Here is a 230686-nt window from a genome sequence, read left to right as displayed (position 1 = left end):
GGCGTTCGCCTCGCGCAGCCGCGACTGGTACATGGCGTAGGCCTGGGCGAGGGTCTTCTCGAAGCCGTCGGTGGCCTGGGCGGCGAAGTCCTCCTCGTCGATCAGCTCGTTCTTCAGGTTGCTGATCTTGGCGCTGAAGGACTTCGGCGGGAAGCGCTTGGGGTCGAGGTCCAGGTCGCGGCAGACCAGGGCCATCAGGCGCTTGGAGTCGGCGGCGTCGTAGATCGAGAAGGACGAGGTGAAGCCGAGCTTCTTGCTCTCGCGCCGGAGGATGCGCACGCACGCGCTGTGGAAGGTCATGACCCACATGGCGTTCGCACGCGGGCCGACGAGCTGCTCGACGCGCTCCTTCATCTCGCCGGCGGCCTTGTTGGTGAAGGTGATCGCGAGGATCTGGCCCGGGTGCACGTTCCGCTCGGCGAGCAGGTGGGCGATGCGGTGCGTGAGCACACGGGTCTTGCCGGAGCCGGCGCCGGCCACGATGAGCAGCGGGGAGCCGGAGTGGACGACGGCGGCGCGCTGGTTGTCGTTCAGCCCCTCCAGGAGGGCGGCGGTGTCCAGAACCGGGCGGGGGGCTCCGTCCCGGTAGTAGGCGTCCCGGTCCGGGGGCACGTCGAACTTCCCGCCGAACAGATCGTCCGGGATCGGCTCCGGAACGTGATCGTCCTCGGGTGGCGGCGGGGGCTCGTCCGCGGGGCCCCGCTGGGCCTGGAGGTTCGCCAGGAAGCTGTCGTCAAAGAGGCTGCTCATCGCTCTCCGAGTCTAGGGCGCCCCACTGACAGCCCGCCGCCGCCCTGAGAACATCGCCGCCCGCCCGGGACCCCGCCGACCGCCCTGCGGCGCGTTGTCGCCCTCCATGACGGCGCGATCACGCCCTGCTACACACCCGGCATGTGCGGATTTTCCCTACCTGATCCCCCTTGATCGTTCACTCTCGGCAACGCTCAGGAATAAGGTCACGAAAATGTATCGGGCATATCACCCATCAACCTTCACACGGACCACACGAGTTGGCTACCGTGCGACCAGGCCGCATGACCCCCACCGGCGAACGTCGCCGGGCCGCGCGGCCTCCGCCGAGTCCGGTGTGCCGCAGCGGCAGCCGGAGCCGGGGACCCAACCGTGAACCTGGGGTGAATCGGCCCGACTCCTGTGCGGAGAAGGCCGTAGGGCAAACCTTCCGAACCACCCGCCCGAACCCGACAGCTAACCCGGTAGGCGGAACATGGAAGGAGTCGCCTCCCTTGGCGTCGCACCGCAAGTCGCGTCCTACGGGTACGCGCATGGCAGGCATACGGACCCCCGCCCTGGCAACGGCGGCCCTCACCTCCGTGGCCCTGCTGTCCCAGTCGGCCAACGCCGCTCCCGAGGCCGACGACAAGCCCAGCCTGGAGGAAGTCGAGAAGAAGGTCGACGACCTGTACCGCCAGGCCGAGTCGGCGACCGACAAGTACAACGCGGCCAAGGAGAAGACCGCGAAGCAGCGCAAGCGCGTCGACACCCTCCTCGACGACGTCGCCCAGCGCACCCAGAAACTCAACGAGGCGCGCGATGAGCTGGGTTCCTTCGCCTCCGCCCAGTACCGCACCGGTGCCGCCGCCCCGGACACGGCGACGTTCCTGCTCGCGGACACCCCGCAGGACTACTTCGACCAGACCCAGCTGATGGACCGGATGACCGGCCGTCAGAAGGTCGCGGTCGACGACTACGTCACGCAGCAGTCCGAGACGATGAAGAAGCGCCAGGAGGCCACCGAGAGCCTCGAGACGCTCACCGAGTCGCAGGGCGACCTGAAGACGGCCAAGGCCACCGTCCAGCGCAAGCTCGCCGACGCCCGCGAGCTGATGACGAAGCTGACCGCCGAGGAGAAGGCCCGGCTCGCGGCGATCGAGAAGGAGAAGCGGGCGGAGGCCGCCCGCAAGGCCGACGAGCTGGCCCGGCAGCAGGCCGCGCAGCAGAAGGCGCAGGCGGAGACCGCCCGGCAGCAGGACGGCGGGACGGCCTCGTCGGGCTCCACGGGCTCCGGCTCGTCCTCCTCGACCGCCCCGGCCGACTCCTCGTACGCCACGAAGGCCGACAAGGCGCTGGCCTTCGCTCGCGCCCAGATCGGCAAGCCGTACGTGTGGGGCGCCGTCGGACCCGGCTCCTACGACTGCTCGGGCCTGACCCAGGCCGCCTGGAAGGCCGCGGGCGTCACCCTGCCCCGCACGACCTACGACCAGGTGAACGCCGGCACCACGGTCCCGCTCTCCCAGGCCCGGCCGGGTGACCTGGTCTTCTTCTACGACGACGTCACCCACGTCGGGATCTACATCGGCAACGGCATGATGATCCACGCGCCGAAACCCGGCACGTACGTGCGCGAGGAGTCGATCTACTACGACGGCGAGTCGGCGATCCACAGCGTGGTGCGCCCGGCCTGAGAGGTCTCCGCGGCGACGGCTGCGCCCTGCGCGAGGGGGCGCAGCCGACCACTGGTGGAGATCAGTTGCATCCGGACATCGTGTAGGTGTTGTCGACGACGACCGTGCTCCCGGACTTCATGTACGAGTACGCCTCACCGCAGCCGCCGCGCTTCTGGTAGACGGGACCGGCGTAGGTGCTGTACGTGCCGAAGTCCTCGGCGTGAGGGGTGTCGGTGAAGTTGTCCTTCAGCCGGATGCCCATGGAGCGCGCGGAGCCGGTGTCGTTGAAAAGGACACCGCAGATGTACTTGTCGTACAGCTTGTTGGTTCCGCTGTACTTGCCGTTCCACCACAGGTAGAGGCTGGCGTTATTTCCGTAGCGCGCAGCGCCGGCGGAGATGGTGTAGCCAGAGCCGCAGACGTTGGCGGCAGCCGCAGTCACAGCGGCGTCGGCCTGCAGAAGGGCCTTGCCCTCGGCGCCTTCGATCATCTTGAGGCCCGTGCTGCCTCCGAGTGCGATGATCTTCGGTTCCTTGGTGTCCGAGCCGGGGGCGGCGCTGGCGCTCGTAGCGGTGACGGCGGTCATGGCCACGGCCGCGGCGACGACGGTGTTACGTAGGGCGGAACGCGTGAACACAGGGCTCCTTCGTCATGTACACGTTTTTGGAAACGGGTGTGACTTTATCCCTCTCAAATGCCCGGCAATAGTCTGTTGAGCTGGTTTTGAGCTTTGCGGAATACGGAGTGGCATCTTCCTTTTTCTCACGTCGCGGACGGGCTGCTTTTCGGCCACCTATTTCCGACGGCGCCCAGCGTCGACAGCGACCTCGCCTCTTCCATCCGAAGAGGTGGCGAACACCCGGCCCAGGAGAACTCGACTGGACGGTTTCCTCGCTTTTTGAGGGGCACGCGCGTGCCCCTCCCGTAACGCGCGCGCCGCTCTCTAGCATCGGCGCTATGTCCGGTCCCTCCCCGTTCGCCACCTGGTGGGCGACGTATGCGCTGGCGACCGGCCTCGTGTCGGTCGGCCTGGACTCGGCGGGGTTCGCCGTCCTCGCCCGCATCACTCTCGCCCTGACCTGTGCGGCCTGGCTGGCGGCGGCCGCGGGTCTCGTCCAGCGGACGCACGGCGAGGGGCGGGCGGAGACCCCGACCGCGCTCACCACCGTGGCAGCGACCGCGGTCCTGGGCACGGGCTTCTCCGCGGCCGGGCAGCAGCCCGTTGCCGAGGCGCTGCTGGCGCTCGCCATGGTGCTCTGGGCGGTGCTCCTCACCGCGGAGGCCGAGGGGCGGCGCGGAACGGTGTTCCTGCGCTGCGTGGCCACCCAGGGGCTCGCCGTTCTCGGCGCCACGCTCGCCGCGGCCGACGCGGTGGCCTGGCTCGCGCACGCGGCCCTGGTGCTGTTCTGGCTGGGGCTCGCGCTCTACTGCTTCGCCCTGTTCCGCTTCCAGCCCCGGCAGGTGGAGGAGGGGCTCGGGGACCACTGGCTCGCGGCCGGCGCCCTCGCCGTCTCCGCGCTGGCCGGCGCGAAGGTCCTCGGTGCCGACAGCTCGCGCCTGTACCTGTGGAACGAGGAGAACGCCGACACCCTGCACACGACCGCCGTCACGCTGCTCGTGCTCGCGCTGATCGCCGGTGTGGCCCTGATCCTCGCCGAGCTCTTCTGGCCCCGGCACCACTACGACGTGCGGCGCTGGGCGACCGTGTTCGCCGCGGTCGTGACGGCGGCGGCCACCCTCGCGGTCGCCGCCGCCCTCGACGTCGCCTGGCTCGGCATTGCCGGGGAGGTGCTGCTGTGGATCGCGGTGGCCGCCTGGCTCGGGTGCACCGCCTGGGCTCTCGCCGCCGCCCGGGCCGGCACCCGGCGCCCCCGGATCAGGTCCAGAGCACGGCGATGAAGATGTTCGCCGTGGTCAGCAGTCCGACCAGGCCGAAGAGTCCCTTGTCCACCTTCTCGTCGTCCCGCTTCACATAGGCCAGGCCGAGGATCACGATCAGCAGGGCCAGCTTCACGCCGATCTTGACGTTGTTCACGGTCTGGTCGTCGGCCTGGTTGAGGCCGACCAGGATCACACCGGTGACCAGCATCGTGAGCGCGCCGTGCAGCATCGCGGGGGTGAAGCGGGCGGTACCCTCGCCCATCGCCTTCATCTGGGTGAGGAAGCCGCCCAGGAGTGAGGCGATGCCGATGATGTGGAGGCCGACGAAGAGGTGGATGAGTACGTCCATGAGGCCGGAGCCTAATCAGGGGCTTCGAAGCCACCCGACACCGGCCCAGGGGGGCACAAATACGCCCCATAGCACCCGATCACGGTCACTGACTCACTAATTGGCGCATCGGTCATCACGCTGAGTGAAGTCGACGGCGCCAGGGCGGAGTCACGGTCGCATACGGTCACCGTCGGTCCTCTCCCGACACTTCCGCACACCCGCCACCCGCCCGCCACGGCGACCTTTAGCGTCCTCCGTCAGGTGCCCGGCTCCCCACCGCCGCCCGGGCCAGGGGCGGCAGTCGGACACCACCGCCGAGAACGTCCGGCGGCGGTCCGTTCCCCCTGTGCGGGCCGCCGCCGGACCCGCCCCGTCCGCTCCGCCGGGTGGCCGCATCCCTCGGCGGTCGAGGAAAGGACGTGGCCTCCGAGTGGCAGCGCACCGCAAGCCCCGACAGCGCGCAATGGGTGGCGGCAAGGCCCGTACGGCCGCCACGATCGCCCTCGCAGGCGCGGCGACGGCGACGGGCTTCGACGGGACCGGACACGCCGAACCCCAGCTCACCCCCGGGCAGGTCAGGGCCAAGGTGGACCGGCTGTACCAGGAGGCGGAGGCCGCCACCGAGAAGTACAACGGCGCGAAGGAGAAGGCCGACGCGGCCGGGCAGCGGCTGAAGGACCTGCAGGAGCAGGCGGCCCGCAAGGAGGAGCGGCTCAATTCCGCCCGTGACGCCCTCGGTTCGGTGGCCGCCGCGCAGTACCGCGCCGGCGGTCTCGACCCGGCGGTGCAGCTCGCCCTGTCCGACGATCCCGACCGCTACCTCGAGAACGCCGAGTTCGTCGAGCGGGCCGGCACCCGGCAGAACGCGGCCGTCGCAGGTGTGCGCAAGCAGCTCCGGGAGATCGAGCAGCTGCGCGGCGCCGCCCACATCGAGCTGACCTCCCTGAAGTCACGGCAGACGGAGCTGAAGCGGCACAAGAAGACGATCACCGGCAAGCTGGGCTCGGCACAGCGGCTGCTGTCCCGGCTGGATGCGCGGGAACGCTCCCGGCTTGGCGTGTCGCAGGACCGCGCCTCGCGCGCCACGGGCGTGCGCGACACTCTCGCGGCCCCCGGTTCCGCCTCGTCCCTGGCGCCCAACTCCCGTGCGGCCGCAGCTGTCTCCTACGCCCGCCAGAAGCTCGGCAGCCCCTACGTCTGGGGCGCCACCGGCCCGAACGCCTTCGACTGCTCGGGCCTCGTCCAGGCCGCGTACCGCGCCGCGGGCGTCTCCCTGCCCCGCACGACGTACTCCCAGATCGCCGCCGGCCGCCGCGTCTCCCGCTCCGAACTCCTCCCCGGCGACCTGGTCTTCTTCTACGCCGGCATCAGCCATGTCGGCATCTACGTGGGCAACGGCCGGATGATCCACGCGCCGAACCCCTCCGCCCCGGTGCGTGTCGCCCCACTGGACGAGATGCCGTTCGCGGGGGCGACGCGGGTGGTGTGAGCGCCGGAATCAGACCAGCCGTCGAGCCGTCGCCCAGCGGGTCAGCTCGTGCCGGTTCGACAGCTGGAGCTTGCGCAGAACCGCCGAGACGTGCGACTCGACCGTCTTCACGGAGATGTACAGCTGCTTGGCGATCTCCTTGTACGCGTAACCCCGCGCGATGAGCCGCAGCACCTCGCGCTCGCGCTGGGTCAGACGGTCCAGGTCCTCGTCGACCGGCGGTGCGTCCGTGGAGGCGAAGGCGTCCAGGACGAACCCGGCCAGCCGGGGGGAGAAGACCGCGTCGCCCTCCTGCACGCGGAAGATGGAGTTCACCAGGTCCGTGCCGGTGATCGTCTTGGTGACGTAGCCCCGGGCCCCGCCGCGGATCACGCCGATCACGTCCTCCGCCGCGTCCGACACGGACAGCGCGAGGAAGCGGACCGGCTGCTCGGTGTCGCCCATCAACGGGGCGCAGCGGCGCAGCACTTCGACGCCACCCCCGCCCGGCAGGTGCACGTCGAGGAGGACCACCTCGGGGCGGGTCGCGGTGATGACCGTGACGGCCTGGTCGACGTCCGCTGCCTCACCGACGACCTCGACGCCGGTCTGCCCGGTCTGTCCGATCTCGGCCTGGACGCCGGTGCGGAACATGCGGTGGTCGTCGACGAGGACCACGCGGACATGGCGCCCCGGGCCGTCGCCCTCCCCCGCGGGCCCCGCCGCCTCCGCCGATCCCGCCGTACCGTTCGCCTCGGTCGGGTCGCTCATGACGTCTTCTCCGCCCTCTCCATCTCCAGCTCGACCTCCGTGCCGCCGTCCGGCACCGCGCGCAGTCGCGCCGTGCCGCCGTTGCGCTCCATGCGGCCGATGATCGATTCTCTGACACCCATCCGGTCGGCGGGTATCGAATCGAGGTCGAAGCCGGGGCCCCGGTCCCGGACGGACACGAAGACCGTCTTCCCCTCGACCTCGGCGAAGACCTGCACGGCGCCGCCCTCGCCACCGTACTTGGCGGCGTTCACCATTGCTTCCCGCGCGGCCTGCATCTGTGCTGCGATCCCCTCGTCGAGCGGGCAGTCACCCACGACCACGACCTCGATGGGCACGCCGTGCTTGTCCTCCACCTCGGCCGCGTTGCGCCGGACGGCGTCGGCGAGGGTGGTGGGCTCGTCTGCCTCGTCCTTGCCGGTGCCCTCGGGCTTGTAGAGCCAGGTGCGCAGGTCGCGTTCCTGTGCGCGGGCCAGGCGGCGGACCTCGCCGGCGTTCTCCGCGTTGCGCTGTATCAGGGTCAGGGTGTGCAGCACAGAGTCGTGCACGTGTGCGGCGACCTCCGCACGCTCCTGGGCGCGGATGCGCATCAGACGTTCTTCGGAGAGGTCCTGGGTCATGCGCACCAGATACGGCCCGGCGAGCAGCGTTATCCCGACGAGGACCGCGAGGGCCGCCTGCAGGACGGAACCCAGGTGGGCCGCGGAGCCCTGGAGGACGAAGATGCCGGAGACGCCGGCCGTCACCAGCAGCACCCCGCCCACCGAGCGCAGCAGCGTGACCGTGCGCCGACGGCGGCCGACCTCGGCCCAGCGGGCCCGGCGGGCGTTGTCCGCCTGCCGCCAGACCAGGGCGACGCCCGCGCCGACGAGCACCGTCGGCCAGAGGTAGGCCCGGGCCCCTCCGCTGAGGTTCACGTTGCCCACGAACACCATGGCCACCACGACCATGAGGAGGAGGGCCACGATCTGGCCCCTGTCGGGCCTGCGCGCGACGCGTCTGCGGCGGCCGTCGGGCGAGGTCTCCGCGGCCACCGCCGACGGTGGCTTCTGCGCCTCGACCCCGCCGACGCCGAGCGGGACGAAGAACCAGAACGCGGCGTACAGCAGCGCGCCGAGACCGTCGGCCATGAACAGGCCGACGAAGACGAGCCGTACCCAGATCACGGGCAGCCCGAGATGCCCGGCGAGGCCCCGCGCCACACCCCCGAGCCAGCGTCCGTCACTGCTGCGGTAGAGCTTGCGCGGCGGCCGCGGTTCGGCGAGTGGCGCTGCTGCGGCTTCCGACATGCCATTGATGGTCACACGTGCGGGATGCGGGAGCATCAGGGTCGGCCCCTGAGGCTCCCCTGATCTCGACGGGCCGCCCCTCGAACGCTTCCCGAGCCGCCTCTCAGGGCCGATATCAGGGTCCGGCCAGGGTCGTTCCGACTCCCGCCGGGGCGCCGCGCCCGTCACCATGGACCCATGACCGATCACGAGCACGCCGCGACGGGTCCGGGACCCGGCTCCGGCCCGCGCCCCGCACCGGGCGCCGGGCCGCAGGATGCCGCGCCCGCCGCGGGCTCCGCAGCCGGGCGTGCGGACGCGGCAGGACAGAAAGGAGCACCCGGTACGGCCGCCCCCGCCGAAGAAGCCGTCCCGGCCGGGCCGCCCCACGCGTTCCGCCGCGACCGCCGCCACAAGACCCTGGCCGGCGTCTGCGCCGGGCTCGGGCGGCAGTGCGACATGGACCCGGTGATCTTCCGCATCACCCTCGCCGTGCTCTCCGCCACGGGCGGCCTGGGGCTCATCTTCTACGGCTTCGCCTGGCTCTTCGTCCCGTACGACGAGGAGGAGAACGAGGTCCGCAAGCTGCTCACCGGCCGCGTCGACGGCCAGGCCCTGGCGGCCGTGCTGTTCGCGCTGGTCGGCTGCGGGGTGTTCCTGACGATGCTGAACAACGGCGGGGTGCTGACCTTCGCCGTCGTCCTGTCGCTCGTCCTCGCGGGTGCCGGGTACTGGTCCCGCCACCGTGGCACCCCCGGCCCCGACCCGCTGGCCGCCCAGGCCGTCGCGGACGCCCCGCCGGAGCCCCAGGCGCCGCCGGTGTTCCTCACCACCCCTTCCTGGTGGCGCGACCCGATCGTCAAGGACGGCACCCACATCGGCGGCACGGGCTACTTGTGGGGCCCGCGCGACACCCGCGACCTGGATGCCGCCGCAGCCGTCAACATCGGCCTCGGCGTCCGGCCCCGCGCCCGTGCGGAGATACCCGCCGAGCGCCCCCGGCCGCCCCGGCCGCGCGGCCCCCGCTGGATCGGCGGCTGGGTCTTCCTGCTGGCCCTGCTCGCCGGAGCTCTGGGCACGAGCATCACCTGGGACGGTCATCCGCTCGGCACCAGCCTGCAGACGGGCCTGTCGTGTGCACTCGCCGTTCTCGGCCTGGGCATAGCCGTCAGTGCCTTCCTGGGCCGGACCGGCGCGGGGTCGGTCCTCCTGGCGATCATCACGGCCGGTCTGCTGGCCGGTGCGGCGGCCCTGCCCAAGAGCGTCGACACACACTGGGTGCGCTCCACCTGGCAGCCCGCCACCGTGGCGGACGTACGCCAGCGCTATGACCTCGGCACCGGCGTCGGCACCCTGGACCTCAGCAGGCTGGACGTGTCCGGGAAGCAGACAGTCACAACGCGGGCGGAGGTCGGCATGGGCAAGGTCAGGGTGCTGGTGCCCGACGACGTGACCGTGCGGCTGAATGTGGAGGTGGGCGTCGGTGACCTCCAGTTGCCGGGTGACGACCCGAAAGACGTGGACGTGCAGCCGGGACGGCACAAGGAGATCACCCTCTCCCCCGCCGGGGGCGTCGAGAAGTCGGGCACCATCGAGCTGGACCTCCAGGTCGGCATGGGACAGGCGGAGGTGACCCGTGCTGCGTCATGAAGTCCAGCCCGGGAAGCTGGTCGCCGGCACCGTCCTCGTGGTGGCGGGCGTCCTCTACGCCGGTGACGCGGGCGGCGCCTGGCAGACCCCGTGGTTCGTGGCGATCCCCCTCGTGACGGGCGGGCTGTGCCTGGCGGGTGCGGTGGCGCTCCTGACGGGCCGGGTGCGCCGGCGCCGGCAGGCGGGCCGTACGGGAGCGGACCCGGCCTGACGGTGAGCGGCTTCCTACTGGTATCCGCCGCCGCGGTGCCGTCGTCGTGACCGCAGCGCGGCGTCGAGGGACAGCAGGGGCGCGCCCGCCAGGATCAGTGGGGTCCAGGCCATGAGGTAGGCGAGGTCGTTGCCGTAGTAGTACGGGTCGGAGGCCCAGCTCACGGTCAGCCACAGGCTGAGGGAGATCAGCGCACCGCCGAGTGCGGCCAGACGGGCGAGCAGGCCGAGCAGGGTGCCGATACCGACGGCGAGTTCTCCGAAGGCGATGGCGTAGCCGAATCCGACGGGGCTCTTGAGGGAGAGGTCGACCAGGGCGGGAATGGCGGAGGAGTCGCGTACGGCACGCATCATGTCGCCGATCGACCCGGTGCCGGAGTCCCTCATGAAGGCGCTGTCGGTGAGTTTGTCCAGGCCGGCATAGATGAAGGTGACGCCGAGGAAGATGCGCAGCGGCAGCAGGGCGTAGCGGGTGGCGCTGTCCCGCAAGCCTCCCCCGGTGCCGAAGTGGGGAGTGTGCGTGTCCGTTCGCATACTGTGAGTCATCGCTGCCAGCCGCCTCTCGCCCGGTGCCGGGACCCCCTCAACAGACGATACGTACGGCGAACGGACCGCGCTCAATCATGCGCGAACTGCTCGGGTCGCCCTGCCGTCGGCGCGGGCGTCTCCTCATGGCCGGCGCTCTCACTCCGTCACGTCGACCGCGTACCGGTTGGTCTCCACCCCCGCCGCCGTGACCACCTGTACCTCCACCCGTCCCGGTTCCACGTCCGCCGGCACGGGCACGGTCAGCAGCGTGTCGGTGGGGTTGCGGAACCCGCCGGGCACCGGCACCAACGGCACGTGGACGTGCACCGGCCCCACGCGCACGACCATCCGGGCCAGCCGGTCGGCCCCCTGCGCGCCCGGCGGCACGAACCCCGCGCCCCGGATCTCGATGTCGTCCCCGGTGCGGATGGGCCCGTCCAGGTCACCGGCCTCCCGCGACCGGACCACGGAGAGGATGACCGGCCGGCCGCCCTCCGCGTACTTGCCGGCCAGGTACGTCGCACCCGACACCAGCACCACCACCGCCAGCCCCCACGGCAGATCCGGCAGCTGCTCCGGCCGCCTGGCCAGCCGGACCGCCGCGAAGACCAGGGCGACCGCACTGATCGCGACGTACTGGATGTCGGCGAAGGCGCCCCGACCCGCGTCGTCGGTCAGCAGGTCGGCGGCCCGGGGCCGGTCGGCGCGCACCTTCTGCAGCCGCTGGCCCAGCACCCGCAGTCCCACCACCCGCCGCACGAGCACGGCGATCCCGCAGACCACGGCGAGCACGGTCACGAGCCCGGCGCCGCGGGCGATGTCCAGCCCGGAGAGCAGCGTCTGCCGCTCCAGGTGGCGGGAGGCGGCGGCCAGCCGGCCCGCGAGGACGAGCACCGAATAGGCCACGAAGAGCACCCACGCCGCGGCGACCGTACGGGAGGTGGACAGCCGGTTGTCCTCACCGATCAGGGGCGCCAGGACCCCGCCCTTCGCCCGGTGGAACCAGGACGCGGCGGTCAGCGACAAGGCCGTCACCAACGCGGCGCCCAGTCCGGCCGTGCGCGCCGCGCTCCAGCCCGTACCGACCGCGGTGAGGGCCTGCCCGAGCAGCAACAGCACCACGGCGGCGCCCACCGCACCCGCCGTGCGCCGCCACAGGCCGGTCAGCCAGGCCTGCCCCTCGGCCCGCCCCCGCTCCGCGACCTGCTCGGCGGACTGGGCCAGTTCCTCCGAGATCCACTGGCGGGAGGCCGACGCGGAGTGGGCCACCGCGGCAGGCAGTCCGAGCCCGGCGGCGAACTCGTCCCGGCGGCGCAGGAACGCGGCCACGGCCCGCCGGTGCCCCTCTCGCGCCCCGTGCGGGCAGTCCCCGCAGGCACACCCGCCCTGGTGTGCGCCACCGGACCCGGCCAGGTGACCGGCCGGGTGACCGCCGCCGTGGCCACCCGAGTACTTCCCGGCGCAGGCGCCCGCGTCCGCGCCGCCCTGCCTCGCCTCCCGCACCGCCACGCCCGACGCCCGCCTTCCCGCGACCCAACCACCGCCGGCCTTCCGGATGCCGGAAAAACCGCTGTACAACTGCCTTGCGCCGACTGCGAATTGTGCCCTACACCACCCGGTTCACGTCCGCTCGGTCTGGTCAACACGGGTGAAGTTCGGCCCGCCCTGTTGACCCAGCCGGGAGCATTCCCCTAAGGCAGATCATCCAGCGGGAACCGGGCCCTTCGACGGCGACACGGGTTCTGCGGGCACCGTCTAGCTCAGCAGGCCCGGCTCACTGCGGGTGACGTCCTCCCACATCGGCTGGTAGTTGATCCACGCCACCAGGTCGCCGCCCAGCTGTTCACGCGTCGCCACCGCCATCCGGTGGTCGATGCGGACCGGCCGCCCCGCCGCCTGCGCCGTGAGCTGCACCTGGCAGGAGCGCTCCATCGACACGAACCACCAGGCCGCCGCGTCCACCGAGTCGCCGACGGTCAGCAGCCCGTGGTTGCGCAGCACGAGCGCCTTGCGGGAGCCGAGCACCTCGGCGATGCGCCGCCCCTCCTCGGCGTCGACGGAGACGCCGGTGTACGTGTCGTAGAGGGCGTGATCCTCGTAGAAGGCGCAGCTCTCCTGGGTGATCGGCTCCAGCAGTTCGCCGAGGGCCGCGAGCGCCCGGCCGTGCACCGAGTGGCAGTGGGCGACGGCGACCACGTCGGGCCGGGCGGCGTGGACCTGGGCGTGCACGGTGAAGGCGGCCTGGTTGACGTGGTAGGCACCCTCGACGACCTGGCCGTCCTGGTTGGCGAGCACGAGGTCGCTCACGGTGACGTGCCGGAAGGGCATCCCGAACGGGTTGACCCAGAAGCAGTCGGTGAACTCCGGGTCGCGGGCGGTGATGTGCCCGGAGACGCCGTCCTCGAAGCCGAGCCGCCCGAAGATCCTCAGGGCGCCCGCGAGCCGTTCCTTGCGGTGCCTGCGCTCGTCCTCGACCGACTCGTGCATCGGCGGCATGGCGAACCGCAGCCGGTCGGTGGGCAGCGGCGGGGGCGGGGTGGGCCCGCTCATAGGTCCTCCAGCACTGGTTCTGCGTACGGGCGGAAGTTACCGTCCGTGAGGCCGGGAAGAACAGGAGCGGTTCGTGAAGATGCCACGAGCGCCCCTGCGAGCACCCTGTGCCCGGGCGAGTGCCCCCTGGCTCCCGCACCCCACGAATAGCCGACAGAGGATGTCGGAATTCGGCGCGACACTCGTCCCATGACAGCGAACTGGGCGGCTTTCGCCGCGGCCGAACCGGATCTGGCCGACACCGTCGAGAAGCGTTTCGGCGCCTCTACGCACCACGTCCTCGCCACCCTCCGCAAGGACGGCTCGCCCCGCACCAGCGGTCTCGAGGTGCGGTTCCTGAACGGTGAACTGTGGCTCGGCATGATGCCGGACTCGCTCAAGGCCCTCGACCTGCGCCGCGACCCGCGCTTCGCGCTCCAGGCGAACCCCGGGGAGGGCACGGGCATGGGCGGCGGGGACGTCCGGGTCAGCGGCCGGGCGATCGAGGTCGACGACGTGGAGACCAAGGCCGGATACGTCGAAGAGGTGGAACCGCCGGAGCCGTTCCACCTCTTCCGCACCGAGCTGACGGAGGTCGTGCGCACCTACGTCGAGGACGACACGTACCTCGTCGTCCAGGTCTGGACGCCCGGCGCTCCCCTGCGCACGATCAGACGCACCTAGTTCAAGCGCGCCCAGGGGCCGACCGGGAGGTCACTCCCACTCAGTCGGGAGATCACTCCCACTCGATCGTCCCCGGCGGCTTCGAGGTCACGTCGAGGACGACCCGGTTGACGTCCTTGACCTCGTTGGTGATGCGCGTGGAGATCCGGGCGAGGACCTCGTACGGCAGGCGCGACCAGTCGGCCGTCATGGCGTCCTCGGACGAGACGGGGCGCAGCACGATGGGGTGGCCGTAGGTGCGGCCGTCGCCCTGGACGCCGACGCTGCGGACGTCGGCGAGCAGGACCACCGGGCACTGCCAGATGTCCCGGTCGAGGCCGGCCGCGGTGAGCTCCTCGCGGGCGATGGCGTCGGCCTCGCGCAGCAGGTCCAGGCGCTCCTTGGTGACCTCGCCGACGATGCGGATGCCGAGGCCGGGGCCGGGGAACGGCTGGCGCTGGACGATCTCCTCCGGCAGGCCGAGCTCCTGGCCGACCATGCGGACCTCGTCCTTGAACAGCTGGCGCAGCGGCTCGACGAGCTCGAACTGGATGTCGTCGGGGAGGCCGCCCACGTTGTGGTGGGACTTGATGTTGGCCGTGCCGGTGCCGCCGCCGGACTCTACGATGTCCGGGTAGAGGGTGCCCTGCACGAGGAAGGCGACCTCGGGACCCTCCTCCTGGAGGATCTCCAGCTGCGCCTGCTCGAAGACCCGGATGAACTCGCGGCCGATGATCTTCCGCTTCTCCTCGGGGTCGGAGACCCCGGCGAGCGCCTTGAGGAACCGCTCCTCGGCGTCCACGACCTTCAGCTGGACGCCGGTCGCGGCCACGAAGTCCTTCTCGACCTGCTCGGTCTCGCCCTTGCGCATCAGGCCGTGGTCGACGTACACGCAGGTCAGCTGGGAGCCGATGGCCTTCTGGACGAGGGCCGCGGCGACCGCGGAGTCCACGCCGCCGGACAGGCCGCAGATGGCGCGCCGGTCACCGACCTGCTCGCGGATCGCGGCGACCTGCTCCTCGATGACGTTGCCGGTCGTCCAGTTCGGCGTGAGGCCCGCGCCCCGGTAGAGGAAGTGCTCCAGCACCTGCTGCCCGTGCGTGGAGTGCATCACCTCGGGGTGGTACTGGACGCCGTAGAGCTTCTTCTCGTCGTTCTCGAAGGCGGCGACCGGCACGACGTCCGTGGAGGCCGTGACGGTGAAGCCCTCGGGCGCGGCGGAGCAGGCGTCGCCGTGCGACATCCAGACGGGCTGCTCGGCGGGAGTGCCCTCGAAGAGCGTGGAGGACACCTTGGAGACGTGCAGGTCGGTGCGGCCGTACTCGCGGGCGCCGGTGTTGTCGACGGTGCCGCCGAGGGTGCTCGCCATCAGCTGGAAGCCGTAGCACATGCCGAAGACGGGGACGCCGGCCTCGAAGATCTCGCGGTCGAGGCTGGGCGCGCCCTCCGCGTAGACCGACGAGGGGCCGCCGGAGAGGATGATCGCCGCGGGGTTCTTGGCGAGCATCTCCCGGACCGGCATGGTGCTCGGCACGATCTCGCTGTAGACCCGCGCCTCGCGGACGCGACGGGCGATGAGCTGGGCGTACTGCGCGCCGAAGTCGACGACCAGGACGGTGTCGGCGGCGTTGGCAGCGGGAGTCGCTGATGACACGGGGTGCCTTCCGGCGGTGGGGCGGGGGTCTTGTGCCACCCGATTCTACCGGGGGGCCGCCGGGCTCCTTCCGTGTACCGGACGACGACCCCGTCTCAGGATGCGAACCGGCTTGGACGGCCCTGGGACGGGGTGCATACTTGCCCCATGTTCCAGCAGCAGACGTTCGTCTTTACCTATGGCATCCGGCCCGCCGGACGCCATGGTCGTGCTGCTTGAGCAACTGACAAGCGACTTCCCAGGCGCCCCGGGCCGACAAGGCCCGGGGCGTCTGGCGTATCCGGGCCGTGCCGCCCCGGGGCCGCCCCCGACGACGAGGAGCCCCCTATGACCGCCATGGACACGACCGCCGTCGGCGTGACCGGCGCCCGCACCCCCGAGGCCGCCGACGTGATCACCGGCGCGCGCGAGCGGATCGACGCGCTCGACGACCGGATCATCGGCCTGATCCAGGAACGGGTGGCCGTCTCGGCCGTCATCCAGGAGGCACGGATCGCCTCCGGCGGCCGGCGGGTGAACCTCTCCCGCGAGATGGACGTCCTCGGCCACTACAGGGAGGCCCTGGGCAAGCCGGGCACCGCGCTCGCGATGACCCTGCTGGAGCTGTGCCGCGGCAAGATCTGAGGCCAGGGTGAGCCGGGTCCCTGTTCCCGGGACAGACGTACGCACCTGTCTCACCCGTACGGCGCGTGACCACCCCCCGGACCTCGTCGTTGGTCCCGGTGTCCGTGCCAGCCAGGGGCGGGCCCGAGAGAACCACGCGTGGCTCACTGGGGCGATGAGACGCACGGATCGTGCCGTGCGTCGTGGGACCTCGCTCCAGGGAAGTGACCGGACGGCAGGGGACAGCAGCCCGGTCACCCATGAGAACGGTCGGCTCCGGGGACGCCCGGGGCCGACCGGCGGACCTTGCATAAATGCACAAGTCCGGGTCAAACGGTTGCGGGTGCCGCGTTCATCCAGCACGATGCGTACACAGTCCAAGTCCCCCCGCGGACACCCGCATTGCCCCACTGCCAGAGGTACGGACCAGCGGCGCAACCCCCCGGCGCCGCTTCCCGGCACCGGCGCCGCCCTGACGCCGGTGCTGACGAGAAGAAGGGCCCCGCGGCTCCACCCCGCGGGGCCCTTCGCTCTGCGGCTCCCGGTCGGCTCAGGTGCGGGTCACCGTCCCGCAGTGGCCGCCGTCGCCGTGGTCGATGTCCTTGCTCCGGTCGTAGGGGTCCGTCGCCGGGCCGCTCGGGTCCGGGCCCGCGGACCGGCTCGACGGGAACCCCGGATGCAGGTAACCGTCGTAGACGTCGCAGGAGGAGTTGCCTATCTCCTGGTCGTACTTCACGAGCAGCAGCCGGCCCGGCGTGACGTTGTACCGGGCGGGGTCGGCGAGTTCGACGTCGAGGACCCTGCGCACGATGGTGCGGGCGACCTCGGGAGGGCCGTCGGCCCGCACGACGGGGTAGACGAAGGTGTAGTCGGCGCGCACCGCCACGCCTCCCTGCGAGCCCTTCTTGAACGTCATACGCCCGCGGGTCTTGATCACGTCGCCGGCCGGCCGGACCTCGTCGGGGTCGAAGCGGCTGAACAGCGTCACCGGGTCGTGCTCCCTGCTCGGGGAGCGCAGCCCGGTGTCGAGTTCGTCGAAGAGCTCGGGCTGCTTGGGGTCGAGCACGGAGAACGCGGCAGCGGGGCGCGCGCCCCGTACGGTCTTCGGGTCGAGGTTGGTACCCACGAGCAGTTTCTTGGTCAGCTTCAGCGCCTCTTCCACCCGGTCCGCGGAGACCGCGCCGACGGACTTCGCCTCCGGCAGGACGATGCCGGCCTCGCCGTCGGCCCAGCGCAGGGCCGGGGAGCCGGCGAACGGCCGGTCCAGGGTGGGGGTTTCCGGGTCCGACGCGCCGGGCGCGGCGGTGGGCGCCGCCGTCTCCGCGGGCAGCGGTGCGGCCTCGCCGGTCCCGGAGTCCCCGGTGCCGAAGGGGTCGCCGGGCAGCAGTGAGGGCTTCAGGGCGACCATCACCAAGCCCGCCGCGACGGTCACACCGAGCACGGCCCACAGCTTGCGGCGCCGGGTCGCCCGGCCGTTCATCTCCTGCCAGGCAGGGCCCGTACGCCACCCCGGAGGCTGCTCGCCCCGGGCGTCCTGCTCGCGCAGCCGCTCGGTCACCATGCGGGCTCGCGCGGACGGCTCCTTCGGGGCGGAGGATCGGATGTCCCGCTCGGTGTCGCGGATGAACTGCTCCCAGACGTCGTCGGGGAGCCCGGAGGCCGACGACGGATCGCCGGACGGTTTCTCAGACACGAACCCAAGATCTAAGCGGGTGGCAAGCGCCTTCACAAGAAGGTCTTGGATGTGACTCAGCACACATAAATATTCTGTGAATGACGGCACAACCATTCACAGGTTTCACGGATCAAACCTGCCGAACCAAGGGCCACTCCCGCGCCCCACACGCGGAGGCCTCCCCCAACGTTCGTGCCGCCTCCCGCGGTACGCCGGACTCTCCGAGGTCTTCATGAAGCTTCGCCGCGCCATGGCAGCAGCGGCCGCAACGGCGGTCATAGCCCCGGTGGCACTGCTCGCGGCACCGGCCGCATACGCGACCGACGAAACCACGCCCACGCCGACCGCGTCCGTGAGCGAGTCCGCTCCCGAGACGTCGGCATCGCCTTCCGCTTCCGAGTCCACGCCCGCCGCGAGCACCACGCCGGCTCCGAGCACGTCCGCGAGCGCGTCCGCTCCCGAGACGTCGAGCTCGCCGAGCGCCTCCGCGAGCGAGTCCTCCCCTGCGCCCAGCGCCTCCGAGCCCGAGGAGTCGGAGTCCCCCGACCCCGAGCCCTCGGTGTGCGAGGACACCAAGGTCGACGTCAGCATCACCGGCCTGCCCGGCAAGATCTCGGCGGGCAGCGGCTGGCACAAGTTCTCGCTGAACGTGCTCAACAACTCCGACTCCACCCTGAACGACCTCGACTTCTTCGCCGGGGCCTCCCCCGACAAGAACGGCGAGGAGCTGTTCACCAGCAAGCAGGTCCAGCTCCAGGCCTGGGACCCCGAGGACAAGACCTGGGTCGACCTCAACGAGGGCGGCTACGCGGTCGGTTACGTCGGCTACACCGACGAGCTGAAGGCCGGCTACGAGGTCGACATCCCGCTGCGCCTCAACGTCAGCAAGTCCGCCCCGGTCGGCGCCGGGTTCTCGCTCGGCGCGACGATCTACGGCGACAACGACGCCGAGTGCACCGGCTTCGGCGACGTGTCGTACAAGTTCCAGATCGTCTCCTCGGGTACGGACACCGACGGCACCAAGCCGCAGGAAGGCGGCAAGGCGCCCGTCACCGACGAGAAGCCGAGCGGCAACACGCCGGAGGTCACCGGCAGCCTCGCCGAGACCGGCTCCAGCTCCGCCCTGCCGATGATCAGCCTCGTCGGCGGTGCGGCGGTCGTCGCCGGTGCCGGTGCGATCTTCGTCGTGCGTCGCCGCAAGGCCGGTGCCGAGGCGTAAGACGCCATAGCTTCACGCAAGAGGAAGAGGGACCTGCGCTCGGAGGGGGGCGCAGGTCCCTCATCTGTTCTGCCGGGTCGCTCAGTTCTTCGGCGGTACGGCCGGCATGCCGAGGAACGGCAACCGCAGTGCGCCGAACGCCTCCGCCGGGACCGCCGGGGACTTCGGCTCGACCGGCTGGAGCCGCTCGTAGGCCGTGCCCTGCTTCGGGCGCGGGTCGGGCTCGCCCTTGTTGGGCCAGTACGACATCGCCCGCTCGGCCTGGGCGGTGATGGTGAGGGACGGGTTGACGCCCAGGTTGGCGGAAACCGCCGCGCCGTCGACGACCGAGATGCCCGGGTGGCCGTAGAGGCGGTGGTACGGGTCGATCACGCCGGACTCGCGGGAGTCTCCGATCGGGCACCCGCCCAGGAAGTGGGCGGTGAGCGGGGTGCCCATCAGTTCGCCGACGTTGGAGCCCGCGAAGCCGTTGATCTCGGCGGCCAGTGCCGACGCGCTCTCCGTCGCGGCCTTGATCTGCTTGGGGTTGGGGGCGCCGTGGCCCTGTCGGGCGGTGAGCAGGCCACGGCCGACTCCCGACGGCTTGAGGTACGTCGTCAGGGAGTTGTCCAGCGACTGCATCACCAGGCCGATGATGGTCCGCTCCGACCAGCGGCGGTTGGACAGCGAGCGCAGCACCAGCAAGGGGTGTTTCGCCGCGTGGGCGAGGAAGCCCAGGACCCGTGACGGGCCCGAGTCCGTCCCGGCGTAGGGGACCTGCAGGATGGACAGGCCGCCCATCGAGTTGGAGCCCCTGCCGTAGCGGACCGGCTCGATGTGGGTGCTGGCGTCGGGGTGGATCGAGGACGTGATGGCCACGCCCCGCGTGAAGTCGGCCTTCGGCACGCCGTGCGCCTTGCGGTAGCGCCGGTCGTCGGTCTGGGCGCCGACCAGGGCCTCGGAGTTGGTGCGGGTCAGCTCGCCCAGCTTGTCCGAGAGGTACGGCAGTTGGCCGCCCGCCTTCATGCGGTGCAGCAGGGTCTGGGTGCCGTAGGTGCCTGCGGCGAGGACGACCCGGCGGGCCGTGAACGTGCGGCCCTTCTTCCTGCCGCGGTCGTCGGTGGGCAGGGTGGCCACCGCGTAGCCGCCGCGCGAGTCGTCGGTGACCGAGACGACCGTCGTCATGGGGTGGACGACCGCGCCGGCCTTCTCCGCGAGGTGCAGGTAGTTCTCGTTGAGGGTGTTCTTCGCGCCGTGCCGGCAGCCGGTCATGCACTCGCCGCACTCGGCGCAGGCTTTTCGAGCCGGTCCCGCCCCGCCGAAGTACGGGTCGGGCACCTCCTGGCCCGGTTTCGCCTTCGCCGTGCCGTCGGCGTCCTCGCCGTCGCCGAAGAAGACACCGACCGGGGCGAGGTGGAAGGAGTCGCCGCAGCCCATGCGCTCCGCTGCGGCCTTCAGGTGGACGTCCGAGGGGGTCATGGTCGGGTTGAGCCGGACGCCCAGCATCCGCCGGGCCTGGTCGTAGTACGGCGCCAGCTCGTCCTGCCAGTCGGTGATGTCACGCCACTGGGGGTCCTCGAAGAACGGCTTCGGCGGGACGTACAGGGTGTTGGCGTAGTTGAGGGAACCGCCGCCGACACCCGCGCCCGCCAGGACCATGACGTTGCCCAGCAGATGGATGCGCTGGATGCCGTACATGCCGAGTTTCGGGGCCCATAGGTAGTTCTTGAGGTCCCAGGAGTTCTTCGGCAGGGACTCGCGGGTGAAGCGGCGACCGGCTTCGAGGACGCCCACCTTGTAGCCCTTTTCCGTGAGGCGCAGGGCGGTTACCGAGCCGCCGAAGCCGGAGCCCACGACTATGACGTCGTAGTCGTAAACGTCCTGAGGCACGTGCCGTCTCCCCTTTGAGTGTCCGTGCGGGCCGTCAATGGTGTTCGCGCGGTTCCCCGCGCCCCTGAAAGAAGGTCGGCTACCGGAACCGGAATGCCTTCATCAGGCGGAGGCTGCGGCTCATGAACTGGGCGTACTTCTCGTCGTCCATGCCCAGGGACGGGGCCATGGGGAGCACGCGCTGGTGGGCGACCGTCTGGGCCTCGGTGTACTTGAGGATGCCCTCGGAGCCGTGGCGGCGGCCGAGGCCCGAGTCCTTCATCCCGCCCATGGGCGACTGGGCGCTGCCGTACGCGGGTGCGTAGCCCTCGTTGATGTTGACCGTGCCGGTGCGCAGACGGGCCGCGACCTCCTGGCCGCGGCGGCCGCTCTTGGTCCACACCGAGGCGTTCAGGCCGTACGCCGTTGCGTTGGCGCGCTCGATGACCTCGTCCTCGTCGGTGAAGCGGTAGACCGAGACGACCGGGCCGAAGGTCTCCTCCCCGCAGACGGACATGTCCGTGACGACCCCGTCGAGGATCGTGGGCTCGAAGAAGTACGGGCCGATGTCCGGGCGTGCCACACCGCCCGCGACAACCCTCGCACCCTTGGCGACCGCCTCCTCCACGTGCCGCGTCACCGTCTCCAGCTGGCGCTCGCCGACCAGGGAGCCCATGTCGGCGCCGTATGCCAGGGACGTGCCGAGGCGCATCGCCTTCGTACGGGCGGCGAAGCGCTCCAGGAAGGCGTCCGCGATCGACTCGTGGACGTAGAGCCGCTCGATGGAGATGCAGAGCTGGCCGGCGGAGGAGAAGCAGGCCCGGACGGCGCCGGCCGCGGCCTTCTCGATGTCGGCGTCCTCCAGGACCAGCATGGGGTTCTTGCCGCCGAGTTCGAGGGAGACGCCGACGAGCCGGGCGGCGGCGCCCTGGGCGACCTCGCGGCCGGTGCGGGTGGAGCCGGTGAAGGAGACGTAGTCGGCGTGCCGGACGACCTCGGGGCCGACGACCGGACCGTCGCCCAGGACCACCTGGAAGACGTCGGCGGGCAGGCCGGCCTCGATGAGCAGGTCACGGGCCCACAGTGCGGTGAGGCAGGTCTCCGTGTCCGGCTTCATGACGACGGCGTTGCCCGCGACGAAGGCCGGGAGCGCGTCGCCGACCGACAGCTCCAGGGGGTAGTTCCAGGGGGCGATCTGGCCGACGACACCGCGCGGGTGGCGCAGTTCGGTGACCTTGGTCAGGGTCGGCATGGCGCCGGCGTGCCGCTTGGGGCGGAGGTAGGCGGGGGCCTTGCGGCCGTAGTGCCGGGCGGCGACCGCGACCGCCTGGACCTCCTCGTGGGCGTGCAGGCGGGCCTTGCCGGTCTCCAGCTGGATCAGGTCGAGCACCTCGGCCTGGCGTTCCAGCACCAGGTCGTGGAAGCGGAGCAGGACCGCGGCACGCTCTCGTACAGGGGTCTGCGCCCAGACGGCCTGGGCGGCACGGGCCAGCTCGAAGGCCCTCGCCACGTCCTCGGGCGTCGACTCGGGGAGGTCGGCCAGCTTCTCACCCGTGAACGGCGTGTGGTTGGCCGTCCGGCCCGAGCCGATCACGCCCTTGGTGAGCTGGGCGACCAGCTCCGGCGTGACGACGTCCGCGGCGGTGCGGACGCCCTCCGGGGCGGGGGCGAGGGGGTTGGTACCGGCCTGTGCCGTGCCGGTCTCTGCCGTCTTCTCGGCGGCCTGCGCGTCCGTCATGAGGCGCAGGGTATGCCGGGACGCAGGCTTTGGGTACCCGTCGGTAATACGGCTTCACCGACTGCACACACGACGCCAGTGACTGCTGGCAACAAACGCGCTGATCAGGGCGTTGTGCGAGGGCGGGTGCGTGTGATTCAGCCTTTTACGATCCCGAGCCGCTCCCGGGCGCCCACGAACACCGAGGTGCCCTCCTTCTCCTCCGGTGTGCCCTTGGGCATGTCGACGCGCAGCTCGTACATGCGGTCGTCGTCGGTCCGCACGACCGCCCGCATGAGCCGCCTGGGGGTCTCGCCCCGGCGGTAGGTGGTGTCGGCGAGAGCGGCTTCGTGGCCCTGGACGCTGGTGTGGGCGTACCGGGTCTCTCCCCCGGTGTCGTGCGTTCTGGCCTGCTCCATCGGCGCGCCCGGGGCCTTGTCCCAGACGAGCAGGCGGACCTGGATCGCGTCCGTCCGCGTGTCGCCGTAGAGGGCCGTGCGGGGCTGGTCGGACGTGCTGCCGGTCCGGCCGAGGGGGCGGTAGTGGCCGGGGAGGTGGAGGACGGCTGCCATGTCGGGCTCGGCATGGGGGGTCCAGGCGCCGCTCACCTCGGCGGCCTGTCCGGCACTCTCCGCGCTGCTGGTGTCGGAGAGTTGGGTGACGGCCCCTATCCCCCCGGCGAGCAAGGCCGAGAGCAGGGTGAGGGGGCCGGGGCGGAGGAGGCTCTGGCGCCTGGGGGGCAGTGGGTCCTGCTGCGCCGGGGAGTGGGGGTCTTCCTGCGCGAGGGGTATGGAGTCGTGCTGCCGCGCGGCGTCCGGCCCGGTGCCCGCGTTCTCGTCCGCCGCCACACCGACCCGCGCGGGGACGGGGCCGGAGCCCGCGACGGGCGCCGGAGCGAGCGGGCCGGAGTCCGCGACAGACACCGGAACGAACGGGCCGGGCTCCGCGGCGGACGCCGGAGTAAGTGGCGCGGCAGACGTCGAACCGCGCGGGGTGGCAGGCGCCGGACCGAGCGGGGCGGCACGCACCGGCGCGGGCTGTCGTGCGGTTCGGTCGGTTCGGTTCCCTGTGTGCTCGGCCGCCCGGGGTGTTTCGGTCCGTGTCGGTCCGGCCACCGCCTCGAGTTCCTTCGCGACCTCCTCCGCGTCCGGTCGCCGTTCGGGGTCCGGCACCAGCAGTCGGGCGATCAGCGGCGCGAGGGGTCCGGCCCGCGTCGGTTCGGGCGGTTCAGCGGCGAGGACCGCGGCAAGCGTGGCCTCCGGGGTGGTCCGCAGGAACGGGGACGAGCCCTCCACGGCCGCGTACAGCAGCGCGCCCAGGGACCACAGGTCGGACGCGGGTCCCGCCATACGGTCCGACAGCCGCTCGGGCGCGACGAACTCCGGCGAACCGGCGAACTCCCCGCTCCCCGTGCGGGGATCCTCGCCGCCCTGGCCGTGGCCGATGCCGAAGTCGGTGACGACGACGCGCCGGTCCGGACCGAGGAGCACGTTGCCGGGCTTCACATCCCGGTGCACGATGCCGACGGAGTGCGCCGCGCGCAGGGCACCGAGGACGGCGAGGCCGATCCCGGCGGCTTCGGGCACGTCGACCGGGCCGCGCCGGAGCCTGTCACGCAGGGACTCGCCGTGGACCAGCTCCATGACGATCCACGGCAGTCCGTCGAGCGCCTCGGCCGCGTCGAGCTCGTCGGGACCGACCGGGCCCGGGCGTTCGTCCCGCCGCTCCGGCTCGACGACCACGTCGTGGATGGTGACGGCGGCGGGATGGTCGACGCGGGCGGCGGCCCGGGCCTCGCGGTGGAGCCGGTGGGCCGCCCGCCGGTGGCTCTCGTCCTGCGGGCCGCCCGGCAACCGGGGCTGTCTGACGGCGACTTCACGCTGCGCGTGTTCGTCGAGGGCCCGCCAGACGGTGCCCGTGCCGCCGGAGCCGATGCGCTCGATCAGCCGGTACCGCCCGCCGACCGTCCGGCCCCGGGCGTCGTCCGTCCCGCCCCCGTCGTTGCTCATGCCCCATCAGTACCCCGCGGAACGCTTTCTTGTCGACGCGGGGCGTTTCCGTGGGAGTTGGAGCAGCGGGATCAGGTCCTGCCGATGTCCGGGTTCGCGATCGCCGCGCTCGCCAACCTCAACTCACCCGGTCGGTACTCCGGGATGGTGTTCTTCTCCACCGGCGGGACGGCACGGACTCGTCGGCGGTCACGGGGTGGGGGCGGACGTGGTCGGGGAGGCCTGCCGGGTCGCCGGGGTCTTCGGCGTGGGCGGTGCGGTACTCGTCGGCGTGGGGCCGACGTCCCCGTCGCCCCCGTCCCTGAGCAGCGCCGCCGCGGACACCCCGGCTCCCGCCATCGCCGCGACCAGCAGCGCCGCGATGAGGACGCGCCGCGCGGGCTGCCGGAGGAAGGGTTCCTCCGGCCGCTGCGGACCAGGCGGGTTCACCGGCGGCTGCGGTGATGGCCGTACGGCGAGATCCTGCGGTCGTTTCCGGGGTGCGGCCCCCACCGTCGGCGCGTACCCGGGCGGCGGCGTCGGCGGCATACGGCCCGTGTCACGGAAGACCCGGAGCATCCGCTCCGCCCGGTCCGCGTCCAGCCGCCGGTCCGGATCGCGCTCCAGCAGACCGCGTACGACGGGCAGGAGCGGTCCGGCCTGGACGGGCGGCTGGATGTCGCCCACGACGACGGCGTGCAGGATGCCGCCCAGCGAGTCGCGGTGGAAGGGCGACTCCCCGCTGAGGGCCGCGCACAGCAGCGCGCCCAGCGACCACAGGTCGGACTCGGGCCCGGTCCTGACCCCGGACATCCGCTCCGGCGCGGTGTATTCGGGCGAGCCGACGAACGCTCCGTTCTCGGTGAGCGTGGGCGCGCCCGCGACCTGGGCGATGCCGAAGTCGGTGAGGACGACGCGGTCGGTGCCGGTCTCCAGCAGCACGTTGTCCGGCTTGAGGTCGCGGTGCAGCACCCCGGCCGCGTGCGCGGCGCCCAGCGCGCCGAGCAGGGCGATGCCGATGCGGGCCGCTTCGGGGGCGTCGACCGGGCCCCGGCGGGCGAGCCGGTCGGCGAGCGAGCCGCCCTCGATCAGCTCCATGACGATGTAGGGACGTTCACCGTCCTCGACGACGTCGTGGACGACGATGATGTGCGGGTGGCTCAGCTGGGCGACGGCCCGGGCCTCGCGCAGTGTGCGGTCCCGCTGCCGGCGCGCCTGCGCCGCGGAGAGCGTCTCGTCGTAAGGGAGCTCCTTGACGGCCACGCTCCGGCCGAGGAGCTGGTCGGTCGCCCGCCAGACCACTGCCATGCCGCCACGACCGAGCCTTGCCTCCAGGCGATAACGCCCCGCGACCACACGGAAGTCGGCTCCCTCGGTCCCCATGCGCCCCATCATGCCGCAGACGGCGACGGCGCCCACGAAATCCGGTCGCCGCCCGCCCGCGGTGTGCCTACCGGGGCTGCCGCCACCCCTGCAGTACCCACTTGAACTGCTTGCGCGTCTTCTCCCAGTCCTCTTCCGGTGACGACATGTAGATCGCGTACTCGACGCCGTCCCGCGAGAAGTACGTCTCCTCGACGGCGTGGCGCGGCCCGGCGACGTAGGGGGGATCCTTGGCCAGCGCCGTCCAGGTGTACTCCCACAACGAGCCCTTGCGGTCCCGGTAGGTGTTGTCCTCCATGGTCACCCGCTGGTAGTTCACCAGCCTCTGCACCTGCTGCTCGAGGTCCTCCTGGTGGGACCGGGCGTCGGCGAAGTCCGGTGACGCGTCGATGGCGACGCGGACGAAGTGCCGGCCGTCGTCCGGCGAGTAGTCGATCTGCTTGAGCTCGCCCTGCGGGCCGAAGGGCTTGCGCTTCCAGCCCTTCGGCAGATAAAGGCTGAACCCGACGGGATCGTCGTAGCGAATCCAGCTGTCCGGAACCGATCCGCCCGCCGCCTGCGTGGTCGTGGAGGTCGTCGAGCCGGATCCGTCGCCCTGCGCGGGCCCGTTCCACTGCTGGAGCACCACGGCCGTACCCCCGCCGATGATGGCCGCCAGCGCGACCACCAGGGCCAGGGTGCGCAGTCGGCGGCGCCTGCCCGAACCGGTCGGCTGCGGGGCCGCCGCAGGGCCGACCACGGTAGGGCCGTAGGGCGGGGCGCCGGTCGTGGACGTCCCGGTGGCCGGGTTGCCGGCCAGGGGCGGCAGCGGCGTCCCGGTGTGCGACCCCGAGCCGGTGCCGGACGTACCGGTGGCCGTACCGCTGGTGGCCGTCCCCGTGCCCGTTCCGCTGGGGTGGTCGCGGTACGGGGTCGTCCCCGCGTACTGCGTCGGCACATACGCCTGCGCCCCGTTCGGCCGCCGTCCCTCCGCCGCCTCGGCGAGCATCTGCTCGGCCTCGGACACGTCGGGCCGGGTGGCCGGATCCTTGCGCAGCAGGGCGGTGATGACGGGGGCGAGCGGACCGGCGTGCCGGAGCTCGGCGGCCTCCTCCTCGACCACGGCCTGCATGGTGGTCAGCGGTGTGGTGCGGCGGAACGGCGACCGGCCCTCCACGGCCGTGTAGAGCGTCGCGCCGAGTGCCCAGAGGTCGGAGGACGGGCCGGGGTCGTGGCCGCGCACCCGCTCGGGCGCCAGGTAGTCGACCGAGCCGACGACCTCTCCGGTGCGGGTGATGGTCGTGTCGCCCTCGATCTGGGCGATGCCGAAGTCCGTGAGGAGCACGCGCCGGTCGCTGCCGAGCAGGACGTTGCCCGGCTTGATGTCGCGGTGCAGGACGCCCGCGGTGTGCGCGGCGCGCAGGGCCCGCAGCACCCACAGGCCGATGCGCGCCGCCTCGCGCGGCTCGACGCGCCCTTCCTCCTTGACCGCGTCGGCCAGGGAACGGCCCTCGACCAGCTCCATCACGATCCAGGGGCGGCCGTCGTGCTCCAGCACGTCGTGCACCGTGACGACCGCGGAGTGGTTGATCCGCGCGGCTGCCCTGGCCTCGGCCCGGGTGCGCGCCAGCAGGATCGCCTGCTCGCTCTCGGAGACGTAGAGGGCGGCGGTCAACTCCTTGATGGCGACCGACCGGTGCAGCACCTCGTCATGCGCACGCCACACCCGGCCCATGCCGCCACTCCCGATGGATTCGGCCAGCCGGTAGCGGCCCGCGACGAGCAGGCCCTGCATCTGATTCACGTTGCCCCGCAATGGTCTTGACAGGGTCAGCGTAAGGACCCGCCCTCACCCAGGGAACAAGCGGGGTACCACGGTGACCGCACTGTGACGGTTGTCGCCTGCCGGGACGCGAGGCAACCAGAGGGTGAACTGTGCGTACAGGCGGCGCGCCGGTCGCTCACTTCGTCGCCTTGTACGTCGCTGCCGCCTGCTCGTAGAGCCGGGTCACTTCGTCCCGGTCGGACTCCGGGCCGCGCACCTGCACCACGTGGTAGCGCCCCGCGACCAGCATGGCGAGGTTGCGGACGTACAGCTCGCCCCCGTCGCCGCCGGTCCAGGTGAACTGCCCCTCGGCCATGGTCCGTCCACCCACCTCGATCGTCTTCAGCCCGGTGGAGGTGGCCCAGCTGGAGTCGCGGTACGGCTGCAACTCCGGCTCCTCCTCCCGCTGGTAGGCCATCGGATCACGGCCGTGCTCGGACGCGCTGTCCCGGCCCGGTACGACGATGAGCTCGAAATCGCCCTTGGAGTAGACGACCTGGCCGCTGCCGCCCCGTACGGCGCGGCCCCAGCCCTTGGCGACGGCGACCTGGAAGCCCGCCGGGTCCTTGCGGAGGGTGAAACCGTCGCCGACGTCGGGACCGGTGGTCTGCGTCTCGGTGGTGCCGGCCGACGACGAGGGGCTCTTCTCCGGCGCGGGCGAGGTCTGCTCGGGCCGCGGCTCGCTGCTGGCGTCCGGCTCGGGCGCCTGACTCACCTCACCTGCGGCACCGGTGCGGTCCGTGCCGCCCGCGCCCTCGCTGTCCGACTTGGGCATGAAGAGCATGGCGTAGGCGATCGCCGCGGCCATCGCGAGCAGGACCAGCAGGAGCAGGGTGCGGCCGAGGCGCCGCGGCGAACCGGACTCCTTCCTGGCCCGCTTGTGCCGCCCGTGATGCGCGGGCAGCCCTGCCTTCCGCCGGCGCACCAGCTCGCCCCGGCGCCGTACGACGGGCAGCCGGCCGGCGTCCACGGGCGGTGCCGGGACGACGTGCACCCCGGCCTCCGGCTCGGGCGCCGAGCGCACCAGCGAACGCAGCCAGCCCCGCACTTCCTCGAAGTCGAGGCGCTCGGTGGGGTCCTGGCGCAGCAGCGACTCCACCACCGGCCGCAGCGGTCCGCACTCCTCGGCGTAGGCGGGCGGTTCCGCGCACACCATCTGCACCAGCTCGGCCGTCGACTCCTCCGGGTAGGGCGCATGCCCCTGTACGGCCCTGAAGAGCAGCGCGCCGAGCGCCCACAGGTCGGTCGCGGGTCCGATCGGCGCCGCCAACTGCCAGTTCTCGTGCACCGGTCCGGCCTGTTCCGGAGCCCAGCGCTCGGTCACCGGCCCGACCACGGCCATCCGCGCCTGCCGCGCCCGTTCGGCGGCCAGCGCCGTGGCGGGACCGCGCCGGGGGGCGTGGGTGTCGGCGACCAGGTCGTCCCACCGGGCGGATTCGCCCTGGGCCGCGGTCTCGGGGGCCGGCGGGAGCGCCGCCTGCTCCCCACCGCGCGGCGCCGGCGCCCCACCGGTCGTGCCGCGGGGCGCGGCGCCATGCCAAGCGGCCGGCCGTGGACCACCGCTCACGCCGTAGGGGTCCGCGATCCGCCCCGGCGGTACGGCGCCGGGCGCCGTGCCCTGCCCGGGGATGTACGGCGACTGTGACGATCCGCTGCCGTAACGCGCCTCGTCGCCGTCCGGGGCGGGCCGGGCTCCGGGCAGGGCCGCCCGCCCGCCCTGCTGGACCTCCTGCACCCGGGCTGCGGCCCGGGCACCCGCCCGGTAGGCCGCGATGGCCCCGGCACGCGCCGCCCGCGGGTCCCCGCTGCCCTCCACCGGCCCGCACGCGGGCACCACCGGTGCACCGCCCGCGGCGCCACCTCCTGCCGAGGGCAGCCCCCTGGCCTCCCGGGCCTCGATGGCAGCACGCCGCGCGGCCTCGGGATCACCCGCGCCACCGGTGCCACCAGCCGGCCCCGAACCTCCCGGAGCGCCGACGCCGCGGACCGGCCCGGCACCGCCGCCCTCCTGCACCGACGGCTGCCCGGACTCCTCGAAGGCCGGTTCCGGAACCGGGTCGTACCCGCACAGGGCCTCCTCGGCGGCACCCACCGCGAGCCCGGTCAACATGACCCGGCCGTCGTCGCAGACGAGGACCGTCCGCGCGGTGATGTTCCGGTGCACCCAGCCGTGCGCATGCAGCACCCGGAGGGCCATCAGCACGTCGGAGGCCACCTCGGCCGCCCGGTACGGCGACAGCGGCTTCTCGGCGAGCAGCGCCGCCAGCGGGCGCGCGGCCACCAGTTCACTGACGATCCACAGCGAGCCGCCCTCGGCGAACACATCGAAGACCTGGTCGAGCCGGGGATGGTCCGGAATGGCCGCGGCAGCCTGCGCCGCCTCCACCGCGCGTCGCACCACCGGGTCCGCGGGCCGCCGGGGCCCACCACGTCCGCCGGGCCGCCGCCCGCCGCCGTCCCTGGCCGTGAAACCGTCGGGCAGCCCCTCCGCGTCGAGCACTTCGGCCTCGACCACCTCGGGCAACGGGATCTGCCGGACCAGGACTTCCTGTCCGCTGTAGGTGTCGAAGGCCCGGGTCTCGGTGAGTTCGTACTCGTCGGACGGGGGCAGCGGCAGGCGGTAGCGGTCGGCCAGCACCCGACCCGCGTAGTCGTCCACGTTGCCTCCCCCGGCAGCCCGGTCGGTCACATCCGTTCGCCCCACGGTCCGCTCCGACTGCGCACGGTCCGCAAATATTTACGATACGTGCCGCAGGCAACCCGCATTGGGGGGATGCCAGATCTCACTCCCCAAACCCCGGGGGCCTCATGCTCAGGACTTGGGTTCGAAGGTCTTCGTCAGGGTCCGCCACGTCTCCTTGCGCAGCGCGCCGTCCCAGGCGGACGCCTTCGCCGTGTACATCAGCGCGTACCCCTGCCGGTCGTCGACCACGAAACCCCGGTCGATCGTCCGGTACCCGGTGCCGCCGTCGGTGTAGGTGAACTCCCAGTCGGCCGCGTTCCAGCCGCGGTAGTCCACCTTCTCTATGCGGATCTTCTTGTACTGCGCGCGCACCATGTAGCGTTCCTGGTTCTTCCAGTCCGCCACCGGGTCGCCCTTGGGCGTGGACGTCCAGGCGATGAGCAGCTTCTGCCCGTCGGGCCCGGTGAAGCGGTCGCCCGCCGCGCCCGTCGACTGGTACTTCCAGCCCTTCGGCAGACCGATCGAGTACCCCTGGTTCCCCTGGTGGGTCGACTCCACCGCGGCGGCGCCCTTCCCACCGGAGCCGCCCTCGTCCGACGAGCCGCTCGCCTGGCCGTCGGGCTTGCTGTCCGAGGCGCCTCCCGAGGGCGCCGCCCCGGTCTGTGCGCCGTCCGTGCGCGTGCCTTCGCTCTCGTCGCCCTTGGTGTCCGCGCTGCTCGACGCCGAGGCGACGGTCTTCCCGCCGCCCTTGCCGGAGGCCCCCTCCGACCCCTTGTCGTCACCGCTGAGCACGATGGCGAGCACGGTGCCGATCACGGCGAGCGCCACGACCACCGCGATGATCACCAAAGTCCGCCGCGGCACCACGTCGGTGAGCGGCGCCCGGGGCACCGGCCTCGGCGGCAGGTCCGGCGGCGGAACCACGGGCCATCCCGAACTCCGCCCTCCGGAGGCCGTCTTCGGCTCCGGCGCACTCCGCTCACCGGCGCCCGAGGACGCGGCCGAGCCCGACTGCGCCGCGGACCCACCCGCGGCGCCGGTCCGCCCCGCGCCGCTGTCCGACGCGGAGGAGGTCGTACCCGCCGCCCCGGAAGCGGCCGCATCGGCACCGGACTCGGCCGAAGCCGACTTGGCGGAAGCCGACTTGGCGGAAGCCGACTTGGCGGAAGCCGCAGCCGATCCCGCGGCCGCGGATCCCGCCGCGGCCTTGCGCACGGAACGCAGTGCTCCGCGCAGCCGCTCCCCGGCCTCCTCGCCGCGCTTGCTCCCGGCGCCCGACGAACTCCCCTTGCGGGAGGACCTGTCCGGCTGCGCGGGCAGCGGCACGACCTTCGTCGCGTCCATCGGCTCCGGCTCGGCCTTTGCCGGCGCGTGCAGCACCGAGTTCAGCATCGCCCGGGCGCCCGCGTCGTCGAGTCGCTGCGCGGGGTCCTTGGTGAGCAGCCCGTGGATGACGTCCGTCAGCGGACCGGCGTTCTTCGGCTCCTCGAGCGGCTCGGTCATCACGGCCGTGAGCGTCGCTATGGCCGACCCCTTGTCGTACGGCGGCGCGCCCTCCACGGCCGCGTAGAGCAGGCCGCCGAGCGACCACAGGTCGGCCGCGGGACCCGGCTTGTGCCCACGCGCCCGCTCCGGGGAGATGTAGGACGGCGCGCCGACGAGCATGCCGGTCGAGGTGATGGACGGGTCGCCCTCGACCTGGGCGATGCCGAAGTCGGTGAGCACGACCCGGCCGTCCTCGGCGATCAGCACGTTCGACGGCTTCACGTCGCGGTGCAGGATGCCCTCGCGGTGGGCGGACCGCAGCACGTCGAGGACGGCGAGCCCGACCTCCGCGGCACGCTTGGGGTCGAGGAGGCCGTCCTCACGGATGACCTCGGCGAGCGACTTGCCCTCGACGAGTTCCATGACGATCCAGGGCCGGTCGTCCTCCTGGACCACGTCGAAGACCGTCACGGCGCTGTTGTTGCGGATCCGCGCGATCGCCTTGGCCTCGCGCAGCGTCCGCGTGATCAGCCGCCGCTTCTCCTCCTCGTCGATGTTCGAGGGGAACCGCAGCTCCTTGACGGCGACCGTCCGCCCGAGGGTCTCGTCCTGGGCCCGCCATACCGTGCCCATGCCGCCGCGGCCGAGTACCTTGCCCAGCCGGTAACGCCCCGCGAGGAGACGCTCCCTGTTGTCCTGACGAGTGTCCTGACGAGATGTGCCCGCCCGCTCCGCCTCCGACATGCGTCCCCTCATACAACCCGCCCTGACAGAGCCTCCATTGTCTCTCACCCGACAAGTGCCCGGCGCCCAGGGGCCCCCTGCTGGGCACCGGCGGCCCCGCCCCTCGCGTACCCGGGTGCGGCAGGCCTCACGCCGCCTTGCATGATGGGCTCTGACCTGGGAGGAGACCGTATGCCACCGATTCGGACATTGCTGGCCCTGCCGGTGGCCGCCGCCCTGTTCGGCCTGCCCCCGGCCGACTCGTCGGCCCTCTCGATGCCGCCCACGGACACGGTGCTGCCCCTGCTGGTGACCCAGGGCAGGGCACCCGCCGCGGCGCTGCTGGCCCAGGAGGGCACCACCACCCGCTATGCCGCCGCCGGTTCGGGAATCGCCCGGTCGGACCATTTCCGCGCCGGCAGCATCACGAAGACGTTCATCGCGACGGTCGTGCTGCAACTGGCCGCCGAGCACCGGCTGTCACTGTCCGACACGGTGGAGCAGCACCTGCCCGGCCTGGTGCGGGGAGCCGGCAACGACGGCCGCGCGCTGACCCTGCGCTCCCTGCTCACCCACACCAGCGGCCTGCGCGACTACACCAAGGACACCGGCGGGACCGCGCCCGTCACACCCCGTCAGGCCCTGAACCTCGCTCTCACCCACCCTCCGGCCGAACGCGGCCGCTTCTCGTACTCCAACACCAATTACGTCCTGCTCGGCCTGGTCATCCAGCGGGTCACCGGCCACTCGTACGCCACCGAGGCCGAGCGCGGCATCATCACTCCCCTGCGTCTGACGGGCACCTCCTTCCCCGGATCCCGCTCCTCGCTGCCCTCACCGCACGGCCGCGCCTACGCCGCCGACGGAACCGACGTCACCGAACTCGACCCCCGGGTGGCCGGGGCCGCGGGTGAGCTGGTGACCACGCTCGCCGACCTCGACCGCTTCTACGGGGCCCTGCTCGGCGGTCGGCTGCTGCCCCCGCACTGGCTGCGCGAGATGCTCGACACCCGTGCCGCACACGGCGCGTACGGCATGGGGCTCTTCCCCGAAAGGCTTCCGTGCGGCACGACGGTGTGGGGACACAACGGGCACATATCCGGCAGCTACGTGCGCACCGCAGCCACTGTCGACGGCCGGCGGGTCCTCACCTTCCGTGTGAACACGGACGCGATAGCCGACCCCGGCCTCGAACCCGCGGTGCTCGCGGCCGAGTTCTGCCCCCGCACCTCGTAGAACGACCCGTCCTCGAACGAGGATCCCGCTTCCCGCCACTCGTTCGAGTGACATCCGCAGGACCCCCGCCGTCGGGCTGCGACGGCACGATCTACAACGGCACGATGTCCGGCGCCCCCAGCCGCGCCGCGTCCGCCGTCAGGTCGTCAGGCTGCCGCTGCGACTCCCGCTCGGCCTCCACCCGCTTCTGGTAGTGCTCGACCTCGCGCTCGATCTGGCCCTTGTCCCAGCCCAGCACCGGCGCCATCAGCTCGGCGGCGTCCCGCGCGCTGCGGGCGCCCCGGTCGAAGGTCTCGATCGATATGCGCGTGCGCCGGGTCAGCACGTCGTCCAGATGCCGGGCTCCCTCGTGGGAGGCCGCGTACACGATCTCGGCGCGCAGATAGTCGTCGGCCGCGGACAGTGGCTCGCCCAGCGACGGGTCCTCGGCGATGAGCTGGAGAAGCTCCTCGGTCAGCGTCCCGTAGCGGTTCAGCAGGTGCTCGACCCGCACCACGTGCAGTCCGGTCCGGGCGGCGATCCGGGCCCGCGCGTTCCACAGCGCCCGGTAGCCCTCGGCGCCCAGCAGCGGCACGTCCTCGGTGACGCAGTCGGCGACGCGCATGTCGAGCCCGTGCACCGCCGCGTCCACCGCGTCCTTGGCCATGACCCGGTAGGTCGTGTACTTGCCGCCCGCCACGACCACCAGCCCGGGCACCGGGTGTGCCACGGTGTGCTCGCGCGACAGCTTGCTGGTGGCGTCCGACTCTCCCGCGAGCAGCGGTCGCAGGCCCGCGTACACGCCCTGGACGTCGTCCCTGGTGAGCGGCACCGCCAGCACCGAGTTCACATGGTCCAGCAGGTAGTCGATGTCCGCGCTGGACGCGGCCGGGTGGGCCTTGTCGAGGTCCCAGTCGGTGTCCGTGGTGCCGACGATCCAGTGCCGGCCCCAGGGGATCACGAACAGCACGGACTTCTCCGTGCGCAGGATCAGCCCGGTCGTCGAGTGGATCCGGTCGCGCGGCACGACCAGGTGGATGCCCTTGGACGCCCGGACGTGGAACTGGCCCCGCTCCCCGACCATCGCCTGGGTGTCGTCCGTCCACACACCGGTGGCGTTGACGACCTGCTTGGCCCGGATCTCGTACTCGCCGCCGCCTTCGACGTCCTGTACCCTCGCTCCGACGACCCGCTCGCCCTCACGCAGGAAGCCCGTCACCCGCGCGCGGTTCGCGGCCTTCGCACCGTAGGCCACCGCCGTACGCACCAGGTTCGTCACGTACCGGGCGTCGTCCATCTGCGCGTCGTAGTACTGCAGCGCCCCGACCAGCGCGTCCTTCTTCAAGCAGGGTGCCACGCGCAGGGCGTGAGAACGGGTCAGGTGGCGGTGCATCGGCAGGCCCCGGCCGTGCCCCCGGGCCATGGACATGGCGTCGTACATGGCGACGCCCGAACCCGCGTACAGCCGCTCCCAGCCCTTGTGCTGCAACGGGTACAGGAACGGCACGGGCTTCACCAGGTGCGGGGCGAGCCGTTCCAGCAGCAGCCCGCGCTCCTTCAGGGCCTCGCGCACGAGTGCGAAGTCGAGCATCTCCAGATAGCGCAGGCCGCCGTGGATGAGCTTGCTGGACCGGCTGGAGGTGCCGGACGCCCAGTCACGCGCCTCGACCAGACCTGTGGACAGGCCTCGGGTCGCCGCGTCGAGCGCCGTTCCCGCACCCACCACGCCTGCACCCACGACCAGCACGTCCAGCTCGCGCTCGGCCATGGATGCGAGTGACTCGACGCGCTGCGTCGGTCCGAGTGTCGCTGTCCTCACCGCTGCCTCCCGCTCATCGGTCGCGCCGGCCGCACCCGTCGGATGCGGCCCCGTCCGTATCCCCCTGCCCAGATTCTGACCGGGTTGCCCGACTTCAGCCACCACGGGCCCGCAGCCTGTGGACAACACTCACGGAACACTCACCGAAACTCGGCCGAGCAATCCCGCATATCGGTCATATTTACTCCTAGTCTGACATTGCGCTCGCCCGTCCTGTCCACCGGGCTTGCGCACCTGTCCCACTTCGGCTATCGGGAAGGACGGCCGCCGTGCCCGCAGATCTCGCCGTCATCGGACTCGGCCCGTACGGGCTGCCCCTGGCCCAGGCCGCCGTCGCCGCCGGCATCCCCACCCTCGGCTACCGGACCGGCCCCGAGACGGGCTCGCTGAGCCCCGCCGAACTGCGCCGGATGCTCTCGGGGGGCTTCCGGCCGGCCACCGACCCCGCCGAGCTCGGCAGGGTACGCACCGCGGTCATCTGCGCGCCGACCCCGCCCGGAGCGGACGGCGGCCTCGACCTGAGCCAGCTGGAAGCGGCCGCCCGCACCCTGGCCGGCCACCTTCGCCCGCACACCACGGTGATCCTGGAGTCATCGGTGTACCCGGGGACGACGGAGAATGTCCTGCGTCCGCTCCTCGAAGAGGGTTCCGGGCTGCGCGCGGGCCGCGACTTCCACCTCGCGTACTCCCCCAGCCGCGTCGACCCCGGCAACCGCGACGTCACGCCGGCCACCACGCCCAAGGTCATCGGCGGTCTCACCCCGGCCTGCACCGAGTCGGCCGCGGCGTTCTACGGGCGGCTGACGGACAAGGTGGTGCGCGCGCGTGGACTGCGCGAGGCGGAGACGGTGCAGCTGCTGGAGACCAACTACCGGCATGTGAACATCGCCCTCGTGAACGAGATGGCCGTCCTCTGCAACGACCTGGGCGTCGACCTCTGGGACGTCGTCCGCTGCGCGGAGACCAAGCCGTTCGGCTTCCAGGCCTTCCGCCCGGGCCCCGGCGTGGGCGGCCACTCCGTCCCCCAGGACATGACCGCCCCCGGCGGCCGCGGACTGCGCATGGTGGAACTGGCCCGGCAGGTCAACGACCGGATGCCCGGCTACGTCGTCCAGCGCGCCGCCACGCTCCTCAACGAGCACGGCAAGTCGGCCCGGGGCGCCCGTGTGCTCCTCCTCGGCGTCACCTACAAGCCCGACCTCGCCGACCTCGAGGGCACCCCGGCCCGCGAGATCGCCCTGCGCCTGCGGGAACTGGGCGCGACGGTCAGCTACCACGACCCCTACGTCCCGGCCTGGAGCGTCCACGACCACCCGGTCCCCCGCGCGGACTCCCTCTACGAGGCAGCGGCCGACGCGGACCTGACCATCCTCCTCCAGCAGCACCGCACCTATGACCTCCAGGGCCTGTCGGTGAAGGCCCAGCTGCTGCTGGACACGCGGGGGGCAGCGCCCATGGGGGCGGCGCATCGGTTGTGAAGGGGGGCGCGCGGGGTGCGTGAGCCCTGGGGACCGGTGGCATGCGGCACGCCGCGCGGGTACCTTACGGACACAGCCGGAGTCCACCGCAGCGGTCACTGCGGCAGGCTCCTGGATGGATCACGGAGTGTCCGCCCCTAGTTCTCGTGGGGGCGGCCGCTCACCATCCGAAAATCCGCAAGATCCACTTCCTCCGGCACTGCACCATCCGAAGACGGAGTCGGTCCCAGCGGGTGGGCTTGCGGTGACGTCCCATGGGCGCCCCCTTCCACGACGCCGCCCAGTGACCCGGTGGACGGCACGTCGGAATCGGGGACGGCAACACGCGCCCCGTCAGAACCACTTGGGCATGCAAAAGGGCCCGGTCACTCCCCCGAGTGACCAGGCCCTTCTCCGTCGGAACGGACTACCGCGAGTGCTGTGAGTCCGCCACCGTAACCTCGACGCGCTGGAACTCCTTGAGCTCGCTGTAGCCCGTCATGGACATGGCGCGGCGGAGGGCGCCGAAGAGGTTCATCGAGCCGTCGGGGGTGTGGGACGGGCCCGTGAGGATCTCCTCCAGGGTGCCGACCGTGCCGAGGGCGACCTTCTTGCCACGCGGCAGCTCCTCGTTCACGGCCTCCATGCCCCAGTGGTGGCCACGGCCCGGTCCGTCCGTGGCACGGGCCAGCGGGGAGCCCATCATCACCGAGTCCGCACCGCAGGCGATCGCCTTGGGGAGGTCGCCGGACCAGCCGACACCGCCGTCCGCGATCACGTGCACGTACCGGCCGCCCGACTCGTCCATGTAGTCGCGGCGCGCGGCGGCCACGTCGGCGACCGCCGTCGCCATGGGCACCTGGATACCGAGCACGTTGCGCGTGGTGTGCGCGGCGCCGCCGCCGAAGCCGACGAGCACACCGGCCGCGCCGGTGCGCATCAGGTGCAGGGCCGCCGTGTACGTGGCGCAGCCGCCGACGATCACCGGGACGTCCAGCTCGTAGATGAACTGCTTCAGGTTCAGCGGCTCGTGCGCCCCGGAGACGTGCTCCGCGGAGACCGTCGTACCGCGGATGACGAAGATGTCCACGCCCGCGTCCACGACGGCCTTGGAGAACTGGGCGGTGCGCTGCGGGGAGAGCGCGGCGGCGGTGACGACGCCGGAGTCGCGCACCTCCTTGATGCGCTGCCCGATCAGCTCCTCCTTGATGGGAGCCGCGTAGATCTCCTGCAGACGGCGGGTCGCGGTCTCCGCGTCCAGGCCGGTGATCTCGTCGAGCAGCGGCTGCGGGTCCTCGTAGCGCGTCCACAGACCCTCGAGGTTCAGCACGCCGAGGCCGCCGAGCTCGCCGATGCGGATCGCGGTGGCCGGGGAGACGACCGAGTCCATGGGGGCGGCCAGGAAGGGCAGCTCGAAGCGGTAGGCGTCGATCTGCCAGGCGATCGAGACCTCCTTCGGGTCCCGGGTACGGCGGCTGGGGACGACGGCGATGTCGTCGAAGGCGTACGCCCGGCGGCCGCGCTTGCCGCGCCCGATCTCGATCTCAGTCACGTCTGTGGCCTTTCCCTGATGCGTTGCAGCGTCTTCCAGTATCGCCGACGGGCACGACGAGGGCGGCCCCGGATGCCCCGGGGCCGCCCTCGGAAGGCCGGGCCGCTACTTGCTGCGGCTGTAGTTCGGTGCCTCGACCGTCATCTGGATGTCGTGCGGGTGGCTCTCCTTGAGGCCCGCGGAGGTGATCCGGACGAAGCGGCCCTTGGTCTCCATCTCCTCGATGGAGGCGGCGCCCACGTAGCCCATCGTCTGGCGCAGGCCGCCGACGAGCTGGTGCAGGACGTTGGCCAGCGGACCGCGGTAGGGCACCTGGCCCTCGATGCCCTCGGGCACGAGCTTGTCGTCGGAGCCGACCTCGGCCTGGAAGTAGCGGTCCTTGGAGTACGACTTGGCCTGGCCGCGGGACTGCATCGCGCCGAGCGAGCCCATGCCGCGGTACGACTTGAACTGCTTGCCGTTGATGAACTGCAGCTCGCCCGGGGACTCCTCACACCCGGCGAGGAGGCTGCCCAGCATCACGGTGTCGGCACCGGCGGCCAGGGCCTTGCCGATGTCGCCGGAGTACTGCAGGCCGCCGTCGCCGATCAGCGGGATGCCCGCCGGACGGGCCGCGAGGGACGCCTCGTAGATGGCGGTGACCTGCGGGACGCCGATGCCGGCGACCACGCGGGTGGTGCAGATGGAGCCGGGGCCGACGCCGACCTTGATGCCGTCGACACCGGCGTCGATCAGCGCCTGGGCGCCGTCACGGGTGGCGACGTTGCCGCCGATCACGTCGACGCCCACGCTCGACTTGATCTTCGCCATCCAGCTGAGCGCGTTGCTGTTGTGGCCGTGCGAGGTGTCGACGACCAGGAAGTCCACACCGGCGGCGGCGAGCGCCTGGGCGCGCTCCAGGGCCTCGGGGCTGGCGCCCACGGCCGCGCCGACGAGCAGCCGGCCCTCGGAGTCCTTCGCCGCGTTGGGGTACTGCTCGGCCTTGACGAAGTCCTTGACCGTGATGAGGCCCTTGAGGACGCCCGCGTCGTCGACCAGGGGAAGCTTCTCGATCTTGTGGCGGCGCAGCAGCTCCATGGCGTCCGCGCCGGAGATGCCGACCTTGCCGGTGACCAGCGGCATCGGGGTCATGACCTCGCGCACCTGACGCGTACGGTCCGACTCGAAGGCCATGTCGCGGTTGGTGACGATGCCGAGCAGCTTCTTGTTGCCGTCGGTGACGGGGACGCCGCTGATGCGGAACTTGGCGCACAGGGCGTCGGCCTCGGCCAGCGTCGCGTCGGGGTGCACCGTGATCGGGTCGGTGACCATGCCGGACTCGGAGCGCTTGACCAGGTCGACCTGGTTGACCTGGTCCTCGATCGAGAGGTTGCGGTGCAGGACGCCGACGCCGCCCTGGCGGGCCATCGCGATCGCCATGCGCGACTCGGTCACCTTGTCCATCGCCGCGGAGAGCAGCGGGATGTTCACCCGGACGTTGCGGGAGATGCGGGACGAGGTGTCGACCGCGTTGGGGAGCACCTCGGATGCACCCGGCAGCAGCAGCACGTCGTCGTAGGTCAGCCCGAGTGTCGCGAATTTTCCGGGCACTCCGTCGACGTTGGCAGTCATGACACCTTCCCCAAATGGCCTTGATCGGTGCGGATGTCCATGCTAACGGGAAGCGCGGCTGTCTCATTCCACGGTTCCGGCCCGCACCGGGCTTCGTATGTTCGTACGGAAGCGGCGCACCGCCTGTTCAAAGAAGGGCCGCTGAGGGCCTACTGCTCGGCCAGCGCCCGCAGTCGGCTCAGCGCCCTGTGCTGAGCCACCCGGACCGCGCCGGGTGACATTCCCAACATCTGGCCGGTCTCCTCGGCCGTGAGCCCCACCGCGATCCGCAGCAGCAGCAGCTCCCGCTGGTTCTCGGGGAGGTTGGCGAGGAGTTTCTTGGCCCATTCCGCGTCGCTGCTGAGCAGGGCGCGCTCCTCCGGTCCCAGGGAGTCGTCCGGGCGCTCGGGCATCTCGTCGGAGGGGACGGCCGTCGAACCGGGGTGGCGCATCGCAGCGCGCTGCAGGTCGGCGACCTTGTGGGCGGCGATGGCGAAGACGAACGCCTCGAAGGGGCGCCCGGTGTCCCGGTAGCGGGGCAGCGCCAGGAGCACCGCCACGCAGACCTCCTGCGCGAGGTCCTCCACGAAGTGCCGGGCGTCGCCGGGCAGACGGGACAGACGGGTGCGGCAGTAGCGCAGGGCCAGCGGGTGGACATGGGCGAGCAGGTCGTGCGTGGCCTGCTCGTCCCCGTCGACGGCGCGGTGGACGAGCGCACCGATCGCGCCCTGGGCATGGGCCGCCTCGTCGTCGCGCATCGGTCCATGGTGCCTTGCGGCCGCCGGGTCCGCGGCACCGCGCCCGTTGTTGTGCACTGAAGCGTTATGAGCAGGTGCGCCGGCACTCATCCCCTGCGCCCTCCCCTTCCGCTCGACCGACTCGTCCCCGAGGAACTCCACACCCTCAAGGATGCGGCATCCGCGGCGAAACGAGCAGCGGGCGTCCGGCGGGCCCCCGGTCCACCCACGCCCACCTGGCTTTCCGTGCCCTCACCACGACCGCTGGGGCCTGCCGTTCGAATCAGCCCGGGGACGTGGGTCCCCGACCGCGGCCTTCCGGGCTCTCGTCCCTGCCCGCGCAGGGACAGAACTCCGCCGTCCGCCGGCTCCGGCATGCGTGGTCGCGGCTCCCGCGGGGGCATCCTCATGCCCCCGCTCACCGGCCGGGGGCGGGGCCCCCGCCTCGGAGCCGACCCGGTCCGAAGGACGGGCGTGATCCGAACAACAGCCCCTAGCGCACCAGACCCCACCGGAAGCCGAGCGCCACGGCGTGGGCCCGGTCCGAGGCGCCGAGCTTCTTGAACAGGCGCCGGGCGTGGGTCTTCACGGTGTCCTCGGAGAGGAACAGCTCGCGGCCGATCTCGGCGTTCGAGCGGCCGTGGCTCATGCCTTCGAGGACCTGGATCTCACGCGCCGTGAGCGTGGGCGCCGCACCCATCTCGGCCGAGCGCAGCCGGCGCGGGGCGAGCCGCCAGGTCGGGTCGGCCAGGGCCTGGGTCACCGTCGCGCGCAGCTCCGCGCGGGAGGCGTCCTTGTGCAGGTAGCCGCGGGCACCGGCGGCGACCGCGAGGGCCACGCCGTCCAGGTCCTCGGCGACGGTGAGCATGATGATGCGCGCACCGGGATCGGCGGACAGCAGCCGCCGGACCGTCTCGACGCCGCCCAGTCCGGGCATGCGTACGTCCATCAGAATCAGGTCCGAGCGGTCGGCCCCCCAGCGGCGGAGGACTTCCTCGCCGTTGGCCGCCGTCGTCACGCGCTCTACGCCGGGCACGGTCGCCACCGCACGACGGAGCGCCTCTCGGGCAAGCGGGGAGTCGTCGCAGACGAGGACGGAAGTCATGACCGCCCTCCGCAGCTGATGCACGTCACCTTGAGCCTCCAGGCTGGTACGAAATCGTCACCTGTGCGGTCGACCGTCTCGGACGCAGGTCCGAGCACTTGTTCCTTCAACCGCCTCGCACTCTCAACGACGGTCACCCGAAAGAGTTACGGGGGCGGCTGCCCTCTTCGGCACTCTACGTGAGGGGGCGGACACGGTGCAGACATGCACAGCAGACCCTCGAACTTTCATCACAAGCTATGCCCCATTCAGACCCATTTCTTCCGCTTTGCCAGTGTCTGGAGCTAGATTCGCAATGAGTCATATTTTCATCTCCTTAGATCGTAGTTGTACGGTCGTAGACACCGGATCCGCCCAAAACGGCTACAAGGGGTCACGTAATGGCAGATTTCTCCCGCCTTCCCGGACCGAACGCGGACCTGTGGGACTGGCAGCTGCTGGCTGCCTGTCGCGGGGTGGACAGCTCGCTCTTCTTCCATCCGGAGGGTGAGCGCGGTGCGGCGAGGAGCGCTCGTGAGAACTCGGCCAAAGAGGTCTGCATGAGGTGCCCGGTGCGCGCGGAGTGCGCTGCTCACGCCCTGGCGGTGCGTGAGCCGTACGGCGTGTGGGGCGGGCTGACCGAGGACGAGCGCGAAGAGCTGATGGGGCGGGCGCGCAACCGGCTGGTGTCGGCGTCGGCACCGGGTGGGCACACCGCCTCGAACACCTGAAGGAACGTTTCTGCACAGAGGCACGCGCACGCGTGCCGTTGGTTTTTGACGCGAGTGGGCCGCTACTGGCGACGGGCGGCCCGGGCCAGCTGGTCGAGTGTCGCCGCCACGGCCGGGACCTGTGCGAGGTCGGGCAGGGTGAGCGCGACGATCTCCCGCCGCACCGCCGGTTCCAGCCGCACGGCGCACACGCCCCGGGGCCGGACCGACTCGACGGCCAGCTGGGGAAGGACGGCCACGCCCAGGCCGGCCCCGACGAGCCCGACGACCGCGGGGTAGTCGTCGGTCGCGAAGTCGATACGCGGGGTGAAGCCGGCCGCCGCGCACACCTCGACCAACTGTCCGCGGCAGCGCGGGCAGCCCGCGATCCACGGCTCCTCGGCGAGCTCGCCGATCGCGACGGACTGCGCGCCCGCGAGCCGGTGGCGCTCCGGCACGAGTGCGACGAGCCGGTCCGACAGCAGCGGTCGTACGACGAGGTCGTCCCACTCCTCCGCACCGGCCGCCCCCTCGTAGCGGAAGGCGAGCGCCACGTCGCAGTCGCCCTCGCGCAGCAGCCCCACGGAGGCGGGCGGCTCGGCCTCCTCCAGGGAGACACGGGTGCCGGGGTGCGCCTCGCGCAGTGCGGCGAGGGCCGTGGGGACGAGGGTGGAGCTGCCGCTGGGGAAGGAGACGAGCCGGACCCGTCCGGCGCGCAGACCGGCGATGGCCGCGACCTCCTCCTCCGCCGCCGTGAGCCCGGCGAGGATCCCGGCGGCGTGCCGCACCAGGGCCTCACCGGCCTGGGTCAGGCGCATCTCGCGTCCGGTGCGGATCAGCAGCGGCGTGCCGACGGAGGTCTCCAGGGCCTTCATCTGCTGGCTCACGGCGGGCTGGGTGCAGCCCAGCTCGCGGCCCGCGGCGGAGAAGGAGCCGGTGGTCGCGACGGCGCGCAGGACGCGGAGATGACGAGCTTCGATCACGCTTCGAGGATAAGTCACCCTTTGAAGCCGATGCCGATAATGCGTCGACGCTTTGGGGGCGGTCGCCTACCGTTCGGGCATGAGGCTTCTGTCAGTGAATCTGGGCCGTGCCGAGGCCGTGCCGTACACGGACAACCCGGAGGGTGTGACCGGGATCGACAAGCGGCCGGTTCACGGGCCGGTGCGGGTGTCCGCGCCCGGGCCCAAGGGCGTCGGGGGAAGCGGACTGGCCGGGGACGCGGTGTGCAAGCTGGAGCACCACGGCGGCGACGACCAGGCGGTGTACGCCATGGCCCGCGAGGACATGGACGCGTGGGAGCGCGAGCTGGGCCGGACGCTGCCCGACGGCGCGTTCGGCGAGAACCTGACGACCCGCGGGCTGGACGTGTCCGGTGCCCTGATCGGCGAGCGCTGGCGCATCGGCCCCGAAGTGGTGCTGGAGATCACCTCCGGGCGGATCCCGTGCCGTACGTTCCAGGGCCATCTGGACGAGAAGGGCTGGGTGAAGCGGTTCACGCAGCGAGGCGCGCCGGGGGCGTATCTGCGGGTGATCGAGCCCGGGGAGATCCGCGCGGGCGATGCCGTCGAGATCGTGCACCGGCCCGGCCACGACGTGACCGTGGCCCTGCAGTTCCGGGCGGTGACGACCGAGCGGGAGCTGCTGCCGCGGCTGGTGGCCGCGGGCGATGCCTTGCACCCGGAGGTGCTGAGGACGGCCCGTGAGTACCAGGAGAAGTACGGTGCCTGACGGCCGCTCATCACGGTTGTCTCCACCGAGCCTTCACCACGGACGGGCCCCGGGGGAAGCGGACGCACTCAGTCCGGGTCACTAACCTTCTGCCATGACAACGGCTCTGATTACGGGATCGACGGCAGGCATCGGGGCCGCGTTCGCGCGGCGACTGGCGGCGGACGGGCACAACCTGGTGCTGGTGGCCCGCGACACCAAGCGGCTTCGGGAACAGGCGACCGAGCTGCACGACCGGCACGGCATCGAGGCGGAGGTGCTGACGGCCGACCTGGCCGAGGACAAGGGCATCGAGGCGGTGGCCGGGCGCCTCGGCGACCGCAAGAACCCCGTCGACCTGCTGATCAACAACGCCGGGTTCGGCAACAAGGGCCGCTTTCTCGACGTCTCCATGGCGGACGAACTGCGGATGCTGAAGGTGCACTGCGAGGTGGTACTGCGGCTGACGTCGGCGGCGACCGGGGCGATGCGCGAGCGGGGCCGGGGCGGCGTCGTCAACGTCGCGTCGGTGGCCGCCTTCGTCCCCCGCGGCACCTACGGCGCCTCCAAGGCGTGGGTCGTGCAGTTCACGCAGGGCGCGGCGCGTGACCTGGCCGGCAGCGGCGTACGGCTGATGGCGCTCTGCCCGGGGTTCGTGCGCACCGAGTTCCACGACCGGGCCGGGATGGGCACCGACAACATCCCGGGCTGGATGTGGCTGGACGCGGACAAGCTGGTGGCGGCGGCGCTGCACGATCTGGCGCGCGGCAAGACGCTGTCCGTCCCGGACCCGCGCTACAAGGCGCTGATGGGCGCGGCGAAGCTGGTGCCGCGGGGGATGCTCGGGGCCGTTTCGTCCAGGACGGGGCGGAAGTACGGCCCCCGGTAGGAGCCTTGGCCAAGAGGCGACGGGCCGCTCTGGTTGGGACAATGAAGCTGTTCAGCCGGACCCAGGGGGGCCGGAGGCGAGGCCATGACCTTCGTACAGCTCATCGAATGCAGGACCAGCCGGCTCGACGAGATGAACCGGCTGATGGACCGGTGGGTCGAGCAGACCAAGGGGAAGCGGACCGCGTCGCACAGCGTCGTGGCGACGGACCGGGCCGATGCCTCGCACATCGTGGAGATCGTGGAGTTCCCGTCGTACGAGGAGGCGATGCGCAACTCCGGGCTGCCGGAGACCGACCGGATCTTCCAGGACATGGTGGCGCTCTGCGAGGAGACGCCGACCTTCACGGACCTGGACGTGGTGCGGGACGAGCAACTGTACGCGGCCACCGCGCGCAGGTTCTTCGAGCTCGCGCCGGGTCAGGGGGACGCGCCGCCGTTCAACGACGTGTTCGTCGAGGACTACCACGACCACGATCCCGGCAACCCGCAGGACACCATCGGGCTGGACGCGATGCGGCGCGAGGTGGAGGTGTGGCGGGGCGGGTTCGACTTCTCGTTCACCATCGAGGACCAGGTGGCACAGGGCGACCGGGTGTGCACCCGGTGGTCCTGGAAGGGGCACCACCAGGGCGACTTCCTCGGGATTCCGCCGACCGGGAAGGACGTCACCATGACCGGGACGACCGTCCACCGCTGCACTCCGGACGGGAAGATCGCCGAGGGCTGGTGGCAGTACGACCGGCTGGGGCTGATGCAGCAGCTCGGGGTGCTCGATCCGCTGGAGCTGTGACCGGCAGGGCCTACGGGAGAAGCCCCCGTTCCGCCTGGGCGGAACGGGGGCTTCTGCTACGAGGTCGGTGCCTCAGTGGGCGTGGCCGTGGCCGTGGCCCGCGGCGGCCGGCTCCTCCTCTTCCTTCTTCTCGACGACCAGGGTCTCGGTCGTGAGGAGGAGGGAGGCGATGGAGGCGGCGTTCTCCAGGGCGGAGCGGGTGACCTTGACCGGGTCGATGACGCCGGCCTTGACCAGGTCGCCGTACTCGCCGGTGGCGGCGTTGAAGCCCTGGCCCTTGTCGAGCTCGGCGACCTTGGAGGTGATGACGTAGCCCTCCAGGCCGGCGTTCTCGGCGATCCAGCGCAGGGGCTCGACGGCGGCCTTGCGGACGACCGCGACACCCGTGGCCTCGTCGCCGGTCTTGCCGAGGTTGTCCTCGAGGACCTTCACGGCGTGGACGAGCGCGGAGCCACCACCGGAGACGATGCCCTCCTCGACCGCGGCGCGGGTCGCGGAGATGGCGTCCTCCAGACGGTGCTTGCGCTCCTTGAGCTCGACCTCGGTGGCGGCACCCACACGGATGACGCACACGCCGCCGGCCAGCTTCGCGAGGCGCTCCTGGAGCTTCTCGCGGTCCCAGTCGGAGTCGGTGGACTCGATCTCGGCCTTGATCTGGGCGACGCGGCCCTGCACGTCGTCCTTGTTGCCGGCGCCGTCGACGACCGTGGTGTCGTCCTTGGTGACGGTGATGCGGCGGGCGGAGCCGAGGACGTCCAGACCGACCTGGTCGAGCTTGAGGCCGACCTCCTCGGAGACGACCGTGGCGCCGGTGAGGACGGCCAGGTCCTGCAGCATCGCCTTGCGGCGGTCGCCGAAGCCGGGGGCCTTCACCGCGACGGCGTTGAAGGTGCCGCGGATCTTGTTCACGACGAGGGTGGACAGGGCCTCGCCCTCGACGTCCTCGGCGATGATCAGCAGCGGCTTGGAGGCGTTGGCCTGGATGACCTTCTCCAGCAGCGGCAGCAGGTCCGCGATGGCGGAGATCTTGCCCTGCGTGATGAGGATGTACGGGTCGTCCAGGACGGCTTCCATGCGCTCCTGGTCCGTCACGAAGTACGGCGACAGGTAGCCCTTGTCGAAGGCCATGCCCTCGGTGAAGTCCAGCTCCAGGCCGAAGGTGTTGGACTCCTCGACGGTGATGACACCGTCCTTGCCGACCTTGTCCATCGCCTCGGCGATGAGCTCGCCGACCTGCTGGTCCTGGGCGGACAGCGCGGCGACGGCGGCGATGTCGGACTTCTCGTCGATCGGGCGGGCCGTCGCGAGGAGGTCCTCGGAGACGGCGGCGACGGCGGCGTCGATGCCCTTCTTCAGGGCGGCCGGGGAGGCACCGGCGGCGACGTTCTTCAGGCCCTCGCGCACGAGCGCCTGGGCGAGCACGGTCGCGGTGGTCGTACCGTCACCCGCGATGTCGTTGGTCTTGGTCGCCACCTCCTTGACCAGCTGGGCACCGAGGTTCTCGTACGGGTCCTCGACCTCGACCTCGCGGGCGATGGTCACACCGTCGTTGGTGATGGTGGGGGCGCCGAACTTCTTGTCGATGACGACGTTGCGGCCCTTGGGGCCGATCGTCACCTTGACCGTGTCGGCAAGCTTGTTGACGCCGCGCTCGAGGGCGCGACGGGCGTCCTCGTCGAACTTCAGGATCTTCGCCATGGGAGCGTGAGCCCTCTTCCGGAATCTGGGATATACGGCACTGCGCCCCGGGCGCCCGGCTTCTTATCGATCGCGGGGGCCAGGGGCGCAGTTCAAAGCAATGTGCTTGGGGTGAATTACTTCTCGACGATCGCGAGCACGTCGCGGGCCGAGAGGACGAGGTACTCCTCGCCGTTGTACTTCACCTCGGTGCCGCCGTACTTGCTGTAGAGCACGACGTCACCGACGGAGACGTCGAGCGGAAGACGGTTGCCGTCCTCGAAGCGGCCCGGGCCCACGGCCAGGACGACGCCCTCCTGGGGCTTCTCCTTGGCGGTGTCCGGGATGACCAGGCCAGAGGCGGTGGTCTGCTCGGCGTCGAGCGGCTGGACCACGATGCGGTCCTCGAGCGGCTTGATGGCAACCTTGGAGCTGGTGGTCGTCACGATCCGACCTCCCCCTTCGGAGATCTCACGGGGTTAACTGTCTGAGGTGGCGACCAGGTGGATCCGTCGTCGCGGGTGCCGGACCTGCCCGTCGCTGTGTTGGCACTCTCCAGTGGGGAGTGCCAGAGCCGAGACTATGACTGCGATTAGCACTCGGTCAAGCGGACTGCTAATTACCGACGGCGCGTCGGGCCGGTCTTCTCTCCAGGTGGTCCTCGAGCCGCCCCACCCGCAGCCCCCTCGCCTCGATCTCGCGCAGCAGTCGCACGGTGCGTTCGGCCAGGGTCGGCGGCCCCGTCCCGTCCGACGGCACCGAGACGATGTCACCGGGCCGCAGGCCGGGCTCGCCGCGGGCGTAGGTCAGTTCGCCCTCGGCGTTCAGGGACGCGCGCCACAGGACGACCGCGGTGATGCCGCAGTCGGCGGCGGCGCGCAGGGTCGTGGTGTCGTAGGTGCCGTAGGGCGGGCGGAAGAGGCGGGGGACGATGCCGAAGCGGGCGCGGAGTTTGCGCTGCTGGCCGCAGATCTCGGCGCGCTGGCCGGCGTAGGGCAGGCCGCGCAGGGCGGGGTGGTCGAGGGTGTGGTTCTGGATGGACGCGCCGACCGCGCGCAGCCGGGCGAAGTGGCCGTAGCCGGGTCCCACGACGGTGTCCGTGAGGAACATGCTGACCGGCAGCCGCCGTTCGCGGACGAGGCCGACGAAGCGGGGGTCGCGTTCGGCGCCGTCGTCATAGGTGAGGAAGACGACGGGTTCGCGGATGGCGACGTGGTCCACGACGGGCGGCAGCCGGCGCGGGTCGGTCACCCCGCGTGCCGGGTCCCGGGCCCGGTCGTCGCCGGTGCCCGGCCGTTCAGCCGCCGCCCCGGAGCAGCCGGCCAGCAGGACCGCGCACAGCAGTACGGCGGCCTGGCGCCTCACAGGTAGTCCTCCAGCCGCCCGACCGTGTACCCCTGGGCCGTGACCTTGTTCAGGAAGCGGCGGATCATGTCGGCCATGGTGCCCTTCCACTGGTCACGACCCCGGAAGTGCGTGAGGACGATGTCGCCCGGGTGCAGCTTGCGGCCCCCGTCGCGGTACTCCCAGTGGTCGGCGAAGACCTCCTCGTTCCACAGGGGCACGTACGCGATGCCGCATTTCCTGGCGGCCCTGAGGGTCGCCCGGTCGTAGCTGCCGTAGGGCGGGCGGAAGAGGGTGGGGCGTTTGCCGAACCGCATCTCCATGTAGCGCTGCATGCCGCAGATCTCGCGCTTCTGCTTCCGGTAGGACATACCCCGCAGGTTGGGGTGGTTGAGGGTGTGGTTGTGCAGGACCACGCCCCGGGACTGCATCTTCCGGAAGTAGGGCGTGTCGTTCCTGACCAGGTAGCCGCTGAGGAAGGCGCTGTACGGGACGTCCAGGTCGCTCATCATCCGCAGGAACGACGGGTCCTTCTCGGCGCCGTCGTCGATGGTGAGGAAGACGACCTTGTCCTGGGTGGGGATCCTGGTGAAGACCGGCGGCAGGTCCAGTTCCCGGTGGCCGTCCACCTCGAAGCCCTTGCGGGTCCTCATCCTGGGCTTCTTCGCGGGCGCGGGCGGGGCGGCCGACGGGGTCCTGCGCAGGCCCCAGCGGTGCGCGGCGGCGACCCGGGCGGCGTGCGCGGCGCGCAGCTTGTCGGCGTAGGAGTCGAGCGCGCGGGCCGGGGCTGCGTCGAGGGGCTGCTGGCCGCCCGCCGGGGTGACCTGGTCGCCGCCGTCCTGCGCGCAGCCGGAGGCGATGGCGGCGAGGACGAGCACGGCGAGGACGATCCGTACGCCGACGAACGCCGGTCCCGGTGCCCGACTTTTGTCATTTTGTACGACTGCTCGCATGGTGCCGGATCCTCGCAGCCCGCTGCCCTGAACCCACCCCGACACCACGACCGGGCGACTCATCATCCACCGACCGGCCCACACGACGGCGGGACCCGCGAGCACCACCGCCGGACGACTCACCATCCGACGACCCGGTCGCACGACAGCGGGACCCGTGGGCGGCAGGCCCCGGGCAGCGCTCGCAGCGGGGCGGTCGGCATCGGACCGGCCACCGCCCCCTGTTTCGCGTGGCCGACAATGATCCGGTGAACGACCTCGCCCTCCTCCTCACCCCCGAAGGCCGCGCCCTCCTCGACGAGGTGCGGGACACCGACCCGGCGCAGGAGCTGGCCGTCGCGACCCGGCTGCGCCGCGAGCACCCCGCCGAGCTGGTGTCGGCGGCGCTCGGCCAGGCACGGCTGCGGCAGCGGGCGGTGGTGAAGTTCGGGGCCGAGGACGCGGGCCGGATGTTCTTCACGCCGAACGGCGTCGAGCAGTCGACCCGGGCGAGCGTGGCGGCCTACCGGGCCCGGCGCATGGCCGAGTCGGGCATCACCTCGGTCGCCGACCTGTGCTGCGGCATCGGCGGTGACGCGATCGCGCTGGCCCGCGCCGGAATCCGGGTCCTGGCCGTGGACCGGGACCCGCAGACCGCCGCCGCGGCCCGGGCCAACGCGGACGCGCTGGACCTGGCCGGGCTCGTCGAGGTGCGCGAGGCGGACGTGACGGAGGTGGACACGGCCGGTTTTGACGCCGTCTTCGTGGACCCCGCCCGGCGCGGCGGACGCGGCCGGATCTTCGACCCCGAGGCCTACTCGCCGCCCCTGTCCTGGGCGGTCGCCGCCGCCCGCCGGGCCCCTCGCGTCGCCGCCCTGAAGATCGCCCCCGGCATCCCGCACGAGGCGGTCCCCGAGGACGCCGAGGCCGAGTGGATCTCCGACGGCGGGGACGTCAAGGAGGCGGTGCTGTGGTTCGGCACCGAGCCGGGGGCGGTCCGGGCGACCCTCCTGCCGGGCCCCCGCACCCTGCTCTCCCGCGGCCTGCCCGACCCGGACGTCCGCCCGCCCGGCCGCTACCTCTACGAGCCCGACGGCGCCGTCATCCGCGCCCACCTGGTCGCCGAGGTGGCCGACCGGGTCGACGGCGGCCTGCTCGACGCGACCATCGCGTACGTCACGGCCGACGCCCTGCGCCCGACCCCGTACGCCACGGCCTACGAGATCACCGACCACCTGCCCTTCAACGTCAAGAAGCTGAAGGCCCTCCTGCGGGAACGGCAGGTCGGCACGCTGACCGTGAAGAAGCGGGGCTCGGCGGTCGAGCCGGAGGAGCTCCGCAGGAAGGTCAAGCCGCAGGGCCCGCACGCGGCGACGGTCTTCCTGACCAGGGTCGCGGGGGCACCGGCGATGCTCATCGGGCACCGGGTGCGGGCGTAGCCGCCACGAGTGCCTGTTCCTCATCGGGCTCCTTGGACTCGGTGAACGGCCCGTCGGTGACGGACAGCTGCCCACCCTCCCAGGTCACCCGGCTGCCGTCCGAGGTCGGCGTCAGCCCGGCCGTGTCGAGCATGACCCCGGCCTTGGTGATCTCCTCCAGCAGCTTGCCCATCCGCTCCATGAGCTCAGGGCTCGGCCCTTCTGCGGGGGCGTTCTTCTCGTCGATGCGGATCAGGGTGAGAAAGCGCGGCACGGTGACTCCTCGGGATGTGCGGAGCGGGGCTCTTCCCCGCTGTCACCCTTGCGTCGATCGGCGGCCCGCTGGATCGACACGCTCGCCGGATTTTCTTCGAGGATTTTCCCCGGAACGCGTCCGCGCAGGTCAGCGCAGCGACTCCCACAGCTTCCCGGCCTCGGGTTCCTCGGCCACCACCCGGTTGGGATCCGACGGGGCCTGCACCACGGGCATCATCACCGTCCGTACGCCGCTCGCCGAGAGGCCCCGCAGGCTCTGCCCGAGGCGGGTCAGTTCGGCGAGGGAGTCCAGGCCGGTGTCGGTGGTGAGGCCGGCGGTGACCGTGTCGGCGACGCGGTACAGCTTGGCCGGGTCGGTGAGCAGGTCCTCGGAGGAGATCTGCTCCAGCAGGGCCTTCACCAGCTTCTGCTGAAGGCCGATACGGCCCAGGTCGCTGCCGTCGCCGATGCCGTGCCGGGTGCGGGCGAGCGCGAGGGCCTGAACACCGTCCAGGTGGTGGGTGCCCGCCTTCAGCCGCAGGTGACTGTCCTCGTCGGCGATGTCCTCGTCCGTGGTGACGGTGACGCCGCCCAGCGCGTCGACCAGCCGGGCGAAGCCGGAGAAGTCGATTTCGAGGTAGTGGTCCATGCGGACGTTCGTCATCGCCTCGACCGTCTTCACCGCACAGACCGGACCGCCCACCTCGTACGCGCTGTTGAACATGGACTGGTGGGCGACCCGCGTCGAGCCACCGGAGGGGCTCGGGCAGGCCGGGCGGGTGACCAGGGTGTCGCGCGGGATGCTCACCACCGTCGCGCTGGTCCGCCCGGCGTCGAGATGGACGACCATCGCCGTGTCGGATCGGGCGCCCGAGCTGTCGCCGCCGCCGAGCCTGCGGTTCTCCTTGCCGCTGCGCGAGTCCGAGCCGAGGACCAGGATGTTGAGGGCCTCGCTCGGCACGGCCGGGGCCGAGGGCGAGGGGGTGGTCACCGGCTTCGGCGGCCGGTTGTCGCCCAGCGCGCTGTCGATGTCGACGCCGGTGATGTTGTCGCTGAGATGCCAGTAGGCCCAGCCGGCCGCCCCGGCACCGAGCACCAGCGTCCCCGCCAAGATGAGGCCGGCGATCCTCAACGCTCTCGACCGCCGGCCCGCTTCTGTGCCCTGGTCCCCGTGATGTCCCGTCACGAGCAGGAACATAAGTCCGAATTATTACGGGCAGGGAGCGCAGGGCGGCCTTTCTTCGGAAATTCTCAGATTTCTGGCGCCGGGCCCGCCCCACCGCCACCACGGGAACCGGCCGACACGGAAGCCGGGCCGGGTGCACCCACTCCCGCGCACCGGTCGTACGCCCGGGCGAAGCCGCCGGACACCGGCGATCCTGGTCCTTCGAAAGTTTCGCGGGCGAAGCCGATTGACTTCGGCGCGGGGCGAAAGCGTCCGAAACGCCCGGCGGCACTACACCGGACGCTGCGCCGGCCCCGCCGTACTGCTGCGCACCACCAGGCTCGTCGCCAGCTCCACGCGGGTCGCCGCCAGGGTCTCCTCGTCCCGCCCGAGGTCGAGGAGCAGCTTGGCCGCCGCCTCGGCCATCTCGGTCAGGGGCTGCCGTACGGTCGTCAGCGGCGGCCCGACCCAGGGCGCCACGGGCAGATCGTCGAACCCGACCACGCTCAGGTCCTCGGGGATGCGCAGCCCCAGCTCACGCGCGGCCTCGTACAGCCCGAGCGCCTGCAGGTCGTTCCCGGCGAAGACCGCGGTCGGCCGGTCCGGCCGGCGCAGCAGCTCCAGGCCCAGCCGGTAGCCGGCCTCGTGGTGGAAGTCGCCGCTGGCGATCAGGGCCGGATCCACCGGAAGCCCGGCCGTCTCCAGCGCGGCCCGGTAACCGTCGATCCGGGCCCGGCTGCACATCATCTGCGAGGGTCCGCTGATCGCGCCGATCCTGCGGTGCCCGAGCTCGACCAGGTGCCGGGTGGCCGCGAGACCGCCCTGCCAGTTGGTCGCGCCGATGGACGGCACGTCGGCGCCGGGGTCGCCGGCCGGGTCCATCACCACGAACGGGATGGACCGGCTGGTCAGCAGCGCCCGCTGCGACTCGTCGAGCCCGGACAGGACCAGGATCACCCCGTGCGGCCGACGCGCGGCGACCTGGTCGGCCCAGGTCCGCCCGGGGGTGAGCCGCCCCGCGCTCTCGGACAGCACCACACTGAGGCCGGCGTCCCGGGCGACGTTCTCCACACCCCGGATGACCTCCATCGCCCAGGCGCTCTCCAGCTCGTGGAAGACCAGGTCGATCAGGGGCGAACGGGTCGCCTCGGCACGGCGTCGCCGGTAGCCGTGGACGCGCAGCAGGTCCTCGACGCGGGCCCGGGTGGCCGGGGCGACGTCGGCGCGGCCGTTCAGGACCTTCGAAACAGTCGGCGCCGACACACCGGCCTCACGGGCGATCTCGGCGAGCGTCGCGGTCTGCGCGGTACGCCCCTGCGTCCGGTTCTGCGTCCGGCTTTCAACGGGCTCCGGGGATGTCATGGCGGCGATCGTAACCCTGCGGGCCCCCTTGACGAAGTCCTCACACCGCCATAGGTTCCCGGAACATTCGAAGTTCATAACGAAACATTCGTGAAAACGTTCGTGAGAGGGCCGTCCGTCCCCCCGACAGGAGCTTCATGACCACCGCGCCCTGGCGTGATCCCGCGCTGCCCGCCGCCGCCCGCGTCGACGACCTGCTCTCCCGGATGACCCTGGAGGAGAAGACCGCCCAGCTGTACGGCGTGTGGGTGGGCGCCGCGACGGACGGCGACGGGGTCGCTCCGCACCAGCACGACATGACCGTCGAGGCCTCGGAGGAGGAATGGGCCGAGCTGATCACCCACGGTCTGGGCCAGCTCACGCGCTCGTTCGGCACCGCCCCCGTCGACCCGGCGCTGGGCGCGCAGGCCCTGGCCCGCGCCCAGCGCCGTATCACCGCGGCCGGCCGCTTCGGCATCCCGGCGATCGCGCACGAGGAGTGCCTGGCCGGTTTCACCGCCTGGCAGGCCACGGCCTACCCGGTCCCGCTGGCCTGGGGCGCGACCTGGGACCCACCGCTGGTCGAGGAGATGGCCCGGCGCATCGGCGACGACCTGCGTTCGGCCGGCGTCCACCAGGGCCTGGCGCCCGTGCTGGACGTCGTACGCGATCCGCGCTGGGGCCGTGTGGAGGAGACGATCGGCGAGGACCCGTACCTGGTGGGCACGGTCGGCGCGGCCTATGTGCGGGGCCTGGAGTCGGCCGGGGTCGTCGCCACGCTCAAGCACTTCGCCGGGTACGCCTCCTCGGCCGGTGCCCGTAATCTCGCGCCGGTACGGGCCGGCGTCCGCGAGTTCGCCGACGTCACCCTGCCGCCCTTCGAGATGGCCCTGCGCGAGGGCGGCGCCCGCTCGGTGATGGCCGCCTACACCGAGACGGACGGGGTCCCGGCCTCCGCGGACCCCGGGCTGCTGACCCATCTCCTGCGCGAGGAGTGGGGCTTCACCGGCACGGTCGTCGCCGACTACTTCGGCATCGGCTTCCTCCAGACCCTCCACCGGGTCGCCGCGACCCCGGCCGGGGCGGCCCACGCGGCCCTCACCGCCGGCATCGACGTCGAACTGCCGACCGTCAAGTGCTACGGCCGGCCGCTGCTGGAGGCGGTCCGCTCGGGCGCGGTCCCCGAGGAGCTGGTGGACCGGGCGGCCCGTCGCGTCCTGCTGCAGAAGTGCGAACTGGGCCTGCTGGACGAGGACTGGACCCCGGAGCCCGCCACCGCGATCAACCTCGACTCGACGGGCAACCGTATCCTCGCCCGCCGCCTGGCGGAGGAGTCGGTGGTCCTGCTCGACAACCCCGACGGGCTGCTCCCGCTGGCCCCCGACACCCGCATCGCGGTGGTCGGCCCCCGGGCCGCCGACGCCCTGGCCATGCTGGGCTGCTACTCCTTCCCGTCCCACGTCCTGACCCACCACCCCGGGGTGCCGACCGGTATCGAGATCCCGACCGTGCTGGACGCCCTGCGCACCGAACTCCCCGACGCCAAGGTGACGTTCGCGCAGGGCTGCGACGTGACGGACCCGGACACCGGGGGCTTCGAGGAGGCCGTCGCCCGCACCGCCGAGGCGGACGTGTGCGTGGCGGTCCTCGGCGACCGGGCGGGCCTGTTCGGCCGCGGCACCTCGGGCGAGGGCTGCGACGCCACGGACCTCGGCCTGCCGGGCGCCCAGGGGGAACTGCTGGACGCGTTGACCGCCACCGGCGTGCCCGTGGTGCTGGTGCTGCTGACCGGCCGCCCCTACGCCCTGGGCCGCTGGCACGGCCGCCTCGGGGCGGTCGTCCAGGCGTTCTTCCCGGGGGAGGAGGGCGGCCCGGCGGTCGCGGGCGTCCTGTCGGGCCGCGTGAGCCCCTCGGGCCGCCTGCCGGTCAGCGTCCCGCGGGTACCGGGCGGGCAGCCCTGGACCTATCTCCAGCCGCCGCTGGGTCTCGCGGGCGAGGTCAGCAACCTCGACCCGACCCCGCTGTACGCCTTCGGCCACGGCCGCTCGTACACGGCGTTCGCCTGGGAGGACTGCTCGGCGACGGCACCGGCCGAGGTCGGTACGGACGGCTCCCACGACGTGTCGGTGACCGTCCGGAACACCGGCGAGCGCGAGGGGGCGGAGGTGGTGCAGCTGTACCTGCACGACCCGGTGGCCTCGGTGACCCGCCCCGACGTCCGGCTGATCGGCTACCGGCGGGTGGAGCTGGCCCCGGGCGAGGCGGCCCGGGTCACGTTCCGCTTCCACGCGGACCTGTCGGCGTTCACCGACCGCTCGGGCCGGCGGGTGGTCGAACCGGGCGCCCTGGAACTACGGCTGGCCGCCTCCAGCGCGGACGTACGGCACACCGCGCACCTCACCCTCACGGGCCCGGTGCGGGCGCTCGGCACGGAGCGGCGGCTGCGCTGCGAGACGGAGGTGTCCCCCGTCCTCGGCTGAACGGCCCGGTCAGCCGACCGCCACCGACTCGAACCGCCAGCGATGCACCGCCCGGGTGACCAACTCACCGTCCGGCTCGGGCAGTTCGGGCAGCTCGGCGTCGAAGGGTGCGTCCCACCAGGTGAGGACGAGGACCCGGTCCCGGGGTGCCCGGAAGGTCTCCCGGCGCAGGGGCTCACGGGGGAGGTCCTGGGCGCGCGCCCAGGCCAGCAGGTCCTCGCCCCGCCCTTCGGACGCCCGGGCCTCCCACATCAAGGCGACCGTCACGAGTAGAGGTTCTCCTTGCTGACCTCGTGGACATGGTCGTGGTCGCCCGGGACGTGAGGCTCCGTCACCGGCAGTGAGGAGTCGGCCGACAGGTCCCAGCTCGACGCGGCCCGGTTCCGGGCGACCATCTCGGCGCCCAGGGCGGCGACCATCGCGCCGTTGTCCGTGCACAGCTTGGGCCGGGGCACGCGCAGCCGGATCCCGGCGGCCTCGCAGCGCTCCTGGGCGAGGACGCGCAGCCGGGAGTTGGCGGCCACACCTCCGCCGATCATCAGGTGGTCGACGCCCTCGTCCTTGCAGGCCCGGACGGCCTTGCGGGTCAGCACGTCCACGACCGCCTCCTGGAAGGACGCCGCCACGTCCCGTACCGGCACCTCCTCCCCCGCCGCCCGCTTGGCCTCGATCCAGCGCGCCACGGCGGTCTTCAGCCCCGAGAAGGAGAAGTCGTAGGCCGGGTCGCGCGGGCCGGTCAGACCGCGCGGGAAGGCGATCGCGGCCGGGTCGCCCTCCTTCGCGTACCGGTCGATGACCGGGCCGCCGGGGAAGCCGAGGTTCAGCACCCGGGCGATCTTGTCGAAGGCCTCGCCGGCCGCGTCGTCGATGGTGGCGCCCATCGGGCGGACGTCGGAGGTGATGTCGGAGGACAGCAGCAGCGAGGAGTGGCCGCCGGAGACCAGCAGTGCCATGGTCGGCTCGGGCAGCGCGCCGTGCTCCAGCTGGTCCACGCAGATGTGCGAGGCGAGGTGGTTCACGCCGTAGAGGGGCTTGCCGAGGGCGTAGGCGTAGGCCTTGGCCGCGGAGACGCCCACCAGGAGGGCACCGGCGAGTCCGGGACCGGCGGTGACGGCGATGCCGTCGAGGTCGCGGGCGGTGACGCCCGCCTCCTTCAGGGCCCGGTCGATGGTGGGGACCATCGCCTCCAGGTGGGCGCGGCTCGCGACCTCCGGGACGACCCCGCCGAAGCGGGCGTGCTCGTCGACGCTGGAGGCGACGGCGTCGGCCAGCAGGGTGGTGCCCCGGACGATGCCGACGCCGGTCTCGTCGCAGGAGGTCTCGATTCCCAGTACGAGGGGTTCGTCAGCCATTGATCTCGGTTCCTTGTACGGAGTTCTCGGGGGAGGTCAGGCGCATCACCAGGGCGTCCACGTTCCCGGGCTGGTAGTAGCCGCGCCGGAAACCGATGGGCTCGAAGCCGAAGCGCTCGTAGAGCTTCTGTGCGCGGACGTTGTCGACCCGGCATTCCAGCATCACCTCGGCGCACTCGAAGGTGGTGGCCGCCCGCAGCAGTTCGGCCAGCAGCCGTCCGCCGAGGCCGGTGCCCCACCGCTCGCGGGCCACGGCGATGGTCTGGACGTCGGCCTGCTCACCGGTGGCGACGAGACCGGCGTACCCGGCGATCCCGGCGCCGGAGTCGGCGACCACGTACCGCCGGTTGGCCTCGGGCCCGCGCGCGTGGGCGAGCTCGGACCAGAACATGCCGCGGGACCAGGCGTCCTCGGGGAAGAGGTCCCGTTCCAGTTCCAGCACGGGGTCGATGTCCCACCAGCGCATCTCGCGCAGCGTGCACGTCACGGGTTCGGTCACTTGGGGGTGACCACCTTGTAGTTCTTGGGGACCTGGGCGTCGGGGCGGCGCAGGTACAGCGGCCGGGGCGCGGGGAGTTCCTCCCCGGCCGCCAGCTTCTCGGCGGCCAGCCGAGCGAGGGCGGCGGCGGAGACGTGCTCCGGCTCGTGCGCCCTGGGGAAGGTCTCCGGGTACAGCAGCGCGCCCGCGCCGACCGCGGGCAGCCCCGCGACCTGCTCGGCGATGTCGGCGGGCCGGTCCACGGCCGGGTCGGTCACCCGGGTGCGGGAGTCGGTGTAGCGGGCCCAGTACACCTCCTTGCGGCGGGCGTCGGTGGCGACGACGAACGGGCCCTGCAGGTCGGCGGCGTAGGCGAGGCCGTCCAGCGTGCACACACCGTGCACCGGGACGCCGAGCGCGAGCCCGAAGGTGTCGGCGGTCATCAGGCCGACGCGCAGCCCGGTGTACGGTCCCGGACCGATCCCGGCGACGATGCCGGTGACGGCGTCGAGCCGCAGACCGGCCTCGGTGAACACGCGGTCGATCGCCGGCAGCAGCAGTTCCCCGTGCCGCCGTGCGTCCACCTGACTCGACGAGGCGATGACATCGCGTCCGTCGTGCAGCGCGACGGTGACAGCGGGCGTGGCGGTATCCAGAGCGAGCAAGAGCACGCAAACAGCCTACGGCTCCCCGGGGCCCGGCACGGTCGCGCCTGCCGGGTCGTCACCTGCTGCTACGGTCACCTACCGTCACGGTGTCGATACAAGACGTGAGGGGGATGCCGGTGTCCGCCAGCAGCTCGGGAATCGTGGCCGGGCTCACCGCCGCGGCCCTCGCGACGGTCGGCTACCTCGCCCACCAGGCCGCCGAGACCGTCCCGGCCGGTCTGGGCAGGGCGGCGAAGGCCGGTGTCGCCCCGGCGGCCGGTACGTCGAAGGCGCCCCAGGTCGAGAAGGACCCCACCGCACTGCCCGCCGACTCCGGGAAGGGTGCCCGGGTCGTGTACTCGCTGCGCGGCGACCGGGTGTGGCTGGTCGCCGGTGACGAGGCGATCAGCCGTACGTTCGAGGTCGACCCGAGCGCGGTGGACCCGGCCCCGGGCACGTATGCGGTGACGTCCCGTTCCAACTTCGTCACCGGCTCCGACGGCGTTCCGGTCGAGCACGTGGTGCGCTTCGCCAGTGTGGACGGCGTGGTCATCGGCTTCAGCGCGGCCGTGAACGAGTCGGCGCCCCCGGCCCCCGCCCGCGGCCCGAAGGTCCGCACGGGCGGCATCCGCGAGTCCCGCGTGGACGGCGACGCGATGTGGACGTTCGCGACGATCGGCCGCACGGTCGTGGTCGTCCGTTAGACCCCTGGCACGGGGCGGGCCCCAGGGCCGCTAGGCCGCTTCGCGGTGCTCGGCGCTCCGCCGGGAGACCTCGGGGTCGGGTGCGCGCGGGGGCGTGGAGAGCAGCGCCGCCGCCTCGCCGGCCGCCAGCAGGTCGCGCATGGACACCCCGGCGACCGCGAACCACTGCGGCTGCCCCTTGCTCTCTGTAGCCGACATGGACGCCTCCCGAAGGGCCGGGGCAACGTGGTTAGGCACACCTAACCACTGACTGGATACCATGTGACCACGCACAAGACGCCGGATGCAACATCTTGCCGACGTCTTGTCGGAACGTCCACCGAATGCCCGCGCACCGGGACTCAGGCGGCGAGCACGCTCAGGTCGGCCGTGGCCCAGCGGTCCCCCACACCGGTGACCGTCATCTGCCGGACCTCGTCGGTCGTGTCGCCCACCGCCCGGTGGATCACGACCTGGAGCCGGTCCTCGGTCAGCTCCTCGACCTTGCCCTCACCCCACTCCACGACCACCACGGAATCGGGCAGCGAGACATCGAGGTCGAGGTCCTCCATCTCGTCGAGACCGCCGGAGAGCCGGTAGGCGTCGACATGGACCAGGGGCGGCCCGTCGCCCAGTGCGGGGTGCACGCGGGCGATCACGAACGTCGGCGAGGTGACGGCCCCGCGCACGCCGAGCCCCTCGCCCAGCCCGCGGGTCAGCGTCGTCTTGCCCGCGCCGAGCTCCCCGCTGAGCATCACCAGGTCGCCCGCGCGCAGCAGTTTCGCGAGCCGGCGGCCCAGCTCCCGCATCTGCTCGGGGGACGTGACGACGATCTGGACGGAACCGGGCTCAGCCGGGCTGTGCGGTGCTGGTGCTTCCATAGCCCTTCACGGTAGCCCCTGCGGGCACGGCACCCGTGCGGGTGAGCAGGTCGGCGAGGCGGTCGGTGACCACTTCCGGGTGTTCCAGCATCACCAGGTGACCCGCGTCCGGCACCAGCACCAGCTCGGCGTCCGGCAGCAGATCGGCGATGGCCTCGCTGTGCTCACTCGGCGTGACCAGGTCCTGCACCCCGGCCAGTACGAGGACCGGCTGGTCGGCGAAGTGGGCGAGCGCCTCGGTCTTGTCGTGGTCGTTGAACGCCGGGTAGTACTCGGCGACCACGTCGATCGGAGTGCTCTCGATCATCCGCTCGGCGAACCGGGCGACGGCCGGGTCGACGTCCCGGGACGCGAACGAGTACCGCTTGATGATCCCGGCGAACAGATCCGCGGTCGCCCGGCGTCCCTTCTCCACCAGCTCGGCCCGCTGCCCCAGCGCCTTCAGCACCCCGGGCAGCACCCGCCGCACCGCGTTGACGCCGGCGACGGGCAGGCCGTAGTTGACCTCGCCCAGCCGCCCCGAGGACGTGCCCACGAAGGCGACCCCGACGACCCGCTCGCGGATCAGCTCCGGGTACTGGTCGGCCAGCGCCATCACCGTCATGCCGCCCATGGAGTGCCCCACGAGCACCAGCGGCCCCTCGGGTGCCGCCGCGTCGATGACGGCCTTCAGGTCCCGGCCCAGCTGCTCGATGGTGACCGGCTCGTCGTCGCGCGTCTGGGCCACGCCCCGTCCGGACCGGCCGTGGCTGCGCTGGTCCCAGTGCACGGTCCGTACGACGCCCCGCAGGGCCGCCCGCTGGAAGTGCCAGGAATCCTGGTTGAGGCAGTAGCCGTGGCTGAACACGACGGTGACGGGAGCGGGTGACTTCCGGCCGAACAGCCGGCGGCGGCGCGGGCCGATGGCGGCGGGGGCGGCCTCCTCGTCGAGGTCGTCGACCTCGTAGTACAGCTCCGTGCCGTCGTCGGCGAAAGCCTTGCCGGGCATGCCCCGCAGGGAGCCGTACGGCCCCGCCGAGTCCAGGGCGAGCCGGGCCTTCTGGCGCATGCCGCGGCCGACCGTCATCCGCTCCAGGGCGACACCGGCGGCCGCGCCCGCGGCCACCACGCCTATCGCCACGCCGGCGATGCCGGTCGCCCGGCGCCAGCCTCCCGCCGCCCCCGCGGCGGAGGCCGCGACGGCCGCGGAGGCGACGTCCACGACGACCTCCGCGCTGCTCTCGCTCACGTACCGCTCCTCTTCGCCGGGCCGATCGGGTGACTCGCCGGGTCCGGTGATGCTGATGTTGCCCTTGTGACTGCCGTTTCTCGCGTGACCGGTTCTCTGTGCGAGTTACCCGTCCTGTCCCTCATTCACATAGACGCGAGGAACGCGCGTTCCGATCCGGGTCACGATCTCGTAGGCGATGGTTCCGGCCGCCTGGGCCCAGTCCTCCGCGGTGGGCTCACCGCGGTCGCCGGGCCCGAAGAGGACCGCCCGGGCTCCCGCCGCGGGTTCGTCGCCCCCCAGGTCCACCACGAACTGGTCCATGGCGACCCGTCCGGCGATCGTGCGCCACTTGCCCTCGACCAGCACCGGCCCGGCCGAGGAGGCGTGCCGCGGGATGCCGTCCGCGTAGCCCAGCGGAACCAGGCCGAGGGTGGTCGGGCCGGGTGTCACGTACCGGTGGCCGTAGCTGACGCCGTGCCCGCCCGGTACGTGTTTGACCAGGGCCAGCGAGGCGGACAGCGTCATCACCGGGCGCAGCCCGAAGTCGGCCGGGGTGCCGAGCTCGGGGCTGGGCGAGATGCCGTAGGTGGCGATGCCGGTGCGGACCAGGTCGAAGTGGCTCTCGGGGAGCGTGAGGGTGGCCGGGGAGTTGGCGATGTGCCGGACCTCGGGCCGTACGCCCTTCCCTTCGGCGTGGGCGACCATGTCCCGGAACACGGTGAGCTGGGCGGTGATGGAGGGGTGCCCCGGCTCGTCGGCGCAGGCGAGGTGCGACCACAGCCCGGTGACGCGCAGCAGCCCCTCGGCCTCGGCCCGCAGCGCCGCGTCGACGAGCGCGGCCCAGTCGTCCCCGGGCTGGCACCCGTTGCGTCCGAGGCCGGTGTCGGCCTTCAGCTGCACACGGGCGGGCCGGTCGGCTCCCCGGGCCGCCGCGACGACCTCCTCCAGGGCCCACATGCCGCTGACCGACACGTCCAGGTCGGCGTCGATCGCCTCGCGCCACGGCCCTCCGGGCGTCCACAGCCAGCACATGATGCGGCCCGGCAGCCCGGCGGCCCGCAGGGCGAGGGCCTCCTCGGGCGTGGCCGTGCCCAGCCAGCTCGCACCGGCGTCGAGCGCCGCGCGGGCGCACGGCACAGCCCCGTGCCCATATGCCTCGGACTTCACCACGGCCATCACGGCCGCGCCCGGCGCATGGGCGCGCAGGGCCCGCACATTGGCCCGCAGGGCCGCCAGGTCGATCTCGGCGCGGGCCCGCAGGGGCGCGGTCGGGGCTGTTCTCTCGCTCATCGCGCCCAGTGTCTCAGAGCGCCCCGATGGCGGGTCGGCTACGTACCTCTGTGCGTCCCCAGGGGCAGACCGGCGTGGCATCGAGCCGCGGCGGTGTACGGCGATCCGCACCGGGAGGACGGCCCGGGCGGCCCGACCGCCGCCGACCCATGGTTCCCGTACCGCCATCGGAGTGGTTTCCCTCGCGCCCGCACACACCTCGGGCCATCACCCCCGGCACACTCCGCCGAGCCCCCGGCACCGCCCTGCGCCCCGCCCCCGTGGGCCACCCCGCCCGGCCCGCGCAGACACCTCGGGCCGTCACCCCAGCACATTCCGCCAAGCCCCCGGCAGCGCCGCGGCCACGTCGTGTGCCCCCACCGGCGCCCCGTCCGCCGCCAGCCGGCCGGCCAGACCGTGCAGGTACGCCCCGGCACTCCCCGCATCCACCGCGCACAACCCCGCCGCCAGCAGTGATCCGGCGAGCCCCGACAGCACGTCTCCGCTCCCGGCCGTGGCCAGCCACCCCGTGCCCGTCGGGTTCACCCGCACCGCGCCGCCCCCCGGGTCGGCCACCAGCGTCGTGGATCCCTTCAGCAGCACGGTCGCCCCGTACCGCCGGGCCAGCTCCCGGACCGCCGCCAGCCGGCCGCCCTCGACCTCCGCCCGGTCCACGCCCAGCAGGGCCGCCGCCTCCCCTGCGTGCGGCGTCATCAGCGTCGGCGCCCGCCGCCCCCGCACGACCCCGGCGTCGGCCAGCCGCAGTCCGTCCGCGTCGATCAGCACCGGCACGTCCGCCGCCAGCACCTCCGCCACCGTCGCGGCGTCGTCCCCGGCCCCCGGTCCGACGACCCACGCCTGCACTCGCCCCGCATGCTTCGGCCCCTGGTCCGACACGAGCGTCTCGGGAAACCGCGCGATGACCGCGTCCCCGGCCGGCCCGACGTACCGCACCGCCCCGGCCCCGCCCCGCAGCGCCCCGGAGACGGCGAGCACGGCGGCCCCCGGGTACCGCGCCGACCCGGCGGCGATGCCGACCACGCCCCGCCGGTACTTGTCGCTCTCCGCCCGCGGCAGCGGCAGCAGCCGGGCCACGTCGTCGTGCTGCAACGCCTCCAGCTCCGGCTCGGCCGGCAGCTCCAGCCCGATGTCGACCAGCCGCACCGACCCCGCGTACTCGCGGGCGGGATCGATCAGAAGCCCGGGCTTGTGCGTCCCGAACGTCACGGTCAGGTCGGCCCGCACGGCGTCCCCGTGCACCTCCCCGGTGTCGGCGTCGACACCGCTGGGCAGATCGACCGCGACCACGGCCCCCCGGGTCCGTCCGGCGGCGGCGGCCAGCGGCACCGCGTCCGGCCGCAGCCCGCCCTTCCCCCCGATCCCGACGATCCCGTCGAGGACGAGGTCCGCGTCCTCGACGAGCGCCTCGCCCTGGCCGGTCCCCGCGACCCGCCCCCCGGCCCGCCGCAACGCCGCGAGCCCCGCCGCGTGCGCCCGGTCCGGCGCGAGCAGCACCGCGGTGACCCCGGCCCCCCGGCGGGCCAGCCGGGCACCGGCGTACAGGGCGTCACCCCCGTTGTCGCCGCTGCCGACCAGCAGCACGACCCTGCTCCCGTACACCCGCCCCAGCAGGTCGGCGCAGGCCGCGGCGAGTCCGGCGGCGGCGCGTTGCATCAGTGCCCCCTCCGGCAGCCGCGCCATCAGCTCCCGTTCGGCGTTCCGGACCGTCTCCACGCTGTACGCAGTACGCATGCGGTCGAGTTTCCCTCGGGACCACCGGGCCATTCCCTCTCACACGCACCTCCCGCATCTCCCTGCTCTGCGATCCGTGCCGCGGCCATTGACGGTTCAACGGCCCTTTGCCAGACTCCCGGCCGCACAGAAAGCGCTTGCAGAACGTGCGCACTCCCCCCCCCACATCCGACGAAACCGAGGCCCCCATGGGACGCAGAGCCGCCGCATTACTCGCCGCCGTCGCCGCCACCGCCCTCCTCACCACCGCCGGCACCCTGACCGAACCCGCCACGGCCGCCCCCTCACGCGCACTGGCCTGCGGAGACGGCTCCTACCAGGCCGAGGCCGTGCAGAGCGGCAGCAACTGGACCGCCCGGCGCGGCGGCAGCACGGTCTACACCGGCACCGACATGCGCGCGGCGGTCCAGGCCGCGGTCAACAGCCTCACCTCCGGGCGCACCACGAAGGAACGGGTCGTGGTCCGCGGCTCGGGCTCCCTCTCGGCCGACTCCCGCATCTCCCTGCCGAGCTACACCGTCCTCGACGTCTGCGGCACCATCAACGTCACCGGCAGCGGTTCGGGCGACCAGGCACCGGTCTACTCCCGCGGCACCCGCGACATCGAGGTCCAGAACCTCAAGCTCACCGGCACCCCGCTCTACGGCATCTTCCTGCGCAACGTCCAGAACGTGGTGCTCGGCCAGATCGACATGCGCCTGAGCCGCGGCCTGGGCGTCCGCATCGACAACCGCGGCGACACCAGCCAGTGGACGCGCAACGTCCGCATCGACAACGTCTACGTATCCGGCGCCTCCAGCCACGCGGTCGAGACGTACGGCGTCGACGGCATCACCATCGGCACGGTGACGGCCCGTAACGTCGGCGAGTCGGGCCTGCTGCTCAACCAGACCATCAACGCCCAGGTCACCAAGGTGGACGCCGAGAACGCCGGCACGGGTACCGGCTACGCCGCCTTCCGCATGGCCAACCGCAACGGCCGGGTCGGCAGCGGCTACCCCACCAACATCCGCGTCGGCGAGGTCGTCGCGCGCGGCGGCGGACGGGGCGTGTTCTGCGTCTCGGAGAGCGGTGGGGCCGTCATCGACAAGGTGACGCTCTCGCAGACCGGCAACAACTCGGTCCTGATCGAGAACTGCTACAACGTCAGCCTCGCGGCGCAGAGCGGCACGATCACCGGCGGCGGCGAGCTGCGCCTGGCCGCCCGCTCGGAGTTCCCCAACAACAGGGACATCACCATCCAGAACCTGACGGTCACCAACTCGGCCATCAGGGAGAGCCCGTGCGGCGAGAACACGACGTTCCGCAACATCACCCGGGTGAACAGCAGCCAGTCGATCTGCTGACCTGCCCCCTGCCCGCCAGCCCCGCCTCCACCCGGCCGGGGCTGCGGGACCGGAGAGCGCCGGTGCCTGCGGAGCACCCCTCACGGGTCGCCGCCGTCGCCCCGAGCTGCGAACCTCGACACCCACACCGACCAGGTGGCCGGGATCATCGACCGCGGCGACGGGACGCCCGTCGCGCTGTGCGGACACAGCTATGGCGGGATGGTGATCGCCGGAGTCGCGGATCGGCTCGGCGACCGCCTCGACCAGCTCGTCTTCATCGACGCCTACGTCCCGGACGACGGCGATTCGTGCTGGTCCCTGACCAGCGACAGCTTCCGCGAGTCGTTCATCACCGGCGCCCGCGCCGACGGCCGATGGGTCGCGGTGCCCGAGGGGCTCGACCCGCGCGCGCGACCGCACCCGATGGCGAGCTTCGTCCAGTCGCTCAGACTGGGAGGCAACCCCGGCCGCGCGCCCGGCCGGACGTTCATCAGCGGCGGGGCGTGGACGGGCAGCCCGTTGGTGAACCTGACCGAACGGCTGCGCAACGACTCGGCCTGGCGGGTGCACGAGATTCCCGTCGGCCACAACATCGCCCGCCGCGACCCGCACAGCCTCGCGGCCGTCCTCAGCGCATTGCCGCCCGGGTCCTGGCGCTTCCCGCCCGGGCCCTCACCCAGGGGCACTCTCACCCCTCGGCGATGACCACCGCGGAGGCGACGCCCGCATCGTGACTCAGCGACACGTGCCAGCTCCGCACGCCCAGCTCGGCGGCCCGGGCGGCCACCGTCCCGGTCACCCGCAGCCAGGGCCGCCCGGTGTCCTCGACACACACCTCGGCGTCGGTCCACAGCAGCCCCGGCGGAGCACCGAGCGCCTTGGCCAACGCCTCCTTGGCCGCGAACCGCGCGGCGAGCGAGGCAACCCCCCGCCGCTCTCCGCTGGGCAGCAGCAACTCCCGCTCCACGAAGAGCCGTCCGGCCAGCGCGGGCGTACGCTCCAGTGAAGCCGCGAACCGCTCGATCTCGGCAACGTCGATGCCGACCCCGATGATGCTCATGGGCAGCACCCTACGGGGACGGGCCGGATCCTGCGGGAAAGGCTCCCGAGGCGCCGCCCGCACCACCCCTCGATCTTCAACTTCCGTTTCTCGATGTAGAGTTCGCGCTGATCGCGATGAGCAAACGGCATCGCACCAAACGGGAGGACACCGATCCCATGAAGTTCAAGTCCCTGGGCGCCGCACTGACCACCGCGGCCCTGATAGGCACCGCCCTCACGGCCACCGTCGCCACGGCCGGCACCGCCGCCGCCGTGACCAAGCCGGCCTGCAACAGCGCGCTGACCAACGTGAAGCCCAAGGCGACCGTCAACCTCCGCAGCCAGCCCAAGACGAGCTCGACCGCTCTCGGCACCTGGGGCAAGGGCCAGGCCGGTGGCATCTGCTTCGACGGCAGCAAGCCCGTCGCGGGCGGCAGCTACACCGCCTGCGGCAAGACGAGCAACAAGTGGTACTTCGGCGGCCCCAACAGCACCAGCGTGGAAGGCTGGGTCCCGGCGACCTGCCTGCCCATCTGAGCACCTGACGGCCTGACAGGGTGCCCATCCGGGGCGAACACCTGACGGCCTGACAGGGTGCCCGTCCGAGGCGAGCACCTGACCGGCTGAACCGAGGGGCGAAGGGCATCCGGCCCTTCGCCCCTCGGCGCTCATTCCGGCTTCCCGCTCACTCCACCGTCACCGACTTCGCCAGGTTCCGGGGCTGGTCCACCTCGTTGCCGCGGGCCGTCGCCAGCTCACAGGCGAACACCTGGAGCGGCACCGTCGCCACGAGCGGCTGCAGCAGGGTCGGCGTGGCGGGAATCCGGATCAAGTGGTCCGCATACGGCACTACCGCCTCGTCACCCTCCTCCGCGATCACGATCGTCCGCGCACCCCGCGCCCGGATCTCCTGGATGTTGGACACGATCTTGTCGTGCAGCAGCGACCGGCCGCGCGGCGAGGGCACCACCACGACCACCGGCAGGTCCTCCTCGATCAGGGCGATCGGCCCGTGCTTCAGCTCCCCGGCCGCGAACCCCTCGGCATGCATGTAGGCGAGTTCCTTGAGCTTCAGCGCGCCTTCGAGCGCCACCGGATAGCCCACGTGCCGCCCGAGGAACAGCACCGTCTTCTTGGTGGCCAGCGTGCGTGCCAGCTCCCGCACCGGCTCCATCGTGCCCAGCACCTGATCCACCGCACCGGCGATCGAGGACAGGTCGCGGATCACCGCCCGGATCTCGTCGCCCCACTTCGTACCGCGCACCTGGCCCAGGTACAGGGCGACCAGGTAGCACGCCACGAGCTGCGTGAGGAACGCCTTGGTCGAGGCGACGGCGACCTCCGGCCCGGCGTGCGTGTACAGCACCGCGTCCGACTCGCGCGGGATCGTCGAACCGTTGGTGTTGCAGATCGCCAGCACCCTGGAGCCCTGCTCGCGGGCGTGCCGCAGCGCCATCAGCGTGTCCATGGTCTCGCCCGACTGGGAGATGGCGATCACCAGCGTCTGCGCGTCGAGGATCGGGTCCCGGTAGCGGAACTCGCTCGCCAGCTCCACCTCGCAGGGCAGCCGCGTCCAGTGCTCGATGGCGTACTTGGCGATCATCCCGGCGTGGAAGGCCGTGCCGCAGGCGACGATGACGACCTTGTCGATCTCCCGCAGCACCCCCTGCGGGATCCGCACCTCGTCCAGAGTCAGCGACCCGGACCCGTCGATCCGGCCCAGCAGCGTGTCGGCGACCGCCTTGGGCTGCTCGGCGATCTCCTTGAGCATGAAGTAGTCGTAGCCGCCCTTCTCGGCGGCCGACGCGTCCCAGTCGACGTGGTACGACCGCACGTCCGCCGGGCGGCCGTCGAAGCCCGTCACCGTCACGCCGTCCCGACGCAGCTCCACCACCTGGTCCTGGCCGAGCTCGATCGCCGAGCGCGTGTGGGCGATGAACGCGGCGACGTCCGACGCGAGGAAGGCCTCGCCCTCGCCGACACCGACCACCAGCGGCGAGTTGCGCCGCGCACCCACGACCACGTCCGGCTCGTCGGCGTGCACGGCGACCAGGGTGAACGCACCCTCCAGCCGCCGGCACACCAGCCGCATCGCCTCGGCGAGATCCTCGCAGGAGGAGAACTCCTCGGCGAGCAGATGCGCCACGACCTCGGTGTCCGTCTCGGAGGACAGCTCGTGGCCGCGTTCCGCCAGCTCGGCCCGCAGCAGGGCGAAGTTCTCGATGATGCCGTTGTGCACCACCGCGACCCGTCCCGCGTTGTCGATGTGCGGGTGGGCGTTGGTGTCCGTCGGCCCGCCGTGCGTGGCCCAGCGGGTGTGCCCGATGCCCGTCGCCCCCGTCGGCAGCGGTCTGCCGTCCAGTTCCTTCTCCAGGTTGAGCAGCTTGCCGGCCTTCTTCGCCGTCGCGAGCCCCCCGTCGGCCAGGACGGCGACGCCCGCCGAGTCGTACCCCCGGTACTCCAGCCGCTTCAGCCCGGCCATCACGACCTCGAGCGCGGACTGCGGCCCCACGTAACCCACGATTCCACACATGACGCGCAGCCTACGGGCCGATGCTCTCCGAAAACCCCTTCAGCGTGCCCGGAATCGGAAATGATCGCGCCTTTCGCGGCCCCGCAACGGCGACTTTCGCTCCCGCCGCTTCGACGCCCGAGCGCCTCAGACCTTCGCCCGGTAGGCCCGCATGGCCAACGGGTAGAACACCAGCGCGATGCCCGCCGCCCACACCAGCGACCACAACACCGGCTCCGCGACCGCCCCGCCCAGCAGCAGCCCCCGGAACGCATCCGACAGGTGCGTCACCGGATTGACGTCGCTCCACGCCTGGAGCCAGCCCGGCATCGTGTCGACGACGACGAACGCGCTGCTGGTGAAGGTGATCGGGAAGATGAGTGTGAAGGCGAACGCCTGGACCTTCTCGGCGTCGCCCGCCAGCATCCCGATCAGCACCGCGCTCCAGGACACGGCCGCGGCGAACACCACCACCAGTAGTGTGCCGAGCAGGAACCCGCCGACCCCGCCGGTGATGCGGAAGCCGAGGGCCAGGCCGAGGCCGATCATCAGCAGCAGCGCCCACAGGTGCTTGGCGAGGTCGGCGGTGATCCGGCCGATGAGCGGGGCGGAGCGGGCGATGGGCAGGCTGCGCAGCCGGTCGAAGACGCCCTTGGTGAGGTCGGTGTTGAGCGCCATCGCCGTGTACATCGTCATGAACAGGGTGTTCTGCACGATGATCCCGGGCAGCGCGTACTTCAGGTACGCGTCGGGTGAGCCGGCCATCTGCCCGCCCAGCACATAGGTGAACAGGAACACGAACATGATCGGCGTGATGCTGTAGTCGACCAGTTCGAGCGGGTTGTGCTTGACGGCGACCAGGCTCCGCCAGGCCATCGTGAAGGTCTGCCGCAGCCCGGCGAGGGGCGGCACCCGGCCCGACTCGGTGACCGGTGCGGTGAGGGTGCCGGCGGTCGCGGTCATGACCGGCTCACCGCCTTCTCGCGCCCGTCGTCGTCACGGACGGAGTCGTCACGGTCGGTGCCGCCGCGGTCGGTGCCGCCGCGGTCTCTCGGGTCACGATCGGCGCCGTCACCGTCGTGGGCGGCCGCGCCGCCGTCCTCCTCGGCCTTGCCCGGCTCGGCGCGGTGGCCGGTCAGGGAGAGGAAGACCTCGTCGAGCGAGGAGCGGCGCAGGGCCAGCTCTCCGACCGCGATGCCCTCCCGGTCCAGCGCACGGACCACGGCCGGCATCAGTTCGGGGTCCTTCACCGGGGCGGTGACCGTCTCGCCCTCGATCCGTGCCGCCGGCCCGGCGGCCCCGGCCACCAGCGCGTGCGCCCGCGCCAGGTCCTGCCCGACGATCGGCCTGAGCTCCAGCACCTGGTCGCCGACCTGCGCCTTCAACTGGTCAGGCGTGCCCTCGGCGATCACCCGGCCCTTGTCGATCACCACGATGTCATCGGCGAGGACATCGGCCTCGTTCAGATACTGCGTGGTCAGCAGCGCGGTCGCACCGTCCGCGACCAGGCCGCGCAGCAGGTCCCACAGCTCACCACGACTGTGCGGATCGAGGCCGGTGGTCGGCTCGTCGAGGAAGAGGATGCTGGGCCGGCCGACGAGGCTGGCCGCGAGGTCCAGGCGTCTGCGCATGCCGCCCGAGAAGGTCTTCGCGGCTCGTCCGGCCGCGTGGGTCAGATGGAACCGCTCCAGCAGTTCACCGGCCCGCGCCTTCGCCTCCCGCCTCGGCAGACCCAGCAGCCGTCCGATGAGCAGCAGGTTCTCCGTGCCGGTCAGGTTCTCGTCGACCGCCGCGTACTGTCCGGTCAGCCCGACGAGGGAGCGTACGACCCCGGCCTCCCCGACCACGTCGTGGCCGGCCACCCGGGCTCTTCCGCGGTCCGGGCGCAGCAGCGTCGCGAAGATCCGCACCGCGGTCGTCTTCCCCGCACCGTTGGGGCCCAGCAGCCCGAGCACCGTGCCCTTGCGGGCCGCCAGGTCGACGCCCGCCAGTGCCTCAGTCTCCTTGAACCGCTTGACCAGGCCTTCCGCTTCTATCGCGTACGTCATGGGTACTCCCAGGCGTTCGTGGACCCCGGACCGGGCCCACCCTTTCCACAACTGTGACGCACGCCACTGACATTCCTCCTGGATCGGCCTCTCTCATACCGAAGCCGGGTGAAGAGGGGCGAACGGTGTGCGTGATGGATCCCACCTCACCATCCGTTCGTACGCCCGTAACAATGGACTGTGATCTCTCCGGTCTCCTCGATGCCCCGGAGCGCCCACCGGCCCCGCCCGGAGGCGACTCCCTACGTCGACCTCACCCGAGCCGAGTGGAGTGCGCTGCGTGACAAGACGCCGCTTCCGCTGACGGCCGCGGAGGTCGAGAAGCTGCGCGGTCTCGGCGACGTGATCGACCTCGACGAGGTGCGGGACATCTACCTCCCGCTGTCCAGACTTCTCAACCTCTACGTCGGTGCCACCGACGGCCTCAGAGGCGCGCTGAACACGTTCCTGGGCGAGCAGGGCTCCCAGTCGGGCACCCCGTTCGTCATAGGGGTCGCCGGTTCGGTCGCCGTGGGCAAGTCGACGGTCGCGCGCCTCCTGCAGGCCCTGCTCTCGCGCTGGCCCGAGCACCCGCGCGTCGAGCTGGTCACCACCGACGGCTTCCTGCTGCCCACGAAGGAGCTCCAGGCCCGCGGCCTGATGTCCCGCAAGGGCTTCCCGGAGTCCTACGACCGCCGGGCCCTGACCCGTTTCGTCGCCGACATCAAGGCCGGCAAGAACGAGGTCACCGCGCCCGTCTACTCCCACCTGATCTACGACATCGTCCCCGACAAGAGGCTCACGGTCCGCCGCCCCGACATCCTGATCGTCGAGGGCCTGAACGTCCTCCAGCCGGCCCTGCCCGGCAAGGACGGCCGTACCCGCGTCGGCCTCGCCGACTACTTCGACTTCAGCGTGTACGTCGACGCCCGCGTCGAGGACATCGAGACCTGGTACCTCAACCGCTTCCGCAAGCTGCGCAAAACCGCCTTCCAGGACCCGTCCTCGTACTTCCGCAAGTACACCCAGGTCTCCGAGGAGGAGGCCCTGGACTACGCCCGGACGATGTGGCGCACGATCAACCGGCCCAACCTGGTGGAGAACATCGCGCCCACCCGCGGCCGCGCCACCCTGGTCGTGCGCAAGGGCCCGGACCACAAGGTGCAGCGGCTGAGCCTGCGCAAGCTGTGACGTCCGGGGGAAAGACCGGTTAGATGGGCGCCATGCTCCATCTGCGTCTGATCACACCGGCCGACAGGACCGACGAGGTGGTCCTGCTGATCGAGAAGACGGTCGGCACCACCCACCTGGTCGTGATGCCGGGCGTCTCCCGCGACCCCGCCGGGGACGTGGTGATGTGCGACGTGGCCCGCGAGGCGGGCGACGAACTCCTTGCCGGGCTGCGGGAACTGGGCATCGACACCACCGGTTCCATCGCCGTCGAATCCATCGACCTGTCCCTGTCCGAGCGGGCCGACAAGGCGGAGGCCGACGCACCGGGCGAGGGCGCGGACGCGGTGCTGTGGGAGCAGCTGACCGAGGCGACGCACGAGGAGTCGACCCTCTCCGTCACCTACCTCGCCTTCATCATGCTCGCCACCATGATCGCCGCCTGTGGTGTGGTCCTGGACAACGCGATCCTGATCGTGGGCGCCATGGCGGTGGGCCCCGAGTTCGGTCCCCTCACCGGCATCTGCACCGCGATCGTCCGGCGCCGACCGCGCCTGGCCCTGCGCTCGCTGATCGCGCTGCTGGTGGGCTTCGCCGTGGCGATGGCGGTGACGGTGGGCTTCAGCCTCTTCATGGACGCCGTCGGCCTGTTCAGCGAGCATCAGCTCAGCGCCGACCGCCCGAACACCGGCTTCATCTACGCCCCCGACAAGTTCTCCTTCATCGTGGCGGTCCTGGCCGGCATCGCCGGCACCCTTTCCCTGACCTCGGCCAAGTCGGGCGCCCTGGTCGGCGTGGCCATCTCGGTCACCACCATCCCGGCCGCGGCGAACGCGGCCGTGGCCCTGAGCTACGGCGACACGCAGCAGACGTGGGGCTCCACGGAACAGCTCCTGCTGAACCTGCTGGGCATCATCGTGGCGGGCACGGCTACGTTGCTGGCCCAGAAGTGGTTCTGGGCTGAGCAACGCAAGCGCGCGAACGCCCTATAGGGCAGCGCCCCAGGGGCGCGACGAGCCACGGACAACCCGCGGCCCGCAGACCACCGCAGCCCCGCTCCCAGGCCGGCCTCTCAGCCCAGTGCGGACTTCACCACATCAGCCAACCGCCCTGCAACGGACCGAGCCTGCTCGATATCGGCCGCCTCGACCATCACCCGGACCAACGGCTCGGTCCCGGAGGGCCGCAGCAGCACCCGCCCGGTCTCCCCGAGCTCCCGCTCCGCATCCGAGACCGCCGCCGACAGCTCCGCGGAGGTCTTCACCCGCGTCCTGTCGACATCCGGCACATTGATCAGCACCTGCGGCAGCCGCTTCATGACGCCGGCGAGATCCGCCAGCGTGCGCCCGCTCTGCGCCACCCGCGCCGCCAGCAGCAGCCCGGTCAGCGTCCCGTCACCGGTCGTCGCGTGGTCGAGGATGATGACGTGCCCGGACTGCTCGCCGCCGAGGGCGAACCCGTGCTCCTTCATCTCCTCCAGCACGTACCGGTCGCCGACGGCGGTCTGCACCAGCCGGATGCCCTCGCGCTCCATGGCGAGCTTGAACCCGAGGTTCGACATCACCGTGGCGACGACCGTCTCGGACCGCAGCGCGGAGCGCTCCCGCATCGCCAGCGCGAGCACGGCGAGGATCTGGTCCCCGTCCACCTCCGCGCCGGTGTGGTCGACGGCGAGGCACCGGTCGGCGTCACCGTCGTGCGCGATACCGAGATCGGCCCCGTGCTCGACGACGGCGGCCTTGATCTTGTCCAGGTGCGTCGACCCGTACCCGGCGTTGATGTTGAGCCCGTCGGGCTCGGCCCCGATCGTGACGACCTCGGCACCGGCCTGCTGGAACGCCTCCGGCGAGACCCGGGCCGCGGCGCCGTGCGCCTCGTCGAGGACGACCTTCAGCCCGTCGAGCCGGTTGGGCAGGGCACCCAGCAGATGCGCGACGTACCGGTCGGAGCCCTCCTCGTAGTCGCGTACGCGGCCCACGCCGGACCCGGTCGGCCGGTCCCACGGGGCGCCGGTGCGGTGCTCCTCGTAGACGGACTCGATGCGGTCCTCCAGCTCGTCGGCGAGTTTGTGCCCGCCACGGGCGAAGAACTTGACGCCGTTGTCCGGCATGGCGTTGTGGCTGGCGGAGAGCATCACACCGAGGTCGGCGCCGAGCTCACCGGTCAGGTACGCCACGGCGGGCGTCGGCAGCACACCGACCCGCAGGACGTCCACGCCGGCGCTGGCGAGGCCCGCGACCACGGCGGCTTCCAGGAACTCCCCGGACGCACGGGGGTCACGCCCGACCACGGCCTTGGGCCGGTGTCCCTCGAACGTGCCCGCCTCGGCCAGTACGTGTGCCGCGGCCACGGAGAGGCCCAGGGCCATTTCCGCCGTCAGGTCCGCGTTGGCGACACCGCGCACGCCGTCCGTGCCGAAGAGTCGTCCCACAGTGGTGTCCTCCGAATTGCTGAAGAGAATGCGGCTCACATCCCCGAGTGCACCCCCTGAGACTGTCCGGGGGCTGTAGGGGTTGTGTAAACGAAACCGCCCCGGCAGCACAACCGTGCCGCCGGGGCGATCGTTGCGAAGCCAGTCGCCAGGACGGGCGTCGCGTTTAGCGCTTGCTGTACTGCGGCGCCTTGCGGGCCTTCTTCAGACCGGCCTTCTTGCGCTCGACCGCACGGTCGTCGCGCTTGAGGAAGCCGGCCTTCTTCAGCGGGCCGCGGTTGTTGTCGACGTCCGCCTCGTTCAGCGCACGGGCGACACCGAGACGGAGCGCACCGGCCTGGCCGGAGACACCGCCACCGGCGATGCGGGCGATGACGTCGTAGCGGCCCTCGAGCTCGAGAACCTTGAACGGCTCGTTGACTTCCTGCTGGTGCACCTTGTTCGGGAAGTAGTCCTCGAGGGTGCGACCGTTGATCTTCCACTTGCCGGTGCCCGGGACGATCCGGACACGGGCGATGGCGTTCTTGCGACGACCCAGGCCGGCGGCCGGCTGGGGCTCACCGAAGCGGGACGCCATGGACTCCGAGGTGTACTCGCCCTCGACGGGGACCTCGGACTCGGTGGTGTAGCTGTCGATGTCGATCTCTTCGAGCGGCTGCTCGGCAGTGGTCTCGGCCACGATGCTCCTCAGATTCTCTTCAGTCTTAGGGGGTGGCCGGACTTACTGCGCGACCTGGGTGATCTCGAACGGCTGCGGCTGCTGCGCGCCGTGCGGGTGCTGGTCACCCTTGTAGACCTTCAGCTTCGAGAGCATCTGACGGCCCAGCGTGTTCTTGGGGAGCATGCCCTTGACGGCCTTCTCGATGGCCTTCTCGGGGTTCTTGTCGAGCAGCTCGTCGTAACGGACGGAGCGCAGACCACCCGGGTAGCCGGAGTGGCGGTACGCCATCTTCTGGGTCCGCTTGTTGCCGGACAGGTGCACCTTGTCCGCGTTGATGATGATGACGAAGTCACCAGCGTCGACGTGGGGGGCGTAGATCGGCTTGTGCTTGCCCCGGAGGAGCGTCGCGGCAGTGGTGGCGAGACGGCCCAGGACAACGTCCTGAGCGTCGATGACGTGCCACTGGCGCGTCACATCGCCGGGCTTGGGGCTGTACGTACGCACGGTTCGTAGCCTTCGCTTCGAGTGAATGGTCCATAACTGGTCACCGAAACGATCACGACAGCCTGGACCGCACTGCGGCGACGCATACCGCGTACGTGGGGTCGCTGGTCATCGGCCCGGTGGACCGGTGTAAGGGCCCGTCCCGTGAGAATGAGCAAGCCAATACACAACGAACAAGCAGAATACCGGGGCAGCCCACAAGGGTCAAAACGCGGTATCACCGCAGCCGCTCGGTCACCGAGACACACAGGGCGGCACAGAGCGTGACGACCCTGCGCAGCGTGCGCCGCCGAGGCGGCCGTACATACGGGAACACCGACGAGACGAGCACGTCCACGGCCACCGCGGCACACCACCGCAGCACGGACATGCCACCACGCGGACGGCGCAGCGCCCCCAGCGCCCCCACCACGACCGACGGCCACACCCCGGCCGCGAGGGCCGGCCAGGACAGCAGACACACCAGCAGCACCACGGTCGACAGCAGTCGCCCCAACCACCCGCAGATGTCGCCTTTGCCCGTGCGCATGGGAGGAACGCTAGGGGTTCGGGAGCCCAACCGGGCGGACCAGCACACCCCTTGTCCCGTCTAAGATGCGCCCCATGAGCTTTGGGCAGGGGGGACCTCAGTCCCAGTGGGATCCCTGGAAACCGCAGTCGCAGCAGCCCTGGAACAGCGGGGGCGGCCAGTCTCCGGACTGGGCAGCGCTCGCTGAGGCCTCCGAGGCGCGCAACAAGCGACGACGAATCCTGCTGATCGGCGGCGGCGCGTTCGCCACGGTCGCGATCGGCACGGCCGTCGCGGTGGCCGTCGTCTCTGCGGGCGGCGACAACCAGGGCACCCCGACCTCCCTGCCCTCGTCCGACATCCCCAGCCAGTCCGCCTCGGCCCCGTCCTTCGCCCCGACCAGCGCCCCGCCGCCGCTCGACCCGAAGGACTTCATCGCCAGCGCCAAGAAGGACAAGGCCCCGCTCAGCCCGGACACGCTCTTCCCGGGCACCCAGCTCACCGTGGGCGAGACGGTCTACAAGAAGGGCCCCACGGCGGACACCAGGGAGTGCGCCTCGGCGGCCGGCGGCACCCTTCCCAAGATCCTCACCGGGAACGACTGCACCCGCCTGATACGGGTGACCTACGTCAAGGACGGCATCGCGGTGACGGTCGGCGTGGCCGTCTTCGACACCGAGGCACAGGCCGCCAAGGCAAGGGCCCAGTCCACCAAGAAGAGCTACATCAAGTCGCTCTCCGGCGGTGGCGTGAAGCCCTTCTGCGAGTCCGGCTTCTGCCGCACCACCGGCAACTCCTACGGCCGCTACGCCTACTTCAGCAACGCCGGGTTCACCAGCGGCAAGGACGTGACGCCCAAGGACACCGCGGTCTACCGGACCGGTGACGACCTGGTCCAGTTCACGTTCAACCAGATCCGCCGCCGCGGCGAGGCCCAGGCCTCGGCCGCGGCCGACGAGTGAGCCGACGTCAGCAGCAGCCGGCCGACGGCAGCGACCGCTTGTTCCGCGCCTCCTTGCTGCGCGCGGCGAGCAGTTCGTCGGCCGGGTAGCCGACCTCCTCCAGCGTCAGCCCGTGCGGCCGTACGACGTGCACGGCCGAGTCCCGTACGCCGGCCGCCAGCACCTTCCCCGGCCAGTCCGCCGGCCGGTGCCCGTCCCCGACGAACAGCAGCGCCCCGATGAGCGAGCGCACCATGTTGTGGCAGAAGGCGTCGGCCCGCACGGTGGCGGTGATGATCCCGTCGCCACCGCGCACCAGGCTCAGCTCCTGCAGCGTGCGGATGGTGGTCGCCCCTTCCCGCTTCTTGCAGTAGGCGGCGAAGTCGTGCTCCCCCAGCAGACGGTGCGCGGCCTCGTTCATGGCGTCGACGTCGAGGGGCCAGTCGTGCCACAGCACATGGCTGCGCAGCAGCGGGTCGACGCCCCCGGGGTTGTCCGTGACCCGGTACGCGTACCGCCGCCAGACCGCCGAGAAACGGGCGTTGAAGCCGCTCGGCGCCTCCCTGAGGGCCCAGACCCGTACGTCCCGGGGCAGCCGGCCGGCCAGCCGCTTCAGCAGCTTCTGGTGGTGCTCGGCCCACACCTCACGCGGCAGATCGACGTGGGCGACCTGCCCCCGCGCGTGCACCCCGGCGTCGGTGCGCCCCGCGACGGTCAGCTCGTACGTCTCTCGCGACCGCGTCACGGTCCGCAGGGCGTCCTCGATCTCCCCCTGCACGGTCCGCCGCCCCCCGGCCTGCTTGGCCCACCCGGAGAACTCACTCCCGTCGTACGACAGGTCCAGGCGGATACGAACGCACCCGGGCGTCACTTCATCACTCACGCAGAGATCCTCTCAAAACAAAAAGGCGGGCCCGCTCCTGGAAAGGAACGGGCCCGCCAACGCCCCTGAAGGGGCGCGGGGAACTGCGCGAACAACCACGACGATGCCGCAGCCGCCGACGCACAGCCCCCGGCAGAACGCTTACGCGTCCTTGGACTCCTCGGCGTCCTCGACCTTGGTCGTGTCGACCTGGGCCTCGGCAGTCTCGGCGTCCTTCGCGGCGCGCTTGGTCGCGGCCTCGGCCTCGCCCGTCGCCTCCTGCGCCACCGTCAGCGCCTCGACCAGCTCGATGACGGCCATGGGCGCGTTGTCGCCACGGCGGTTACCGATCTTGGTGATGCGGGTGTAGCCACCCGGACGGTTCTCGTAGCGCGGGCCGATCTCGGTGAAGAGCGTGTGCACGATGCTCTTGTCCGTGATGACCTGGAGCACCTGACGGCGGTTGTGAAGGTCGCCCTTCTTCGCCTTGGTGACCAGACGCTCGGCGTACGGACGCAGCTTGCGCGCCTTCGCCTCGGTGGTGGTGATGCGGCCGTGCTCGAACAGCGCCTTCGCGAGGTTCGCGAGGAGGAGCTTCTCGTGCGCGGCACTGCCGCCCATACGGGCACCCTTGGTGGGCTTCGGCATGGTGTTTCTCCTAGGTGTCTGCCCCGGCCGTATCAGGTACCGGGGTCAGTATCTGAGCAGACGGTCGCCTGTCAGAGATCCGGGAGCCGCCCCACAGGGGCGCTCCCGGAAGGGGCGCGGGGCGGTGTCGATATGCGACTCCGTCGCGTGGGCGCGATCAAGCACAGCGCACCCGCACCCGAGTACGGACCGAATGGCCCGAGCTCTTAGTACTGCTCGGTCTCCACGAACCCGGCGTCCGCGTCGTCGTCCGCACCGAAGGCGTCGGCGGCAGCGGTGGGGTCGAACCCGGGAGGCGAGTCCTTGAGCGCCAGGCCCATACCCGCCAGCTTCGCCTTGACCTCGTCGATCGACTTCGCACCGAAGTTGCGGATGTCGAGCAGGTCGGCCTCGGAGCGCGCGACCAGCTCACCCACGGAGTGGATGCCCTCACGCTTGAGGCAGTTGTACGACCGAACGGTGAGCTCCAGCTCCTCGATCGGCAGCGCCAGGTCGGCGGCCAGGGCGGCGTCCGTCGGGGACGGGCCCATGTCGATGCCCTCGGCGTCGATGTTGAGCTCGCGGGCCAGACCGAACAGCTCGACCAGGGTCTTACCGGCCGACGCCATGGCGTCACGCGGACGCATGGCCTGCTTGGTCTCGACGTCGACGATCAGCTTGTCGAAGTCGGTCCGCTGCTCGACACGCGTGGCCTCGACCTTGTACGTGACCTTGAGCACCGGCGAGTAGATGGAGTCGACCGGGATCCGGCCGATCTCCTGGCCGACCTGCTTGTTCTGCACGGCGGAGACGTAACCGCGGCCACGCTCGACCGTGAGCTCCATCTCCAGCTTGCCCTTGCCGTTGAGCGTGGCGAGGACCAGGTCGGGGTTGTGCACCTCGACACCGGCCGGGGGCGCGATGTCGGCGGCGGTGACCAGACCCGGGCCCTGCTTGCGCAGGTACATCACGACCGGCTCGTCGTGCTCCGAGGAGACGACCAGCTGCTTGATGTTGAGGATCAGGTCGGTGACGTCCTCCTTGACGCCCGGCACGGTGGTGAACTCGTGCAGCACGCCGTCGATGCGGATGGACGTGACCGCCGCACCCGGGATCGAGGAGAGGAGGGTCCGGCGCAGGGAGTTGCCGAGGGTGTAACCGAAGCCCGGCTCCAGCGGCTCGATCACGAACCGGGAGCGGAACTCGTCGACGACCTCTTCGGTCAACGAGGGACGCTGAGCGATCAGCATGTGTGGATCAGATCCTTCTTTCGTGGACGCCCGCTATTTGACGCCCGACGGAAACCGCACCGGGGAAGTGCGGGTACTGCAAGGGTACGGGCGATACGGCCCTTTTCGGAGCCGTACCGCCCGGAACCACGGTCTGCGTGCAGCAGCCTCGCGTCAGACGCGGCGGCGCTTCGGCGGACGGCAGCCGTTGTGGGGGGTCGGGGTGACGTCCTGGATGGAGCCGACCTCGAGGCCCGTGGCCTGCAGGGAGCGGATCGCGGTCTCACGACCGGAACCCGGGCCCTTCACGAACACGTCGACCTTGCGCATGCCGTGCTCCTGGGCGCGGCGGGCAGCCGACTCGGCGGCCATCTGCGCGGCGAACGGCGTGGACTTCCGGGAGCCCTTGAAGCCGACGTGGCCGGCGGAGGCCCAGGAGATCACGTTGCCGGACGGGTCCGTGATCGAGACGATCGTGTTGTTGAACGTGCTCTTGATGTGCGCGTGGCCGTGAGCGACGTTCTTCTTTTCCTTGCGGCGCACCTTCTTGGCAGCGCCCTGACGACCCTTGGGGGGCATCTATAACTCCTACGGGAGGTGGTCGGTCCTACAGCGAAGACCGTGGACAGGCGTCCGCTGTGGACTACTTCTTGCCCGGCTTCTTCTTGCCGGCGATGGCGCGACGCGGACCCTTGCGGGTACGAGCGTTGGTGCTGGTGCGCTGACCGCGGACGGGCAGACCACGACGGTGACGGAGACCCTGGTAGGTGCCGATCTCGACCTTGCGGCGGATGTCGGCCTGGATCTCGCGACGGAGGTCACCCTCGGTCTTGATGTTGTTGTCGACGTACTCGCGGATCGCGACCAGCTGCTCCTCGGAGAGGTCCCGAACACGGGTGTTCGGGTCCACGCCGGTGGCGGCCAGCGTCTGCTGGGAGAGGGTCCGGCCGATGCCGAACACGTAGGTGAGGGCGATCTCCACGCGCTTTTCGCGCGGGATGTCAACACCGGAAACGCGTGCCATTCAATGGCTCCAGTTACTTGACGGAGGTCTTCCGCAGGAACCGACTCCCAGCCGCCGTACCAGGTACGAACTGGGTCCCCGGCCTCCGACCGGGGGTGTCAGGCGTGTTCGCCTGGGCCCTGCGTATGAACTATTCAGCTTGCGTCGCGCGAAGACTCTGCGAGGAAGGCAGAGGGATCGGTCGTGCGTCAGCCCTGGCGCTGCTTGTGGCGCGGGTTGTCGCAGATGACCATGACCCGGCCGTGACGGCGGATCACCCTGCACTTGTCGCAGATCTTCTTGACGCTCGGCTTGACCTTCATGGGATTGAGGTTCTCCGGGTCAGTGCCACCACCCCGCCGGAACGGGATGCGGGCAAGATCTACTTGTAGCGGTAGACGATCCGGCCACGGGTCAGGTCGTACGGAGACAGCTCCACCACGACCCGGTCGTCAGGGAGGATGCGGATGTAGTGCATGCGCATCTTGCCGCTGATGTGTGCCAGGACCTGGTGGCCGTTCTGGAGCTCGACCTTGAACATGGCGTTCGGCAGAGACTCGACGACAGTGCCCTCGATCTCGATGGCACCTTGCTTCTTGGCCACGCTTCGCCCTTCGAATCGACTACCTTGATCGACTCTGTGCGGGGCGCATGCAGGCATGCGGGTACACAAGAGCCGACGAGTCAGTCTACGACAGGCCCCTCAGAAACACGAATCGAGAGAGCCTGCCCCAGCGGGCAGCCCTTTAAGCGCCCCTTCAGGGGCGCGGGGAACTGCGCGAACAACCACAACGAACCCGCAGCCGCCGGACGACTCGACCGTCCCGGAGGGCGCGGCGCTCAGCCCAGCGGATCCGGCGCGGCCACGATCCCCAGCTCGGCGAGCTTCGCCTTCCCCCCGTCGGGAGACGTCAGCACGAGCGGCCCCTCTTCGGTCAGGGCGACCGAGTGCTCCCAGTGCGACGACCACGTACCGTCCGTCGTGATGACGGTCCAGTCGTCCTCGAGGACCTCGGTCTTCGGCGTCCCCAGGGACACCATCGGCTCGATGGCCAGGCAGAAGCCGGGCACCAGCTTCGGGCCCTTGCCACGCCGCCGGTCGACGTAGTTCAGCAGGTGCGGGTCCATGTGCATCTCGGTGCCGATGCCGTGGCCGCCGTAGTCCTCGATGATCCCGTACTTGCCCCCGCCGGGCTTGGGCTGGCGGCGGATGTACGTCTCGATGGCCCGGGAGACGTCGACCAGGCGGTTGCCCTGCTTCATGGCGGCGATGCCGGCCCACATCGACTTCTCGGTCACCCGGGAGAGCTCGACGAGCTCCGGCGCGTGACCGGAGCCGACGAAGGCGGTGAAGGCCGCGTCGCCGTGCCAGCCGTCGATGATCGCACCGCAGTCGATGGAGATGACGTCCCCGTCCTTGAGGACGACGTCGTCGGACGGGATGCCGTGGACGACGACCTCGTTCACGGACGTGCAGATCGTCGCCGGGAAGCCGCCGTAGCCGAGGAAGTTCGGCTTGGCGTTGTGCTCGGCGAGCACCTTGCGGGCGACCTGGTCCAGATCCTTCGTCGTGGCCCCGGGTACGGCGGCCTCACGGGTCGCCGCGTGGATGGCGGCGACGACCAGTCCCGCCTCACGCATCTTGGCGATCTGCTCGGGGCTCTTGATCTGCACCATGGGAGCTACGGCCTTTCTGGACCTTCGGCGACGACGAACGCCTTCAACGATACGGGGCCGCGCGTCCGGCCCCCTCCACACAGCAGCCGCGGCACCCCGAGGGGAAACCGCGGCCGTAGCTGCGTACGGACGGCTACTTGCCGTCCTCGCCACGCTTCAGCGCCTCCATGGCGCGGGTCGTGACGTCCTCCACCTTGCCGAGCGCGGAGATCGTGACCACGAGGCCCTGGGCCTTGTAGTAGTCGATGATCGGCTCGGTCTGGGTGTGGTAGACCTCCAGGCGCGTGCGCACCGTCTCCTCGGAGTCGTCGTCGCGCTGGTACAGCTCGCCGCCGCAGACGTCGCAGACGCCGTCCTTGGCCGGCTGCTTGTACGTCACGTGGAAGACGTGCGAGGAGTCGTTGCGGCAGATGCGCCGCCCGGCGATCCGCTTGACGACCTCGTCCTCGGGGACCTCCAGGTCCAGCACGGCGTCGAGCTGCATGCTCTCGGTCTCGAGAAGCTCGTCCAGCGCCTCGGCCTGCGAGACGTTGCGCGGGAAGCCGTCCAGCAGGAAGCCGTTCTCGGCGTCCGGCTGCTCCATGCGGTCCTTCGCCATGGCGATGGTGACCTCGTCCGGCACCAGGTTGCCCGCGTCCATGTACGACTTCGCCAGTTTGCCGAGTTCCGTCTGCCGACTGATGTTGGCCCGGAACAGGTCGCCCGTGGAGATGTGCGGGATCGACAGGTTCTTGGCGAGGAACGCGGCCTGCGTTCCCTTGCCGGCACCCGGCGGCCCGACGAGGACGATACGCATCAGCGGAGGAACCCTTCGTAATTGCGCTGCTGGAGCTGGCTCTCGATCTGCTTCACCGTCTCGAGACCGACACCCACGATGATCAGGATGCTGGTCCCGCCGAACGGGAAGTTTTGGTTTGCCCCGAACCCAACCAACGCCATCGTCGGTACGAGAGCGATCAGTCCCAGATACAGCGAACCCGGCCAGGTGATCCGGTTGAGTACGTAGCTCAGGTACTCAGCGGTCGGTCGGCCAGCCCGGATGCCCGGGATGAAGCCACCATACTTCTTCATGTTGTCGGCGACTTCCTCGGGGTTGAAGGAGATCGCCACATAGAAGAACGCGAAGAACACGATCAGCAGGAAGTACGAAATGATGTAGTACGGGTGGTCGCCCTTGACGAAGTGTTGCTCGATCCAGGTCTTCCACTCCGACTTGCCTCCGGCGAACTGGGCGATCAGCGCCGGGATGTACAGCAGCGACGAGGCGAAGATGACGGGGATCACACCCGCCTGGTTCACCTTGAGCGGGATGTAGGTGGACGTACCGCCGTAGGAACGGCGGCCGATCATGCGCTTGGCGTACTGCACCGGGATGCGGCGCTGGGCCTGCTCGACGAAGACCACCAGGCCGACCATGACGAGGCCGACCAGGATCACGGTGCCGAACTCGATCCAGCCGCCGGCCAGGGAGCCCTGCTTCTTGATGGCCCACAGGGCGGACGGGAAGGTGGCGGCGATCGAGATGAACATCAGGATCGACATGCCGTTGCCGATGCCGCGGTCGGTGATGAGCTCACCGAGCCACATCACGGCCGCCGTGCCGGCGCACATCGTGATGACCATGGTGATGGTGACGAAGATCGACTGGTCGGGGACGATCTGGCTGGCCACCGGGCAGCCCTGGAACAGGGCGCCGCTGCGGGCGGTGGCGACGAGGCCGGTGCCCTGAAGGACAGCGAGGGCGATCGTCAGGTAGCGGGTGTACTGCGTGATCTTCGCCGTGCCGGCCTGGCCCTCCTTCTTCAGGGCTTCCAGGCGCGGGATCACCACGGTCAGCAGCTGCAGAATGATGCTCGCCGTGATGTACGGCATGATGCCCAGGGCGAAGATCGTGATCTGCAGCAGCGCGCCGCCGGAGAACATGTTGACCAGGCCGAAGAGGCCCTGGTTGGCCTGGGCGTTGTCGATACAGGTCTGGACGTTCCGGTAGTCGACGCCGGGGATCGGGATGTGCGTACCGACCCGGTAGACCACGATGATGCCGAGCGTGAAGAGCAGCTTCTTGCGCAGGTCGGGCGTCTTGAACGCCCGGGCGAACGCGGTGAGCACGGTGCCTCCTGCGACCCCCGCGCGACTGCGTCAAGGGTGACGTCTTGAGAGTCCAATAGAACAACGACATGGGTAACGGTCAACTGCCGCCCAGAGTGCCCGTAGTACAGCACCCTGTGAAAGTGGGCAGTGCAGGCCACCTTACCGGCGAGACTGCCGCCCTAGGAACGACCGACCGGGGATACCCCATTTGTGGGGTATCCCCGGTCGGGATCGCTCAGGTCATCGAGACGCCTGTGGTGTTCAGACGAGCTCGGTGACAGTACCGCCGGCGGCGGTGATCTTCTCCTTGGCGGAGCCGGAGACGGCGTCGACCGTCACCTGCAGCGCCACGGAGATCTCGCCCTGGCCGAGGACCTTGACGAGGCTGTTCTTGCGAACGGCCCCCTTGGCCACCAGACCCTCGACGGTGACCTCGCCACCCTCGGGGTAGAGCGCGGCCAGCTTGTCGAGGTTGACGACCTGGAACTCGGTCTTGAACGGGTTCTTGAAGCCCTTCAGCTTCGGGAGACGCATGTGGAGGGGCATCTGGCCACCCTCGAAGCGCTCCGGAACCTGGTAACGGGCCTTCGTGCCCTTGGTACCACGACCGGCCGTCTTACCCTTCGACGCCTCACCACGACCCACACGGGTCTTGGCGGTCTTGGCGCCCGGGGCGGGACGGAGGTTGTGGATCTTGAGCGGGTTCTGCTCCGCCATGATCAGTCGACCTCCTCGACCGTCACGAGGTGGCGGACGGTGTGCACCATGCCGCGGAACTCGGGACGATCCTCCTTGACGACCTGCGTGTTGATGCCCTTGAGACCAAGGGAACGCAGGGTGTCGCGGTGGTTCTGCTTGCTGCCGATGTAGGACTTGACCTGCGTAATCTTGAGCTGCGCCATGATTACGCACCCGCCCCGGCACGCGCACGCAGGAGAGCCGCGGGGGCGACGTCCTCGAGGGGCAGACCACGGCGGGCCGCGATCTCCTCGGGACGCTGCAGACCCTTGAGGGCCTCCACGGTCGCGTGCACGATGTTGATCGCGTTGTCGGAGCCGAGCGACTTCGACAGCACGTCGTGGATACCGGCGCACTCGAGCACGGCACGCACCGGACCACCGGCGATAACACCGGTACCGGGCGACGCGGGCTTCAGGAGCACGACGCCGGCAGCCTTCTCACCCTGGATGGGGTGCGGGATGGTGCCCTGGATGCGGGGGACCTTGAAGAAGTGCTTCTTGGCCTCCTCAACGCCCTTGGCGATGGCGGCCGGCACCTCCTTGGCCTTGCCGTATCCGACACCCACGGTGCCGTCACCGTCGCCCACCACGACCAGCGCGGTGAAGCTGAAGCGACGACCACCCTTCACAACCTTGGCGACGCGGTTGATCGCGACGACGCGCTCAACGTACGCGGTCTTCTCGGCGGCAGCAGCGCCGCCGTCACGGCCCTTCCGGTCCCGCCGCTCGCCGCCACCGGCACCGCCACCGCGGCGCTGGGGTCCAGCCATTGGAATTACCTCTCTCTGTTTCCGCTAGCTACGGAACCGACTCAGAACTTGAGTCCGGCCTCGCGGGCGGCGTCCGCCAGGGCGGCGATGCGCCCCGCGTACTGGTTACCACCACGGTCGAACACGACGGCCTCGACACCGGCGGCCTTGGCGCGCTCGGCGACCAGGGCGCCGACCTGCTTGGCCTGCGCGGACTTGTCGCCCTCGCCACCGCGGATCGAGGTGTCCAGGGTGGACGCCGACGCCAGGGTGTGACCCTTGATGTCGTCGATCACCTGGGCCACGATGTGGCGGTTCGAGCGGGTGACGACCAGGCGCGGACGCTCCGCCGTACCGTTGATGTGCTTACGGATACGAATGTGGCGGCGCTTGATCGCGGCGCGCTTGTAGGCGTCGCCCTTGAGGATCTTCTGCCCGTATGCCATGGCTTACTTACCCGCCTTTCCGACCTTGCGGCGGATGACTTCGCCCTCGTACTTGACGCCCTTGGCCTTGTACGGGTCGGGCTTGCGCAGCTTGCGGATGTTGGCCGCAACCTCGCCGACCTTCTGCTTGTCGATGCCCTCGACCGAGAAACGGGTCGGGGACTCCACCTTGAAGGTGATGCCCTCGGGGGCCTCGACCAGGATCGGGTGGCTGTAGCCCAGGGAGAACTCCAGGTTGGAGCCCTTGGCCAGGACACGGTAGCCGACACCGCTGATTTCGAGCTTCTTGACGTATCCCGTGGTCACACCGGTGATCATGTTCGCCACCAGCGTGCGGGACAGGCCGTGCAGGGCCTTGCTCTGCCGCTCGTCGTTCGGCCGCAGCACCTGAAGGGTGCCGTCCTCGGCCTTCGCGATGTCGATCGGCGCGATGACGGTGTGGGTCAGTTCGCCCTTGGGGCCCTTGACCGAGACCGTACGGCCGTCGATGGTGACGTCCACGCCGGCGGGAACCGGGATGGGGAGCTTGCCGATACGCGACATTGCTGTCTCTCCTCCGTTCCCGAATTACCAGACGTAGGCGAGGACTTCCCCACCCACGCCCTTCTTCTGCGCCTGCTTGTCGGTCAGGAGACCGTGGGACGTGGAGATGATGGCCACGCCCAGGCCGCCGAGAACCTTCGGCAGGTTGGTGGACTTCGCGTACACCCGGAGACCGGGCTTGGAGATCCGCTTGATGCCCGCGATGGAGCGCTCACGGTTGGGGCCGAACTTCAGCTCCAGGACGAGGTTCTTGCCGACCTCGGCGTCCTCGACCTTCCAGCCCGTGATGAAGCCCTCCTGCTGGAGGATCTCCGCGATGTGCGACTTGATCTTGGACGCCGGCATCGTCACGGAGTCGTGGTATGCCGAGTTCGCGTTCCGCAGACGCGTCAGCATGTCTGCGATCGGATCAGTCATGGTCATGAATTGGCCTTCGGCCTCTCTCGCCGGGGTTTCCTGGTGCGCCATCCCTCTCCCCGATCCGAGACGGGACGGGTGCGGCGCGGTGGACCTACGGCGTAGTAAGCATTCAATGAGCGGACAGGTGTCCGCGGCGTACGGGCGGCGGCAGACGCCCAACCCCACAAGCCTAAGCCATGCGGGCCGGGCGTCCTGCCACCCCTACGTGCTTACCGAGAGCCCTGCGAATCCCTTGTAAGGGGGATTACCAGGAGCTCTTGGTCACGCCCGGCAGCTCGCCACGGTGAGCCATCTCACGAAGGCACACGCGGCAGAGGCCGAACTTGCGGTACACGGAGTGCGGGCGGCCGCAACGCTGGCAACGGGTGTAGCCACGCACACCGAACTTGGGCTTGCGAGCAGCCTTAGCGATCAGAGCCTTCTTCGCCATCTCGCTCACGCCTCCTTGAAGGGGAAGCCGAGGTGACGAAGGAGCGCGCGGCCCTCAGCGTCGTTGGTCGCCGTGGTCACCACGGTGATGTCCATACCCCGGGTGCGGTCGATCTTGTCCTGGTCGATCTCGTGGAACATGACCTGCTCCGTGAGACCGAAGGTGTAGTTGCCACGGCCGTCGAACTGCTTGGGGGACAGGCCGCGGAAGTCGCGGATGCGCGGCAGCGCGAGCGACAGGGTGCGGTCCAGGAACTCCCACATGCGGTCGCCACGAAGCGTGACGTGGGCACCGATCGGCTGGCCCTCACGCAGCTTGAACTGCGCGATGGACTTGCGGGCCTTGGTGACGGCCGGCTTCTGACCGGTGATCGTGGTGAGGTCCTTGATGGCACCCTCGATCAGCTTGGAGTCGCGGGCGGCGTCGCCCACACCCATGTTGACCACGATCTTGACGAGACCGGGGATCTGCATGACGTTCTCGTACTTGAACTCGTCACGCAGCTTGCCCGTGATCTCGTCACGGTACTTCTGCTTCAGACGCGGGCTGGTGGTGGTCGTCATCAGATGTCCTCACCCGTCCGCTTGGCAACGCGGATCTTGTTGCCTTCGTCGTCGAAGCGGTAACCGACGCGGGTCACGACCTTGTTGCCGTCCTTCTCCACGACCAGCTGGACGTTGGAGACGTGGATCGGCGCCTCGGTGGTGACGATGCCGCCGGCCTGCGAACCGCGAGCCGTCGGACCGGCCTTGGTGTGCTTCTTGACCCGGTTGACACCCTCGACCAGGACGCGCTCGTCGCGCGGGTAAGCGGCAATGACCTTGCCCTGCTTGCCCTTGTCCTTACCCGTGATGACCTGGACCAGGTCGCCCTTCTTGATCTTCATGCTCACAGCACCTCCGGCGCGAGGGAGATGATCTTCATGAACTTCTTCTCGCGCAGCTCCCGGCCCACCGGGCCGAAGATACGGGTGCCACGAGGGTCGCCGTCGTTCTTGAGAATGACGGCGGCGTTCTCGTCGAAGCGGATGTACGAGCCGTCCGGACGGCGGCGCTCCTTGACGGTGCGAACGATGACCGCCTTGACGACGTCACCCTTCTTCACGTTGCCACCGGGGATCGCGTCCTTGACGGTGGCGACGATGACGTCACCGACACCCGCGTAGCGGCGACCGGAGCCACCGAGCACACGGATGCAAAGGATCTCCTTCGCACCAGTGTTGTCGGCGACACGCAGTCGCGACTCCTGCTGGATCACGTCTATCTCCTGATTGTCTGCCGGTTCCCGGGGAGAAGCGTGAATGACTCACGCGTCTCCCCGAGCCTGGCGGAACGATTCCTAGGGGGTCCCCCTAGGAGGGATGTGCTTGCCTTCGGAATCCCCTTGCGGGAATTACTTGGCCTTCTCGAGGATCTCGACGACGCGCCAGCGCTTCGTCGCGGACAGCGGCCGGGTCTCCATGAGGAGGACACGGTCGCCGACACCCGCGGCGTTCTGCTCGTCGTGGGCCTTGAGCTTGCTCGTACGGCGGATGACCTTGCCGTACAGCGCGTGCTTGACGCGGTCCTCGACGGCGACGACGACGGTCTTGTCCATCTTGTCGCTGACGACCAGACCCTCACGGGTCTTGCGGAAACCGCGGTCCGTCTTGGTCTCTTCAGTCACGTTGCTCTCGCTCATCAGGCGCTCTCCACCGTCTCGATGCCCAGCTCGCGCTCACGCATCAGGGTGTAGATCCGCGCGATGTCCTTACGGACGGCCTTGAGCCGGCCGTGGTTCTCGAGCTGGCCCGTCGCCGCCTGGAAGCGGAGGTTGAACAGCTCTTCCTTGGCCTCGCGGAGCTTGTTGAGGAGCTCCTCGTTGCCCAGCTCGCGCAGCTCGGACGCCTTGGTACCGGCCGACATCACGCTTCACCTGCCTCGCGCTTGACGATCTTGCACTTCATCGGCAGCTTGTGAGCCGCACGGGTCAGGGCCTCGCGCGCGATCTTCTCGTTGGGGTACGACAGCTCGAACATCACGCGTCCGGGCTTGACGTTGGCGATCCACCACTCAGGAGAACCCTTACCGGAACCCATGCGGGTCTCGGCGGGCTTCTTGGTGAGGGGGCGGTCCGGGTAGATGTTGATCCAGACCTTGCCGCCACGCTTGATGTGGCGGGTCATGGCGATACGAGCGGCCTCGATCTGGCGGTTCGTCACGTACGCCGGGGTCAGCGCCTGGATGCCGTACTCGCCGAACGCGACCTGCGTGCCACCCTTGGACATGCCGTTGCGCTTGGGGTGGTGCTGCTTGCGGTGCTTGACCCTACGGGGGATCAGCATGACGGTCAGGCCTCCGTTCCGGTGCTCTCAGCCGGAGCGGCGGCGGCGGGAGCCTCGGCCTTGGGGGCCTCGGCACCGGCAGCCTGCTGCGGCTTGCGACCGCGCCCGCCACGCTCGCCACCACGGCCACCACGGGCCGGGCGGTCGGCGCCACCACGGGCCGGGCGGTTACCCGCACGGGCCGCAGCGTTCTCGGCGCGGACCTCGGCGATGTTCTTGACGTCGCCCTTGTAGATCCAGACCTTCACGCCGATGCGGCCGAAGGTCGTCTTGGCCTCGAAGAAGCCGTAGTCCACGTTCGCGCGGAGCGTGTGCAGGGGCACGCGGCCCTCGCGGTAGAACTCCGAGCGGGACATCTCGGCGCCACCGAGGCGGCCACCGCACTGGATCTTGATGCCCTTGGCGCCGGCCTTCATCGCCGACTGCATGCTCTTACGCATGGCACGGCGGAAGGAGACGCGGGAGGAGAGCTGCTCGGCGACGGCCTGGGCAACCAGCTGAGCGTCGGTCTCGGGGTTCTTGACCTCGAGGATGTTCAGCTGGACCTGCTTGCCCGTGAGCTTCTCGAGGTCACCGCGGATGCGGTCGGCCTCGGCGCCACGGCGGCCGATGACGATGCCCGGACGAGCGGTGTGGATGTCCACACGCACGCGGTCACGGGTGCGCTCGATCTCGACCTTGGAGATGCCGGCGCGCTCCATGCCGGACGTCATCATCCGACGGATGGCGACGTCTTCCTTGACGTAGTCCTTGTACAGCTTGTCGGCGTACCAACGCGACTTGAAGTCGGTCGTGACACCGAGCCGGAACCCGTGCGGGTTTACCTTCTGGCCCATTACCGGGTTCCTTCCTTGCTGCTGACGACCACGGTGATGTGGCTGGTCCGCTTGCGGATCCGGTAGGCGCGGCCCTGGGCACGCGGACGGAACCGCTTCAGGGTCGGGCCCTCGTCGACGTAGGCCTCGGAGACGAAGAGGCTGTCGACATCGGTGTGGTCGTAGTTGTGCGCGGCGTTGGCGATGGCGCTGTCCAGCACCTTGCCGACCGGCTGGCTCGCGGCCTGCGGGGCGAAACGCAGGACCGCCTGAGCCTCCGTGGCGTCGAGGCCACGGATGAGGTCCACCACGCGGCGGGCCTTCATGGGCGTGACGCGGATGTACCGCGCCTGGGCCCTGGCTTCCATGGTTGTCCTTCCAGTGTCTGTCATGGTCATTCCACCCCGCGCTTAGCGGCGCTTCGACTTCCGGTCGTCCTTGACGTGACCCCGGAAGGTGCGCGTCGGCGAGAACTCGCCGAGCTTGTGGCCGACCATCGACTCGGTGACGAACACCGGAATGTGGGTCTTGCCGTTGTGCACCGCGAGCGTGTGGCCGAGCATGGCCGGCACGATCATGGAGCGACGGGACCAGGTCTTGATGACGTTCTTGGTGCCCGCTTCGTTCTGGGCGTCCACCTTCTTGATCAGGTGGTCGTCGACGAAGGGCCCCTTCTTCAAGCTACGAGGCATCTCAACCCGTCCTTAGCGCTTCTTGTTCGTCTTGCGGCGGCGGACGATGTACTTGTTCGACGCCTTCTTGGGCGAACGAGTACGGCCTTCCTTCTTGCCCCAGGGGGACACCGGGTGGCGACCACCCGAGGTACGGCCTTCGCCACCACCGTGCGGGTGGTCCACCGGGTTCATGACCACACCACGCACGGTCGGGCGGACGCCCAGCCAGCGCTTACGGCCCGCCTTACCCCAGTTGATGTTGCTCTGCTCGGCGTTGCCCACCTCGCCGACCGTGGCGCGGCAGCGCTGGTCGACCAGGCGGATCTCACCGGACGGCATGCGGAGGTGGGCCATCGAGCCCTCCTTCGCGAGCAGCTGCACCGAGGCGCCGGCGGAGCGGGCGAACTTCGCACCGCCGCCCGGACGCAGCTCGATGGCGTGCAGCGTGGTACCGACCGGGATGTTGCGCAGGGCAAGGTTGTTGCCCGGCTTGATGTCGGCCCCGGGACCGTTCTCGACGCGGTCGCCCTGGCTCAGGCCACGCGGCGCGAGGATGTAGCGCTTCTCGCCGTCCGCGTAGTGCAGGAGCGCGATGCGCGCGGTGCGGTTGGGGTCGTACTCGATGTGCGCGACCTTCGCCGGCACGCCGTCCTTGTCGTGACGACGGAAGTCGATCACGCGGTAGGCGCGCTTGTGGCCACCACCCTGGTGGCGGACGGTCACACGACCGGAGTTGTTACGGCCACCCTTGCTGTGCAGGGGGCGGACCAACGACTTCTCCGGCGTGGACCGCGTGACCTCGACGAAGTCGGCGACGCTGGAGCCACGACGGCCCGGCGTAGTCGGCTTGTACTTGCGGATTCCCATTTCTCAGTCCTCGTCCGATATCGGACGATCCGGACCGCCCTTAGGCGGTCGGACCGCCGAAGATGTCGATACGGTCGCCCTCAGCGAGGGTCACGATCGCGCGCTTGGTGGACGCACGCTGGCCGAAGCCGGTGCGGGTCCGCTTGCGCTTGCCCTGGCGGTTGATCGTGTTGACCCCGGTGACCTTGACCGAGAAGACCGCCTGGACGGCCTGCTTGATCTGGGTCTTGTTGGCGCTCGGGTCCACGATGAACGTGTACTTGCCCTCGTCGAGAAGCGCGTAGCTCTTCTCGGAGACGACCGGCTTGAGCAGCACGTCACGGGGGTCCGTGAAGGACTTGCTCAGCGGGGTCTCGACGGTGTTCTTGCCCTCGGTCGCGTGGCGACGCGCCTTGGCGACGCGAGCGGCCTTGGCCTTCTTCGCCGCCTTGGAGGCGATAGCGGGGTGACGGATAGCCATCAGGCCTCGCTCCCTTCGGTGTCGTTGGCCTTCGGGCCGGACACGAAGGACTCGAAGGCGGCCTGGGTGAAGACCACGTCGTCCGAGACGAGAACGTCGTACGTGTTCAGCTGGCCCGGCTCCAGGATGTGGATCTGGGGCAGGTTGCGGGCGGACAGCCACGCGGCCTCGTCGGCGCGGTCGACGACCAGGAGCAGGTTCTTGCGCTCCGAGATCTTGCCGAACAGCGTCTTGGCGGCCTTCGTCGACGGGTTGTCACCCTCGACGACGCCGGAGACGACGTGGATGCGGTTGTGGCGGGCCCGGTCGGTGAGGGCGTGACGCAGCGCGGCAGCCTTCATCTTCTTGGGCGTCCGCTGCGAGTAGTCACGTGGCACGGGACCGTGCACGACGCCACCACCGGCGAACTGCGGCGCGCGGGTCGAACCCTGACGGGCGCGACCGGTGCCCTTCTGGCGGTACGGCTTCTTGCCACCGCCGCGGACTTCGCCACGGGTCTTGGTCTTGTGCGTGCCCTGGCGGGCAGCGGCCAGCTGTGCGACGACGACCTGGTGGATCAGCGGGATGCTGACCTTCTCGACGTCGAAGATCTCCGCGGGGAGCTCGACGGAACCGGCCTTGTCGCCCGCCGGCGAAAGGATGTCAACAGTGCTCATCGGTTACCTCAGGCCCCCTTGGCCGCGGTGCGGACCAGGACGAGGCCGCCGTTCGGACCGGGAACCGCGCCCTTGATGAGCAGCAGACCCTTCTCCGCGTCAACGGCGTGGACGGTCAGGTTCTGGGTGGTGACCCGCTCGTTGCCCATGCGACCCGCCATGCGGAGGCCCTTGAACACACGGCCCGGGGTGGCGCAGCCACCGATGGAACCGGGAGAGCGGTGCTTGCGCTGGGTGCCGTGTCCGGCGCCGAGGCCCTTGAAGTTGTGACGCTTCATGACACCGGCGAAGCCCTTGCCCTTGCTCTTGCCGGTCACGTCGACCTTGATGCCGGCCTCGAACACCTCGGCGGTGATCTCCTGGCCGAGGGTGTACTCGCTGGCGTCAGCGGTACGGATCTCGACGAGGTGGCGGCGGGGAGTGACGTCGGCCTTGGCGAAGTGGCCCTTGAGGGGCTTGTTCACCTTGCGCGGGTCGATCTCGCCGAACGCGATCTGGACGGACTCGTAGCCGTCGACATCGTTCGTGCGGACCTGGGTGACGACGTTGGGGCCGGCCTTGACGACGGTGACCGGAACAACACGGTTGTTCGCGTCCCACACCTGCGTCATGCCGAGCTTCTCGCCCAGGATGCCCTTGATCTGCTTAGCCATCGTTCAGATCACCGGCCTCAGAGCTTGATCTCGATGTCGACACCGGCCGGGAGGTCGAGTCGCATCAGAGAGTCAACGGTCTTGGGGGTCGGGTCGAGGATGTCGATCAGGCGCTTGTGCGTGCGCATCTCGAAGTGCTCGCGCGAGTCCTTGTACTTGTGCGGCGACTTGATGACGCAGTACACGTTCTTCTCAGTGGGCAGCGGCACCGGGCCCGCGACCGACGCACCAGTACGCGTCACCGTCTCGACGATCTTCTTCGCCGAGCTGTCGATGACCTCGTGGTCGTAGGCCTTGAGCCGGATGCGGATCTTCTGTCCCGCCATGGCTACTCAGTAGTCCTGTCTCTTCTCACGCTCTGGAACCCGGCGGATTCCTTTTGCTGCCTTCGCTTGCTCCGACCCCCGCGGTCGGGCGTGTCGCACTCTCGCTGACACGGATGTCCCTTGTTCGAACATCCCTGCTGGGAATGCACACGGCCCTTACGGAACCGCAGGCCGGGGGCGAAGGCCCACCGGGTGCCTGGCCGGTGCCGCACTGTCACTTCCCGAAAGATTCCCGTACGTCCGCCCCAGCGCTGCCGTGTGGCAGTTAGGGCGACGAGTACTGTGGGACTCGCTTCCGGTCCCCCCGGCGGGAGGCGCGCAGCATCAACACTCGACCGAGCAACTCGGACAGTCTGCCATAGGGGGCGGGGGCTACGCCAATCGAGCCGGAGAGAATACCCCGGGGGTGACGTAGGTCAAACCCGGGCGCCCCCGCTGACGCGACGCCCCGGTCGCATCGCCGTCCGGTCCCCTACAAGAGGGCGGGGCAGCGGTCGAGGAGGTCGGCGACCAGGTCACGCGTATGGTCCGCCAGGTAGAAGTGGCCGCCGGGGAAGGCGCGCAGGGCGAAGCCCGAGGCGGTCACTGCCTGCCAGGCGCCGACGGCCGGTTCGGGGACGTCCCGGTCCTCCGTTCCGCAGTAGGCGGCGACGGGACAGGGGAGAGTCACGACCCGGGGCTCGTAAGTGTCGAGCAGCCGGTAGTCGGCCCGGACGGCCGGCAGCACCAGGGAACGCAGCTCCCGATGGGCGAGGGCCTGGGCGGGGGTGCCGCCCAGGGCGCTCACCTCGGCCATGAGGCCGTCGTCGTCCAGGTGCGCCACTGCCCGGGCGCGGTGCGCCGACCCGGGACCGTGGCGGGCGGACACGCCGAGCAGCGACGGCGGCCGCCCCCGGACTGCCAGCCGGGCCGCGACCTCGTAGGCGACGGACGCTCCCATGCTGTGACCGAAGAACACCACGGGCCGGTCGAAGAGGGGCGCGCTCGCGTGGGTGATCTCCTCGGCGAGCTGCTCCATCGACTCGGCGAACGGATCCGCCAGCCGGTCCTCCCGGCCGGGGTAGCGGACCGCGAACAGCTCCGCGTCGCCTGGCACCGCCTTCACCCACGGCACGAAGTAGCTCGCCGCGCCTCCGGCGTGCGGGAAGCAGACGACCCGCACCCTCGGCTCGGGGCAGCGGTTCAGGCTCCGCAGCCAGCGCCCTGTCCTCTCCAGCTTCTCCTTCACCGCGTCCGCCCCGCGGGACGGGAGGGGAACATGCGGCGTTCGGCCTCGGTCAGGATGTCGACGGATCCGATCCGGCGCGCGGGATCGGTGACCACGGCGGCGAGGAGGCGGGCGTACCGTTCCGTCAGCGCCTGGGCGGTCTGCGCCTCGAAGAGGTCCGTGCGGTACTGGAGCCTGCCCTCGATCGGGCCCTCCTCTGTTTCGGCCAGCTGGAACGTGAGATCGAACTTCACCGACGACAGCGCCACGGGGTGCGGCGTGGCCCGGACCCCGGGCAGCCGGAGAGTGGCGGGAGGCGTGTTGCGCAGCGAGAGCATCGTCTGGAACAGCGGGTGGTACGCGGGGCTGCGCACCGGCTGCGTCGCCTCGACCACCTGGTCGAATCCGATGTCCTGATGAGCGTAGTCGACGAGGTCGGCGTCCCGCACGGCGGTGAGGAGGTCGGCGAAGGACGGGTTCCCCGACGTGTCGGTGCGGAGCACCAGACTGTTCACAAAGCAGCCGATGGTGTCCTCGTACGAGGGGTGCGTGCGTCCGGCCACCACGGCCCCGATCGGTATGTCGGTGCCCGCGCCCAGCCGGGTGAGCAGCGCCGCCAGAGCGGCGTGGAGCACCATGAACAGGCTTGCCCCGGCCCCGGCCGCGACCTCTCGGGCTCGGGAGACGGTCTCGGCGTCGAGGGTGAAGCGGGCCTCGGCGCCCTCGGCGTTCGCGACCGCCGGCCGGAGCCGGTCCACGGGCAGCTCGACGCGGTCCGGCAGGCCCTGCAGCCGCTCCCGCCAGTAGGAGATCTGCTCCGTGAGGTCTCTGGCCTGCTCGCGAAGCGCGTACTCGGTGTACGGCGTGACTGGGTCCCAGGCAGGGGCCCGGCTCGCGCGGCGGGCGGCGTAGGCCGTGCTCAGATCTCGGCCGAGCAGACCGAGGGACCAGCCGTCCAGCGCGATGTGGTGGCCCACGACGAGCAGGACGGCGTCGTCGGGGCCGATCTCGAACAGCACCGCGCGCACCGGGGGGCTTTCGGCCAGCCGCCAGTCGGTGCCGAGCTCCGCCTGGACGGCCCGGTCGAGTGCGTCCGACTCGATCCGGTGGACGGTCAGGTCGGGCAGCCTGTCGGTGACCAGCTGGCGCGGCTCGCCGTCGACCTCCGGGTAGACGGTGCGCAGCGCCTCGTGCCGTAGGGCGGTGTCAGCGAGGGCCTGGCGCAGAATGCCGTGGTCGACGTGTCCGGTGAGCCGCACTGCCCACGGCACCGTGTAGCTGGGGCCCGCCATCTGGTCCAGGAACCACAGCCTGCGCTGGCCGGGTGAAAGTGGGATCACATCCCGTTCGAGTGCGGCGGGGGCCGGGGCCGGGGCCGGGGCGGTCCGAGGGGTCAGCGCCGCCGCGAGATCGGACACCGTCGGGTGGTCGAACAGCACGCGCAGCGACACCTCGGTGCCGAGTGCGGCGCGGACGCGGGTGATCACCTGGGTGGCGGACAGGGAATGGCCGCCGAGCGCGAAGAAGTCGTCGTCCAGACCCACGTCGGGGATGCCCAGGACGTCCGCGAACGCCTGTCGCACGGCCGCCTCCCGCTCGTCCCGCGGCGTGGCGGAGCCGGCCGACCCTCGGAAGTCGGGGGCGGGCAGCGCCGCCCGGTCGAGTTTCCCGTTCGGGTTGAGCGGCAGCTCGTCGACGGACACGAAGGCGGCCGGGACCAGGTGCCGGGGCAGCGTGGCGGTGGCGTGGGCCCGGAGCTCGGCGCCGGAGGCAGTGCCCACCACGTAGGCGACGAGTTGTTTCTGGCCGGTGGCGTCCTCCCGGGCGAGGACGACGGCGGTGGTGACACCGGGACAGCCGGCGAGCGCGGACTCGACCTCGCCCGGTTCGATGCGGAAGCCGCGGATCTTCACCTGTTCGTCGGTGCGGCCCAGGTAGTCAAGATCGCCGTCCGGGGTGCAGCGCACGAGGTCACCGGTGCGGTACATGCGCTCGCCGGGTCGGCCGAACGGGTCGGCGAGGAACCGCTGGGCGGTCAGCGCGGGCCGGCCCGGATAACCGTCGGCGATGCCGGCCCCGGCCAGATACAGCTCGCCTTCGGTGCCCGGCGGAACCGGCTGCAACGCCGGGTCGAGGACGTACGCCCGGCGGCCCGCAAGCGGGCGCCCGATCAGTGGCTTGGCCTGCGGATCGTCGGAGGCGCGCCAGGCAGTGGCATAGACGGTCGCCTCCGTCGGCCCGTAGAGGTTGAGGATCTCGCACTCCGAGAGGTGCGACCTGAGCTCCGCGACCAGAGCCGCGGGGAGGGCCTCGCCGGCCAGGACGACGGTCTCGGCGGCGAACGGCGCGGCGGTCTGTCGGAGCAGCCCGGCCACGGCCGAGGGCACCCCGCTGAGCAGGCTGCCCTTCCAGGGGCGCTCCGTCAGGGCGAGCAGGTCGGGGACGAGTTCCACCGTGCCGCCGGCCGCGAGCGGGACGAAGAGCTCGAACACCGAAACGTCGAAGTTGAGCGAGGTCGCGGCCAGGACGTGGCGCAGCCGGTGGGTGCCGAATTCGGTGACGCCCCAGTCCACGAACTCGGCCATGGCGGCGGCGGAAACGCTGACGCCCTTGGGGGTGCCGGTGGAACCGGAGGTGTAGATGACGTAGGCCGGGGCTTCGGGAACGACGGGGGTACCGGCCAACGCGGGTGTGCCGTCGGCGGTCTCTTCCGGCGCCTCCGGCTCATCGAACCCCAGCACGGGAACCTGTGTCCCGACGTGGTCGGTGTCATCCGTCAGGAGCAGAACGGGGGCGGCGTCCCGCAGCATGAAGCGGATGCGGTCGCCGGGGTAGGAGGGATCCACCGGCAGGTAGCCGGCGCCGGTCTTGAGGACGGCCAGCAGAGCGACCGGGAGCCGGGTCGTACGGGCCAGTGACAGGGCCACCAGGGTGCCCGGCCGGGCACCGTGGGCCCGGAGCCGGACCGCGAGACGGGCTGCCCGCTCGTCCAGTTCACGGTAGGTCAGGCTGTCGTCGCCGCTGACGACGGCGACCGCCTCCGGTGCCTCGGCGACCCGGGCGGCGATCATGGCGTGCACCCCGGGTATCCTGCGCCTCTCCTGGACCGGCTCGGCCGTCGGCGAGGGGCCGGCCTCGTCGGCGGTGCGCAGCGGAGCGGTGCCGATCGGGGCGCCTTGGGCAAGGGCGGCCAGGAAGACCGCGAAGCGGGCGGTGTGGCCAGCCAGGTCGGACGGTGAGTACAGCGCCGGGTTGGCATCGAGGTCGATGCGGACCCGGTCCCGGGCCGCCCGGTCGGTCACGCAGGAGAAGGACAGGTCGAAGACCGGTCCGTGCGCGAGGCCTCGCACGGTCGCGGGGTGCTCCCCGAAGCGCAGGTCGCGGTGGAACGGCAGGACGTTCACCAGGGGGCCGAAGACGGCGTCGCCGGTCCGCAGGTCGCGGCGCAGGTGCTCGAACCGGTACCGCTGGCGGCGCAGCGCCCGCCACACGGCACCGGCGACCTGGTCGGTCAGTTCGGGCAGCGTCCGGGCACCGTCCACCCGCACCCGCAGCGGCACGATGTTCGAAGCCGTACCAGCGAAGGCCTGGGCCGCCGCGCCGACCCGGCCGGGGGTCGGCAGGCCGAGCACGACGTCGCGTGCCCCGGTCATGCGGGAGAGGTAGGCCGCGACGCCCGCGATCAGGGCCGGGGACAGTTGAGCGGCGTTGTTCCCGGCGGCCCGGACCAGGCCGTCGGCGGTGCCGGGGGGCAGCACCAGGGAGCGGCGGTGGAACCGGCCGGGCACGGGTGCCGACCGGCCGGCGATCGTGGCCGGCGGTACGGGCAGGCCGCGCAGGTGCTCCAGCCAGTGGGCGCGATCCGCGTCCCGCGCGGGGGATGCCTTGTAGGCGGCGTCCGCGTCGAGCATGGCCTGTTGGCTGGTGAACCGCTGTGCGGGAAGGCCGGGCCGGGCGTACAGCTCGGCCACCCGCCGGGTGACCAGGGCATGCCCGTAGCCGTCCATCACGATGTGGTGCGCACGCTGGTACCACAGGTGGCGTCGGGGTCCCAGGACGAACAGTGCCTGGGTGAACAGCGGGCCACGGGAGAGGTCGACCGGGCGAGCGAGATCGGCGGCCATGCGCGCGTGTGCGGCGGCCTGCGGGTCGTCGTGTTCCTGCACATCGGTGACTTCCACGCGCCACGGCGACAGGTCGGCGGCCAGCACGGGGCCGTCCGGGCCGTCGGCGATCGTCACCCGCAGGGTCCCGGTCTCCTCGACCGCCCGGTGCACGGCGGCCACGAAGGCGGGCACGTCCACGGGTCCGTCGATGTCGACGTACTGGGCCCCCTGGTAGCCGGTTCCCGACGGGTCGAGTTGGTGCGCGTACCAGATGCCGAGCTGGGCGTCGGTCAGCGGCTGCGTCATGCTCCCCTACCAGTCGAAGGCGCGGGCGTCGGCCAGGTTGACGCCGAGCGCGGTCTTGCCGATGTATTCGAGGCACTCGTCGGGCTTGGCGGGCATCACCGAGCAGAACGGTGCCTCGCGCAGATACCGGTGCAGCGGCCGGCGCCGGTCGAGTGCTGCGGTGCCTGCCAGTTGTGAGGCGCTCGCCGTCAGGTCCGCGAGCAGCTCCCCCACGGCGTACTTCGCCGCGTGCACACCGGCGTTGGCTCGCGGTGTCCCGCGGGCCGCGTCGACCTCGTCGCAGGCCGTGTGGGTGAGGGCGCGGGCGGCGGTGAGCCGGGTCGAGAGCCTGCCGAGCTCCCGGACCGCCATGGGGGAGGCGGCGCGGGCCGGACTGCTGCGCACCCCCTCCGTCAGCTCGCGCAGGATAGCCCCGGCGAGCCCCAGATAGGCGCCGGTGTAGCCGGACACCATCCAGTGCGGCTCACGGACCAGCTTGAACAGGGACATGCCCTCGACGCCGAGGAAGAGCCGCTCGCGCCCGACCCGGACGTGGTCCAGCGTCATGTCGGCGGTGTGGGTGCCGGCCAGGGCCTGGCCCGGCCAGGGGCTGCCGAAGGAGACGCCTTCGTCCTCGGCGGCCACGACGAAGTGCGACACCTCGTTCTCGGCGTCCTCGTCGGCGTCCCGTGCCGCGACGACGTAGTAGTCGGCCACGCCTGCGAGGGACACGAAGGACTTGCGCCCGTCGAGCACGTAGCCGTCGTCCGAGCGCCGGTAGGTGGTGCGGACCCCGCGCAGCTTGGCGCCGGTGCCCGCCTCGGAGGTGGCCGAGGCGAACATCCGGTCGTGGTCGGTGATCTCCCGGAACACCCAGTCGGCGAAGGACCGGCCGGCCGTGCCGAGCCGTCCTCCGGCGGCCTCGCAGAGCGCTCCGACCGACACGTTGTGCATGTTCAGGGCTAGCGCGGTGGCCGTGTCCCGGGCACCGAGAATCTCCAGGATCCGGGTGTACTGGGCGAAGGACAGCCCGTCACCGCCCGCGTCCGCGGGCACGAGCAGGCGCAGCAGACCGGCGTCCTTGAGCAGCTTCAGGCTCGCGGTACCGTCCGACGCTCCGCTGTCCACGTCGGCCGCCAGCGGGGCCAGGGCCTCGGCCAGCGCGGCGGCCCTGTCGAGGAGTTCGGCGGGGACCGAAGGTCCGGGAGCCATCAGTGGTTCCCCACCGGGAGGCCGAGACCGCGGGCCACGGAGACGCGCAGCAGGTCGTTGGGGCCGGCGTACACCGAGCCGGCCAGAGCGCTGGCCAGGTCCGCGAAACCGTCCCGGTCCCGGATGAACGCCCTCACCCCGGCCAGCATGCCGGCGGTCTCGGCGAGGTGCAGATGGTCCTCGGTGACCGAGATCTTGACCATGGCCGCGTCGTTCGACAGGTGCCGGACGGCCGTGCCCTCGTCGAGCCGGCGGGCCATCCCGTAGATCAGTTCACGGGACCGGTGCACGCGTATCGCCATGTCGGCCACCCGGCCCGCGACCTGGTGGCTGGCCCCCATCGGGCGATCGAACTGGCGGCGATGGGTGGCCCAGTGGCTGGTCTCCTCCAGCAGCCGGCGCATGGGGCCGAGCGCGTACGACAGCAGCAGCGCCCGTTCGCAGGTGGTCGTGGCGGCCATCACCGTGAGTCCGGCGCCCTCGCGCAGCACGAGCCGGCCGGCCGGGACGATCACGTCGTCGAAGGCGAGCGAGCCCATCGGGACGCCGGGCAACGCGCTCTTGTCCTCGCGTGCGCCCCGGGTGACGCCGGGAGAGTCGAGGTCCACAAGGAACGCGGACAGGGCGAACGGGGAGCGCCCTTCGCCGGTCCGGGCGAAGACGAGTCCACGGTCGGCGACAGGGGCCGCGGTGATGAAGGACTTCCTGCCCGACAGGCGGTAGGAGCCGTCGGGCAGCCGGGTCGCGGTGGTGGTGCCGGACAGCGGATCACTGCCGCCGCCTTCTTCCGTCGAGGCGTGGCACAGCAGCAGTTCGCCGGTGGCGGCGCCGTCGAGGAGCTCCAGCTGAGTGGACGACAGCAGCATGCGCAGGGGCATCTGGATGCCGAACAACTGGGAAGCCGCGCCGTAGCACAGGCCCGGGTCGATACCGCCGAGGCCGAGTCCCTCGAACCTGGCCACGGCCTCGGTGACCCAGCCGTCGCCGCCCTCGTGCAGCACTCCGAGCCCGGCGAGGTCACGCCAGTGGGCGCGGAAGTCGTCCGGTCCCGTGAACGGCGGCAGGGTGGCGGCCAGTTCACGGAACTTGCCGACGACCACATCCTGTTCGTACATCTGCTCTCCCCTGGTGTTTCAGGCGGTCTGCGTGCGCAGCGACGAGACGAGGTCCCACAGGTGGGCGGGTGTGCGGAAGTTCGCCGCGACGATCTCGTCCTCCGGGATGCTGATCCTGCAGCGCTGCTCGATCTCCACCACGAGGGTGAGGACGCTCATCGAGTCCAGCAGGCCGGTGTCGAGCAGCCGCAGATCGCTGGTGACCTCGAAACCGTCCTCTCGGGCGGCCGCCGGGGAGAGCGGGGACGCGGCGTACTCCTGGATCAGGGTGCACAGGTCGTCGACGGATTGCATCAGGCTCCTTCGGTGCTGGCGAGCTCGGCAAGCTCGCGTCGGTCGACCTTTCCGTGCCCGCTCACCGGCAGGCGGTCGGTCAGGACAATGCGGTCGGGCAGCATCCGGCGCGGCAGCACACCGGCCAGTGCGGTCAGCACCTGGCGTTCGCTCGCGGCGCCGACCACGTACGCCCAGATCTCGCCCTCGTGCCGTCCCCGTTTGGCGACGACGGCACAGGCCTCGGCGGTGACGGCTTCGCGCAGGGCGCTCTCGACGTCCCGCAGGTCGATACGGTGGCCACGGCGTTTGACCTGGTCGTCGGCGCGGCCAAGCAGCAGCAGCCGGCCCTCGTCGTCGGTCTCGGCCAGGTCGCCCGTGGGGTAGGCACGGCGGGTGGCGCCGTCGTCGAAACGGACCTCGCGGGTGGGATCGCGCAGTTCACCGTCCACGAGGTAGCCGCGCAGTATGGTCGGTCCGGCCACGTGCAGTTCGCCGCGCCGGGCGGGGCGGCCGTCCGGGTCCAGGACCACGGCGTGCGTTCCGTCGATGGCCCGGCCGATCGGCACGGTGGCCCCGACCGTGGTGCCGGGCGGGAAGTGCTCGGCCGTGCACACGTTGGTCTCGGTGGGGCCGTACAGGTTGTGGCAGGAAGCGCCGGGGAACTCGGCCAGGTACCAGGCGAGCAGGTCCGGCGGCAGCGGCTCGCCGGCGAAGACGAACCGCCGCAGCCGAGGTGCGGTCCGCCCGGTGAGCAGTCCCGTCCTGCGCAGCAGCCGGTACAGCGTGGGAACCGCGTACAGGACGGAGATCTCGTGCTCGCGCAGCCAGCCGGCGACCTCGGCCGGGAACGCGGAGAGCCGCTCGGGCATGAGGTGCACTGCTGCGCCGGCCAGTGCTGAGGAGTACAGGTCGAAGGTGCTGAGGTCGAAGGTGAGCGCGGCCTGGGCTCCGACCCGGTCGTCAGGCCGCAGCCCCAGGGTGCGCGCGGCCCACTCGGCGAAGTGCAGGACGTTCTCGTGCGACAGCAGTACGCCCTTGGGCGTGCCGGTGCTCCCGGACGTGGAGAAGATGTAGCCACCGTCGAGTGCCAGGTCACCGGCGGGGTCGGAAGCGACCCGCAGCAGGGCCGGGCCGCCCAGGTCGACGCCGGGAGCGGTGCTGCCCGGCAGGCCGACGGCCTCGGCGACCCTGGCGGGGGTCATGGTGGCCAGGAAGTGCAGTCCGCTGCCGCGGACGGTGCGGGCCAGCCGGGCGGGCGGGTCCGCGGGGTCCAGCGGAGCGGCGACGGCGCCGGCGCGCAGCACGGCATAGAGCGTGACGACCGCGGTGATCCCGCGCGGTGCGTGCACCCCGACCCGGGAACCCGGACCGACCCCGTGCCGGGTCAACTCGAGTGCGAGTGCGGTGACTCGTTCGTCCAGCTGCCGATAAGTGAGGGACTCGCTCTCCGCTGCCAGTGCGACGCGGTCACCGAAGTGCCGGGCAGCGTCGGCCAGTACCTGATCCAGCCGGCGCGTGGGCGCGTTCGACTGTGGCGGGTTCACCGTGGGACTCCTCGACGTCTACGACCCGTGTCGGCGACCGGCTCCGCGGCGCGGGCCGGGCACGGGCTCCCCGATTCGGGCTCTCACCACCGGATTTCAGGGCTCACCACCGGATGTCGACGCTCACCTTAGGGTTCTGTGCCGCCGTCTCAGAACCCCAGCGCCCCCCTATATCGGCGGCCGGGCGGGCTAGGGATGCGCGGGGGCGACGTAGGGGGGCACCGGGATCAGGGGTTCTCGGCGCGATGGGCCGTGGCTATAGATGGAGGTCCCGACTGCGCCGGCCCGCGCATCCCGAAGGTCGGGCGAGTGTCCCTTCGGACGAGGACCTTTCCTTTGGTGACGAACAGCAACAGAGTGCGTTATCTGCTCGGCTATCTCCTGCTCGTCGTGCTGCCGACCGCCGCAGCGGTCGCATTGCTGGTAGGTCTCGCCGAACCCCGACAAGCAGAGGCCGCGGCCACCGTCTCGGCCCCCTCCCGGCTGCTGCCGGCGCTGGTGGTCATTCTCGTGGTGGTACGGCTGGTCGGCGCCGCCCTCAGACGGTTGGGCCAGCCCGCGGTGGTCGGTGAGATCGTCGCCGGCATCACCCTCGGTCCGTCGGTACTCGGCCTCTTCCTGCCGGACGTGCAGCAGGCACTGTTCCCCGCCTCGATCCTGCCCTCGCTGGACACGCTCGCCCAGCTGGGCGTCGTCCTGTTCATGTTCCTCGTCGGCATGGAGCTGCCCCTGGACCTGCTGCGCCGCAGCGGTCCGGCGGCTGCGGCGCTCGCGCAGGCCAGCACGGTGTTGCCGTTCCTGTGCGGTGCGCTGCTGGCGGTGTCGCTGCTCGACGTGTACCGGCCCGCGGGTGCCTCCCGGTTGGCGCTGGTCATGTTCGTGGGCGTCGCCTTCGCGATCACCGCGTTTCCCGTGCTGGCCCGGATCCTCAGTGAGCAGCGGCTGACCCACACACCGCTCGGCACCCTCGGTCTGGCCACCGCCGGGATCGGCGACGTCATCGCCTGGTGTCTGTTGGCCGCCGTGACCGCGGTGGCGGGAAGCGCCTCGCCCGCCCCCGCCGTGCTGTCGTGCGCGCTGGTGCTGGTCTACTCGGCCTTCATGTTCCTGGTGGTACGGCCGGCGTTCACCCGGTTCGCGCCGCGCTTGGCGGGGGCGGGGCAGCCGCTGGTGGCGGCCGCCGTGCTGACCACCACGCTGGCTTCGGCCTGGCTCACCGACAGCATCGGCGCGCACGCCATCTTCGGGGCGTTCATCGCGGGCGTGGTGATGCCCCGCAACTCGGCGGCGGTTCAGCGGATCGCGGACCGGGTGGAGGGTCTGACCAACTGGGTGATGCTGCCCGTCTTCTTCGCCGTGGTCGGGCTGAAGCTCGACCTGCCCGCCGTGGGCGGCCCCCACGACTGGGGGGTCCTCGCGCTGATCGTGCTCGTGGCCTCTGCCGCCAAGTTCGGCACGGTGGCGCTGTTCGCCTGCTTGCTGGGCCGTCGCCGGCGGGACGCGACCGCTCTCGGCCTGATGATGAACTGCCGCGGCGTCACCGAGCTGATCGTGCTCCAGCTCGGGCTCACGCTCGGTGTCCTGTCCCAGCAGCTGTTCGCGATGCTCACCTGCATGGCGCTGGCGACCACGGCCATGACCGGCCCCCTTCTGCGCAGGCTGCGGCTGGACCGCGGCCTTCCCCCAACCACCCGCACCGTCACGGAGGCTCCGTTGTTGACCAGCCACGAGAGGACGACATGAGCGTCACATCCGACCACGACGTACTCGTCCTCGGCTCCGGCCCAGGCGCCTCGGTACTGGCCGCTGTGCTGGCCCGAGCCGGCTCGGACGTCCTCGTCGTCGGCGAGGACACCCACCCGCGCCACCGGCCGGGTGAAACGTCCACACCGTTGCTGTCCTGGCTGCTGCGCCTGATCTCCGCCCGTTACGACATCCCGGAACTCACCCACCTGGCCGAATACGGCACAGCACGCGAGCACGTCAGCCGACGGGTCGGCGTCGAACGCTCGATCGGCTTCGCCCAGGACGGGCACGAGCGCCGGGTGGCACTGCCGCGCGCTGCGACCGGCGCGCTGCTGTACCGGCAGGACGTCGACGCCCATCTCTTCCACACCGCCGCGCTGCGCGGCGCCCGGGTGCGTCAACAGGTCAAGGTCGTCAAGGCCGAGGTGGCCGCGGACCGGGTGCTGGTGACGACCGCACGCGGCGAGACGTTCTCGGCGCGCTTCCTGGTGGACGCGAGCGGCCGCGACTCGGCCGCCCTGGCCGCGCTGGGCGCCGAGGTACGCGAGCTGCCGGCGGGGAACGGGCCGCGGACCCGGGCGGTCCACACCCATTTGATCGAGACGGGCCTGCCCGCCTCGGAGGGCACCACGCACCACCTCTTCGACGGTGGCTGGCTGACGCTGACCCCCTTCACCGGGGGTGGGGTGAATCCGGTCACCGGGATGCGCTTCACGGTGGACGCCGACCGGTTCGAACGGGACGAGGAACCCGAGCGGGAGTTCCACACCCTGCTGGAGCGGGTGCCGGAGGTGCGTCCGGGCCGGATCGCGCCGGTCCAGCCTTGGCGCTCCACCGGGACGCAGCAGTACGCCCGTGAGCAGCGCGCCGGTGACCGCTGGTTCGCGCTCGGGGCGAGTGCCGGTTTCACCGACCCCTTCCTCGCCGGTGAGCTCGTCCACGAGCTGCAGATGGTGAACGCGCTGGCGTGGCGGCTGATCGACGCCCTCGCCGAGGACGACCTGCGTGGCGAACGCTTCGCCGAGGTGGTGGCGCTCGACGAACGCCTGCGCTCGGCACACGGTGCCCTGGTCGCCGACTTCCTGCGTACGTCCGCCGACCCGGCGCGGCTGGAGGCGTTCGTCGAGCGCTGGGAACTGGCGAGCTTCTACGCGACGCTGCGGCTGCGGGACGCGGTCGTCTCGCTGCCCGGCTCCGACGGCCCGGCCCGGGCGTACGAGGGCCTCGTACCCGACGAAGACCTGGAGACGCTGCGACGGGTGACTCCGCCGGCGTTCCGGTCGGGTGTGACCGCGTTGCGCGAACCGGGCCGAGGTCTCACCGCCGTGGGCCGGCTGCGCGCGGCGGCCCGGACCAGTCCCTCCCCCGACATCCGGCGGCTGCTGCTGGCCGCCACCCCCGACCTAGTGCGAGGCCGCCTGTGAACACCACGACCGACCACGACGTCATCGTGCTGGGAGCCGGGATCGCCGGCTCCATGCTGGGTGCGATCCTCGCCCGCCACGGCGCGTCGGTCCTGCTCGTGGACGCCGGCTCACATCCGAAGTTCGCGGTCGGCGAGTCGACGATCCCCGAGACGCTGGTCACGCTCCGAATGATCGCCGAGCGCTACGACGTCCCCGAGATCGCCACCCTGACGAACACCAAGTTCCTCATGGAGGAGATCAACACCTCGTTCGGGGTGAAGGACCACTTCGGCTTCCTGCTCCACCGCGAGGGCGAGGAGCCCGACTGGCGTGAGGCCGTCCAGCTGAGCACACCGGGCGGTGTGTACAAGACCAGTCACCTGTTCCGGCAGGACACCGACACCCACCTGTTCCACGCCGCGGTCCGCCACGGCTGTGTGCCGAAACTCGACTACCCGGTCTCGGACGTGGAGATCGAGGACGACTCGGTCGCTGTGGTGGGCTCCGACGGGCGCCGGATCACGGCCCGCTACCTGGTGGACGCGAGCGGCTTCCGCTCCCCGCTCGCCGCGAAGCTGGGGCTGCGCGAGGAGCCGTCCCGGCTCAAGCACCACTCCCGGTCGCTGTTCAGCCACATGATCAACGTGCGGGCGGACGAGGTGCTGGGCCACACCGGCGACCAGTGCCCGCCGACGCGCTGGTACGACGGCACGATGCACCACACCTTCGAGCGCGGTTGGTTCTGGGTCATCCCGTTCGACAACAACCCCGCGTCCCGCAATCCGCTGGTCAGCGTGGGGGTCACCCTGGACGAGCGCATGTACCCGAAGAACCGGGATCTCACGCCCGAGCAGGAGTTCTTCGAGCTGGCCTCGCGGTTCCCGGCGGTGAAGCGGCAGTTCGAGAACGCCGTCTCGGTGCGGGAGTGGGTGTCCACCGAGCGGCTGCAGTACTCCGCCACCCGGTCGGTGGGAGCCCGGTGGTGTCTGATGTCGCACGCGGCGGGTTTCATCGACCCGCTGTTCTCGCGGGGCATCTCCAACACCGCGAACGTGGTGAACGTGCTCGCGCACCGGCTGCTGGGGGCGCTGCGGGAGGACGACTTCACCCTGGAGCGGTTCGCATACGTGGAGCGGGTGGAGCAGGGGCTGCTCGACTACAACGACGCCCTGGTCAACGCCTCATTCATCTCCTTCGACCACTATCCGCTGTGGAGCGCGGTGTTCCGGGTGTGGACGCTCGGCACCGTGTTCAGCTCCAACCGGCTGCAGGCCGCCATGATGCGGTTCCGGCGCACCGGTGATCCGGAGCACCTGCGGGCGCTGGAGGACAACGAGTATCCCGGCCTGTGGTGGCCCGACGCACGCTATCGCGAGCTGCTGGACGCGGTCGTGGAACAGACCTCGCGCTACGAGCGGGGGGAGGTGAGCGGCGACGAGGCGGCCCGGCACCTGTTCGGCCGGCTCGCCTCGGCCGACTTCGTTCCCAAGCCGTTCGGCTTCGCCGACATCGAGCACCGCTTCCTGCGGCCCACCCCGAGGCGGATGGTCTCGATGCTGAAGTGGGCTGTCACCGAGGCGCCGGACGACGTGCGCGACCTGTACCTGGGCCCGGTGAAGGAGTCGCTGAAGGGCCTGGTCGCCGGGCGGCGGCCGGCGTAGGGGCGGACGATGACCACCGTGGACAGGCATTCGGGGCATGTGGACGCCGCTGACTACCGCACGCTGATGGGCGGGTTCCCGACCGGTGTCGTCGTGGTCACCACGACCGGCACCGAGGGGACGCCGTACGGCGTGACCTGCTCCTCGCTGTCGAGCGTGACCGTGCAACCGCCGACGCTGCAGGTCTGTCTGACCTCCACCAGCAGGGTGCTGGCGGCTGTCCTGGGGAGCGGCCGGTTCGCCGTGAACCTGCTGCACGCACGGGCCCGGGAGGCGGCGTCGGTGTTCGCTTCGCCCATCGACCGGTTCGCGGCGGTGCCCTGGCGACCGACCCCCCGGCTCGGCCTGCCGTGGCTGCACCGGGACGCGTTCGCCGTCGCGGAATGCGAGTTGGCCCGCACGCTGGAGATCGGCGACCACACCATGCTGCTCGGCGAGGTGGCGGCCGTCGATCACGCCGACGACGTGCCGCTCCTCTACGGCAGGCGGCAGTACTCGGCCTGGCCCGGGGACTGAGGCGGTCGGGAAGACGAAGGGTGGGGTGCCGGCGAAGGGATTTCGCCGGCACCCCACCCTTCGTTCTCGTGTGGCTCGCGGCCCTGCGCGGAAACGTCCGGCTCAGCGGCGGGACGCGACGAACGCCGCCAGGCGGTCCAGGGCCTGGTCGATCTCGGCCGGTGAGACGGCGCTGCATGACAGGCGCAGCCGCCGGTCGGCGTCGGGATGGTCGTAGAAGTGCCGCATCGGCACCCACAGCACGCCGTGCTTCCGGGCGGAGTGTTCGAGCGCCGCGTCGTCCGCGGTGAAGGGCACGTCCACCACGACGAAGTAGCCGCCGCTCGGGGTGTTCCAGCGCACGCCGCTGTCCGCGGGGAAGCGCGCCGACAGGCCGTCGAGCAGATGGTGGAGGTTGCGCTGGTACACCGCGCGTTCCGTGGCGTTGGCGGTGACCAGGCTGCACCCGTGGGTCACCAGGTGTCCCCCGACCACGGCCTGCGCGACGGGGGAGGTGTTCACCGTGACCATGCCCTTGATCTTGGCGAGTTCGTCGGCGAACAGGCCGAGGCTCCCGTCGGTGCCTTCGACCGGGGTGTCGGCCACGACGTAGCCGACGCGTGCGCCGGGCAGACACGTCTTGGCGAACGAACCGAAGTAGACCACCCGGCGGCCGGTGTCCAGCGCCTTCAAAGTCGGTAGGTGTTCCCCACCGTGGAACAGCCCGTACGGGTTGTCCTCCAGGAGCATCAGGTCGAGCGCGGCCGCCGTGTCCAGCAGGGCGTGACGGGTGGTGAGGTCCATGCTCAGCCCGGAGGGGTTGGCGAAATCCGGCATGACGTAGCAGGCGCGCGGACGCCGCCCCTCGGAGCGCAGCCCGGCCACCAGACGGGCGAGGGCGTCGAGGTCGACGCCGCCCGTGCCGCCGGGTACCGGCACCACGGGCAGGTCGACCAGGGCCGCCGCCCCGGTCAGGCCCACATAGGTCGGGGCGACGGCGAGCAGCACGTCCCGCGCGTCCGCGCGCAACGCCCGCAGGGTGAGCACCATGGCCTCCTGGCAGCCGACGGTGACCACCACGGACTCCGGGTCCACGTCGATCGTCTCGTCGACGTGGAGCATCCGGGCGATCAGGTCGTGGATGACGCCCTTGGTGCGGCCGTACTGAAACAGGGTCCTGCGCACCTGCTCGGGGGTGAACCCGCGGTCGGCGGCGAGGTGGTGACGGTAGGCGGCGAGGTACCTCTCCGGTGTCCGCGCGTCGAAGAGGTCCTCGTGCGGCCGGCCGGCGGCCAGCGAGATGGCGTCCGGATAGCGGTGCGACACCTCGTTGAGGAAGTTCATGGACTCCAGCACCGGCTCCGCCAGCGCCGGGTGCAGTTCCCCCACCCGCAGCAGGGCCGAGCGGGCCGGTGCGGCCGCGGTTTCGCTCATCGGTGCTGTCCGGCGAGCGAGGCCTCCTCCACGGCCTCGTACAGCGCCTTGATGTTGCCGCTGCCGAAGTTGCGGGCGCCGAACCGCTCGATGACCTCGTAGAACAGCGTGCCGCGCGGATGCGTGGAGCGGGTGAAGATCTGGTACAGCTGACCGTCGTGGTCTTCGTCGACCAGGATGTCGAGGTCCCGGAGTTCGGCGACCGGGTGCCGGGCCGGTGTGAGCCGCTGGGTGAGCCGGTCGTAGTAGGTGTCCGGGGTGTCCAAGAAGTCGACACCGCGCTCGCCGAGCACGGCGACGGAGCGGACGATGTTGCGGGTGGAGAACGCCACGTGCTGGACGCCGGCACCGCCGTTGTCCCGCAGGAAGCGGTCTATCTGCCCGGGGTCGGCTTCGGTGTCCGGCTCGATCAGCGTGAGGGTGACGTCGCCCGACGGGCTCTGCACCACCTTGGAGTCCATCGCCTGGGCTCCCACCGCGATCCGCTCCGCGAAGGTCATCCGGAAGCCGAGGGTGCGCTCGTAGCGCTCGACGGTGGCGGCGAGGTCGCCGGCGTCCAGGCAGACGGCGAAGTGGTCGATCCGCTCCAGGCAGGTGGACGAAGCCGGCAGCGGTGTGAGCGCGCCGAACCCGGGCAGCCACATCCCGTCGACACCGGCCGGCGGCTGCACCAAGGTGTGCACCACGTCGCCGAAGGCCCCGACGGCCGCGAGCGTCGCCCCCTCCTCGGTGGCCGGGGGCCGCACCGAACGGGCGCCGGCCGCCACCGCCGCCGTGTGCGTGCCGGCCGCGTCGGAGGTGCGCAGGCCGATGTCCGCCACCCCGAATCCGTGCCGCTCGGTGAACTCCCGGGTCTGCGGTCCCTCGGTGACCAGGACGGCGATGTCGCACACCCCCAGGGCCACCGAGCGGCCGCCGCCGGGCAGCGCCCTGGTGCCCCACACCCCGAAGCCGTACCGGTCTGTCAGTTCGGACACTGCCTCGTCGGCGTCGGCGGTGTAGAACTCCAGGTGATTGAGCATGACGCCGGGGGCGTGCTCCGTCCCCTCGGTCGATGACAGCATCAGATTCCTTTCTTGGGGCGTTACTTCGCTTCCAGCACGGAAAAGAGGGAGTCCGGCACGGCGCGCACCGCGGACAAGGTGAAGTCCGCCTCGGCCAGCAGCGCCTCGAACTCCTGCACCGTGCGCTCCCGGCCGCCGGTGAGCACCATCATTCCGATGTCGCTCCACTTGCTCGGGTGCCACGAGCCGTCGTCGGGCACCAGCATGTCGACGATCATCAACCGGCCGCCCGGTTCGAGCGCGGCGCGCGAGGAACGCAGGATCGACACGCACTGCTCGTCCGTCCAGTCGTGCAGCACGCTGCACAACAGATGGGTGTCGGCGCCCTCGGGGACACCCTCGAAGAAGTCGCCGGCCGCAAGTTCGCGGTTCGGCCCCTCGAAGGTGCCCTTGGCACGAACCGCCGCCACGACCGCGGGCCGGTCGAACAGCACACCCCGCAGCCGGGGTTCCTGCCGCAGGATCGCCTCGAGCTGGTAACCGTCCCCGCCGCCGAGGTCCATCACCGTGCTGCACTCGCTCCAGTCGGTGTCGGTGGCGAACCGTGGGTACAGCCGCGCTGCCCGTTCCCGCATGCGTTGCAGGAACGCCTGGTCGGAGGCGCCGTCGGCGTCCTTGTGGGCGAAGAAGCCGCCGTGCCGGTCGTCGAAGACGGACCTGCCGGTACGCAAGGTGTCGATGCCGTGCAGCCAGGCCAGCTGGCTCTCCACGTTCAGCAGCGATGTACGGACGCTGCCCTCTACGCCTGCGCGCAGACGGTTGCCGGCCGGGGTGAGCCGGAAGGCGCGGGCGTCCTCCTCGATGAGCACACCGACCGAGGCCAGGGCGAGCAGCAGCCGGTGGAGTGCTCCCGGGTGGGCGCCGACGGCCTCGGCGATCGCCTCGGCGTCGCGCGGGCCGTCGGCGAGGACGTCCGCGACGCCGAGTTGGGCGGCGATGCGCAGGACGTGCGGGAGGATCGCCACGCAGCTGTCGTCGATCAGTCCGAGGTAGTCGTCGAGCAGCAGGGCGGGCTGCGGCGCCGTCTCAGGCACTCGTGTCCTCCATCGCGCGGACCAGGCTGCGCGGACGCAGGTCGGTCCAGTGGGCGTCTATGTAGTCGAGGCACGCCTGACGCGAGTCCTTGTCGTGTGCCACGGTCCAGCCGGCGGGCACGTCGGCGAAGGACGGCCACAGCGAGTGCTGGCCCTCCTCGTTGACCAGCACGAGGTAGCTGGCGTCATTGTCCTCGAACGGGTTGGTCATCGGTCTGTTCCCTTTCCTGTCAGGTCCTTCGCGAGTTCATCGCGGGTTCCGCGCGGGTTCCGCGCGGGTTCGGGGGTGGTATGTGCGCGCGCCCGGCGGGCGAGGTCGCGGAGCCGGTCGGAGACGCAGCGGCCGATCGCGGCCAGCGCCTCGGGGTCGGTCAGCATCAGGCCGTGGTCGACGTCGACCTGGTGGCGGAGGATGGCGCCGGTGACGTACGGCTGCCAGTCCCCGGCCGTCGGCCAGTCCGCACCGCGCCCGCCGGTGGCGGTGACGAACAGCAGGTCGCCGTCGAAGACCTCCGGGGAGAACTCCTGCTGTGCCCGGAAGTTGCGGGAGAACACCTCGACCGCCGAGGCCAGTTGGTGCTCGTCGAGGGTGGCCAGCGCGCTGCCGCCTTGTTCCAGCACGGCGCGGGCGGCGGGCACCGTCAGCGGCTCGGTACGGTTCCAGGTGTGCCCGGCGTAGTGGAGCAGGCCGGTGAGGACGGCGTGCGTGTCCGGGGTGTAGTCACGTGCCCCGTCGAACCGGGGGTAGGCGTCGAGGACCGCCAGCAGGGCGACCTGCTCGCCCCGGGACTGCAACCGGGTGGCGATCCGGTGGGCGAGCACGCCGCCGAAGGACCAGCCCAGCAGGTGGACCGGGCCGTGCGGCTGGACCCGGCGGATGTGCTCGACGTAGTCGTCCGCGATGTCCTCCAGGGTGGCCGCGGCCACGGGCGCACCGTCCAGTCCGCGGGACTGCAGGGCGTACACCGGGTGTTCCCGACCGAGGTGGCGTAGCAGCCCGCTGTAACACCATCCGAGCCCGGCGGCCGGGTGCACACAGAACAACGGTGCCCGCCGGCCCGTCGGCCGCAGCGGCAGCATGACGTCCAGCCCGTCGCCCGGTGCCTCGCCGAGGCGTTCGGCGAAGGCGGCGACGCTGGGTGCGGTGAACAGTGTGCGAATGCCGGTCTCGACGCCCAGTACCTCCCGCACCCGTCCGATCAGCCGGGCCGCGAGCAGCGAGTGGCCGCCCAGCTCGAAGAAGTCGTCGTGCACGCCGATCCGGTCCAGGCCGAGGACGTCGGCGAAGAGCCCGCACAGCACCTCCTCGCGGGGCGAGCGCGGGGCGCCGGCCGGGTCGGTGCGAGGCGGTGCGGGGGCAGGCAGCGCACTCCGGTCGAGCTTTCCATTGGGGGTGAGCGGGAACCGGTCGAGCACAACGACGGCCGACGGGACCATGGCGTCGGGCAGGTGGACGGCGGCGTGCTTGCGCAAAGCCTGCGGATCGGCTTCCTCACCCGTCGCGGGCAGGACGTACCCGACGAGCCGGTCCTCGTGGAGCACGACCTCGGCGTGGCGTACGGCGGAGTGGCGTTCCAGTGCTGCGGCCACCTCGCCCGGCTCGATCCGCTGTCCGCGCAGTTTCACCTGGTCGTCGACGCGGCCGGCGTACTCCAGCGCCCCGTCGCGGCGCAGCCGGGCCAGGTCGCCCGTTCGGTACAGGCGTGCGCCGGGCGGGCCGTAGGGGTCGGCGACGAACCGCTCGGCCGTGCGGCCGGGCTGGGCGAGGTAGCCGCGGGCCAGTTGGCGGCCGCCCAGGTAGAGCTCGCCGGTGACGCCGGTGGGCACCGGCCGCAGCGCGCTGTCGAGGACGTAGGCGCGGGTGTTCCACACCGGCCGGCCGATGGGCACCGTGCCGCCGCCGTCGCACCGCCAGGCGGTGACATCGACGGACGCTTCGGTGGGCCCGTACAGATTGTGCAGTTCGGCGTCCAGGGTGGCCAGGCCGCGGGCGGCGAGCTCGGCGGGCAGTGCCTCACCGCTGCAGATCACCCGGGTCAGGCTCGTGCAGGCGGCCGCGGCGGGCTCGTCCAGGAAGGTCCGCAGCATCGACGGCACGAAGTGCACGGTGGTGACTTGTTCGTCGGCGATCAGTGCTGCGAGGTAGGCCGGGTCGCGGTGACCGTCGGGCCGGGCCACCACCAGCGTGGCGCCTTGGAGCAGCGGCCAGAGGAACTCCCAGACGGAGACGTCGAAGCCGGCCGGGGTCTTCTGCAGCACCCGGTCCTCGGAGGTCAGACGGTACTCGGCCTGCATCCAGCTGAGCCGGTTGACGATGCCCTCGTGGGGGACGATGACGCCCTTGGGCCGGCCCGTCGACCCTGAGGTGTACAGCACGTATGCCGGGTGTCCCGGGAGCAGCCCGCGGTCGCCGAGGTTCTCGGCGGCGCGCGGATCCCGCAGGCTGGGCATGTCACCGTGCAGGACGATCGAGGGGATGGGGCCGGGCGGATCCATGGTGCCCTCGACGGTGACGACGACGTCCGGGGCGGCCTCCTCGATCATGAGCCGCAGCCGCTCCCGCGGCTGGCCCGGGTCCAGCGGCAGGTAGGCGCCGCCTGCCTTGAGCACCGCGAGGACGGCGACGACGAGTTCGACGGAGCGGGGCAGGGCGAGCCCCACCAGCCGTTCCGGGCCGACGCCGTGCGCCACGAGGAGGCGGGCCAGCCGGTTGGCGCGGGCGTTGAGTTCGCCGTAGGTGACGTGCTCGCCCTCGAAGACCACTGCCGTGCGGTCGGCGGAGCGTGCCGCCTGTTCCTCGAAGAGTTGCGGCAGGCACAGGTTCGGGACGGGGTGAGAGGTGTCGTTCCAGTCGTGTACGAGGCGCCGCTCCTCGGCGGGGTCGAGCAGCCGCACGGAGGAGACCGGCGCGTCCGGGGTGGTGGCGAACCGGGTGAGCACCTGCCCGAGCCGGGCCACCAGGTCGCGGGCGGTCTCCGGCGAGAAGAGGTCGGCCCGGTGGGCGATGCGCAGCCGCAATCGTTCCCCGGGCACGACCACCAGGGTCAGCGGGTAGTGCGTGGCGTCCTCGACGCGCATCGATGTCGCCAGCATGCCGTCGGCACCGGCCTTCAGGGCCGCGTGGTCGACGGGGTAACTCTCGAAGACGACCAGTGTGTCGAACAGCCGGTCGAGGCCGGCCCAGCGGGTCACCTCGGCGAGCGAGCGGTGCTGGTGGCCGGTGAGCGCAGCCTGCTCCCGCTGCACACGGGCCAGCAGGGCCGACAGCGGCTCTGCGGGACTGAACCTGACACGGACCGGGAGGGCGTTGATGAACAGCCCGACCATCCGGTCCACCTCGGGGACCTCGGGCGGCCGGCCGGAGACGATCGCGCCGAAGACCACGTCGTCCTGACCGGTGGCATGCCGCAGCACGGTGCCCCACGCGCACTGCACGACGGTGTTGAGCGTCGTGCCGTTGCGCCGGGCGAGCGCCACGAGGTCGGAGGTGACATCGGTCGGCAGCAGGCATTCGGCGACCTCGGGGAGCGCCGCGGCGCGGGCCGGGTCGGGCGGTGCCATGAACGTGCCGGTGGTGAGGCCGTCCAGCGCCCGCCGCCAGGCCTGTTCGGCGGCCGCCGCGTCCCGGCCGGCCAGCCAGGCCAGGTAGTCGCGGTAGGGCGGCGCGGGCGGCAGCCGGTGGCCGGCGTAGAGGGTGAACAGCTCGCGCACCACAGTGGCCAGCGACCAGCCGTCCAGCAAGATGTGGTGGTGTGTCAGGACGAAGCGGTGTTCCTGCTCGCCTGTACGCACCAGTGTGCAGCGCAGCAGGGGCCCCTTGGCCGGGTCGAACGGGCCCACCCGGTCCGCCGCGAGCAATCGGGCGAACTCGTCCTCGCCGGTTCCGCGCAGGTCCGTCTCGGTCCACGGCACGGTGACCGCGTACGGCACCACCTGCGCGGGTACGCCGGACTTGCCGAAGCGGAAGGAGCCGCGCAGGTTCGGGTGCCGGCGCAGCAGGGCCTCGACCGCGTCACGCAGCCGCCCGGCGTCGACTCCGCTGCTCAGCGTGAGCGACAGCTGGACGTTGTACACCTCTGTCCCGGCCGGGTCGAACAGGGCGTGGAAGAGCAGCCCCTCCTGCAGCGGGGTGAGCGGGAGGACGTCCTCGATACGTGATCCGGTACCTGGTCCACGCACGTCAGTGATCCTCCTCATCGAATTCGAGTTCACCCAGTTCGTCCTCGAACTGGTCCAGGTCGTCCTGGCTGAGCTCGGCCAGGCTGACGTCCGACGGCGTCGGCGCGAAGCGCACGGGTGAGGCTGCGTAGGCGCTGAGCCGGTCCAGCACGGCGAACCAGGTGTCCACCAAGTCGGCCGCGCCGCTCTCCGGCAGCAGCGCGCCGGCCCAGGACAGGCCCACGACGAGCCGGTCGTCGCGCACCATCGCGGTGATCTCCAGGCCGTGCGCCACGGGCAGCGTGGGGTCGGCCGCGCCGCCGAAGGCGCCGGGCTCGGGCGCCACCGACCACTCCCCCGCCGGGCCGTCGATACCACCGAACCGTCCCAGGTAGTTGAAGGCGGTCTCGGGCGTCACCGCGTCGGCCAGGGCACGCCTGCCGTGCGGCGAGAGGTGGCGCAGCAGCCCGAATCCGGTCCCCTTCTCCGGGACCGCACGCAGCTGGTCCTTGACGCCCCCGAAGGCACGTCGGAGTGCCACGTCGTCGTACGGCTCGAGGTTCCAGGACCCCGGGCCGGTGTCGAGGCGCACGGGATACACGCTGGTGAACCAGCCGACCGTGCGGGTGAGGTCGACCGCGGGGTCTGTCTCGTCCCGTCCGTGGCCCTCGAGGTCCAGCACCACCCAGCGGTCCGTGGCCCCGGTGCGGCGGGCGCGCCAGTCGGCGAGCGCGAGGGCGAGGGCACCGAGCAGGACCTCGCCGGTGGTGGCGTGCAGCGCGGCCGGCACAGTCGTCAGCAGTGGAGCGGTCCGTTCGGCGGACAGCTGCCCGCTGTGGTGGTGCACGGTGGACTCGGTGTCACGCGCGGCGTCCACGGGGCCGTCCAGCAGGGGGGCGGCCGGGGATGTCATGCGCGTCCAGAAGGGCAGTTCGTCCTCCCGGGCCCGGGCACGCTCGGGCAGCAGGTGGGCCCACTGCCGCAGGGAGGTGCCGGTGCTCGGCAGCTCGCCGGTGCGCCAGGCGGTGTCCAGGTCGGACAGGAGGATCTGCCAGGACACGGCGTCGACGACCAGGTGGTGCAGGACGAGGACGAGCCGGCCGCTGCGGCCGGGCCGGTCGAGCCACACGGCCTGGGCCATCACCCCCTCCCGGGGAGCCAGCCGATCGCGGGCCGCTTCCGTCAGCGCGGGCAAGTCGACGAGATCGCCGTGTGCGTGCCGCAGCAGGTCCGCGGCCCGGACGGTACCGGCCGGGCGGATGGTCGTCGTCCACCGCCGGCCGTCGGTGGCGAGGGCGGTCCTGAGCGCGGCGTGCCGGTCGAGCAGTTGCTGCAGCAGGCGCTCCATCGTGTCGGCGTCCAGGCCGCGTGGCGTACTGATCCACAGTGACTGGCTGAACCTGTCGACGGGGCCACCGCGTTCGGCCAGCCAGTGCGCCATCGGCGTCAGGGGCAGGTCGCCTTCCTCCGCCATGGTCGCGACCGTCGTCGGAGTGCTGCCCGCCACCGCCGCGAGCGCGGCCACGGTCCGGCGGTCGAACACATCGCGCACCGTCAGGTTCACGCCCTCGGCGCGGGCTCTGCTGACCAGGCGGATCGAGGTGATGCTGTCGCCCCCCAGGTCGAAGAACCCGTCGTCGACGCCGACTTCGGGGACACCGAGCACCTCGGCGAAGACCTTGCACAGCACGGCCTCGACCTCGTTCGCCGCCTCGCGTGCGGTCCCGGCAGCGACCTGCGGTTCGGGCAGCGCCGCATGGTCGAGCTTGCCGTTCACGGTCAGCGGCAGACGGTCCAGGGTGACTACGGCCGAGGGGACCATGTAGTCCGGCAGTGCCGCGGTCAACGCGCGCCGCAGGGCGCTGCCGTCCGTGCCGGGCCCAGCCGGTACGGCGTAGCCGACCAGGTGACCCGCGTCCCGCTGGACGACGACGGCGTGGGCGACCTCGGGCAGGGCGCTCAGCGCTGCCTCGACCTCGCCGAGTTCGATGCGGTGGCCGCGCACCTTGACTTGGCCGTCGCCACGCCCGAGGAACTCCAGCCCCTCGGTGCCCCAGCGGGCCAGGTCGCCGGTGCGGTACATCCGGCTGCCGGGCGGGCCGTAGGGGTCGGCCACGAACCGTGACGCGGTCAGGCCGGGCCGGTCGTGGTAGCCGCGCGCCAGGCCCGCGCCCGCCACGTACATCTCGCCCGGCACGCCGGGCGGGACGGGGCGCAGCCGTTCGTCGAGGACACGGACTGCGAGGTCGGCCAGTGGGGTGCCGATGGGGCTGCCGAGCCGGGCGCGGACGTCGGCCGGGCTCAGGGCCCGGGCGGTGACGTGCACGGTGGTCTCGGTGATGCCGTACATGTTGATCAGCAGCGGCGCACCGGCGGGGTGTGCGGCGTACCACGCGTCCAGCCGCCGCGTGTCGAGGGCCTCACCGCCGAACACGACTGCCCGTACGGGCAGTCGGCCTTCGGAGTGCACGGAGGACAGCAGGTGGAACGCCGACGGCGTCTGGCTGAGCACGGTGACCCGCTCCCGCGTCAGCAGGCGCAGGAAGTCCTCCGGGGAACGGCTGACGTCGAACGGCACGACGACCAGGCGCCCGCCGTGCAACAGCGCGCCCCACAACTCCCACACCGAGAAGTCGAAGGCGTAGGAGTGGAACAGCGTCCAGACGTCCGACTCCGTGGGCCGCAGGTGCCGTTCGGCGGCCGCGAACAGGCGCAGCACGTTCCGGTGGGTCACCACGACGCCCTTGGGGCGTCCGGTGGAGCCGGAGGTGTAGATGAGGTAGGCGGCGTTGTCCGGGTGCGGTCCAGGACCGGGCAGCGGGGCGTCCGGGTGGGCTGCCGCGTCGCCGACGGTGACCGCGGGCAGCCCGGCAGGCAGTGCGTCCGCGTACTCGGGGGCGACCACAGCGACCGCCGGCCGGGTGTCCTCGGCGACGAGAGCGATCCGCCGGGCGGGGTGCGCGGGGTCCAGCGGCACGTAGGCGGCGCCGGTCTTCAGTACCGCGAGCACCGCGACGACCAGGTCCGCCGAGCGCGGCAGCAGTAGGGCCACCCGGCGCTCGGGTCCGGCGCCGTGCTCGCGCAGCAAACGGGCCAGGCGGTTGGAGCGCCTGTCCAGCTCCCGGTAGCTCAGCCGCTCGGTACCGGAAGTCATCGCCGTGGCGTCAGGGGTGCGGGCGGCCTGCGCGGCGAACCGGGCCGCGAGCGTGCCGTCTCCGAGCAGCCGCTGCGGGGTGGGCATGAGCGCGGCACGCTCGGTGTCGTCGAGCAGGTCGAGGGCGCCGATCGGGCGCCGCGGGTCGGCAGCGACGGCGTCCAGCAGCCGGGCGAAGCGCCGGGCGACGGCCTGTGCCGTGGCGGCGTCGAACAGGTCCGTGCGGTACTCGACGACACCGGTGAGTCCTGCGGGTTCCCCCTCGGCGTTCCGCGTTTCCTGGACGTGCACGGTCAGGTCGAAGCGGGCGGCCTCCACCGGCACCTGGTCGGCGGCGATCTCCAGTCCGGGCATTCGCAGTTCGGCGCCCGGCGTGTTCTGCAGGGCCAGCATCACCTGGAACAGAGGCTGCCGGGAGCGCGACCGCTCCGGGTTGAGCACCTCGACCAGCCGTTCGAAGGGCACGTCCTGGTGGGCGTAGGCGGCGAGGTCGGTCTCGCGGACCCGGTCGAGGAGCGTCGCGAAGTCCGGGTCGCCGGACGTGTCCGTGCGCAGCACCAGGGTGTTGACGAAGAACCCGACCAGGTCCTCCAGGGCCACGTCGGTGCGTCCGGCGACCGGTGCCCCGATCGGGATGTCGGTGCCGGCCCCGAGCCGGGTCAGCAGCGCCGCGAGACCCGCGTGCAGGGCCATGAACACCGTCGCCTGATGGTCACGGGCCAGGTCGGTGAGCCGGCGGTGGGTGGCGGCGCCGACGGAGAACGCGGTGCGGGCACCGTGGTGGTCCGGCACCGGGGGCCGGGGCCGGTCCAGCGGCAGCGGCAGTTCGTCGGGCACACCCGCGAGCGTCCGGCGCCAGAAGGCGACCTGACGTGCGGCCACGCTGTGTTCGTCGGCCTCGTCGCCGAGCAGGTCCCGCTGCCACAGCGTGTAGTCGGCGTACTGCACGGGCAGCGGCGCCCAGTCCGGGGCCCGGCCCTCGCGCCGGGCCGCGTAGGCGGTGGCGAGATCGCGTGCCAACGGCGCGAGCGACCAGCCGTCGCCCGCCACGTGGTGCAGCAGCAGGAGCAGGACGTGCTCCTCCCCGCCGAGGCGGAACAGCGTGGCGCGCAGCGGCGGTTCGGTGCTCAGGTCGAACGCGTACCCGGCCGCCCGGGCCAGGTCGCCGGCGAGCCGGGACTCGCTGCTGTCGGCGGTCTCGAAGTGAGCGGGGCCCGCGGCGACAACCTGTTGGCGAGCGGTTCCGCCGTCCTCGGCGAACACCGTGCGCAGGGTCTCGTGCCGGCCCACCACGTCGGTGAGCGCGTCGGCGAGCGCGGTGGTGTCCAGCCGGCCGCGCAACCGCAGCGCCAGCGGGAAGTTGTAGACGGCGCTGGAACCGTCGAGCCGGGCCAGGAACCACAGGCGCTGCTGGGCGAAGGACAGCGGTACGACGTCCGGACGCGGGTGGGGAGCGAGCCGGGGCCGGTCGCCGGCGGCGCTCTCGGTCAGCCGGGCCAGCTCCGCGACGGTCGGCGCCTCGAACAGGTGCCGCACCTCCAAGTCGACGCCGAGCACCTCCCGGATCCGGCTGATGAGCCGCACCGCGAGCAGCGAGTGACCGCCGAGGGTGAAGAAGGAGTCGTCGATGCCGACCCCGGGCAGCCCGAGGATCTCGGCGAACAGCCCGCACAGCAGTTCCTCGCCCGGGGTACGCGGGGGACGCCCGCCACCCTGGGACAGGTACTCGGGGGCAGGCAGGGCCGCCCGGTCGAGCTTGCCGTTCGGGGTCAGTGGAAAGGCGTCCAGGGGCACGATGGCCGCCGGGACCAGATGGGCCGGCAGCTTCTGCCGCAGATGGTCGGCGAGCCGCACGACCAGCGCCCCGGGGTCGGCGAAACGAGCCGGGCTGTTGGTCAGCGGGGCCCGCGCCGGGCCGGGCTCGTACAGCTCCCCGGACCGCAAGGGCTGTGCGGGGTCGGTGAACAGCACGTCCAGGTCACCGTCGGCGCCGTGCCCCGACCAGGTGAAGTCGGCGCACCGGCCCAGCCGTCCGGCCAGGGCGGTGAGCTCCTCGAGGGCCGGTGCCGTGCCCGCGGCATGGCCGTCCGCGGCCAGCGAACGGGCCGCTGCTGTCGCGTCGCCGGCGGCGAGCAGATCGCGCGCTTTGTTCTCGGCGGCGAGCCGCGCGTTGGGCACACCGGTCACCCGCACCGGGGTGGTCCCGGCCTGCGCGAGGGCGGCGGCCAGGCCGTCGAGGTCGCGCACGTCGTGCCCCCAGCGCAGCCGGAGCCGGTCGTCGTCGGGCCGGGGCGGGGCGGGGGACAGCGTACTCAGGACGACGTCGTAGCGGTGGGCGGTCAGTTCGTTCCGCGGGGCGCCCGTCTTGAGCCACACGTCGGCGCGCCCGAACGCGGGCAGGGCCGCCGGGAGTGTGCCGAAGAAGTCGGGGTCGACGAGGAGTTCCTCCTCGGTGCGCACGCCGTGGTCGATCCGGCGCCGCAGTTCGGCCACGCTCGCCGAGCCGCCGTTCAGGAGTTCCACGGCGGTGCGCAGCGCGGGCAGCGTCCGTAGGTTGCGCACGTCGCCGAGGAACACCGCACCGCCGGGTTTGAGCAGCCGGGCGAGTGCGCGCAGGACGTCCATGAGGTAGTCCGAGTCGGGGAAGTACTGGACGACGGAGTTGAGCACGATCGTGTCGAAGTACCCCTCGGGCAGCCCGGTCACGTCGTGGGCGGGCTGGGCGCGCAGGGTGACCCGGTCGGCGAAAGGCTGCCCGGCGAGCCGGTCACGCAGCCTCTCGACGGCCGACTCGGACAGGTCGGTGCCCCAGTACTCCGCGCAGTGCGCGGCGACCTCCGCCAGGATCAGTCCGGAGCCGACACCGATCTCCAGGACCCGGCCGGATGACAGGCCGAGGATGCGGTCGACGGCGGCGGCGCGCCACTGCCTCATGTGGTCCAGCGGGATCGGCGCACCGTCGTAGCTGCTGTTCCAGCCCGCGAAGTCCTCGCCGAGGGCGGCGCCGCCGTCCGTGCCGTACTGCGCCTCGAAGGCGGCGTGCCACTGGTCGACCTGGCGGATTCCGGCGGCCGGGTCGGCCGGGCCGGTGGCGTGTTCCTCGACGTCCTCGACCACGTAGGCGACGAGCCGGTCCCCATCGGCGACGACGACCGCGCCGACCACCTCGGGGTGTTCGGTGAGCGCGGCCTCGACCTCGCCGGGCTCGATGCGGAAGCCGCGCACCTTGATCTGGTGGTCCACGCGCCCGGCGAACTCCAGGGTGCCGTCCGCGCGGCGACGTGCCAGATCGCCGGTGCGGTACATGCGGGAGCCGGGGGTGCCGAAGGGGTCTGCGACGAACCGTTCGGCGGTCAGCGCGGGTCGGTTGAGGTAGCCGCGGGCGAGTCCGGCTCCGGCGACGTAGAGCTCGCCGACGACGCCGTGCGGCACTGCCCGCAGGTACTCGTCGAGCACATACACCCGGGCGTTGACCACCGGTGTGCCCAGCGGCGGCACGCCGGGGCCTGACAGCGGAGCGCTCATCGTGGCGCACACGGTCGTCTCGGTGGGCCCGTAGGCGTTGACCATGCGGCGCCCGGCGGACCAGCGCCCGGCCAGATCCGGCGGGCAGGCCTCACCGGCGACGACGAGCGTGACCCCGGGCAGCGCGTCCTCGTCCAGCACCGCGAGCGCGGACGGGGGAAGCGTGACGTGGGTCACGTCGTGCTCGGCGACGACGGAGGCCAGGGCGGGCCCCGGGAGCAGCCGGTCGGCCGACGCCAGCACCAGGGTCGCGCCGGAGAGCAGGCCCATGCAGATCTCCCAGAAGGCCGCGTCGAAGCTGGGCGAGGCGAACTGCAGGACGCGGCTGCCCGGCCCTGCCCCGAGTCGTTCACGCTGGGCGGTGAGCAGGCTGTGCACGCCCCGGTGGGAGGCGACGACACCCTTGGGCCGGCCGGTGGAACCGGAGGTGTAGATGAGGTAGGCGGGCGAGTCGGGGTGCGGCCGCAGCCCCGGGTCGGTGCCGGGCACAGCGGCCAGGTCGGGCAGTTCGTTCAGCACGCATGCCGGTTTTGCGTCCTCGAGCATGTAGGCGATGCGTTCGGCCGGGTAGTCCGGATCGACGGGCAGGTAGGCGGCCCCCGCCTTCCAGATGCCGAGCACAGCGGTCACCAGCTCGGGCGAGCGCTTCATGCGTACGGCGACGACGGACTCGGCCCCGACTCCGGCCGCGCGCAGCCAGTGAGCCAGCCGGTCGGCGCGCTCGGCCAGTTCGCCGTAGCTGATGACCAGGTCCTCGTGGACGAGGGCGACGGCGTTCGGGTCCTGGCGGACGACCCGGGTGAACAGGGTGACCGAATCCAGCGGTTCGAGGTCGCGGCGGCTGTCGTTGTAGCCGTCGAGCAGTTGGTGCCGCTCGGCCGGGCCGACGAGTTCCAGCTCGCTCAAGGGGGTGCCTGGTGCTGTGACGGCGGCTTCGAGGAGGCGGACCAGACGGGCCACGACCGACTCCACCGTGGCCGCGTCGAACAGGTCGGTGCTGTACTCGACGACGCCCGTGATCCCGTTCGGTTCACGGTCACCGTCGCGCACCTCCCGCAGCGCGAAGGACAGGTCGAACTTGGCGACCCCGGCGCCCGGGGCGACCACCTCGGCGTGCACACCGGGCAGGCCGATCACGGAGCGCTCCATGTTCTGCAGGGCGAGCAACACCTGGAACATCGGCTGCCGGGCCAGCGACCGCTCCGGGTTGAGCACCTCGACCAGCCGTTCGAAGGGCACGTCCTGGTGGGCGTAGGCGGCGAGGTCGGTCTCGCGGACCCGGTCGAGGAGCGTCGCGAAGTCCGGGTCGCCGGAGGTGTCCGTGCGCAGCACCAGGGTGTTGACGAAGAACCCGACCAGGTCCTCCAGGGCTTCGTCGGTGCGGCCGGCGATCGGGCTGCCCACAGGAACGTCGGTGCCGGCCCCGAGCCGGGTCAGCAGCGCCGCGAGACCCGCCTGGAGCACCATGAACAGGCTCACGCCGTGCTCGGCGGCCAGTGCGGCGAGCCGCCGGTGCAGGCCCGGGCCGATCTCGACGGGCACCTCAGCGCCCCGGAAGCTCAGCTGCTCGGGGCGCGGCCGGTCGACGGGCAGCGGGATCTGCTCCGGCAGGCCTTCGAGCGCCTCACGCCAGAAGCCGAGCTGCCGGCTGATCAGGCTGTCCTCGTCGGCCTCGTCGCCGAGCAGTTCCCGCTGCCACAGCGTGTAGTCGGCGTACTGCACGGGCAGCGGCGCCCAGTCCGGGGCCCGGCCCTCGCGCCGGGCCCCATAAGCGGTGGCGAGATCGCGCTCCAGCGGCCGTATCGACCAGCCGTCACCCCCGACGTGGTGCAGCAGGAGCAGCAGCAGGTGGTCGTCGGGACCGAGGGTGAACAGGGTGGGCCGCAAGGGCGGTTCGACGGCGAGGTCGAAGGCGTGCCGGGCGGCGGCCTCCACAGCCTCGTCGAGCCGCTCGGGGGCGATGTGCACCTCGGGCAGCTCCGGCGCGTACGGCGGGAGAATCCGCTGGTGCGGCTGCCCGGAGGTCTCGGGCAGCACCGTGCGCAGCACTTCGTGGCGGGCGATCACGTCGGCGAGCGCGGCGCGCAGCGCCGGGACGTCCAGATCTCCGGTGAGGCGCAGCCCGCGGACGATGTTGTACGTGGGGCTCGGGCCCTCCAGGCGGTGCAGGAACCACAGCCGGTTCTGCGCATGCGACAGCGGGATCGCGTCAGGGCGGGGGCGGGGGCGGAGCGGCGCGCGCACGGTGCCGGTGTCGCCGATCCGGGCGGCGAGCGCGCCCACGGTCGGTGCCTCGAACAGATCGCGTACGCCCAGGTCCGCGCCGAGCTGCGAGCGGATCCGGCTCACCAGCCGGGTGGCGAGCAGCGAATGACCGCCGAGGTCGAAGAAGTCAGCGTCGATGCCGACCTCGCCTACCCCGAGCACCGCGGAGAACAGGGAGCACAGCCGCGCCTCGGTGTCGGTGCGCGGGGCGCGCACGGCGCCGGCCTGCCGGCCGGGCTCGGGCAGCGCTGCGCGGTCCACCTTGCCGTTGGTGGTCAGCGGCATCTCGTCGAGGAGGACGAATGCCGAGGGCACCATGTACGACGGCAGCCGGCGGGCGAGGTGCTCTCGCAGCGCGGCCACGTCGAGACCCGCCCGGGCCGGCACGACGTGGGCGACGAGCCTGCCCTCCTGTACTACGACCACGGCACGGCCCACCCCGGGTTGGCGGCCGAGGCACGCCTCGACCTCACCGGGCTCGACCCGGTGACCGCGGATCTTGATCTGGTCGTCGGCCCGGCCGAGGAAGTACAGGGCGCCGTCGGTCCGGCGTCGGGCCAGGTCGCCCGTGCGGTACATCCGGGAGCCGGGCGGCCCGAACGGGTCGGCGACGAACCGCTCGGCCGTGGCCCTGGGCATGCCGAGATAGCCGCGGGCCAGGCCCGTGCCCGCCAGGTAGAGCTCGCCGACGGCACCGACCGGGACGGGCCGCAGCGCGCTGTCGAGGACGTAGGCGCGCATGTTGTCGAGAGGGGTGCCGATCGGCAGAGGGGACTCCACCGGCCGGGTCTGGTCGACGGCGTACGCCGTGGCGCCGAGCGTCGTCTCGGTCGGACCGTACAGGTGGCGCAGCCGGGTGCCGGGGCACAGCCGGCGGACGCGTTCCAGGGCGGAGGTCGACACCAGGTCGCCACCGGTCCAGATCTCGCGGACGCCGGCGAAGGCGTCCGGCTGCTCCTCGGCGAGCAGGGCGAACAGCCCGGCGGTCACCATGAAGCAGCTGATCCGCTGCTCGGTGAGGATCCGGCGGTAGGAGTGCGCGTCGAGGTCACCCGCGGGCGCGACGACCAGCCGGGCCCCGGTGAGCAGCGGCATCCAGAGCTCGTACGTCGAGATGTCGAAGGCGTACTGCGAGTGCAGCAGCACCCGTTCCCTGGGGCCGGAGCGCCAGCGGCGGTCGAGGGCGAGACCGAGGACGTCCTCGTGGGTGACGCCGATGGCCTTGGGCGTCCCGGTCGAGCCCGAGGTGTACATGATGTATGCCAGAGCGTCCGGGTGCAGCGGCACGTCGGGGGCGTGACCGGGCATCTCCAGCGCGGCGTCGGCCCGCAGGACGGTGGCGTTGTGCGCGAACTCGGGGCTGGTGTCATCGGCGAACAGGACGGCCGCGGAGGTTTCCTTGAGCGTCAGCTGCAGCCGTTCCACGGGGTGTCCGGTGTGCAGGGGCACATAGGTGCCGCCCGCCTTCAGGACGGCGAGTGTCGCCACCACCTGTTCGATCGAGCGTTCCACGCACACCGCGACGGCGGTCTCCGGTCCGACGCCCGCTCCGAGCAGGCGGTGGGCGAGCCGGTTGGCCCAGGCGTCGATTTCGGCGTAGGTCAGCTCTCGCTCGCCGTCTGCGACGGCCACGGCGTCCGGCATCGCCCGGGCCGTCTGCGCGAACCTCTGCGGCACGGTGTTCGCCGAGGGCGGGGGTACGGCGGTGTCGTTGACCTCCTCGGTCAGGTGCCGGCGCTCCTGCGGCGACAGGAGGTCCAGTTCCGCCACCGGGCGGTCCAGCCCCTCGGCCGCCGCGTGCAGCAGCCTCAGCAGCCGGGCGCCGAGCGCCTCCGCCTCCTCGGAGGTGAACAGGTCGGGCCTGCAGTCGAGCCTCAGGTGCAGGCTCTCGCGCGGGATCGCGGCGAGCGTCACCGCGTAGTGCGAGGCGTCCCGGCTGGTCAGGCCCAGCATGCGCAGCCCGTCGACCTCCGGCAGCAGGCCCCGGTCGACGGGGTAGTTCTCGAAGACCAGGGCGGTGTCGAACAACTGCCGGACACCGATGGCGCCCTGCACCTCGGCGAGCCCGATGTGCTGGTGCTCGATGAGGTCGGCCTGCCGGGCCTGCACCTCGGCGCCCAGTTCGGCGAGGGTAGCCGTGGGGCGGAGCCGCACCCGCAGCGGCAGCGTGTTGATGAACAGGCCGATCATCCGGTCGGCGCCCGGCAGGTCGGCGGGCCGGCCGGAGACGGTGGCCCCGAACACCACGTCGTCGCGGCCGGTGAGGGTACCGAGCAGGACACCCCAGGCGCACTGGACGACCGTGTTGAGAGTGAGGCCGTGACCCCGTGCCCGGTCCCGCAGACGGGCGGTGACCTCCGGGGGGAGTTCCAGGGCACGCCGCACGGGCCGTACGGGTGTGTCGGTGTCGGCGGCGATCCTGGTCGGCTCGGTGACGCCGTCGAGAGCGGCGCGCCAGGCCTTCAGCGCGGCGTCGCGGTCGCGGCGGGCGAGCCATGCCAGGTAGGTGCGGTAGGGCCGCACGGCGGGAAGGGCATGGTCGTCGCCGCGGCTGGTGTAGAGGGCGAACAGCTCGCGCAGCACGAGCGGCAGGGACCAGCCGTCGAACAGCGCGTGGTGGTGGGTGAGCAGGAACAGGTGGCGACCTGGAGCCGTGTGCACCAGGGTGGCGCGCAGCAGCGGCGGCCGGGCCAGGTCGAAGCGCCGGGCGTGGTCCTCGGCCAGCAGCCGCTCCAGCCGGGCCGCCCGCTCGTCCTCGGGCAGGGCGGCGAGGTCGAAGACGGACCAGGGCACTTCCACCGCGCGGGGGATCACCTGCACCGGTTGCTCGACGTCCTGGTGCCAGAATCCGGCGCGGAGGTTGGGGTGACGCTCTGTCAGGGCGCGCAGCGCCGCCCTCAGGGCGTCGGCGTCCAGCTCCCCCTCGATCTCCACGGCGAGCTGGACGTTGTAGACGTCGGCTCCGCGGTCGTCGTAGAGCGCGTGGAAGAGCAAGCCCTCCTGCAGCGGCGTCAGAGGCAGGATGTCGGCCAGCCCGGACGTCATCGTGCGTTCCTCCAAGCGGATTCGAGGCGGTCGATGTCCGCCTGGCTCAGTGAGATCAGGGGCAGGTCGTCCTCGGTGAGGCCTGCGTCGTCCACGGTCCGCGCATGGTCTGCGAGTACCTCCAGCGCGGCGAACCAGAGGCCGGCCAGCCGGGTGACGGACTCCTCGTCCAGCAGCCCGGCCGGCCAGGACCAGGTCGCTGTCAGCTCGGGCCCCTCGGCGTGGTCACGGGTGAGCGCGTTGAGTTCGAGGACATGCGGCGCGGGCATGGCGTCGTCGGCACCGCCACCGAAGGCACCGGGTTCCGGGACCAGTTCCCAGTCCCGCGCGACCGCGGGCGCCGGGAAGCGGCCCAGGTAGTTGAAGGCCATCTGGGGGCGCCGGGCGTCCAGGCCCAGGAAGCCGAACCCGGCGCCCTGGTCGGGCCGGGCCCGCAGGCTGTCCTTGACCCGGCGCACCGCCTCGGTCAGTGCCGGCCCCTCCCAGTCCGCCGCCCCCGGGTCGAGCCGTACCGGGGCGATGGAGGTGAACCAGCCCACGGTACGGGTCAGATCGGCTCCCTCGACCAGGTCCTCACGGCCGTGGCCCTCCAAGTCGGCCAGCACCGGGCCGGGCCCCCGCCAGCGGGTGACGGCCAGGGCGAACGCGGTGAGCAGGACGTCGTTGACATTGGCGTGGAAGGCGGCCGGTACCTCACCGAGCAGCGGGCGGACCAGCTCGGGGCCCAGCGTGCGAGTGAGCCGCCGGAGGGTGCCTTGGGTATCCCGGCGTGGGTCGAGCGAGCGCGCCGCGAGCTGTGGGTCGTCGGTGGCGAGGATGTCCCGCCACATCGGGAGTTCCGCGCTCCGGTCGGTCTGCGCGGTGAGCAGGGCCCAGCGGCGCAGCGAGGTACCGACGGGCGGGAGGGCCTCGCCGCGCCAGGCCGCCGCCAGGTCCGGCAACAGGATCCGCCAGGACACGCCGTCGACTGCGAGGTGGTGCACGGCGAGCAGCAGGCGGCGGTCCTCGGGGAACCACACGGCGTGCAGCATCCGCCCGGTGTACGGGTCGAGGCGGCCACCCAGCGCGGCGCGTTCGGCGGCGAGGTCCTTCTCTGCCCGGCGCACCAGCGGATCGGGGTGGGCCCCGGGCAATACCTCCCAGCTCCAGTCCCCGTCGGCGGCGGTGAGCCTCAGCCGGAGCGCGTCGTGGTGCACCGCCAGCGTGCGCAGGGCGGTCTCCAGCCGCTCCTCGTCGGTGTCGGCAGGCACCTGGATCAGCGCGGACTGGTGGAAGCCGGACACCGGTCCGCCGAGGTCGCGCAGCCAGCGCACGGTGGGCGTGAGCGGCAGCGGGCCGTGCGGGGCGGCGATGTCGCCGCCCGCAGGGGCGTCGGCGGCCCTGGCGGTTTCGGCCAGGTCGGCGAGGACGGGGGTGCGGAAGACGTCGCGAGGCGTGAACTCCAGGCCGACCGCGCGGGCCCGGCCGACCAGCTGGATCGCCGAGATGCTGTCGCCGCCCAGCGCGAAGAACCCGGCGTCCGCGGGGACCTCGGGCAGCCCCAGGACGTCGGCGACGAGCCGGCACAGAAGTCGCTCGCGCTCGGTGCGCGGGGCGCGTCCGGCGCCCGGGGCGGTGCGGGCGGGGGCGGGCAGCGCGCGGCGGTCGAGTTTGCCGCTGGCGTTGAGCGGGATCCGCTCCAGCTCGACGAACGCGGCCGGCACCATGTACTCCGGCAGCCGCTCGGCAAGCGCGTCCCGCAGCTCCCCGACGTCGAAGGGGTGGCCCTGCGCGGGCACCACGTAGGCGACGATCCGTTTGTCGCCCGGCCTGTCCTCGCGGACGACGGCCACCCCTCGGCCGACGCCGGGCAACGTGGTCAGGAACGCCTCGATCTCGCCGAGCTCGATGCGGAAGCCGCGGATCTTGACCTGGTCGTCGACCCGGCCGAGGAACTCGATCGCGCCGTCGACGTTCCACCGGACCAGGTCGCCGGTGCGGTACATACGGGTACCGGCCGGTCCGTGGACATCGGCCACGAACCGTTCCGCGGTCAGCCCGGGTCGGTCCATGTAGCCACGCGCCAGCCCGGCGCCGCCGAGGTAGAGCTCGCCGGGTACCCCCGCCGGGACGGGCTGGAGGCGGGCGTCGAGCACGTAGGCGCGGGTACCGGCCAGGGGGCGGCCGATGGGGACGGTGTCCCGTCCCACGGCCGCGGGCCCGTTCAGGGGGAAGCAGGTGGCGAAGGTGGTGGTCTCGGTCGGGCCGTAGACATGGACGACGGTCAGGCCCGGGCAGCGGTCCAGGACCCGGCGCATCGCCTCGGGCGACACGAAGTCGCCTCCGGTCCACACCTCCCCTACCGCGGCGAATGCCTCCGGGCACTGCTCGACCATCAGGTTGAACAGGGCTGTGGTCAGGAACAGGCCGGTGACCCGCTCGCCGAGGATGAGCCGCCGCAGCTCGCTGACGTCGAGTTCACCCGGCGGGGCGACGACGACCTCGCCACCGCTGAGCAGCGGCACCCACAACTCGTAGGTGGAGGCGTCGAACGCGTGCGGCGAGCGCAGCAGCACGCGCCGGTGCGCTCCGCCGCGCCACACGTCGTCCCCGGCGAGTTCGAGGATGTCCCGGTGCGTCACAGCGACGCCCTTGGGGGCGCCCGTGGAGCCGGACGTGTACATCAGGTAGGCGAGCTGCTCGGTGTGCGCGGGGCCGTCGGGGCCGCGCTCGCCGGCGGCGGCGGTGTCGGCCCGCAGCGCCGGGAGGCCGAGCTCCCCGGCCGTCGCGTGCGTGCTCTCGTCGGTGAGTACGAGGGTGGCGCCCGCGTCCTGGACGACCAGCCGCATGCGGGCGACGGGGTGGGTCTCGTGCAGCGGCACGTAGGCGGCGCCCGCCTTGAGCACGGCCAGGGTGGCGACCACCAGGTCGGTGGAGCGGCGCATCGCCAGGGCCACCGTCGTCTCGGATCCGGCTCCCCGCCGGAGCAGGGCGTGGGCCAGTCCGTTGGAGCGGACGTCGAGTTCCCGGTAGGTGAGAGTGCGGCCGTCCTCGCGCACGGCCACCGCGTCGGGGGTGCGGGCGGCCTGCGCGGTGAAACGGCTCACCACGGTCTCGCCGGGGAGCGGGGGGGTGCCCGGGCGGCTGCCCCACTGCTCCAGCAGCCGTGTCCGTTCACCGGCTCCGAGGATGTCCAGAGCGCCGACCGGCCGCTCGGGTTCCGCGACGGCCGCCTCGAGCAGCCTCACCCAGCGGGCCGCCAGCGCGGCGACCGTCTCCTCGTCGTACAGGTCGGCGCTGTACTCGACGTGCCCCTCGATGCCGTCCGGGCCCTCGATCAGGCCGAAGGACAGGTCGAACTTCGCCGTGCCGTTGTGCACGTGCTCCGTGCCGACGTCCAGCCCGGGGAACCGGTACTCGGGTGCGGTGACGTTGTTCAGCATCAGCACGACCTGGAACAGCGGTTGCCGGGAGAGCGAGCGCTCCGGGTTGAGCTCCTCGACCAGACGTTCGAACGGGATGCCGGAGTGTGCGTATGCGTCGAGGTCGGACCGGCGGACCCGGTCGAGCAGCTCCGCGAACGTAGGGTCGCCCGAGACGTCGGCGCGCAGCACGACCGTGTCGACGAAGTTGCCGACCAGACCGGCCGGCACGTCGCCCGTCCGTCCGGCGAACGGCGAACCGATCACGATGTCCTCGCCCGCTCCGAGCCGGGAGAACAACGCGACCAGACCGGCGTGCAGCACCATGAAGAGCGTCGCGTGCCTGGCCGCCCCCAGCGCGGACAGCCGAGCCCGCAGCCCGGCGGGGATCCGCAGCGGCACCTGACCGCCGCGGTGGCCGCCGACGGCCGTCCGGGGCCGGTCGGTGGGAAGTTCGAGGTACGGCACCCCGTCCAGGGCTGTGCGCCAGTACGCCAGGAGCGCGGGCTCCTCGGCCCGCAGGACCTCCCGCTGCCACAGGGTGTAGTCGGCATACTGCACGGGCAGCGGTGCCCAGCCGGGGGCGCGTCCCTCGCACCGGGCCGCGTAGGCGGTGGAGAGGTCCGCGGCGAACGGTGCCAGCGACCAGCCGTCACCGGCGATGTGGTGGATGACGACCAGGAGCAGGTGGTCCTGCGGGCCCGCCTCGAACAGCGTGATGCGGACCGGGATCTCGGTGCGCAGGTCGAAGGCGTGCGCGGCCGCGGCGGCGACCGCTTCGGCGGTGTGGGTCGCCGTGTTCAGCTCCGGCACCCGGTCGACGATCTCCTGGTGCGGGGTGCCGTCGGTGGCGGGGAAGACGGTGCGCAGGCTCTCGTGCCGGTGCACCACGTCGGCCAGGGCCTCAGCCAGCGCCGCCCGGTCGAGCGGTCCGCGCAGCCGCAGCGCCAGCGGAATGTTGTAGGCGGGGTGGGGTCCGTCGAGTTCGCCGAGCGCCCAGAGCCTGCGCTGCGCGTACGACAGGGGAAGCCGGTCGGGTCGCTCGGCCCGGGTCAGGGCCGGCCGGCCGGAGCGGGGGCCGTCGGCGGGCTCGCCCAGGCGCTCGGCGAGGGCCGCGACGCCGGGCGTCTCGAACAGAGCCTGTACCGGGATCTCGGTACCCGTCTCCTCCTGGATCCGGCGGACCAGCCGGACAGCCAGCAGGGAGTGACCGCCGAGGGCGAAGAAGTCGTCGCCCGGACCCACCTCGGACAGCCCGAGCACCTCGGCGAACAGCGAGCACAGCAGGGCCTCCCGCGGGGACCGGGGGCTACGCGTCGCCCGCGCCGCGCCGGGGGCGGGCAGCACCGCCCGGTCGAGCTTGCCGTTCACGGTGAGCGGCAGCGATGGCAGCACGACCACGGCGGCGGGCACCATGTAGGCGGGCAGGGTGGCGGCCAGTTCCTCGCGGACCCGTGCGGGGTCCATGGGGGCCGAGCCGGTGGGAACGGCATACGCCACGATGCGCCGATCGGCGTCCGCTCCGTCGCCGGACCCGCTGTCCGGGCCGTCCTCGCGGACGATCACGGCGGCGTCGGCCATGTCGGGCAGCCGCAGCAACGCGGCCTCGATCTCGCCGAGTTCGATCCGGAATCCGCGGATCTTGACCTGCTGGTCGGCCCGCCCCAGGTACTCCAGCGTGCCGTCGGGCCGCCAGCGGGCCCGGTCGCCGGTGCGGTACATGCGGGAGCCGTCGTCGGCGAACGGGTCGGCGACGAACCGTGTCGCCGTCAGCTGCGGCCGGCCCAGATAGCCGCGGGCGAGTCCGGCACCGGAGACGTACACCTCGCCCGCCACACCCGGCGGCACCGGCGACAGCCACTCGTCGAGCACGTAGACGGCGAGGTCGTCGAGCGGCGCCCCGATCGGGCTGCCCAGTCCGGCCCGTGTCCCGGCCGCCACCGTGCCGTGCGTGACGTGCACGGTGGTCTCGGTGATCCCGTACATGTTGATCAGCTCGGGTCCTTCGGGGTGCCGCGAGAACCAGTCCGCGAGCCGCGCCACGTCGAGCGCCTCACCACCGAACACCACGTACCGCAGAGCGAGTTCCCCGTCGGCGTCGGCGTCGGCCCGGGACAGCGGGTAGAACGCCGACGGTGTCTGGTTCAGCACCGTGACGCCCCGGTCGGCGAGCAGGCGCCGGAAGTCCTTCGGCGAGCGGGCGGTCTCCTGCGGGACTACCACCAGAGTGCCGCCGTACAGCAGGGCGCCCCACAGCTCCCACACCGAGAAGTCGAAGGCGTACGAGTGGAAGAGCGTCCACACGTCGTCGGGCCCGAACGCGAAGTGCCGCCGGGCCGTGTCGAAGAGCCTGACCACATTGGCATGGGTGACCTCGACGCCCTTGGGGGTACCGGTGGAGCCGGAGGTGTAGATGACGTACGCCCGGTTCGCGGGCCTTACGGGGGCGTTCGGCTCACTCTCCACGGCGTGCCGGACGCAGGCGTCGAGGAGCAGCACCGGGGTCTGCCCGCCGGCCCGGTCGGGGCCGGTGTCGGTGTGGGCGTCGGTGTCGGTGTCGGTGTCGGTGAGGAGCAGGTCGACCCGGGCGTCGGCCAGCGTCGCGGTGATCCGGCGGGTCGGCGTGGCGGGGTCGATCGGCAGGTAGGCAGCCCCGGACTTCAGGACGCCCAGCACGGCGACCACCAGGTCGGCCGATCTCGGCAGCAGGACGCCGACCAGCTTCTCCGGGCCGGCGCCCCCTGCCCGGAGCGCGTGCGCGACCCGGTCGGCCCGGCGGTCGAGTTCCGCGTACGTCAGGGCGGTGTCGCCGAAGACGACGGCGGTGGCGTCCGGTGTGCGCCGCACCACCTGTGCGAAGCGCTCGACGAGCGTGGCGGTCACGAGCGGTCCTCCAGCTCACTCAGCCGCGCCGCGAGGAGTGTGCCGACCTCGGCCAGGGGCTCGGCCTGGGTCATCGTCTCGTGCCGCGTCTCGACGTCACGCACCTCGACGGACCCGCTCAGGTACGACAGCCACACCTCGTCCGGATCGCTCTTGGGCGTGCCGTCCTTGGCCAGCGTCGGGCGGAAGAAGAGGGAGTTGCCCTTGAACGTCCGGGGCCTGTGCTCGCCCATGATGCGCACGCTGTTCTTGTAGATCTCGATGAGCGCCAGCAGATTGTGCTCGCCGAAGAGCGCGAACGGGCTGTTGCCCTCGCGCAGCGTCTTCGCCACGAAGGCGGCCTCGAGCGGCTTGCCGGGTTCCAGCTTGCTCATGTCGTAGCCCGTCGAGGCCACGGCGGCCGCGAAGAACTCCTGCTCACTGGGGATGCGGTGATGGGTGATGTCGTCCTCGGAGGGATAGTCGGCCATGACCGTGAGCAGTCCGACCTCGTCGCCGGCCTCGGCGAGCCGCACCGCCATGGCGTGCGCGACGATCCCGCCGAAGGACCAGCCGAGCAGGTGGTACGGCCCCTCGGGCTGGACCGTCTTGATCTGCTCGATGTAGTCGGCGGCCATCTCCTCGATGCTGCCGGGCAGCGGCTCCGGCCGGGCCAGGCTGCGCGGCTGGAGGCCGTAGATCGGGTGGTCGGCGTCGAGGTGCCGCATCAGGCCCGCGAAGACCCAGCTCGGCCCGCCCATGGGATGCAGGCAGAACAGCGGCGGCCTGGTGCCGGACGCCCGGATGGGCAGCAGCACGTCGAAGGCGCTCTCGGTGGTGTCGACGCCGAGGGACCGGGTGAGTTCTGCAACCGTGGGCGCGTCGACGAGGCTGCGGAACGTCAGCTGCTCGCCGAGGGTCGTCTTGATCCGCGCCGCCAGCTGGTTGGCGAGCAGGGAGTGACCGCCGAGTTCGAAGAAGTTGTCGTCGATGCCGACCCGCGGCAGCCCCAGCACCTCGGCGAACAGACCGCAGAGGATCTCCTCCTGCGGGGTGCGGTGCCCCCGGCCGCGGACGACGGCGTCGGGCTGCGGATCGGGCAGGGCCTTGCGGTCCACCTTGCCGTTGGCGGTCAGCGGCAGGGCGTCCAGGGCCACGACGACGGTCGGAACCATGTAGCCGGGCAGCTGGTCCGCGAGATCCCGCCGCAGTTCCACCGGGTCCGCGGTGCCGCCCTCTGCGGGCACCACATAGGCGACGAGCCGGCGCTCGCCCGCCGCGTCCCCGCGTACGGTCGCCACGGCTGCGGCGATGTCGGCCCGCCGGGCGAGGGCGGTCTCGACCTCTCCGAGTTCGACCCGGAAACCGCGGATCTTGACCTGATCGTCGACACGGCCGAGGAACTCCAGCTCCCCGTCGGGCCGGCACCGCACCAGATCACCGGTGCGGTACAGCCGGGATCCGGGCGCGCCGAAGGGGTCGGCGACGAAGCGCTGGGCCGTCAGGCCGAAACGGCCGAGGTATCCGGCGGCGACACCGTGACCGCCGACGTACAGCTCTCCGGGTGCTCCGGCCGGGACGGGCCGCAGCCCGGAGTCGAGGACGTGCACCTGGGTGTTGCCGATCGGGCGGCCGATCGGCGTGCGGTCGCCGGTGACCGGTGCCGCCGTCGACCAGATGGTCGTCTCGGTCGGCCCGTACAGGTTGAGGACCTCCTGTGCGTCGGCCGCGAGCCGGGCCGCCAGAGCGGAGTCGAGCGGTTCACCGCCGACGAGGACCCGCATGCCGCGCACCGCCTCCGGGTGCCGTCCGGCAACCTCGCGCCACAGGGTCGGCGTGGCCTGCATGACGGTGCTGTCGGCAAGCAGCGCCGCGACCGCGGCCGGGTCGCGGACCTGGTCGGTGCCGGCGAGAACGACGGTCGCTCCGGACACGAGGGGCAGCAGCAGCTCCAGCAGGGCGATGTCGAAGCCGATCGTGGTCACGGCCAGCAGGCGGTCGGCCGGGGTGAGCGGAACCAGCTCCCGCATGGCGGTGAGGAAGTTGGCGAGGTTTCCGCGCGACACGCACACCCCCTTGGGGCGGCCGGTCGAACCCGAGGTGTAGAGCACGTACGCGAGCGTCTCGGGCAGGTAGGCTGCCGGCGCTCCCACCGCGGGCACGGGCCCGGTGCCGGCCTGGTCGAGCAGCAGCCGGGGACAGGTGCCGGGCAGCCGCTCGGCGAGCCCCTCGGTGGTCACCAGCAGCGCCGGGCGGGCCTCGGCCAGCACCGCGCCCAGTCGCTCGGCGGGGAACTCGGGATCCAGCGGCAGGAACGCCGCACCGGTGCGGAGCACCGCGAGCAGCGCCGGGACGAGGTCGAGATCGCGGGGCAGCGCCAGCGCGACCAGCCGCCCCGGGGCGGCGCCCCGCTCGGCCAGCAGCTGCGCCAGCCGGCCGGCCCGGTCGGCCAGGTCGCCGTAGGTCAGCGCCTGGGAGCCGTGCACGAGGGCGACCGCGTCGGGGGTGCGCTCGGCGTGCTCGGCGACGAGGGCGACGACATCGGTGCCGGGCGCGTCGAGCGCGGTGTCGTTGCGGGCGGCCAGGACGGCGAGTTCGGCCGAGTCGAGCAGGTCGAGAGAGGCGATCGGACGATCCGGGCCGGCGGTGGCGCAGGCACGCAGGAAGCGCACGAAGCGCTCCGCGTGTCGGGCGACGTCCTCACTGCCGTACACCGCCGGATTGCCGTCCACGTCGATCCGCAGACCGTCCGGCCACACGTGCACGTTGACCGCCAGGTCCTCCACGGGACCGTTGGACAGGTTGTGCACGGTCGCGGGGTGCCCGCCGAAGACGAGACCGTGGTCGAACTCCTGGATGTTCAGCACCGGGCCGAAGAACCGGGCATCGGTGGCCGCGAGGCCGAGGTCGCGACGGAGTTCCTCGCCGCGGTAGCGGTGGTGGCGCAGCACCGACAGCAGCTCCCGTCCCAGGCGTGCGGCGGCGTGCGCGACGGGCTCGCCGGGGCGGAGCGTGGCCCGGACCGGCAGCATGTTGGTCACCATGCCGGGCGTCGAGCGCGCGAGGGCGCTGCTGCGGCCGTGCACGGGCACGCTGAGCAGCACCTCGTCGCTGGCCGTATGCCGTCCGACGTAGGCCGCGAAGGCGGCGGTGATCAGCCGGACCAGGGTGGTGCCGAGCCGCTCGGCGTTGTGGCGCAGCTCGTCCGTCTGCGCGGCGGACAGCTCCACGCCGTGCCTCACGAACGTGTGGGACACGGGCCGCGCGGTGCCCGCCAGTACGGTGGGGGTGAATCCGTCGGCGAAGTACCGCGCCCAGGCCTCGCGGTCCTCCTCGCGGCGCGCCGACCGCTCGTACCGCGCCGACTCGGCCAGCAGCGGCTCCACCGGGGACCGCGGCGGGTCCTGAACCTCGCCGGCCGCCGGCTCGGCGTACTCCGCCGCGACCCGCCGGGCCATCAGGGAGACGCCGTAGGCGTCGAGCAGGATGTGGTGGTACAGGTGCGACCAGAAGTACCGCCCCTCGGCCAGCTTCACCAGGGTGAACCGGAACAGCGGGGCCTCGGCCAGGTCGAAGGGGCGGCCGGTCTGCTCGCGCAGCAGGTCCAGCGCGGCGGCGTGCGGGTCGGCCTCGGCCGAGACATCGACCACCGGCATGGACCACTCCAGGTCCGTCACGGGTATCTGCCGCGGTCCTTGCGGTGTCGCGACCACCCGGAAGTGCAGTGCCTCGGCCCAGTCCACGGCCCGTCGCACGGCGCGCCGGAACCGCGCGACATCCAGCGGCCCCTGGATGTCGACGTACTCCCCCGCCGTGTACACCGGGCTGTTCTCATCGAGCTGCTGCGCGAACCAGACACCCTCTTGGGCGGCCGAAAGCGGCAGAGATCCATCGGAGGACAACACGCACTCCCAGGGCGTAGACAGCGGATTCCAGTCCGGCGATCACCCTAGGAACGCCGCGAGTCGGGACAGAACCCCTGACGCCCCCCTGAGCCCGTGACCAGCCGGGGTCTGGTGATCCCCTGGGGTTCCGGCGGGTCGCACTGTGGTGGCGCGGCGATCGCCTAGGGGGGCTCCGGGGGCAGGGGATCTAGGGGCTTGTCCGTCGCGGAGGGCTGGGGTCAGATGGTGGCCGCTCTCTCCCGGTACGGCCGCCACCGGCCACGATGTGCGCTCACGAAGGGCCTTCCGCGATGACCGAACCCGCACCGAAGGTGCATCCCCTGTGCCCGCTGGACCGGCTCGACGCCTATCCGGCCTACAACGCGTTGCGCAGGGACGATCCGGTGCCGCAGATGAAACTGCCCTTCGGCGAACCGGTGTGGATGGCCACCCGGCACGCCGATGTCCGCGCGTTCCTCCTGGAGTCACGCTTCAGCCGCAAGGCGGCGCTCGACAAGGACGCGCCCGGTTTCAGTCCCGGCGGCTACGCGCACACGATCCCGTTCATGGACGCCCCCGAGCACACCGAGGCCCGCCGCATGGTGGCACGGGCGCTGACCAAGAAGCGGATCGAGGGCCTGCGCCCCCGCATCGAGTCCGTCGCCGAGGGCCTGATCGACGCGATGGTGGCCCAGGGCGACTCCGCCGATCTGGTCAGCGCGTTGGCCAAGCCGTTCCCGGTGGCCGTGAACTGCGAGATGTACGCGGTTCCCGAGGAGGACCGCGAGCAGTTCCACTCGTGGTCCGCGGCGCTGTTGGTCACCGCCGGCCTGACGCCGCAGGAGTTCATGTCGAACTTCATGGGATTGATGGAGTACACCTCCTCCCTGATCGCGCGGCGCCGCAAGGAGCCCGGTGACGACCTGGTCAGCGCCCTGGTCGCGCAGTGGGACGCGCAGGACAGGTTCACCGAGGAGGACCTGTGCAAGGCGGTGATCTCGCTGCTGCTGGGCGGCCACGACCCGGTGACCGCGCACATCGCCAACTCCGTGTACGTGCTGCTCGGTCAGCCGGAGAAGTACCGGGAGCTGTGCGAGCGTCCGGAGATCGTTCCGACGGCGGTCGAGGAGCTGCTGCGCTACGTCTCCATCGGTGACATCTTCGGCTTCGGCAGCTACGCCGTCGAGGACGTCGAGATCGGCGGGCACACGGTCCGCGAGGGCGAACCGATGCTGGCCCTGCTGGCGTCGGCCAACCGGGACGCCGAGGTCTTCGAGAACCCGGACACCCTCGACCTCACCCGCGAACACAACCCGCACGTCGCCTTCGGTCACGGCCCGCACTATTGCGCCGGCACCGCACTCGCCCGTGTCGAACTGCAGATCGTCTTCGCTGCGCTGACCCGGCGACTGCCGACGCTGCGGCTGGGCCCGGGCGACCCCGCCCAGTGGTGGCACGAGATGGTCACGGTCATCCGCAGCCTGCGCACCCTCCCGGTGGAGTGGTGAACGGGGTGGGCGGCTCGCGCATCAGCGGGCTCGGCGGATACCGGCCCCGGCGCACGGTCACCAACGAGGAGATCGCCGAGCGGGCTCCCGTCACCGTCGAGTGGATCGAGACCCGCACCGGCATCCGCACCCGAGGGCATGCGGGTGACGGGGAGAGCATCGTGGACATGGGCGAGCACGCCTCCCGCGCCGCACTGCGCGACGCGGGCGTGACCCCGGACGAGATCGACCTCGTCATCGTGGCCACGCAGACCATGCTCCGACCGATCCCGTCCGGCGCCCCTGAGCTTGCCACCCGTCTCGGCTGCCACAACGCGGGCGCCTACGACCTCAACGCGGCCTGCGCGGGCCTGACCTACGGCATCGCCGTGGCCTCCGACGCGGTACGGCTCGGCAACGCCCGGCACGTCCTCGTCGTCGGTTCGGAACGGTTGACCGACTGGACGACGCCGGAGATCTCGGACGTCTACGCGCTGCTGGCCGACGGCGCCGGCGCGGTCGTCGTGTCGCCCTCGGACCGGCTGGACATCGGCCCGGCCGTGTGGGGTTCGGCGGGCGAGCACCGTGAGGCGCTGTGGGTCCCCGAGGACGGCGAGCACATCGCGATGAAGGGCCGCCAGGTCTTCAAGTGGACGCTGGACCACATGCCGACCGCTGCCCGGCGGGCGTGTGCGCTGGCCGGTGCGCAGCTGTCGGACATCAGGTGGCTGGTGCTGCACCAGGCCAACCGGCGCATCATCGACGCGATCGCCACCGAGCTGAAGTTCGAGCCTGACCAGGTCGCGCGCGACGTGGTGGACAGCGGCAACACGTCGACCGCCTCCATCCCGCTGGCCCTGTGCCGGCTGCGGGAGGAGGGCCGGGTACGCCCCGGCGACCGGGCCCTGTTCCTCGGCTTCGGCGCCGGTCTCACCTACGCCGGACAAGTCGTCACCCTGTACTGAAAGAGAGCCGGAGGTCATGAATCCGATGCCGGAGCAAGAAATCCTCGGCAGGATCGCCGAGCTGATCCGTCACCAGACCGAATTCCCGGGCCCGATCACAGCCGACACCGCGTTCCGGGGCGACCTCGACATGGACTCGCTGTCCACAGTCGAGCTGATCTCGGCCACCGAGCAGGCCTTCGACGTGCGCATTCCCTACGAGGAGCTGGACGACTTCGGCTCGGTCGGCGAACTGGCCGGGTACGTCGCGAAGCTCAAGACTGGATGAACCGTCCGGTCCCCGTCTGCCTCGACGACCTGTCCGCCGCCGCAGCCGCGCTTCTGCCCCCCGACGTGTGGGGGTACGTGGTGGGCGGCGCCGGCGACGAGTCCACCGTGCAGCTCAACACCGAGGCTCTGCGCGGAGTACGGCTGGTGCCCCGGGTGCTCGCCGATGTGAGTGAGCGCAGTACGCGGGACGAACTGCTGCGGGACGCCAGTGCGATGCCCTTGGCGATCGCACCGATGGCGTACCAGAAACTGCTGCACCCCGACGGCGAGAACGCGATGGCCCGCGCGGCCAAGCGGGTGGGGGTTCCTTTCGTTCTTCCCATGCTGAGCAGTGTCGCCCTGGAGGAGGTCGCGGCCGTAGGTGGGCCCCTGTGGCTGCAGCTGTACTGGCTGCGGGACCGGAGCCAGACCCGGGAGCTGATCCAGCGGGCCGAGGCCGCGGGTGTGGCCGCCCTGATGCTCACCGCCGACATGCCGGTGATGGGACGCAGGCTGCGCGACCTGCGGTGCGGCTTCGGCCTGCCCGACCACATCCACGCTGCCAACTTCGCCGCGGAGCAGAACGCGGCGGCCCGGGAACACCACGAGGGCAACTCGGCCATCGCCGGGCACACGGCCCTCACCTTCGATCCGTCGCTGAACTGGTCCGATGTGGAGTGGTTGCGCTCCCAGACCTCGCTTCCGCTGGTCGTGAAAGGCATCCTGCACCCGCAGGACGCGATGCGGGCGGTGGCCGCCGGTGCGGACGCGGTGGTCGTGTCCAACCACGGTGGCCGGCAGTTCGACCGGTCGGTGCCCGGCACGGCCGTCCTGCCGCAGGTGCGTCAAGCCGTCGGCGACCGCTGCACCGTGTTGTTCGACGGCGGCATCCGCTCGGGCAGCGACATCCTGTGCGCCCTGGCGCTCGGCGCGGACGCCGTGCTTCTGGGCCGCCCCGCGCTGTGGGCGCTCGCCGTAGGCGCGGAGGAGACAGTGGCCGAGGCCCTGGAACTGCTGCGCGCGGAACTGGACACCGCCATGGCCATCACCGGATGCCGCAGCCTCGCCGACGCCCGCGCCCTGACCGTCCTCGACTGACCTCTTCGTCCCCGGCCGAGACGACACAGGCCGAGACCGGCGCCCGCACCACGCGGGCGCCGCCCTCGGCCTGTGTCGTGTCAGTACCAGGTGAGCACCGCGGCGCCCGCAGTCATCCCGCCACCGACCGCGGCCAGCAACACCCGTTCACCACGTTCGAAGGGCCGTTCCTCCTGCGCCGCCCGCAGCGTCAGCGGGATCGACGCGGCCACCGTGTTGCCCAGCCGGGGCGCCGTGAAGGCTACCTTGGCGGGGTCGAGTCCGGCCCGGCCCGCGAACGTCTCGATCAGCCTGGTGTTGGCTTGGTGGAAGACGAACCGCCCGATGTCCTCCAGCCGTAGACCGCACTCCTGAAGCACTTCGCCGGTGAGCTTGTCGAGGATGGAGAGCGCGTAGTCGCGTACGGCACGACCGTCCATGCGGAACAGGTGCTCCCCCGCGGTGCGCGCCCGTTCGTCGAGCGGCGTGCGGGTGCCACCCGCCTCGACCCCCACGTAGTGGTGCAGTTCGCCGTTGGCGACGAGCCGGACGGCCTGGATGCCGTACCCGTCCGGCACCTCGCCGAGCAGCACCGCACCCGCGCCGTCGCCGAACAGACTCACCGTACGCCGGTCCGAGCGGTCCATGAGCGTGGAGAACATGTCGGCACCGGCGAGGATCGCGTACGAACCGTGCCGCCGGGTGGCGAGCATGCCCTCGGCGACCGCCAGCCCGTACAGAAAGCCGCTGCACACCGCATTCACATCGAATGCGGCCAGCCCCTGCAACCCGAGCTTGTGCTGAAGAATCGCGGCCGTGGCCGGCTGGGGCACATCCGGTGTGGACGTCGCCACGATCAGCGCGGCCAGTCGCTGCCGCTGCCGGTCGTCAAGGTGGTCGAGGACCTCGCGCACCGCGGGTGCGGCGAGGTCGGAGGTGGTGGTGCCGGGGTCCGCGTAGCGGCGCTCCAGCACTCCCGTCCGCTCGGTCACCCAATCCGCGGGCTTCCCGGTCCACCGGCTGATCTGGTGGTTGTCGACGACCGTCGGCGGCACGTATGAGCCGACAGCCAGAATTCCTATGGGCACAATTCTTCCCTTCACATGGGTGGGCCGGGGGGCCTGGTCCGCGACGGACGTGGGACCAGGCGAGGGCAGGACGGAGGCCGGGTGCGCCGCTCCATCGCGGCGCACCCGGGCGTGCAGGTCTTTCAGACGGTCTGTTCCATGCGGGACATCAGTTCCTTGCGATGTCTCACATTCAACTTCCGGTACACTTTGGTCAGATGCTGTTCCACGGTGCTCATCGTCACGTGCAGCTCGCCCGCGATCTGACGATTGGTGTGCCCACGGGCGGCGAGCGAGGCCACCCTGAGTTCCGAGGCCGTCAGCCGGTCGGGCTCGACAGTCTGCGAAGGTGCGAGGTCGGCCGGGCGATGCGCGACGAACTGCCGCTGCAGCGGAACCGCGCGGCACTCGTCAGCCAGCTTCAGTGCCTGGAGCGCGGCAACCTTCGCCAACTCGTTCTGTCCCGCCGTACGACAGGCGTCGTGGAGCTGGGCCGCCACCCGGGCCAGCTCCAGCCGGTCACCGCCCGTCTTGGCGGCGTCAGCCGCCTGGCGCAGACGAGCGATACGTTCGTGCCGGGGTACCAGTGCACTCAGGACGCGCAGCGTCGAGCCGCGCACCCGATGGTCCTCAGGTCCGAGCAGCGCGAGTTGTTCGTCCAGCAGCCGACGAGCCTGGGCCCGCATCCCAATGGCGAGGTACGCCTCGGCGGCGCCTATCCGCCACTCCCCCATCGCCGGCCGGTCCACGCCCCAGCGCTGGACGAGCCGCCCCGCGGACAGGAAGTCGCTCAGCGCCACGTTCGGTTGGCCGGCCGTCAGGTAGTACCGGCCGCGCCGGCACAGATAGCGCAGCCCGTACCGGGTGTCGAGCAGCGCGTCGGGAAGCGGGGCGTCGGCGAGCACCGCCGCACGTGCGAGGTCGCCGCCGCCGACCGCCACCACGAGCTTGATGCCCTGCAGCAACGCCGCCATCAGGCCCCAGTGAGCCACCGGCAACTGGTCTGCCGCCTGCTGCGCATACCGCTCGGCCAGCGGCAGGTTGCCCTGGCGCACCGCGATGTCCGCACGCAGGGCGGCGAAGAAACCCTCACGCCCGCGGTGCCTGCCGGACCCCTCGAGAAGCCGGTCGCAGGCCGCGGCCGCAGTGTCGAGTCGTTCCGCGTAGCACAGCACGGTCACCGCGATCGCGCCCGCCCACGCCGACATACCGTCGTCGAGCCAGACCGTTCGCAGCAGCCCCTCGGCCTGAGCCGCGGCCGTGGCCGGACACCCGCCGCGCAGCAACTCGTGCAGCACGCTCGCCGCTCGCCGAGTCTGCTCCACGCCTAGCTCACACTCGTCGGCGCACTCCAGGTCGGGCGGCACCGGCAGCCCGGGGCACGCGGTCGACAGCCACATCCTCGCGGCCCAGGCGGCTACCGCGATCTGGTTGTCCCGGCCGGCTTCGCGGGAGATCGCCTCCTCCAGAACGCCGGCGGCGTCGCGCGGATTACCCGACCAGAACCGGTGGGCCGCGACGGCCAGGATCGTGCCGCACTCCGTCTGCGGTAACCGTTCGAGCCGGGTGAGGCCCCCCACCACGGAGGCGGGCTGGGCACGCCACGCGCTCTGCACCAGATGGAGCGCAAGCCGCGTCCGATGCCCCGTGTCCGAACTGTCCTGGTAGGCCAGTTCGAGGTATGCGATGGCTTGCTCCGGGTCTGCCGACTCGTCGGCCGCGCTCTCCAGCACCTGCACCTGCCAGGGCTCCGCCGCCCTGCCCGAGGCGAACAGGTGCTCGGCCACCACGGAAACGGGCAGACCGTCCCAGTAGAGCAGCCGGGCGGCGGATGCGTGCAGTTGGGCGCGTTCCTGGCAGGCCTCCAGCACCGCCGAGCGGATGTCCGGGTGACGGAACCTCAGATTGACCAAGAGGCCCATCGCCTGAAGGGCATCCAGGTTCGCGGCCACCTCCTCGTCGCCCAGGTCGAGAAGCTTGCCCACCAGCGCGGAGTTCGCGTAGTCACCGAGCAGAGCCACCGCCTCCGCCGTCCAGCGCACGTGAGGCTGGGACCGGTACAGGCAAGCGAACACCGCCTGACGGAACAGGGTGCCCGGCGCGCTGCCTCCCGCCATACGATCCTGGGCCAGGGCGCGCAGCAGCAGCGGGTTGCCGCCGCTGATGGCGTGGAATCCGGCTCCGAGCTCAATGTCGTCCTCGCCGGTCATCATCCTGACGATCCGTCCGGCTCCGGTGCCCGAGATCGGTTTCAGAGTCAGCCGCCGGTACGACGGCAGGCGTAGCAACTCCGTGTGGAACAGCGGGGACACCGGGTTGGGTCCCTCGCAGTTGGTCAGCACGATCATGGCCCGCAACTCACCGAGATACCGCGCCAGATGGAGCAGCCACTGTTGAGAGGCGCTGTCGACGAGATGCGTGTCGTCGATCAGAATGACCACGGACCGGTCCTGCAACGCCCGTACCAGAAGCGCCGCGAGCTGATGCAAGAGGCCGACGGGGAGCTGGTCCACGAGTCCGTCGCACGGCTTGTCGGCCAGCGCGGCCGTACGCCCCATGGCCAGCAGCCGGGCGAGTTCTTCCTGGTCCTCCGCAGCCAGCCCCGCACCGCTGAACAGCTGGGTCAACGTGTCGAGCGACTCCGCCTGGCCGCCGCGGTTTCCGTAAGCCGTGAGCACCCTGGTCGAGGGCGATTCCGCCGCTCTCTCCGCCACGGCCTGCAGCAGCGCGGTCTTTCCCAGACCCAGCGCTCCCCCGATGAGAGTGACCGATGAGGCGCCTGCCAGACAGTCGGCCAGGCGGTGGTACAGCAACTCCAACTCATTGTCGCGCTCGACAAGAGACATAGACCTACTCCCCCGTGTTCGGTCGTTCGTCAGTCATGCCCCGGGCACGCGGCAGCGGCAGCAGACGGCGCATGCACGTTCCATGAAGTTTGCGCAAGAAACAGAGGCCGAGAATCAGGCCACATCGAGCCCACACAGCAGGCGCCCGGCATCCAGGCAACGTCCGGATGGATCACCTGGTCAAGTGATCGGAATCAACGGCGGGGCGCTTGCTGGTCAGCGCATTCTCACGGGTTCCGGTCTGGAGCCGGCCTCCGGTTCTGGAGTGCGTTCTGCAGCGAGGAGACGTTTCGTCCCGGAAACGTACACAGACATCACCAGCTCCTCCCGTTTCAATAGCAACCTTATCAAGGGAACCGCACATGCGAACGGGCCCATGCGACTTCAGTCGCATGGGCCCGCTCACGGTCGAGCGTCCCGTCAGACGCCCGGCGAGGTCACTTCGTGATCTTGGTGACCTGGCCGGCGCCCACGGTCCGGCCACCCTCACGGATGGCGAACTTCAGGCCCTCCTCCATGGCGACGGGCTGGATGAGCTCCACCTTCATCTCGGTGTTGTCACCCGGCATGACCATCTCGGTGCCCTCGGGGAGGGTCACCACGCCGGTCACGTCCGTCGTACGGAAGTAGAACTGCGGGCGGTAGTTGTTGAAGAACGGCGTGTGGCGGCCACCCTCGTCCTTGGACAGGATGTAGGCCTGCGCCTCGAACTCGGTGTGCGGGGTGACCGAGCCCGGCTTGATGATGACCTGGCCGCGCTCGACGTCCTCGCGCTTGATGCCACGGAGGAGCAGACCGACGTTCTCACCGGCCTGGCCCTCGTCGAGGAGCTTCCGGAACATCTCGATGCCGGTGACCGTGGTGGTGGTCTTCTCCTGCTTGATGCCGATGATGTCGACGGTCTCGTTGACCTTCAGGACACCACGCTCGATACGGCCGGTGACGACCGTACCGCGACCGGTGATCGTGAAGACGTCCTCGATCGGCATGAGGAACGGCTTGTCGACGTCACGCTCGGGCTCGGGGATCGCCGTGTCGACGGCGTTCATGAGCTCGAGAACCGAGTTGCCCCACTCCTTGTCGCCCTCGAGGGCCTTCAGAGCGGAGACCTTGACGACGGGAACGTCGTCGCCCGGGAACTCGTACTCGGAGAGGAGCTCACGGACCTCGAGCTCGACGAGCTCCAGGATCTCCTCGTCGTCCACCATGTCGGCCTTGTTCAGGGCGACGACGATGTACGGAACGCCGACCTGGCGGGCCAGGAGCACGTGCTCCTTGGTCTGCGGCATCGGGCCGTCGGTGGCGGCGACCACGAGGATGGCGCCGTCCATCTGCGCCGCACCCGTGATCATGTTCTTGATGTAGTCCGCGTGACCGGGGCAGTCGACGTGGGCGTAGTGACGCGTCTCGGTCTGGTACTCGACGTGCGCGATGGAGATGGTGATACCGCGCTGGCGCTCCTCAGGAGCCTTGTCGATCTGGTCGAAGGCCGAGGCCTCGTTCAGGTCCGGGTACGCGTCGTGCAGCACCTTGGTAATGGCGGCCGTGAGGGTCGTCTTACCGTGGTCGATGTGACCGATGGTGCCGATGTTGACGTGCGGCTTAGTCCGCTCGAACTTCGCCTTCGCCACTGGGGTCCTCCTGGAAGTGGTTCTGGTACGCCTTACTTCATCGGCGCCAGGTGATCTTTGCTGGATGTCCCGGATCCTCGGGGCATTCCTCCGTCATTGCGGCGGAATGCCCCACGAGGCTCCGGAGTCAAGCCTACGGCGTGTAGACGCGGTGCGTTACTCGCCCTTGGCCTTCGCGATGATCTCCTCGGCGACGTTCCGCGGAACCTCGGCGTAGGAGTCGAACTGCATGGAGTAGCTCGCACGGCCGGACGTCTTGCTGCGCAGGTCGCCGACGTAACCGAACATCTCCGAGAGGGGCACGAGGCCCTTCACGACGCGGGCACCGGCCCGCTCCTCCATGGCCTGGATCTGGCCACGGCGGGAGTTGATGTCACCGATGACCTCACCCATGTAGTCCTCGGGCGTGGTGACCTCGACGGCCATCATCGGCTCGAGCAGTACGGGGCTGGCCTTGCGCGCGGCCTCCTTGAAGGCCTGCGAACCGGCGATCTTGAACGCGAGCTCGGAGGAGTCCACCTCGTGGTAGGCACCGTCGAGCAGCGTCACGCGCACACCGGTCATCTCGTAACCGGCGAGGATGCCGAACTGCATGGCCTCCTGCGCACCGGCGTCCACCGAAGGGATGTACTCCTTCGGCACACGGCCACCGGTCACCTTGTTGATGAACTCGTACGAGGCGTCGCCACCCTCGATCGGCTCGATCGCGATGATGACGCGAGCGAACTGGCCGGTACCACCCGTCTGCTTCTTGTGGGTGAACTCGACCTTCTCGACGGCCTTGCGGATCGTCTCGCGGTACGCGACCTGCGGCTTGCCGACGTTGGCCTCGACCTTGAACTCGCGCTTCATGCGGTCCACGAGCACCTCGAGGTGAAGCTCGCCCATACCGCCGATGACGGTCTGGCCGGTCTCCTCGTTGGTGTGCACCTGGAAGGAGGGGTCCTCCTCGGCCAGGCGCTGGATCGCGACGCCGAGCTTCTCCTGGTCGCCCTTCGACTTGGGCTCGATGGCGACCTCGATGACCGGCGCCGGGAAGTCCATGGACTCCAGGATGACCGGGTTCTTCTCGTCCGCCAGCGTCTCACCGGTGGTGGTCTGCTTCAGGCCCATGACGGCGACGATGTCGCCGGCGCCCACCGACTCGATCTCCTCACGCTTGTTGGCGTGCATGCGGTAGATCTTGCCGATGCGCTCCTTGCGGCCCTTCACCGAGTTCAGCACGGCCGTGCCGGAGTGCAGGCGCCCGGAGTACACGCGGACGAAGGTGAGCTTGCCGAGGTGCGGGTCGCTCATGATCTTGAACGCGAGCGCGGCGAGGGGCTCCTCGTCCGACGGCTTGCGCACGACGACCTGCTCCGGGTCCTTGACGTCGTGACCCTCGATGGCCTCGACGTCGAGCGGGGTGGGCAGGTAGCGCACGACCGCGTCGAGCAGGGGCTGAACGCCCTTGTTCTTGAACGCGGTGCCGCAGAACACGGGGGTGACGGTGGTGCCGCCGCCCTTGCCGGACGCGATGGTGATACGACGGATCGCGGCGTAGAGCTGCTCCACGGTGGGCTCGGTGCCCTCCAGGTACAGCTCCATCAGCTCTTCGTCGTTCTCGGCGACGGCCTCGAGCAGCTTGCCGCGGTACTCCTCGGCAGCCTCGGCGTGGGTGTCCGGGATGTCGACGGTGTCGTACATCTCGCCCTTGGTCGCCTCGGCCGACCAGACCAGGGCCTTCATCGTCACGAGGTCGATGACGCCCTTGAAGTCCGCCTCTGCACCGATGGGCAGCTGCATGACCAGCGGCTGCGCGCCCAGGCGGTCCGAGATCATGTCCACGCAGCGGTGGAACTCGGCGCCGGTACGGTCCAGCTTGTTGACGAAGCAGATACGCGGCACGCCGTAGCGGTCGGCCTGACGCCACACCGTCTCGGACTGCGGCTCGACACCGGCGACACCGTCGAACACCGTCACGGCACCGTCGAGCACGCGCAGGGAGCGCTCCACCTCGACGGTGAAGTCGACGTGACCCGGGGTGTCGATGATGTTGATGGTGTAGTCGTTGTCCTCGAGCGGCCAGTGACAGGTGGTCGCAGCAGACGTGATCGTGATGCCACGCTCCTGCTCCTGCTCCATCCAGTCCATGGTGGCAGCGCCGTCGTGGACCTCACCGATCTTGTACGACACGCCGGTGTAGAACAGGATCCGCTCGGTGGTGGTCGTCTTGCCCGCGTCGATGTGGGCCATGATCCCGATGTTGCGGACCTTGGCCAGGTCAAGTGAAGTGGTAGCCATAAGGCTTCAGTCTTCTCTCGGTCTCGATGTGGGTAGCGACTACCAGCGGTAGTGCGCGAAGGCCTTGTTGGACTCGGCCATCTTGTGGGTGTCCTCGCGCTTCTTCACAGCGGCACCGAGGCCGTTGGAGGCGTCGAGAAGCTCGTTGAGCAGACGCTCGGTCATGGTCTTCTCGCGACGGGCGCGGGAGTAACCGACCAGCCAGCGCAGCGCGAGCGTGTTGGCGCGACCGGGCTTGACCTCGATCGGAACCTGGTACGTCGCACCACCGACACGGCGGGACTTGACCTCGAGGGTCGGCTTGATGTTCTCCAGCGCGCGCTTCAGCGTGATGATCGGGTCGTTGCCCGTCTTCTCACGCAGACCTTCCATGGCGCCGTAGACGATGCGCTCGGCGGTGGAGCGCTTGCCGTTCAGCAGCACCTTGTTGATGAGCGACGTCACCAGAGGAGAACCGTAGACCGGGTCGATGATGACCGGGCGCTTCGGGGCGGGGCCCTTACGAGGCATTCTTACTTCTCCTTCTTGGCGCCGTAGCGGGAACGGGCCTGCTTGCGGTTCTTGACACCCTGGGTGTCGAGGGAGCCACGGATGATCTTGTAGCGAACACCCGGCAGGTCCTTCACACGGCCGCCGCGCACGAGCACGATGGAGTGCTCCTGCAGGTTGTGTCCCTCACCCGGAATGTAAGCGGTGACCTCGATCCCGCTGGTCAGACGCACACGCGCGACCTTACGCAGGGCCGAGTTCGGCTTCTTCGGGGTGGTCGTGAACACACGCGTGCAGACGCCCCGGCGCTGAGGGGAACCCTCGAGTGCGGGCGTCTTGTTCTTCTCGACCTTGTCCTGCCGGCCCTTGCGGACCAGCTGCTGGATCGTAGGCACTACTTCTCCGGTTTCTGTGTGCCGAATGGTGAAGCTAACCTGGAACGTCGCCGACCCACGCGGTCGGGTGTGTCGAACCCGCGGACTCCCGCCGCGAGGCAGAAACAGCGCAGATTACGGTGGCCGGTGTCGGCCCGCCGTGCGGTTCATGGCACACACGCGAGCCAGGGCACACCCCAGGCACAAGGTCTGAGCGTACCTACCGCATTCGCTGCGGTCAAAACAAATGGGCAGCGCCCGCATCGCCATGCGGGACATGTCAAGCCCCCCGGCCGTTGTCGATCTTCAATTCGACGGCGACTGTCCGTTTTGCGCACCTTCACGATGCTACGACGGACACCACCGTGAGCAACACCAGAACGAGTGCCCAGCCCGCGGTGGACAACCATCCGAGCACGAGGCCGGTCAGCGCGAGCCCGTCCCCCAGCTCCCCGCGACTGCGGATCTCGGCCCGGGCCACATGCCCCAGCACGACGGCCGGGATCCCGGTCAGCCCCATGGTCGGCACGCACAGCAGCCCGCACACCCCGGCCGCGACGGCCTTCCCGTTGGTGCGAGCCCGCGGCACCGGCACGAACGTCGCCGGCACAGGCACCATCGAGGCCGGCTGCGGCAGCGGCCCCTGCGGCAGATCCGCGACGAGCAGCGCCAGCTCCCCCACCGTCCGCGCCGCGTACGCCCGCCCCACCCGCTTCTCGAACTCGCCCTGCTCCATCCGCCCCTCGCCGTAGCCGGCTCTGAGCACGTCCACGGCCCGCTCCCGGTCGGCGTGCGACGCCAGCATCGACGGGGCACCGGAGCCCTGCCGGGGCTGCCAGGGCTGCCACGGCTGCCACGGCTGCCAGGACGGATAGTGCGACTGCGACACGGAGCACCTCCCCGGGGACCGGAGTCCTTCCATGATGCGCCGAAGCGGAGGTTCCGGCACCGGTGCGCCCGGGCCGGGGCGCCGCATCTCGGCCAGACAGCCGACACAGGCCCTCCCACGCGCAGGAGCTTCTCGGGGTCCGCCGCCCTGGCGGCACGCCCGCAGATGCCCGGTGAGGCGGCGCTGAGGTTCCTCAGCCGCTCGGGCCCCGGTCACCGACAGTCCGGGCCCCGGTCACCGGGAACGCCGAAGGGCGGTCACCCCGCAGGGTGACCGCCCTTCGACTCAAGCGACTCGCTTACTGGTTGTACGGACCGTAGTCGTAGTCCTCCAGCGGAACGGCCTGGCCGGAGCCCGTGCCGAACGGCGAGTAGTCGATGTCGTCGTAGCCGACGGCCGAGTACATCGCGGCCTTGGCCTCCTCGGTCGGCTCGACCCGGATGTTGCGGTAGCGGGACAGACCCGTACCGGCCGGGATGAGCTTACCGATGATGACGTTCTCCTTGAGGCCGATGAGGCTGTCGGACTTGGCGTTGATCGCCGCGTCCGTCAGGACTCGGGTCGTCTCCTGGAAGGAGGCGGCCGACAGCCAGGATTCCGTCGCCAGCGAGGCCTTGGTGATACCCATGAGCTGCGGACGACCGGAGGCCGGGTGACCGCCCTCCTGGACCACACGACGGTTCTCGTGCTCGAACTTCGAGCGCTCGACCAGCTCGCCGGGCAGCAGCTCGGCGTCGCCGGACTCGATGATCGTCACGCGGCGCAGCATCTGCCGGATGATGATCTCGATGTGCTTGTCGTGGATCGACACACCCTGCGAGTTGTAGACCTTCTGGACCTCGCCGACCAGGTGGACCTGGACGGCACGCTGGCCCAGGATGCGCAGCACGTCGTGCGGGTTGGTGGCACCCACGGTGAGCTTCTGGCCCACCTCGACGTGCTCGCCCTCGCTGACCAGGAGTCGGGCGCGCTTCGAGATCGGGAACGCCGTCTCGTCGCTGCCGTCGTCCGGCGTGATGACGATCTTCTTGGTCTTCTCGGTCTCCTCGATCCGCACGCGGCCCTGGGCCTCGGAGATCGGGGCGACACCCTTCGGGGTACGGGCCTCGAAGAGCTCGACGACACGCGGCAGACCCTGGGTGATGTCGTCACCGGCCACACCACCGGTGTGGAAGGTACGCATCGTCAGCTGGGTACCGGGCTCACCGATGGACTGGGCGGCGATGATGCCGACCGCCTCACCGATGTCGACCAGCTTGCCGGTGGCCAGCGAGCGGCCGTAGCACATGGCGCAGGTGCCGACGGCGGACTCGCAGGTCAGGACCGAGCGGGTCTTGACCTCCTCGACGCCGCGCTGCACGAGCTCCTCGATGAGGACGTCGCCGAGGTCGGTACCGGCCGGGGCCAGCACCTGTCCGTCGACCACGATGTCCTCGGCGAGGCAGCGCGCGTACACGGACGTCTCGACGTCCTCCGTCTTGACCAGCCCGGCCTCGGTGCGGTCGGCGATCTTCAGACGCAGACCGCGCTCGGTGCCGCAGTCCTCCTCGCGAATGATGACGTCCTGGGAGACGTCGACCAGACGACGCGTGAGGTAACCCGAGTCGGCGGTACGCAGAGCGGTGTCCGCCAGACCCTTACGGGCGCCGTGCGTGGAGATGAAGTACTCCAGCACGGAGAAGCCCTCCTTCAGCGAGGACTTGATGGGGCGCGGGATGGTCTCGTTCTTGGCGTTCGACACCAGACCACGCATACCCGCGATCTGACGCACCTGCATAAGGTTTCCTCGCGCGCCGGAGTCCACCATCATGAAGATCGGGTTCGTCTTCGGGAAGTTCGCGGTCATCGCCTCGGCGACCTCGTTCGAGGCCTTGGTCCAGATCGCGATGAGCTCCTGCGTGCGCTCGTCCTTGGTGATGAGACCGCGCTCGTACTGCTTCTGGACCCTCTCGTCCTGCGCCTCGTAGTTGCGGACGATCTCCTTCTTCGCCTCGGGAACGACGACGTCGGAGATGGCGACGGTGACACCGGAACGGGTCGCCCAGTAGAAGCCGGCCGCCTTCAGGTTGTCGAGCGTCGCCGCCACGATGACCTTGGGGTAGCGCTCGGCGAGGTCGTTGACGATCTCGGAGAGCTGCTTCTTGCCGACCGAGTAGTCGACGAACGGGTAGTCCTCGGGCAGCAGCTCGTTGAAGAGCGCGCGACCCAGGGTGGTGCGCAGGCGGAACGTGTCCCCCTGCTGCCACTCGGGCTCGCCCTCCTCGCGCGCCGGCGGGGTCCAGCCGCGCGGCGGGATGGTGCCCACCGGGAAGCGGATGTCGATCTGCGACTGCAGCGCCAGCTCACCGGCGTCGAAGGCCATGATCGCCTCGGCTGTGGAGCCGAAGGACCGGCCCTCGCCCTTTGTGTCGCGCAGCTCACCGTCGGTGGTGAGGAAGAACAGACCGAGGACCATGTCCTGGGTCGGCATCGTCACCGGGCGGCCGTCGGCCGGCTTGAGGATGTTGTTCGAGGACAGCATCAGGATGCGGGCCTCGGCCTGCGCCTCCGCGGACAGCGGCAGGTGCACGGCCATCTGGTCACCGTCGAAGTCCGCGTTGAACGCGGTGCAGACGAGCGGGTGGATCTGGATGGCCTTGCCCTCGACCAGCTGCGGCTCGAAGGCCTGGATGCCGAGGCGGTGCAGCGTGGGCGCACGGTTCAGCAGAACCGGGTGCTCCGCGATGACCTCTTCCAGCACGTCGTACACGACCGTGCGGCCGCGCTCGACCATGCGCTTGGCGCTCTTGATGTTCTGCGCGTGGTTCAGGTCGACCAGGCGCTTCATCACGAACGGCTTGAAGAGCTCCAGCGCCATCGCCTTGGGCAGACCGCACTGGTGCAGCTTCAGCTGCGGACCGACGACGATCACGGAACGCGCGGAGTAGTCCACACGCTTACCGAGCAGGTTCTGACGGAAGCGGCCCTGCTTGCCCTTCAGCATGTCGCTGAGGGACTTCAGCGGGCGGTTACCGGGACCGGTGACCGGGCGACCACGGCGGCCGTTGTCGAACAGCGCGTCGACGGCCTCCTGGAGCATGCGCTTCTCGTTGTTCACGATGATCTCGGGCGCACCGAGGTCGAGAAGGCGCTTCAGGCGGTTGTTCCGGTTGATCACACGGCGGTACAGGTCGTTCAGGTCGGAGGTCGCGAAGCGGCCACCGTCCAGCTGCACCATCGGACGCAGGTCCGGCGGGATGACCGGCACGCAGTCGAGCACCATGCCCTTGGGGCTGTTGCTGGTCTGCAGGAACGCGGAGACGACCTTCAGGCGCTTGAGCGCACGGGTCTTCTTCTGGCCCTTGCCGGTGCGGATGATCTCGCGGAGCTTCTCGGCCTCCTCGTCGAGGTCGAAGGACTCCAGGCGCTTCTGCAGCGCCGCGGCACCCATCGAACCGTCGAAGTAGGTGCCGAAGCGGTCACGCAGCTCGCGGTAGAGCAGCTCGTCGCCCTCGAGGTCCTGGACCTTGAGGTTCTTGAAGCGGTTCCACACCTCGTCGAGGCGGTCGATCTCGCGCTGCGCACGGTCGCGCAGCTGCTTCATCTCGCGCTCGGCACCCTCGCGCACCTTGCGGCGCACGTCGGCCTTGGCGCCCTCGGCCTCCAGCTCGGCCAGGTCGGTCTCGAGCTTCTTGGCGCGGGCTTCCAGGTCGGCGTCGCGGCGCTGCTCGATCTGCTGGCGCTCGACGGAGACGTGGGCCTCCAGCGAGGGCAGGTCGCGCGTGCGGCGCTCCTCGTCGACGTACGTGATCATGTACGCCGCGAAGTAGATGACCTTCTCGAGGTCCTTGGGAGCCAGGTCGAGCAGGTAGCCCAGACGGCTCGGGACACCCTTGAAGTACCAGATGTGCGTGACCGGGGCGGCCAGCTCGATGTGGCCCATCCGCTCACGGCGCACCTTGGCGCGGGTGACCTCGACGCCACACCGCTCACAGATGATGCCCTTGAAGCGGACACGCTTGTACTTGCCGCAGTAGCACTCCCAGTCCCGGGTCGGACCGAAGATCTTCTCGCAGAAGAGTCCGTCCTTTTCGGGCTTGAGCGTGCGGTAGTTGATCGTCTCGGGCTTCTTGACCTCGCCGTGGCTCCACTGACGGATGTCGTCAGCGGTGGCCAGACCGATCCGGAGCTCGTCGAAGAAGTTGACGTCGAGCACTATGCGTCAATCCCTCTCAGGGTTGTAAGTCATGGGGTCTGATACGGGGGTCCTGGGGCCGGCGGCCTTCAGAGCGAAGGCCGCCGGACTCCCGTCAGACCTCTTCGACGCTGCTCGGCTCACGCCGGGACAGGTCGATGCCAAGCTCCTCCGCAGCGCGGAAGACGTCCTCGTCGGTGTCGCGCATCTCGATGGACATGCCGTCCGAGGACAGCACCTCCACGTTGAGGCACAGGGACTGCATCTCCTTGATGAGCACCTTGAAGGACTCGGGGATGCCGGGCTCGGGGATGTTCTCGCCCTTGACGATGGCCTCGTAGACCTTCACGCGGCCGGTCACGTCGTCGGACTTGATGGTCAGCAGCTCCTGGAGGGCGTACGCGGCGCCGTAAGCCTCCAGCGCCCACACCTCCATCTCACCGAAGCGCTGGCCACCGAACTGGGCCTTACCACCCAGCGGCTGCTGGGTGATCATCGAGTACGGACCGGTCGACCGGGCGTGCAGCTTGTCGTCGACCAGGTGGTGCAGCTTGAGGATGTACATGTAGCCGACCGAGATCGGCTCCGGGAACGGCTCGCCGGAGCGGCCGTCGAACAGCGGCGCCTTACCGGTCGGGAGCACCATGCGCTCGCCGTCGCGGTTCGGGATGGTGTGGTTCAGCAGACCGGCCAGCTCGTCCTCACGCGCACCGTCGAAGACGGGGGTGGCGACGTTCGTGCCCGGCGCGACCTGGTCGGCCTCGATGGCCTGCAGGCGCTGCGCCCAGTCGTCCGCGAGGCCGGAGACGTCCCAGCCGCGGCTGGCGAGCCAGCCGAGGTGGATCTCCAGCACCTGTCCCGGGTTCATTCGGGACGGCACACCGAGCGGGTTGAGGATGATGTCGACCGGGGTGCCGTCCTCCAGGAACGGCATGTCCTCGATCGGCAGGATCTTCGAGATGACGCCCTTGTTGCCGTGACGGCCGGCGAGCTTGTCACCGTCGGTGATCTTGCGCTTCTGCGCGACGTAGACGCGCACCAGCTGGTTCACACCGGGGGGAAGCTCGTCGCCCTCCTCGCGGTCGAAGACGCGGACGCCGATGACCTTGCCGATCTCGCCGTGCGGCACCTTCAGCGAGGTGTCACGGACCTCACGGGCCTTCTCACCGAAGATGGCGCGCAGCAGGCGCTCCTCGGGCGTCAGCTCGGTCTCGCCCTTGGGCGTGACCTTGCCGACGAGGATGTCACCGGCGACGACCTCGGCACCGATGCGGATGATGCCGCGCTCGTCGAGGTCGGCGAGGACCTCCTCGGAGACGTTCGGGATGTCCCGGGTGATCTCCTCGGGGCCGAGCTTGGTGTCCCGGGCGTCGACCTCGTGCTCTTCGATGTGGATCGAGGAGAGGACGTCGTCCTGCACGAGGCGCTGCGACAGGATGATCGCGTCCTCGTAGTTGTGACCCTCCCACGGCATGAACGCCACGAGCAGGTTCTTGCCCAGCGCCATCTCGCCGTTCTGGGTGGCCGGACCGTCGGCGAGGACCTGGCCCTCGATGATCCGGTCGCCCTCGTTGACGATGACCTTCTGGTTGACCGAGGTGCCCTGGTTGGAGCGGGCGAACTTGGCCAGGCGGTACGTGATGTACGTGCCGTCGTCGTTGGCGGTGGTGATGTAGTCCGCGGAGACCTCCTGGACCACACCGGGCTTCTCGGCCTTGACCACGTCGCCGGCGTCGACCGCGGAGCGGTACTCCATGCCGGTGCCGACGAGCGGGGCCTCGGACTTGATCAGCGGCACGGCCTGACGCATCATGTTCGCGCCCATGAGGGCACGGTTGGCGTCGTCGTGCTCGAGGAAGGGGATCATGGCGGTCGCGACCGACACCATCTGGCGCGGCGAGACGTCCATGTAGTCCACGTCCTCGCCACCGACGTAGTCGACCTCGCCGCCCTTGCGGCGGACCAGCACGCGGGCCTCGGCGAAGCGGAGCTCGTCGGTGAGCGGCGCGTTGGCCTGCGCGATGACGAAGCGGTCTTCCTCGTCGGCGGTCAGGTAGTCGACCTCGTCGGTGACCTGGCCCTCGAACACCTTGCGGTACGGGGTCTCGACGAAACCGAACGCGTTGACGCGACCGTACGAGGCGAGCGAACCGATCAGACCGATGTTCGGGCCTTCGGGCGTCTCGATCGGGCACATGCGGCCGTAGTGCGAGGGGTGCACGTCACGGACCTCGAAGCCGGCCCGCTCACGGGACAGACCACCCGGGCCAAGAGCCGACAGACGGCGCTTGTGGGTGAGACCCGACAGCGGGTTGTTCTGGTCCATGAACTGCGACAGCTGGCTGGTGCCGAAGAACTCCTTGATGGAGGCGACGACCGGCCGGATGTTGATCAGGGTCTGCGGCGTGATCGCCTCGACGTCCTGGGTCGTCATCCGCTCGCGGACGACACGCTCCATACGCGCCAGACCCGTACGGACCTGGTTCTGGATGAGCTCGCCGACGCTGCGCAGGCGGCGGTTGCCGAAGTGGTCGATGTCGTCGGTCTCGACGACGATGTTCGTACCGCTGTCGCCGACCGTCTCGGTCTCACCCGCGTGCAGCTTCACCAGGTACTTGATCGTCGAGATGATGTCCTCGACGGTCAGGATGCCCGCGTCCAGCGGAGCGTCCGCACCCAGCTTCTTGTTGACCTTGTAGCGGCCGACCTTGGCCAGGTCGTAGCGCTTGGGGTTGAAGTAGAGGTTCTCGAGCAGCGTCTGCGCGGCCTCACGCGTGGGGGGCTCGCCCGGACGCAGCTTGCGGTAGATGTCGAGCAGCGCGTCGTCCTGGCCCTGGGTGTGGTCCTTCTCCAGGGTGGCGCGCATCGACTCGTACTCGCCGAACTCCTCGAGGATCTGCTCGGTGGTCCAGCCGAGCGCCTTGAGCAGGACGGTGACGGACTGCTTGCGCTTGCGGTCGATGCGCACACCGACCATGTCGCGCTTGTCGATCTCCATCTCCAGCCAGGCACCCCGGGAGGGGATGATCTTCGCGGAGAAGATGTCCTTGTCGGACGTCTTGTCGATGGAGGAGTCGAAGTAGACACCGGGCGAACGGACGAGCTGCGACACCACGACACGCTCGGTGCCGTTGATGACGAAGGTGCCCTTGTTCGTCATGAGCGGGAAGTCGCCCATGAAGACCGTCTGGGACTTGATCTCGCCGGTCTCGTTGTTGGTGAACTCGGCGGTGACGAAGAGGGGGGCCGCGTACGTGAAGTCGCGGTCCTTGCACTCGTCGATGGAGTTCTTCGGCGGCTCGAAGCGGTGGTCGCGGAAGGTCAGCGACATCGACCCGCTGAAGTCCTCGATCGGGGAGATCTCCTCGAAGATCTCCTCGAGCCCGGACTTGGTGGGGACGTCCTGACCGTTCTCGAGAGCCTCCTCGACCCGACTCTGCCAGGCGGTGTTGCCGAGGAGCCAGTCAAAGCTCTCGGTCTGCAGCGCGAGCAGGTTCGGAACCTCGAGAGGCTCCTTGATCTTTGCAAAAGAGATGCGCAGCGGGGCAGTGCTGGCGGCGTTGTTCGTATTCGCGGTCGAGGCGTTGCGCGAGGCGGCCAAGAGGGGGTCCTTCCGAGGGCTCGGACTCACTACGCGCGTACCGGCCCCTCTCCCGTACATGGAGACAAGCTGTGCCGTGAGGGCCTAAAGACCAGGTCAGGCATGTCTTGTCATCGATGCTCGGGCGAGGGCAGACCCCTGGTGACGGGCAGGGGACAGCTAACAGGCAGCGCAAAGGGTCAGTGTAGCCACTCGGCACACTGATGTCCAGTGCGGGTTCTGGAACCCGTGTTCACCCTCGTTGTTCCACTCCTGCGACAAGGCGCTGCCCTCAACGCACGTTGATACTGCCCTCTTCGTCGTCGATCCATGCCTCGGATTCGGATCCTGTGACGACGCGTCCTGAGAATTGCGCGCTGCGTGCGGTTCGTCAAGGCCCCCCTGCCCGATCCGGGGCCGCCCGGGGACACGACGAAGATCACCATACCCCCCGTCACCGGGGCTTCAAGGCAACCGTGGCCCGCCCCCGAGAACGCCGAAGAGCGACCACCCGGATGGATGATCGCTCTTCAGCGCTTAGGCGTTACACGTCCAGCGGGACGTGTCGTGGATCCTGGCGGATCCGAAGGTCTTACTTGACCTCGACGGAGGCGCCGGCGCCCTCGAGGGACTCCTTCGCCTTCTCGGCGGCGTCCTTGGCGACCTTCTCGAGAACGGGCTTCGGGGCGCCGTCCACGAGGTCCTTGGCCTCCTTCAGACCCAGGGAGGTCAGCTCACGCACGACCTTGATGACCTGGATCTTCTTGTCGCCGGCACCGGTGAGGATGACGTCGAACTCGTCCTGCTCCTCAGCGGCCTCGGCAGCGGCGCCACCAGCGGCACCACCGGCGACGACGACCGGCGCGGCAGCGGCGGCGGTGACGTCGAACTTGTCCTCGAACGCCTTCACGAACTCGGAGAGCTCGATGAGGGTCATCTCCTCGAACTGCGCGAGCAGGTCTTCCTGGCTGAGCTTCGCCATGATTGGCGGTCCTTCCACTAATTCGGCAGGTGCCGGATGTACATGTGAGGCGGGCGTACTACTGGCCCGCGACGGTCGCCGCGTTCAGGCAGCGGCGGCCGGGATGCGAGCCGAGTTACTCGGCACCGCCCTGCTCGTCCTGCTTGGCACGGAGCGCGTCCACGGTGCGGACGAGCTTCGACGGCAGCGCCTGGAAGACAGAGGCAGCCTGGGACTGCTTGCCCTTCATGGCACCGGCCAGCTTGGAGAGCAGAACCTCGCGGGACTCGAGGTCCGCAAGCTTCTTGATCTCATCGGCGGACAACGCCTTGCCGTCAAGGACGCCGCCCTTGATGACGAGGTTGGGGTTGTCCTTGGCGAAGTCACGGAGACCCTTCGCCGCCTCGACCGGGTCACCGGTCACGAAGGCGACGGCCGACGAACCCGCAAAGAGGTCGTCCAGCGTCGTGATCCCGGCCTCGTTGGCCGCAATCTTGGTCAGCGTGTTCTTCGCCACACGGTACTGAGCGTTCTCACCGAGTGAACGACGCAGCTTCTGGAGCTGCGCGACGGTGAGACCGGTGTACGCGGTAACGACAGCAGCGTTGGAGTTGCGGAACTTGTCCCGCATCTCCTCGACGGCATCGACCTTGTCAGGCCTCGCCATGAGCCTCGGCCTCCTTCCGGGTGATTCGGACCGCGCGGACCCGAAGGAGGACTGGGGAAAACGAAACGCCCCGGCGCAAGCGCACGGGGCGTAGCTCAACCGGTTTCACACACGCACGAGGCGGCGGACTCCGGGAGCTTCTCCAGTGTCACCTGCGCGGGTCGTCCGCCGTTCAGCGGATCCTTCGGCCACCGCGCCCTCTGCATGAGCGCGCGGTAACGACCAGCGGTCTTTGGCTTCTGTAGGAGAGTACGGGAACGGTTCACCGTGAGGCAAATCCGCCCGTACGGCGGATCGGTGCGGGGCGGTTCAGCCCTGCCCCAGCTCCTTGAACATCTCGCTCAGGTCCGCGACGTCCTTGGCCGGCGGGGCCGTGACGGTGACGGGCTTGTTGTAGTCGAGGAAGGTGATGGTCATGTCCATCGGGCCCTTGTCGGCCTGGCCCTTCATACGGAACTGCTTGGTGTGGTCCTCACCGTCGACCCACAGGTCCATCGTGAGCTTGTCGACGCCCAGCTTCTCGTACTGCTTGATGCTCTTCTCGCGCTGCTTGCGGGTCTCGGCCTTGTCGTCCTTGAGCGAGGCGCGTAGGTCGGCGAGGGTGGCCGTGCCCGTGTAGTGGGTGGTCTCGACGCCGTCGACCTGCTCGCTGCCGACCTTCTTCACGTCCTTGGCGCCCTTGAGGAAGGTGGACTCCGCCGCCGGGTTCTGCTCGGCCTGGCTCGGGGACCCCATCTTGTCCAGGTCCTTGGCGGCGTCGGAGCCGGACAGATCGAACTTCAGCCAGCGCTTGCCGTCCATCTCCTTGGCCATCTCGGCTCCCCCACCGAGGTACATGGCCTTGTCGACGAGACGGATCTCCACGCTTTCACCGGCGGCCTGGTCGGGCGCCGTCATCTTCATGCTCATGGCGACCGTGGGCTTCAGCCGCATGGACGCCTCACCCTGGACGCGGCCCGACTCCGGGACCGTGCCCTTCAGGCGGTACTGGAGGGACGTGATGTCCTCCGTGTTCTTCGCCGCCTTGGCCACGGCCGCAGCGGGCGTCATCTCCGGCGACTGCTCGGATCCGCAGCCGACGGCACCGGCGGCGAGAAGCAGGGCACACGCCCCGGCGGCAGGTATGGATGTCCTCATCGATTCCCCCCAAGGAATACATGCTTGCTTCACAGCAAGACCGCGAGCCTATCCCAGAGGGCACAAGTGATCTATCGGAATAGACGGGGCGGCGGCCTCAGGGCGTGCGCGGCTGCTCGCGCATCAGGTCCTCGAAGTCCCCGGTGTCGGACCGCGGGGGCCGTTCGGCCCGGACCGGAACGCCGTAGTCGGCGTAGTGCGCGGTCTGGGTCATCAGGCCGGTGGCCGTCCGCGCCTTCTCGACCTTCTTGACCAGCAGGTTCCGCTTGTCGACCCAGATGTCGACGGTCTCGGTGGTGACACCGGCCCCGGTGAGCTGCTTGCGCAGGCCGTCGTCGGCGACGTCGGTCGCTGTCACCGTGCCGGACCAGTGCGTCGCGGACCGGCCGCGGACGCTCTCCTCGCCGACCTTCCGAACGTCGCCTGAGGACAGCAGGAGCTTCACGGACTGGTTGGGCGTGGTGCTGCGCATCTGGTCGCCGAGGTGGGCGCCCGAGCCGCCGGCAAGCTCTTCGAGGTCCTCGTACGCGTACCGGATCCAGTGCCTGCCGCCGGTCTGCTCGGCGAACTTCTCGCCCATGCGCGCGTAGTACGCCTCGGGCAGGTAGCGGGCCTCCATCGAGGTGGTTCCCAGCCGGCGCATGGTGTCGGCGATGGTCCCGCCGGTGTACTCGATGGTGAGTCGGCCGGTGATGCCGTCGCTCCAGCCGAGGGTGCCGTCGGCGGTCATGGACATCAGCGAGCCCATGCTCGTCGTGGACTTCACCCGGGCGGACTCGGCGTGCTCGGTGGCTCGCTCGGCGGCGCGCAGGGCGGCGAGGGCCCGGCCACGTGCGGCTCTGTCACCGCGGGCGGGGGCGTCGGAGGACTCCTGGGACGTGCAGGCGGCCACCCCCGTCAGCGCTGTCGCCGCGAGCACCAGGCCCACGCGGCGCACGGTCGTGCCCTGCATACGTCCCCCCGTTCGCATCCGGTTCCCGCACGTTAACCCAGGCCACCGGCGTACGTACCGGAAAAGGGAACGGGCCCCGCACCTGTAAGAGGTGCGGGGCCCGTGACCGGTTGGGTGAGCCTGCAGGCTCAGACCGCAGCCGGGTCCTCCTCGACGAGGAGGTTGCGGGTGCGGTTCGGGTCGACCGGAATGCCGGGGCCCATCGTGGTGCTGATGGCGGCCTTCTTGATGTAGCGACCCTTGGCGGCCGACGGCTTCAGACGGAGGATCTCCTCCAGCGCGGCGCCGTAGTTCTCCACCAGCTTGGTGTCGTCGAAGGACGACTTGCCGATGATGAAGTGCAGGTTCGAGTGCTTGTCGACGCGGAACTCGATCTTGCCGCCCTTGATCTCGGTGACGGCCTTGGCCACGTCGGGGGTGACGGTGCCGGTCTTCGGGTTCGGCATCAGACCACGCGGACCGAGCACGCGGCCGAGGCGGCCGACCTTGCCCATGAGGTCCGGGGTGGCGACGACGGCGTCGAAGTCCAGACGGCCCTTCGACACCTCGTCGATCAGTTCGTCGGAGCCGACGATGTCGGCGCCCGCGGCCTCCGCGGCCGCAGCACGGTCACCGGTCGCGAAGACCAGGACCCGGGCGGTCTTGCCGGTGCCGTGCGGAAGGTTCACGGTGCCACGGACCATCTGGTCGGCCTTGCGCGGGTCGACACCCAGGCGGAAGGCGACCTCGACGGTGCCGTCGAACTTGGTCGTGGAGGTGTCCTTGGCGAGACGAACGGCCTCGAGCGGGGCGTAGAGCTTCTCCCGGTCGACCTTGGCGTCCGCAGCGCGAAGGGACTTGCTGCGCTTGCTCACTACTGCTCCTGTGGATTCTTAGGAGTCGTGGTCCGGGCCGAGCAGGCCCTGCCACTTCTGCTGATGGAGGTTGGGGCTCAGCCCTCGACCGTGACGCCCATGGAACGGGCGGTGCCGGCGATGATCTTCTCGGCGGCGTCCAGGTCGTTGGCGTTGAGGTCGGGCATCTTGGTCGTGGCGATCTCACGGACCTGGTCACGCGTGATCTTCGCGACCTTGGTCTTGTGCGGCTCGCCGGAGCCCTTCTCGATGCCCGCGGCCTTCAGGATCATCTTCGCGGCCGGCGGCGTCTTGGTGATGAAGGTGAAGGAGCGGTCCTCGTAGACCGTGATCTCCACCGGGATCACCCAGCCACGCTGCGACTCGGTCGCGGCGTTGTAGGCCTTGCAGAACTCCATGATGTTCACGCCGTGCTGACCCAGCGCGGGGCCGACCGGCGGGGCCGGGTTGGCGGCACCGGCCTGGATCTGGAGCTTGATGAGCCCCGTGACCTTCTTCTTCTTGGGAGGCATAGCTCTCCGGGTCCTTTCGATTCGGGTCCTGCCCGCCCCCGGGGACCACCCGGACGCAGGCATACCGCACAACGATAACGGGTATAGATGCGCGGCTGAAAACCGAGCAGGTCAGGCGGACGCTCGAGCGATCGCCTGACCTGCGCGGAAGCGGTGTGTCCGGAAGTCAGTTCTTCTGGATCTGGTCGAAGGAGAGCTCGACCGGCGTCTCGCGGCCGAAGATCTCGACGAGGCCCTTGACCTTCTTGGAGTCCGGGTTGATCTCGTTGATGGTCGCCTGCAGCGTGGCGAACGGGCCGTCGGTGACGGTGACCGAGTCGCCGACCTCGAAGTCCAGCACCTGGACCTCGACCTTGCGCTGCGGAGCCGGCTTGCCCTCGGCCTCGGCGGCCTCGCGAGCGGCCTTCTCCTCGGCCTCGGGGGCGAGCATCTTGACGATCTCGTCCAGGGTCAGCGGGTACGGGTCGTAGGCGTTGCCCACGAAGCCGGTGACGCCGGGGGTGTTGCGGACGACGCCCCAGGACTCGTTCGTCAGGTCCATGCGGACCAGGACGTAGCCCGGGAGCTTGTTCTGCTTGATCGTCTTGCGGTCGCCGTTCTTGATCTGGACGACCTCTTCCTGCGGCACCTCGGCCTGGAAGATGTAGTCCTCGACGTTGAGCGAGACGGCGCGCTGCTCGAGGTTGGTCTTCACGCGGTTCTCGTAGCCGGCGTAGGTGTGGATGACGTACCACTCACCGGGCAGGACCCGCAGTTCCTCGCGGAGCTTCTCGATCGGGTCGCGGTCGTCCTCGGGCTCTTCCTCGAGTTCTTCCGCGGCCTCTTCGCCGTCCTCGGTCTCCGCCTCGGCGGCGTCGCCCGCGACGGCGTCGGCAGCCTCGACCTCGGAGGAGGCCTCGGTGTCCTCGTTGTCCGCGCCCTCGACGATGTCGAGCTCGTCCTCGACGGACTCGACCGGCTCGATGGCGTCGTTCACGTTCGGGTCAGACACGGTGGCTGCTTCTTCCTGGATACATAGGGGTGGAACATGCGAAAGGAGCGCCGGGTACCTCGGCGCTCTTCGCGGACTGCTCAGCCGAACACGTACTTCGCGGCGTGGCTGAGCCCATAGTCAATCACGGTGACCAGGCCGATCATGATGACCACGAAGACGATCACCACGGTCGTGTAGGTCGTCAGCTGGTTGCGGGTCGGCCAGACGACCTTGCGCAGCTCTGCGACGATCTGGCGGTAGAAGAGGGCGAGCCGCTTGAGCGGGCCCTTCTTTCCGCGCTTGCCGCCCTTGCGGGCCTTCTTGGACTCCGGCGCCTCGTCCTGGGCATCAGGCATGTCGATGGAGCCCACGGCGTCCGTCACTCGTCCTCACCTGATTCCGGGTCGTGGCCGTGCCGCGCCCGGTCTGAGCCGCACGGCGGTGCATTGCTGTACGTACATGCGCACACATCCTGGCGATGGAGTGTGTAGCAGGGCCGGAGGGACTTGAACCCCCAACCGCTGGTTTTGGAGACCAGTGCTCTACCAATTGAGCTACGACCCTTTGTGTGTCCCCCAACGTACCGCATCCGTCCGGATGCTTGGTGTGCACCGAACGGGCGCGGCCTGCGAGAGGCCAACGAGGTGAGAGTGTACGTGCTCCGCGGCCGGTCGTCGAACAGAAAGGGCCCGCGGGAGGGCTCGTTGACGGAAGATCGCCTGCGGAACGGGGGCGGGACTGTCGTGAATCCGCTGAAGATCGCCCAGGCCGGGCGGGCGATCCGCACTGTTGTTCAAGGGTTTGCCCGACGTTGTTCAGTCTGTGAAACCCCCGTGCCGCGCGCGTTTCCGGTCTGAAACGATGGGGCCCATGAGCGCTGCAACCCCTCCCACCGAGCGCCGGGTCTCCGCCCGAGTCGGCGCGATCTCCGAGTCCGCCACCCTCGCCGTGGACGCCAAGGCCAAGGCCCTCAAGGCCGCAGGGCGGCCGGTGATCGGCTTCGGCGCCGGCGAGCCGGACTTCCCGACCCCGGACTACATCGTCCAGGCCGCGATCGAGGCCTGCTCTAACCCGAAGTTCCACCGCTACACGCCGGCCGGCGGCCTCCCCGAGCTGAAGGCCGCGATCGCCGCGAAGACCCTGCGTGACTCGGGCTACGAGCCGGACGTCTCGGAGATCCTGGTCACCAACGGTGGCAAGCAGGCCATCTACGAGGCCTTCGCCGCGATCCTCGACCCGGGCGACGAGGTCATCGTGCCCGCGCCCTACTGGACGACGTACCCGGAGTCGATCCGGCTGGCCGGGGGTGTCCCGGTGGAGGTCGTCGCCGACGAGACGACCGGCTACCGGGTGACCGTCGAGCAGCTGGAGGCGGCCCGCACGGAGAAGACGAAGGTCGTCCTGTTCGTCTCTCCGTCCAACCCGACCGGCGCGGTCTACAGCGAGACCGAGACCGAGGCCATCGGCCGCTGGGCCGTCGAGCACGGCCTGTGGGTGATGACCGACGAGATCTACGAGCACCTCGTCTACGGCGACGCCTCCGCCGTGTCGCTGCCGGCGGTGCTGCCCGAGCTGCGCGACAAGTGCGTCGTGGTGAACGGCGTCGCGAAGACGTACGCGATGACCGGCTGGCGCGTCGGGTGGATCATCGGCCCGAAGGACGTCGTCAAGGCCGCGACGAACCTGCAGTCGCACGCCACGTCCAACGTGTCCAACGTCGCCCAGGCGGCCGCGCTGGCCGCCGTCTCCGGTGACCTGGACGCCGTCGCGACGATGCGTGAGGCCTTCGACCGGCGCCGCAAGACCATCGTGCGGATGCTGAACGAGATCGACGGCGTGGTGTGCCCGGAGCCGGAGGGGGCGTTCTACGCGTACCCGTCGGTGAAGGCGCTGGTCGGCAAGGAGATCCGGGGTCGGCGTCCCAAGGACACGGTCGAGCTCGCCGCGCTGATCCTGGAGGAGTCCGAGGTCGCGGTGGTCCCGGGTGAGGCGTTCGGTACGCCCGGGTACCTGCGGCTGTCCTACGCGCTGGGTGACGAGGACCTGGTCGAGGGCGTGAGCCGGATCCAGAAGCTGCTGGCGGAGGCGCGGGACTGACGTCCGCTTGGCCGCTCCCCCGGCAGGGGGCTGGGCATGGGGCACATACCGGGTCCGGTATGTGCCCCATTTGTTTGTGCGAGCAAGACCACGAAAGGGGAAACGGCTACCGGGACGGCTGGGGCGTACGGCAGGATCTTTGGATGGAGCGTGAACGTGATGTCTCTGAGCTGCCGAAAGCCCATCTGCACCTGCACTTCACCGGGTCCATGCGTCCCTCGACGGTGCTGGAACTGGCCGACAAGTACGGGGTGCGGCTGCCCGACGCGCTGAGTGAGGCGCTGACCAGCGGGGAACCGCCGAGCCTGCGGGCGACGGACGAACGGGGCTGGTTCCGCTTCCAGCGGCTGTACGACGCGGCGCGCTCGTGCCTGCGGGAGCCGGAGGACATCCAGCGGCTGGTGCGGGAGGCCGCGGAAGAGGATGTCCGGGACGGGTCCGGGTGGCTGGAGATCCAGGTCGACCCGACCTCGTACGCGCCGCGGCTGGGTGGGCTGATCCCGGCGCTGGAGATCATCCTGGACGCGGTGGAGACCACGTCGCGGGAGACCGGGCTCGGGATGCGGGTCCTGGTCGCGGCGAACCGGATGAAGCACCCGCTGGACGCGCGGACGCTGGCGAGGCTGGCGGCCCGGTACGCCGACCGGGGGGTCGTCGGGTTCGGGCTGTCGAACGACGAGCGGCGGGGGATGGCGCGGGACTTCGACCGGGCCTTCGGGATCGCGCGTGAGGCCGGGTTGCTGTCGGCTCCGCACGGGGGTGAGCTGGCCGGGCCGTCGTCGGTGCGGGACTGTCTGGACGACCTGGGGGCGAACCGGGTGGGGCACGGGGTGCGGGCGGCGGAGGATCCGCGGCTGATGAAGCGGCTGGCGGACCGGCAGGTGACGTGCGAGGTGTGCCCGGCGTCGAACGTGGCGCTGGGGGTGTACGAGAAGCCGGAGGACGTGCCGCTGCGGACGTTGTTCGAGGCTGGGGTGCCGCTTGCGCTGGGCGCGGACGACCCGTTGCTGTTCGGGTCGCGGCTGGCGGCGCAGTACGAGATCGCGCGGCGGTATCACGGGTTCACGGATGCGGAGCTGGCGGAGGTGGCTCGGCAGTCGGTACGGGGGTCGGCGGCGCCGGAGGACGTGAAGACGAAGCTGCTGGCGGGGGTGGACGACTGGCTGGCGTCGTAGCGTGCGCGCGGCGGCCTGACGCCGACGGGTGCTGCCTGCGGCCGGTGGCGGCCCGGTGGGGTGCGCGGCTTTCACCTTGTGCCGGGTGGGGTGCGCGGCTTTCACCTTGTGCCGGGTGGGGTGCGCGGCTTTCACCTTGTGCCGGGTGGGGTGCGCGGCTTGCGCCTCACGCCGGGCGGGGGTCGGGGCCGCGTCGGGGGGTGTCCGTCCTCGGAACGGCGCGATCGACTTGCGTGCCGACTGACTGTTGTTGACGCGCCAACCGCTGCGGGCGGACACCCCCCGACACGTCCCCTTGCCTAGGACGGCGGGTGCGGGCGCGTGGGGCCGCCCGCCCCAGCTGCGGGCATGCGTGCCGCCTGGGGCGGCACGGGTGGGCGCAGCGGCACCCCGCTACGCCGGATTGCGCACCCACCGGCCTCCGCTCCGGTACCTACAGGCTCACTCCCACGGTCACCGGCTCGTTGACCAGCGTGATGCCGAACGCCTCGTGGACTCCGGCGACGACCTCGCGGGCCAGGGCGAGGAGGTCCTCGGTGGTCGCGCTGCCCCGGTTGGTGAGGGCCAGAGTGTGCTTCGTGGAGATGCGGGCCGGCCCGTCGCCGTACCCCTTCGTGAAGCCCGCCTTGTCGATCAGCCAGGCCGCGGAGGTCTTGGTACGCCCCTCGCCCGCCGGGTACGCCGGGGGCTCCACCCCGTCGCCGAGCCGGTCGCGGACGCGGGTGCGGAACGTCTCGAAGTCCGTGTCCGTCAGGATCGGGTTGGTGAAGAAGGAGCCCGCCGACCAGGTGTCGTGGTCCTCGGGGTCCAGGACCATGCCCTTGCCGGCGCGCAGCTTGAGCACCGTCTCGCGGGCCTGCGCGAGGGGCACGCGATCGCCCGGCTCCACGCCGAGGGCACGGGCCGTCTCGGCGTACCGGAGGGGGGCGGACAGGCCCCCGGCGTCCTCCAAGGAGAAGCGGACGCGCAGGACCACGTACCGCTCGGGGTCGGACTTGAAGCGGCTGTGGCGGTAGGAGAACGCGCAGTCCCCGTTGGCCAGGGTGACCGTGTCGCCGGTGCGGCGGTCGTAGGCGACGACCTCGGTGATCGTGGAGGAGACCTCCTGGCCGTACGCCCCCACGTTCTGGATGGGGGTCGCGCCGGCCGAGCCCGGGATGCCGGCCAGGCATTCGATGCCGGCCAGGCCACCTTCGACCGTGCGGGCGACGGCGTCGGTCCATACCTCGCCGGCGGCCAGCTCCAGCGTCGTGCCGTCGAGGGAGAAGCCCCGGGTGGCGATGACGAGGGCCGTGCCGTCGAAGCCCTTGTCACCGATGACCAGGTTCGAGCCGCCGCCGATGAGCAGCAGCGGGGTGCCCGTCTCGTCGGCTTCGCGGACGGCGGCGATCACCTCGTCGTCCGTCGTGGCGGTGAGCAGCCGGGTCGCGGGGCCGCCCAGGCGGAAGGTCGTCAGCGGGGCGAGGGGGGCGTCGTGGAGTTCCTGCACGGGCCAAGCGTACGAGACGGCACCGACGGTGTCGGGCACGCGTGCGTGCGGCCCCCTTCCAGGAGGAAAGGGGGCCGCACGCGCGCGTGGTGATGGTCAGGGCAGACGGCGGAGCGCCTCGGACCAGGAGAGGGGGAGGTCGTCGCTGCTCGTCTGCCAGGTGGTGTAGGCCGAGTCCTTCATCTGCGGGGCCAGACCCTTGGAGGCCGGGCCGTGGGTGCCTGCGCGAGCGAAGGCGTGCAGGGCCTCCTTGGACTCCCAGGCCGACAGGGTCCAGAAGGTCCGCTTCAGCGGCTTCGCCTTCAGGGTCGCTCCGTAGACGCCGGGGCTGCGGCGGACCTGCCGCCAGACGGCGGGCGTACCGGCGAGGAACTTCAGCGCTCCCCACAGCGTGCGGGTCTCGAAGCGGGAGGCGAAGACGTGCACCTCGGTGTCGCGGGGCGGGGTGTTCGGGACGGTCCAGGGAAGGGTGGGCATTCCGCTTCTCCTTGTCGGTGTCCGGCGGGGTCAGTGGGCGGCCGTCTCCAGGGCCGGTGCCGGTTCGGCCGGGGCGGGCTGCCGTCCGGCGTGCCGCCGGGCCGGTATCAACAGGGCGGCGATGCCCGCGAGGGCGACCACCGCGGAGCCCGTCACCAGGGCGGGCCGCATGCCGTCGACGAAGGTCCGGCCGGTCTCGTAGCCGCCCTGGGCCGCGAAGATCGAGGCCATGACGGCGATGCCGAGCGCCCCGCCCACCTCGCGCAGGGCGTTGTTGGCGCCGGAGGCGATGCCCTGCTCCGACGGCCGCACGCTGGACATCACCAGATGCGAGGCGGGGGCGAAGTACAGCGCCATGCCGATGCCGCTGACGATCAGGGCGGGCAGCTGCGAGCCGTAGGAGGCGTCGGTCGTGGCCACCACCGCCATGTAGCCGAGTCCCAGGGCCTGCAGGAAGAGGCCCGTGGCGACGACCGGGCGGCCGCCGATGCGGTCGGCCAGGATGCCGGCGATCGGGGCGATCAGCATCGGCATGCCGGTCCAGGGCAGCATCCTCAGGCCCGCCTCGGTGGGCGAGTAGCCGAGGACGCCCTGCATGTACTGGCTGAGCAGGAAGATCGAGCCGAACATGCCGAGGAACATCAGCAGGCTGGCCGCGTTGATGCCGGCGAAGGCCCGGGAGCGGAACAGTCGCATCGGGAGCATGGGGTTCTTGGCCCGGGTGCTGTAGAGGACGAAGCCGGTCAGCAGCGCGGTGCCCGCGAAGATGCCCGTGAGGACCAGGCCGCCGGTCCAGCCGTCGACGGGGCCGCGGACCAGGCCGTAGACGATGCCGAAGAGGCCACCGCTGGCGAGGAGGGTGCCGGGGACGTCGAGCGGGGCCCCGGTGCCGTGGGACTCGGCGAGGCGGAGACGGGCGAGCGGCAGCAGGGCCAGGCCGAGCGGGACGTTCAGCCAGAAGATCCACTGCCAGGAGATGTGTTCGGTGAGGCTGCCGCCGACCAGCGGCCCGGAGGCGACGGCGAGTCCGTTGACGGCGCCCCATATGCCGTACGCCATCCCGCGCTTGGCGGCGGGCACGGCCGCGGTCAGCAGGGTGAGCGTCAGCGGCATCATCACCGCGGCGCCCGCGCCCTGGACCGCCCGGGCGGCGATGAGGGAGTCGATGCCGGGTGCCATGGCCGCCGCGGCGGAGGCGCCGGTGAAGACGGCGAGGCCCGCGATGAAGAGGCGTCGGCGGCCGAAGCGGTCGCCCAGGGCCGCGCCGAACATCAGCAGGACGGCGAAGGTGAGCGTGTAGGCGCTCACGGTCCATTCCAGGTCGTGCAGGCCGCCGCCGAGGTCCTCACGGATGGAGGGCAGGGCGGTGGTGACGACGAGGTTGTCGAGAGCCGCCATGAAGCCGGCGACGCTGGTGATGACGAGGGCCCAGGCGGCTCCCCCGCGACGTGCGGTCTGCTGTGACATCGCTCCCCCATGGAGTGTGTGCCGTGATCGATTAGTTATTGATTACTAACTTTCGCGGTCATGAAAAGGCCCCGCCTCCTCGCCTGTCGCGTCAGTCGCTCGACTCCGACGGGCCCAGCCCCGCCCAGGCCCGGTGGCCGGCCGGGAAGCCCATGGCCACCAGGCAGTTGATGAGCATGCCCTGCGCCAGGAAGGTCGTCGTGTCGTGGGCGTCGGCGCCCAGCGGCAGGTGGATGGTGTCCCACAACCGCATCCAGCCGGCGCGCACGGCCTCACCGAACTCGTGGTCCCCCTCCGCCTCGGCGGCCGCCACGGCGAGGTACATCTGCATCTGCATCATCAGCCGCTCGGGCTGCTCGGAGATGGCCTCGATGTATGCCGCACCCATGGCATGGCGCGCCTCTTCACCTTCCCGGCCCTGCGCCGCCTCCGCGAACATCCGGATGGTGTCCTCGACACACCGCTCGGCCGTCGCCAGGAAGATCGCCTTCTTGCCGGGGAAGAGCCGGAAGAGATAGGGCTGCGAGACGCCGACCCGGCGGGCGATCGCCTCGGTCGAGGTGCCGTGGTAACCGCCGCGGGCGAACTCGGTCGTCGCCGCCTGGATGACGCTCTCGCGCCGCTCTTCCGCACTCATCCTGGCCATGCACTGAAGTTAGTGCTCAATCACTAACCATGTCAAGCGGTGGTCCGCCAGGTCATGCGCAAGGGGCGTCCCACCCCGGTGAGCGCCCCTTACGTCGTGTCGCGGCCAGACTCAGGCCAGTCGTACGACCGCCCTGGACATGCCCAGCACCTTCTGCCCGGCGCTGGTCGCCGTCAGGTCCACGCGGACCGTGTTGTCGTCGAGCTTGGCGGCGACCTTGCCGGCCACCTCGATCACGGCGCCCTGGTCGTCGTTCGGGACGACGACCGGCTTGGTGAAGCGGACGCCGTACTCGACGACCGCGCCCGGGTCGCCGGTCCAGTCGGTGACCACCCGGATCGCTTCGGCCATGGTGAACATGCCGTGCGCGATGACGTCCGGCAGGCCGACCTCCTTGGCGAACTTCTCGTTCCAGTGGATCGGGTTGAAGTCACCGGAGGCGCCCGCGTACCGGACGAGGGTGGCGCGGGTCACGGGGAAGGTCTGCGGCGGCAGCTCGGTGCCGACCTCGACGTCGGAGTAGGAGATCTTCGCGGTCATGGTGTCGCTCACGCCTCCTCGGCCGCGCGGGCCACGAGCTTGGTCCAGGCGGTCACCACGTGCTCGCCGGCCTCGTCGTGCACCTCACCGCGGATGTCCACGATGTCGTTGCCCGCGAGGGACTTGATCGCCTCGATGGTGGAGGTGACCGTGAGCCGGTCGCCGGCGCGGACCGGGCGGCGGTAGGCGAACTTCTGGTCGCCGTGCACGACGCGGCTGTAGTCCAGGCCGAGCTGGGGGTCCTGGACGACCTGGCCGGCGGCCTTGAAGGTGATCGCGAAGACGAAGGTCGGCGGGGCGATCACGTCCGGGTGACCGAGTGCCTTGGCGGCCTCCGCGTCCGTGTACGCCGGGTTGTCGTCCCCGACCGCCTCGGCGAACTCACGGATCTTCTCCCGGCCCACCTCGTAGGGCGCGGTGGGCGGGTACGTCCGTCCCACGAAGGACTGGTCGAGCGCCATGGCTCGGTACCTCCTGGTAGCTCTACTGTCCGGTACGGGTACCTCAACGACGCGAGGCCGTCCCCGATCACTCGGGAACGGCCTCGCGTACGAGCCTGATTTATCGCGTTTCGCGGTGCGCGGTGTGCGCGTTGCAACGCGGGCAGTGCTTCTTCATCTCAAGACGGTCCGGGTTGTTACGCCGGTTCTTCTTGGTGATGTAGTTCCGCTCCTTGCACTCCACGCAGGCCAGCGTGATCTTCGGGCGGACGTCGGTGGCAGCCACGTGAGTGCTCCTAAGACGAACGGATGGACTGATTCAACGCAAGAAAGAGTAGCCGATCGAAGGACCGACCCCGCAATCGGCTACTGTCAGTAGCGGTGACCGGACTTGAACCGGTGACACAGCGATTATGAGCCGCTTGCTCTACCGACTGAGCTACACCGCTTTGATGTGGTCCGGACCCCGTCTTGCGACGGGAGCCAGTCACACCAGAGCCCCAAAACGGAATCGAACCGTTGACCTTCTCCTTACCATGGAGACGCTCTGCCGACTGAGCTATTGGGGCGAGCGATGAAGACATTACACGCTCGGCCGCCGTTCGCCCAAATCCGTTTCGAGGCACCCGTCCCCGGCGCTCGGACCGTCCTCCCGGCAGCCACGTGGACGCCTCCCGCCCCATGAGCGGACCTCGCAGCGAACCATGAGCGGACCATGGACGGGCCACTGGGCACGCGGGCGGACCACCGGCAGACCACGCCGGTACGACTATTGCGCTCCTCCCCGCCAGGGGCCTGAGGCCGCCCTAGGCTCGTCTCACTCTGCGTGATCACGCGTCCTCCCGTGCGCGACCCGAGCCCCTGGAGTGCGATGCCCGACAGCCGGCCGCAGCCACCACCGCCCCCGTCGTCCTCGCCGGGTCCGGCCGACCCGTCGTCGCTGTTGCTGTGCGGGGCGCGGCTCACCGACGGTCGGACCGTGGACGTGCGGCTGTGCGGCGGGCGCATCGAGGCGGTCGGCACGGCCGGCAGCCTGGGAACGGGTGGCACGCGCGCGTGCGGGGCGCGTGTGGACCTCACCGGCTATCTGCTGCTGCCGGCCCCGGCCGAGCCGCACGCCCACGCCGACACGGCCCTGTCCGCCGACACCGCAGGACCGGTCTCGTACGAGCCGCAGGACGTGCAGCGCCGGGCGACGGAGGCCGCGCTGCTCCAGCTCGGGCACGGGGCGACGGCGCTGCGGGCGCACGTACGCGTGGGGGACGTCCAGGGCCTCGGCGCGCTGACGGCCGTCCTGCAGGCGCGGCGGGCACTGCGGGGGCTCGCGGAGCTGACGACGGTGGCGATGCCCCGGGTGCTGACCGGGGTGGCCGGCGCGGACGGGCTGGCGATGCTGCGGGACGCGGTGAAGATGGGCGCCTCGGTGGTGGGCGGCCGACCGGACCTCGACCCTGATCCGGCGGGCTACGTGGAGGCCGTCCTGGAGATGGCCTCCGAACACGGCTGTCCCGTCGACCTGCACACGGACGCCGGGGACCCGGCCCGGCTGGCCCGGCTCGCCGCGATGGCGGGCGGGCTGCGCCCCGGGGTGACCCTCAGCCCGTGCGGCGACCTCGGCCGGCTGCCCTCCGAGGTGGCCTCGCGGACGGCCGACCAGCTCGCGGCGGCCGGAGTGGCCGTGGCGTGCCTGCCGCAGGGCGGTTGCGGCGGTGTCGACCGGCGCGGGGCGGCTCCGGTACGGCTGCTGCGCGCGGCCGGGGTACGGGTGGCCGCCGGGAGCGGGGCGCTGCGGGACGTGTCCAACCCGGTGGGGCGCGGCGACCCCCTGGAGGCGGCCTTCCTGCTGGCCTCGCGCTACGGATTGCCGCCCGAGGAGGCGTACGACGCGGTGAGCTCCTCGGCGCGGGCGGTGCTGGGGCTGCCGGAGGTGCGGGTGGAGGCGGGTTTCCCGGCCGAGCTGCTCGCGGTGCGCGGGGAACGGCTCGCGGGGGTGCTGTCCCTGGCGTACAGCCGGATCGTCGTGCACCAGGGGCGCGTGGTGGCGCGGACCAGCGCGGTGCGCGAGTACTGCAGTTCGGCGGCCTCGGTCGAGCTGGGCTTGCCGCGGCAGGGGCGGGGCGAGGTGTCGTAGGGCTGGGGCGCGAGCGGGCGGCCCCGGCCCGGGGTGGGACGAAGTGCCGTAGGTCTCGGCGGGGCGCGGCTCAAGTCGTGCGGCGGAGGGTGCTGTCGAGGCGTACGGTCGAAGGCATGCGCATTGTCATCGCTGGTGGTCATGGTCAGATCGCGTTGCGGCTGGAGCGGCTGCTCGCCGCGCGCGGGGACGAAGTAGCGGGGATCATCCGGAAAGCCGAACAGGCCGACGAGCTGCGGGAGGTCGGTGCCGAACCGGTCGTGCTCGACCTGGAGTCGGCGTCCGTCGACGAGGTCGCGGAGCGACTCAGGGGCGCCGACGCCGCGGTCTTCGCGGCGGGCGCGGGGCCCGGCAGCGGGGCGGCCCGCAAGGACACGGTGGACAAGGCCGCGGCGGTCCTCTTCGCGGACGCGGCGGTGAGGGCGGGCGTGCGGCGCTTCGTGGTCGTGTCGTCCATGGGCGCCGACCCGGGTCACCAGGGTGACGAGATCTTCGACGTGTATCTGCGGGCCAAGGGCGAGGCGGACGCGTACGTGCGCGGCCAGGACGCCCTGGACTGGACGATCCTGCGCCCCGGCCAGCTCACCGACGACGCCGGCACCGGCCTCGTACGGCTGGAGGCGCGCACGGGCCGCGGTCCGATCCCGCGCGACGACGTGGCCGCCGTGCTGGCGGAGCTGGTGGACACCTCGGCGACGGCCGGGCTCACGCTGGAGCTGATCAGCGGGCCGGTGCCGGTGTCCGTGGCGGTCAAGTCGGTGGCCGGGAACTGACATGCGCGGTCGGCGGCTCTTCGGGTCCTAGAACAGGGGCAGTTGGCCGGGGAAGTCCGGGACCGTGTAGCCGTCCAGGGACGGCTGCTCCGGGCCGGGTCGGGCCTGTCGGGCCGGATGCTGCTGATCAGTCTCGTGATGCTGGTGGCCGGCTCGGCCGGGGCGTGTTGGGGCGTGCCGGGGCCCGCTGGTGGGGGATGGGGCGCCCGGCCCGCCGGCACGTCCCACCCCACCGGCCGCACGAAGCCACTTCAGCCGGTTGCCGGTCCGAACCACCTGGGCAGCCGGTCGAGCAGGTCCTGCTGGTCGTCGCCGACCCATGCCACGTGTCCGTCCGGTCGCAGCAGCACCGCGGGCACGTCGAGTTCCTCGCTGACGTCGACGACGTGTCCGACCCGGTCCGACCAGCCCGCCACCGACAGCCTGCCGCCGGTCTGGTCGAGCAGCAGTCCGCGGCCGTCCCGCATCCGCTCGTAGAGGCGGCCCCGCTGCAACCTCACGTCCCGCAGCCTCCGGCCGAGCAGTTCGTGGCCCTCGCCGCAGTCGTAGCGGACGGCGATCGCGGTGACCTTCTCGATCAGGAGCCGGTTCACCTCCTCGAAGTCCATCAGCTCCGCCAGGAGCCGGCGCACGGCCTGCGGACCCGGCTCGGGCGCCAGCAAGTGCATCTGCGCGCGGGTGTTGTCCAGCACTGCGGCGGCCACCGGATGGCGTTCGGTGTGGTAGCTGTCCAGCAGCCCTTCCGGTGCCCAGCCGCGCAGTTCGGCGGCCAGCTTCCAGCCGAGGTTGAAGGCGTCCTGGAGGCCGAGGTTGAGCCCCTGCCCACCGGTCGGCGGGTGAACGTGTGCCGCGTCCCCGGCCAGCAGGACCCGGCCCGTGCGGTAGCGCTCGGCCTGCCGAGTGGCGTCGCCGAAGCGGGAGAGCCAGCGCGGGGAGTGCACACCGAGGTCGGTGCCGGCGAACTTGTGCAGCTGCTGCCTGAACTCCTCGAAGGTCGGCGGGACCGTGCGGTCCTCGGCCACGCCCTCGGCGGGCACGATGACGCGGTGGACCTTGCCTCTGATCGGCATGGCGCCGAACCGGAAGTGGGTCTTGCGGACTTCGGCCATCACGGTGGCCAGTTCGTCCGGCGACGCTGCCACCTCCATCTCGCCCATCAGCGTCTCGACCCTGGAAGGCTCGCCGGGAAACCCGACGCCGAGCAGCTTGCGCACGGTGCTGCGACCGCCGTCGCACCCGACGAGGTAGTGGGAGCGCAGCCGTGTGCCATCGGCCAGTTCGGCGGTGACACCCTCGTCGTCCTGGCTGAGCCCGACCAGTTCGCAGCCGCGCCGGACCTCGGCGCCGAGCTCGGCCGCGCGCTCCGCCAGCAGGCGGTCGGTGACGGGCTGCGGGATGCCGAGGACGTACCCGTGCACGGTGTCCAGCCGGTCTGGTGCCGGCTTGGCGATACCGGCGAAGAAGCCGCCGAGCGGATGCTTGCTGCCCTCGGCGAGGAAGCGCTCCAACAGCCCGCGTTGGTCGAGCACCTCGATGCTGCGCACATGCAGGCCGAGCGCGCGAACGTACGGGGCCGGCTCTGCCTCCTTCTCCAGCACGAGCACCCGCACGCCGTGCAGCCGCAGTTCCCCGGCCAGCATCATTCCGGTCGGACCGCCGCCGGCGATCAGCACATCGATCAAGGCAGACCCCAATTTTCGCCCGTTTCTGACTTCAGGCCGAAAATTGTGCGGCACCACAGGGGCCTTGCCGCAAGGCCCCCCATGCGCTATACGTTGAGAGTGGCAGGGAGCAGATGACTCCTTGCCTTTCTCATGTGCGGCGGCGCCTCTCTCTTCCTTCTACACAACGGCAGGTCACAGGCCTTCATTCAGGCCGCTGCGCAGGGCCGTTGATGTCAGGAATGTTGATTCGGGAAATCGTTGCTTGAACCGGGCCGGAAAAGGGTGAACCCGAAATCCCGACCCGGTTGCCGAGAGCGTCAGCGCACGTCGACGTAGTCGGCCGCGCTGGTGGCCACGCCGGTCGTGGAGTTGCCGTAGTACACCCAGCGGAAGGACCCGTCGGCGGAGGCGGTGACGGTGGTCTTCAGTCCCCCGGTGCTGCTGGTGGTGGCCTTCTTGAGCGTCTTGTAGCTGTCGGCGCCCTTGGCGCGGAACTGGAGGCTGACCGTACGGCCGCTGTAGGCGTCGTACTTCTTCGTGCTCCAGTTCGCCCGGGTCAGCTTGCCCGTGACGGTGATGGTCTTGCCCTTGGTGACCGGCTCCGGGGAGGCGTTGGTGGTGGCCTTGGCCGCGCGCTTCAGTTGGGCGGTCGCGGACCGCGTCTCCAGTTCCCCGGTCTTGAGGCCGCCGTCGGCCTTCCACAACTTCAGCGAGACGCCGACCTTCCAGGTCGTGGCGTCGCTGTTGGAGTCGACGTGTTCCTGGCTCGGGTGCGGGTCGATGTAGAGCTCGCCCTCGCAGCGCGCGTGCTTGGAGTCGATCTCGTAGCAGGTGTAGCCGCCCGGCTGGATGAAGTTCTCTCCCGAGTCGGCCGCCGTCTTGATGCTGCCGCGGTAGAGGAAGGGGTACGCGTCGTAGCGGGAGGGGTCTGCGGTGCTGTACCCGGCGGGCAGTGCGATGGTGAAGCTGATGGGCGGCTCCACCACCTTCGACGTGCCGACGACGATCGGCTTGCCGTTGTTGATGACGATGTCCGACACGGTGATGCCGGTGTCCGCCGCCTGAGCCGCCGGTGCGTTCAGCACCGAGATTCCCAGCGCCCCCACGAGCGTGGCCACCGCGACGGTTCGTCTGCCTGTTCTCATTACACCTCTTCAGAAGGGTGCCGTTACGAAAGGCGGCAGCCTACCTGACGCGTTCATGCTCTCCGGCCTGGTCCCCTTCGCGGTCCATCCGTTGGCTCTGTTCGCTCTCCATCGCTGGTGCGACGTCCGACCGACCGCGCCTACGGGTGCGTGTCCGTGATCGCGATGACCTCGTCGAGGCGGTCCAGGGCAGCCTGCAAGTCGTCGACCTTGGCCTGGATGCGGTCCCGCTCGGCGCGCAGCATGGCTCGTTGCTCCGCGTCGGTGTGCCCAAAGTCCCAGCACGGAAGGAGTTCCGTGATCCTTCGGCTGGTCAGGCCGGCGGCGAACATCTGCTGGAAGAAGCGGACCAGGGTGACGGCATCCTGCCGGTAGAGGCGCTGGCCGGATGGGCTGCGCTCGGCGATGAGCAGCCCCTGCTCCTCGTAGTAGCGCACGGCGCGTACCGAGACGCCGGCACCCCGCGCCACCTCGCCGATACGGATCAGCCGCTCGCCCACGGCCTCCGTGACGGTCATGGCGATTCCTCTCCCCCGGCCCTGATGATCAGCACTTGCCTCTGACGTTGGCGTCAGGTTTTAGCGGGGGCGCGATCGTCAACGTCCTCTCCGCCATGTCGTGGTTCGGGGGCAAGGGCGCCAATGCCTACCACCTGACCAAGGCCGCCGCCTGGGCCATGACCAACGGAGTCCGCCTGGAACTCGCCGAGCAGGGCACACTCGTGACAGCGGTGCACCTCGGCCTGGCCGACACCGACATGGCCGCGGGCTGGCCCGTGGCCAAGATCGCGCCGTCGGACCTGGCCGACGCGGCGCTCGACGGTGTCGAGGCGAACTCCGCCGAGGTCCTCGCCGACCCGTGGAGTCGGGACGTCAAGTCCCGGCTGCCGCTGGCGCCGGAAGAGTTCAACGCCGCGATGGACCGCGCCCTGGCGGCGCTGACGGCGGCATGAGGGGCCCTCGGGGCGCCCTGCCTTCGGTCCGTTGCTTCTGAGCTCAGTCATCGCGAGGGTCACCCGGCGCAGCCAGGCGGCGTGGCGGCGGGCCTGGTGCTCATCCAGGCCGGCGAGGCCCTTGCCGGCCTGGAAGGTGTCCTTGATCTTCCAGCGGGTTCCGGCGACGCGGAGCCAGGGCGGCGGAGCCAGGGCGGGCGGCACTACCGGGCTCCGGGGTCCACGCGATGCGGCCCCGCGGGAGTGGAACGAGCCGGAGTGATCATGCTCACTCCTGGGGGACGCCTGGGGGGACACGCACTGATCAACGGGGTCTGCGCGGGTGGGATACGGGCGGTACGAGGTGAGACACGTCCACCCCCCGCTCACTGTGGATCGAACGCCGAGGAGCAACGAAAAACCCCCTCTGACCAGGCCTAATAACCTGATCAGAGGGGGTTCTCCCCAGTGTGGCGGCGCCAGGATTCGAACCTGGGAAGGCGAAGCCGGCAGATTTACAGTCTGCTCCCTTTGGCCGCTCGGGCACACCGCCGGGGTTGCTGCCCTTCGAGCCGCTCTTCCGCGGCGCTCCGTGGCAACGACGTAAACAATACCTGATGCCGAGGGGTGCTTCGCCACCCGATTGATCTGCGCTCGGAAGGCCTGGGGTGGCTAGGCTTGTCCGGATGCGGCCCGGGACCTGAACGGGCCCTGCGGCCGCCCCCACACGCCGGTACGCACGATACGCACCCCGATACAAGGAGCCACAGGACATGGCCGACTCCAGTTTCGACATCGTCTCGAAGGTCGAGCGGCAGGAGGTCGACAACGCACTCAACCAGGCCGCCAAGGAGATCTCGCAGCGCTACGACTTCAAGGGCGTGGGTGCCTCGATCTCGTGGTCCGGTGAGCAGATCCTCATGGAGGCGAACTCCGAGGACCGGGTGAAGGCCATCCTCGACGTCTTCCAGTCCAAGCTGATCAAGCGGGGCATCTCGCTGAAGGCTCTGGAGGCGGGCGAGCCCCAGCTCTCCGGCAAGGAGTACAAGATCTTCTCGTCGATCAAGGAGGGCATCTCCCAGGAGAACGCGAAGAAGGTCGCGAAGACCATCCGCGACGAGGGCCCCAAGGGCGTGAAGGCGCAGGTGCAGGGCGAGGAGCTGCGGGTCAGCTCCAAGAACCGTGACGATCTGCAGGCCGTCATCGCCCTGTTGAAGGGCAAGGACTTCGACTTCGCCCTGCAGTTCGTGAACTACCGGTAGGTCGGGTCCTCCGGCCCCGCGTTCGCACGGGCATCAGAAGGGTGGGCACCGCCGGTGCCCACCCTTCTCGTCTGCCGGCTCGCGTCGGCGGCACCTCGGCGGGTCCGTCAGTCGCGCGAGTTGCCGAACAGGAGGCGGTAGGCGATCAGGAGGACGAGCGATCCGCCGATCGCCGCGGCCCAGGTCGCACCGTCGTAGAAGTCCTTGGTGATCGGGTGGTCCATCCAGCGGGCCGAGATCCAGCCACCGATGAACGCGCCCGCGATGCCGATCAGGGTCGTGCCGATGAGACCGCCCGGGTCGCGCCCCGGCAGCAGGAACTTCGCGATGGCGCCGGCCAACAGTCCCAGGATGATCCAGCTGATGATGGTCATGCCGTGAACCTGCCCTTTCACGCTGTGCCCGCACGGTCCCGGCCGTGTGATCCTGCTTTCGGCAGGCAGGGGCCTGTGCGTCGTACGTCGGGCGTCCCGCGCGCGGCCTCCTCGCCCCGCACGTTCACGCCGTCTTGGTGGGGAGGACGCTCCGGCCACGCCCGTCGGTTGCACTGATCAGTAGGGTGCGACGCATGACAGCCACGGGCCCTGAACTGCGCCGCACCCTCGGCGTGGGCGATGCCGTCGTCATCGGACTCGGCTCGATGGTGGGAGCGGGGATCTTCGCCGCGCTCGCGCCGGCCGCGCACGCCGCCGGCTCCGGGCTGCTCCTCGGGCTGGCCGTCGCCGCTGTGGTCGCGTACTGCAACGCCATGTCGTCGGCTCGCCTCGCCGCCCTGTATCCGGCCTCGGGCGGTACGTATGTGTACGGGCGGGAGCGGCTCGGGGAGTTCTGGGGGTATCTGGCGGGCTGGTCCTTCGTCGTCGGGAAGACGGCCTCCTGTGCGGCGATGGCCCTCACGGTGGGCACGTACGTCTGGCCGGAACAGGCGCACGCGGTGGCCGTCGCGGCCGTGGTGGCGCTGACCGCGGTGAACTACGGCGGCGTCCAGAAATCCGCCTGGCTCACGCGGGTGATCGTGGCTCTCGTGGTGTCGGTCCTTTCCTGTGTGGTGGTCGTGTGTCTGGCATCCGGTGAGGCCGAGGCAGGGCGGCTGGACATCGGGGCCTCGGGTGGGGCGGACGGCGTGCTGCAGGCGGCCGGTCTGCTGTTCTTCGCCTTCGCGGGGTACGCCCGGATCGCGACCCTCGGCGAGGAGGTGCGGGATCCTGCGCGCACTATTCCGCGCGCGATCCCGCTGGCGCTGGGCATCGCCCTGGTGGTCTACCTGTGTGTCGCGGTGGCTGTCCTTTCGGTACTGGGGCCGGGTGGTCTCGGGGCCACGACGGCGCCACTGGCCGATGCGGTACGGGCGGCCGGGGCGCCCGGGCTCGTGCCGGTGGTGCGGGTCGGTGCCGCCGTGGCCTCACTGGGTTCGCTGCTGGCACTGATCCTGGGGGTGTCGCGGACGACGCTTGCGATGGCACGGGACCGGTACCTGCCGAGGGCGCTTGCCTCCGTGCATCCGCGGTTCCAGGTGCCGCACCGGGCGGAGCTGGCCGTGGGTGCGGTGGTCGCGGTCCTGGCCGCCACGGTGGACGTCCGGGGCGCGATCGGGTTCTCCTCCTTCGGTGTGCTGGCGTACTACGCCGTGGCCAACGCGTCGGCCTGGACCCTGTCTTCGGCGCCTTCGGCAAGGGTGGTGCCGGCGGTGGGACTGGCCGGGTGTGTGGTGCTGGCGTTCTCGCTGCCGGGGGTGTCGGCGGTCGTGGGCGCGGGGGTGCTGGTCGTGGGAGTGGTTGTGTACGCGCTGCGGCGACGGAGGCAGGCAGGGACCGGGGCGGGGGAACGGTAGGACCGGCCTCCACGACCGTCGGTCGTCACTCGGGTCGGCAACTGCTCGATCGGGGTCATGAATTCATCATGCAGGCCGCCGCTGACGGTCGGGCGGGCCTGTGGACAACCCCGGGCCTGTGGACAACGGAGGGCCGGCGCCTCCGGCGTCAGCGCACCGCGAACGGCTCGTTCGTCCGCACGATGTCGCGGCCGAGCGGGAGCAAGGAGACCGGGATGAGTTTGAAGTTGGCGACGCCCAGCGGGATACCGATGATCGTGACGCACAGGGCGATACCGGTGGCGATGTGGCCCAGGGCGAGCCACCAGCCCGCGAGCACCAGCCACAGCACGTTGCCCACGCAGGACGGGGCGCCCGCGTCACGGCGCTCGACCGTCGTGTACCCGAAGGGCCACAGGGCGTAGACGCCGATGCGGAAGGCCGCGATGCCGAACGGGATGCCGATGACGGTGATGCAGAGCAGCAGGCCCGCGAGCATGTAGGCGAGGAACAACCAGAAGCCGCTCAGGACGAGCCATATGACGTTGAGTATGGTCCTCACTGGTTCCCACCTGCCATCTTCTCGAGCCGGGCGATGCGTTCCGCCATCGGCGGGTGCGTGGAGAACATCTTCGAGAGGCCCTGACCGGGCCGGAACGGGTTCGCGATCATCATGTGACTGGCGGTCTCGATGCGCGGCTCGGGCGGCAGCGGGAGTTGCTTCGTGCCGAGTTCGAGCTTGCGCAGGGCGCTGGCCAGGGCGAGCGGGTCGCCGGTGAGTTGAGCGCCGGAGGCGTCCGCCTGGTATTCCCGTGAACGGCTGATGGCCAGTTGGATGAGCGAGGCGGCGAGGGGGCCGAGGAGCATGATCAGCAGCATGCCGAGCAGGCCGGGGCCGTCGTCGTCGTCCGAGCGTCCGACGGGGATCAGCCAGGCGAAGTTGACCAGGAACATGATGACGGAGGCGAGGGCGCCGGCGACCGACGAGATGAGGATGTCGCGGTTGTAGACGTGGCTGAGCTCGTGGCCGATGACGCCGCGCAGCTCGCGCTCGTCCAGCAGACGCAGGATGCCGTCGGTGCAGCACACCGCGGCGTTGCGTGGATTGCGGCCCGTGGCGAAGGCGTTGGGTGCCTCCGTCGGGGAGATGTACAGGCGCGGCATGGGCTGGCGGGCCTGAGTGGAGAGCTCACGGACCATCCGGTAGAGCGCCGGAGCCTCGAACTCGCTCACCGGGCGGGCGCGCATCGCACGCAGGGCCAGTTTGTCGCTGTTCCAGTACGCGTACGCGTTGGTGGCCAGCGCTACCAGGACGGCGATGACGAGCCCCATGCGGCCGAAGAAGCTGCCGATGACGATGATGAGTGCGGACAGTCCTCCCAGGAGTATCGCTGTCCTGAGCCCGTTGTGCCGGCGGTGCACGGTACGCCCTCCAAGTCGTGCGGCAGGGGGACCCTCGCTTGCTGAATCTGCGGTGCCACTGGTGCCGCGTTCTCACGTCCAGTGGACCCTCCCGTACTGGTCAACGCCAGGCGTGAGGCGCAAGTTCCCTGGTGCGTGCGGCAGCGACTGTGGACCGTCCGGGTGACGGTGCCGGCAAGCGGCACGCGCGCGTGGGGGCGAGTGCCCCGCACGCGCGCGGTGTAAGCGGCCGTCTTGCCGGTGGGGCCGCTGTACAGGGAACGAGGTTCAGAAGAGCCCGGTGTCGGTGAAGCGCAGGACCAGCTGGGGTGCGCCGGACAGGGCGATGCCGAGGGCGCCGGTCAGGGCGATCGCGGCGGTGACCGGTCCGGGGACACGATGCTTCTCGGGTTCGCCCTCGGGGGCGCGGAACAGCAGGGCCGTCCACTGGAGGTAGTAGTACAGCGCGATGACGACGTTGACGGCCATGACCACGGCCAGCCAGCCGAGGCCGGCGTCGACGGCCGCCGAGAAGACGGTGACCTTGGCGAAAAGCCCGATGATGCCCGGCGGCAGTCCTGCGAGGCAGAGCAGGAAGAACGCCAGGAGCAGCGCGGACAGCGGGCTGGAGGCGTACAGGCCGCGGTAGTCGGCGATTCGGTTGAGGACCTTCGTGCGGCCTACGAGCGCGGCCACCGCGAAGGCGCCGAGGTTCACGGCGCCGTACATCAGGGCGTAGGCGACGGTGGAGCCGATCGACTTCTCGGCGTCCCCGGAGTACGCGGCGGCGGCGATCGGCACCAGGAGGTAGCCGGCCTGGCCGACGGAGGACCAGGCGAGCAGGCGTACCGCGCTGTACGCGCGCGTGGCCTGCTGGCGCAGCGCTCCGGCGTTGCCCACGGTCATGGTGAGCGCGGCCAGGGCCGCCAGGGCCGGGCCCCATACGTCGGCGTACGACGGGAGGGCCACGACCGTGACGAGGATGAGACCGCTGAAGCCGACCGCCTTGCCGATGACCGACAGGTAGGCCGCGATCGGCAGGGGTGCCCCCACGTAGGTGTCGGGCACCCAGAAGTGGAACGGCACGGCGGCCGTCTTGAAGGCGAAGCCGACGAGGGTGAGGACGACGCCGGTCTGGGCGAGGGTGTGGAACTGCCCGTCGACGTGTGCGATGCGGTCGGCGACCTGGGTGAGGTAGAGGGTGCCGGTGGTGGCGTAGACGAAGCTGATGCCCATCAGGCTGACCGCGGTCGCGGTGACCGAGGACAGGAAGAATTTCAGGGCCGCCTCGGAGGACTTCCGGTCGCCGTACTTGAGGCCGACCAGTGCGAACGCGGGCAGGGAGGCGACCTCAAGGGCGACGATCAGGGTTGCGAGGTCGCGGGAGGCGGGCAGGAGGGCGGCGCCGGCCGCTGAGGACAGCAGGAGGAACCAGTACTCGCCTTCGGGGAGGTTCTTGCGGGCGTCCTTCAGGGCTGTGACCGACAGGAGGGCGGCGAGGAGGGCGCCACCGAGGACCAGCAACTGGATGACCAGTGTGAAGCGGTCGGCGGTGTAGCTGCACACGGTGGCGTCGCCGGTCAGGCAGAAGGTGCTGCGGTCGCCGTCCAGGAGGGGCAGCAGCATCAGCGTGGCAGCGGCCAGCCCCGTCACGGATGCCCAGCCGAGCAGGGCCTTGCGCTGTTCGGCGACGAACAGGTCGGCCACCAGGACGCCGAGTGCGACGATCGCCGCGATGGTGGGCGGGGCGATCGCGAGCCAGTCGACGGACTGGACCAGCGACGCCGCCAGGGTCTGGGCCGGGGAGCTCATCGGGTGCCTCCTGCGAGGAGCTGCTGTACGGCCGGGTCGCTCAGGCCGAGGAGGGCTTTGGGCCACAGGCCCGCGACGACGGTGAGGGCCACGAGTGGGGTCCATGCCGCGAACTCGTAGGAACGGACGTCGGGGAGCGTCGGGGCGTCCTGGGGCAGGGCGCCCATGCAGACGCGGCGGACCACGATCAGCAGGTACGCGGCCGTCAGCAGCGTGCCGAACGCGCCGATCGCCATGAAGGTGAGGAAGGCCGGGCGGCTGAGGCCGGCGGCGGGCTGGAAGGCGCCGAACAGGGCCAGCATCTCGCCCCAGAATCCGGCCAGGCCCGGCAGACCGAGCGAGGCGACGGCGGCGAAGGCGAGCAGGCCGCCGAGGCGCGGTGCCTTGCCGTAGAGAGCGGCCCCGGTCTCCTCGGCGAGGGTGTCGAGGTCGGTGGTGCCGGTGCGGTCCTTCAGTGCGCCGACCAGGAAGAAGAGCAGGCCGGTGATGAGGCCGTGGGCGATGTTGGCGAACAGGGCGCCGTTCACGCCGGTGGGGGTCATCGTGGCGATGCCCAGCAGGACGAATCCCATGTGGCCGACGGAGGAGTAGGCGATGAGGCGCTTGAGGTCGCCCTTCGCGCCCTGCTTTGCGAGGGCCAGGCAGGCCAGTGATCCGTAGATGATCCCGACGACGGCCAGGGCGGCGAGGTAGGGCGCGAAGGTGCGGAACCCGTCGGGCGCGATGGGGAGCAGGATCCGGACGAACCCGTACGTACCCATCTTCAGCAGTACGCCGGCGAGGAGGACCGAGCCGACGGTGGGCGCGGCGGTGTGGGCGTCGGGCAGCCAGCTGTGCAGCGGCCACATCGGCGTCTTCACCGCGAGCCCGATCCCGATCGCCAGAACGGCGATGAGCTGCACGGATGTGCTCAGCGACCGGCCGTTGTCAGTGGCGAGTGCCACCATGTCGAACGTGCCCGCCTTGATTCCGATCAGGAGCAGGCCGAGCAGCATGACCACGGACCCGAGCAGGGTGTAGAGGATGAAGCGCCAGGCGGCCTGGCTTCGTCCCTCGCCGCCCCAGCGGGCAATGAGGAAGTACATCGGGATGAGGACCGTCTCGAAGGCGAGGAAGAACAGCACCAGGTCGAGGACGGCGAAGGTCGCGAGCGTGCCGGCTTCGAGGACGAGCAGCAGGGCGACGAAGGCCTTCGGGTTCGGGCCTTCGGCCCGCGGCGTCATCCGCTGATGCTGCTGCTTGAAGTACGAGTAGAGCGCGCAGAGGAAGGTCAGGAGCGCGGTCAGGACCAGCAGGGGGAGGGAGATGCCGTCGATGCCGAGGTGGATGCGCACGTCGAGTGCGGGGATCCAGCTGATGTCCGTCGTGGCCTGCATCCTCGAGGGATGGTCGTGGTCGAAGCCGAGCGCGAGGACGATCGCGGCGATGAGGATCACGCCGGTCACGGTCACGCCGTGCCGGAGCACGGCCTGCTCGGGTGACTTCCCCTTCAGTCCGGGCGGGGCGGGCAGGAGAGCCGCGACGGCGCCCAGGAGCGGGCCGACGACGACGAACGCCAGAAGGAACTGCATCACGGACTCGTTGATATCGATCACGCCTGCTCACGCTCCCGTGGCGACGAGGACGGCGGCGACCGCGAGGACGACGGTGCCGGCGAGCAGCGCGCTCACATAGGTCTGGACGTTGCCGGTCTGGGCACGCCGTACGGCGGCGCCGAGCCAGCGGGGCAGCGCACCCGCACCGCGGACATAGGTTTCGACGACCTCGCGGTCGAGGAAGCTGACGAGGCGCGCCCCGGCCTGGACCGGACGGACGAAGAGGGCCGTGTACACGGCGTCCAGGTGGAATCCGGCGGCCGCGTGGCGGTGCAGCGGACCGAGCAGCAGCCGGCCCGGGTCGGCGGGGTCCGGGGCGTAGGCGATGTCGCCGTAGGCCGGCTTGTGGGTGGCGATGGCTTCGGCCTCGACCTGGGCGGCGTCGCCCTCGGGGTGGGCCGCGACGGCGCCCAGCGGGACACGGGCCGCGAGGGCGGTGGTGTGGCGCCAGGCGGCGTAGGTGACGATGCCGCCGACGAGGGCCAAGCCCGTGCCGAGGACGGAGGTGGTCAGGGTCGGGCCGAGGTCGCGGCCGTCGAACCAGTCGGGCAGCAGGCGGAACGTAAACCCGCCGAGGGCCAGGGAGGGGATGGCCAGCACCCACAGCACGACGGTCATCGTCAGCGGCTGCCGGCCGTGGTCGGGGGCTTCGACGCCCCGGCCCCGGAAGGCCAGCAGCCACAGGCGCGTCGCGTAGGCGGCGGTGAGCACGGCCGTGAGCAGACCTGCGACGAGGACGAGCCAGCCCGCGGCGGCGGGGGCGTGCTCGGTGTGCCCGGTGACGACGTGCTCGGCGACGCCGAGCACGGCCTCCTTGGAGAAGAAGCCGCTGAAGGGCGGGATCGCGGCGAGCGCGAGCAGCGCCACGGTCATCGTCCAGTAGGCGTCGGGGATGCGGTCGCGCAGGTTCCGCATACGGGACATGGCGGCGAGCGAGTTGGTGCCGGCGGCGTGGATGATCACGCCGGCCGCGAGGAACAGCAGCGCCTTGAAGGCACCGTGGGACAGGAGGTGGAAGACGGCGGCACCGCGGTCGCCGACGGCGAGGGCGCCGGTCATGTAGCCGAGCTGGCCGATCGTCGAGTAGGCGAGGACGCGCTTGACGTCGTCCTGGGCGAGTGCGGCCAGCGCCGAGCCGGTCATCGTGACGGCGGCCATGACGGCGAGGACGACCATCGCGGCCTGGGATGCCTCGAAGACCGGGAGGAGACGGGCGATGAAGTAGACACCGGCGGCGACCATCGTCGCGGCGTGGATCAGGGCGGAGACGGGGGTCGGGCCCGCCATCGCGTCGGGGAGCCAGGTGTGCAGCGGGAACTGCGCCGACTTGCCCGCCACGCCCGCGAGGAGCAGCAGGGCGATCAGCGTCGGATGGTCGAGTCCGCCGCTCGCGACGGTGCCGAGAATGCGGGTGATGCGGAACGAGCCCGCGTCGGTGGCCAGGGCGAACAGGCCGATGAGGAAGGGGACGTCGCCGAGCTTGGTGACCAGGAATGCCTTGAGGGAGGCGGCGCGGGCCTCGGGGGTCTCCCAGTAGTGGCCGACGAGGAAGTAGGAGCAGATGCCCATGACCTCCCAGCCGACCAGCAGCACGATCAGGTCGCCGGAGTAGACGACCAGGAACATCGCGGAGGTGAACAGCGAGACGAGGGCGGCGTAGGAGGGGTAGCGCGGGTCCTCGCGCAGGTAGCCCGTCGAGTAGATCTGCACGCAGGAGGCGACCAGGCCGACCAGGACGGCGACGAGGGCGGCGAAGCCGTCGATGTGCAGGGCGAGCTCGATGGGGACCGAGCCGGTGGGGGTGAGTTCCGTCGCCGAGTCGACGGCCGCTCCGCCGCCCTGGCGTCCGGCGACCAGCGCGGCGAGCACCAGGGAGGTGAGCGTCGGCAGGACGGCGAGGGGACGGACGAAGCCGGGTGCCGTGCGGCCGAGCAGCAGACCGGCGGCGGCACCGAGGAACGGAAGGAGGGGGACGAGGGCGGCGAGGGTGGTCGTGGTCACGCGGTGGCCTCAGCCTTCTGGGCCTCGTCGGACTGCTCGGCCGGGTGGGCGTCGTGGTCGGGGTCGTCGGGGTCGTGCCGTTCGGAGGTGTCGCGGAGCTTGTCGACGTCCGAGGTGCCGCGGTTGCGGTGGACGGCGAGGACGATGGCCAGCCCGATGCCGATCTCGGCGGCGGCGATGGCGATGGTGAACAAGGTCAGGGCCTGACCGGAGTGCAGGGTCTCCTCGGCGGCCCTGCTGAGCCAGACGTCGAAGGCGACCAGGTTGAGGTTGACGGCGTTGAGCATGAGCTCGACCGACATCAGGACCAGGATCGCGTTGCGGCGGGCGAGGACGCCGTACAGGCCGGTGCAGAAAAGGAGGACGGAGAGGACGGCGGGATAGGCGAGGTGCATCAGCGGGCACCTTCCTGCTCGGAACTTTCCGAACTCTCCGTAACGGTCCGGGAACTCTTCGTGGTGCCCGGGGCGTTCACAGGGGGAGAGCTCGACTCCGCCTTCGCCTTGCGGGACAGGACGATGGCGCCGACCAGGGCGGCGAGGAGGAGGACGGAGAGGGCCTCGAAGGGGAGCACCCAGTTCTGGAAGAGACTCGCGCCGGTGGCCTCGGTGGAGCCGGCGGCGGGACCGTCCAGGTCGATCCAGGTCGTGCGGAAGGCATCGACGACGACCCAGACCAGGGCGGCGGCAGCGGCGACGGCCACGGCGAGGGCGGCCCAGCGGTTGCCGGAGTCGGCGTCCGGGGAGCGGCCGATGGGGGCTCTGGTGAGCATCAGACCGAACAGGAGGAGGACGACGACGGAACCGACATAGATGAGGACCTGCACCCAGGCGATGAACTCGGCGGTGAGCAGGAGGTACTCGACGGCGAGGCCGCCGAGGGTGACCACCAGCCACAGGGCGGCGTGCACCAGCTGCCTGGTGGTGACGGTGACGAGGGCTGCGCCGAAGGTCACCAGGCCGACGAGGAGGAAGGCGATCTCGACGCCGGTCGGAGAGAGGAAGCCGTGCGTTTCCGCGGCGGCCCCGGAGGTCGGGCCGGTCGCAAGGAGGGCGGTGGTTGCGGTGAGGGTCATTCCGAACCCTCCTGCCGCGGCTTCGGCTGGTCGGTCTGCTGCTTGGAGTCGCCCTGGGGCCGGGTGGGCTGTTCGGCGGCGCGGGCCTGCTCGTCGGCGTGGGGTTCGGCGGCCGGCGGGGCCTGCTGGGCGGCCAGTTTGTCGGCGGCCTTGCGGGCGGCGCCGAGTTCCTTCGGTTCCTCCGCGCCGGGGTCGAGGGCCGGCGGGGCCGGGACGGTCCACATCCACTCGCGGAGCTTGTCGCGCTCGTGGGTGAGGTCGCGGATGTCGGTCTCGGCGTACTCGAACTCCGGGGACCAGAACAGGGCGTCGAAAGGACAGACCTCGATGCAGATACCGCAGTACATGCACAGGGAGAAGTCGATGGCGAAGCGGTCGAGGACGTTGCGGCTGCGCTCGCGGCCGCCCGGGGCCGCCGGCGGGACCGTCTCCTTGTGGGAGTCGATGTAGATACACCAGTCCGGGCACTCGCGGGCGCAGAGCATGCAGACCGTGCAGTTCTCCTCGAACAGGCCGATCACACCGCGGGTGCGGGGCGGGAGGTCGGGCTGGGCATCGGGGTACTGCGCGGTGACGGACTTCTTCGTCATCGTGCGGAGGGTGACGGCCAGGCCCTTGGCGAGGCCACTGCCGGGGATGCGGGGCCGGGAGGGCGGGGGAGACGCAGCCATGGTTACTGGATCACCACCTTGACGATGCCGGTGAGGGCGATCTGGGCGAGGGAGAGGGGGACGAGGAGGGTCCAGGCGAGCTTCTGAAGCTGGTCCTCGCGCAGACGCGGGTAGGTGACCCGCAGCCAGATCACGAGGAAGGCGAGGACGGCGGTCTTCAGCAGGGTCCAGACCCAGCCGAGGCCGTCGGCGCCCCAGGGGCCGTGCCAGCCGCCCAGGAAGAGGACGGTGGTCAGGCCGCACAGGACGACGATTCCGGCGTACTCGGCGAGGAGGAAGAGAGCGAAACGGAGGCCGGTGTACTCGGTGTAGGCACCGAAGATGATCTCCGAGTCGGCGACGGGCATGTCGAAGGGCGGCCGCTGGAGTTCGGCGAGGCCGGCCACGAAGAACACGATCGCGCCGACGATCTGCCACGGCAGCCACCACCACTCGAAGGCGTCGAGGATGCCGGGGAGGGAGACGGTACCGGCCGCCATCGCCACCGAGGCGGCGGTCAGGAGCATCGGCAGTTCGTAGGCGAGGAGTTGGGCAGCGGTGCGCAGGCCGCCGAGGAGGGAGAACTTGTTCGCGGACGCCCAGCCGGCCATGAGCGAGCCGAGGACGCCGACGCCCATGACGGCCAGGACGAAGAAGACGCCCGCGTCGATGACCTGACCGACGGCCCCCTCGCCCGGGCCGATGGGGATGGCCAGCAGGACGAGGAGGTAGGGCAGGAGGGCGACGGCAGGGGCCAGTTGGAAGATGCGGCGGTCGGCGCCCGCGGGGACGACGTCCTCCTTCTGCGCGAACTTCACGCCGTCGGCGATCAGCTGGGCCCAGCCGTGGAAGCCGCCGGCGTACATGGGGCCGAGGCGGCCCTGCATGTGGGCCATGACCTTGTGTTCGGTCTGGCCGACGATCAGGGGGAAGGTGAGGAAGACGACGAATACGACCAGGAGTCGCAGGGCGACGTCGAGCACGTCGTTCACTGCGGGCCTCCTGCGGAATCCTCGGGCTTCTCGGCGTTCTCGGGGTTCTCGGGGTTCTTGGACTGCTCGGGCTTTCCGGGGTTTGCGTGGTGTTCGCGGTTCTCCGGGCTGTCCGGGTTGTCCGGGCCGTCCGTGCGCTTCGCGGTGTCGTCAGAGGGGGTCGGCTGGGTCGCCGGGCCCGGGGTGTCGCTGGTCTGAGGGGAGTCCGGCGGCCCGGAGGGCTGCGGACCGCCTGCAGACTCCGGCGCAGGCAACTGCGCTGCCTCGGGAGACGGTTCGGGGGCCGGTTCGTCGAAGGCGGGACGGGCGTGGTGCCAGGGGGCGTCCGAGCTGCGCGGGGAGCTCGACGATGCGGGGTCGGGCGCCGGGGCTGCGGGGTCGGGCGTCGGGGATGCGGGGTCGGGTGTCGACGTCGGCCGGTCGGGCTGCTGACTCGCCGATCCCTGCGTCGCCGAGCGGTTTCGCCGCGGTTGCGAGGAAGGCCGGGCAGCCGACTCGTCGGGCGCCGACTGGCCGGCCGAGCCCTCAGCGGCCGTACGCGCCCGACGCGGAGGTGCCTCCGAACGCGCTGCACCAGCGCCCTGGCCCCGCCCACCGGCAGCCGAAACCTCCGCCCCGGCAGCCGAAGCCTCCGCCCCGGCGGCCGGAGTCTGCGCGGCCGCGGCGGACTGGCTCGCCGACCCTTCCGACACCGAGCGAGTGCGTCGTACGGGGCGTTCTCCGGCTGGGCGGGCGGCGCCTCGGGCCGGGCGTTCGCCGGCCGCGCGGCCTGCGCCTCGGGGGGGAGCCGGCGGGAGCTGACCCTTGAGGGGGCCCCATTCATTGGGGTCGGGGACGCCGGGTGGGAGCATCTGGCGGCGCTTGGGGCCGCCGTGTTCCGACTCGCCCGGCTCCTTCGCTCCGGGCCATGCCTTGGCGACGCGGGCGGCCAGGACGAAGTCCTTGCGCAGGGGGTGGCCTTCGAAGTTCTCGGGGAGGAGGAGGTGGTCCAGTGCCGGGTGGCCTTCGAAGGTGACGCCGAACATCTCGTACGTCTCGCGCTCGTGCCAGGCGGCGCCCGCGTAGACGCCGACCGCCGAGGGCAGGGTGGGGGCCTCGTGCGGGACCGTCGTACGCAGCAGGAGGCGTCGTACGGGAGTAAGCGCGGCGATGTGGGCCGTGACGCGGAAGCCCGTGCCCGGTTCGTCGACGGCGCTCAGCCAGTCGAAGTAGGTGCAGCCGAGCCGGTCGCGGGCGGTCTCCAGGGCGGTGATCCAGGCTGCCGGGGGGACGTCGACCGTCAGGACCTCGTAGGACTCCTCGGCCGTGGCGTCCTGGCCGAAGAGCTCCTCGGCGGTGGCGGGCAGCCAGCCGACGGCGGTCATCGCCCCTCCCCCGGGGTCGTCTCCGGAGCGGGCGGCCGCACCAGTCCGCTCTGCAGGGCCGCGGCCGAGGGACGAGCGGCAGCGCTGCCGTACCGCTCCCCCAGCGACTCGCGGGCGATCTTCTCCTGGAGCTTGAGGATGCCCTGGAGCAGTGCCTCGGGGCGGGGCGGGCAGCCGGGGACGTAGACGTCGACGGGGATGATCTGGTCGACGCCCTTGGTGACGGAGTACGAGTCCCAGTAGGGGCCGCCGCAGTTGCTGCACGCGCCGAAGGAGATGACGTACTTCGGTTCCGGCATCTGCTCGTAGAGGCGCTTCACGGCGGGGGCCATCTTGTCCGTGACCGTGCCGGAGACGACCATCAGGTCGGCCTGGCGGGGGCCCGGGGCGAAGGGGATGACGCCGAGGCGGATGAAGTCGTGGCGGGCCATCGACGCGGCGATGAACTCGATCGCGCAGCAGGCGAGGCCGAAGTTGAAGACCCAGAGCGAATAGCGGCGGCCCCAGTTGAGGACGACCTTCATCGGCTCGGGGGCGAGGCGGGCCAGGGCGCCCAGCCGCTTGGGCTCGGGCAGCGAAACAGGCTCGGACACCGAGGGGTTCACGTCCATGCCAGGACGCCCTTCTTGTAGGCGTAGAGCAGGCCGACCGCCAGGAAGCCGAGGAAGATGAACATCTCGGCCAGGGTCGTCGCGCCGTAGCCGGGGGCGGCGAAGACGGTCGCCCAGGGGAACAGGAAGATCGAGTCGACGGCGAAGATCACGTAGAGGAAGGCGTAGACGTAGTAGCGGACCTGGGTGTGGGCCCAGCCCTCGCCGACCGGGTCGACGCCGCACTCGTACGTCAGGAGCTTCTCGGGAGTGGGGACCACGGGCCGCAGCAGGCGGCCGGCCCCGAAGGCGACGGCGACGAACAGCACACCGATCACGGCGAGCAGGCCGACGACCGAGTAGGACTGGAAGTAGTCCGCCGCGACGACGGTCGTGGTGACGACGGTCGGTTCCGGCACGTCCGTCCCTCGCTCCCTCAGAATTCGGACCTGGATCCTTCGACGATGCCGCGGCTCCGGGGGATGCCGCCGTTCGACGATCTGTACGCACGGGAGTCTAGGCCCTGATAAGGGCAGGGTAAGCAGCCCGTCACCCCGGGGCCCACAGGGGTGGGGTTTTCCTCAGTGCATCCTGGCGGTCCACCTCATGGCGCGGCCGTCCGCCGCCGGGCACGCTAACGCCTATGACCCCACACATCCCGTCCCCGAGCACGACGGCGGCCCGGCCAGGCGCCGGACCGGACGACCGTCCGCCGCCGGCCCGGCTCGCCTATGACCGGCACACCTGGAAAGAGATCGCGCACCTGCTGTCGAACCTTCCGGTCGCGCTGTTCGGCTTCACCTATGTCGTGACGATGCTGTCCGTCGGTTTCGGGATGACCGTCACGGTGGTCGGGTTCCCGCTGCTCGCGGCCGGACTCATGGGCGCGCGGGTGCTGGGCAGGCTGGAGCGGGCGCGGGCCCGGGTGCTGCTCGGGGTGCGGATCGAGGAGCCGAGCCGGCTGCGACTGCGGCTGCGCGGCGAGGGCGGCCTCTTCCATCGGTTGTGGCTGCAGTTGAAGGACCCGGTGGGATGGCGCACAATCCTGTACGAGTTCATCCGGCTGCCCTGGGGCGTGCTCACCTTCGGCGTCACGTTGGTCTCGCTGTTCGTGCTGTGGCCGGTGCTGCCCTTCATCGCGCGGGGGCTGACCAACGCCGACCGGGCCATGGTGCGGGCGCTGCTGTCGCCCTCCGACGAGCTGGAGCGGCGGATCGCCGAGCTGGAGTCGGACCGGGGGGTCGTGGTGGACACGGCCGCGGCCGATCTGCGGCGCATCGAACGGGATCTGCACGACGGGGCACAGGCCCGGCTGGTCAATCTGGCGATGGGGCTCGGCCTGGCGAAGGAGAAGGTGCTGGAGGATCCGGACGCGGCGGCGGCGATGGTCGAGGAGGCGCACGGCGAGGTGAAGCTGGCGCTGCAGGAGCTGCGGGACCTGGCACGCGGCATCCACCCGGCGGTCCTGACCGACCGCGGTCTGGACGCGGCCCTGTCCTCGGTTGCCTCGCGCTGCACGGTCCCGGTGAAGGTGACGGTCGATCTGCCGGAGCGGCCGGCCGCGGCCATCGAGGGCATCGCCTACTTCACCGTGTCGGAGCTGCTGCAGAACGTCAGCAAGCACAGCGGGGCGAAGTCGGCCTCGGTGGATGTGTGGCGGACCGAGACCCGGCTGCTCATTCAGGTGTGGGACGACGGGGGTGGCGGCGCGAGCCTCGACGGCGGTACGGGGATGAAGGGCCTGGCGGAGCGGCTGGACGCCGTCGACGGGCTGTTCGTCCTGGAGTCGCCCGAGGGCGGCCCGACGACGGTCACGGCGGAACTGCCGTGGCGTGACCGGTCCGCGGCCCTGGGGTAGGGAAAACCCCCCGTTCAGGACGCCGACGGACTCCATGGTCCGCCGACCTGCGGCGGAGCAGGGTGGAGGTACAAGAGCGCAGCTCGGGACGAGGACAAGGACGGCGTCGATGGCCACGGAGTACGGACAGGGGTACGGGTTCGGCAGTGGGTCAGGGTCCCCCGGGAGCACCGAACGACGGCACCGGTTGCCGGCCGCGCTGCGGGCGCCGGTGGAGGGCCGCACCTGGCGCGAGTTCGCTCATGTGCTGCTCAGCCTGCCGGTCGGCATCCTGATGTTCACCTACGCGGTCACGATGGTGTCGCTGGGGGCGGGCCTGCTGGTCACGTTCCTCGGCGTACCGGTGCTGGCGGCGGCGCTCGCCGGGTGCCGGGGCCTCGGGGCGCTGGAGCGGGCGCGGGCGCGGGCGCTGCTGGGCCTGGAGGTGGGCGAGCCGGAGCCGCTGCGGATGGCCAAGCCGGGTGCGATGGCGTGGATGGGGGCCGTCCTCAAGAGCGGCGTCTCGTGGCGGGCCCTGCTGTACGCGGTGGTGCACCTGCCCTGGGCGGTGTTCTCGTTCGTCGTCGCCTTGCAGGTGTGGGTGCTGGGGTGGGGGCTGCTGACGTACCCGCTGTGGTTCTGGGCGGTCCCGATGGACGCCGGCTCGGACGGGCTCCAGCTGTACGCCGACGAGACGCACCGGATCCACCTTGACAACCCCTTCGAGATCACGGTGACCGCGCTGGTGGGGTTGCTGTTCACGATCGCCGCGCCGTGGCTCGTGCGGGCGCTGACGACGGTGGACCGGCTGTTGGTGCACGGGCTGCTCGGGCCTTCGCGGCTGGCCTCGCGGGTGGTGGAGCTGGAGTCGGACCGGGGAGTGGTGGTCGACACCGCGGCGGCCGATCTGCGGCGTATCGAGCGGGATCTGCACGATGGGGCGCAGGCCCGGCTGGTGGCGCTGGCCATGGATCTCGGGCTGGCGAAGGAGAAGCTCCAGGAGGACCCGCGGGCGGCCGCGCAGATGGTGGACGAGGCGCACGGCGAGGTGAAGACGGCGCTGCAGGAGCTGCGGGACCTGGCACGCGGTATCCACCCTGCGGTCCTGACCGACCGGGGCCTGGACGCGGCCCTGTCGGCGGTCGCCTCGCGCTGCACGGTGCCGGTGCAGGTCGAGGTCGACCTGGCGGAGCGGCCGGCGCCGGCGATCGAGGGGATCGCGTACTTCACGGTGTCGGAGCTGCTGCAGAACATCAGCAAGCACGCGCGGGCCACCTGGGCCGCTGTGGAGGTGTGGCGGGCGGAGAACCGGCTGATGCTGCAGGTCGTGGACAACGGCGTGGGCGGGGCCGACGCGTCCCGGGGGTCCGGGCTGGCGGGGCTGGTGGACCGGCTCGAGGCAGTGGACGGGATCCTGGTGGTGGACTCGCCGGCGGGTGGGCCGACGCGGGTGACGGCGGAGCTGCCGTGGCGGGGAGCTCATGTGCGGTGACCTCCGGGCCGGGGTGTGATGCCGGGCTCCGCCCCGGTGCCCCCGCAAGGAGGCTCCGCCCCCCTGCGCCGGTGTCACCGCCAGGGGGCGCCGCCCCCTGGCCCCCGGCCTTCGCGCACCCACCAGCCGACACGGTTCGACAGGAAGCAGGGCCCCCTCTCGATTCCCTCGGGTAAGAAAGCGCTCCTGCCCCCAACCACCCCCCGACCCTGAAATGCTGGACCTGTCGAACGGGTGGGCGCGCAGCCGTTGTGGGCTGTGGACGGGCGGCATGGGCTTGTGGGGGCCGGACATCGTGGAGGACAGGGTGCGGGTGGTCATCGCCGAGGATTCAGTGCTGCTCAGGGAGGGCCTGACCCGGCTGCTGACCGACCGCGGGCACGACGTCGTCGCCGGTGTGGGTGACGGCGAGGCACTGATCAAGACCATCACGGAGTTCGACGCGCAGGGCGAGCTGCCGGACGTGGTCGTGGCGGACGTGCGGATGCCGCCGACGCACACCGACGAGGGGGTGCGGGCGGCGGTGCAGCTGCGCAAGGCGCACCCGGGCCTCGGGGTGCTGGTGCTGTCGCAGTACGTGGAGGAGCGCTACGCCACGGAGCTGCTCGCGGGGTCCAGCCGGGGTGTCGGTTACCTGCTGAAGGACCGGGTCGCCGAGGTGCGGGAGTTCGTGGACGCGGTGGTCCGGGTGGCGCAGGGCGGCACGGCGCTCGACCCGGAGGTGGTCGCGCAGCTGCTGGGCCGCAGCCGCAAGCAGGACGTGCTGGCGGGGCTCACCCCGAGGGAGCGTGAGGTGCTCGGGCTGATGGCCGAGGGGCGGACGAACTCGGCGATCGCACGGCAGCTCGTGGTCAGCGACGGGGCGGTCGAGAAGCACGTCAGCAACATCTTCCTCAAGCTGGGGCTGTCCCCGAGCGAGGGCGACCACCGCAGAGTCCTGGCCGTGCTGACGTATCTGAACTCCTGACGTTCACGATCCCTGACCCCGGAAACCCGGACAAAGGTGGACGCATAGCCATACCGAAGTCGTGTCCAAGATGCGAATGACCCGAAGAACGCGACCCTTGCGGTCGTAGGGTTGATCCTGGGAAGGCCTGCGGGAAGGCCTGTCCCGGACAGCGTCCTCGAGGGAGGTCCAGTTCAGTGACCAGCCAGGTCAGTAGCCCGGAGCAGGCCGACGAAACAGTCGCGGGAGAGCAGCGCAAAGCGGTGGGCGCGAAGGACGTGCGTCGCCTCGACCGGGTGATCATCAGGTTCGCGGGGGACTCGGGTGACGGTATGCAGCTCACCGGTGACCGTTTCACCTCGGAGACGGCGTCGTTCGGCAACGACCTGTCGACACTGCCGAACTTCCCGGCCGAGATCAGGGCGCCCGCCGGGACCCTGCCGGGTGTGTCGTCCTTCCAGCTGCACTTCGCCGACCACGACATCCTGACGCCCGGTGACGCTCCGAACGTGCTGGTGGCGATGAACCCGGCCGCGCTGAAGGCCAACATCGGCGACCTGCCGCGTGGCGCCGAGGTGATCGTCAACACGGACGAGTTCACCAAGCGGGCGATGCAGAAGGTCGGCTACGAGACGTCCCCGCTGGAGGACGGGTCGCTGGACGGCTATCACCTGCACCCCGTGCCGCTGACCACGCTCACGGTCGAGGCGCTGAAGGAGTTCGACCTCAGCCGCAAGGAGGCCGAGCGCAGCAAGAACATGTTCGCGCTGGGGCTGCTGAGCTGGATGTACCACCGGCCCACCGAGGGCACGGAGAAGTTCCTGAAGTCGAAGTTCGCGAAGAAGCCCGACATCGCGGCGGCCAACATCGCGGCGTTCCGGGCCGGCTGGAACTTCGGCGAGACGACGGAGGACTTCGCCGTCTCCTACGAGGTCGCCCCGGCGGCCACGGCGTTCCCGCCGGGTGTGTACCGCAACATCTCCGGCAACCTCGCCCTGTCGTACGGGCTGGTCGCGGCGAGCCGGCAGGCGGATCTGCCGCTGTATCTGGGGTCGTACCCGATCACTCCGGCGTCGGACATCCTGCACGAGCTGAGCAAACACAAGAACTTCGGCGTGCGGACCTTCCAGGCGGAGGACGAGATCGCCGGCATCGGGGCCGCGCTGGGCGCGGCCTTCGGTGGTTCGCTGGCCGTGACCACGACGAGCGGTCCGGGTGTGGCGCTGAAGTCGGAGACGATCGGTCTCGCGGTCTCGCTGGAGCTGCCGCTGCTGATCGTGGACATCCAGCGCGGCGGTCCGTCGACGGGTCTGCCCACCAAGACCGAGCAGGCGGACCTGCTGCAGGCGATGTACGGGCGCAACGGCGAGGCTCCGGTGCCGGTGGTCGCGCCGCGCACCCCGGCGGACTGCTTCGACGCCGCGCTGGAGGCGGCGCGGATCGCGCTGACGTACCGCACGCCGGTGTTCCTGCTGTCCGACGGCTACCTGGCCAACGGCTCCGAGCCCTGGCGGATCCCGGACGTCGAGGAGCTGCCGGACCTGCGGGTGCAGTTCGCCCAGGGGCCGAACCACACGCTCGACGACGGCTCCGAGGTGTTCTGGCCGTACAAGCGGGACCCGCAGACGCTGGCCCGCCCGTGGGCGATCCCGGGCACGCCGGGTCTGGAGCACCGCATCGGCGGCATCGAGAAGCAGGACGGCACGGGCAACATCTCCTACGACCCGGCCAACCACGACTTCATGGTGCGCACCCGGCAGGCGAAGATCGACGGCATCGACGTCCCGGACATCGAGGTGGACGACCCCTACCGGGCGAAGACACTGGTCCTTGGGTGGGGCTCGACCTACGGGCCGATCACGGCGGCGGTGCGGCGGCTGCGCCGGGCCGGGGAGTCCGTCGCGCAGGCGCATCTGCGCCATCTCAACCCCTTCCCGCGGAATCTGGGTTCCGTGCTGGAGCGTTACGACAAGGTGGTGATCCCCGAGATGAACCTCGGGCAGCTCGCCACGCTCATCCGGGCGAGGTACCTGGTCGACGCCCACTCGTACACCCAGGTCAACGGCATGCCGTTCAAGGCGGAGCAGCTCGCCGCGGCTCTGAAGGAGGCCATCGATGGCTGAGACGTCCACGCACGGCACGGGCACCGTCGAGGCGCTTTCCCTCGTCCCCAAGGCCGAGGGCAGGCAGTCGATGAAGGACTTCAAGTCCGACCAGGAAGTGCGCTGGTGCCCGGGCTGCGGCGACTACGCCATCCTCGCCGCGGTGCAGGGCTTCATGCCGGAGCTGGGGCTGGCGAAGGAGAACATCGTCTTCGTCTCGGGAATCGGCTGCTCCTCGCGCTTCCCGTACTACATGAACACCTACGGGATGCACTCCATCCACGGCCGCGCCCCGGCCATCGCCACGGGCCTGGCGAGCTCCCGCCGGGATCTGTCGGTGTGGGTCGTCACCGGTGACGGAGACGCGCTGTCCATCGGCGGCAACCATCTGATCCACGCGTTGCGCCGCAACGTCAATCTCAAGATCCTGCTTTTCAACAACCGGATCTACGGTCTGACCAAGGGGCAGTACTCGCCGACCTCCGAGGTCGGGAAGATCACGAAGTCGACGCCGATGGGTTCGCTGGACGCGCCGTTCAACCCGGTGTCGCTGGCGATCGGCGCGGAGGCGTCCTTCGTGGCGCGGACGGTGGACTCGGACCGCAAGCACCTGACGGAGGTGCTGCGCCAGGCCTCCGCCCACCAGGGCACGGCGCTGATCGAGATCTACCAGAACTGCAACATCTTCAACGACGGCGCCTTCGACGTCGTGAAGGACAAGCAACGGGCCGAGGAGGCCGTGATCCGCCTGGAGCACGGCAAGCCGATCCGGTTCGGGGCCGACCAGGCGAAGGGTGTGGTCCGGGATCCGCAGACCGGTGATCTGAGGGTGGTCGCGGTGACGCCGGAGAACGAGGACCGGGTACTCGTCCACGACGCGCACTCCCCGTCCCCGACCACGGCGTTCGCGCTGTCCCGCCTCGCCGATCCGGACACCCTGCACCACACCCCGATCGGTGTCCTGCGCTCGGTCGAGCGGCCCGTCTACGACACGCAGATGGCCGACCAGCTCGACGCCGCGATCGAGCAGCACGGCAAGGGTGACCTGGGCGCGCTGCTGGCGGGCGGCGACACCTGGACGGTCGTGGGCTGACCTTTCCGTAACGCCCACGGGGCCCGGGACCGCTAGGAGGCGGCCCGGGCCTCGTCGTACGTCTGCCGCGCCTTCACCACGTCGTCCATGCGGTCGCGCGTCCACTGCGACAGGGCCCGCACCTGCTCGGCGGCCTCGCGGCCCAGAGCGGTGAGGGAGTAGTCGACGCGCGGCGGGATGACGGGCTTGGCGTCGCGGTGGACGAGTCCGTCCCGCTCCAGGGTCTGGAGGGTCTGCGTGAGCATCTTCTCGCTGACGCCCCGGCCGCCGTATCCGCTGATCGTCCGGCGCAGCTCGCTGAACCGGTACGGGCGGTCCAGGAGCTCGATCAGCACGAGCACGCCCCAGCGGCTGGTCACGTGTTCCAGGACCAGCCGGTACGGGCACAGGGCTTCGTTGTCACTTACCGTCATGCCAGTACCTTACTTCAAAGTGGGCACTTTCCAGGAGTTAGCGCATCTCCTAGGGTTAGTGCCAACGCACCCCACAAGGAGAGTCCCCACCATGAGCATCGTCGTCACCGGAGCCACCGGACACCTCGGCCGTCACGTCGTGGAGCAGCTGCTGGAGAAGGTCCCGGCCGACCGGATCACCGCGGTCGTGCGCAACGCGGACAAGGCCGCCGACTTCGCCGACCGCGGTGTGCGGATCGCCCTCGCCGACTACAACGACCCCGCCTCGTACGACGGGCTCTTCTCCGCCGGTGACAAGGTGCTGCTGATCTCCGGCAACGAGTTCGACAAGGGCCGTGTGCAGCAGCACAAGGTCGTCATCGACGCCGCCAAGGCCGCGGGTGTCGCCCTGCTCGCCTACACCAGCGCCCCGGGCACCCTGACCGCCGCGCTCGCCGACGACCACCGCGGCACCGAGGAGATCCTGCTGGACTCCGGAGTGCCCTACGCGCTGCTGCGCAACGGCTGGTACCACGAGAACTACACCGAGAACCTCGCCCCGGTGCTGGAGCACAACGCGGTCGTCGCCGCGGCCGGCGAGGGCAAGCTCTCCTCCGCCTCCCGCGCCGACTACGCCGCTGCCGCCGTCGCCGTGCTGACCGGCGAGGGGCACGAGAACAAGACGTACGAGCTGGGCGGCGACACCCCGTGGAGCTTCGCCGAGTACGCGGCGGAACTGAGCCGCCAGACCGGCAAGGAGATCGCCTACAGCGCCGTCTCCCCCGAGGCCCTCGTCGGCATCCTCACCGGGGCGGGTCTGCCCGAGCCGTTCGCCCGCATCCTCGCCGGTGTGGACGTCTCCATCGAGAAGGGCGAACTGGTCGTCTCCAGCGGTGACCTGTCCCGCCTGACCGGCCGTCCGACCACCCCGCTCTCCGAGGCCATCGCCACGGCGCTCAAGGGCTGAACTCCCCCGGCGGGCCCTTGAGCCGCCCCACCCCCGGATGTCATGACCGTATGCCGATACGGGCATGACATCCGGGGGCGCTCGGCGTTACCGTCGTGAACGCGGACGCACGCCAGGCGCGAAGGAGGGGCTGTGACCGGCAAGCCGAGGGGTGAGCGGCACATAGGACTGCTGAACGGCTTCGCGGCCTACGGGATGTGGGGGCTGGTCCCCCTGTTCTGGCCCCTGCTGAAGCCGGCCGGTGCGGCGGAGATCCTGGCCCACCGGATGGTGTGGTCGCTGGTCTTCGTGGGCGCGGCCCTGCTCGTGATGCGCCGCTGGGCCTGGGCCGGTGAGCTGCTGCGGCAGCCGCGCAAACTGGCGCTGATCACGGTCGCCGCGGCGGTCATCACCGTCAACTGGGGCCTGTACATCTGGTCCGTGAACTCCGGGCACGTCGTCGAGGCCTCGCTCGGGTACTTCATCAACCCGCTGGTCACCATCGCGATGGGGGTGCTGCTGCTCAAGGAGCGGCTGCGGCCGGCCCAGTGGGCGGCGGTCGGGACCGGCGTCGTCGCGGTCGTCGTGCTGACCGTCGGTTACGGCCGGCCCCCGTGGATATCGCTCTGTCTCGCGTTCTCCTTCGCCACCTACGGGCTGGTGAAGAAGAAGGTAGGCCTCGGCGGCATCGAGTCGCTGGCCGCCGAGACCGCGGTCCAGTTCCTGCCCGCGCTCGGATTCCTGGTCTGGCTGAGCGCGCGGGGCGACTCCACCTTCGCGACCGAGGGCACGGGGCACGCGGCGCTGCTCGCCTCGGCCGGCATCGTCACCGCGCTCCCCCTGGTCTGCTTCGGCGCGGCCGCCATCCGCGTGCCGCTGTCCACCATCGGCCTGCTCCAGTACTCGACGCCGGTGCTGCAGTTCCTGCTCGGCATCCTCTACTTCCACGAGGAGATGCCGCCGGAGCGCTGGGCCGGGTTCGCGCTGGTGTGGCTTGCGTTGACGCTGCTCACGTGGGACGCGTTGCGCGCCGCCCGCCGGGCCTCCCGGACGCCCGCCGGCGAGCTCGGCGTGCCGAGCACCACGAGCGCGACGGGCACGGCCGGTGCCGCGCGGAACACCGAGAGCGTGACCTCCGGACCGGACCCGGTGGACGCCAGGCCGTAGGCCGCGGGCGCTACGGCGTCGCAGGAGCGTGGCGGGTCCGGTGCACCCGCGCCTTCTCGCGGTTCCCGCAGTGTTCCATCGCGCACCAGCGGCGGCGGCCCGGGCGGGAGGTGTCGACGAAGAGCAGGAAGCAGTTGTGCGCGCCGCACTCCCTGATGCGGTCGGCGTGGGGCCCGGTGAACAGGTCGATCGCGTCGCGGGCGACGGTCGCGAGCAGGTGGGTGCCGGTGGCGCCGGGGGCCCAGGAGCGGGTGCCGCCGGGATCGATGCGGGCGACGAGCGGGGGCGCGGACGCGGCGGCGTTGACCACGTCCAGATGGGCTGCCCGCAGGGGGCGGCCGTGGGCGCGGTCCGCGGCGAGCAGGAACACGGCGTCGCGCAGGGTGCGGGCCCGCTCCAGCTCCGCCACCGACACGCTGAGGTCGAGCCCCTCCGGCAGTCGGCTGCGTCCGGCCCAGGTGACCAGGTCGTCGGGTTCGTGCAGCACTTCCCAGCGGGCGAAGGCCCCCGGGCCGCCCGTCGTCGTCAGCTCCAGGCACAGGGTGCCGGGGTCGAAGCGATAGGGCTTGCCCCCGCCCGAGACCAGCATCAGGCCCGGCGTCCGATCCGGCGTTTCCCCTGCACGTCCGCTCACCTAACCAGTATAAGTGGTTACATGACGCAGACACCCGCATCATCACCCGCTCCCGTGCACTGGAAACTCGTCATCGACGCCAACGACCCGCACGCTCAGGCCGACTTCTGGGCCGCCGCCCTGGGGTACGAGGTCGAGGACAACAGCGCCCTGATCGGGAAGCTGCTCGGTTTCGGCGCCCTGCCCGAGGAGGCCACGGTCGAGTTCCACGGCCGCCGCGCCTTCAAGGACCTCGTCGCCGTACGGCACCCCGAGGACCCGTTCGAGGAGGAGAGCGGGACCGGGCTGGGGCGGCGGCTGCTGTTCCAGCGGGTGCCGGAGGCGAAGACGGTCAAGAACCGGCTGCATCTCGATCTGCACCCGGGCGAGGGGCGGCGTGACGAGGAGGTCGCACGGCTGGAGGGGCTCGGGGCCGGTGCGCTGCGGCGGGTGCGGGAGCAGGGCGGCGAGTGGGTCGTGATGGCGGACCCGGAGGGGAACGAGTTCTGCGTGCAATGACCTGCGCGGTGGAGGCCGGTGCTCCGTAACTCCCTGGCCGAATACGGACCTTGACGCAGAGTCAGTAACAGCTTCACCATCCAGGCACCCCATTCACTGTGGGCGGCCCGTGGACACCCCACGGGCCTCCTGACGGAATCCGGAGCCCCCACATGAAGCTCTCCGTTTCCGCGCGCGCCGTCGCCGCGGGCGGCATGGCAACAGCCATGCTCCTGACCGGCGGTGCCGTGGCGGACGCCGCGTCATCCGCTCCCTCCAGATCCGCCGCCGCGCCGGACATACCCGTGGCGAACGTCAAGACCCACCTGTCCCAGCTGCAGTCCATAGCCACCGCCAACGGCGGCAACCGGGCGCACGGCCGGGCCGGTTACAAGGCCTCGCTCGACTACATCAAGGCGAAGCTGGACGCGGCCGGGTACACCACCACGATCCAGCAGTTCACCGCCTCCAGCCGCACCGGCTACAACCTGATCGCCGACTGGCCGGGCGGCGACGCGAACCAGGTCGTGATGGCCGGCTCGCACCTCGACAGCGTCACCTCCGGGCCGGGCATCAACGACAACGGCTCCGGCTCGGCCGCCGTCCTGGAGACCGCCCTGGCCGTGTCCCGGGCGCAGTACAAGCCCACCAAGCACCTGCGGTTCGCCTGGTGGGGAGCGGAGGAGCTCGGCCTGGTCGGCTCCCGCTACTACGTCAACCGGCTGGCCACCGGCGACCGTTCGAGGATCAGCGCCTATCTGAACTTCGACATGATCGGCTCCCCGAACCCCGGCTACTTCGTCTACGACGACGACCCGGCGATCGAGAAGACCTTCAAGGACTACTTCGGCGGCATCGGCGTCCCGACCGAGATCGAGACCGAGGGCGACGGCCGCTCCGACCACGCGCCGTTCAAGAGCGCGGGGGTGCCGGTGGGCGGCCTGTTCACCGGGGCCAGCCGGACGAAGACGGCGGCGCAGGCCGCCAAGTGGGGCGGCACGGCCGGGCAGTCCTTCGACCGCTGCTACCACTCCTCCTGCGACACCACCGCCAACATCAACGACACCGCCCTGAACCGCAACAGCGACGCCCTCGCGTACGCGGTGTGGGGGCTGTCGGAGTAACCCCGGGGCAGCGCCTACTGGTTGCGGGCGGCGCGTGCGGTGAGGCGGCCCATGCGGGCGCGGGCCGACTCCAGCTGCTCGACCTCTTCGGCGGCGGGGCCGTCCTCGGCGGCGAGCTCCGTCCACAGGCCGATCAGGTCCCGCCCGAGCTCCAGCCCGAGCACCGGGTCGCGCACCGCCCGCCAGGCGGTGGCCGCGCTCTCCACGTTGCCGTAGGCGGCCTCCGCGTCGCCGGCCCGGCGGTGGGCACCGGCCAGGTCGAGCGACAGGTGGAAGGCGCGGAGCGGGTCACCGGCCAAGTAGGCGATGTACGCCGTGAGTTCGCTGAGCCGGAGCACCTCGGGGTGCTCCGGCCCCAGCGTTTCCGACGCCTGTACGAGGGTCTGCTCCGCCAGGCCCGCGGCCTCTTCGATCCTGCCCTCCTTGACCGCCTCGTTGATCCGTGCGATCGGCTCCGCGAGGAGCGCGGGCGCGGTGGAATCGCCCGGGGCGGTGAGGGGTTCGTCCCCGAGCACGGCCTCCGCGACGGCGTCGAAGCCTCGGGGAGGGGTGGGCTTGGGGTCGGGGTCGGCGGCGATCAGGGCGTCTTCCGGGACCGGTGCGGGTCGCGGAGCCGACGGCACTTCGGGGACGGGGAGCGGCCGCGCGTCCATGGGCGGGGGCGGGCCGAACGCACCGGTGGGTGCGGCGACGGTGCCGGGCGGCATCGCCGCACCCGGGGCCGGGGGCGCGTCTTCCGGCGCGGGTTGCGCCACCGGGCCCGCGGCCGGGGGCGCGTCTTCCGGCGCGGGTTGCGCCGACTCCGGTACGGCTCGCAGTTCGAACGTCGGTACCGGTTCCTCGGGCGGCTGCGGTTCGGGCACGGCTCGCAGCCGGAACGTCGGAGCCGATCCACGGCCGGAGTCCGGCACGGGACGCAGCACGTGCGTGGCGCTGTCGCCGGGCGGATGCGGCGGCGCCGGCGGCGGGGTCGCGGCACCGCTGCTCCGGTCGTGCTGCGGCTCGTGAGCGGTCAGCGCGTCGGCGCTTCCGGAGCGCTGCCGCTCAGGTGGGGTCGTGGCGACCGGCTCGGACGTGAAGTGGCTGGAGCCGTCCGGGTCGACCTGGAGCGGGACGACGTAGCCGATGCGCTCGTCGCGGATCGTCGCGAGGACGGGATGGCCGGTGGCGAGGGCGATGTGGTGGAGGCGGTTCAGGACGGCTCGCTGGATCTCCTCGCCGGGAGCCGCGAAGACCGGGACCCCGCCGACGGAGGCGCCGTCGGACGCCCCACCGGCTCCCCCGCCCACGTCCGTGCCGGCCTCCGGGACATGGACGTCGATCGGCGCCGCCGGGGTCGCCGCGTGCGCGGCCTGCTTCTGTTCCCGCTTCTTCTCGCGGCTGAGTCGCGACATCGTCCCCTCACTCGGCGTCGTACACCTACTGTCGAGTGTGTCCGCTCGCCCCCGTTTCTCACGTCACCACGGTGTCACAGGCTCGTCCCAAGGGCCGCCGGCCCCGGCGCGGCCGAACGGGGGCGGCATGAGAACCAGACCCACGAGGGAGGAGAGGGGCATGCACACAGGCATGCGAAAGGGGCCCGAGATCTGGCTGCGCGGCCCGGTGAAGAGCCCCCAGCCGGGGTCGCCGGAGCCCCCGCACGCCCATGCCGCGGCACGGCGTTTCTCCTGGGTCGGCACACACGGCGGCGCGGGCGTCTCCACCCTCGCCGCGGTCTACGGCGGTCATGACAGCGGCCGGTCCTGGCCCGGGCCCGGCGATCCCCCGTCGGTGCTGCTGGTCGCGCGGACCCATGCGGCGGGGCTCGACACGGTCGCCGGGGTGGTGGAGATCTTCCGGCGTGGCCAGGCCCCGCCGGGGCTCGACCTGGACGCCGTCGTGCTCGTGGCGGACGCCCCGGGCCGGCTGCCGCGCCCGCTCGCACAGCGGGTCCGGTCGCTGGAGTCGGTGATCGACGTGTACCGCGTGCCGTGGGTGGCGTCCTGGCGGCTCGGCGAGCCGGGCCACCCGCCGCGCGAGACGCAGGCCCTGGCCCGGCTGACGGGAGCGGCACGCTGACGGGCGTCCCCGGGCCGGCCGCACCCCTGTCTCCCCTACCGCTGTCGGACGAACCGCTGTCGGACGTACCGCTGTCGGCCGGCGAGATCGCGGCGGGCGTACGGGCCCGGGACCTGCGCGCGGCGGACGTGGTCGCGGCGGCTCTGGCCCGGATCGAGCGGGCTGATCCGCACCTGTGCGCGTTCGTCGAGGTGTGGGGCGAGGAGGCGTTGCGGCGGGCCGGTGAGGTGGACGCTCTGCTCGACCGGCCGGGCCCGGGTCCGGCCCTGCCGTTGGCCGGTGTGCCGATCGCGGTGAAGGGGCGGAACGGGCTGCGTGGGGCGGGATCGCTGCTCGCGGCCGGTTGCGTGGCTGTGGGGGCCACGTCCGTGCCCGGGCCGGGGACGCCCTGGCAGACGTGGGGGCTCGGGGCTCGGGGCCGGACCGTCAATCCGTGGCGGGCCGACCGTACGCCGGGCGGCTCGTCGGCCGGGGCCGCGGTGGCCGTCGCCGCAGGGCTGGTACCGCTGGCGACGGGCGGCGACGGAGCAGGATCGGTGCGGATCCCGGCGGCGTGGTGCGGGGTGCTCGGCCTGAAGACGACCAGCGGGCGGCTGCCGTCGGCCGACCGTACGGGGCTCGCCGTACCGGGGGTGCTCGCCCGCTCGGCGGTGGACGCCGGGCTGTGGTGGGCGGTGGTGTCCGAGGAGCCGGTGCCGGCCGAGGCCGCCCTTCCCCTCACCGCCGTCTGGTCGCCCGACCTGGGGTTCGCCGGACCCGACCCGGAGCCCGTGGCGCTGGCCCGGGCTGCCGTGGCACGGCTCGAGGCGGCAGGGGTCGTTCGCCTCGTACGGCCGCGGGTGCCGCTCCGGCTGACGGACCCCGGGCCGGCCTGGCTCGCCCTGCGCACTGCCGGTGCGGCTCCGTCCGGGGGCGATTGGGCCAGGCTTGGTCTGGCCGGGGCGGAGGAGGTCCGGGCAGAGAACGACCGGCGGCTGGCCGAGGTCTTCGGGGAAGCCGAGCTGTTGCTGACCCCGACGGCCCCCACCTCCCCGCATGGCCACGAGGGGCCTGGGGAGCGCTACTCCACCTCTCTCACCTGGGCGTTCAACCTCAGCGGGCACCCTGCGCTGAGTCTGTCCGCGGGGTTCGGCGGCGATGGCTGCCCGGCCGGACTCCAGGTGGTGGCCCCACACGGGCGGGAGGCGCTGCTGCTGGCCGTGGCACGGGCGGCGGAGACGCGCGTCAAGGGGGGCTCTCTCCCCCCGGGCGGAGATCCTCCTGCACGCCCCCGGCGGACACCCCCTGGCGCATTTACTTGCGCACGCATATGATGCATGCGCGTGTAATTGACGTACGCCGACTTCCCAGAGGGGCACCCCATGACCCGCCGTTTCCTTTTCGTCCTGGGCAGCGCTCGCGCCGAGGGCAACTCCGAGCTGCTCGCCCGCCGGGCCGCCGAGCAACTGCCCCCGGACGTCGAGCAGGAGTGGCTCGACCTCACCGAGTTCCCCGTGCCGGACTTCGAGGACCTGCGACACGACAGCGACCACGTCCGCCCGACCGAGGGCAACGTGGCCCGGCTGCTCGACGCCACGCTCGCGGCGACGGACATCGTGATCGTCTCGCCGCTGTACTGGTACTCGGTCTCCGCGCAGACCAAGCGGTACCTGGACTACTGGTCGGGCTGGCTGCGCACGCCCGGCCTCGACTTCAAGGCGACCCTGGCCGGCCGCACCCTGTGGGGCGTCACCGCCCTCGCGCACACGCAGGAGGTGGTCGCCGACCCGCTCGTCGGGACGCTCCACAACTCGGCGGCGTACATGGGGATGCGCTTCGGCGGGGTGCTGCTCGGCAACGGCAGCAAGCCGGGTGACGTGCTGAACGACGACGCGGCCCTGACCCGCGCCAAGACCTTCTTCGCGCAGGAGGCACCCCTGGCCAGGTTCCTGTACGAGGACTGAGCGCCGGGTCCGTGGCCTAGGCGGTGACGTCCTTCGTCGTGAAGCGCGCCCACGCCGCCGACCCGAACACCGCCGCGTACAGGGCTTGCAGGCCGAGGTTCCTCGCCAGGTCGTCCCAGTAGACCGGCTCGCGCATGAGGTCGGCGAAGGACAGCCAGTAGTGGGAGAAGAAGTACGGCTGCAGGGCGTGCAGTTGCGGGATCTGGTCGAGGATCTGGACCGTGATCAGCAGTCCCACCGTCGTCGCCATCGCCGCGATGCCGCTGCCCGTCAGCGTCGAGACGAACAGGCCGAGCGCGGCCACGCCGATCAGGGACGCGGCGACGGCCAGGGCGATCAGCAGGGCCCTGACCAGGCCCTCGGCGAAGCTGATCCGCGTGCCGGAGATGGTCGTCAGGTCACCGAGCGGGAAGAGCAGCGCGCCGACCGTCAGCGCCGAGACGGCGACCACGAGTGTGGCGGCCAGGCAGAAGACGACGACCGTCGCGTACTTGGTGAGCAGCAGGCGGCTGCGGCCGGCCGGGGCGACCAGGAGATAGCGCAGCGTGCCGGAGCCGGCCTCGCCGGCGATCGCGTCACCCGCGATGACGCCGATGGCCATCGGGAGGAAGAAGGGGAGGGTCGCCGCGAGGGCGGTGAACACCAGGAACAGGCCGTTGTTGGTGATCTGGGAGATGAATGCGGGTCCACCGCCTCCGCCGCCTGCCGAGGAGCCGTCGCTCGTCTCGATCTTCACCGCGATGCCCACGAGGATCGGGACGGCTGCCAGTACGGCCAGCAGGGCGAGGGTGCGCCAACGGCGGAACGTGGTGTGGAGTTCGTTGCGGAAGAGGGTGCCGTAGAAGGTTGTACGGCGACTGCGGGCCGGCCGTGGCCGGTCGTGCAGTTCCCCGCGCCCCTGAGGCGCGCCCGACTCAGCCTGCGACATCGAAGCCCTCCCCCGTCAGGGCCACGAAGGCGTCCTCCAAGGAGGCCCTCTCCACTCCGAAGGCCCGCACCCGGACTCCCGCTTTCACCAACGCGGCGTTGACGTCGGCCAGTTCGCGGTCCGGCGGTTGGGCCGTCACACGGTCCCCCTCCGCGACCACATCGCCGACGCCCTGTTCCTTCAGCACCCGCGCCGCGTCCGCCGGGTCCGGGGTCGTCACCACCAGCCTGCCCCTCGCCCCCGCCGCCAGGTCCCCCACCGGCCCCTGGGTGATCAGGCGGCCCTGCGCCATCACGGCCGCGTGCGTGCAGACCTGTTCGATCTCGTCGAGCAGGTGGGAGGAGAGGAAGACGGTCGTGCCGTCCGAGGCCAGTTCCCGGACGAGGGTCCGGATCTCGCGCATGCCCTGCGGGTCGAGGCCGTTGGTGGGCTCGTCGAGGACGAGCAGCCGGCGTGGCTGGAGCAGTGCGGCCGCGAGGCCCAGACGCTGTTTCATGCCGAGGGAGTACGCCTTGGCCTTCTTGCCCGCGGCGGCCGACAGGCCCACCCGGTCCAGTGCGGCGGCGACCCGGGCCCGCCGGGTGCGTGGATCGGCGGTCGGGTCGGCGCTGTCGTAGCGCAGGAGGTTGTCGCGGCCGGACAGGAAACCGTAGAGGGCCGGGCCCTCGATGAGGGCGCCGACGTGCGGCAGCACGGCGCGGGTGGCCCGGGGCATGGGCTGCCCGAGGACCCGGGCCGTGCCGGAGGTGGGCTCGACGAGGCCCATCAGCATGCGGATGGTGGTGGTCTTGCCGGAGCCGTTGGGGCCGAGGAAGCCGAAGACGCTGCCCGCCGGGACGGTCAGGTCGAGACCGTCGACGGCGAGCTGTCCGCCGCGGTAGCGCTTGGTGAGCGCGCGGGTGACGATGACCGGTTCCGCGCTCTCGTCCCGCGCCTCCCGGAGCTCCGGTTTCCCGGTCTCGCCCCACGCTTTCCCGAGCTCCGGTTCCCCGGCCTCGTCCCGCGGCTCCCGCTGCTCCGGTTCCCCGGCGGACTCCCCGCCCATCGGCTTCCTCGTTCTCTCGACGTCCCCTACGGGCCAGGGGCCTACTTGCCGGCGTCGGCCGCCTTCACGAGCGCGTCCTTGGTGACCAGGCCCGCGTAGACCCTGCCGTCCTCGGTGACGAGGGCGTTGACCAGGCGGGTCGAGAAGACCGTGCCCGAGCCGAACCTGCCGTGGACCTTGTCGCCGAGCGAGTCGATGAAGCCGCCGAACTCGCCGCCGGCCTTGCCCGAGGGCACGCCCTCGCCGCCGGTGTCGAAGGTGGCGATGGCGTTCCAGCCCTCGCCTATGGTCTTCACTCCGTCGTGGCCGCCGAGGCCCCGGCCGAAGCCCTTTCCGGCCTCAGGGGCGTGCCCACGTGCCCCGTCCTTGTCGTGAGTGCCCTTGTCGAAGGCCTTGCCGGCGTCCTTCTCCTCGGTGACCTTCGCGCCCTTGGGCGGCGTGAAGTCGAAGGTCGAGGCGGCCGGCTGGGCGAAACTGACCTTCGTGAAGCCGGCGTCGACGACGGCGGCGCCGCCGCTCGCCGGGGTGAGCGTGAACTTCAGCGGCATGCCGGTCTTCGCGTCCACGGCCACGGTGATCGCGCCGACCGTCGAGCCGGACTGCTTCGGCTTGACGACGAGCTTGTAGGCGTCCCGGCCGGCGACCTGGGCGGTGCCGTCCACGGTCACGGACGTCGTGTCGTCGACCGCCTTGAGGGCCTCCTCGGCGAAGTCCTTCGGCGTGGCCGGCGGCTGCTGGTCCTTGCCGCGCTCCGGGCCCTCGGAGGCGGTGCCGTGGTAGACCTCGTCGGCCTTGCTGTCGTAGCCCCAGACGTCCCTGCCGTTGTGGATGACGCTGTACTCGGCGGCGTTCTCCAGCAGCGACAGCTTCTGCTTGTCCGGGCCGTCGGCGGCGACGCGCAGGGTGTGCGTGCCGGAGGCCAGTTCGGTGAGCTTGGCCGTCGGATCGGCGGAGGAGCCGCCCTCGCCGTCGCCCGCGGCGCCGGACAGCAGGCCCGACTCCAGGCCGCCGAGGTTCGGCAGGCCGAGGTCCGTGCTGATCTTCACGGTGCCGGACAGCTGCTGGACGTCGGACTTCGCGATCTTCTCGATGAGCTGCTGTGCGGTGATCTTCGGGAGGTCGGGGTCACCGGAGTCGGCGAGTGCGGGGACCAGCCCGATCGTCGCGGCGGCCACCCCCACCACTGTGACCGGGACGATGTACCGGGCGGCTTTGCGCCGCCCGGAGCGCTGCTCGTCGACCTCTCCGGCGGTCGTGCTGTCGTCGGATGCGTACGGTGCCATGTGTGCCCTACCTCCGTGGTCGGCGGCGGCTGTCCGTGTCGTGCACGCACTCGTCCCTGAGCCGCCATTCTCACCCGAACAGGTGAGTAGTGGTGTGTTCCGTGGTCACCATCTGACCAAATCGGCCGGGGAGATACGTCAGACCGCGGGCTCAACTCCACGTACTGCTGGGGTATGACACGGGAGGGCGGCTTCTCCCCCGACCCGTAGGGGTCGGGGGGCGTAGGGGTCCGCGTCGCCGCGAGGGGCGGGCTAGCCGGCCCGGTGCACCACCGCGTCGCACAGCTCCTGGAGCGCCGTCTTCGCGGTGCACTCCGGCAGCGGTGCCAGCGCCGAACGGGCGTCCTGGGCATAGCGGACGGTGTCCTGCCGGGCCTGCTCCAGCGCCGGGTGGGCCCGCAGCAGGCGCAGGGCCTCGGTGTGCCGGTCGTCGTCGGTGAGGTCGGAGTCGAGCAGCTCGCACAGGGCGATGTCCTCGGCGAGCCCGAGCCGGGCCGCGCGCTCGCGCAGCCGCAGCACCGGCAGGGTGGGGATGCCCTCGCGCAGGTCGGTGCCGGGGGTCTTGCCGGACTCGTGGGAGTCGGAGGCGATGTCGAGGACGTCGTCCGCGAGCTGGAAGGCGACACCGAGCCGCTCGCCGTACTGGGTCAGCACGTGCACGACGGTCTCGTCGGCGCCGGACATCATCGCGCCGAACCGGCACGACACCGCGATGAGCGAGCCGGTCTTGCCGCCCAGCACGTCCAGGTAGTGCTCGACGGGGTCCCGGCCGTCCTGCGGTCCGGCCGTCTCCAGGATCTGGCCGGTCACCAGCCGCTCGAACGCCTCGGCCTGCACCCGGACGGCCTCCGGGCCGAGGTCGGCCAGGATGTGCGAGGCGCGGGCGAAGAGGAAGTCGCCGGTGAGGACCGCGACGGAGTTGCCCCAGCGGGTGTTCGCACTCGCGACACCGCGGCGCACTGCGGCCTCGTCCATGACGTCGTCGTGGTAGAGCGTGGCGAGGTGGGTCAGCTCCACGACGACGGCCGACGGCACGATCCCGGGCGCGTGGCGGTCACCGAACTGGGCGGAGAGCATCACGAGCAGCGGGCGGAACCGCTTGCCGCCGGCCCGCACCAGATGCTGGGCGGCCTCCGTGATGAAGGGCACCTCACTCTTGGTGGCCTCGAGCAGGCCTTCCTCGACAGCCGTCAATCCGGCCTGGACGTCGGCTTCCAGAGCCTGGTCCCGCACGCTCAGCCCGAACGGCCCGACGTCGGTCACGAGGGGTCTCCTGTCTGCTGTGTCTGCCGGTGATTACGCGGATTGTCGATAGGTCGCTGCCCTCACTCGAGTCAGCGTATCCGGTCACGTTTCGATCACCGCCAGCGCCCATGGTTACAGGCCGGGTGGTATCCGATCACGACCGCTATGTTTTCGATCAACCTATAAGAACAGATATTTATCGACTTACCCACAGGTAGCGAGTTATGCACGATTTGCCGTGATGAGTCACCGAATTCCCCTTGGCGGAAATTGCTCCACAGGCTCGCGATCAGTGAGTTGAATCACTCCTTCCCCTTTTCCGCCACGCTTCCACGGCGGCCCGTACCGCCTTCTCCCGAAAGCCAGTTGAGGCTTGGCTACCGCAAAGGATCAAGCCGCCCAAACGCCCTCGACCAAGGTCAACCGCGCGATATGTGACTGAGGTGCTTGTTCCCGACATGTGCTCTCGCATACGTTCCGGCCCTGTCCGGCGGACGCCTAATCCTGCCGCCGCCCGGACTCCCCAAAGGAACCGACTCACTCACGCGTGGCAGGAGCGGGGGACCCAGGTAAGTCGCCGGGCCGCACAGCGGCACGGCTCGGGGTGAAGCCGCGTACGGCACACAGCGCCGTAGGCGGCCGGGCACCTCCCGGCCCGAACCCGACAGCTCACCTCGCAGGCGCCGGAGAGGAACATCGCCATGGCCGGACGAGGCAAGCACCGTCGCCCCAGAACCAACCCGCTGACCCGAGGCATCGTCGCCGTCGGCACCGGCGGAGCGGCACTCACCCTCCCGCTCCTCGGTGCCACGCACGCGAGCGCCGCCGAACCCCAGAGCGCCCCCGCCGCACAGTCCGTGAAGCAGGCGGCCCAGCCCGCCAAGTCCCTCACGTACACCGTGGTCAAGGGCGACTCGCTCGCCCGCATCGCGGACAAGTACGACGTCTCGGGCGGCTGGAAGCAGCTCTACAAGGACAACCGCGCGGCCGTCGGCGCCAACCCGAAGCTGATCCACCCGGGTCTGAAGCTCCAGGTGAAGACCACCAAGTCGGTGGCACCGAAGAAGACGGCGACCCAGTCGTCCGCCCCCGCCAAGCCGGTCGCGAAGCCCGCCGGCGGCGTCGCCCAGGCCACCCAGGCGTCCGCGAAGACCTACGCGAACAACCTCGACGGGTGGATCCGCGAGTCGCTGGACATCATGGCGCAGCACGGCATCCCGGGCTCCTACGACGGCATCTACCGCAACATCATGCGCGAGTCGTCCGGCAACCCCCAGGCGATCAACAACTGGGACTCGAACGCCGCCGCGGGCACCCCCTCCAAGGGCCTGCTCCAGGTGATCGACCCGACGTTCGCCGCCTACCACGTGCCCGGCACCTCCTTCGACCCGTACGACCCGGTCGCCAACATCACGGCGGCCTGCAACTACGCGGCCGACCGCTACGGCTCGATCGACAACGTCAACGGCCCGTACTGAGCCGACCCGCCCAGCAGTCGCTCGAGGACGACGGCGATGCCGTCGTCCTCGTTCGACAGGGTGACTTCGTCGGCCACGGCCTTCAGTTCGGGATGTGCGTTGGCCATCGCGACGCCGTGGCCGGCCCAGTCGAACATCGGGATGTCGTTGGGCATGTCACCGAAGGCGATGGTGTCCGCCGACCGCAGCCCCAGGTGCTCGGCGGCCAGCGCCAGGCCCGTCGCCTTGGTGATCCCGCACGGCTGGAGCTCGACCGTGCCGGGCCCCGACATCGTGACCGTCGCCAGGGAGCCGACCACCGAGCGGGCCGTCGCCGCCAACTCGTCGTCCGTCAGGTAGGGGTGCCGCAGCAGCACCTTGCTGATGGGCTCGCCCCACAGCTGCTCGCGCCGCTCGACCCGGACCGCGGGCAGGGTCGGGTGCGGCATCAGATAGCCCGGCTCGATCAGCGTGAGCCCGTCGACCCCGTCCTGGTCGACCGCCGCGTAGACCTGCCCCACCTCGGCCTCGATCTTGCCCAGGGCGGTCTCCGCCAGCTCCCGGTCCAGGGTGATGGACCACAGCAGCCGGTCCGCGCCGGCGTCGTACACCTGCGCGCCCTGCCCGCACACCGCGAGCCCCGTGCACCCGAGGTCGTCCAGGAGAGGTCGCACTCTCGGCGCCGGCCGGCCCGTCACCACGAGGTGCTGGGCACCGGCGTCCGCCACCCGCGCGAGCGCGGCGAGGGACCGGTCGGACAGGGTGTCGTCGCCGCGCAGCAGCGTCCCGTCCAGATCGGTGGCGATGAGTGCATATGCGAGGGGTGCGGCCATGATCAGAGAATACGGACAGCGCGGCCCTTCGTTTCATCGCACGGCGGACGCCGATTGCCCGGTTGAAGGCCTCTGCACCAGTTGGCAACAACATGCTCCGCTACCTACCCGTGGGGCCGCATAGAGCGGTACCTTCCAAGTGTCCAGGGGGGACTTGATCGGGGGGTCGGGTTGAACAGTGGGCGCATTCGCGTGGCCGGGCCCGGGGAGCTCGGCGAAGGGGAGAAGGAGCGCTGGCGTGCGCTGCGCGCTGCCTCGGAGGCACCGCGCAACCCTTTCATGGAGCCGGAGTTCACCGAAGCCGTCGGCCTGTTCCGGCCGGGGGCCCGGATCGCGGTGGTGTACGAGGGGCCGGAGCCGGCCGGCTTCCTGCCCTATGAGCGGGGCCCGTTGGGGCAGGGCCGGGCGATCGGACTGGGCGTCTCGGACGCGCAGGGCGCGATCCTGCGGCCGGGCCTGGACCTGGAGACGGGCCGACTGCTGAAGGCCTGCTCGCTGTCGAGCTTCGCCTTCGACAATCTGGAGGCCGAGCAGCGGCTGTTCGTCCGATACGCGGCCGAGGAGTACGCCACGTACGTCATCGACGTGGAGAAGGGCTACGAGACGTACGAGTCGGTGCTGCGCGCGCAGTCTCCGAAGTTCCTGAAGACGACCCTGGCCAAGGAGCGCAGGCTGGGCCGGCAGGCCGGTGAGCTGCGGTTCGTGTTCGACGAGCGCGACCCGGCCGCGCTGCGCACGCTCATGGAGTGGAAGTCCGCGCAGTACCGCAGGACCGGCCGCCGCGACCGGTTCGCCCAGGAGTGGATCACCCGGCTCGTCGGGCAGCTGGCCCGGACCCGGGCACCGGAGTGCAGCGGCACGCTGTCCGTGCTGTACGCCGGTGAGCGGCCCGTCGCCGCGCACTTCGGACTGCGTTCCGCCTCCGTCCTGGCCTGCTGGTTCCCGGCCTACGACCCGGAGTTCGCGAAGTTCTCCCCGGGTCTGGTGCTGCATCTGCGCATGGCCGAGGCGGCGGCCGCCGCCGGCATCGGCGCGCTCGACCTGGGGCGGGGCGCGGCCGAGTACAAGGACGCGCTGAAGACGGGCGAACTGCCCGTGTACGAGGGTGCGGTGACCCGTCCCGGGGTGGGCGCGGCACTGCACTGGCTGAGCCGCGAGCCGGCACGCCGCGCGCACAGCTTCGTCCGCAGCAGGCCGCAGCTCGCGTCACTGGCCGCGCGGACGCTCAAGGGCGCGGCTCGGCTGCGCCGTACCTGACACACGAGGGGGGTGGGCGCATGGCCCGTTCGGTGCGTGCGCAGGAGGAGATACGGCGGTTCCTGGACATCGGGGCGGTGCAGGTCGCCGAGCTGGACCTCGACGGTGACGAGGCGGTCCTCAGACCCGGCCCGGGGAGTCCGCCAGTGACGCACGGAGAGGTGTTCGTGCTGGTCAGGAGGGGTGGCCGCCCGGTGGGGACGCTGCTGGGCCGGGTGCCGGAGGGCGCGGATCCGAGGGCGGTGCTGGCGGAACGGGCCCGGGCGGGGTGCGGGCCCGCCGACCTCGGCGAACCCGGGGAGCCGCCGTTCACGAGCGTCGTCGTCGCGACCCGGGAGCGGGCCGGGCAGCTGGCCCGGGCGCTGGACTCGCTGCTGGCGCAGGACCATCCGCGGTTCGAGATCGTCGTCGTCGACAACGCGCCTGTCACGGGCGAGACGCGGGAGCTGGTCGAGCGGAAGTACACCGAGCGGGTGCGGTACGTCTGTGAGCCCGTTCCGGGGCTCGCAGCCGCCCACAACGCCGGGCTGGACGCCGTCGGCGGCGAGGTGGTCGCCTTCACCGACGACGACGTGGTCGCCGACCCGCGCTGGCTGACCGAGCTGACCGCGCCCTTCGCCGCCGACCCCGGGCTCGGGTGCAGCACCGGGCTGATCCTGCCCGCGCGGCTGACCACTCCGGCCCAGGTGCTGCTGGAGAGCCACGGCGGCTTCGCGAAAGGCTTCACTCCAAGGACGTACGACCCTGCGCACCCGCCGGGCGACGAGCCGCTGTTCCCGTTCACGGCAGGGCGGTTCGGCTCGGGCGCGAACATGGCGTTCCGCACGGCGGTGCTGCGTTCCGTCGGCGGTTTCGACCCGGCGACCGGGGCCGGGACGGCGGCCCGGGGCGGTGACGACCTCTACGGCTTCGTGCGCGTCCTGGCGCAGGGGCACCGGTTGCGCTACACGCCGTACGCCCTGGTGTGGCACCACCACCGGGAGACCTGGCGGGACCTGGAGACCCAGGCCTACGGTTACGGCGCCGGACTCACGGCCTACCTCACCGCCGTGCTCGTCAACCGGCCCGCGCTGCTGCCCGCGTTCCTCGCGAGGCTGCCCCGCGGCCTCGCCCACGCCCGCACGCTGACGGCGGTGCGCGAGACGGACGAGGCAGGCGGGGCGGACGGCGCCGGCACGCCGGGCGACCACGGCGCCCGCACGCACCCCTGGCCGCGGCGGCTGTCGCGGCTGCAGCGCAGGGGGATGCTGTACGGGCCGGTCGGCTATCTGAAGGCACGGCGTGCGCTGCGCGCCACCGCTCGTGGGAAGACGGCTCGGGGGGCGAGATGAAGACGGACGGCAGAGGCCGGGCGGAGCGGGGTGCGCGGGAGGGCGAGGGGCCGATATCCCCGCTGCGGGAGGGCGAGGGGCCGGCATCCCCGCCGCGGGCTGGTGACGGGCCGACTTCCCCGCTGCGGGAGGGCGAGGGGCCGACGTCCCCGCCGCGGGTGGGCGAGGGGCCGATATCCCCGCTGCGGGAGGGCGCGGGGCCGACGCTCCCGCTGCGGGAGGGTGAAAGGCCGACATCCCCGACGCGGGCCGGAGAGTCTCCCGCCATTCCCGTCTTCCTGTACCACTCCGTGATGGACGAGCCGCCGGGCTGGATCGCCGAGTTCACGGTCACGCCGAAGCAGTTCGCGGCGCATCTCGACGCCGTGGTCCGCAGCGGTCGTACGCCCGTCACGATCAGCGCGATCGCCGATCACCTGGCCGGCCGGGCGCCGCTGCCGCCCCGGCCCGTGCTGCTCACCTTCGACGACGGTTTCGCCGATCTGCCCGGACCCACCGCCGAGGCCCTGGCCGAACGGGCGCTACCCGCCACCGCCTACCTCACCACCGGCGCCATCGCCCCGGGCGGCCGCAGTCTGCTGCCGCCCGCGCCGATGATGAGCCTGGCCGGCGCGGCGGAGCTGGAACGTTCCGGCATGGAGATCGGCAGCCACACCGTCACGCACGCGCAGCTCGACACCCTGTCCGCCAAGGTCCTGGCGCACGAACTGCGCACCTCCAAGGCCGTGCTGGAGGACGCCCTCGGGCACGAGATCCGGCACCTCGCCTACCCGCACGGCTACAACAGCCCCCGGGTGCGGGCCATGTCGGCCCGGGCCGGCTACGAGACGGCGACGGCCGTGCGGCACGCCCTCAGCTCCGACCGCGACGAGCGGTACCGCATCGCCCGGCTCATCGTCCGGCGCACCCACACCGTCGCCGACGTCGAGAACTGGCTGGCCGGGGCGGGCGCGCGGGTGGCGCCGTACCGGGACGGGCCGAAGACGATCGCGTGGCGGTGGTACCGGCGGGCCCGTGCGGTCGTGCACGGACCCGAGTTCGCGGGCTGACCCCGGGGCCGGGTCACCTGAGCGGCTGGTTGAGGTACGGGTCGGAGACGGCCTTGCGCAGGCTGTCCCAGGCCTCGTCGTTCGCCACCGCCAGGTTGCAGTGCGGTCCGGGGTCGCGGTAGTTCCACTGGAGGGCGGCCTTGACGCCGTCCAGCCCCTTCAGCACGCCGGGCACCTGCGCGTACCACTGGGCCTGCCGCTGCGGGTCGTTCGCGTCCGCGGCGGTGCCGAACTCGGAGAGCATCAGCGGCTTGTCGTCGGAGATGTTCGCGCGGATCCAGTCGTGCGTGGCCTTCTGGGTCTGCGCGAAGGTCAGCCAGCCCGCGTCGTGGCAGAGGTAGTAGTTGTACTGGTTGTAGCCGATCCAGTCGACGTAGGCGTCGCCCGGGTACATCGTCTCGATCTCGTCGGCGTGGTCGAGGTACCCGGTGGTGATCCACGTCCACACCACGTTGTCCACGCCCAGGGCGCGGAACCGGTCGTGGATGTGCCGGTAGGCCTTCACGTAGTCGGCGGGAGTGCCGCTCGCCGGGGTGCGGGTGTCCATCTCCAGGTCGAAGGAGAGGAACACCTTCTTGCCGTAGTCCTTGATGCGCCGGGCCTGGACGTCGATGACCCCGTCGTCCAGCTCGCCGGCCGCGATCTGCTTCCAGGTCGGCTGCTGCTGCCTGCGGCCGCCCCACCACTTGCTCTCCCAGGACAGCAGCAGCAGGTGGTCCTCGCCGACCTGCCGTTCCTCGGGGGTGAGCAGTTGGCCCTCCCGCCGGGTGCCCGAGGGCAGGGACATGTCGTGGTACGTGTACACGATGTCCAGCTCGCGGCCCACCCGCCTCTCGTAGGCGCGCACCTTCTCCGGCAGGTCGTCGCGCTCGTGCGGCACGAACGCCCCGAACCAGGCGCCGCAGGGCGGCACCAGAAGGGCCGTCGGGCGGCAGTCCGCCGGTGCCCCGGCCGCTCCCTGCTCCTGCGGTCCGGAGGCGTTCCGCAGGGCGAGTACGGCGACCAGGACCGCGCTGACGACCGTGGCGGACGTGATCAGCAGCCGGCGGCGGCTCGATGCCAGCGGGCCGGCGGTCTGCGCCTCCTGCGGGTCGTTCCGGTGCTGTCCTCCGGTCGTGCTCGGCGTGCGGCGAGAGGGACGGTGGGGGCGGTTGAACCTCACTGAGCGGAACCCTTCGGTGTCCTCGGTGTCGCCCTCGGCCGCGGGGAGGCGCGCAGCGGCGGGCAGAACGCGGTGAGTGTGGTCAGCAGTGTCAGCGTCAGCAGCACCCGCTGCGCGCTGAAGGTGTGCGTGGCGATCAGTACGGTCGCGACGAGCATCACGGCGCCGACGCTCAGGAACAGCGTCAGCATCAGCCGTTCCAACAGGTCGGAGTGGCGGGCGAAGTCCGGGTCCCGGCGCTCCACGGGCCCCTCGGCGGGCCGTGCCCCCAGGGCGGGGGCGCAGACTCTGACCACGGCCGCGCCCGGCCCCGCCGCCAGGAAGAGCACGACCGCGGCGCCCCGCAGCGGCGATCCGCCGGGCAGGGCGAGCGCGGCCAGCGCCAGCCAGCCGCCGAACGGGGGCAGCATCCGGACCACGAGTTCCTGCGGTGTCATCGCTCCACTCCCCCTGACTGCTGCAGTACGTAGAGCCATCCGGCGCTGTTCTCCGCCACGAGCCGGAACCGCGGCGAGGCGGCGACGGACTTCTGGATGCGCTCCAGTTGCGCCCGGTCGAGCTGCCCGTTCATCTCGGAGTTGGCCAACTGCCCCTGGGTGAGCAGGAAGTAGGCCCGGGCCGGGCGCTCCACCCCGGCCATGTCGCGCGCGAGGGTGGTGGCGGGGCTCCGGACGATCTGGTCGACGTGGCTACGGCCGTCGTCGAGGAACCAGTAGTGGTCGACGCTCCAGTAGTCGGCGTACGCGTCGGGGTAGTTGCGGTTGGCGGCCACGACCAGCGAGCCGTCGGGCGCCTGGTCGAAGAGCTGCCGCACGAGGGCGACTTCCTTCGGCGGGAAGTAGTTGATCCGGTCCTTGCCCGAGTAGGCGGGCACGAACGCCAGGGTGGTGCCGAGCAGTGCGACCAGCGGCACCCAGGTGGCGGCCCCCCACCGACGGGCCCGGGCGGGGCCGGTGGCCTGCCGGTTGCCTGCCTCCCGCGCGGCCGGGTCGCCGGAGCCGGTGGCCTGCCGGTTGCCCGCTTCCCGCGCGGCCGCGTCGGCGGCCAGGGTGCGGACCTTGGGCAGCAGCGCGGCAGCGGCGAAGAAGGCTGCGCCGGGCAGCATGAACAGCAGCACCCGGAAGATCATCTCGCTGCCGTAGCTGCTCGCCGCGAACATCGGCAGCGGGGCCGCCGCGACCAGCAGCAGGGGGAGGGCGCGGTGGCGCAGGACCCGCTGGCGCCACACGCCGAAGACCGCGAGCAGCAGGACCGAACCGGACAGCAGCCGGGCCGCCCAGGACGTCGCGATCGCCCCGGTGCCGGTCGGGGTGGCGCCGTAGCCCGTCTCGACGTTGGCGCCGACGTCGCCGATGGAGCGGATCATGTCCGGCATCGCGGCGGACAGGAAGGGCAGCGCGGCCGTGAGGCACCAGGCCAGGAAGATCACGACGGTCGTGACGACCGGGACCCAGTCCCGGTAGCGGCGGCTCAGGCACAGGGCGAGCAGGCAGACGACCAGCATGCCCGGGGTGAGCTGGTGGGAGATGACGATCGCCACGATCATGACGGTGATCACCACCGTCCACACCGCCTGCCGCGGCTGCCCCCGCCGCACGGCGGACCGGCCGAAGCGCCGCAGGACGACCGCGAGCACTCCCACGTGCAGCGCGTACGCCACGGACTGGGGGGAGAAGTAGTCCTGCCCGACCCAGTTGGCGACGTAGAAGAGCCAGACCGCGGTCCAGATCAGCCGCCGGTCCTCGGTGAAGGTGCGGTAGATCAGCAGCAGCGGGAGCAGCAGCATCAGGCTGGAGACCAGGGGCCACCAGGCCATGTACATCGCCGTCGAGTCCACGCCCAGCAGCCGCTGCAGGGCGGCCTGGGCGGCGAAGAAGCCCGGCCACTGGTCGTACACGGCCATGTCGCCGACCTGATCGGCCGTCTGCAGACCGCCGGCCGTGAGCAGATGGTCGATGACCGCCTCGTGCTTCCACGCCCAGGCGTACAGCGGGGTCGGGTAGAGCACGGCCTGGGTGGCCCGCTCCATCACGAGCAGGCCCAGCACGTACGCCGCCGGCCAGGCTCCCGGGCGGCGCGCGTCGCGGACCGTGAACCAGAACCCGGTGGTGAGCACCGCGAGCCCCGCCCAGAAGGCCGGGTGCAGCGCGCTGACCAGCCCGTAGTCGTCGAGCCGCGAGACGTCGGTGTGCCGCACGGCGTACGCCCAGAGCGCGAGCGCGACGAGCAGCGGGACACCGGGCCGGGCGAGCGCGCGGCGGCCGGACCAGGCGGGGGGCAGGTCGGACAGGTCCGTCACGGGCTCGTGGGCGGGGCTCGACGACTCCGAGGAGGAGGGGCTGGAGGACTGGCTGGCCGTCTCGGGGCCGCCGGCGGGGGTGTTCGCGCCGTCCCGTGCGGGTGTGGGTTCCGGCGTGGATCTCTCCCTCGGTGTGACTGGCGGACGCACGGTGGTTCCCCCCTGGCGGTTGCTCTCTTCGGCTGTGCTCGGCTCTGTCGGCTCTGTCCGGGCCCGGGCCCGGGGCGGTCTCGGTTTCGGGTGTGATCAGTCGCGGGGCCTGCCGTTCGGTGATCCGCCGGCTGTTCGGTGGGCTGTCGGATCTGTCGGTGCCGTGGTGCGGGAGCTCCACCACGCCGACGCGGCGCGGTGGAACAGCAGGAGCAGCGCGAGGGCGACGAGCAGGGGCGGCGCGAGGGGTGCGAGCGCGTCACGCCACACCCAGCCGCCGACCGCGACGAGATACAGAACCCCCCAGCGCCCCGGCCACGTCAGCCGCCCGCCCGCGCGCGCGAGCAGCAGCCCCAGCGGTACGAGACACAGCAGCTGGCAGACCGGCGGCGCCCAGCGCAGCAGCGGTTCGGGCCCGTCGAGACCCACCGCGTCCGCCAGGAAGCCGGCGGTCTTCTCGTAGAACGCCCCGTGCACCGGCCGCGGTTCCCGTCCGAGGGCGACCGGGGCGGCGTACAGGGCGCACAGGACGGCGCACAGTGCCGTGCCGGGCAACCACGGGTCGCGCCGGGTGCTCAGCGTGACGGCGGCGACGAACACCACGAGCAGCAGGCCGCCCGCGGTGAGCGACGGCAGGGGCAGGCCCTCCAGCAGCTGACGCCCGGACAGCGCGGCTCCGGACGCCCGGTCGAGCCACGGCAGGTCCCGCAGCGGGGCCCAGAAGAAGACGACGGCGACAGCGAGCAGGCTCCACAGGGCGCCTCGCAGCCGCCGCTCCTGCGGGTTGCGGTCCGGTTCCGAGGGCTCGTGGGGCGGTGGCCGGCTGGTCGGTCCGTCCGGCCGCACGATGAGCGCCAGGGTGTCCGCCTGCAGCGCCTCGCGCTCGTAGCCGGGGCGCCCGATGAACAGCGTGACCGTGTCCTGGTCGCCGTCCTTGGACTGGTAGGCGGCCCGGCGGGCCCAGGTCGTGCCGTATCCGGCGGTGGCGTTGAGCTTCGCCCACTGGGTGCCGTAGGCGGGGCCGGCCGGCGGACGGGCGGCGGGAGTGCTGTCGTCGTGGCGCAGGGCCGCGCGCAGTCCGGCCATGGAGACCACGGCGATCAGCGTCATGCTCAGCAGCACCGCCCAGCCGGCCCCCGCGATCCCGGACGGGGTGAACAGCACGGCCGCACTGCCCAGCACCAGGGCGCACATGGCCCCTTGGAGCGCGGCCAGCACCCCCGTGCGCCCCTGTACGCGCAGGACTCCGATGTACAGCTCCACCACGACCCGGGGCAGGGCACCGAGGGCGAGCAGCCGCAGCACGGTCGAGCCGTGCTCGGCGTAGTCCGGGCTGAAGGGCGTGAGGATCTGCGGGGCGAGGACGACCAGCACCGCCACGACCGGGACCAGCAGCAGCGTCATGCGCCGCAGGGCGCCCCGGACGCCGTCGGCGAGCTGGCGCGGGTCGTGCGAGGCGTGCGCGGTGAGCGACGAGGCCATGTTGATGGCCATGAACTCCATCGTGCCGCCGACGGTGTAGGCCACGTAGAAGTAGCCGTTCTCGGCGGCGCTGAAGCGGACGGCGACCATCACCGGCAGCAGGTTGATCATCGCCAGGCTGAACAGGGCGCCCAGCGAGTCGCCGGCCAGGAAGCGGCCCATGTCCCGGATCTTCGGGGGTTCTTTGTCCCGGTCGGCCGCCGCCTGACGCGGGATGAGCCGGCGGAAGATCAGCCAGCCCAGCGGCAGCGTGGAGAAGGCGATCGCCACCGCCCAGGAGACGAAGATGCCGAGGACCGGCAGCGTGCCGGCGAAGACGGCCAGGAGGGCCAGCTTCCCGACCGAGAACACCGCGTTCCCGGCGGGCACCCACTCCGCCTTGCGCAGCCCGGTGAGCACCCCGTCCTGGAGGGTGAGCAACGCCCAGGCCACACAGGCCGCGACGAACACCGCGCCCGCCAGGGGCGTGCCCAGGGGCGCGTAGGACGCCCCCCACGCGTCGAGCGTGAGCAGGAAGACGGCGGCGGCGAGCGCCACGACCAGCGAACTGGCCACGTACGTGCCCCACACCAGCCGTCCGGTCTCCCGCCCGGCGCGCGGGACGAAGCGGACGACGGCGCCGATCATCGTCGTCGCCGTGATGCTGGCGAGCAGCCGCATCGCGGCGATCGCGGCCGAGCCCTGGCCGACGGCCTCCTCCGTGTAGTAACGGGCGGCCACCAGCCAGAATCCCAGGCCCAGTACGGCGGAGACGCCGGTGCTGAGCATGAGGAAGTAGGCGTTCTTGAACAGCGAGTCGTGGGTGTGGTCGCTGTCGGCAGGCTTCGGCCCGCCGCCGTCGGTGCGCGCGGCGGCGGGCTCGTGCACCTGGATCTCAGCCACGGGAGCGTCCCAGCCCTCCCGGTGCCGGCCTGTCCCCGGGCAGCTCCCCCGGTGCCGGGGCCGGTCGCACCCCGGATCGCTCCAGCACCTCGATGACCGTCCGCGCCCGCAGCGGGTCCACGGGCAGCGCGTGCCGGGCGAACCAGCGGGCGCCCTCGGGGGCCGGTGAGGGGTCGGTGAACTCCGCACCGGCGTAGTCGTCCAGCGGCGGGTCGTAGAGGTAGCCGACGACGATGCCCTGCCGCGCCAGGGCCGCGATCGCCGCGTCCCGGTCGGCCACGAACAGCGGGACCCGGAACAGCGGCTGCGTCCCGTGCCCGTCGCGCGGCCTGGCCCAGGGCGTGGACAGCAGCAGTTCCGTGCCGGCCCGGCAGGCGTCCAGCACATCGTCCAGCCGGTCGAGTTTGTGCCCGATGCGGCGCAGCCGCAGCCGGCCGGAGCGAAGGCGGTAGTCGTGCATGTCGACGCGCACCCAGGGGTGGTGGGCGTCGAGCCCGGGCGTGTGGCGGGCGGCGAGGGCGAGTTCGTCCGGGCGCAGGGGCATCCGGATCTCCTCCCGGTCCGCCAGGCCCAGCAGCCGGATCGCGGCCCAGGCGGCGCGCCGCAGCCGTAGCCCGCGCACCGTCGCCTCCGCGTACGGCCGGACCAGATAGGCGAGTTCGGCGCTCGCCCGGCGCGGTGCGAGCAGTCCGTCGCAGGTCTTCTCCACCGCCTCCCGCAACCCCGGATCGGCGAGCGAGAGCATGCCTCCGGCCTTCGCCCCGACGTGCTTGGACAGACTGAACACGGATGCCTCGCCCCACGCCCCGACCGGCCGGTCCCCCACCCGGCTGCCGATCGCGTGCGCCCCGTCCTCGAAC

195 protein-coding genes, 4 tRNA genes, 5 pseudogenes and 2 riboswitches (2 of these 206 running past the window's edge) are annotated in these 230686 nt (G+C 71.1%); of the genes and pseudogenes, 54 read left to right on the top strand and 150 right to left on the bottom strand.

What is annotated here, in order from left to right:
• Positions 1-750, bottom strand: partial view of a DNA helicase PcrA gene (pcrA, locus tag AB0B29_RS06405; protein WP_362234708.1) — the 5' end (the start) only. It extends 1728 nt beyond the left edge of the window; only the first 750 of its 2478 coding nucleotides appear in the window; it begins with the start codon at positions 748-750; its stop codon lies beyond the left edge, outside the window.
• 314 nt (positions 751-1064) lie between these two features.
• A riboswitch (cyclic di-AMP (ydaO/yuaA leader) is annotated at positions 1065-1236 on the top strand.
• 8 nt (positions 1237-1244) lie between these two features.
• Here pcrA and AB0B29_RS06400 point away from each other — a divergent pair.
• Positions 1245-2423: a C40 family peptidase gene (locus AB0B29_RS06400; RefSeq protein ID WP_362234705.1), complete on the top strand. Its 1179-nt coding sequence runs from the start codon at positions 1245-1247 to the stop codon at positions 2421-2423.
• A gap of 61 nt (positions 2424-2484) precedes the next feature.
• Here AB0B29_RS06400 and AB0B29_RS06395 read toward each other — a convergent pair whose 3' ends face one another.
• On the bottom strand, positions 2485-3042 hold the full coding sequence (locus AB0B29_RS06395; protein WP_362234702.1) for a hypothetical protein: 558 nt from the start codon (positions 3040-3042) through the stop codon (positions 2485-2487).
• A gap of 320 nt (positions 3043-3362) precedes the next feature.
• On the opposite strand from AB0B29_RS06395, the gene AB0B29_RS06390 reads away from it, so the two are divergent.
• Complete coding sequence (locus tag AB0B29_RS06390) at positions 3363-4304, top strand: hypothetical protein (protein WP_362234699.1); 942 nt, start codon at positions 3363-3365, stop codon at positions 4302-4304.
• Here AB0B29_RS06390 and AB0B29_RS06385 read toward each other — a convergent pair.
• Complete coding sequence (locus AB0B29_RS06385; protein ID WP_362234697.1) at positions 4282-4635, bottom strand: hypothetical protein; 354 nt, start codon at positions 4633-4635, stop codon at positions 4282-4284. The two genes, AB0B29_RS06390 and AB0B29_RS06385, sit on opposite strands and share 23 nt — an antisense overlap.
• Before the next feature lie 412 nt (positions 4636-5047).
• On the opposite strand from AB0B29_RS06385, the gene AB0B29_RS06380 reads away from it, so the two are divergent.
• Positions 5048-6106 (top strand): C40 family peptidase, encoded by a 1059-nt coding sequence (locus AB0B29_RS06380; RefSeq protein WP_362234694.1) that lies wholly within the window; start codon positions 5048-5050, stop codon positions 6104-6106.
• 9 nt (positions 6107-6115) lie between these two features.
• Here AB0B29_RS06380 and AB0B29_RS06375 read toward each other — a convergent pair whose 3' ends face one another.
• A complete protein-coding gene (locus AB0B29_RS06375) occupies positions 6116-6856 on the bottom strand; it encodes a response regulator transcription factor (protein ID WP_362234692.1) in 741 nt (246 codons plus the stop codon).
• Positions 6853-8145 carry an ATP-binding protein gene (locus AB0B29_RS06370; protein WP_362234689.1) on the bottom strand — a complete coding sequence of 431 codons (1293 nt, stop codon included), beginning with the start codon at positions 8143-8145 and terminating at the stop codon, positions 6853-6855. The genes AB0B29_RS06375 and AB0B29_RS06370 overlap by 4 nt, the downstream gene beginning before the upstream one ends.
• A gap of 177 nt (positions 8146-8322) precedes the next feature.
• Between AB0B29_RS06370 and AB0B29_RS06365 the strand changes: the two genes are divergently transcribed.
• Together AB0B29_RS06365 and AB0B29_RS06360 are read left to right on the top strand one after the other, a co-directional pair.
• Positions 8323-9774, top strand: coding sequence for a PspC domain-containing protein (locus AB0B29_RS06365; RefSeq protein WP_362234686.1), 1452 nt, complete (start codon positions 8323-8325; stop codon positions 9772-9774).
• On the top strand, positions 9761-9985 hold the full coding sequence (locus tag AB0B29_RS06360; RefSeq protein ID WP_362234684.1) for a hypothetical protein: 225 nt from the start codon (positions 9761-9763) through the stop codon (positions 9983-9985). Before AB0B29_RS06365 ends, AB0B29_RS06360 begins: the two co-directional genes overlap by 14 nt.
• Before the next feature lie 14 nt (positions 9986-9999).
• Here the strand turns inward: AB0B29_RS06360 and AB0B29_RS06355 are convergent, their stop codons facing one another.
• From AB0B29_RS06355 to AB0B29_RS06345, 3 genes are all read right to left on the bottom strand, one after another.
• Positions 10000-10530 carry a DoxX family membrane protein gene (locus AB0B29_RS06355; protein WP_362234681.1) on the bottom strand — a complete coding sequence of 177 codons (531 nt, stop codon included), beginning with the start codon at positions 10528-10530 and terminating at the stop codon, positions 10000-10002.
• A gap of 138 nt (positions 10531-10668) precedes the next feature.
• Positions 10669-12021, bottom strand: coding sequence for a hypothetical protein (locus tag AB0B29_RS06350; RefSeq protein ID WP_436845792.1), 1353 nt, complete (start codon positions 12019-12021; stop codon positions 10669-10671).
• Between the two features lie 246 nt (positions 12022-12267).
• Positions 12268-13062, bottom strand: a complete 795-nt coding sequence (locus tag AB0B29_RS06345; RefSeq protein WP_362234679.1) for a class II aldolase/adducin family protein — start codon at positions 13060-13062, stop codon at positions 12268-12270.
• A gap of 189 nt (positions 13063-13251) precedes the next feature.
• Between AB0B29_RS06345 and AB0B29_RS06340 the strand changes: the two genes are divergently transcribed.
• The gene (locus tag AB0B29_RS06340) at positions 13252-13725 is read left to right on the top strand and encodes a pyridoxamine 5'-phosphate oxidase family protein (protein ID WP_362234676.1); all 474 of its coding nucleotides are present in this window, start codon (positions 13252-13254) and stop codon (positions 13723-13725) included.
• A gap of 52 nt (positions 13726-13777) precedes the next feature.
• On the opposite strand, the gene guaA is transcribed toward AB0B29_RS06340, so the two are convergent.
• Positions 13778-15358, bottom strand: coding sequence for a glutamine-hydrolyzing GMP synthase (guaA, locus tag AB0B29_RS06335; protein ID WP_362234673.1), 1581 nt, complete (start codon positions 15356-15358; stop codon positions 13778-13780).
• Between the two features lie 327 nt (positions 15359-15685).
• Here guaA and AB0B29_RS06330 point away from each other — a divergent pair, with 327 nt between their 5' ends.
• Positions 15686-15982: a chorismate mutase gene (locus AB0B29_RS06330; RefSeq protein ID WP_362234670.1), complete on the top strand. Its 297-nt coding sequence runs from the start codon at positions 15686-15688 to the stop codon at positions 15980-15982.
• 529 nt (positions 15983-16511) lie between these two features.
• On the opposite strand, the gene AB0B29_RS06325 is transcribed toward AB0B29_RS06330, so the two are convergent.
• Positions 16512-17654 carry a hypothetical protein gene (locus tag AB0B29_RS06325; protein WP_362234667.1) on the bottom strand — a complete coding sequence of 381 codons (1143 nt, stop codon included), beginning with the start codon at positions 17652-17654 and terminating at the stop codon, positions 16512-16514.
• Between the two features lie 214 nt (positions 17655-17868).
• Between AB0B29_RS06325 and AB0B29_RS06320 the strand changes: the two genes are divergently transcribed.
• Entirely contained in the window at positions 17869-18855 is a 987-nt protein-coding gene (locus AB0B29_RS06320) for an LAETG motif-containing sortase-dependent surface protein (protein WP_362234665.1), read from the top strand.
• 81 nt (positions 18856-18936) lie between these two features.
• On the opposite strand, the gene AB0B29_RS06315 is transcribed toward AB0B29_RS06320, so the two are convergent.
• The 7 genes from AB0B29_RS06315 to AB0B29_RS06285 all read right to left on the bottom strand — a co-directional run bounded on the left by AB0B29_RS06315 (position 18937) and on the right by AB0B29_RS06285 (position 32507).
• Positions 18937-20724 (bottom strand): GMC family oxidoreductase, encoded by a 1788-nt coding sequence (locus AB0B29_RS06315; protein WP_362234662.1) that lies wholly within the window; start codon positions 20722-20724, stop codon positions 18937-18939.
• Between the two features lie 79 nt (positions 20725-20803).
• Entirely contained in the window at positions 20804-22441 is a 1638-nt protein-coding gene (locus tag AB0B29_RS06310; RefSeq protein ID WP_362234659.1) for a succinic semialdehyde dehydrogenase, read from the bottom strand.
• A gap of 137 nt (positions 22442-22578) precedes the next feature.
• Positions 22579-24429, bottom strand: a complete 1851-nt coding sequence (locus AB0B29_RS06305; RefSeq protein WP_362234657.1) for a serine/threonine-protein kinase — start codon at positions 24427-24429, stop codon at positions 22579-22581.
• Positions 24430-24618: 189 nt separating this feature from the next.
• Positions 24619-25791 (bottom strand): serine/threonine-protein kinase, encoded by a 1173-nt coding sequence (locus AB0B29_RS06300; RefSeq protein WP_362234654.1) that lies wholly within the window; start codon positions 25789-25791, stop codon positions 24619-24621.
• A 67-nt stretch (positions 25792-25858) separates the two neighbouring features.
• Entirely contained in the window at positions 25859-27565 is a 1707-nt protein-coding gene (locus AB0B29_RS06295) for a serine/threonine-protein kinase (RefSeq protein WP_362234651.1), read from the bottom strand.
• A 166-nt stretch (positions 27566-27731) separates the two neighbouring features.
• Positions 27732-30254: a protein kinase gene (locus tag AB0B29_RS06290; RefSeq protein ID WP_362234649.1), complete on the bottom strand. Its 2523-nt coding sequence runs from the start codon at positions 30252-30254 to the stop codon at positions 27732-27734.
• Positions 30255-30407: 153 nt separating this feature from the next.
• Entirely contained in the window at positions 30408-32507 is a 2100-nt protein-coding gene (locus tag AB0B29_RS06285) for a serine/threonine-protein kinase (RefSeq protein ID WP_362234646.1), read from the bottom strand.
• A gap of 171 nt (positions 32508-32678) precedes the next feature.
• Between AB0B29_RS06285 and AB0B29_RS06280 the strand changes: the two genes are divergently transcribed.
• On the top strand, positions 32679-33722 hold the full coding sequence (locus tag AB0B29_RS06280; protein ID WP_362234644.1) for a serine hydrolase domain-containing protein: 1044 nt from the start codon (positions 32679-32681) through the stop codon (positions 33720-33722).
• Between the two features lie 91 nt (positions 33723-33813).
• Here AB0B29_RS06280 and AB0B29_RS06275 read toward each other — a convergent pair whose 3' ends face one another.
• Positions 33814-35520, bottom strand: coding sequence for a glycerol-3-phosphate dehydrogenase/oxidase (locus tag AB0B29_RS06275; protein WP_362234642.1), 1707 nt, complete (start codon positions 35518-35520; stop codon positions 33814-33816).
• 269 nt (positions 35521-35789) lie between these two features.
• Here AB0B29_RS06275 and AB0B29_RS06270 point away from each other — a divergent pair, with 269 nt between their 5' ends.
• Positions 35790-36998, top strand: coding sequence for a nucleotide sugar dehydrogenase (locus AB0B29_RS06270; RefSeq protein WP_362234639.1), 1209 nt, complete (start codon positions 35790-35792; stop codon positions 36996-36998).
• A 406-nt stretch (positions 36999-37404) separates the two neighbouring features.
• Here AB0B29_RS06270 and AB0B29_RS06265 read toward each other — a convergent pair whose 3' ends face one another.
• The 4 genes from AB0B29_RS06265 to AB0B29_RS06250 form a co-directional block, all read right to left on the bottom strand.
• On the bottom strand, positions 37405-38529 hold the full coding sequence (locus tag AB0B29_RS06265) for a GuaB3 family IMP dehydrogenase-related protein (RefSeq protein WP_362234637.1): 1125 nt from the start codon (positions 38527-38529) through the stop codon (positions 37405-37407).
• Positions 38530-38634: 105 nt separating this feature from the next.
• Positions 38635-40140, bottom strand: coding sequence for an IMP dehydrogenase (gene guaB / locus AB0B29_RS06260; protein ID WP_362234634.1), 1506 nt, complete (start codon positions 40138-40140; stop codon positions 38635-38637).
• A 149-nt stretch (positions 40141-40289) separates the two neighbouring features.
• Entirely contained in the window at positions 40290-40877 is a 588-nt protein-coding gene (locus tag AB0B29_RS06255) for a sigma-70 family RNA polymerase sigma factor (protein WP_033311556.1), read from the bottom strand.
• 472 nt (positions 40878-41349) lie between these two features.
• Positions 41350-41961, bottom strand: a complete 612-nt coding sequence (locus tag AB0B29_RS06250; protein ID WP_003948568.1) for a response regulator transcription factor — start codon at positions 41959-41961, stop codon at positions 41350-41352.
• Between the two features lie 380 nt (positions 41962-42341).
• Here AB0B29_RS06250 and AB0B29_RS06245 point away from each other — a divergent pair, with 380 nt between their 5' ends.
• A complete protein-coding gene (locus AB0B29_RS06245; protein ID WP_344459293.1) occupies positions 42342-42671 on the top strand; it encodes a WhiB family transcriptional regulator in 330 nt (109 codons plus the stop codon).
• A gap of 62 nt (positions 42672-42733) precedes the next feature.
• On the opposite strand, the gene AB0B29_RS06240 is transcribed toward AB0B29_RS06245, so the two are convergent.
• Entirely contained in the window at positions 42734-43633 is a 900-nt protein-coding gene (locus AB0B29_RS06240) for a LysR family transcriptional regulator (protein WP_362234632.1), read from the bottom strand.
• Positions 43634-43712: 79 nt separating this feature from the next.
• On the opposite strand from AB0B29_RS06240, the gene AB0B29_RS06235 reads away from it, so the two are divergent.
• The 3 genes from AB0B29_RS06235 to AB0B29_RS06225 all read left to right on the top strand — a co-directional run bounded on the left by AB0B29_RS06235 (position 43713) and on the right by AB0B29_RS06225 (position 46041).
• Positions 43713-44381: an MOSC domain-containing protein gene (locus AB0B29_RS06235; RefSeq protein ID WP_362234629.1), complete on the top strand. Its 669-nt coding sequence runs from the start codon at positions 43713-43715 to the stop codon at positions 44379-44381.
• 94 nt (positions 44382-44475) lie between these two features.
• The gene (locus tag AB0B29_RS06230) at positions 44476-45249 is read left to right on the top strand and encodes an SDR family NAD(P)-dependent oxidoreductase (RefSeq protein ID WP_362234627.1); all 774 of its coding nucleotides are present in this window, start codon (positions 44476-44478) and stop codon (positions 45247-45249) included.
• An 84-nt stretch (positions 45250-45333) separates the two neighbouring features.
• Positions 45334-46041 (top strand): ester cyclase, encoded by a 708-nt coding sequence (locus AB0B29_RS06225; RefSeq protein ID WP_362234624.1) that lies wholly within the window; start codon positions 45334-45336, stop codon positions 46039-46041.
• A 72-nt stretch (positions 46042-46113) separates the two neighbouring features.
• Here AB0B29_RS06225 and groL read toward each other — a convergent pair whose 3' ends face one another.
• The 4 genes from groL to AB0B29_RS06205 form a co-directional block, all read right to left on the bottom strand.
• Positions 46114-47739: a chaperonin GroEL gene (groL, locus tag AB0B29_RS06220; RefSeq protein ID WP_362234622.1), complete on the bottom strand. Its 1626-nt coding sequence runs from the start codon at positions 47737-47739 to the stop codon at positions 46114-46116.
• Positions 47740-47855: 116 nt separating this feature from the next.
• A complete protein-coding gene (gene groES, locus AB0B29_RS06215) occupies positions 47856-48164 on the bottom strand; it encodes a co-chaperone GroES (RefSeq protein WP_003974211.1) in 309 nt (102 codons plus the stop codon).
• Between the two features lie 169 nt (positions 48165-48333).
• A complete protein-coding gene (locus tag AB0B29_RS06210; RefSeq protein ID WP_362234619.1) occupies positions 48334-49083 on the bottom strand; it encodes a polysaccharide deacetylase family protein in 750 nt (249 codons plus the stop codon).
• Positions 49080-50015 carry a polysaccharide deacetylase family protein gene (locus AB0B29_RS06205; protein ID WP_362234617.1) on the bottom strand — a complete coding sequence of 312 codons (936 nt, stop codon included), beginning with the start codon at positions 50013-50015 and terminating at the stop codon, positions 49080-49082. Before AB0B29_RS06205 ends, AB0B29_RS06210 begins: the two co-directional genes overlap by 4 nt.
• A gap of 248 nt (positions 50016-50263) precedes the next feature.
• Here AB0B29_RS06205 and AB0B29_RS06200 point away from each other — a divergent pair, with 248 nt between their 5' ends.
• The gene (locus AB0B29_RS06200; protein WP_362234614.1) at positions 50264-51433 is read left to right on the top strand and encodes a THUMP-like domain-containing protein; all 1170 of its coding nucleotides are present in this window, start codon (positions 50264-50266) and stop codon (positions 51431-51433) included.
• Positions 51434-51461: 28 nt separating this feature from the next.
• Here the strand turns inward: AB0B29_RS06200 and AB0B29_RS06195 are convergent.
• From AB0B29_RS06195 to AB0B29_RS06185, 3 genes and pseudogenes are all read right to left on the bottom strand, one after another.
• Positions 51462-51686 (bottom strand): annotated as a pseudogene (locus AB0B29_RS06195) (YciI family protein); the annotation flags it as partial.
• Positions 51687-51815: 129 nt separating this feature from the next.
• Entirely contained in the window at positions 51816-52865 is a 1050-nt protein-coding gene (locus AB0B29_RS06190; protein ID WP_362234612.1) for an LCP family protein, read from the bottom strand.
• Positions 52866-53123: 258 nt separating this feature from the next.
• Positions 53124-54194, bottom strand: coding sequence for a LacI family DNA-binding transcriptional regulator (locus AB0B29_RS06185; RefSeq protein WP_362234609.1), 1071 nt, complete (start codon positions 54192-54194; stop codon positions 53124-53126).
• A gap of 137 nt (positions 54195-54331) precedes the next feature.
• Between AB0B29_RS06185 and AB0B29_RS06180 the strand changes: the two genes are divergently transcribed.
• A complete protein-coding gene (locus tag AB0B29_RS06180) occupies positions 54332-56653 on the top strand; it encodes a glycoside hydrolase family 3 N-terminal domain-containing protein (RefSeq protein WP_362234607.1) in 2322 nt (773 codons plus the stop codon).
• A gap of 9 nt (positions 56654-56662) precedes the next feature.
• Here AB0B29_RS06180 and AB0B29_RS06175 read toward each other — a convergent pair whose 3' ends face one another.
• From AB0B29_RS06175 to tsaB, 4 genes are read right to left on the bottom strand one after another with little or no spacing between them, the layout of a single operon-like run.
• A complete protein-coding gene (locus tag AB0B29_RS06175) occupies positions 56663-56920 on the bottom strand; it encodes a hypothetical protein (protein ID WP_362234604.1) in 258 nt (85 codons plus the stop codon).
• Positions 56917-58005: a tRNA (adenosine(37)-N6)-threonylcarbamoyltransferase complex transferase subunit TsaD gene (tsaD, locus tag AB0B29_RS06170; protein ID WP_362234601.1), complete on the bottom strand. Its 1089-nt coding sequence runs from the start codon at positions 58003-58005 to the stop codon at positions 56917-56919. Before tsaD ends, AB0B29_RS06175 begins: the two co-directional genes overlap by 4 nt.
• The gene (rimI, locus tag AB0B29_RS06165) at positions 57998-58504 is read right to left on the bottom strand and encodes a ribosomal protein S18-alanine N-acetyltransferase (protein WP_362234599.1); all 507 of its coding nucleotides are present in this window, start codon (positions 58502-58504) and stop codon (positions 57998-58000) included. Before rimI ends, tsaD begins: the two co-directional genes overlap by 8 nt.
• On the bottom strand, positions 58501-59154 hold the full coding sequence (tsaB, locus tag AB0B29_RS06160; protein ID WP_362234596.1) for a tRNA (adenosine(37)-N6)-threonylcarbamoyltransferase complex dimerization subunit type 1 TsaB: 654 nt from the start codon (positions 59152-59154) through the stop codon (positions 58501-58503). The genes rimI and tsaB overlap by 4 nt, the downstream gene beginning before the upstream one ends.
• Positions 59155-59267: 113 nt before the next feature.
• On the opposite strand from tsaB, the gene AB0B29_RS06155 reads away from it, so the two are divergent.
• Positions 59268-59834 carry a hypothetical protein gene (locus AB0B29_RS06155; RefSeq protein WP_362234593.1) on the top strand — a complete coding sequence of 189 codons (567 nt, stop codon included), beginning with the start codon at positions 59268-59270 and terminating at the stop codon, positions 59832-59834.
• A 30-nt stretch (positions 59835-59864) separates the two neighbouring features.
• Here the strand turns inward: AB0B29_RS06155 and AB0B29_RS06150 are convergent, their stop codons facing one another.
• The 5 genes from AB0B29_RS06150 to AB0B29_RS06130 all read right to left on the bottom strand — a co-directional run bounded on the left by AB0B29_RS06150 (position 59865) and on the right by AB0B29_RS06130 (position 64925).
• Positions 59865-60032, bottom strand: a complete 168-nt coding sequence (locus AB0B29_RS06150) for a hypothetical protein (RefSeq protein ID WP_362234590.1) — start codon at positions 60030-60032, stop codon at positions 59865-59867.
• A gap of 143 nt (positions 60033-60175) precedes the next feature.
• Positions 60176-60694, bottom strand: coding sequence for a tRNA (adenosine(37)-N6)-threonylcarbamoyltransferase complex ATPase subunit type 1 TsaE (gene tsaE, locus AB0B29_RS06145; protein WP_362234588.1), 519 nt, complete (start codon positions 60692-60694; stop codon positions 60176-60178).
• A complete protein-coding gene (locus tag AB0B29_RS06140; RefSeq protein ID WP_362234585.1) occupies positions 60663-61922 on the bottom strand; it encodes an alpha/beta fold hydrolase in 1260 nt (419 codons plus the stop codon). Before AB0B29_RS06140 ends, tsaE begins: the two co-directional genes overlap by 32 nt.
• A 105-nt stretch (positions 61923-62027) precedes the next feature.
• Positions 62028-63194, bottom strand: coding sequence for an alanine racemase (alr, locus tag AB0B29_RS06135; protein ID WP_362234582.1), 1167 nt, complete (start codon positions 63192-63194; stop codon positions 62028-62030).
• A gap of 300 nt (positions 63195-63494) precedes the next feature.
• Positions 63495-64925, bottom strand: a complete 1431-nt coding sequence (locus AB0B29_RS06130; RefSeq protein ID WP_362234579.1) for an NAD(P)H-hydrate dehydratase — start codon at positions 64923-64925, stop codon at positions 63495-63497.
• 188 nt (positions 64926-65113) lie between these two features.
• Between AB0B29_RS06130 and AB0B29_RS06125 the strand changes: the two genes are divergently transcribed.
• Positions 65114-66271: a hypothetical protein gene (locus AB0B29_RS06125; protein ID WP_362234577.1), complete on the top strand. Its 1158-nt coding sequence runs from the start codon at positions 65114-65116 to the stop codon at positions 66269-66271.
• A gap of 51 nt (positions 66272-66322) precedes the next feature.
• Positions 66323-66958 (top strand): annotated as a pseudogene (locus tag AB0B29_RS06120) (alpha/beta fold hydrolase); the annotation flags it as partial.
• Here the strand turns inward: AB0B29_RS06120 and AB0B29_RS06115 are convergent.
• Entirely contained in the window at positions 66942-67313 is a 372-nt protein-coding gene (locus AB0B29_RS06115) for a holo-ACP synthase (protein ID WP_361867942.1), read from the bottom strand. The pseudogene AB0B29_RS06120 and the gene AB0B29_RS06115 sit on opposite strands and share 17 nt — an antisense overlap.
• A gap of 116 nt (positions 67314-67429) precedes the next feature.
• Between AB0B29_RS06115 and AB0B29_RS06110 the strand changes: the two genes are divergently transcribed.
• A complete protein-coding gene (locus tag AB0B29_RS06110; RefSeq protein WP_362234575.1) occupies positions 67430-67831 on the top strand; it encodes a hypothetical protein in 402 nt (133 codons plus the stop codon).
• 148 nt (positions 67832-67979) lie between these two features.
• Here AB0B29_RS06110 and glmS read toward each other — a convergent pair whose 3' ends face one another.
• From glmS to AB0B29_RS06095, 3 genes are all read right to left on the bottom strand, one after another.
• Complete coding sequence (gene glmS, locus AB0B29_RS06105; RefSeq protein WP_362234573.1) at positions 67980-69827, bottom strand: glutamine--fructose-6-phosphate transaminase (isomerizing); 1848 nt, start codon at positions 69825-69827, stop codon at positions 67980-67982.
• Between the two features lie 126 nt (positions 69828-69953).
• The gene (locus AB0B29_RS06100) at positions 69954-70769 is read right to left on the bottom strand and encodes an ABC transporter permease (RefSeq protein ID WP_362234570.1); all 816 of its coding nucleotides are present in this window, start codon (positions 70767-70769) and stop codon (positions 69954-69956) included.
• A complete protein-coding gene (locus AB0B29_RS06095; RefSeq protein WP_362234568.1) occupies positions 70766-71854 on the bottom strand; it encodes an ATP-binding cassette domain-containing protein in 1089 nt (362 codons plus the stop codon). The genes AB0B29_RS06100 and AB0B29_RS06095 overlap by 4 nt, the downstream gene beginning before the upstream one ends.
• Positions 71855-72055: 201 nt before the next feature.
• Here AB0B29_RS06095 and coaA point away from each other — a divergent pair, with 201 nt between their 5' ends.
• Both coaA and AB0B29_RS06085 read left to right on the top strand, forming a co-directional pair.
• Positions 72056-73024 carry a type I pantothenate kinase gene (gene coaA / locus AB0B29_RS06090; protein ID WP_362235640.1) on the top strand — a complete coding sequence of 323 codons (969 nt, stop codon included), beginning with the start codon at positions 72056-72058 and terminating at the stop codon, positions 73022-73024.
• A gap of 32 nt (positions 73025-73056) precedes the next feature.
• The gene (locus AB0B29_RS06085) at positions 73057-73995 is read left to right on the top strand and encodes a DUF389 domain-containing protein (protein ID WP_362234566.1); all 939 of its coding nucleotides are present in this window, start codon (positions 73057-73059) and stop codon (positions 73993-73995) included.
• Between the two features lie 80 nt (positions 73996-74075).
• Here AB0B29_RS06085 and glmM read toward each other — a convergent pair whose 3' ends face one another.
• The 4 genes from glmM to AB0B29_RS06065 form a co-directional block, all read right to left on the bottom strand.
• Positions 74076-75434, bottom strand: a complete 1359-nt coding sequence (gene glmM / locus AB0B29_RS06080; protein WP_362234563.1) for a phosphoglucosamine mutase — start codon at positions 75432-75434, stop codon at positions 74076-74078.
• 166 nt (positions 75435-75600) lie between these two features.
• Entirely contained in the window at positions 75601-76113 is a 513-nt protein-coding gene (rpsI, locus tag AB0B29_RS06075) for a 30S ribosomal protein S9 (protein WP_077796742.1), read from the bottom strand.
• Between the two features lie 42 nt (positions 76114-76155).
• Positions 76156-76599, bottom strand: a complete 444-nt coding sequence (gene rplM / locus AB0B29_RS06070; RefSeq protein WP_033308956.1) for a 50S ribosomal protein L13 — start codon at positions 76597-76599, stop codon at positions 76156-76158.
• Between the two features lie 217 nt (positions 76600-76816).
• The gene (locus AB0B29_RS06065; RefSeq protein WP_362234560.1) at positions 76817-77128 is read right to left on the bottom strand and encodes a hypothetical protein; all 312 of its coding nucleotides are present in this window, start codon (positions 77126-77128) and stop codon (positions 76817-76819) included.
• Positions 77129-77202: 74 nt separating this feature from the next.
• On the opposite strand from AB0B29_RS06065, the gene AB0B29_RS06060 reads away from it, so the two are divergent.
• Positions 77203-78069 carry a hypothetical protein gene (locus AB0B29_RS06060; RefSeq protein ID WP_362234558.1) on the top strand — a complete coding sequence of 289 codons (867 nt, stop codon included), beginning with the start codon at positions 77203-77205 and terminating at the stop codon, positions 78067-78069.
• A 7-nt stretch (positions 78070-78076) separates the two neighbouring features.
• Here the strand turns inward: AB0B29_RS06060 and truA are convergent, their stop codons facing one another.
• The 37 genes from truA to AB0B29_RS05875 all read right to left on the bottom strand — a co-directional run bounded on the left by truA (position 78077) and on the right by AB0B29_RS05875 (position 105384).
• A complete protein-coding gene (gene truA / locus AB0B29_RS06055) occupies positions 78077-78931 on the bottom strand; it encodes a tRNA pseudouridine(38-40) synthase TruA (protein WP_362234555.1) in 855 nt (284 codons plus the stop codon).
• 141 nt (positions 78932-79072) lie between these two features.
• Positions 79073-79558 carry a 50S ribosomal protein L17 gene (gene rplQ, locus AB0B29_RS06050; RefSeq protein WP_362234553.1) on the bottom strand — a complete coding sequence of 162 codons (486 nt, stop codon included), beginning with the start codon at positions 79556-79558 and terminating at the stop codon, positions 79073-79075.
• Positions 79559-79764: 206 nt separating this feature from the next.
• A complete protein-coding gene (locus tag AB0B29_RS06045) occupies positions 79765-80787 on the bottom strand; it encodes a DNA-directed RNA polymerase subunit alpha (RefSeq protein ID WP_003966937.1) in 1023 nt (340 codons plus the stop codon).
• Positions 80788-80940: 153 nt separating this feature from the next.
• Complete coding sequence (gene rpsK / locus AB0B29_RS06040; RefSeq protein ID WP_003956432.1) at positions 80941-81345, bottom strand: 30S ribosomal protein S11; 405 nt, start codon at positions 81343-81345, stop codon at positions 80941-80943.
• Between the two features lie 64 nt (positions 81346-81409).
• The gene (gene rpsM, locus AB0B29_RS06035) at positions 81410-81790 is read right to left on the bottom strand and encodes a 30S ribosomal protein S13 (protein ID WP_004984507.1); all 381 of its coding nucleotides are present in this window, start codon (positions 81788-81790) and stop codon (positions 81410-81412) included.
• A 188-nt stretch (positions 81791-81978) separates the two neighbouring features.
• Positions 81979-82092 (bottom strand): 50S ribosomal protein L36, encoded by a 114-nt coding sequence (gene rpmJ / locus AB0B29_RS06030; protein ID WP_003974245.1) that lies wholly within the window; start codon positions 82090-82092, stop codon positions 81979-81981.
• Between the two features lie 59 nt (positions 82093-82151).
• Positions 82152-82373 (bottom strand): translation initiation factor IF-1, encoded by a 222-nt coding sequence (gene infA, locus AB0B29_RS06025; RefSeq protein WP_003948620.1) that lies wholly within the window; start codon positions 82371-82373, stop codon positions 82152-82154.
• 236 nt (positions 82374-82609) lie between these two features.
• Complete coding sequence (map, locus tag AB0B29_RS06020) at positions 82610-83446, bottom strand: type I methionyl aminopeptidase (protein ID WP_362234549.1); 837 nt, start codon at positions 83444-83446, stop codon at positions 82610-82612.
• A gap of 133 nt (positions 83447-83579) precedes the next feature.
• Positions 83580-84242: an adenylate kinase gene (locus AB0B29_RS06015; RefSeq protein WP_362234546.1), complete on the bottom strand. Its 663-nt coding sequence runs from the start codon at positions 84240-84242 to the stop codon at positions 83580-83582.
• Positions 84242-85555, bottom strand: coding sequence for a preprotein translocase subunit SecY (gene secY, locus AB0B29_RS06010; RefSeq protein ID WP_362234543.1), 1314 nt, complete (start codon positions 85553-85555; stop codon positions 84242-84244). Before secY ends, AB0B29_RS06015 begins: the two co-directional genes overlap by 1 nt.
• Before the next feature lie 243 nt (positions 85556-85798).
• Positions 85799-86254, bottom strand: a complete 456-nt coding sequence (gene rplO / locus AB0B29_RS06005; RefSeq protein WP_023547373.1) for a 50S ribosomal protein L15 — start codon at positions 86252-86254, stop codon at positions 85799-85801.
• A 2-nt stretch (positions 86255-86256) separates the two neighbouring features.
• Positions 86257-86439, bottom strand: a complete 183-nt coding sequence (gene rpmD / locus AB0B29_RS06000) for a 50S ribosomal protein L30 (RefSeq protein ID WP_003974250.1) — start codon at positions 86437-86439, stop codon at positions 86257-86259.
• 2 nt (positions 86440-86441) lie between these two features.
• The gene (gene rpsE, locus AB0B29_RS05995; RefSeq protein WP_009190144.1) at positions 86442-87047 is read right to left on the bottom strand and encodes a 30S ribosomal protein S5; all 606 of its coding nucleotides are present in this window, start codon (positions 87045-87047) and stop codon (positions 86442-86444) included.
• Between the two features lie 41 nt (positions 87048-87088).
• On the bottom strand, positions 87089-87472 hold the full coding sequence (rplR, locus tag AB0B29_RS05990) for a 50S ribosomal protein L18 (RefSeq protein ID WP_007494754.1): 384 nt from the start codon (positions 87470-87472) through the stop codon (positions 87089-87091).
• Between the two features lie 3 nt (positions 87473-87475).
• On the bottom strand, positions 87476-88015 hold the full coding sequence (gene rplF, locus AB0B29_RS05985) for a 50S ribosomal protein L6 (RefSeq protein WP_053674524.1): 540 nt from the start codon (positions 88013-88015) through the stop codon (positions 87476-87478).
• A gap of 24 nt (positions 88016-88039) precedes the next feature.
• On the bottom strand, positions 88040-88438 hold the full coding sequence (gene rpsH / locus AB0B29_RS05980; protein ID WP_030839654.1) for a 30S ribosomal protein S8: 399 nt from the start codon (positions 88436-88438) through the stop codon (positions 88040-88042).
• A 241-nt stretch (positions 88439-88679) separates the two neighbouring features.
• On the bottom strand, positions 88680-88865 hold the full coding sequence (locus AB0B29_RS05975; protein WP_003948630.1) for a type Z 30S ribosomal protein S14: 186 nt from the start codon (positions 88863-88865) through the stop codon (positions 88680-88682).
• Between the two features lie 5 nt (positions 88866-88870).
• Positions 88871-89428, bottom strand: coding sequence for a 50S ribosomal protein L5 (gene rplE, locus AB0B29_RS05970; protein ID WP_362234540.1), 558 nt, complete (start codon positions 89426-89428; stop codon positions 88871-88873).
• The gene (gene rplX / locus AB0B29_RS05965) at positions 89428-89751 is read right to left on the bottom strand and encodes a 50S ribosomal protein L24 (RefSeq protein ID WP_053674523.1); all 324 of its coding nucleotides are present in this window, start codon (positions 89749-89751) and stop codon (positions 89428-89430) included. The genes rplE and rplX overlap by 1 nt, the downstream gene beginning before the upstream one ends.
• A 2-nt stretch (positions 89752-89753) precedes the next feature.
• Positions 89754-90122: a 50S ribosomal protein L14 gene (gene rplN, locus AB0B29_RS05960; RefSeq protein WP_041985720.1), complete on the bottom strand. Its 369-nt coding sequence runs from the start codon at positions 90120-90122 to the stop codon at positions 89754-89756.
• Positions 90123-90257: 135 nt separating this feature from the next.
• Complete coding sequence (gene rpsQ / locus AB0B29_RS05955; RefSeq protein ID WP_030839660.1) at positions 90258-90545, bottom strand: 30S ribosomal protein S17; 288 nt, start codon at positions 90543-90545, stop codon at positions 90258-90260.
• The gene (gene rpmC / locus AB0B29_RS05950; protein ID WP_010036720.1) at positions 90545-90769 is read right to left on the bottom strand and encodes a 50S ribosomal protein L29; all 225 of its coding nucleotides are present in this window, start codon (positions 90767-90769) and stop codon (positions 90545-90547) included. Before rpmC ends, rpsQ begins: the two co-directional genes overlap by 1 nt.
• Positions 90769-91188, bottom strand: coding sequence for a 50S ribosomal protein L16 (rplP, locus tag AB0B29_RS05945; protein WP_003992362.1), 420 nt, complete (start codon positions 91186-91188; stop codon positions 90769-90771). Before rplP ends, rpmC begins: the two co-directional genes overlap by 1 nt.
• Before the next feature lie 5 nt (positions 91189-91193).
• Positions 91194-92024 (bottom strand): 30S ribosomal protein S3, encoded by an 831-nt coding sequence (rpsC, locus tag AB0B29_RS05940; RefSeq protein WP_030317320.1) that lies wholly within the window; start codon positions 92022-92024, stop codon positions 91194-91196.
• Positions 92024-92371: a 50S ribosomal protein L22 gene (gene rplV / locus AB0B29_RS05935; protein ID WP_053674521.1), complete on the bottom strand. Its 348-nt coding sequence runs from the start codon at positions 92369-92371 to the stop codon at positions 92024-92026. Before rplV ends, rpsC begins: the two co-directional genes overlap by 1 nt.
• Before the next feature lie 42 nt (positions 92372-92413).
• On the bottom strand, positions 92414-92695 hold the full coding sequence (rpsS, locus tag AB0B29_RS05930) for a 30S ribosomal protein S19 (protein ID WP_003992359.1): 282 nt from the start codon (positions 92693-92695) through the stop codon (positions 92414-92416).
• Between the two features lie 12 nt (positions 92696-92707).
• Positions 92708-93544 (bottom strand): 50S ribosomal protein L2, encoded by an 837-nt coding sequence (gene rplB, locus AB0B29_RS05925; RefSeq protein ID WP_031141294.1) that lies wholly within the window; start codon positions 93542-93544, stop codon positions 92708-92710.
• Positions 93545-93584: 40 nt separating this feature from the next.
• Positions 93585-94004 (bottom strand): 50S ribosomal protein L23, encoded by a 420-nt coding sequence (gene rplW / locus AB0B29_RS05920; RefSeq protein WP_333932837.1) that lies wholly within the window; start codon positions 94002-94004, stop codon positions 93585-93587.
• Entirely contained in the window at positions 94004-94660 is a 657-nt protein-coding gene (gene rplD, locus AB0B29_RS05915; RefSeq protein WP_362234535.1) for a 50S ribosomal protein L4, read from the bottom strand. The genes rplW and rplD overlap by 1 nt, the downstream gene beginning before the upstream one ends.
• An 8-nt stretch (positions 94661-94668) precedes the next feature.
• Positions 94669-95313: a 50S ribosomal protein L3 gene (gene rplC / locus AB0B29_RS05910; RefSeq protein ID WP_033308969.1), complete on the bottom strand. Its 645-nt coding sequence runs from the start codon at positions 95311-95313 to the stop codon at positions 94669-94671.
• Between the two features lie 17 nt (positions 95314-95330).
• Positions 95331-95639 carry a 30S ribosomal protein S10 gene (gene rpsJ, locus AB0B29_RS05905; RefSeq protein ID WP_003948644.1) on the bottom strand — a complete coding sequence of 103 codons (309 nt, stop codon included), beginning with the start codon at positions 95637-95639 and terminating at the stop codon, positions 95331-95333.
• A gap of 472 nt (positions 95640-96111) precedes the next feature.
• A complete protein-coding gene (locus AB0B29_RS05900) occupies positions 96112-96867 on the bottom strand; it encodes a thioesterase II family protein (RefSeq protein WP_362234532.1) in 756 nt (251 codons plus the stop codon).
• On the bottom strand, positions 96864-101258 hold the full coding sequence (locus tag AB0B29_RS05895) for an amino acid adenylation domain-containing protein (RefSeq protein WP_362234529.1): 4395 nt from the start codon (positions 101256-101258) through the stop codon (positions 96864-96866). Before AB0B29_RS05895 ends, AB0B29_RS05900 begins: the two co-directional genes overlap by 4 nt.
• Positions 101259-101264: 6 nt before the next feature.
• Positions 101265-102449, bottom strand: a complete 1185-nt coding sequence (locus AB0B29_RS05890; protein WP_362234526.1) for an acyl-CoA dehydrogenase family protein — start codon at positions 102447-102449, stop codon at positions 101265-101267.
• Positions 102449-103564, bottom strand: a complete 1116-nt coding sequence (locus AB0B29_RS05885; RefSeq protein ID WP_362234523.1) for an acyl-CoA dehydrogenase family protein — start codon at positions 103562-103564, stop codon at positions 102449-102451. Before AB0B29_RS05885 ends, AB0B29_RS05890 begins: the two co-directional genes overlap by 1 nt.
• Before the next feature lie 18 nt (positions 103565-103582).
• Positions 103583-103858, bottom strand: a complete 276-nt coding sequence (locus AB0B29_RS05880; RefSeq protein ID WP_362234520.1) for a phosphopantetheine-binding protein — start codon at positions 103856-103858, stop codon at positions 103583-103585.
• Positions 103858-105384, bottom strand: coding sequence for an amino acid adenylation domain-containing protein (locus AB0B29_RS05875; RefSeq protein ID WP_362234517.1), 1527 nt, complete (start codon positions 105382-105384; stop codon positions 103858-103860). The genes AB0B29_RS05880 and AB0B29_RS05875 overlap by 1 nt, the downstream gene beginning before the upstream one ends.
• Positions 105385-105723: 339 nt before the next feature.
• Here AB0B29_RS05875 and AB0B29_RS05870 point away from each other — a divergent pair, with 339 nt between their 5' ends.
• From AB0B29_RS05870 to AB0B29_RS05855, 4 genes are read left to right on the top strand one after another with little or no spacing between them, the layout of a single operon-like run.
• Positions 105724-107127: a cation:proton antiporter domain-containing protein gene (locus tag AB0B29_RS05870; protein ID WP_362234514.1), complete on the top strand. Its 1404-nt coding sequence runs from the start codon at positions 105724-105726 to the stop codon at positions 107125-107127.
• Positions 107124-108554 (top strand): NAD(P)/FAD-dependent oxidoreductase, encoded by a 1431-nt coding sequence (locus tag AB0B29_RS05865; RefSeq protein WP_362234512.1) that lies wholly within the window; start codon positions 107124-107126, stop codon positions 108552-108554. The genes AB0B29_RS05870 and AB0B29_RS05865 overlap by 4 nt, the downstream gene beginning before the upstream one ends.
• A complete protein-coding gene (locus tag AB0B29_RS05860; protein ID WP_362234509.1) occupies positions 108551-110197 on the top strand; it encodes an NAD(P)/FAD-dependent oxidoreductase in 1647 nt (548 codons plus the stop codon). Before AB0B29_RS05865 ends, AB0B29_RS05860 begins: the two co-directional genes overlap by 4 nt.
• Before the next feature lie 18 nt (positions 110198-110215).
• Positions 110216-110713, top strand: coding sequence for a flavin reductase family protein (locus AB0B29_RS05855; RefSeq protein ID WP_362234506.1), 498 nt, complete (start codon positions 110216-110218; stop codon positions 110711-110713).
• Positions 110714-110815: 102 nt separating this feature from the next.
• Here AB0B29_RS05855 and AB0B29_RS05850 read toward each other — a convergent pair whose 3' ends face one another.
• The 8 genes and pseudogenes from AB0B29_RS05850 to AB0B29_RS05815 form a co-directional block, all read right to left on the bottom strand.
• Positions 110816-112126 carry a PLP-dependent aminotransferase family protein gene (locus AB0B29_RS05850; RefSeq protein ID WP_362234503.1) on the bottom strand — a complete coding sequence of 437 codons (1311 nt, stop codon included), beginning with the start codon at positions 112124-112126 and terminating at the stop codon, positions 110816-110818.
• Positions 112123-113190, bottom strand: coding sequence for a 4-hydroxyphenylpyruvate dioxygenase (gene hppD, locus AB0B29_RS05845; protein ID WP_362234500.1), 1068 nt, complete (start codon positions 113188-113190; stop codon positions 112123-112125). Before hppD ends, AB0B29_RS05850 begins: the two co-directional genes overlap by 4 nt.
• Before the next feature lie 20 nt (positions 113191-113210).
• Positions 113211-114224 carry a methyltransferase gene (locus tag AB0B29_RS05840; protein ID WP_362234497.1) on the bottom strand — a complete coding sequence of 338 codons (1014 nt, stop codon included), beginning with the start codon at positions 114222-114224 and terminating at the stop codon, positions 113211-113213.
• Positions 114217-114435: an MbtH family protein gene (locus AB0B29_RS05835; protein ID WP_362234495.1), complete on the bottom strand. Its 219-nt coding sequence runs from the start codon at positions 114433-114435 to the stop codon at positions 114217-114219. Before AB0B29_RS05835 ends, AB0B29_RS05840 begins: the two co-directional genes overlap by 8 nt.
• The gene (locus AB0B29_RS05830) at positions 114432-118403 is read right to left on the bottom strand and encodes an amino acid adenylation domain-containing protein (RefSeq protein WP_362234492.1); all 3972 of its coding nucleotides are present in this window, start codon (positions 118401-118403) and stop codon (positions 114432-114434) included. Before AB0B29_RS05830 ends, AB0B29_RS05835 begins: the two co-directional genes overlap by 4 nt.
• A gap of 1 nt (position 118404) precedes the next feature.
• The gene (locus AB0B29_RS05825; RefSeq protein WP_362234489.1) at positions 118405-130371 is read right to left on the bottom strand and encodes an amino acid adenylation domain-containing protein; all 11967 of its coding nucleotides are present in this window, start codon (positions 130369-130371) and stop codon (positions 118405-118407) included.
• Positions 130368-136655: pseudogene (locus AB0B29_RS05820) on the bottom strand (amino acid adenylation domain-containing protein); the annotation flags it as partial. The pseudogene AB0B29_RS05820 and the gene AB0B29_RS05825, both read right to left, overlap by 4 nt.
• Complete coding sequence (locus AB0B29_RS05815; RefSeq protein WP_436845791.1) at positions 136652-140539, bottom strand: amino acid adenylation domain-containing protein; 3888 nt, start codon at positions 140537-140539, stop codon at positions 136652-136654. The gene AB0B29_RS05815 and the pseudogene AB0B29_RS05820, both read right to left, overlap by 4 nt.
• Before the next feature lie 290 nt (positions 140540-140829).
• Here AB0B29_RS05815 and AB0B29_RS05810 point away from each other — a divergent pair, with 290 nt between their 5' ends.
• From AB0B29_RS05810 to AB0B29_RS05795, 4 genes are read left to right on the top strand one after another with little or no spacing between them, the layout of a single operon-like run.
• Positions 140830-142026: a cytochrome P450 gene (locus AB0B29_RS05810; protein ID WP_362234481.1), complete on the top strand. Its 1197-nt coding sequence runs from the start codon at positions 140830-140832 to the stop codon at positions 142024-142026.
• Positions 142023-142970 carry a beta-ketoacyl-ACP synthase 3 gene (locus AB0B29_RS05805; protein ID WP_362234478.1) on the top strand — a complete coding sequence of 316 codons (948 nt, stop codon included), beginning with the start codon at positions 142023-142025 and terminating at the stop codon, positions 142968-142970. Before AB0B29_RS05810 ends, AB0B29_RS05805 begins: the two co-directional genes overlap by 4 nt.
• 25 nt (positions 142971-142995) lie before the next feature.
• Entirely contained in the window at positions 142996-143238 is a 243-nt protein-coding gene (locus AB0B29_RS05800; RefSeq protein ID WP_362234476.1) for an acyl carrier protein, read from the top strand.
• Positions 143235-144317: an alpha-hydroxy acid oxidase gene (locus AB0B29_RS05795; RefSeq protein WP_362234474.1), complete on the top strand. Its 1083-nt coding sequence runs from the start codon at positions 143235-143237 to the stop codon at positions 144315-144317. The genes AB0B29_RS05800 and AB0B29_RS05795 overlap by 4 nt, the downstream gene beginning before the upstream one ends.
• An 80-nt stretch (positions 144318-144397) precedes the next feature.
• Here the strand turns inward: AB0B29_RS05795 and AB0B29_RS05790 are convergent, their stop codons facing one another.
• From AB0B29_RS05790 to AB0B29_RS05705, 18 genes are all read right to left on the bottom strand, one after another.
• Positions 144398-145384 carry a 3-oxoacyl-ACP synthase III family protein gene (locus tag AB0B29_RS05790; RefSeq protein WP_362234471.1) on the bottom strand — a complete coding sequence of 329 codons (987 nt, stop codon included), beginning with the start codon at positions 145382-145384 and terminating at the stop codon, positions 144398-144400.
• A 122-nt stretch (positions 145385-145506) separates the two neighbouring features.
• Positions 145507-148209 carry an AAA family ATPase gene (locus AB0B29_RS05785; protein WP_362234468.1) on the bottom strand — a complete coding sequence of 901 codons (2703 nt, stop codon included), beginning with the start codon at positions 148207-148209 and terminating at the stop codon, positions 145507-145509.
• A gap of 437 nt (positions 148210-148646) precedes the next feature.
• Positions 148647-149840 (bottom strand): elongation factor Tu, encoded by a 1194-nt coding sequence (tuf, locus tag AB0B29_RS05780; protein ID WP_362234466.1) that lies wholly within the window; start codon positions 149838-149840, stop codon positions 148647-148649.
• 156 nt (positions 149841-149996) lie between these two features.
• Positions 149997-152123, bottom strand: coding sequence for an elongation factor G (gene fusA, locus AB0B29_RS05775; RefSeq protein ID WP_053674513.1), 2127 nt, complete (start codon positions 152121-152123; stop codon positions 149997-149999).
• Positions 152124-152162: 39 nt separating this feature from the next.
• Positions 152163-152633, bottom strand: a complete 471-nt coding sequence (gene rpsG, locus AB0B29_RS05770) for a 30S ribosomal protein S7 (RefSeq protein ID WP_003992340.1) — start codon at positions 152631-152633, stop codon at positions 152163-152165.
• Between the two features lie 2 nt (positions 152634-152635).
• Positions 152636-153007: a 30S ribosomal protein S12 gene (gene rpsL / locus AB0B29_RS05765; protein ID WP_003948652.1), complete on the bottom strand. Its 372-nt coding sequence runs from the start codon at positions 153005-153007 to the stop codon at positions 152636-152638.
• Between the two features lie 319 nt (positions 153008-153326).
• Entirely contained in the window at positions 153327-153875 is a 549-nt protein-coding gene (locus AB0B29_RS05760; RefSeq protein WP_362234463.1) for a DUF1707 and DUF4190 domain-containing protein, read from the bottom strand.
• A gap of 298 nt (positions 153876-154173) precedes the next feature.
• Positions 154174-158070, bottom strand: coding sequence for a DNA-directed RNA polymerase subunit beta' (locus AB0B29_RS05755; protein WP_362234460.1), 3897 nt, complete (start codon positions 158068-158070; stop codon positions 154174-154176).
• Between the two features lie 94 nt (positions 158071-158164).
• Positions 158165-161650, bottom strand: coding sequence for a DNA-directed RNA polymerase subunit beta (gene rpoB / locus AB0B29_RS05750; protein WP_362234458.1), 3486 nt, complete (start codon positions 161648-161650; stop codon positions 158165-158167).
• Positions 161651-162221: 571 nt separating this feature from the next.
• The gene (gene rplL, locus AB0B29_RS05745; protein ID WP_362234455.1) at positions 162222-162611 is read right to left on the bottom strand and encodes a 50S ribosomal protein L7/L12; all 390 of its coding nucleotides are present in this window, start codon (positions 162609-162611) and stop codon (positions 162222-162224) included.
• A gap of 115 nt (positions 162612-162726) precedes the next feature.
• On the bottom strand, positions 162727-163257 hold the full coding sequence (gene rplJ / locus AB0B29_RS05740; protein WP_053674508.1) for a 50S ribosomal protein L10: 531 nt from the start codon (positions 163255-163257) through the stop codon (positions 162727-162729).
• Positions 163258-163566: 309 nt separating this feature from the next.
• Positions 163567-164394 (bottom strand): DUF1396 domain-containing protein, encoded by an 828-nt coding sequence (locus AB0B29_RS05735; RefSeq protein WP_362234452.1) that lies wholly within the window; start codon positions 164392-164394, stop codon positions 163567-163569.
• A 97-nt stretch (positions 164395-164491) separates the two neighbouring features.
• Positions 164492-165346, bottom strand: a complete 855-nt coding sequence (locus tag AB0B29_RS05730; protein ID WP_362234450.1) for a hypothetical protein — start codon at positions 165344-165346, stop codon at positions 164492-164494.
• Between the two features lie 128 nt (positions 165347-165474).
• Positions 165475-166200 (bottom strand): 50S ribosomal protein L1, encoded by a 726-nt coding sequence (gene rplA / locus AB0B29_RS05725; RefSeq protein ID WP_033308987.1) that lies wholly within the window; start codon positions 166198-166200, stop codon positions 165475-165477.
• Positions 166201-166277: 77 nt separating this feature from the next.
• Positions 166278-166712: a 50S ribosomal protein L11 gene (rplK, locus tag AB0B29_RS05720; RefSeq protein ID WP_003992325.1), complete on the bottom strand. Its 435-nt coding sequence runs from the start codon at positions 166710-166712 to the stop codon at positions 166278-166280.
• A 166-nt stretch (positions 166713-166878) separates the two neighbouring features.
• Positions 166879-167703, bottom strand: coding sequence for a transcription termination/antitermination protein NusG (gene nusG, locus AB0B29_RS05715; RefSeq protein ID WP_362234447.1), 825 nt, complete (start codon positions 167701-167703; stop codon positions 166879-166881).
• Between the two features lie 80 nt (positions 167704-167783).
• A complete protein-coding gene (gene secE, locus AB0B29_RS05710) occupies positions 167784-168068 on the bottom strand; it encodes a preprotein translocase subunit SecE (protein WP_362234445.1) in 285 nt (94 codons plus the stop codon).
• Between the two features lie 108 nt (positions 168069-168176).
• Positions 168177-168249 (bottom strand) — tRNA-Trp (locus AB0B29_RS05705).
• A gap of 306 nt (positions 168250-168555) precedes the next feature.
• Between AB0B29_RS05705 and AB0B29_RS05700 the strand changes: the two genes are divergently transcribed.
• Entirely contained in the window at positions 168556-169782 is a 1227-nt protein-coding gene (locus tag AB0B29_RS05700; RefSeq protein WP_362234443.1) for a pyridoxal phosphate-dependent aminotransferase, read from the top strand.
• Between the two features lie 143 nt (positions 169783-169925).
• Positions 169926-170957: an adenosine deaminase gene (locus AB0B29_RS05695; protein ID WP_362234441.1), complete on the top strand. Its 1032-nt coding sequence runs from the start codon at positions 169926-169928 to the stop codon at positions 170955-170957.
• Positions 170958-171390: 433 nt separating this feature from the next.
• Here AB0B29_RS05695 and AB0B29_RS05690 read toward each other — a convergent pair whose 3' ends face one another.
• The 9 genes from AB0B29_RS05690 to AB0B29_RS05650 all read right to left on the bottom strand — a co-directional run bounded on the left by AB0B29_RS05690 (position 171391) and on the right by AB0B29_RS05650 (position 176585).
• Positions 171391-172446 (bottom strand): UDP-N-acetylmuramate dehydrogenase, encoded by a 1056-nt coding sequence (locus tag AB0B29_RS05690; RefSeq protein ID WP_362234439.1) that lies wholly within the window; start codon positions 172444-172446, stop codon positions 171391-171393.
• Positions 172447-172542: 96 nt separating this feature from the next.
• The gene (locus AB0B29_RS05685; RefSeq protein WP_362234436.1) at positions 172543-172923 is read right to left on the bottom strand and encodes a DUF3291 domain-containing protein; all 381 of its coding nucleotides are present in this window, start codon (positions 172921-172923) and stop codon (positions 172543-172545) included.
• A gap of 30 nt (positions 172924-172953) precedes the next feature.
• The gene (locus tag AB0B29_RS05680; RefSeq protein WP_362234434.1) at positions 172954-174390 is read right to left on the bottom strand and encodes an MFS transporter; all 1437 of its coding nucleotides are present in this window, start codon (positions 174388-174390) and stop codon (positions 172954-172956) included.
• Positions 174391-174481: 91 nt separating this feature from the next.
• Complete coding sequence (locus AB0B29_RS05675; protein ID WP_362234431.1) at positions 174482-175036, bottom strand: TetR/AcrR family transcriptional regulator; 555 nt, start codon at positions 175034-175036, stop codon at positions 174482-174484.
• Between the two features lie 111 nt (positions 175037-175147).
• Positions 175148-175576, bottom strand: coding sequence for a MaoC family dehydratase (locus AB0B29_RS05670; RefSeq protein ID WP_362235638.1), 429 nt, complete (start codon positions 175574-175576; stop codon positions 175148-175150).
• 8 nt (positions 175577-175584) lie between these two features.
• Positions 175585-176037 (bottom strand): MaoC family dehydratase N-terminal domain-containing protein, encoded by a 453-nt coding sequence (locus tag AB0B29_RS05665; protein ID WP_362234429.1) that lies wholly within the window; start codon positions 176035-176037, stop codon positions 175585-175587.
• A 100-nt stretch (positions 176038-176137) separates the two neighbouring features.
• Entirely contained in the window at positions 176138-176302 is a 165-nt protein-coding gene (gene rpmG, locus AB0B29_RS05660; RefSeq protein ID WP_003948671.1) for a 50S ribosomal protein L33, read from the bottom strand.
• A gap of 90 nt (positions 176303-176392) precedes the next feature.
• Positions 176393-176465: transfer RNA gene (locus AB0B29_RS05655), tRNA-Met, on the bottom strand.
• Between the two features lie 47 nt (positions 176466-176512).
• A tRNA-Thr gene (locus AB0B29_RS05650) sits at positions 176513-176585 on the bottom strand.
• Between the two features lie 302 nt (positions 176586-176887).
• On the opposite strand from AB0B29_RS05650, the gene AB0B29_RS05645 reads away from it, so the two are divergent.
• The gene (locus AB0B29_RS05645; RefSeq protein WP_362234426.1) at positions 176888-178147 is read left to right on the top strand and encodes an amidohydrolase family protein; all 1260 of its coding nucleotides are present in this window, start codon (positions 176888-176890) and stop codon (positions 178145-178147) included.
• A 116-nt stretch (positions 178148-178263) separates the two neighbouring features.
• On the top strand, positions 178264-178920 hold the full coding sequence (locus tag AB0B29_RS05640) for an NAD(P)H-binding protein (protein ID WP_362234423.1): 657 nt from the start codon (positions 178264-178266) through the stop codon (positions 178918-178920).
• A gap of 251 nt (positions 178921-179171) precedes the next feature.
• Here AB0B29_RS05640 and rox read toward each other — a convergent pair whose 3' ends face one another.
• From rox to AB0B29_RS05625, 3 genes are all read right to left on the bottom strand, one after another.
• Positions 179172-180602 (bottom strand): rifampin monooxygenase, encoded by a 1431-nt coding sequence (gene rox, locus AB0B29_RS05635; protein ID WP_362234420.1) that lies wholly within the window; start codon positions 180600-180602, stop codon positions 179172-179174.
• Positions 180603-180901: 299 nt separating this feature from the next.
• Entirely contained in the window at positions 180902-181729 is an 828-nt protein-coding gene (locus AB0B29_RS05630; RefSeq protein WP_362234418.1) for a hypothetical protein, read from the bottom strand.
• A gap of 140 nt (positions 181730-181869) precedes the next feature.
• Positions 181870-182247 (bottom strand): MerR family transcriptional regulator, encoded by a 378-nt coding sequence (locus AB0B29_RS05625; protein WP_362234415.1) that lies wholly within the window; start codon positions 182245-182247, stop codon positions 181870-181872.
• Between the two features lie 53 nt (positions 182248-182300).
• Here AB0B29_RS05625 and AB0B29_RS05620 point away from each other — a divergent pair.
• A pseudogene (locus AB0B29_RS05620) lies at positions 182301-182681 on the top strand (SDR family NAD(P)-dependent oxidoreductase); the annotation flags it as partial.
• 48 nt (positions 182682-182729) lie between these two features.
• Here AB0B29_RS05620 and AB0B29_RS05615 read toward each other — a convergent pair.
• Positions 182730-182855: pseudogene (locus AB0B29_RS05615) on the bottom strand (IS701 family transposase); the annotation flags it as partial.
• A gap of 276 nt (positions 182856-183131) precedes the next feature.
• Positions 183132-183213, bottom strand: a tRNA-Tyr gene (locus AB0B29_RS05610).
• A gap of 220 nt (positions 183214-183433) precedes the next feature.
• On the opposite strand from AB0B29_RS05610, the gene AB0B29_RS05605 reads away from it, so the two are divergent.
• Positions 183434-183922: a YajQ family cyclic di-GMP-binding protein gene (locus tag AB0B29_RS05605; RefSeq protein ID WP_031108414.1), complete on the top strand. Its 489-nt coding sequence runs from the start codon at positions 183434-183436 to the stop codon at positions 183920-183922.
• Between the two features lie 107 nt (positions 183923-184029).
• Here the strand turns inward: AB0B29_RS05605 and AB0B29_RS05600 are convergent, their stop codons facing one another.
• Positions 184030-184296, bottom strand: coding sequence for a GlsB/YeaQ/YmgE family stress response membrane protein (locus AB0B29_RS05600; protein ID WP_010049225.1), 267 nt, complete (start codon positions 184294-184296; stop codon positions 184030-184032).
• Positions 184297-184490: 194 nt separating this feature from the next.
• Between AB0B29_RS05600 and AB0B29_RS05595 the strand changes: the two genes are divergently transcribed.
• Positions 184491-185753 (top strand): APC family permease, encoded by a 1263-nt coding sequence (locus tag AB0B29_RS05595; protein WP_362234412.1) that lies wholly within the window; start codon positions 184491-184493, stop codon positions 185751-185753.
• 148 nt (positions 185754-185901) lie between these two features.
• On the opposite strand, the gene AB0B29_RS05590 is transcribed toward AB0B29_RS05595, so the two are convergent.
• The 12 genes from AB0B29_RS05590 to AB0B29_RS05535 form a co-directional block, all read right to left on the bottom strand.
• Positions 185902-186294 (bottom strand): YccF domain-containing protein, encoded by a 393-nt coding sequence (locus AB0B29_RS05590; protein ID WP_362234410.1) that lies wholly within the window; start codon positions 186292-186294, stop codon positions 185902-185904.
• Positions 186291-187154 carry a zinc metalloprotease HtpX gene (gene htpX / locus AB0B29_RS05585; protein WP_362234407.1) on the bottom strand — a complete coding sequence of 288 codons (864 nt, stop codon included), beginning with the start codon at positions 187152-187154 and terminating at the stop codon, positions 186291-186293. Before htpX ends, AB0B29_RS05590 begins: the two co-directional genes overlap by 4 nt.
• Before the next feature lie 267 nt (positions 187155-187421).
• A complete protein-coding gene (locus tag AB0B29_RS05580; protein ID WP_362234404.1) occupies positions 187422-188945 on the bottom strand; it encodes an NADH-quinone oxidoreductase subunit N in 1524 nt (507 codons plus the stop codon).
• Positions 188942-190540 (bottom strand): complex I subunit 4 family protein, encoded by a 1599-nt coding sequence (locus AB0B29_RS05575; RefSeq protein ID WP_362234402.1) that lies wholly within the window; start codon positions 190538-190540, stop codon positions 188942-188944. Before AB0B29_RS05575 ends, AB0B29_RS05580 begins: the two co-directional genes overlap by 4 nt.
• 6 nt (positions 190541-190546) lie before the next feature.
• A complete protein-coding gene (locus AB0B29_RS05570; protein WP_362234399.1) occupies positions 190547-192541 on the bottom strand; it encodes an NADH-quinone oxidoreductase subunit 5 family protein in 1995 nt (664 codons plus the stop codon).
• A complete protein-coding gene (gene nuoK / locus AB0B29_RS05565; protein ID WP_362234396.1) occupies positions 192538-192936 on the bottom strand; it encodes an NADH-quinone oxidoreductase subunit NuoK in 399 nt (132 codons plus the stop codon). Before nuoK ends, AB0B29_RS05570 begins: the two co-directional genes overlap by 4 nt.
• Positions 192936-193616, bottom strand: coding sequence for an NADH-quinone oxidoreductase subunit J family protein (locus AB0B29_RS05560; RefSeq protein ID WP_362234394.1), 681 nt, complete (start codon positions 193614-193616; stop codon positions 192936-192938). Before AB0B29_RS05560 ends, nuoK begins: the two co-directional genes overlap by 1 nt.
• Positions 193613-194287, bottom strand: coding sequence for a NuoI/complex I 23 kDa subunit family protein (locus tag AB0B29_RS05555; RefSeq protein WP_362234391.1), 675 nt, complete (start codon positions 194285-194287; stop codon positions 193613-193615). Before AB0B29_RS05555 ends, AB0B29_RS05560 begins: the two co-directional genes overlap by 4 nt.
• 2 nt (positions 194288-194289) lie before the next feature.
• Positions 194290-195258, bottom strand: coding sequence for a complex I subunit 1/NuoH family protein (locus AB0B29_RS05550; RefSeq protein ID WP_362234389.1), 969 nt, complete (start codon positions 195256-195258; stop codon positions 194290-194292).
• Positions 195255-196622 carry an NADH-quinone oxidoreductase subunit C gene (locus AB0B29_RS05545; RefSeq protein WP_362234386.1) on the bottom strand — a complete coding sequence of 456 codons (1368 nt, stop codon included), beginning with the start codon at positions 196620-196622 and terminating at the stop codon, positions 195255-195257. Before AB0B29_RS05545 ends, AB0B29_RS05550 begins: the two co-directional genes overlap by 4 nt.
• Entirely contained in the window at positions 196619-197233 is a 615-nt protein-coding gene (locus AB0B29_RS05540; RefSeq protein ID WP_362234383.1) for an NADH-quinone oxidoreductase subunit B, read from the bottom strand. The genes AB0B29_RS05545 and AB0B29_RS05540 overlap by 4 nt, the downstream gene beginning before the upstream one ends.
• The gene (locus AB0B29_RS05535; RefSeq protein ID WP_104785621.1) at positions 197224-197631 is read right to left on the bottom strand and encodes an NADH-quinone oxidoreductase subunit A; all 408 of its coding nucleotides are present in this window, start codon (positions 197629-197631) and stop codon (positions 197224-197226) included. Before AB0B29_RS05535 ends, AB0B29_RS05540 begins: the two co-directional genes overlap by 10 nt.
• A gap of 224 nt (positions 197632-197855) precedes the next feature.
• Here AB0B29_RS05535 and AB0B29_RS05530 point away from each other — a divergent pair, with 224 nt between their 5' ends.
• The 5 genes from AB0B29_RS05530 (at position 197856) to AB0B29_RS05510 (ending at position 204682) form a co-directional block, all read left to right on the top strand.
• Positions 197856-199070: a sensor histidine kinase gene (locus AB0B29_RS05530; RefSeq protein ID WP_362234381.1), complete on the top strand. Its 1215-nt coding sequence runs from the start codon at positions 197856-197858 to the stop codon at positions 199068-199070.
• Between the two features lie 109 nt (positions 199071-199179).
• Positions 199180-200541 (top strand): sensor histidine kinase, encoded by a 1362-nt coding sequence (locus AB0B29_RS05525; protein ID WP_362234378.1) that lies wholly within the window; start codon positions 199180-199182, stop codon positions 200539-200541.
• 271 nt (positions 200542-200812) lie between these two features.
• Positions 200813-201508 (top strand): response regulator transcription factor, encoded by a 696-nt coding sequence (locus tag AB0B29_RS05520; protein WP_362234375.1) that lies wholly within the window; start codon positions 200813-200815, stop codon positions 201506-201508.
• Positions 201509-201684: 176 nt separating this feature from the next.
• Positions 201685-203610 (top strand): 2-oxoacid:acceptor oxidoreductase subunit alpha, encoded by a 1926-nt coding sequence (locus AB0B29_RS05515; protein WP_362234372.1) that lies wholly within the window; start codon positions 201685-201687, stop codon positions 203608-203610.
• On the top strand, positions 203603-204682 hold the full coding sequence (locus AB0B29_RS05510) for a 2-oxoacid:ferredoxin oxidoreductase subunit beta (protein ID WP_362234369.1): 1080 nt from the start codon (positions 203603-203605) through the stop codon (positions 204680-204682). The genes AB0B29_RS05515 and AB0B29_RS05510 overlap by 8 nt, the downstream gene beginning before the upstream one ends.
• Positions 204683-204714: 32 nt before the next feature.
• Here AB0B29_RS05510 and AB0B29_RS05505 read toward each other — a convergent pair whose 3' ends face one another.
• Positions 204715-205095: a winged helix-turn-helix transcriptional regulator gene (locus tag AB0B29_RS05505; protein WP_362234367.1), complete on the bottom strand. Its 381-nt coding sequence runs from the start codon at positions 205093-205095 to the stop codon at positions 204715-204717.
• Between the two features lie 91 nt (positions 205096-205186).
• On the opposite strand from AB0B29_RS05505, the gene AB0B29_RS05500 reads away from it, so the two are divergent.
• On the top strand, positions 205187-206041 hold the full coding sequence (locus AB0B29_RS05500; protein WP_362234364.1) for an SDR family oxidoreductase: 855 nt from the start codon (positions 205187-205189) through the stop codon (positions 206039-206041).
• Positions 206042-206173: 132 nt separating this feature from the next.
• Complete coding sequence (gene rarD / locus AB0B29_RS05495; protein WP_362234362.1) at positions 206174-207187, top strand: EamA family transporter RarD; 1014 nt, start codon at positions 206174-206176, stop codon at positions 207185-207187.
• Between the two features lie 10 nt (positions 207188-207197).
• Here rarD and AB0B29_RS05490 read toward each other — a convergent pair whose 3' ends face one another.
• The gene (locus tag AB0B29_RS05490) at positions 207198-207776 is read right to left on the bottom strand and encodes a CGNR zinc finger domain-containing protein (RefSeq protein ID WP_362235635.1); all 579 of its coding nucleotides are present in this window, start codon (positions 207774-207776) and stop codon (positions 207198-207200) included.
• Between the two features lie 66 nt (positions 207777-207842).
• Here AB0B29_RS05490 and AB0B29_RS05485 point away from each other — a divergent pair, with 66 nt between their 5' ends.
• The gene (locus tag AB0B29_RS05485) at positions 207843-208319 is read left to right on the top strand and encodes a VOC family protein (RefSeq protein ID WP_362234359.1); all 477 of its coding nucleotides are present in this window, start codon (positions 207843-207845) and stop codon (positions 208317-208319) included.
• A 152-nt stretch (positions 208320-208471) separates the two neighbouring features.
• The gene (locus AB0B29_RS05480) at positions 208472-209422 is read left to right on the top strand and encodes a M28 family metallopeptidase (protein ID WP_362234356.1); all 951 of its coding nucleotides are present in this window, start codon (positions 208472-208474) and stop codon (positions 209420-209422) included.
• 14 nt (positions 209423-209436) lie between these two features.
• Here AB0B29_RS05480 and AB0B29_RS05475 read toward each other — a convergent pair whose 3' ends face one another.
• The gene (locus AB0B29_RS05475; RefSeq protein ID WP_362234353.1) at positions 209437-210816 is read right to left on the bottom strand and encodes a tetratricopeptide repeat protein; all 1380 of its coding nucleotides are present in this window, start codon (positions 210814-210816) and stop codon (positions 209437-209439) included.
• Between the two features lie 160 nt (positions 210817-210976).
• Here AB0B29_RS05475 and AB0B29_RS05470 point away from each other — a divergent pair, with 160 nt between their 5' ends.
• The 3 genes from AB0B29_RS05470 (at position 210977) to AB0B29_RS05460 (ending at position 213423) form a co-directional block, all read left to right on the top strand.
• Positions 210977-211480, top strand: a complete 504-nt coding sequence (locus AB0B29_RS05470; protein WP_362234351.1) for a DUF6668 family protein — start codon at positions 210977-210979, stop codon at positions 211478-211480.
• A gap of 71 nt (positions 211481-211551) precedes the next feature.
• Positions 211552-212793, top strand: a complete 1242-nt coding sequence (locus tag AB0B29_RS05465) for an amidase family protein (protein ID WP_436845805.1) — start codon at positions 211552-211554, stop codon at positions 212791-212793.
• Positions 212794-212841: 48 nt separating this feature from the next.
• Positions 212842-213423 carry a flavodoxin family protein gene (locus tag AB0B29_RS05460; protein ID WP_362234348.1) on the top strand — a complete coding sequence of 194 codons (582 nt, stop codon included), beginning with the start codon at positions 212842-212844 and terminating at the stop codon, positions 213421-213423.
• Between the two features lie 16 nt (positions 213424-213439).
• Here the strand turns inward: AB0B29_RS05460 and AB0B29_RS05455 are convergent, their stop codons facing one another.
• From AB0B29_RS05455 to AB0B29_RS05440, 4 genes are all read right to left on the bottom strand, one after another.
• Positions 213440-214351 carry an ABC transporter permease gene (locus AB0B29_RS05455; RefSeq protein ID WP_362234346.1) on the bottom strand — a complete coding sequence of 304 codons (912 nt, stop codon included), beginning with the start codon at positions 214349-214351 and terminating at the stop codon, positions 213440-213442.
• Positions 214338-215396 (bottom strand): ABC transporter ATP-binding protein, encoded by a 1059-nt coding sequence (locus AB0B29_RS05450; protein ID WP_362234343.1) that lies wholly within the window; start codon positions 215394-215396, stop codon positions 214338-214340. The genes AB0B29_RS05455 and AB0B29_RS05450 overlap by 14 nt, the downstream gene beginning before the upstream one ends.
• 41 nt (positions 215397-215437) lie before the next feature.
• Positions 215438-216679, bottom strand: a complete 1242-nt coding sequence (locus AB0B29_RS05445) for a LolA family protein (protein ID WP_362234341.1) — start codon at positions 216677-216679, stop codon at positions 215438-215440.
• 252 nt (positions 216680-216931) lie between these two features.
• Complete coding sequence (locus AB0B29_RS05440; protein WP_362234338.1) at positions 216932-217942, bottom strand: polyprenyl synthetase family protein; 1011 nt, start codon at positions 217940-217942, stop codon at positions 216932-216934.
• Positions 217943-218444: 502 nt separating this feature from the next.
• Positions 218445-218622, top strand: a riboswitch (cyclic di-AMP (ydaO/yuaA leader).
• A 3-nt stretch (positions 218623-218625) separates the two neighbouring features.
• Here AB0B29_RS05440 and AB0B29_RS05435 point away from each other — a divergent pair.
• Entirely contained in the window at positions 218626-219402 is a 777-nt protein-coding gene (locus tag AB0B29_RS05435; protein ID WP_362234335.1) for a transglycosylase SLT domain-containing protein, read from the top strand.
• Here the strand turns inward: AB0B29_RS05435 and AB0B29_RS05430 are convergent.
• Entirely contained in the window at positions 219366-220214 is an 849-nt protein-coding gene (locus AB0B29_RS05430) for an HAD family hydrolase (RefSeq protein WP_362234332.1), read from the bottom strand. The genes AB0B29_RS05435 and AB0B29_RS05430 overlap by 37 nt on opposite strands.
• A 186-nt stretch (positions 220215-220400) precedes the next feature.
• On the opposite strand from AB0B29_RS05430, the gene AB0B29_RS05425 reads away from it, so the two are divergent.
• The 3 genes from AB0B29_RS05425 (at position 220401) to AB0B29_RS05415 (ending at position 223851) form a co-directional block, all read left to right on the top strand.
• Entirely contained in the window at positions 220401-221471 is a 1071-nt protein-coding gene (locus AB0B29_RS05425; RefSeq protein ID WP_436845803.1) for a GNAT family N-acetyltransferase, read from the top strand.
• Between the two features lie 20 nt (positions 221472-221491).
• On the top strand, positions 221492-222802 hold the full coding sequence (locus AB0B29_RS05420; protein WP_362234327.1) for a glycosyltransferase: 1311 nt from the start codon (positions 221492-221494) through the stop codon (positions 222800-222802).
• A 293-nt stretch (positions 222803-223095) separates the two neighbouring features.
• A complete protein-coding gene (locus AB0B29_RS05415) occupies positions 223096-223851 on the top strand; it encodes a polysaccharide deacetylase family protein (protein WP_362234324.1) in 756 nt (251 codons plus the stop codon).
• Positions 223852-223864: 13 nt separating this feature from the next.
• On the opposite strand, the gene AB0B29_RS05410 is transcribed toward AB0B29_RS05415, so the two are convergent.
• From AB0B29_RS05410 to AB0B29_RS05390, 5 genes are all read right to left on the bottom strand, one after another.
• Positions 223865-225013, bottom strand: a complete 1149-nt coding sequence (locus AB0B29_RS05410) for a glycosyl hydrolase (RefSeq protein WP_362234322.1) — start codon at positions 225011-225013, stop codon at positions 223865-223867.
• Positions 225010-225450, bottom strand: coding sequence for a hypothetical protein (locus AB0B29_RS05405; protein WP_362234319.1), 441 nt, complete (start codon positions 225448-225450; stop codon positions 225010-225012). The genes AB0B29_RS05410 and AB0B29_RS05405 overlap by 4 nt, the downstream gene beginning before the upstream one ends.
• On the bottom strand, positions 225447-227462 hold the full coding sequence (locus AB0B29_RS05400) for a glycosyltransferase (RefSeq protein ID WP_362234317.1): 2016 nt from the start codon (positions 227460-227462) through the stop codon (positions 225447-225449). The genes AB0B29_RS05405 and AB0B29_RS05400 overlap by 4 nt, the downstream gene beginning before the upstream one ends.
• 96 nt (positions 227463-227558) lie before the next feature.
• A complete protein-coding gene (locus AB0B29_RS05395; protein ID WP_362234314.1) occupies positions 227559-229826 on the bottom strand; it encodes a lipopolysaccharide biosynthesis protein in 2268 nt (755 codons plus the stop codon).
• On the bottom strand, positions 229819-230686 hold the 3' portion of the coding sequence (locus tag AB0B29_RS05390) for a DegT/DnrJ/EryC1/StrS family aminotransferase (RefSeq protein WP_362234312.1). It continues 392 nt past the right edge of the window; 868 of the gene's 1260 nt are visible here — the last part of the coding sequence; its start codon lies off the right edge, out of view; its stop codon occupies positions 229819-229821. The genes AB0B29_RS05395 and AB0B29_RS05390 overlap by 8 nt, the downstream gene beginning before the upstream one ends.

The organism is Streptomyces tibetensis, from assembly GCF_040647715.1.
Taxonomy (GTDB): Bacteria; Actinomycetota; Actinomycetes; order Streptomycetales; family Streptomycetaceae; genus Streptomyces; species Streptomyces tibetensis_A.
The sequence above is the reverse complement of the archived record's forward strand: the minus strand, read 5'-3'. Positions and strand labels throughout refer to the sequence as shown.

What these genes read in the sequence shown, in the direction of transcription:
- AB0B29_RS05675 (WP_362234431.1), bottom strand. Translation starts at nt 175,036, where the DNA reads ATGGCCAGGATGAGTGCGGAAGAGCGGCGCGAGAGCGTCATCCAGGCG.
- rplC (WP_033308969.1), bottom strand. Translation starts at nt 95,313, where the DNA reads ATGGCTAAGCAGATCAAGGGCATCCTGGGCGAGAAGCTCGGCATGACG.
- AB0B29_RS05865 (WP_362234512.1), top strand. Translation starts at nt 107,124, where the DNA reads ATGAGCGTCACATCCGACCACGACGTACTCGTCCTCGGCTCCGGCCCA.
- AB0B29_RS05665 (WP_362234429.1), bottom strand. Translation starts at nt 176,037, where the DNA reads ATGGCGCTCGACCAGTCCTTCGTGGGACGGACGTACCCGCCCACCGCG.
- AB0B29_RS06230 (WP_362234627.1), top strand. Translation starts at nt 44,476, where the DNA reads ATGACAACGGCTCTGATTACGGGATCGACGGCAGGCATCGGGGCCGCG.
- rplR (WP_007494754.1), bottom strand. Translation starts at nt 87,472, where the DNA reads ATGGCATACGGGCAGAAGATCCTCAAGGGCGACGCCTACAAGCGCGCC.
- AB0B29_RS06130 (WP_362234579.1), bottom strand. Translation starts at nt 64,925, where the DNA reads ATGCGTACTGCGTACAGCGTGGAGACGGTCCGGAACGCCGAACGGGAG.
- AB0B29_RS06305 (WP_362234657.1), bottom strand. Translation starts at nt 24,429, where the DNA reads ATGAGCAACGACGGGGGCGGGACGGACGACGCCCGGGGCCGGACGGTC.
- map (WP_362234549.1), bottom strand. Translation starts at nt 83,446, where the DNA reads ATGGTGCAGATCAAGAGCCCCGAGCAGATCGCCAAGATGCGTGAGGCG.
- AB0B29_RS05420 (WP_362234327.1), top strand. Translation starts at nt 221,492, where the DNA reads ATGGCCCGTTCGGTGCGTGCGCAGGAGGAGATACGGCGGTTCCTGGAC.
- AB0B29_RS05825 (WP_362234489.1), bottom strand. Translation starts at nt 130,371, where the DNA reads ATGACGTCCGGGCTGGCCGACATCCTGCCTCTGACGCCGCTGCAGGAG.
- AB0B29_RS05530 (WP_362234381.1), top strand. Translation starts at nt 197,856, where the DNA reads ATGACCCCACACATCCCGTCCCCGAGCACGACGGCGGCCCGGCCAGGC.
- AB0B29_RS06180 (WP_362234607.1), top strand. Translation starts at nt 54,332, where the DNA reads ATGACCACCGCGCCCTGGCGTGATCCCGCGCTGCCCGCCGCCGCCCGC.
- rpsJ (WP_003948644.1), bottom strand. Translation starts at nt 95,639, where the DNA reads ATGGCGGGACAGAAGATCCGCATCCGGCTCAAGGCCTACGACCACGAG.
- AB0B29_RS05470 (WP_362234351.1), top strand. Translation starts at nt 210,977, where the DNA reads ATGCACACAGGCATGCGAAAGGGGCCCGAGATCTGGCTGCGCGGCCCG.
- AB0B29_RS06190 (WP_362234612.1), bottom strand. Translation starts at nt 52,865, where the DNA reads ATGTTCCTGCTCGTGACGGGACATCACGGGGACCAGGGCACAGAAGCG.
- rplK (WP_003992325.1), bottom strand. Translation starts at nt 166,712, where the DNA reads ATGCCTCCCAAGAAGAAGAAGGTCACGGGGCTCATCAAGCTCCAGATC.
- rplE (WP_362234540.1), bottom strand. Translation starts at nt 89,428, where the DNA reads ATGACGACCACCACCAGCCCGCGTCTGAAGCAGAAGTACCGTGACGAG.
- rplV (WP_053674521.1), bottom strand. Translation starts at nt 92,371, where the DNA reads ATGGAAGCCAGGGCCCAGGCGCGGTACATCCGCGTCACGCCCATGAAG.
- AB0B29_RS05505 (WP_362234367.1), bottom strand. Translation starts at nt 205,095, where the DNA reads ATGACGGTAAGTGACAACGAAGCCCTGTGCCCGTACCGGCTGGTCCTG.
- AB0B29_RS06125 (WP_362234577.1), top strand. Translation starts at nt 65,114, where the DNA reads ATGGGACGCAGAGCCGCCGCATTACTCGCCGCCGTCGCCGCCACCGCC.
- tsaE (WP_362234588.1), bottom strand. Translation starts at nt 60,694, where the DNA reads ATGGAAGCACCAGCACCGCACAGCCCGGCTGAGCCCGGTTCCGTCCAG.
- AB0B29_RS05480 (WP_362234356.1), top strand. Translation starts at nt 208,472, where the DNA reads ATGAAGCTCTCCGTTTCCGCGCGCGCCGTCGCCGCGGGCGGCATGGCA.
- AB0B29_RS05885 (WP_362234523.1), bottom strand. Translation starts at nt 103,564, where the DNA reads ATGTACGAACAGGATGTGGTCGTCGGCAAGTTCCGTGAACTGGCCGCC.
- AB0B29_RS06370 (WP_362234689.1), bottom strand. Translation starts at nt 8,145, where the DNA reads ATGTCGGAAGCCGCAGCAGCGCCACTCGCCGAACCGCGGCCGCCGCGC.
- AB0B29_RS05595 (WP_362234412.1), top strand. Translation starts at nt 184,491, where the DNA reads ATGACAGCCACGGGCCCTGAACTGCGCCGCACCCTCGGCGTGGGCGAT.
- rplX (WP_053674523.1), bottom strand. Translation starts at nt 89,751, where the DNA reads ATGAAGATCAAGAAGGGCGACCTGGTCCAGGTCATCACGGGTAAGGAC.
- rplO (WP_023547373.1), bottom strand. Translation starts at nt 86,254, where the DNA reads ATGGCGGAGCAGAACCCGCTCAAGATCCACAACCTCCGTCCCGCCCCG.
- AB0B29_RS06345 (WP_362234679.1), bottom strand. Translation starts at nt 13,062, where the DNA reads ATGAGCGGGCCCACCCCGCCCCCGCCGCTGCCCACCGACCGGCTGCGG.
- rpsG (WP_003992340.1), bottom strand. Translation starts at nt 152,633, where the DNA reads ATGCCTCGTAAGGGCCCCGCCCCGAAGCGCCCGGTCATCATCGACCCG.
- AB0B29_RS05450 (WP_362234343.1), bottom strand. Translation starts at nt 215,396, where the DNA reads ATGGGCGGGGAGTCCGCCGGGGAACCGGAGCAGCGGGAGCCGCGGGAC.
- AB0B29_RS06390 (WP_362234699.1), top strand. Translation starts at nt 3,363, where the DNA reads ATGTCCGGTCCCTCCCCGTTCGCCACCTGGTGGGCGACGTATGCGCTG.
- AB0B29_RS06280 (WP_362234644.1), top strand. Translation starts at nt 32,679, where the DNA reads ATGCCACCGATTCGGACATTGCTGGCCCTGCCGGTGGCCGCCGCCCTG.
- AB0B29_RS06225 (WP_362234624.1), top strand. Translation starts at nt 45,334, where the DNA reads ATGACCTTCGTACAGCTCATCGAATGCAGGACCAGCCGGCTCGACGAG.
- AB0B29_RS05625 (WP_362234415.1), bottom strand. Translation starts at nt 182,247, where the DNA reads ATGACCGTCACGGAGGCCGTGGGCGAGCGGCTGATCCGTATCGGCGAG.
- AB0B29_RS05510 (WP_362234369.1), top strand. Translation starts at nt 203,603, where the DNA reads ATGGCTGAGACGTCCACGCACGGCACGGGCACCGTCGAGGCGCTTTCC.
- tsaD (WP_362234601.1), bottom strand. Translation starts at nt 58,005, where the DNA reads ATGGCTGACGAACCCCTCGTACTGGGAATCGAGACCTCCTGCGACGAG.
- AB0B29_RS05810 (WP_362234481.1), top strand. Translation starts at nt 140,830, where the DNA reads ATGACCGAACCCGCACCGAAGGTGCATCCCCTGTGCCCGCTGGACCGG.
- rpmC (WP_010036720.1), bottom strand. Translation starts at nt 90,769, where the DNA reads ATGTCGGCCGGTACCAAGGCGTCCGAGCTGCGCGAGCTGGGCAACGAG.
- nuoK (WP_362234396.1), bottom strand. Translation starts at nt 192,936, where the DNA reads ATGCACCTCGCCTATCCCGCCGTCCTCTCCGTCCTCCTTTTCTGCACC.
- rplB (WP_031141294.1), bottom strand. Translation starts at nt 93,544, where the DNA reads ATGGGAATCCGCAAGTACAAGCCGACTACGCCGGGCCGTCGTGGCTCC.
- rplL (WP_362234455.1), bottom strand. Translation starts at nt 162,611, where the DNA reads ATGGCGAAGCTCAGCCAGGAAGACCTGCTCGCGCAGTTCGAGGAGATG.
- AB0B29_RS06320 (WP_362234665.1), top strand. Translation starts at nt 17,869, where the DNA reads ATGAAGCTTCGCCGCGCCATGGCAGCAGCGGCCGCAACGGCGGTCATA.
- AB0B29_RS06085 (WP_362234566.1), top strand. Translation starts at nt 73,057, where the DNA reads ATGCTCCATCTGCGTCTGATCACACCGGCCGACAGGACCGACGAGGTG.
- AB0B29_RS05445 (WP_362234341.1), bottom strand. Translation starts at nt 216,679, where the DNA reads ATGGCACCGTACGCATCCGACGACAGCACGACCGCCGGAGAGGTCGAC.
- AB0B29_RS06295 (WP_362234651.1), bottom strand. Translation starts at nt 27,565, where the DNA reads ATGCAGGGCCTGCTCGTCGCGGGCCGCTACCGGCTGGCCGAATCCATC.
- AB0B29_RS06340 (WP_362234676.1), top strand. Translation starts at nt 13,252, where the DNA reads ATGACAGCGAACTGGGCGGCTTTCGCCGCGGCCGAACCGGATCTGGCC.
- AB0B29_RS05645 (WP_362234426.1), top strand. Translation starts at nt 176,888, where the DNA reads ATGCCCGACAGCCGGCCGCAGCCACCACCGCCCCCGTCGTCCTCGCCG.
- AB0B29_RS06100 (WP_362234570.1), bottom strand. Translation starts at nt 70,769, where the DNA reads ATGACCGCGACCGCCGGCACCCTCACCGCACCGGTCACCGAGTCGGGC.
- AB0B29_RS05695 (WP_362234441.1), top strand. Translation starts at nt 169,926, where the DNA reads ATGGAGCGTGAACGTGATGTCTCTGAGCTGCCGAAAGCCCATCTGCAC.
- AB0B29_RS06185 (WP_362234609.1), bottom strand. Translation starts at nt 54,194, where the DNA reads ATGACATCCCCGGAGCCCGTTGAAAGCCGGACGCAGAACCGGACGCAG.
- AB0B29_RS05895 (WP_362234529.1), bottom strand. Translation starts at nt 101,258, where the DNA reads ATGACGCAGCCGCTGACCGACGCCCAGCTCGGCATCTGGTACGCGCAC.
- rplP (WP_003992362.1), bottom strand. Translation starts at nt 91,188, where the DNA reads ATGCTGATCCCCCGTAGGGTCAAGCACCGCAAGCAGCACCACCCCAAG.
- AB0B29_RS06060 (WP_362234558.1), top strand. Translation starts at nt 77,203, where the DNA reads ATGAGCTTTGGGCAGGGGGGACCTCAGTCCCAGTGGGATCCCTGGAAA.
- AB0B29_RS05540 (WP_362234383.1), bottom strand. Translation starts at nt 197,233, where the DNA reads ATGGACGTGAACCCCTCGGTGTCCGAGCCTGTTTCGCTGCCCGAGCCC.
- AB0B29_RS06310 (WP_362234659.1), bottom strand. Translation starts at nt 22,441, where the DNA reads ATGACGGACGCGCAGGCCGCCGAGAAGACGGCAGAGACCGGCACGGCA.
- alr (WP_362234582.1), bottom strand. Translation starts at nt 63,194, where the DNA reads ATGAGCGAGAGAACAGCCCCGACCGCGCCCCTGCGGGCCCGCGCCGAG.
- AB0B29_RS05455 (WP_362234346.1), bottom strand. Translation starts at nt 214,351, where the DNA reads ATGTCGCAGGCTGAGTCGGGCGCGCCTCAGGGGCGCGGGGAACTGCAC.
- AB0B29_RS05680 (WP_362234434.1), bottom strand. Translation starts at nt 174,390, where the DNA reads ATGTCACAGCAGACCGCACGTCGCGGGGGAGCCGCCTGGGCCCTCGTC.
- AB0B29_RS05520 (WP_362234375.1), top strand. Translation starts at nt 200,813, where the DNA reads ATGGGCTTGTGGGGGCCGGACATCGTGGAGGACAGGGTGCGGGTGGTC.
- AB0B29_RS06245 (WP_344459293.1), top strand. Translation starts at nt 42,342, where the DNA reads ATGGCAGATTTCTCCCGCCTTCCCGGACCGAACGCGGACCTGTGGGAC.
- AB0B29_RS05785 (WP_362234468.1), bottom strand. Translation starts at nt 148,209, where the DNA reads ATGTCTCTTGTCGAGCGCGACAATGAGTTGGAGTTGCTGTACCACCGC.
- AB0B29_RS05485 (WP_362234359.1), top strand. Translation starts at nt 207,843, where the DNA reads ATGACGCAGACACCCGCATCATCACCCGCTCCCGTGCACTGGAAACTC.
- AB0B29_RS06330 (WP_362234670.1), top strand. Translation starts at nt 15,686, where the DNA reads ATGACCGCCATGGACACGACCGCCGTCGGCGTGACCGGCGCCCGCACC.
- AB0B29_RS06385 (WP_362234697.1), bottom strand. Translation starts at nt 4,635, where the DNA reads ATGGACGTACTCATCCACCTCTTCGTCGGCCTCCACATCATCGGCATC.
- AB0B29_RS05730 (WP_362234450.1), bottom strand. Translation starts at nt 165,346, where the DNA reads ATGCAGGGCACGACCGTGCGCCGCGTGGGCCTGGTGCTCGCGGCGACA.
- rpsQ (WP_030839660.1), bottom strand. Translation starts at nt 90,545, where the DNA reads ATGAGCGAGAGCAACGTGACTGAAGAGACCAAGACGGACCGCGGTTTC.
- rpsC (WP_030317320.1), bottom strand. Translation starts at nt 92,024, where the DNA reads ATGGGCCAGAAGGTAAACCCGCACGGGTTCCGGCTCGGTGTCACGACC.
- AB0B29_RS05580 (WP_362234404.1), bottom strand. Translation starts at nt 188,945, where the DNA reads ATGAGCTCCCCGGCCCAGACCCTGGCGGCGTCGCTGGTCCAGTCCGTC.
- AB0B29_RS05405 (WP_362234319.1), bottom strand. Translation starts at nt 225,450, where the DNA reads ATGACACCGCAGGAACTCGTGGTCCGGATGCTGCCCCCGTTCGGCGGC.
- AB0B29_RS05795 (WP_362234474.1), top strand. Translation starts at nt 143,235, where the DNA reads ATGAACCGTCCGGTCCCCGTCTGCCTCGACGACCTGTCCGCCGCCGCA.
- rplD (WP_362234535.1), bottom strand. Translation starts at nt 94,660, where the DNA reads ATGAGCACTGTTGACATCCTTTCGCCGGCGGGCGACAAGGCCGGTTCC.
- rpsH (WP_030839654.1), bottom strand. Translation starts at nt 88,438, where the DNA reads ATGACCATGACTGATCCGATCGCAGACATGCTGACGCGTCTGCGGAAC.
- glmS (WP_362234573.1), bottom strand. Translation starts at nt 69,827, where the DNA reads ATGTGTGGAATCGTGGGTTACGTGGGGCCGCAGTCCGCGCTCGAGGTC.
- coaA (WP_362235640.1), top strand. Translation starts at nt 72,056, where the DNA reads ATGCCCCGGAGCGCCCACCGGCCCCGCCCGGAGGCGACTCCCTACGTC.
- AB0B29_RS06065 (WP_362234560.1), bottom strand. Translation starts at nt 77,128, where the DNA reads ATGCGCACGGGCAAAGGCGACATCTGCGGGTGGTTGGGGCGACTGCTG.
- AB0B29_RS06235 (WP_362234629.1), top strand. Translation starts at nt 43,713, where the DNA reads ATGAGGCTTCTGTCAGTGAATCTGGGCCGTGCCGAGGCCGTGCCGTAC.
- AB0B29_RS05630 (WP_362234418.1), bottom strand. Translation starts at nt 181,729, where the DNA reads ATGAGAACAGGCAGACGAACCGTCGCGGTGGCCACGCTCGTGGGGGCG.
- AB0B29_RS05700 (WP_362234443.1), top strand. Translation starts at nt 168,556, where the DNA reads ATGAGCGCTGCAACCCCTCCCACCGAGCGCCGGGTCTCCGCCCGAGTC.
- AB0B29_RS06255 (WP_033311556.1), bottom strand. Translation starts at nt 40,877, where the DNA reads ATGCGCGACGACGAGGCGGCCCATGCCCAGGGCGCGATCGGTGCGCTC.
- AB0B29_RS05890 (WP_362234526.1), bottom strand. Translation starts at nt 102,449, where the DNA reads ATGGCTCCCGGACCTTCGGTCCCCGCCGAACTCCTCGACAGGGCCGCC.
- fusA (WP_053674513.1), bottom strand. Translation starts at nt 152,123, where the DNA reads ATGGCTACCACTTCACTTGACCTGGCCAAGGTCCGCAACATCGGGATC.
- rplF (WP_053674524.1), bottom strand. Translation starts at nt 88,015, where the DNA reads ATGTCGCGTATCGGCAAGCTCCCCATCCCGGTTCCCGCCGGCGTGGAC.
- rpmD (WP_003974250.1), bottom strand. Translation starts at nt 86,439, where the DNA reads ATGGCGCAGCTCAAGATTACGCAGGTCAAGTCCTACATCGGCAGCAAG.
- AB0B29_RS05545 (WP_362234386.1), bottom strand. Translation starts at nt 196,622, where the DNA reads ATGACCGCCGTCGGCTGGCTGCCCGCCACCGCCGAGGAGCTCTTCGGC.
- AB0B29_RS05460 (WP_362234348.1), top strand. Translation starts at nt 212,842, where the DNA reads ATGACCCGCCGTTTCCTTTTCGTCCTGGGCAGCGCTCGCGCCGAGGGC.
- AB0B29_RS06365 (WP_362234686.1), top strand. Translation starts at nt 8,323, where the DNA reads ATGACCGATCACGAGCACGCCGCGACGGGTCCGGGACCCGGCTCCGGC.
- AB0B29_RS06150 (WP_362234590.1), bottom strand. Translation starts at nt 60,032, where the DNA reads ATGTCGGCTACAGAGAGCAAGGGGCAGCCGCAGTGGTTCGCGGTCGCC.
- rpsK (WP_003956432.1), bottom strand. Translation starts at nt 81,345, where the DNA reads ATGCCCCCCAAGGGTCGTCAGGGCGCTGCCAAGAAGGTGCGCCGCAAG.
- hppD (WP_362234500.1), bottom strand. Translation starts at nt 113,190, where the DNA reads ATGCTGTCATCGACCGAGGGGACGGAGCACGCCCCCGGCGTCATGCTC.
- AB0B29_RS05640 (WP_362234423.1), top strand. Translation starts at nt 178,264, where the DNA reads ATGCGCATTGTCATCGCTGGTGGTCATGGTCAGATCGCGTTGCGGCTG.
- rpsS (WP_003992359.1), bottom strand. Translation starts at nt 92,695, where the DNA reads ATGCCTCGTAGCTTGAAGAAGGGGCCCTTCGTCGACGACCACCTGATC.
- AB0B29_RS05670 (WP_362235638.1), bottom strand. Translation starts at nt 175,576, where the DNA reads ATGACCGCGAAGATCTCCTACTCCGACGTCGAGGTCGGCACCGAGCTG.
- AB0B29_RS05850 (WP_362234503.1), bottom strand. Translation starts at nt 112,126, where the DNA reads ATGAGCGAAACCGCGGCCGCACCGGCCCGCTCGGCCCTGCTGCGGGTG.
- AB0B29_RS05735 (WP_362234452.1), bottom strand. Translation starts at nt 164,394, where the DNA reads ATGAGGACATCCATACCTGCCGCCGGGGCGTGTGCCCTGCTTCTCGCC.
- AB0B29_RS06250 (WP_003948568.1), bottom strand. Translation starts at nt 41,961, where the DNA reads ATGACTTCCGTCCTCGTCTGCGACGACTCCCCGCTTGCCCGAGAGGCG.
- guaB (WP_362234634.1), bottom strand. Translation starts at nt 40,140, where the DNA reads ATGACTGCCAACGTCGACGGAGTGCCCGGAAAATTCGCGACACTCGGG.
- AB0B29_RS06110 (WP_362234575.1), top strand. Translation starts at nt 67,430, where the DNA reads ATGAGCAAACGGCATCGCACCAAACGGGAGGACACCGATCCCATGAAG.
- AB0B29_RS05600 (WP_010049225.1), bottom strand. Translation starts at nt 184,296, where the DNA reads ATGACCATCATCAGCTGGATCATCCTGGGACTGTTGGCCGGCGCCATC.
- AB0B29_RS06095 (WP_362234568.1), bottom strand. Translation starts at nt 71,854, where the DNA reads ATGACGTACGCGATAGAAGCGGAAGGCCTGGTCAAGCGGTTCAAGGAG.
- AB0B29_RS05800 (WP_362234476.1), top strand. Translation starts at nt 142,996, where the DNA reads ATGCCGGAGCAAGAAATCCTCGGCAGGATCGCCGAGCTGATCCGTCAC.
- groL (WP_362234622.1), bottom strand. Translation starts at nt 47,739, where the DNA reads ATGGCGAAGATCCTGAAGTTCGACGAGGACGCCCGTCGCGCCCTCGAG.
- AB0B29_RS05475 (WP_362234353.1), bottom strand. Translation starts at nt 210,816, where the DNA reads ATGTCGCGACTCAGCCGCGAGAAGAAGCGGGAACAGAAGCAGGCCGCG.
- AB0B29_RS05685 (WP_362234436.1), bottom strand. Translation starts at nt 172,923, where the DNA reads ATGCCCACCCTTCCCTGGACCGTCCCGAACACCCCGCCCCGCGACACC.
- AB0B29_RS06285 (WP_362234646.1), bottom strand. Translation starts at nt 32,507, where the DNA reads ATGTCGGAGGCGGAGCGGGCGGGCACATCTCGTCAGGACACTCGTCAG.
- AB0B29_RS05525 (WP_362234378.1), top strand. Translation starts at nt 199,180, where the DNA reads ATGGCCACGGAGTACGGACAGGGGTACGGGTTCGGCAGTGGGTCAGGG.
- AB0B29_RS05555 (WP_362234391.1), bottom strand. Translation starts at nt 194,287, where the DNA reads ATGGCTGCGTCTCCCCCGCCCTCCCGGCCCCGCATCCCCGGCAGTGGC.
- AB0B29_RS05430 (WP_362234332.1), bottom strand. Translation starts at nt 220,214, where the DNA reads ATGGCCGCACCCCTCGCATATGCACTCATCGCCACCGATCTGGACGGG.
- AB0B29_RS06375 (WP_362234692.1), bottom strand. Translation starts at nt 6,856, where the DNA reads ATGAGCGACCCGACCGAGGCGAACGGTACGGCGGGATCGGCGGAGGCG.
- AB0B29_RS06205 (WP_362234617.1), bottom strand. Translation starts at nt 50,015, where the DNA reads ATGCGAGCAGTCGTACAAAATGACAAAAGTCGGGCACCGGGACCGGCG.
- rplW (WP_333932837.1), bottom strand. Translation starts at nt 94,004, where the DNA reads ATGGCTATCCGTCACCCCGCTATCGCCTCCAAGGCGGCGAAGAAGGCC.
- AB0B29_RS06015 (WP_362234546.1), bottom strand. Translation starts at nt 84,242, where the DNA reads ATGCGTATCGTCCTCGTCGGGCCGCCGGGTGCCGGCAAGGGAACGCAG.
- AB0B29_RS05835 (WP_362234495.1), bottom strand. Translation starts at nt 114,435, where the DNA reads ATGACCAACCCGTTCGAGGACAATGACGCCAGCTACCTCGTGCTGGTC.
- rplJ (WP_053674508.1), bottom strand. Translation starts at nt 163,257, where the DNA reads ATGGCGAGGCCTGACAAGGTCGATGCCGTCGAGGAGATGCGGGACAAG.
- AB0B29_RS06300 (WP_362234654.1), bottom strand. Translation starts at nt 25,791, where the DNA reads ATGGGGACCGAGGGAGCCGACTTCCGTGTGGTCGCGGGGCGTTATCGC.
- AB0B29_RS05560 (WP_362234394.1), bottom strand. Translation starts at nt 193,616, where the DNA reads ATGACCCTCACCGCAACCACCGCCCTCCTTGCGACCGGCCCGACCTCC.
- AB0B29_RS05880 (WP_362234520.1), bottom strand. Translation starts at nt 103,858, where the DNA reads ATGCAATCCGTCGACGACCTGTGCACCCTGATCCAGGAGTACGCCGCG.
- AB0B29_RS05500 (WP_362234364.1), top strand. Translation starts at nt 205,187, where the DNA reads ATGAGCATCGTCGTCACCGGAGCCACCGGACACCTCGGCCGTCACGTC.
- rplQ (WP_362234553.1), bottom strand. Translation starts at nt 79,558, where the DNA reads ATGCCGAAGCCCACCAAGGGTGCCCGTATGGGCGGCAGTGCCGCGCAC.
- AB0B29_RS05435 (WP_362234335.1), top strand. Translation starts at nt 218,626, where the DNA reads ATGGCCGGACGAGGCAAGCACCGTCGCCCCAGAACCAACCCGCTGACC.
- AB0B29_RS05490 (WP_362235635.1), bottom strand. Translation starts at nt 207,776, where the DNA reads ATGCTGGTCTCGGGCGGGGGCAAGCCCTATCGCTTCGACCCCGGCACC.
- rpsM (WP_004984507.1), bottom strand. Translation starts at nt 81,790, where the DNA reads ATGGCACGCGTTTCCGGTGTTGACATCCCGCGCGAAAAGCGCGTGGAG.
- AB0B29_RS06045 (WP_003966937.1), bottom strand. Translation starts at nt 80,787, where the DNA reads ATGCTGATCGCTCAGCGTCCCTCGTTGACCGAAGAGGTCGTCGACGAG.
- rpmJ (WP_003974245.1), bottom strand. Translation starts at nt 82,092, where the DNA reads ATGAAGGTCAAGCCGAGCGTCAAGAAGATCTGCGACAAGTGCAGGGTG.
- AB0B29_RS06355 (WP_362234681.1), bottom strand. Translation starts at nt 10,530, where the DNA reads ATGACTCACAGTATGCGAACGGACACGCACACTCCCCACTTCGGCACC.
- AB0B29_RS05415 (WP_362234324.1), top strand. Translation starts at nt 223,096, where the DNA reads ATGGACGAGCCGCCGGGCTGGATCGCCGAGTTCACGGTCACGCCGAAG.
- AB0B29_RS06115 (WP_361867942.1), bottom strand. Translation starts at nt 67,313, where the DNA reads ATGAGCATCATCGGGGTCGGCATCGACGTTGCCGAGATCGAGCGGTTC.
- AB0B29_RS05605 (WP_031108414.1), top strand. Translation starts at nt 183,434, where the DNA reads ATGGCCGACTCCAGTTTCGACATCGTCTCGAAGGTCGAGCGGCAGGAG.
- rpsE (WP_009190144.1), bottom strand. Translation starts at nt 87,047, where the DNA reads ATGGCTGGACCCCAGCGCCGCGGTGGCGGTGCCGGTGGCGGCGAGCGG.
- AB0B29_RS05975 (WP_003948630.1), bottom strand. Translation starts at nt 88,865, where the DNA reads ATGGCGAAGAAGGCTCTGATCGCTAAGGCTGCTCGCAAGCCCAAGTTC.